Raw genomic sequence first — 228,504 nt, 5'->3', positions numbered from 1 at the left:
AGTACCAGCAACGGCTCGACCTGCTCACCCCGCCGGTGGTGCGCTCGACGGCGGGGTCGGTCGAGAACCTGCAATTGCTGGCGACCGGCGCGGCCGACGTCGCCTTCTGCCAGGTCGACGCCGCGGCCGACCAGCTCCAGCGAATCGCGCCGGGCGACCCGCGCTCGCCGCGGGCCCTCTGCCGGGTCTACGACGAGTTCGTGCAGGTCGTGGTGCCCGCCGAGTCGCCGATCAGGACCCTGCGCGACCTGCGCGGGCGGAAGGTCTCGATCGGGGCGCGCGACTCGGGCGTCGAGTTCGTGGCGCGGCGGCTGCTGCAGGTGGCCGGCATCTCCCCGGAGACCGATCTGCAGACCGAGTACCTCAGCATCAACGAATCGGTGAACGCGTTGCGCGAGGGCTCCGTCGACGCGTTCTTCTGGACGGGCGGGCTGCCGACCAGCGGGGTCACCGAGCTGGCGATGGAGAAACCCATCCGGCTCCTCGACCTGGAACCGGACGACCTGCTGAAGGACGTCCGCAACGCCTTCCCCGTCTACGCGCCGGGCACGGTCCCGGCGGCGATGTACGGGCTGACCACGCCGATCAAGACCGTGCTGGTTCGCAACTTCCTGCTCGTGCCGGCCGACATGTCGGCCGACCTCGCCTACGCGCTCGTCGAGACGGTGTTCGCGGCGCAGGAACGGCTCGCCCGCGCGAGCCCGGCGGCGCTGACGATCGACCTGCGGGCCGCGATCGGCACCCAACCCGTCGCCCTGCACGCGGGCGCCGAACGCTACTTCCGCGAGGCCAAGAGCAACTGAATCTCCCCATCGTTTTGGGTGGATGCGCGCTCTGCGGGCGCGCATCCACCCAAAACGGTGGGGAAGTTCGTCAGCCTGTCAGCGGCTTCGGTGTCGGCTTGAGCGAGTCGATCATCTCCGACATGCGGTGCATCGATGCCGTGAAGAACTCCGCGCCGACCTGGGTGAACGGCTGCAGGTGCCCGATCAGCTCCAGCATGACCAGCCCGTGCATCAGCCCGCGCATCTCGATGAAGAGCGCCAACGCGCCCGGTGACAGCGGCATCGGCACCTCGGGGATGGCGACGTCGCCCAGGTTCGTGCCGCCGGGCGGCAACGGCATGTCGGCGATCTCCGCTGCTGTCCAGCCGGAGAACACCGCCTCGGCGAACGGGACGGCGAGCCGGACCGCTGCCTGCGACGGCACCTCGTGCACCTCCGGGTCGAACCCGGGCACCGGCGTGCCGTAGATCAGGAGGAACGCCGAGCGGTTGGCGATCGCCCACTCGCGGAACGCGCCCGTAGTGGCGAGCCTGCGCGCCAGCGGGGTCTCCCCCGCGGTCGCGTCGGCTGCGGCGCGGACGGCGTCGGCGAGCTGGTTGTGCGCGTCGACGAGCAGCGCGGCGAGCAGGGCGTCGCGGCTGTCGAAGTAGTGGTACAGCGATTGCACGGTCATCCCGATGGCCCGCGCGACGGCCCGCAGCGAGAGCGATGCTGCGCCCGTCTCGTCCAGCTGGGTGAGCGCGGCGTCCTTGATCTCGCGGATCGTCTCCGCCCGCCTGCGGTCCCGCACCGATCCTTCGACTGACACCGATCGCCTTCCTTGACACTGTTAGTCTACTGCCCTGATACTGACGCCGTTCGCATAGGCTAACACTGTCAGACAGGGGGACGGCGATGCAGACCGTGATCGCGGATGCTCGGCGAGGACATCCGGGGCTGTTCTGGCTCGCGGTGGGCAGCGCGGCGCTGGCCGTCGTGCTGGTGGGGCTGGCCGCGGTCGACCACCGCACGCTGCTCGGCGCGCCGCTGTGGTTCAAGCCGTTGAAGTTCGCGCTCTCCTTCGTGCTCTACGGCGCCGCGCTGGCCTGGATGCTCGGCCAGCTGCGCGTGCCGGCCATGCGCCGGGTGGGCTGGGTGGCCGTCGTTGCGTCGGTCGTCGAGCTGGTGATCATCGTCTTCCAGGCGGCCCGCGGCGTGCGCAGCCACTTCAACGACGACGACGTGCTCGGCGTCTCCCTCTACGCACTCATGGGTGTGACCGTCGCGATCCTCTGGCTGGCCACGCTGGCGATCGCGCTGCGGTTCTTCCGCGAACCGGCGCGCGACCGCGCCGCGACGGTCGCGATCCGGCTCGGGATCATCGTTTCGCTCGCCGGGATGACCGTCGGCGTCCTGATGTCGTTCGGCGACGCCCACGCCGTCGGCCTACCGGACGGCGGTCCCGGCCTGCCGCTGCTCGGCTGGAGCACCACCGGCGGCGACCTGCGGGTCGCGCACTTCATCGGGATGCACGCCTTGCAGCTGCTCCCGCTGCTCGCAGCCGGGCTGGCCGCGGCAGGGACGCGCCTGACCGAGGACGCGCGGGTGCGCGTCGTCCGGGTCGTGGCCGCCGGCTACCTCGGCCTCACAGCACTGCTCACCTGGCAGGCGCTGCGCGCCGAACCGCTGTTCGCCCCCTCGGCCACGACACTGGCCGTCGCCGCCGCGCTGGCCGTCGCGGTTGCGGTTGGGCTGTCGGTGGCCCTGCGGCCCAACCCGTCCCGCATCACGTCCTGAACGGAGAGAACCCCTGTGAACCCCGACGTCCTCTTCACGATCGCGTTCCCACTGGCGGCACCGTTCTGGCTGCTCATGATCGTCGCGCCGACGTGGTCGGTGACGCGGCGCATCATCGGCTCGCCGTTCATCGTCGTCCCGCCGCTGCTCGTGTACGCGCTCGCCGTCATCCCGCAGTTCGGCGAGGTGCTCGCGGCGGTGGCGCAACCGACGCCCGCAGGCGTCGCCGCGCTGCTGGCGACCCCGGTCGGCGCCGCGGCCGGCTGGGCGCACTTCATCGGCTTCGACCTGTTCGTCGGCAGGTGGATGTACCTGGAGGCCCGCGAACGCGGCATCCACCCGCTGGTGATGGCGCCCGTTCTGGTGCTGACGATCATGCTCGCACCACTGGGCCTGCTCGCCTACCTGATCATCCGCACGGTGACCCGCACCCGCACCGTCCACAACGACGCTATGGCTGCTTAGCGGCCCGGAACTCAGCCACAACGTCGTTGTCGACGGCGACGTGGAGCAGGCGCGCCGTCACCTGGAGCCCGCCACCCGGCGGTGAGTCGAGCGCCAGCTCGCCGCCGGCCAGCTCGACGGTGCGCGCCGCGATGGCCAGCCCCAGCCCCGAGCCCTCGACGTTGATCTGGGCGGGGCTGCGCCAGAAGCGGTCGGTCGCGCGGTCCAGCTCGTCGGCGGGGATCCCCGGCCCGGTGTCCCGGACGGCGATCTCCACGAACCGGCCGGCCACCGATGTCCGGACGGTGATCGCGCCGCCGTCGGGGGAGAACTTCACCGCGTTGTCGAGCACGGCGTCGAGCACGGTATCGATCGCGCCCGCTGTCGCCGAGACCGTCAGACCCGTCTCCCCTTCCCGCACCAGCTGCAGCCCCGTGTGCTCCGCGAGCGGTCGCCAGGCGTCGATGCGGTCTTCCACGCCGGCGTCGACGTCGACCGCGACCAGCGGCGATGTGCGCTCGGCGCGAGCGAGCGCAAGCAGCCCGTCGAGCAGCGTGGAGAGCCGGTCGGCCTCCTCCAGCGCCGCGATGTGGTCCTCCGAGCCGGCCTCGTCGATGTGCTCTTCGAGGTTGGACAGCCGCAGCCGCAGCGCCGTCAGCGGATTGCGCAGCTGGTGGCTCGCGTCGGCGACGAACGCGCGTTGGGCCGTGTACGCCTGCGCCACCGTCTCGGCCATGCGGTCGAACGACAGCGTGAGACGGCGCAGCTCGGGCGGGCCGGAGCCGTCGGAGACCCGGTCCGGCTCGGCGCCCGCGAGCACGGCCGCCGCGACCCGACCAGTGCCCTCGTCGAGCCGTCGCACGGGCCGCAGGATCCAGCGCACGATCGGCAGCGCGACGAGCACCGCCAGCCCGAGCGCCAGCGCCCCTGCCGCCGCGATGAGCAGCCAAACCCCGACCTCGTCGCGGTGCAGGTCGTCCGTCGGCGAGACGGTCACCGCAACCCCGCGCACGGTCGTGTCGTCGAGCACGACCTGCGCCAGCACCATCGGCCGGGTGTCCCACGGCATGAGCAGCGGGTACGACGGCGACGGGCGTGCGGCCATCGCGACCTGCACCCGGCGGAGCCCGTCCTCGTCCAGCACGGGTGCGGGGTTGCGGGAAGCGGCGAAGAGCTGTCCGCGCGAGTCGAGGATCATCACGGAGATGCCGTAGGTCATGTCGTAGCGCGCCAGCTCCTCCTCCAAGCCCGTCGGCTTCGCCTCCGTCAGCGGCCGCTCCGCGATCGACGCGAAGAAGATGGTGTCGGAGAGCCGGTCGGTGTACAGCTCCAGTTGGGCGTTCTGGGCGCTCTGCCACGCGAGCGGCACGCCGAGCCCGGCGGCCAGCATGCCGACCAGGAACAGCACGATCACGAGCAGCCTGGCGCGCACGACCTACTCCCCGTCGGGGCCGGGCCCGGGATCAGGCCCAGGATCAGGCGCGACCGGGGTCTCCGGGAGGCCGAGGCGGTAGCCGACACCCCGCACCGTCTGCACGAGATCGGCCCTGCCCAGCTTGGTGCGCAGGGTGGCGACGTGCACGTCGAGCGTCCGGTTCGCGCCCGCCCAGGTGCGGCCCCACACCTCGGCGACGATCCGGTTGCGGGTGCACACCGCGCCGCCGGAGCTGGCCAGGAGCGCGAGCACCTGGAACTCCTTGCGCGTGAGCGTCACGGGCCGGTCCCCGACGGTGACGATGTGGCGGTGCAGGTCGATCGTCACCTCGTCGAGGACGACGACGTCACCCGGCCCGGTGCCGGCGGCCTGCGTCCCGATCCGCCGGCGCCGGTACACCGCGTGCACCCTGGCGACCAGCTCGCCGATGTCGTAGGGCTTCACGAGGTAGTCGTCGGCGCCGGAGTGCAGCCCGAGGATGCGGTCGTCGACCTCGCCGCGCGCCGAGACGACGATGACGGGCACCTCGCTGGTCTCGCGGATGGCGCGGCAGACGTCGACACCGTCGATGTCGGGCAGCCCGAGGTCGAGCAGCACCACGTCGACGTCCGTCAGGTGGTCGACGACGCCCTTGCCACGGGCGAGCCGGGTCGTCGTCATCCCGTGGCGGTGCAGTGCTGGTCGCAGCGCTGCGGCGATACGATCGTCGTCCTCGACCAGCAGGATGTGCACGTCCCCCACCTTCCGTGTTCGGCGGCCGTTATAGGAGCGCAACCCTATGGGTTGCTCAAGGTGCTGGACTGAGGCACGAGATCAGCCCTAGCGTCCCGCCATGCCCGGAGGCCCGCGATGACCCGTTCTAGCACGCCCATGATCCGAATGGCTGCGGTCGACAAGCACTTCGGCGATCTGCACGTCCTTCGCGACATCAACCTGGAAGTCGACGCAGGCCAGGTCGTGGTGGTTCTCGGCCCCTCGGGGTCGGGGAAGTCCACGCTCTGCCGGACGATCAACCGGCTGGAGCCGATCGACACCGGCGTGATCGAGGTCGACGGCAAGGAGCTGCCGGAGGAGGGCAAGGCGCTCGCCGGCCTGCGTGCCGACGTCGGGATGGTGTTCCAGAGCTTCAACCTGTTCGCGCACAAGACGATCCTCGAGAACGTCACGCTCGCGCCCATCAAGGTGCGGCGGATGCCGAAGGGCGAGGCGCAGACCCACGGCCTCGCCCTGCTCGAACGCGTCGGGATCGCCAACCAGAAGGACAAGTACCCCGCCCAGCTCTCGGGCGGGCAGCAGCAGCGCGCGGCGATCGCCCGCGCGCTCGCGATGAAGCCGAAGGTGATGCTCTTCGACGAGCCCACCTCGGCACTCGACCCCGAAATGGTCCAAGAGGTCCTCGACGTGATGACCACCCTGGCCAAGGAGGGCATGACCATGCTCGTGGTGACCCACGAGATGGGCTTCGCCCGACGCGCCGCGAACCGCGTGGTGTTCATGGCCGACGGCGAGATCGTCGAGGATGCCAGCCCCGACACGTTCTTCTCGAACCCGACATCCGACCGCGCCAAGGACTTCCTCGGCAAGATCCTCACCCACTAGCGATATCCGCTCTGTCGGAAGGACCCGCACCATCATGCGTCTCTCCCATTTCGCCAAGGTTGCCGCGGTCGCGGCTGCCGCGGTGCTCACCGCGACCGCGTGTGGCGGCCAGTCGCCGTCGCTCGGCTCGTCGGGTGCCGCTCCATCGGTCGCGCAGGGCGCCAGCTTCGAGGCCGGCACCACCATGGAGAAGCTGAACAAGGCGCAGGCCCTGCGTCTGGGCACCAAGTTCGACCAGCCGCTCTTCGGCCTCAAGGGGCTCGACGGGAAGCCCGCCGGCTTCGACGTCGAGATCGCCAAGATCATCGCGGCCAAGCTCGGCATCCCGGCCGACAAGATCTCCTACACCGAGGCACCCTCCGCCGTGCGCGAGGAGGTGATCGAGCAGGACCGCGTCGACATGGTCGTCGCCACCTACACGATCAACGACAAGCGCAAGGAGCGCATCACCTTCGCCGGCCCGTACTACGTCGCCGGTCAGGACCTGATGGTCAAGAGCGACAACACGACCATCACCGGCCCCGAGTCGCTCAAGGCCGCCAACGCCAAGGTCTGCTCGGTCTCGGGCTCGACGCCGTCGGAGAAGATCAAGCAGTACATCGACCCGGCGAACCTGACGCTGTTCGACGTGTACTCCAAGTGCGCCGACGCGCTGCGCACCGGCCAGGTCGACGTCGTCACCACCGACAACGTCATCCTCACCGGCCTGATCGAGAACTCCAGCGGCGCCTTCAAGCTGGTGAACAAGAAGTTCACCGAGGAGCCGTACGGCATCGGCGTCAAGAAGGGCGACGTCAAGTTCTGCGAGTTCGTCAACAAGACCCTGAAGGAGGCGGAGGCCGACGGCAGCTACAAGGCCGCTTGGGACTCCACCCTCGCCAAGGTCTCGCCGGACGTTCCGCCGCTGCCCGCAGCCGGCACCTGCAGCTGATCTCGAACCCGATGGGGTGCCGGTCCGCACGGATCGGCACCCCATCGGTCTCCGCTCCCCCGAAAGAGGTGTCGTGGGCGTCATCATCGAGCAGTTCCCGCTCTACGTGTCAGGGTTCCTGACCACGCTGAGGCTCGTGCTCATCGCCGGGGTCTTGTCGATCATCCTCGGAACGATCATCGCGGCCTTCCGGGTGTCGCCGGTCCCGCCGTTGCGCCTCGTCGGCACCGGCTGGGTGACGGTCTTCCGCAACACCCCACTGGCCGTCGTCCTGTTCGCCACCGCGTTCGGGCTCCCCGAGATCGGCGTCAACAGCTCCTACTTCGTGTTCGGCGTGCTCGGGCTGGTGCTCTACACCTCCGCGTTCGTCTGCGAGGCCATCCGCAGTGGCATCAACTCGGTGTCGGCCGGGCAGGCCGAGGCAGCTCGCGCCGTCGGGCTGACGTTCGGCCAGTCGCTGTCGCTCATCGTGCTGCCGCAGGCCTTCCGCACGGTCATCCCGCCGCTGGGCAGCGTGCTGATCGCCATGATCAAGAACTCCGCGATCGCGGGCGCGTTCGGCATCGGCGGCGACCTGTTCGCCAACGGCGTCCAGCTCACCTCGGCGCAGGGCTACTCGGCCGCCGGGGTGCTCTTCGGCGTCATGCTCGGATATCTCGTACTGACCATTCCCGGCGGCATCCTGCTGGGTGTTCTCGAGCGGAAGCTGGCGGTGGCCCGATGACCGCATCTGTTCTTTACGACGCTCCAGGCCCGGCGGCCCGCCGGCGGACGATGATCTCGAGCATCGTCGCGGGAGTGATCATCCTCGCGGTCGTCGTGGTCGTCGCGCTCCGGCTCGCCGCGCAGGGGCAGTTCACGGCCGACCGGTGGGGACCGCTCTTCAACCCGTTCCACCAGTACTTCGCAGCCATCTGGACCCTGCTGGGGAACGCGCTGGTCGCCACGCTGCTCGCAGCGGCCGTGACGCTGGTGCTCTCGCTGGTCATCGGTACCGCGTTCACGGTCACCCGGGTCACGGCGAACAAGTACTACCGCTGGCTCGTCGTCGGGGTGATCGAGTTCCTGCGGGGCGTCCCGGTCGTCATCGCGATCTTCTTCGCCTCCCGCGTGCTGCCCGAGTTCGGCGTCTCCCTGCCGATCTTCTGGTACCTGGTGATCGGCCTCACGGCCTACAACTCCGTGATCATCGCGGAGATCATCAGGGCGGGTATCGCCTCGCTCCCGCGCGGCCAGGCGGAAGCGGGTTACTCCGTCGGGCTCACCCGCTGGCAGGTGCTCTCGTCGATCCTGCTGCCGCAGGCGTTCCGCGTGATGCTGCCGGCGCTGATCAGCCAGCTCGTCGTCATCGTGAAGGACACGTCGCTGGGCTTCATCATCAGCTACGAGGAGTTCGTCCGGACGGCGAACATCATCATCCAGACGACCCGGAACCCGATCCAGACCTACCTGGTCGTCGCGCTGATCTTCATCGTCGTCAACTTCGCGCTGGGCAAGCTGGCGGAGTACGTCGAGCGGCGGTCGTCGCGTGCCCGCAAGACGGCCGCGGCGCCGGCCGACCCGACGCTCGTCGACACGGGCGCAGCCGGCGGCGGCTGACCGCACCGGTCCGTCCGAACGGCGCTCACGGCCAGTGGTCGGGGGCGCCGTTCGTGCATATGCCCTGATCGGCGGGTTGGCAGCACTCCCCGGTCGGCGCAGACTCGAACGCATGTTCGACACCATCGAGGCTGCCGTCCAGGCACACCGGAACGCGGCGGCCGCGCACCACCACTCACGCGCGGAGCACGACAACCCCGGCATGGACGCCGCCATCGCCCGCATCCGCACCGTCGAGGAGTTCCTGCGCTCCCGCGGCCGGCACGACCTGATCCAGCCGCTGACGATGGAGTGGGTCACCGAGGGCGGCAACGCCGCCGAGCACCTGCACTACCAGCGGCTCGTCAACCATCTGCTGGGCAGGTGATGCTCTCAGCGGTCGCTGGAAGGGTCAGGAAAGCCACATTCATGCAACGTGGTTGCATGAAAGTGGCTTTCCTGACGTCCCGACTCGACCTGCCCTGATCAGAGGTTCTCCACCACCACCGGCTCGATGCCCTCCCCCGCCGGCAGGTCGAACCCGAACACCTGCGCGTAGAAGCTCAGCTCCGCGTCGAGCGCCGCGCGGATGTTCTCGGCGCGCCGGAAGCCGTGCTGCTCGCCCTCGAAGAGCAGGTACGCGACGGGCATGCCGCGGGCGCGCAGCGCGTCGACGATCATCTCGCTCTGGTTGGGCGGCACGACCTTGTCCTCGCTGCCCTGCAGCACGATGAGGGGGCGGGTGAAGCGGTCGACGTGGTGGATCGGCGAGCGCTCGACGTACAGGTCGCGCGCCTCCGGGTAGGGGCCGACGAGCTGGTCGGTGTAGCGGCTCTCGAACTTGTGCGACTCCGCGGCGATCGCCTCCAGGTCGGCGATGCCGTAGTGGCTGCCGCCCGTGGCGAACGGGGTGTCGACGCTGGCCAGGGCCGCGAGCGCGGTGTAGCCGCCGGCCGAGCCGCCCGTGATCGCCATGCGGGTGGCGTCGACCCGCCCGCGGCGGGCCAGCCAGCTCGCCGCCGCCATGCAGTCGGCGACGTCGACCACTCCCCAGTTCCCGCGCAGCTGCTCGCGGTAGGCACGGCCGTACCCGGTGGAGCCGCCGTAGTTCACGTCGGCGACGGCGAAGCCGCGGCTCGTCCAGTACTGCACTGCGACGCTGAACGCGGATGACGCCGCTGCCGTCGGCCCGCCGTGGATCATCACGATGAGCGGGGGCAGCTCGCCCTCCGGTCCGGTGCGGTCGGGGTTGGCCGGGGCGTAGACGAGCGCGTGTGCCGTGCGCTGGGCGCCCTGCCCGTCGACCGACGGGAACGAGACGTGTTCCGGCACCGAGACGTAGCCGGGGTCGACACGCAGGTCACGCGGCGGGCGCAGCGTCGTCACCGCGAGCGTCTCCGGGTCGACGAGGTGCACACCCGCCTCCGCGGTCGGGCTGCCGGCGACGACGAGCACGGCACCGGACGCGTCGGTGCGCACTGCGCTGATCGCGGAGAACGGCAGGTCGAGATCGCTCACCGTGCCGTCGCCCCGGCGCATCCCGAGGCCGCCGTAGCCGTCGCGTTGCCGTGCGAACACGACGCTGCCGTCGGGCCGCACCGCGTACCGCGCAGTGCCGAACTGCCAGGGCGGCACACCGATCTCCGCGTCGATCCGCACCATGGCGGCGATGTCCGAGCCGGACGCCCAGCGGTACAAGTTCCACCAGTCGGTGCGGTCGCTGATGAACCACAGCGAGCCATCGGGCTGCCACCGCGGCTCGGAGACGGACTCGTCGCGCCCGCCCGCTACGACGGTCCGCTCGCCGGTCTCGAGGTCCTGCACGACGAGCTCGGTCGCGTCCCACGGCATCGACGGGTGGTCCCACTGGATCCACGCCAGCTTCGTACCGTCGGGGCTCAACCGCGGCGCCGCGACGAAGTCGGGGCCGCTGACGAGCACCTCCGGCGTCGATTCCGCGTGGGCGGCGATCCGCACGATCTCGTTGCGCACCTCCCGCGCGGTCGGCCCGTCGTGGTGCTCGCGGACGCAGACGATCGTGGCACCGTCGGGCGAGACGTCCCCGTCGGCGTAGCGGTCGGCCCGCGGCTCCGCCGACTCAGGGGTGATCGCGGCCGGCGCGCCGTCGGGGCCGATCCGGTAGAGCCGCTGGTCGGCCCACTCGGCGAACCACGTAATGCCGTCGCGCACCCACCAGCCCGCTCCGCCGTACTCATGCACGGCGCTGCGCGCGTTCATCCCCTCGGGCAGCAGCTCGGTCAGGGTGCCGTCGGGTGCGCGGCGCACGAGCTGGGTGCGGCCGCCCTCGTCCGGACGGCCCTCCGACCAGACGACGTCGGCTCCGTCGACCCGCAGCTCCGAGAGCCGGACGGCGGATGCGACAACGAGCTCCGAGGTGATCGGCGTCGGCCACGAACCGAAAGGGGCGCTAGTCACATGTGGTCACGCTACTGGTGCATGCGCGCGGTCCGGAACGCCGCCCAGACCAGACCGACCGCTTCCTTCAGCGCCCGCGGGCGCACGACCGGCAGCACCCCGACCGCGCCGCTGAGCCCGAGCCACCAGCGGACCGTTCCTCGTGCACGCACCATTCCCAGCGCGGGCGTCGTGCAGGCCCGCACCGCGGCGCTCAGCCCCGGGTATGCGGCCAGCTGCGGATCGCGGCACGACCGGACGGTCACCGGCACCTTCACCAGCTCGGGCAGCTCGCGCGCGATCCGCGAGCACGACGGGCACCCGACGTCGTAGATCACGATCACCTCGGTCCACCTCATGCGGGCAGCATGCCAAGCCCGAACGCGGCCACCGCGACCAGTGCGAGCAACGGGCGCGCCACCGCGTCCCACCGCGCCCAGAGCTCGGTCCACGAGCCGTCGTCGCTCCACGCGTTCGACATCAGCGGCATCACCAGCCGGCCCACCGCGAACCCGGCGCCCAGCGCGAACGCCGCGGGGAACGGCACGACCAGCAGGACCGCCAGCAGGGCGAGGTGCGGCAGCGCCGACGGCGAGTACGTGCGCATGCCGGTGCCCATCTCGAACCCGAACTGCAGCGCACCCCATTCGCGCAGGTGCTGCACGTCCTCGGTGACGAGCCGGGCGTTCTCCGGCACGGGGAACCGCGCCACCCCCGTCTCCCGCAGCAGCACGGCCAGCGCAGCCGCCCCGAACACCGCCCAGCGCACGGGTGCGGGGACGAGCAGCTGCGGCAACGCACCCAACGCCGCCGCGGCGAACACAACCAGCTCCGCCCCCAGCAGCAGTCCTGCGCCGAAGAAGCGGAGTACGGGACGTGCGCGCCAGACCGACGCGCTCAGCAGGAACGCCGAGTTGTGGCTTCAAGTGCTGCCGGAGTTGGCGTACCCGGCGGCCGCGCCCGCGACGGCAGCGAGCAGCGCCGTGGACGTCCAGGCCGGCAGCAGCGCCAGCGCGAGCACGGCAACGGGGACGAGCGGGTGCAGCGTCGCGCGCCCGAGCTGCCGCATCCCTCGATCTACTCCGCGCCGCTCGGCAACGAGCAGATCGCGATCGTCACTCCGTGGTACTCCAGCCCGTCGGTGAACGCGGCGTTGGTGACGGCGTCGGAGCAGCGGTAGCCCTTCCAGCGCCACGCGTTGCGGCCGTGGCAGTCGGTGGTCACCCGCATCGACTCGTAGCCGGCGCCTTCCTCGTAGTGGCTGCCCTCGATGTGGTAGCCGCCCGAGCAGGGGAAGGTGCCGCGCCGCCAGCCGCCCGCGCACACGGCCGGGCCGCCGCGCGGCCAGTTGGTCGCTTCCTCGTCATAGTCCTTGGGGCAGGTCAGGTACTCGTCGCTGGGACCGGGCGCCGCGGCGGCAGCCCTTCGGGTGAGGTACCAGTCGATCGGCACGAGCGCGGCGGCCGCCGCACCGACGACCAGCCCGCGCAGCACCGCCCGACGGCTCGGCCGGATCGAACGGATCATGGCTACGACCCCGCTCGGACGCGCGTCGGCGGGCGGCTCGAACGCGGTCGGGATGTCGTCGAGGCTGATCATGTGGTCACCTCTGCTCCGGTCAGGCGGGAGATCGTGGCGGCGAGGTCGGTGTCGGCGTAGACGAACACCCGCTGGGTGACGACGCCCGCGGCGTCGAGCCCGAGCAGGGTGGGCGCGTAGCCCTCGAAGAGCGCGATGCGGGTGTCGAGGTCGACGAGCAGCTCCGCGGGCCCGTCCCCCAGCGCGGCCGGCCGGTCCAGCACCGCGACGGCCCGCACGTCCGGTGCGGTCGCGAGCGCCGCCCAGACGGCGTGGCAGAGCGCGCAGTCGGCGTCGAGCACCGCGACGACGCCGGCGCGCTGGCCGGTACCGGGCCGCACCGACAGCGGCGCGAGACGGCCCACCAGTGACGCGTACCCGGAGAGGTCAGCGGCCCGTCCGGCTTCGAGCGCCTTCACCCGTGCGTAGACGGCGACCAGCGCCACCAGCGCGAACAGCGCCACCAGCAGTGCGAGCAGTGCAACGGCGAGCGCGAGCGACACCGCTCAGACCACCCAGCGGCCGACGAGGCCGGAGAGCGCCTCGACGACCTGCGAGTCGGCCAGCGCGGAGCGCGGGCGCCCCGACTCGGGGCCGAGCAGCACGACGTCCATCACGGTCGAGGCGTTCGCGATGAGGTAGCGCCACTCGTGCGGCGTGCCCTTCACGGCTGCCGCAGCGGCCGCGCCCAGCACGCGGGTGGCGCGCCACAGCTCACCGTCGGGCAGGACGAGACCGGCCCAGTCCGGCAGCACACCGAAGACGTCCGTCGCCTTCTTGACGACGAGCATCGAGACGGCGCTCTTGCCGATCAGCGACACGTCGGTCTGCTTGACCAGCAGGTTCGACACCGGCGCGAGCGTTGCACCCTTCAGCGAGTCGGTGAAGCGGAACGTCGCGAGCAGCGCGTCGAGGCCGGCCGGATCGGGCGCGGGCCCCGCGAACCACGTCGTCGCTTCGTGGTGCGGACCGGCGAGCACGAGCGCCGAGTCGGACCGGTCGACGGCCTCGAAGACGATCGCGTCGTAGCCGCGCATCTGCTGGCGGTACTCGCGGGCGCCGGGCAGCAGGTGCTTCGGGATGGCCTGGTGCTCGCCGAGCGGCGCGAAGAAGAACTGGCGCGACAGCCGCGGCCCGCTGAACCGGGTGTTCGCGTACCACGAATGGGTGCCGAGCTCCGACGGAACAGCCAGCCGCACTTTCGCCCCCGATGGGGCGACCCGCTCGACGTCGGCCTGTTGCGCCGGTCGCGCCGACGGAACAGCTGAGACCATCGTCATCCCCCCGGGTGAAGGCACGCTCTGGTCGGATCAACGAGACGGGTGAGCGGTGGTCACGCCTGGTTGTCAAATCGGGATGGGCCGAACGGGTGGCGCGTACCGTGGCGCACATGCCTGACCCGAACGAGCCGATCGACGCGGAGATCGTCCCGGACCCCGTCGCGCCGCCGCCCCCGGCCGTGCCCGACCCGGACTACGACGATCACGGCGTCCCGAGCTTCGACTTCGTCCGCGACAAGATCGAGGGCCGGTACGCGACGAGCATCGGCACGCAGGAGCTCGCCGACGAGACGACCCAGGGCCGCACGGTCGCCGAGCAGGAGGCCGAGCGGGAGCGGGCGGCGAAGGCGAAGCTGGACGAGATCCGCCGCTCGCTCGGCTGACGGGCCAGCCGGCCGAACGAACGTGTGCGTGCGTTCCGCACGCTAGGGCAGCAAAGCCACTTTCCGGCCCTCACAGGGCAGGAAAGTGGCTTTCCTGCCCTCCCCTACGCCCCGGCGCGCTTGAAGATCTTGCTGCCGAGCCATACGAGCGGGTCGTACTTGCGGTCGACGACACGCTCCTTCAGCGGGATGAGGGCGTTGTCGGTGATCTTGATGTGCTCGGGGCAGACCTCGGTGCAGCACTTCGTGATGTTGCAGAAGCCCAACCCGTGCTCCTCCTGCGCCTCCTTCTGCCGGTCGGCGACGTCGAGGGGGTGCATGTCGAGCTCCGCGATCCGCATCAGGTAGCGCGGGCCGGAGAAGCTCTCCTTGTTCTCCTCGTGGTCACGCACGACGTGGCAGGTGTTCTGGCAGAGGTAGCACTCGATGCACTTGCGGAACTCCTGGCTCCGCTCCACGTCGACCTGCTGCATCCGGTACTCGCCGGGGCCGAGGTCCGCGGGCGGCGCGAAGCTCGGCACCTCACGGGCCTTCTCGTAGTTGAACGAGACGTCCGTGACGAGGTCGCGGACCAGCGGGAACGTCCGCAGCGGGGTGATCGTGATGGTCTCGGTCTCGTCGAACGTGCTCATCCGGGTCATGCACGCGAGACGCGGCCGCCCGTTGATCTCCATGCTGCAGGAGCCGCACTTGCCGGCCTTGCAGTTCCAGCGGACCGCGAGGTCGGGCTCGGTCTGCTGGAGCCGGTGGATGATGTCGAGGACGACCTCGCCCTCGTTCACCGCGACCGGGTAGTCGATCAGTTCCCCGTCCACGGAGTCGCCCCGCCACACGCGGAACACCTGGTCGTGCGTCATGCCTTCGCTCCCTGGTCCGCGCGGTGCCCGCCCAGCTCATCACCTGTGTAGTACTTCTTCAGCTCGTCCATCTCGAACAGGTCGAGCAGCTCCGGCCGCATCGGCACCTGCTCCTGCCGGACGAGGTTCACGTCGTCCTCGCCGAGCGCGGAGAGCACCAGCAGGACGTGCCGCCAGTCCGAGTCCATCACCGGGAAGTCGTCGCGGGTGTGCCCGCCACGGCTCTCCTGCCGCTCCAGCGCCGCCTTCGCGACGCACAGCGAGACCAGCAGCATGTTGCGCAGGTCGAGCGCGAGGTGCCAGCCGGGGTTGAACGCACGCCCACCGGTGACGCCGACGGTGCGCGCCTTCGTCGCGATGTCCTGCAGGGCCTTGAGCGCGGCCTCCATCTCCTCGGCCTTGCGGATGATGCCGACCAGCTCGTTCATCGTCTTCTGCAGCTCGAGCTGCACGACGAACGGGTTCTCGCCACCCTTCTCCGCGCTCGCGAACGGCAGCAGCGCGCGCTCCTGCGCCACCGCGACGTCCGCCTCCTTCACGGCAGGCCGGGCAGCGAGGCCGTCGATGTACTCGGCAGCGCCCAGGCCGGCACGGCGGCCGAACACGATCAGGTCGGACAGCGAGTTGCCGCCGAGCCGGTTGGAGCCGTGCATCCCGCCGGAGCACTCGCCCGCGGCGAACAGGCCGGGCACCTTCGACATGCCGGTGTCGGGCTCGACCTCGACGCCACCCATGACGTAGTGGCAGGTCGGGCCGACCTCCATCGGCTCCTTCGTGATGTCGACGTCGGCCAGCTCCTTGAACTGGTGGTACATCGACGGGAGGCGCTTCTGGATCTCCTCGGGCTTGAGCCGCGATGCGATGTCGAGGAACACGCCGCCGTGCGGCGAGCCGCGTCCGGCCTTGACCTCGGAGTTGATCGCACGGGCGACCTCGTCACGCGGCAGCAGCTCGGGTGGGCGCCGGTTGTTGTCGGCGTCGGTGTACCAGCGGTCGCCCTCTTCCTCCGTGGTGGCGTACTGCTCCTTGAACACGTCCGGGATGTACTCGAACATGAACCGCTTGCCTTCGGAGTTGCGCAGCACGCCGCCGTCGCCGCGGACCGACTCCGTGACCAGGATCCCCTTCACCGAGGGCGGCCAGACCATGCCCGTCGGGTGGAACTGCAGGAACTCCATGTTGATCAACGTGGCACCGGCGCGCAGCGCGAGCGCGTGGCCGTCGCCCGTGTACTCCCACGAGTTCGACGTCACCTGGTAGCTCTTGCCGATGCCGCCGGTGGCGAGCACGACCGCGGGGGCGTCGAACCGGACGAAAGCGCCGGTGGCGCGGTAGTAGCCGAACGCGCCGGCGATGCGTCCGTCCGACGTGAACAGGTCGGTGATCGTGGTCTCGTGGAAGACCCTGATCCGGTCCTCGTAGTCGCCGGTCGCGGCGAAGTCCTCCTGCTGCAGCGAGACGATCTTCTGCTGGAGCGTGCGGATCATCTCCAGGCCCGTGCGGTCGCCGACGTGCGCGAGGCGCGGATAGGAGTGGCCGCCGAAGTTGCGCTGGCTGATCTTGCCGTCCTTGGTGCGGTCGAACAGCGCACCGTAGGTCTCCAGCTCCCAGACGCGGTCGGGCGCCTCCTTGGCGTGCAGCTCCGCCATCCGCCAGTTGTTGAGGAACTTCCCGCCGCGCATGGTGTCGCGGTAGTGGACCTGCCAGTTGTCGTTCGGGTTGACGTTGCCCATCGCGGCCGCGCAGCCGCCCTCGGCCATCACGGTGTGCGCCTTGCCGAACAGCGACTTCGAGATGATCGCGGTGCGCTTGCCCTGCGCCCGCGCCTCGATCGCGGCGCGCAACCCGGCGCCACCGGCCCCGATCACGACGACGTCGTACTCGTGAGTCTCGATCGTTTCCGTCATTGGATTCACCCCACGATCCGCAGGTCGGAGAACCATCCGGCCGAGACGGCCATGATGTAGAAGTCGGTGATCGCCAGTGAGGCGAGCGTGGTCCACGCGAGCTGCATGTGCTTCGTGTTGAGCCGCGAGACGTAGCCCCAGAGCGCGAAGCGGACGGGGTGCTTCGAGAAGTGGTTCAGCCGGCCGCCGATGATGCTGCGGCACGAGTGGCAGGAGAGCGTGTACGCCCAGAGCAGCACCACGTTGGCCACCAGGATCAGGTTGCCCAGGCCGAGCCCGAAGCTGCCGTCGTGCTTGACGAACGAGATGACGGCGTCGTACGTGTTGATCACCGAGATGATCACGGCGGCGTAGAAGAAGTAGCGGTGCAGGTTCTGCCCGAGCAGCGGGAAGCGCGTCTCACCGGTGTACTTGCGGTGCGGCTCCGCGACGGCGCACGCGGGCGGCGACAGCCAGAACGCCCGGTAGTAGGCCTTCCGGTAGTAGTAGCAGGTGAGCCGGAAGAACAGCAGGAACGGCAGCGTCAGCGCCGCGTAGGGCAGGAACCACACGTCGGGGAGGAACCGGCCGAAGTGCGCGGCCTCCTCGATGCAACCGTTGGAGAAGCACGGCGAGTAGAACGGCGTGAGGTAGTTGTACTCCGCGACGAAGTAATCCCTCTGCAGGAACGCCCGCACGGTCGCGTAGGCGACCCACGCGACGAGCCCGGCGAAGTTCAGCAGCGGTGGCAGCCACCACCGGTCCGTCCGTAGCGTCCGCGCCGTGATCTGCGCCCGGCCGGCGGACGCGTCTGTGGTGGATGACACGTCAGGGGTTCCTCAATCTTCTGCGGTGCCGCCGCCGCGGAACTGCCTTCCCGCAGAAGCCGCGGCACCGGGACATCTGGATTTGCGGAGCCTACGACGGATCCGTGACGCCCTGCCGCGCGGGCTGTCACAGACGGTTCCGAATGGTGACGCGATTCACGCAGGTGGCGGGGATGGGGCGCCGACGAGCCAGATCGGTGCGAAGCGCACACGTTGCCGGGAAAGCCACCTTCCCGGCCCCACGCGCCGGGAAAGCCACTTTCCCGGCACCCGTCGCGGCGGCCCGGATTGGCGCTGCGTTCACCCCTTGGCCGCCGCGCGGGCCACCAACCCGTCCAAGATGACCCCCAGGCCGAGCTCGAAGAGCTCCCCACCGGTCTGCCGCACGAGCGCCGGGCCCACGCGGCGCAGGTTCGGGTAGGTGGCCATCGCCTCCCGCATGGCGGCGCGGCGGTCCTCGTCCGGTTCCGGGGCAGGTCGCGTGTCGACGGAGTTCAGGACGTGCGCGGTGAGCAGGCGGACGATCCCGGCAGCCTCGTCGTCGGTGAAGCCCGCGTCGAACAGGATCCGCAGCGTCGTCTCGATGTGCCGCAGCCGGTGCGGGCCCGTCGGCGGACGCTGCCGCAGCAGCTCCGCCGCGTCGCGGTGCGCCAGCAGCATCGTGCGGAACTGGCGCAGCCCCTCGGCCAGCTGGTCGCGCCAACCGAGCCCCGGGTCGACGGTGAAGGCGTCGGCGCAGATGGCCTCGGCGACGAGGTCGAGCAGCGCCGCCTTGTCGCGCACGTGCCAGTACAGGCTCGGCGACGAGATGCCGAGCTTCGTCGCGAGCTTGCGGGTGCTGACCGCGGGCAGGCCGCCCTCGTCCAACAGCTCCACCGCGGCTGTGGTGATGCTCGCGAGGTCGACGGGACCGGGCACGCCTGCACCCTATCGCCGATAGATCTCCTGCTGTGTCACCGCCGGGTCGTCGTCGCGTGCAGGTAGTCCCGGTTCAGCTGGCTGATCACGTCGAGCGGGATCTCCTTCGGGCACGCGACCGCGCACTCGCCGGTGTTGGTGCACCCGCCGAAGCCCTCGTCGTCGTGCGCCTGGACCATCCGCACCACCCGGCTGTCGCGCTCGGGCTGACCCTGCGGCAGCTCACCGAGGTGGGTGATCTTGGCGCCGAGGAACAGCGACGCCGAGCCGTTCGGACACGCTGCGACGCACGCCCCGCAGCCGATGCAGGCAGCCGCCGTGAACGCCCGATCGGCCTGCGGCTTCGGCACCGGCACGGCGTGCGCGTCGGGCGCGGCTCCCGTCGGCGCGGAGATGTACCCGCCCGACGCGATGATCCGGTCGAACGCGCCGCGATCCACGACCAGGTCCCTGACCACGGGGAACGCCCCGGCGCGGAACGGCTCGATGGTGATCGTCTCGCCGTCGTGGAAGTGCCGCAGGTGCAGCTGGCAGGTTGTGGTGGCCTTCTGCGGGCCGTGCGGCTGGCCGTTGATCACCATGCTGCACGCACCGCAGATGCCCTCGCGGCAGTCGTGGTCGAACGCGACCGGCTCGTCGCCGTCGAGGATGAGCTTCTCGTTGAGCACGTCGAGCAGCTCGAGGAACGACATGTCCTCGTCGGCGTCGTCGACCCGGTAGCCGATCAGCTTGCCCTTGTCGTTCGGCCCGTCCTGGCGCCAGATCCGCAGGTTCAGTCTCACTTGTAGCTCCGCTGGCTCGGGTGGACGTAGGTGAACTGGAGGTCTTCCTTGTGCAGGACGGGCGCGTTGCCCTCGCCCGCGTAGCCCCACGCCGCGACGTAGGAGAAGTGGTCGTCGTCGCGGGCGGCCTCGCCGTCGTCGGTCTGGCTCTCCGCCCGGAAGTGCCCGCCGCACGACTCGGTGCGGTGCAGCGCGTCGAGGCACATCAGCTCGGCGAGCTCGAGGAAGTCGGCGACCCGTCCGGCCTTCTCCAACGACTGGTTCAGCGTTGCGGCGGAGCCGGGCACCTTGACGCTGCTCCAGAACTCGTGGCGCAGCTCGGGGATCCGGTCGAGCGCCTTGCGCAGCCCGGCGTCGGTGCGCTCCATGCCGCAGTGGTCCCACATGAGGTGACCCAGCTCGCGGTGGAACGAGTCGACCGTGCGATTGCCGTCGATCGAGAGCAGCGTCTCGACCCGCTGAGCCACGTCGGCCTCGGCCGCGACGACCGCGGGCGCGTCGTGCGCGACCGGGGTGAGCCTGCTCCCGGCGAGGTAGTCGCCGATCGTGTTCGGCAGCACGAAGTACCCGTCGGCGAGGCCTTGCATCAGGGCCGAGGCGCCCAGCCGGTTGGCGCCGTGGTCGGAGAAGTTCGCCTCACCCACCACGAACAGGCCCGGGATCGTGCTCTGCAGGTCGTAGTCGACCCACAGCCCGCCCATCGTGTAATGCACGGCCGGGAAGATCCGCATCGGCACCGAGTACGGGTCCTCACCGGTGATGCGCTGGTACATCTGGAACAGGTTCCCGTACTTCGCCGCGACGGCCGGGCGGCCCAGCCGCGCGATCGCGTCGGCGAAGTCGAGGTAGACGCCCAGTCCCGTCGGGCCGACACCGCGCCCGGCGTCGCAGACGTTCTTCGCGGCGCGGGACGCGATGTCCCGCGGCACGAGGTTGCCGAACGCCGGGTACTGGCGCTCCAGGAAGTAGTCGCGCTCGGCCTCGGGGATGTCGCCGGGCGCCCGGGTGTCGCCGCCCTTCTGCGGCACCCACACGCGGCCGTCGTTGCGCAGCGACTCGCTCATCAGCGTGAGCTTCGACTGGTGGTCGCCGCTCACCGGGATGCACGTCGGGTGGATCTGCGTGTAGCAGGGGTTGGCGAACAGCGCGCCCTTGCGGTGCGCCCGCCAGCCCGCCGTGACGTTGCAGCCCTTGGCGTTGGTGGAGAGGTAGAAGACGTTGCCGTAGCCGCCGGACGCCAGCACGACGGCGTCCGCGAGGTGGCTCGTGGTCTCCCCGGTGACGAGGTCGCGCGCGACGATCCCGCGCGCCCGGCCGTCGACGATGATCAGTTCGAGCATCTCGTGACGCGAGTACATCGTCACGCCGCCGGCGTCGATCTGCCGTTCGAGCGCCTGGTAGGCGCCCAGCAGCAGCTGCTGACCCGTCTGACCCTTCGCGTAGAACGTCCGGGAGACCTGCGCGCCGCCGAACGAGCGGTTGTCGAGCAGTCCGCCGTACTCGCGGGCGAACGGCACCCCCTGCGCCACACACTGGTCGATGATCTGCAGGCTGATCTCGGCGAGCCGGTGGACGTTCGACTCGCGCGAGCGGAAGTCGCCGCCCTTGACGGTGTCGTAGAACAGGCGGTGGACGCTGTCGCCGTCGTTGCGGTAGTTCTTCGCGGCGTTGATCCCGCCCTGCGCCGCGATCGAGTGCGCGCGCCGCGGGCTGTCCTGGTAGCAGAACGAGCTGACCTGGTAGCCCAGCTCGGCGAGGCTCGCCGCCGCGCTGCCGCCGGCGAGGCCGGTGCCGACGACGATGATCTTCATCTTGCGCTTGTTGGCCGGGTTGACGAGCTTCACGCCGAACCGGCGCCGCTCCCAGCGGGTCTCGATCGGGCCCTCGGGCGCGGCGGTGTCGGCGATCGGCGCACCGATCGTGAAGTCGGTGTAGGTCATGGCTCAGGCCACCAATCCGGTCAGGACGGCGAAGGGAACGGAGAGGAAGCCGACGACCAGCACGACCGCGACGACGAGCGCAACCGCCTGCAGCGTGTGCTGGGTCGCGGCGCTGGAGCGGCCGAAGGTCTGCAGCCCGCTCCACAGCCCGTGCCGGACGTGGAAGCCGACCGCGATGACGGCGAGCGCGTAGAAGAGGGTGACGTACCAGCGCCCGGGCGCGAAGTCGGCGACGACGTTCGCGTGCACCTCGCCCTGCACCCCGTGCGGGTTGAGCGTTCCCGTCGTCAGGTCGAGAAGGTGGTAGACCACGAACAGGAAGACGATCACCCCGCCCCAGCGCATGGTGCGGGCGGCGTAGCTGCCCTTCACCGGCGGCCGGTAGGCGTACTTGACCGGACGTGCCTTGTGGGCACGGCGGGTCAGGATCACGGCGGAGGCGATGTGCGCGACCAGCGCGAGCGCCAGCACCACGCGAATGATCCAGAGGAGCGTCTCCTCCGGCAACGCGGGCTCGCCGATCGTCCGGAGCCAGTGCGCGTACTTGTCGATCGACTCGGCGCCGAAGAAGATCTTCAGGTTGCCGATCATGTGGGCGATCAGGTACAGCAGCATGATGGCGCCGCTGACCGCCATCACGTACTTCAGCAGCACCGACGGCGTGCGCTTGGCACCCGCCGGTCCGGCACGCCGGCCCGCGCGCTCCCCGAGTGTCACCATGTGGGAGAGGTTCCTACCGCAAGGCGCTGCCGTCCAATGCATCGGTTCGACCGGATCGATGCACGTAAGCTATTCGAGTGACTCTTCAGCAGCTCGCGTACTTCGTCGCGGTGGCCGACGTGCACAGCTTCACGCGTGCCGCCGAGGCCGTTGGAGTGGCGCAGCCCACGTTGTCGCGGCAGCTCAGGGCCTTGGAGAGCGATCTTGGTGCGGCGCTGGTGGATCGCGGCGGCCGGGAGGGACCGGTGCTCACCCCGGCGGGCGAGGCCGTGCTCCCGCTCGCCAGAAGAATGCTCGCCGACATGGACAGCGCGCGCAGCGCCGTCGCGGAGATCATCGGTCTGCGCAGCGGGCGGGTGCGGGTCGGCGCGACCCCGTCGCTCTGCATCGGGGTGCTCGCCGATGTGCTGCGGGTGTTCCACGAGCAGTACCCGGACGTGCGACTGGAGCTCGTCGAGAGCGGCTCGCAACCCCTCGTGCGCTCGGTCGTGCGCGGCGAGATCGACGTCGCGATGGTGATCGTCCCGCCGAGCGGGGTCGATCCGGCGCTGCACACCACTCCCCTGCTGCGCGAGCGGCTCTCGGTGGCGTCACCGGCCGCGGGCCGGCCGCCGGCCGCGCGGGGCTCGATGGGCATCCGGGAGCTGGCCAGGCGTCCGCTCGTGGTGCCGCGGCAGGGCTACGACGTGCGGGAGGCCACGCTGCTCGCGTTCGCCGCCGCCGGGGAGACCCCGACCTTCGCGGTCGAAGGTGGCGAGATGGACGCCGTGCTGCGGCTCGTCGAATCGGGCACCGGGGTCGCGGTCGTCCCCGACCTGGTGTTCGCGGGCCGGCCGCGGCTGCGCCGCACGGTGCTGACCCCGCCGATCTACCGGACGGTCGCGCTCGCGCGGCGGGCCGACCTCACCCCGACCCACGCCGTGCAGATGTTCCGCACGACCTTGCTCTCGTTCCTCGCCGAGCTGTCCGCCGCCGGAGGGTTCCCCGGCGACGTGCAGGTGCTGCACCGGCCCGACACCGCGGGTTAACGTGGCGTGGTGGCCGACATCCACTTCTACTTCGACCCGGTCTGCCCCTTCGCCTGGATGACGAGCAAGTGGGTGCGGCAGGTGCAGGCACAACGCGACTACGACGTCGAGTGGCGGTTCATCTCGTTGCGGCTGCTCAACTCGCACCTCGACTACGACACACATTTCCCTCCCGAGTACGACGCGAGCCACACCGGCGGGTTGCGCCTGCTGCGGCTGGCGTCGCGGGTGCGGGAGGAGCACGGGCGGGCGGCCGTCGGCGCCCTCTACGAGACGCTGGGCAGGCAGATCTTCGACAGCGCCGACAGCGCCATCACGACCGACGACCCCGCCGTGCGTGGCACCGCCGCCTTCGTCGAGCCGGTGCTCGATCAGCTCGGCCTGGACAGGCGGCTCGCCGAGGCACTGGACGACACCGCCCGCGACGCCGAGATCCAGGCCGAGACCGACGAGGCGCTGAGCCTGACAGGCAAGGATGTCGGCACGCCGATCCTGCACTTCGAGCCGCCTGCGGGAGTGGCGTTCTTCGGTCCGGTGATCAGCCGGCTCCCGTCGGACGACGAGGCCGCCGAACTGTGGGACCACGTGATCGCGCTGGCCCGCTTCCCCGGCTTCTCCGAGCTGAAGCGCAGCATGCGCGAGCAACCCCAACTGCGCTCCTTCGGCGTGGCCGACGGCGAGGTGGGCAAGCAGGAGGACTGGCACGGCGGGAGCCGACGACTCAAGAAGTAGGCGATCGCCTCACTCCTCGGCAGGTTCCTCACCCGCGAGTTCCTCGGACTCGGCGCCATGCGCGGCCAACACCTCGCGCACCACGCGGTACGCGATCCCGCCGCCGTAGCCCTTGCGGGCGAGCATTCCGACGAGCCGGCGCGCTGTGCGGGTGCGCTCCTCCGCCGTCGCCACCGGGAGCGACCGCACCTTTCGCTCGACGAGCTCGCGGGCCCGCTGCTCCTCCGACTCGGAGTCGACCCCGGCGAGCGCCTCACCGGCGATGTCGTCGGCGACACCTTTGCGGCGCAGCTCCTGCGCGATCGCACGGCGGGCTAGGCCGCGGTAGTTGTGCCGCGACCGGACCCACTGCTCGGCGAAGGAGGCATCGTCGATCAGCCCGACCTCGTCGAACCGCTCCAGCACGGTGGTCGCCGCCTCGTCGGGCACACCCTTGCGGCGCAGCGCCTGCTCCAGCTCGAGCCGGGTGCGTGCCCGGTCGGTGAGCAGGCGCAGGCAGATCTCCTTGGCCACCGCGATCGGATCTGCCCCGGGGTCGAGCTCCGGTGGTCCGTGCCGCCTGCGCTCGCGCGGCCGTCGTCCCCTTTCCTCCGGATCCGCGGTCGCAGGCGCCTCCGGAGCGGCGACGTCGGACGCCGGCCTCGCCACGGGTCGGCGTTCCCTGCGCGGACGCCTGGCCTCCGGTTCGTCGGTTCGCACCCGCCCAGCGCCGGGCCGGCCGCGCCAGCCGGTGAGGCTGGCGACGCGCATGTCGGGGGCGGGCGCATCGACGCCCGCATCGACGTCCGCAACCCGAGCAGGCTCGCCGCGCTGCTGGACCCTCAGCTCGGCAACCGGCGCCGGCGCGTCGGGCTCGACGATGCCGTCGAACCCGCCGAACAGCACGATCCTTTCCGCTTCCGGCTGTGGCTCGTCGGCTCCGTCCAGGCCCGCGACCGGTGCCGCCTCATCCGCCGGCTCGAGCTCGTCGAACCGGGCGAGCCGGCTGCCGCCCGGCTCCTGCGTCATGCTCAGAAGTCGACCGGCGCGGGCAGCGGCTCGGCGGCGGCGTCGAGCACGGCGCCGATCCCGAGCTTCTCCTTGATCCGCTTCTCGATCTCGGCCGCGACGTCGGGGTTCTCGCGCAGGAACTTACGGGCGTTCTCCTTGCCCTGGCCCATCTGGTCGCCCTCGTAGGTGTACCAAGCACCGGACTTGCGGACGATGCCCTGCTCGACACCCACGTCGACCAGCGAGCCCTCGCGGCTGATCCCGACGCCGTAGAGGATGTCGAACTCGGCCTGCTTGAACGGCGGGGCCACCTTGTTCTTGACCACCTTGACGCGGGTGCGGTTGCCGACCATGTCGGAGCCGTCCTTGAGCGTCTCGATGCGCCGGATGTCGAGCCGGACGGAGGCGTAGAACTTCAGGGCCTTGCCACCCGTCGTGGTCTCCGGCGACCCGAACATGACCCCGATCTTCTCGCGGAGCTGGTTGATGAAGATCATCGTGGTGCCGGAGTTGCTCAGCGCACCCGTGATCTTGCGCAGCGCCTGGCTCATGAGCCGGGCCTGCAGACCCACGTGGCTGTCGCCCATCTCGCCCTCGATCTCCGCGCGCGGCACGAGCGCCGCCACGGAGTCGACGACGATGATGTCGAGCGCGCCGGAGCGGATCAGCATGTCGGCGATCTCCAACGCCTGCTCACCCGTATCGGGCTGGGACACGAGCAGGTTGTCGGTGTCGACACCGAGCGCCTTGGCGTACTCGGGGTCGAGCGCGTGCTCGGCGTCGATGAACGCGGCGATGCCACCCGCGGCCTGCGCATTGGCGACGCAGTGCAGCGCGACGGTCGTCTTACCGCTCGACTCGGGGCCGTACACCTCGACGACGCGGCCGCGCGGCAGGCCGCCGACGCCCAGCGCGACGTCGAGCGCGATGGAGCCGGTGGGGATCACCCCGATGGGCGGCCGGGTGTCCTCGCCGAGGCGCATCACCGACCCCTTGCCGTGGTTCTTCTCGATCTGGGCGAGTGCGAGTTGAAGCGCCTTCTCGCGGTCGGGTGCGGTCATCGCCGGGTCTCCACCTCGTGCTCGGGACGTGTTGTTCGATCTGCTGTCGACGGTAGGGGCCACCACCGACAATCCGCGGACCGACTCCGGAACTGTGGACAGCCGGCACGCGATGTGGACAACAGACTAGCGAACACGTGTTCGATCGTGGAACGGACACGCCCGCCGCGTAAGATGCGTCGCCCGGCGGTGGGAACCGGCGGGTCAGCGGCGCGCGGCCGGCACGTCGTAGACCTCGCAGACGGCACGCCAGACGTCGCGCGGGTCGATCCCCGCCTCCAGCGCCTGCTCGACGGTCCGCCCGCCGAGCTGGGCGAACACGTGGTCGTGGGAGACGGAGGCGGCCCGCGCAGCGCCGAACTCACCCTCCATCAGCTCGCGGAAGTAGGTCAGTCGCACACGCACAACGCTACTGCCGCCCGCCCCGACGGCCTCCCCCGATGGCATGCTCGGCGCATGCCGACCGCACTGCTCCTCCTCGCCCAGACCGGGTTCGGCAGCCCCGTGGGCAAGGTCATCGTGCTCTTCGGCCTGCTGGCGTCGCTGGTCCTCATCGCGCGCTGGTGGTGGCAGAACCGCGGGCGCTGAGGCGGGCGGGCCGTGGTGGTCCGGGGGGTGCGTTGCGCGCGCGAGGCAGGAAAGCCACTTTCCGGCCCTCACAGGGCAGGAAAGTGGCTTTCCTGCCCTTCCCAACCCCTGGGAGAGCTACGCGTCCGGCGAAATCCGCGGCGAGCGCCCCGGCCGGCGCCCTAATCTCCGGGACATGCATCTCGCGCAGGTCAACATCGCACTCCCGGTCGCCCCGCTCACCGAGCCGGAGCTGGCCGGGTTCGTCGAGGCGCTGGACCCCGTCAACGCCGAGGCCGACGCCGCCGATGGCTTCGTGTGGCGCATGCAGACCGAGGACGGCGACGCCACCGCCGTCCGCGGCTTCGGCGACGACCGGCTGATCGTGAACATGAGCGTCTGGACGTCGGTCGAGGCGCTCGCCGCCTACGCCTACGGCGGTGCGCACCGCTCGATCATGGCGCGGCGCCGGGAGTGGTTCGTGCGCATGCGCGAGGCGTTCCAGGTGCTGTGGTGGGTGCCGGAGGGCACGGTCCCGACCGTGGCCGACGCCGAGGAGCGGCTCGCCCACCTGCGCGAACACGGCCCGACGCCCTACGCGTTCACGTTCCGGCAGAGTTTCCCCGCCCCCGACGCCGCACCCGAGCCCACAACGGCGGGCGACGACTGGCTCTGCCCGGCCTAGCCGGGCACATCCGCCGACGCAGGCTTGCGCACGGCGAGCACCCCGGCCGCGACGAGGTACGGCACGACGACCACCGCCGCGACGATCCCGAGCACCGCGAACGACGCACCGGCGACGACGATGCCCGCGGCGATGCCGCCGACGGCGCCGCCGACGTTCATGGTGACGTCGGACAGCCCCTGCGCGCCGGCCCGCACCCGCAGCGGCACCGACTCCGTGAGCAGGGCGGACCCGGCGACGATCCCCGCCGACCAGCCCAGCCCCAGCAGGAAGAGCCCGACGCTCAACAACGCCGTGTCCCGCGGCCCGGCCATCGCGCACAGGACGCCGGAGGTGAGCAGCAGGGCCGTGCCGAAGGCGAGCACGGTCGCGCGGCCCACCCGGTCGGCCAGCCAGCCGATCAGCGGGCTGAGCGCGTACATGCCGGCGACGTGCAGGCTGATGACGAGCCCGACCACCGCGATCGTCGCGCCGCCGTGGTCCATGTGCACGGGCGTCATCGACATCAGGGCGATCATGATCACGTGGCTGAGCGCCACCCCGGCGACGCCGAGCAGCGCGGGCGGCGAGGCGAACAGCGCGGCGCGCACCTCGGCGCCCCGCACCGGTGTGGCGTCGGCCTCGACGTCCGCGGCGCGGGCCAGCACCAGCGGGTCCGGTCGCAACCCCGCCCATGCGATCACCACCGACAGGAGGAACGCGGCGGCACCGAGCAGGAACGGTCCGGTCGCCGGTTCGAGCCCGACGCGGCCGGCGAGGTCCTGGACGGGGCTCGCCAGGTTGGGCCCCGCGACCGCGCCGACCGTGCTCGCCCACATGATCAGCGCGAGCGAGCGGGCCCGGCGGGCGGGCGCCGCGAGGTCGGTGGCCGCGTAGCGGCCGGCGAGCCCCGCTGCCGAACCCGCCCCGACCAGTACGAGCGCGACCAGTAACGCAGGAGCACTGCCCGCGGCCACCGCCGCGACACAGCCGAGCCCACCGATCGCCCCGATGCCGTAGCCCAGCATCAGCGCAGGTCGACGGCCCGACCGCGTGGCCACCTTGGCGACGAGCAGCGCGGCGGCCGCCGCCCCGATCACCACGCACGTCTGTGCGACCCCGCCGATCGCCTCCGAACCGGACAGCCGCGTGGCCACCAACGCGCTGACCACGATCGCCACGGACATGCCGATCCCGCCGAGCACCTGCCCGGCGCTCAGCACCACCAGTACACGCCGCTGCACCGCAGGGTCCACCGAGCCGTTCACCCGATCGATACTGCAGGGCGGACGGGCGCACGACAACGCCGGCCGTCCCACGCATCCGGCCGGGCCGGTGGCCGGTGGATCGTGGTGCTGGCCGATTTGCGGGTGCTGATGGCTCTCGCGACAGCCACCACCTCCCGCTAGCGCCTCGCGCGTCGGGTGTGCCTGGAAAGCCACTTTCCCGGCCTGTGGCGCTGGGAAAGTGGCTTTCCAGGCAACCCGTGCGGATCGCACGCATCCTCCTTGGGTGGCGTCGCGGTGTGCGCGGTCCGGAAACTGTCGGTGGTCGGGCGCAGAATGGGTCGCGACGCCGTCCGAGCAGCTGGAGGAGGTGGCGATGACCGCGTTGGAGGGCTTCTCCCCCGCCACCCGCGCCTGGTTCACGGGTGCGTTCGTCGCGCCGACGGCCGCGCAGGAGGGTGCGTGGCGGGCGGCGCAGGCGGGGCGCCATGCGCTGGTCGTGGCGCCCACCGGCTCCGGCAAGACGCTCGCGGCGTTCCTGTGGGCGCTCGACCGGCTGTCCACCGAGCCGTTCCCCGAGGAGCCGGCGCACCGCTGCCGGGTGCTGTACGTCTCGCCCCTCAAGGCGCTCGCGGTCGACGTGCAGCGCAACCTGCGTTCGCCGCTGGCCGGCATCCGCCAGTCGGCCCAGCGGCTCGGGCTGCCCGTCCCCGAGATCACCGTGGGCATGCGCACCGGCGACACCCCGGCCGAGGAACGCCGGCTGTTCGCCCGCACCCCGCCGGATGTGCTGGTCACGACACCGGAGTCGCTGTTCCTCCTGCTCACCTCCGCGGCTCGGGAGTCGCTGCGCGGGGTGCAGACGGTGATCGTCGACGAGGTGCACGCCGTCGCCGGCACGAAGCGCGGCGCCCACCTCGCGCTGTCGCTGGAGCGGCTCGACGAGCTGCTGCCGAAGCCGGCGCAGCGGATCGGGCTCTCCGCGACGGTCCGGCCGGTCGACGAGGTATCGACCTTCCTGGCGGGGTCGCGGCCGGTCGACGTAGTGCAGCCGCCGATCCCGAAGACGATCGAGGTGTCGGTCGAGGTCCCGGTGCCGGATCTCGCCGCGCTCGACGAGCAGCCCGCCGTCGGGAGCTCCGACGAGGAGGTGATCGGCTCGGTCGCGGGCACGGCCACCCGGCCGTCGATCTGGCCCGCAGTGGAGCGCAGGTTGCTCGAGCTGGTCCGGCAGCACCGCTCGACGATCGTGTTCTCCAACTCGCGACGGCTCACCGAGCGGCTCACCGCGCGCCTCAACGAGCTGGCCGCGGAGGATGCCGAGGAGGCCGTCGACCTCGACACGTTCCCGGCCGAGGCGATCGGGCAGTCCGGCATCGGGGGCGGGGCGCCGCCCACGGTGGCGAAGGCGCACCACGGCTCGATGTCGCGCGAGCAGCGCACCCTCGTCGAGGAGGAGCTGAAGGCCGGCCTGCTGCCGTGCGTCGTGGCGACGTCCAGCCTGGAGCTGGGCATCGACATGGGCGCGGTCGACCTCGTCGTCCAGGTGGAGGCGCCGCCGAGCGTCGCGTCGGGGCTGCAGCGCGTGGGCCGCGCCGGCCACCAGGTCGGCGCGATCTCACGCGGCGTGGTGTTCCCGAAGTACCGGGGTGATCTCGTCTCGTGCGCCGTCGTCGCGGAGCGCATGACGTCGGGCGCGATCGAGTCGATGCGCTACCCCCGCAACCCGCTCGACGTGCTCGCGCAGCACATCGTGGCGATGGTCGCGCTCGAACCGTGGACGCTCACCGAGCTGGCCGCCGTCGTGCGCAGGGCGGCGCCGTTCGCCGCGCTCCCGGAGTCGGCGTTGCAGTCCGTGCTCGACATGCTCTCCGGGCGCTACCCGTCGGAGGAGTTCGGCGAGCTGCGGGCACGGATCACGTGGGACCGCGTCACCGACATCGTGCAGGGCCGGCCCGGGGCGCAGCGGCTCGCGGTCACCTCCGGCGGCACGATCCCCGACCGCGGCCTGTTCATGGTCATGACACCGGGCGGCGCCGAGGGCTCCGGCTCCCGGGTCGGCGAGCTCGACGAGGAGATGGTCTACGAGTCGCGGGTGGGCGACACGTTCCTGCTGGGCACCTCCAGCTGGCGGATCGAGGACATCACGCACGACCGCGTGATCGTCACCCCGGCGCCGGGCCAGCCGGCGCGGATGCCGTTCTGGAAGGGCGAGTCGATCGGGCGGCCGCTGGAGCTGGGGCGCGCCGTCGGAGCGTTCGTCAGAGAGATGTCGGCGCTGGCCGACGACGCCGCGCGCGAGCGCGCCACGCTCGCCGGACTCGACGGGTGGGCCGTCGACAACCTGCTGGCCTACCTGCACGAGCAGCGCGAGAGCACCCGCCACGTGCCGAGCGACCGGCTGCTGCTCGTCGAGCGGTTCCGCGACGAGCTCGGCGACTGGCGACTGGTCGTGCATTCGCCGTTCGGGGCGAAGGTCAACGGTCCGTGGGGGCTGGCGATCGCGGCGCGGATGCGCGAGCGGCGCGGGGTGGAGGTGCAGGCATCCGCCGCCGACGACGGCATCGTGCTGCGCCTGCCGGATGCCGTCGACGAGAACGGCACCGAGGTCGTGCCGAGCGCGGAGGACATCCTGCTCGACCCCGCCGAGGTCGAGCAGATCGTGGTGAACGAGCTGGGCGGCTCATCGGTCTACGCCGCGCGGTTCCGCGAGTGCGCGGCACGCGCGCTGCTCCTGCCCCGCCGCGACCCGCGCCGTCGCACCCCGCTGTGGCAGCAACGCCAGCGTGCCTCGCAGCTGCTGGCCGTCGCCGGGCGCTACGAGCAGTTCCCCATCACGCTCGAGGCGATGCGCGAATGCGTGCAGGACGTCTACGACCTGCCGGGCCTTCGCGAGCTGATGTCCGACGTCCGGTCCCGGAAGGTGCGGGTCGTCGAGGTGAGCACGCCTGCGCCGTCGCCGTTCGCGCGCAGCCTGCTCTTCGGCTACGTCGGGATGTTCCTGTACGAGTCCGACGCCCCGCTGGCCGAGCGCAGGGCGGCCGCGCTGTCGCTCGACTCCACCCTGCTCGCCGAGCTGCTCGGCTCCGACGCGATCAGGGAGCTGCTCGACCCCGAGGTGCTGGCCGAGGTCGAGGCCTCGCTGCAGCGCCTGAGCGTCGAGCGGCACCCCCGCGACCTCGAAGGCGCCGCCGACCTGCTGCGGTTCCTCGGCGACCTCACGACCGAGGAGGCCGCGGCTCGCGGCATCCGCGCGGAGTGGCTCACCGAACTGGAGAGCGCGCGGCGCGCGATCAGGGTGCGGATCGCGGGCGAGGAGCGCTGGCTCGCGATCGAGGACGCCGGCCGCGCCCGCGACGCCCTGGGCGCCGCCCTGCCGGTCGGTGTGCCGGAGACCTTCACCGAGCCGGTGGCCGACCCGCTGGGCGACCTCGTGCTGCGTTACGCGCGCAGCCACGGCCCGTTCGCGGCCGCGAGCTGCGCAGCCAGGTTCGGGCTCGGTGTTGCGGTGGTCGGCGGGGTGCTGGAGCGGCTGGTCGGCACCGGCCGGCTGGTGCGCGGCGAGCTGCGTCCCGGCTCGGAAGGTGTCGAGTACTGCGACGCCGAGGTGCTGCGCAGGCTGCGCCGGGCGTCGCTCGCGCGGCTGCGGGCCGAGGTCGAGCCCGTCGAGCAGCGCGCGCTGGGCCGGTTCCTGCCCGATTGGCAGGGCGTGCGCACCGGTGCCGACGACGGCAGGCGCGGCCGGATGCGGCGCGCACCCGGCGCCGAGGACGTGCTGGGTGTGGTCGAGCAGCTGGCCGGCGCGCCGCTGCCGGCGAGCGCGCTCGAGTCGCTGATCCTGCCCGCGCGGCTGCCCGGCTACTCGCCTGCGCTGCTCGACGAGCTGACCGCCGCGGGTGAGGTCACCTGGACCGGGTGCGGGCCGCTCGCAGGCAGCGACGGATGGCTCGCCGTCGCCCCGGCCGACGTCGCCGACCTGCTGCTTCCCGAGCCCGACCCGGAGATGGCCGCCTCCCCGCTGCACCGCGCGGTGCTGGAGGCGTTGGGGCTGCCGGATCTCGACGCGCCACCGGTCGGCGGCGGCGCGCTGTTCTTCCGCCAGCTCGCCGAACGCAGCGGGCAGATCCTCGCAGCATCGGGCGGGACGACCCCGCTCACCGCGCCCACCGACACGGACGTCGTCACGGCGATCTGGGACCTCGTCTGGGCCGGTCTGCTGACCAACGACACGCTCGGCCCGTTGCGGGCGCGCCTAGGCGGCGGTGGTGGCCGGGGCGGGCCGGCTCATCGCGCCCGGCGAGCGGCGCCGCGCGGCCGCTATGCGCAGCTGCGGGCCGCCCGGCCGGCGATGCCGACCAGGTCGGGGCCGCCGTCGGCCGGTGGCCGGTGGGCGCTGGCCGTCGCACGCGAGGCCGATCCCACCCGCCGCGCCCATGCCAGGGCGGAGGCGTTCCTCGAACGCCATGGTGTGCTGACCCGCGGAGCGCTCGGCACCGAGCGTGTGACCGGCGGCTTCGCCGCGGTCTACCGCGTGCTGCGGGCGATGGAGGATTCCGGCCGCGTGCGCCGCGGCTACGTCGTGGAGGGGCTCGGCGCGGCGCAGTTCGCGGTGCCGGGCGCGATCGACCGGTTGCGGGCGCTCTCGCGCCCGGAGGGGCCGGCCGCGGGCGGGCTCACCGGCGTCGTCCTGGCCGCCGCCGATCCCGCCCAGCCCTACGGTGCCGCCCTGCCGTGGCCCGCGACGGTCGGCGAGAGCAAGCACCGGCCGGGACGCAAGGCAGGTGCGCTGGTGGTGCTCGTCGAGGGCGCGCCGGTGCTCTACGTCGAACGCGGCGGGCGTTCGCTGCTGTCGTTCACGCCCGAACGCGCCGAGCTGGGCGCCGCCGCGGAGGCGCTTGCCGGCGCCGTCCACGAGGGGTGGCTCGGCACCCTCGCGGTCGAGCGGGCCGACGGCGTGGGCTCGCTCGGCTCCGAGCTGGCCGAGGTGCTGACCGGCGCCGGGTTCCGGGTCACCCCGAAAGGCCTTCGCCTACGCGCCTGACCAGCATGATCTGTCTTTGAAACGGTTCTGACACGCCTCCATCGGACGCTCTCCCCCGTCAGCAGTTCGACATCAGGGGGATGACATGGATGCACGGATCGAAGTTGCGGTGACGGTTCTCGGGATCGCCAAGGGTGGCGTGATCGGCTCGAGCTTCACCCACCGCATCGCCTGATCAGCAGTTAGCCTCGGCGTCATGAGGGGTGGCGCCGAGGCATTCTTGACCGAACCCGTTCCCGGCGCCCCGATCGACCGCAACGCGCTCGACGAGGCACTGCGCCACGCGAACTTCCCGTCGCTCGTCCCGGTGCTGTACCAGCTCACCGGCGACCGACGCTGGCTGGAGGAGCCGTTCCGGCCCTCCCGCAGCCGTGGCATGGAGAACAACGACAACGGCGGATTCTCGGAGGAGGTCCGCCACGAGCTCCGCACGGCGACCCTCCACGCCGTGCTCGCGTGGTCAGCGGGTCGCCCGCCGGCGGTCCCGGCCCCGGTCGGCGACCCGCTGACCGTTCTCATGACGCTCGCCACGGGCGAGCCCGTGCCCGCCGAGTACGCCGAGATGGCCGCGAAGGACATGGCTTTCGCTCCGGCGCAGCCCGTCCGGCGGGTCGACGGCGGGAACTTCCACGTGGTGATAATCGGCGCCGGCGTCTCCGGGATCCTGGCGGCGATCCGGCTCGGGGAAGCCGGCATCAGCCACGTCGTGCTGGAGAAGAACGCCGAGGTCGGCGGCACCTGGCTGGAGAACGGCTACCCGGGCGCCGGCGTCGACACGCCCAGCCACCTCTACTCGTACTCCTTCGCGCCACGGCAGTGGTCGACGCACTTCGGCAAGCGCGACGAGGTGCTCGGCTACCTGCGCGACGTCGCCGACTCCCACGACCTGCGCAGCCGGATCCGGTTCGGCACCGAGGTCGCCCGGGCCGATTACGACGCCGACCGGCAGCGCTGGACCGTGACGACGACCACCGGCGAGCGGATCGAGGCGCACGCCGTCATCTCCGCCGTCGGGCAGCTGAACCGGCCGAAGATTCCCAACCTGCCGGGCATCAACACGTTCCAGGGCTCGCTCTTCCACTCCGCGCACTGGCCCGCCGAACTCGACGTCACCGGTAAAAGGGTCGCGATCATCGGCACGGGCGCGAGCGCGATGCAGATCGTGCCCGCGATCGCGGGCCGGGCCGCGCGCACGACGATCTTCCAGCGCTCGCCGCAGTGGGTGGCCCCGAACGACGTGTACTTCTCCTCGATCGTCGAGGCGCAGCAGCTGCTGCTCGAACAGGTGCCGTTCTACCGCCGCTGGTACCGCACCCGGTTGGCGTGGGTCATGAACGACCGCGTGCACCCGGCGCTGCAGATCGACCCGGAGTGGGAGCACCCCGAGCGGTCGGTCTGCGCGCAGAACGACGGGCAGCGCCGCGTCTTCACACGCTACTTCGAGGCCGAGCTCGCCGGCCGCGACGACTTGCTAGCCAAGGCGCTGCCCGACTACCCGCCGTTCGGGAAGCGGATGCTGCTGGACAACGGGTGGTTCGGCGCCCTGAGGCGCAACGACGTCGAGCTCGTCACGGAAGCGGTCGCCGAGATCACGCCGACGGGTGTTCGCGGCGCCGACGGGACCGAAGTCGACGCGGACGTCGTCGTGCTCTGCACCGGCTTCGAGGCGAGCAAGCTGCTGCACCCGATGGACGTCCGCGGTCGCAGCGGGCGGTCGCTGCGCGAGACGTGGGGCGAGGACGACGCCGACGCGCACCTCGGCATCACCGTCACGGACTTCCCGAACCTGTTCCTCACGCTGGGTCCGGGCACCGTGCTCGGCCACGGCGGCAGCTTCATCACCATCGCCGAGTGCCAGGTGGGCTACATCGTCGACGCGCTCACCACGATGGTCGAGCGCGGCATCGGCGCCGTCGAGTGCCGCCCCGAGGTGTACGAGGAGTACGCCAGGCGCCTCGACGCCGCGCACGCGCGGATGATCTGGTCGCACCCCGGCATGCGCAACTGGTACCGCAACACCGCTGGTCGGGTGGTGTGCGCGCTGCCGTGGCGGATCGTCGACTACTGGGCCATGACCCGGGCGGTCGACTGGTCGCAGTTCCTGCTGGAGCCCGACTACTCCGGGACCACCGCAACCGCGTCGACCTCGACGAGCTGACCCGCGTAGCCGAGCACCGTGACACCCAGCAGCGTGCTCGGGGCGTCGTGGTCGCCGAACCGCGCGCGGACGACGTCCCAAGCCTTCACCAGGTCGGCCTGCTCGGTGCTCGCGACATAGACGGTGGTCCGCATGACGTCGGTGAGCCCGGCGCCGGCCGCGTGCAGCGCCACTTCGAGGTTGTCCATGACCTGCGCGGCCTGCCCGGCGATGTCGCCGAGCGCGACCACCTCGTCGTTCACGTCGATCGGGCAGGCGCCCGCGGTCTGGATCAACCGCGACCCCGGCGGGACCACGGCGGCGTAGGCGTACGGGACGGCGCCGGTGAGGGCGGGGGCACGGACGAGCTCGACGGGCATGGGCCGATCCTGCCGCACCTCGTGACGCGGGTCAGATCATTTCAGCGCCAGGGTCCTTCAGCGGCGTTTCTTGCTCGGTCGATGCCCCGACGCGTGCCGCCGCGGCTTGGTCGCGGTCGCCACCCCGGCTCCGGGCTCGCGCTTCGGCAGCGGCTTCGCGCCGGGTTTGGGCGCAGCCCGTGCGGCCGCTCCGGGCGCGGTCGCCGCAGGTACGACGACGGGCGGCGGCGGGTTTGCCGCCGCCTGGCGTTCGAGCCTGCGGTGGAACAGCGGCTGCTGCACGAGCGTCCACACGTTGTTCGTCAGCCAGTACACGAGCACGGCGACCGGGAGCCCGAAGAACAACCCGCCGCCGAGCACACCGAGCGGGAAGATCCACGGCATCAGCTTCATCATCGAGGCTGCCGGGCCGTCCATCGGCGAGATGGTCAGCGAGTGCCGCGCCGAGAAGTGCGTCGCCACCGCGGCGATCAGGGTCAGCGGTACGACGACCGCAATGACCTGCCACCGGTCGACGTGCGCACCGAAGGAGTCGAGCAGCTCCTGCGGCATCGTGAGGAACGACGAGAGCGGCGCGCCGAACAGCCGTGCCTCCAGGAAGGACCGCACGTCGTCGGCGGGGAAGGCGTAGTTCGCGATGGCGGCGTTCTGCTCGAACGACAGCCCCGGCCGGTTGAACATCCGCAGCACGTGCAACAGGCCGAGGAACACCGGGATCTGCACCAACGCGGTGATCAGCGTCCCGGCCGTCTTCACACCGTTTGCCTCGCGGAGTTTCTTGTTCTCGCTCAGCATCTTGGCGGGATCGTCGGCGTGCCGCTTGCGGATCTCTTCCATGTGCGGAGAGAGGGCGCGCATGGCACGCCCGGATCGCATCTGCGCGAGCATCGGCTTGATCATCAGCGCGCGCAGTGTGAGGACGAGGAACACCACGGACAACGCCCACGCGATGCCGTTGGTGGGGCCGAGCAGGAATCCGAGCACCTCGTGCCAGAACCACATGACGGCCGAGATCGCGTAGTAGATCGGGTCTAGCACGGCGCGACCTCCGCGCCGGGATCGGACAGGACGAAGCAGGGCATGACAGCGCTCCAGAGCAGCAGCCGGGACAGGGACCGGGACCCGGCGGCGAGCGCGCAGCTACACCGCCGGAACTGCTCCGGACGGGGCTCGGGAACGGATGTGACCCGCGGCGTCGGGATCACGCTGGCGGGGCACGGCACGTCGGGCCAGCGCGCGGTGGTGCTCGCGGGCGGTGATCGCGGGAGTGGACCCCGCGGTGGCCAGCACACCCATCTCGGCGCGCCTGACCAGCCCACATGCGACGAGCACTGCGCCCATCACGCCGACGATCAGGGCGTGCTCGCCGGTGGCACCGGCCAGCACGGAGCCCAGCAGCAGCAATGCCGCCGCCTGGACCCACGCCCCTCGCATGGCGCCAGGGTACCTGGAAGTGGGTAGCGCGGCCGCCGACGGCCGGGCAAGGTGCCGGGGTGCACACCGTCGCCCGCGAGCAGATCCCCGACCTGCGCCCGTGGTTCCTCCCGGAACGACCGGGGCCGATGATGTTCGAGCACGCCGTCCGCAGCGGTGTCGGCCGGTGCCTCGTCGACCGCCCGGACGACCCGCGGTCCGTCGTCGTCGCGCTGCCGGGCGGCAACTACCAGCTCCGCGGCGCCCCGACGCAGCTGACCGGCCCGGACGGGCTGGACAGCCCGATGGCCGGGTTCGTCGAGGCGCCCCCACAGTGGCTGCCCGCCCTGCAGGAGGTCCATCCGAACGCCAAGGGGTGGGGGCGGATCATCTACGTCCTCCCCGACGACGTCGACCTGCCGGCGCCCCGGCCCGAAGTGCGGCGCCTCGTCGCGTCCGACGCGGCCGGGCTGGCCGCGCTCGACGAGGACATCAGCTGGATCCACGAGACCTGGGACGGCGCCGAAGGGCTCGCGAAGTCGGAGCTGGGCTGGGCGGCGTTCGTCGACGACCGGCCGGTGTCGATCGCGGTGCCGTTCTACGTCGGTGCGGGCTTCGAGGACATCGGTGTGGTCACCGACGCCGGCCATCGGGGCACCGGGCTCTCGACCGCGTGCACCGCCGCCGCGGCCGCCGACATCCGCAGCCGCGGCAAGCAGCCGTGCTGGAGCACCTCGTACACCAACCTCGCCAGCCAGGCGGTCGCGACGAAGGTCGGGTTCGTCAAGGAGCGGGAGGACGTGCTCTACGCCGTCGGGATCCCGATCCCCGGCTGACCCTCGTCACCCGTCGGGGACGAGCAACCCGCGCTGGTACCCGGCGGCGACGGCCGACGCACGGTCACGCACCTGCAGCTTCGCGTAGATGTGCAGCAGGTGCGTCTTGACCGTCGCCTCGCTGATGAAGAGCTTCTGCGCCGTCTCGCGGTTCGTCGAGCCGGCCGCGACGAACCGCAGCACCTCGAGCTCGCGAGCGCTGAGCGCGTCCTCACCTGGTTCCCGCATCTGCCCCATCAACCGGCCCGCGACGGCCGGCGAGAGCACCGCCTCACCCCGGTGCGCCGAGCGGACCGCCCGCAGGAGGTCCTCCCGCGGGGTGTCCTTGAGCAGGTAGCCGGTGGCGCCGGCCTCGATCGCGGGCAGGACGTCGCGGTCGGTGTCGAACGTCGTGAGCACCAGCACCCGCACGGACGGCGCCGTGCGCCGCAGCTCCCGGATCGCCTCGACCCCGCCCATCGTGGGCATGCGCAGGTCCATGAGCACGACGTCGACGCCGTTCTCCGCGGCCGCGACCCTGGCCAGCGCCTCGGCGCCGTGCCCGGCCTCCCCGACGACGTCCATGTCGGGCGCCCCGTCGAGCACGCCGCGCAGCCCGTCCCGGACGACCGGGTGGTCGTCCACGATCAGTACCTTGATCACCCTCGCTCCTCACGCGTGTCGGCGACCGCGAGGATCGCGGGCACGCCGGCGCTGATCGCGGTGCCCTCCCCCGGTGCGCTCTCGACCGTCAACGTGCCCGACACCCGGCGGACCCGCTGCTCCATCGCCGCCAGTCCGAACCCGGACCCGCTGGCAGGCCCCGCCAGCTCGGCCCGGTTGAACCCGCAGCCGTCGTCCCGCACGTCGAGCACGACGAGATCGCCCATGTAGGACAGCGTCAGCCCAACCCGGCCGGCCGCGGCGTGCTTCCCCACGTTCGCCAGCGCCTCCTGCGCCACCCTGAACAGCGCCACCTCGATCTCCGGCACCATGGGTCGTGGATCGCCCGTGGTGTCGACGGACACCCGCACGCCGGTGGTCGCCGCCCACCGCGTCGCCATGTCGCAGATCGCGTCCGGCAGCTGGGCGTCGACGAGATCCGCGGGGGCGAGCGCCGCGACGGATCGACGGGCCTCGGTCAGGCTCTCCCGGGCGAGCGCGCGAGCGGTGTCGACGTACCGGTCGGCCGTCGCCGGGTCCGCGGTCGACCGGGCCGCCTCCAGCTGGGTGACGATGCCGGTGAGGCCCTGCGCGATCGTGTCGTGGATCTCGCGGGCCATCCTGGCCCGCTCGTCGTGGACGCCGGCGGTCCGCGCCTGGCTGACCAGCAGCGCGTGCAGGTCGGCGTTCTCCCGCAGCGCCTCGGAGAGCTGCGCGTTCGCCGCGTTCAGCTCGTCGATCATCGTGCCGCGCCGGGCGCTCTGCGCGGAGAGGTAGACCCCGTAGTAGGTGAACGTGCCCGTGAGCAGGGCGTTCAGCACCGCCAGCACCGCGATGCCGAGCACCACCAACGGGGTCAGCGCGACGAACCGGCCGCCGACCTGCGCGAAGGCGACCATCACGGCGGCAACCCCGACCGCTGCGAAGCGCCAGCGCCCCTTCAGGAAGAGGAACGCGTGTGTGAACACCGCGATCCCGAGGAACGCGAACAGCGGCGACGCGTAGGTGAGCACGGCCATCAGCACAAGGAGGCCGCCGATGTAGATCGCCCCGTGCGGCGCCCGCTCCGCCCGCGCGGGCCGCCCACCGGAGTACACGACACACCACCCGACGGTCAGGAGGGAGAGCACCCCGACCAGCAGCCAGAACGGCGGCGAGCCGTCCTTGATGACCACCGGTGTCAGCGCGACCCCGACACCGAGCCCGAGGTAGGGCGTGTACCGGCTGATGACGACGTCGAGCCGCCGCTCGACCGTCGCGAGCCGCTCGTCGTCCCCCTCGTGACCCTGCTCGTGACCGGGCACGCCGCTCCGTCCCACCTGGCGACGGTATCCGTCCCGCCGCACCACCTGACCAGCATCGATCATCCACTGGGCCGGGAGGGCCCCGAATCGGCCGTCGCGGCAGCACGATCGACCGATCGGTGGATGTACGGTCGATCGGTGCCAGAGGGCGACACCGTGTACCTCTCGGCGAAGCGGCTGCGCGCCGCGCTCGCCGGTCACGAGCTCACCAAGGGTGAGCTGCGCCACCCGCGGCTGGTCGGGGCCGACCTCGCGGGGCGCACCGTGCTGGACGTGGCGTCGGTCGGCAAGCACCTGCTCACGCGCTTCGACGACGGCACGACGTTGCACAGCCACCTGCGGCTGGACGGATCGTGGCACCTCTACCGGCCCGGGATGGCGTGGCAGCGGCCCGCGCACCAGGCCCGCGCCGTGCTCGAAACCGCAGACCGGGTGGCCGTCGGTTTCGCGCTGCACGACATGGAGCTGCTGCCGACGACGGCCGAGCACACGCTCGTCGGACACCTCGGTCCCGACCTGCTCGACCCGGCGTGGGGTGCGGAGCATGCGGCCGAGGCGTTGCGCCGGTTCACCGCGCGCGGGGCGTCCGAGGTGGGGCTGGTGCTGCTGGAGCAGCGGGTGATGGCCGGGGTCGGGAACCTCTACAAGACCGAGGTCTGCTTCCTGCTCGGCATCTCGCCGTGGACGCTCACCGCGGACGTGCCCGATCCCGCGGCCGCGATCGAGCTGGCCCGGACGCTCCTGCTGCGCAACGCGGACCGTCCGCAGCAGTCGACGACCGGTGAGCTCGGCCGCGGGCGGCAGCAGTGGGTGTTCGAACGCGGCGGGCAGCGCTGCCGGCGCTGCGGCACCCGCATCCGGACGGCCGAGCAGGGCGACGGGATCTACGCGCGGATCGCGTACTGGTGCCCGAAGTGCCAGCCCGGCCCGCAACCGCCCGGCCGCTGACCCATTCGGGCGGAGACGCGGACGGCCCGCTCGTCCAGCGGGTGGACGGGCGGGCCGTTCGGGACAGCGGTTTGCTGGCGGGCCGCTCAGGCCGTGCCGGGCTGCTGCTGCTTGCCCAGCTGCGGCGGCGCGGGCGCGGCCGCCTTGTCGCCGGCCGTGACCTCACCCGCGACGGGTGTGCCGTGCAGCGACGCCCTGATCTGCTCCAGGCGGCTCGCACCGGCCATGTCGACCGCGGAGGCCTGCACCTCCATCATCCGGCCCTGGACGGAGTTCTGCGCGAGCTCGGCGGAGCCGATCGCGTTGGCGTACCGACGCTCGATCTTGTCGCGGACCTCCTCCAGCGACGGAGTGTTGCCCGGCGCGGCGAGCTCGCTCATCTGCCGCAGCGACGCGGCGGCCTGCTCCTGCATCTTCGCCTGCTCCAGCTGGCTGAGCAGCTTGGTGCGCTCGGCGATCTTCTGCTGGAGCATCATCGAGTTGCGCTCCACGGCCGTCTTGGCCTGGCCGGCGGCCTGGATGGCCTGGTCGTGGAGGGTCTTCATGTCCTCGACCGACTGCTCGGCCGTGACGAGCTGCGTGGCGAACGCCTGCGCCGACTGCTCGTACTGCCCGGCCTTCACCTCATCGCCGGCCGCGCGCGCCTGGTCGGCGAGCACGAGCGCCTGCCTGGCCGAGGCCTGCAGCTTCTCGATCTCGCCGAGCTGGCGGTTGAGCTTCATCTCCAGCTGGCGCTGGTTGCCGATCACGGCAGCAGCCTGCTGGGACAGCGCCTGGTGCTGCCGCTGGGCTTCCTCGATGGCCTGCTGGATCTGCACCTTCGGGTCGGCGTACTCGTCCACCTTCGACGAGAACAGCGCCATCAGGTACTTCCAGGCCTTCACGAACGGACTGGCCATCTTTCCGCCTACCTCCGGGTGCCGTCTGTCACCGCCGTCTACAACCGCCAACTCAACCGGCCGCCGGTGCTCCTCGCCCCATCGTGGCACCGGAATGGCGCGGCTTCCACCACGCGGCGACGATATCGGGGATCTTCCGGAGGCCTACGTCGGGGCGACCCGGAGGCCAGGCTACCGGTCGTCACGGTTGCGCGACGACAAAGAACGCGGAAATACCACGATGCCCGCGACCGGAATGGTCGCGGGCATCGTCGTGAAATCGAGTGGTCAGCCTCAGGCGGCGGCGCGCACCGCCCCGACGGGCCTGGGCAGGGCCGGAGAAACCGGTGCGATCGGGACGGTGCCGGGCATCGGAACGCCCATCGGCGCGCCGGTGGGCTGGCCGACCGGGCGGGCGTCGGCGATGCGCAGGTCCATGTGGCGCAGGCCGATCGGGGCGCGCTGGCGCTCCGCGGCAGCCGCGGCCGACTCCGCGATCGTCTCGGCGGCCTCGCTGAGCAGCTCGTGCAGCGCCATGTCGAGCGCGTCGCAGATGGCCGCGAGCAGCTCGCTCGACGGTTCCTTGCGCCCTCGTTCCACCTCGGACAGGTATCCGAGGCTCACCCTGGCGCGACGCGACACATCGCGGAGGGTCCGCCTGCGCGCGGTGCGCGCACGCCGCAGGGTGTCGCCGATCGCTTCTCGCATCAGCACAGCCATGCGAAACCTCCTTCTCGTGCCGGTGAGATCACCGTACCGACATCTGGGCCGTCACGTCGCCGCCCGCACGGGGCGGCGGCGTCCGCCCACGGCGAACACGGACACCGATCGAGGGGTTGCTGGCGCGGTGGCCACGGACGTTGCCGGGTTGATCGCGTGATCCAGGCGGCGCCTCGCAAGGCGCCGCCCGCAGCTCAGACCGGGCGTCTTTGCAAGGGCGGCAACGCCGCGAGGCGTCGTCTGGGCGCGCGAGCGACCCGGATGACGTTCGTGGCCGCCGCGCTAGGGCCGATCCGGGAGTGCTGGGGCGGACGCGCGCAGGCGGATCGCACGCAGCACGTAGTCGATCCCGGTGACGACGGTGAGCGCGATCGCGAGTGCCAGCGCCGTCCACCGGACCCAGAAGACGACCGCGCCGAGCGGTTCGAGCGGCAGCAGGTAGAGGCCGATGGCGAGCGTCTGCACGAACGTCTTCGCCTTGCCGCCGCGGCTGGCGGGGATGATCCCGTGCCGCAGCACGGAGAACCGCAGCACGGTGATGCCCACCTCGCGGGCCATGATCACGATCGTGGCCCACCACGGCACCTGACCGAGCACGGAGAGGCCGATCAGCGCCGCGCCGGTCAGCGCCTTGTCCGCGATCGGGTCGGCGATCGTGCCGAACGCCGTGACGAGACCGCGGCGGCGGGCCAGCTCACCGTCGAAGTGGTCGGTGATGGACGCCACGGCGAACACCCCGAACGCGATGAGCCGCCAGCTCGTGCTCTGGCCCTGCTCTGCGAGCAGCGCCACCATGAACACCGGGACGAGGACGAGCCGCATGCCGGTGAGCACGTTCGCGATGTTCAGCAGCGGCGGCGCTCCGCCCGCCGGCGCCGAGGTCATCCCGAGCCCCTGGACGCACCCACCAGCTCGCTGCGCGCGACCAGCTCGCGCGGCGAGACGACGAGATCGGCTCCCTCGGTGCCGACGACGACCGCCCGCACCATGTCGCCGACCTCCAGCCCGGAGCCCCGCTCGACGACGCACTCGCCGTCGACCTCGGGCGCCTGGTGGTCGGCACGCCCGGTGCACTCGAAGTCCTCGTCCTCCGCGGTCTCGACGAGGACCGTGACCTCGGTGCCGACGCGGTCCTCCGCGCGCTGCGTCATCAGCTCCTCCACCAGCGACGTGATGCGTTCCACGCGCGCGGCGATCTCGTCGGCGTCGATCTTGCCGTCGTATCCGGCGGCCTCCGTGCCGTCCTCGTCGGAGTAGCCGAAGACGCCGACGGCGTCGAGCCGCGCGCCGGTGAGGAACGCCTCGAGCTCGGCGACGTCCTCCTCCGTCTCGCCGGGGAAGCCGACGATCACGTTGCTGCGGATGCCGGCCTCCGGGGCGCGCTCGCGGATGCGGGCGCACAGGTCCAGGAAGTCCTTGCGCGAGCCGAAGCGGCGCATCCGGCGCAGCACCGCGGGGCTCGCGTGCTGGAACGACAGGTCGAAGTAGGGCGCGATGCCGGGCGTCGAGGCGATCACGTCGACGAGATCGGGGCGCATCTCGGCCGGCTGGAGGTACGAGACGCGGATGCGGTCGATGCCGGGCACGTGCGTGAGCCGCGGCAGCAGCCTGACCAGCGCCTGCGTCCCGCCCGGCAGGTCCTTGCCGTACGACGTGGAGTTCTCGCTGACCAGCACGAGCTCGCGCACGCCCTGCATGCCCAGCCAGGCCGCCTCGGCCACGACGTCGTCCGGCGGGCGGGAGACGAACGAGCCGCGGAACGACGGGATCGCGCAGAACGCGCACCGGCGGTCGCAGCCCGACGCGAGCTTGAGGTTGGCGACCGGGCCGTCGGAGAGGCGGCGGCGGGCGAGGTTCGGCACCCAGGCGTGGCCGGGGATCTCGACGTCGACGGCCGCGGACGGCCGCGCGACCGGCGAGATCGGCAGCAGTGTGCGCCGGTCGACCGGCACGTGCGGCGCAGGCGCGTGCCCGCCGATCACGTCGGAGAGCCGCTCGGCGAGGTCGGGGTAGGCGTCGAAGCCGAGCACGGCGTCGGCCTCGGGGAGGTTCGCGGCGAGCTCGGCGCCGTACCGCTCGGCGAGGCAGCCGACCGCCACGACCTTGGCCCCGCCGTTCTTCGCGACGTCCGACGCCGCGAGCAGCGTGTCGATCGAGTCCTTCTTCGCCTGCTCGACGAAACCGCAGGTGTTGACGACGATCACGTCGGCCTTGTCATCGGCGTCGACCAGCTCCCACCCCGACCCTTCGAGGCGGCCGGCGAGCTCCTCCGAGTCGACCTCGTTGCGGGCGCAGCCCAACGTCAGCAGGGCGGCACGCCGCGGAGCAGCAGCGGAACGGGGTTCTGGCACGGGCACCAGGGTATCCGGCGCGGCGTCGCCGCCCGACCGAGCACGGGTTGCCTGCCCGATCGGCCCAGGCTCGCTCAGCCGTGTGCGAGGGTCGCGAAGAACTGCCGGACGTCTTCCACCACCAGGTCGGGTGCGTCCTGAGCGGCGTAATGGCCGCCCCGGTCGTGCTCGGTCCACGACCTGACGTCGCGGTGGTGCTCGGAGAACGTCCGGATCGAGGGCAGGTCGCCGGGGAACTGGGCCACCCCGAACGGGACGTCCGCCGGGATGGGCAACGGCTCCTCCCGCTCGGCGTCGGCGTAGATCCGGATCGCGGAACCGCCGGTGTTGGTGAGCCAGTGGATCGTCACGTGGGTGAGGATCTGCTCGGTGTCGAGCCCGTGCTGGTGCATGGCCTGCGCGTTCCAGCCGAGCAGCCCGACCGGCGAGTCGGCGAGCGCGTGCGCGATCGTCTGCGGCTGCTGGCCGTGCACGACGCCGTACGCGGCCTCGTACGCGACGTAGTGGTGGAACGCGTCCCACGCCGCGCGGTCCTTCGGCGAGAGCCGCTTCACCCAGCCGGGATCGTCGTCTGGCGGCGGGTCCCACGTCTGGGTGACGTGCGCGCCGATCAGCCGCTCGGGCACGACGTTGCCCAGCGCCGACGCGACACCGCCGCCCCAGTCGTTCCCGACCGCGCCGAAGCGCTCGTAGCCGAGCCGGCCCATCAGCTCCGCCCACGCGCCGGCGATCCGCCGCAGGCCCCACCCGGCGTCCGGGGTCGGGCCGGAGAAGCCGGAGCCGGGCAGGGACGGCACGACGAGGTCGAACGCGACCGCCGGGTCGAGGCCGTGCGCACGCGGGTCGCTCAACGGCCCCAGCACCTCGAGGTACTCCGCGACGGACCCGGGCCAGCCGTGCGTGAGCACCAGCGGCAGCGCGTCCGGCTCCGGTGACCGGACGTGCAGGAAATGCACGTTCGCGCCGTCGAGGGTGGTGGTGAACTGCGGATGCGCGTTGAAGCGCGCCTCCCACCGGCGCCAGTCGTAGCGGTCGTGCCAGTGCTCGGCCAGCTCCCGCACACGGGCGGTCGGGACGCCGTAGCCGGTGCCGCCGGCGGGCTCCGGCGCCCAGCGGGCGCGCTCGATGCGTTGCCGCAGGTCGGCGAGGTCCTCTTCGGGGACGGCGAGGCGGTGCGGTCGGATCGTCGCGTCCACGCCGTTCACCCTTCCTCCCCCAGCAGCGCCCGCACCTCGAAGCCCAACTCCGGGATCGGGCCTGGGCACTCGAACAGGCGCGCGGCGATGTCGGTCGCGCGGTCGATGTCGGCGCAGTCGACGAGCCAGTAGCCGGCGAGCACCTCCTTCGTCTCCGCGTACGGGCCGTCGGTGACCACCCGCTTCCCGTCACGCATGTGGACGAGCCGCGCTTCCTTCGGCTGCGCGAGGCCCTGGGTGTCGATCAGTTCACCCGATGCGGTGAGGTCGGCGGTGAACGCCGCGAGGAAGGCGTCGATCGACTCCAGCTCCGAGCCGGACACCAGCTCGTCGAAGTCGCGCTGCGACCCGTAGGCGAGGATCAGGTACTTCATGTCGGACTCCCGTCGACGGCGCCGGGTGCGCCGCTCGATGGGACCTCGGAGCGGCACGCGCGTTCCCGACACTTTTGCAAGGGCGTGACCACGGTCACATGCGAGCCGGATCTAGGCTCGCATGTCGTGGGAACGCTGGTGCGGCGGGCACGGACCGCCGACGTGAAGACGATCAAGCAGCTGGTCGACGCCTACGCGGGCCGGGTGCTGCTCGCGAAGGAGATCGTCACCCTCTACGAATCGGTGCCGGAGTTCCTGGTGGCCGAGCTCGACGGTGAGGTCGTCGGCTGCGGCGCGCTGCACGTCCTGTGGGAGGACCTCGGTGAGGTCCGCACGGTGGCCGTCGACCCGCGGGTGGTCGGCCGCGGGGTCGGGCACGCGCTGGTGGGCGCGCTGATCGACGGCGCGCGCGAGCTCGGGCTGCGCCGGCTGTTCGTCCTGACCTTCGAGAAGCACTTCTTCGCCCGCCACGGCTTCGCCGAGATCGACGGCACCCCCGTCGAACCGGACGTGTTCGCCGCGATGCTGCGCTCGTACGACGCCGGTGTTGCCGAGTTCCTCGACCTGGCGCACGTCAAGCCGAACACGTTGGGCAACGTGCGGATGCTCCTGCAGCTGTAACCTGCGGGAATGGACGCCCCCACCGTCCCGAAGCTGAGCTGGCGCCGGCCGGCGCCGCCGCTGCGGCAGTGGGTGAGCCTCTACGCGGGGTACCGGATGGAGGCCACACCGCCCGGCGTCCACCACGGGGTGGCGTCGGGGCACCTGACGTTCCTGCTCTGCCTAGACGGCGCCGTCGAGGTCCTGTCGAACGCCGATCCGGCGAAGCCGCCCGGCCGGTTCACCGCGAGCGTCAGCGGGCTGCACGCCGCGCCCGCGGAGATCGCGCAGGGCGAGGCGCAGACCGGGCTGCAGCTGCGGCTGACGTGGCGGGGCACCCGCGCGCTGCTCGGGCTGCCGGCGGCGGAGCTGGCCGGCGACACAGTCGACCTCGCCGCGATCATCGGCCGGCGCACCGGCTCGATGCTCGACCGGCTCGCGGCGGCGGGCGACTGGCGGGAGCGCTTCGCGCTGCTCGACGCGGAGCTCGGCAGGCTCGCCGTCGATGGGCCGGGCGAGCGGGGTGTGCTGCCCGAGGTCGGGTATGCGTGGGACCGCATCGCCGAGAGCGGCGGCACGATCCGCATCGAGGAGCTGGCCCGCGAGGTCGGCTGGAGCCGACGCCACCTCGCCGAGCGGTTCCGCGACGAGATCGGCCTCGCCCCCAAGGCCGCCGCCAAGGTCATCCGCTTCGAGCGGGCGTGCGACCTGCTCAGGGACCCGAGCCGGCCAGCGCTCGCGCAGGTCGCGGCCGACACCGGCTACGTCGACCAGCCCCACCTGGCCCGCGACTTCCGCGACCTCGCCGGCGTCACCGCCACCGAGTGGCTGGCCGAGCGCCCCGAAGCCTGACCCGCGAGGTGAGTCGCCACATCCAGCACGGTGAGTTGTCACTTCCAGCACGGCGAGTCGCCACATCCAGCACGGTGAGTTGTCACTTCCAGCACGGTGAGTCGCCACTCCCAGCAGCGCCAGCCGCGCTCGAAGTGTCGACTCACCGTGCCGAAGGTGTCGACTCACCGTGCCGAAGGTGTCGACTCACCGTGCCAAAGGTGTCGACTCACCCGTCGAAACGTGGGACTCGCCGACCGAGACTCGGGACTCTCGCCGCACGGCCCGCGAGTCCTGCGTTTCTGCGGGCGTGTCGCGCATTTCGGCTACTCGTCCTCGTCGTCGACGGGGCCGCCGCCGCGCATGAGCCAGATGACGCCGTCGAGCTCGTCGGGTTTGACGAGCACGTCGCGGGCCTTCGAGCCCTCGGAGGGGCCGACGACGCCGCGCGACTCGAGCAGGTCCATCAGCCGCCCGGCCTTCGCGAACCCGACGCGCAGCTTGCGCTGCAGCATCGACGTCGAGCCGAACTGCGAGGTCACGACCAGCTCGGCGGCTTGCACGAGCACCTCGAGGTCGTCGCCGATGTCCGGGTCGATCTCCTTGGCCTCGCCGGCCTTCTGCGCCGTCACACCGTCGGTGTAGACCGGCTCGGCCTGGTCCTTGGTGAACTTGACGACCTCGGAGATCTCGTCGTCGTCGACGAACGCGCCCTGCATGCGCACCGGCTTCCCGGCGCCCATCGGCAGGTAGAGCCCGTCGCCCATGCCGATGAGCTTCTCGGCGCCTGGCTGGTCGAGGATCACCCGCGAGTCGATCAGCGACGACGTCGCGAACGCCAGCCGCGACGGCACGTTCGTCTTGATCAGCCCGGTCACGACGTCGACCGACGGCCGCTGCGTCGCCAGCACCAGGTGGATCCCGGCCGCGCGGGCCTTCTGCGTGATCCGGACGACGGCGTCCTCGACGTCACGCGGCGCCGTCATCATGAGGTCGGCCAGCTCGTCGACGATGCACAGGATGTACGGGTAGGGCCGGTACTCCCGCTCACTGCCCAGCGGCGCGGTGATCTCGCCGGAGCGGACCTTCCGGTTGAAGTCGTCGATGTGGCGGACCTTGTTGGCCTGCATGTCCTGGTAGCGCTGCTCCATCTCCTCGACGAGCCACGCGAGTGCCGACGCCGCCTTCTTCGGCTGGGTGATGATCGGCGTGATGAGGTGCGGGATGCCCTCGTACGGGGTCAGCTCGACCATCTTCGGGTCGATGAGGATCATCCGGACCTCGTCGGGCGTCGCGCGCGACAGCAGCGAGACGAGCATCGAGTTCACGAAGCTCGACTTGCCGGAGCCGGTCGAGCCTGCGACGAGCAGGTGCGGCATCTTCGCGAGGTTCGCGGTGAGGAAGTGCCCCTCGATGTCCTTGCCGAGCCCGATCACCATCGGGTGCTGCTCGGCGCGCGCGTTGCCGCTGCGCAGGACGTCGCCGAGGCGAACCATCTCGCGGTCGGTGTTGGGCACCTCGATGCCGACGGCCGACTTGCCCGGGATCGGCGCGAGGATCCGCACGTTGTCGGTCGCCACCGCGTAGGAGATGTTCTTGGTCAGCTGGGTGATCTTCTCGACCTTGACGGCCTTGCCCAGCTCGATCTCGTAGCGGGTGACGGTCGGGCCGCGGGTGAAGCCCGTGACCTGCGCGTCGATGTCGAACTGCTCCAGCACACCGGCGATCGACTCGATCATGGCGTCGTTGGCCCGGCTGCGGGTCTTCGGGACGGGTCCCGTGGGCAGCAGGTCGCTCGGCGGCAGCTTGTACGGGACGCCGTCGCCGACCGCGACGGTGAGCCGCAGCTGCTCGCCGACGGCGCCCTGCGGCTCCGGTTCGGCCGGCGGGGTGGCCGGGACGGCACCCGGCTTCTTCTTGCGCGCCGTCTGGGTCTCGGGCGCCTCGGCCGCCTCCGACTCGGGATCGCCGCCCTCGTCCTTGTAGACGTCGGCGACGCGCGAGGCCTGCCGGCGCCGCGACGGGCGGCGCAGCGCCACGGCCGCGACGTCGCCCTCGATCGCGTCGGGCTGCTCGGCCGGCTCCTCCTCGGGCACCTCCTTGCCGAGCAGCCGCCGGATCCGGTTCGGCACCGCACGCACCGGCGTGGCCGTCAGCACCAGGAACGCGTAGCCGGAGAGCAGCATCAGCACGGGAACGGCGACCCAGCTGGTCAGGCCGGTTGCGAGCGGGGTGGCGGCGACGTATCCGACCGCGCCGCCGCCCTCGACCCACCGCGACGGCTCGTCCGGCCGCCGCGCAATGAGGTGCACGAGCCCGAGCGAACCGAGTGCGAGCAGGAGCGTGCCGACGGCGATCCGCGGCCGCGACTCCGGCCTCGGCGGCGTGGCCATCAGCAGCGCACCCGCCCCGGCCAGCACCACCGGCAGCACGACCGCACCCAGCCCGACCACGTACTTGATGGCCATCGAGATCCACTGGCCGATCGGCCCACCGGCCCCGAACCAGATGCCTGCAGCGCTGACGACCGCCAGCACGAGCAGCAGCACACCGAGCCCGTCGCGGCGGTGGGCGGGGTCGAGCTCGCGGGTGCGCCCGACGGCCTTGCCCATCGAGCGGCCGAACCGGAGCATGCCGCGGCCCGTGCCGTCGATCGCGCGGTCGAGCAGATCGGGGTTCTTCTTGGACGGGCGGCGCGCCGGGGTGCGCCGGGACGACGCCGAGGTGGCCTTGCGGGTGGTGTTGCGGGTGGTGTTCCGCGTGCGCGCAGAGCCACCCGAGGTGCCCTTGCCCGCGGCAGCCCGGCTCGTCGTCGCACGTCCAGCCATGCCCACACGGTATCCGGGAGCACCACCCCAACCGGGTTACGACGCACCCCTGCGCGCCCGCCGGGGCCTGCGGTGCTGTAACGCGGAACACACGAGGCCCGAGTTCGGCTGTCGGACGCGGCAGCTGAGCGAGGGGGAACGGCATGCCGGATCGGTACTTCGTCGTGAAGGACACTGCCCACGGGAAGTTCTTGGTGGCGGGCAACGAGTTCGAGATGCGCCGCGGGTCCGGCGTGATCGCCACCGGCACGCCCTACGTCTGGCACGGCGACGCCGTCCCGGAAGGGCAGCCGGGCGCCGCCGGATCGGCGGGGGCCCGCGAACCGGCCGGCGAGCGCTCGACCACGCCCGTGGACAAGGCCGCGGAGCCCTCGTGGCGCGACACCGCCCAATGGCGGTTCGTCCCCGTCCCCGACGCCGCCGGGCACTACTACCTGATCGACCGCCGGCACCGGGCCGCGCCAGGAGGGTTCTGAACGACTGGGGCCGTAGCGAGCGGCGTTCAGGTGGTGTCCTCGCAAGGCGCGCGGATGCGGCGATACCGCTGTTGTATCGACGTATTCGCGCAACGCCGCGAGGGCGCCGCCTGGGCGTCGCGCAGTAGGTCCCAGTCGTTCAGGGCGCTCCTGGGCGGCGGGGACGACTGGGACGGGCGGATCTACCACTACCGCAACTACGAGGGCCGCCGGAACGCCCAGTGGAAGCTGGAGCCGCCGACCACCGTGGCGTCCCCACCAGGCGTGGTGCACTTCGTCGACCGCAAGCACGGCCGAGCGCTCGTCGCGGGCGACCAGGCCGACGGCAACCTCTACCACCAGCCGCCCGGCGACCGGCGCAACGCCCTCTGGTCGCTCGAGCTGGCGTCCGAGGGCACCGGCGGGCCTGCGATGTACATCACGAAGCAGGAGCTGGTCGACATCTCGTACGCCTTCGACCAGGCAACGAGGTTGGAGACCCCGCCGCAGCTGGTGATCTCCCGCACGACCGTGGGTTCCGACGTCGGACCGCAGAGCTTCGTGCTCACCCCCCGGTACAGCGAGAAGGTGACCGAGACCGTCACGTTCCAGCACTCCGCCACCTTGGGGCTGACCCTGTCGCTCAGCCTGATGGCCGGGGCGAGCCAGCTCATCAGCAAGACCGAGACGAAGTTCGAGGCGAAGGCCGAGTTCGGTTTCAGCAGGACCTCCGGCGCCACGACGGAACGCACCGTCAGCTTCGCGTGGGTGGTGCCGATCCGATCGTCGGGGAAGCCGGTGCAGGTGGAAGGAGAGATGCGCCGCGCCCGCACGGACGTTCCCTTCGAGTCGACACTGCGGACCACCTACGCCGACGGCAGCACGCACGACCACGTCGAACCGGGCACGTGGAGCAACGTCGCATACACGACCGGCGAGATCACCTACTCCCACCCGGTGACCGGATCATGACCGACCGGTACTTCCACATCGTCGACAAGGCTCACGGCAGGTGCGTTGTGGCAGGCGAGGTGTTCACCACGCGCAGGGGGTACTCGGGCCCCGATCCTTCGGTCCCCGTCGACGAGATGCCTCCCGTGTACCACCAGCCCCACGAGAACCGGGACCCGGCGCAATGGAGGTTCGTCGACGCCGGGGACGGCCACTACTATGTCCTCGACCGCCGGCACGGGTGCGCGCTCGGCGCCGGCGAGCGGTACGACGAGCGGATCTACCACTACCGGGACTACGAGGGCCGGCCCCACTGCCGGTGGAAGGCCGCCACCACCGCTCCAGGGATGTTCCACCTCGTCGACGCCAAGCACGGCAAGGCGCTCGCCGCCGGTGACACCGCCGACGGCCGGCTCTACCACCAGGAGCCGGGCGAGCGGCGCAACGCGCTGTGGAGCATCGAGCTGGCGAACGACGGCACCGCGGGACCCACGTTCTACGTCGTCGACCAGCAGCTGGTCAGCGGCCCCACATACGACCGGCTGCGCTCGCAGCGCCACGACATGCCGCCGCTGTTCGTCCTCGACGTGACGGTGCGCAACGATTCCGACACCGACCAGGACCTGACGCTGCAGCAGTCGATCGCCGACCGCTCGGCCGAGACCGTCACCACGCAGGTCTCGGCATCGCTGCAGCTGCTGTACTCCAGCGAGGTCGAGCTCGGCATGTTCGCGGCGGCGGCGAAGGCGAAGATCGAGGTGTCGGCGAAGTACGCGTTCACGTACTCCAACGCGGTGATGCGCGAGGTCGTCACGACGCTCGAGCTGGGCGTGCCGGTGAAGGTCCCGGCCGGGGCAGCCGTGCGGGTGCGGGGCGAGATCAGCCGGTGCGCGGCGAAGGTGCCGTTCACGTTCACCGTCCGGCGCACGCTCGGCGACGGTTCGACCGTCGACGAGCAGGAGAACGGCACGTGGCAGGGCGTCGAGTACCTCACCGGCGGGTTCTCGTTCACCGATCCCGACGCGGTTCAGCCGTAGCGGCGCAGCACCACCCACGTCGTGGTGCGGATCGTCTCGCGCCACCCCGAGATCGTGTCGAGCACGACGTCCAGCTCGCCGGAGCTGGGCGCCGTGACCATCAGGAGCAGGTCGTACTCGCCGGTGACGGTCTCGACCTCGCTGATCCCCGGCAGCGTCGCGAGCCTGCGGACGTACCCGGCGACGTCCGGTGTGCGGATGACCAGCCCGACGCGTGCGCGGTGCGCCGCGGCGAGGCCCGGCAGCTCGACGTCGGCGCGGTAGCCGCGGATCACACCGTCGCGTTCGAGGCGCTGCACCCTGGCCAGCACGGCCGTCCGCGAGAGGCCGACGACGCGCCCGAGATCGGCCATGGTGGCCCGCCCGTCGGTGGCCAGCAAGGTCAGCAAGGTGCGGTCCAACTCGTCGATCTGACGATTCGTCGACGTCACGGGCGACATGGTGGCACTTCGCACGCCAACACCGACGCTCGGCATCGTGCGCCGTCAGGATTCCGTCAAGACACTTGATTCATGGCCGCCACCGCTCGGATCACCGCAGAGAACGTCCACGGGAGCCTGCGCAAGCACCTCCTCGTCGACGGCTTCGACCTCGTGCTCGACACCCGTGCGAGCAAGGGCTCGTGGATCGTCGACGCGCGCACCGGCGAGCGGTACCTCGACCTGTTCAGCTTCTTCGCCTCGGCGCCGCTCGGCATGAACCACCCGGCGCTCGTCGACGACGCCGAGTTCATGGCCGAGCTGGGTGCGGTCGCGGTCAACAAGCCGTCCAACTCCGACGTCTACACGACGCACATGGCCGAGTTCGTCGCAACGTTCGAGCGGGTGCTCGGCGACCCGGCGCTGCCCCACCTGTTCTTCGTCGAGGGCGGCGCGCTCGCCGTCGAGAACGCCCTCAAGACCGCGTTCGACTGGAAGCAGCAGCACAACGCCCTGCACGGCCGCCCGGAGCACCTCGGGACGAAGGTCCTGCACCTGCGCAGGGCGTTCCACGGGCGCAGCGGCTACACGATGTCGCTCACCAACACCGACCCCACGAAGACCGCGCGCTTCCCGACGTTCGACTGGCCGCGCATCGACGTCCCGGCGATCCGCTTCCCGATGGACGTGGCCGCGGTCGAAGCCGCCGAGGCGGCGGCGCTGGAGCAGGCCCGCGCCGCGTTCGCCGCGCACCCGCACGACATCGTGTGCTTCATCGCCGAGCCGATCCAGGGCGAGGGCGGCGACAACCACATGCGCCCGGAGTTCCTGCTCGCGATGCAGGAGCTCGCGCACGAGAACGATGCCCTGTTCGTCCTGGACGAGGTGCAGACCGGCGGCGGCATGACCGGCACGCCGTGGGCCTACCAGCAGCTCGGTGTGCAGCCCGACATCGTCGCGTTCGGGAAGAAGTTGCAGGTCTGCGGCATCATGGCCGGCGGGCGGCTGGACGAGGTGCCCACCAACGTCTTCCAGGTGTCCTCGCGCATCAACTCGACGTGGGGCGGCAACCTGACCGACATGGTCCGCTCACGCCGCTACCTCGAGGTGATGGAGTCCGACGGGCTCATCGAGCGCGCCGGGCAGCTCGGCAAGCGGGTGCTCGACGACCTGCGTGCGGTGCGCGGCATCTCGAACGTCCGCGGGCGCGGCCTGTTCATCGCCTTCGACCTGCCGACGGCCGAGGCCCGCGACGCCGCCGTACGCGCGCTGCTCGCCGACAAGGTGCTGATGCTGCCCTGCGGCGAGCGCTCGCTGCGGCTGCGCCCGGCGCTGACGATCAACGAGGACGAGCTCGACGCGGCCTTCGCCGCGATCGCCCGCGCCGTCGCGTAGGGGCGCCGAGACCCCGCCGTCGGCCGGTCCCGGAGGTTCAGGAAAGCCACTTTCATGCAATGACGTTGCATGAAAGTGGCTTTCCTGACCTCAGCGCGTGTCCCAGTTGTACTGCTCCTTGCGGATCTTCATGTACACGAACGTCTCCGTGCTGCGCACCCCCGGCACGGCGCGGATGCGGTTGGTGACCAGGTCGAGCAGGTGCTCGTCGTCCGCGCAGACGGCTTCGACGAGCACGTCGAAGCTGCCTGCGGTGATGACGACGTAGTCGACCTCGGTCATCGCAGAGAGGGCGTCGGCGACCGCGACGATGTCGCCGTCGACCCGCACCCCGACCATCGCCTGGCGCCGGAACCCGAGCTGCTGCGGGTCGGTGATGGCGACGATGTGGATGATCCCCGCCTCCTGCAGGCGGGCGACGCGCGCCCGCACGGCGGCCTCGGAGAGCCCGACGTCGCGCGCGATGCTGGCGAAGGGTCGCCGCCCGTCGACCTGCAGCATCTCGACGATCGCCTTCCCGACGTCATCGAGCGGCGCGGCCGTGGTCACAGAGGCATGCTAGTAGGGATTTCGTTGTCAAGCCCGGTTTGAACCACTGATCCTGGCGAAAATTGCCCGAGCAGGCCTCGAAATACTTCGTCGATGCCTCTACAGTCCCCGCAAGCACCGAGGGCCCAGGAGGCAGGATGAGCACAGAGACGTCCCATGTCGGACCGGGAGGTTCGGCGCCGGGCGCAAAAGGGCTGAAGGGCGGGGCGCTCGGGCTGCTGTCCGGCATCGTGATCGGGCTCGCCTCGACGGCCCCCGCTTACAGCCTCGCGGCCAGCCTCGGGCTCATCGTCATGATCGCGGGTGAGAAGGCACCGTCGATCCTGCTGCTCGCGTTCATCCCGATGTACCTCATCGCGGTCGCCTACCGCGAGCTCAACAAGGCGGAGCCGGACTGCGGCACCACCTTCACCTGGGCCGCGCGGGCGTTCGGACCCTGGGTGGGCTGGCTGGGCGGCTGGGGCATCATCGCCGCCGACATCATCGTGATGGCCAACCTCGCCCAGATCGCGGGCCAATACTCGTTCCTGCTGGTCGGCGCCGACGACCTGGCGCAGAGCACGCTCTGGACGACGGTCGCGGGCGTCATCTGGATCGTCCTGATGACCTACATCTGCTACCGCGGCATCGAGGTGTCCGCACGGCTGCAGTACGCGCTGCTGGGCATCGAGCTCGTGCTGCTCGCCGCGTTCGCGGTGATCGCGCTGGTCAAGGTCGCCATCGGGGACGCGCCGGAGGGCTCGCTGACCCCCGACCTCTCCTGGCTGTGGCCGGGCGGGATCGGCGTCTCGGAGCTGGTCGCGGCGGTCCTGATCGCCGTGTTCCTCTACTGGGGCTGGGACACCGCGGTCGTCGTCAACGAGGAGAGCGACGATCCGAGCAGCACCCCCGGCCGCGCCGCGGTGCTCTCGACGATCCTGCTGGTCGTCACGTACGTGCTGGTGACGGTCGCGACGGTGGCCTTCGCCGGCACCGGGACGGAGGGCATCGGCCTCGGCAACGAGGAGAACGCCTCCGACGTGTTCGCCGCGATCGGCCCGGCCGTCTTCGGCGACAGCCCGCTCGGCTCGTTCTTCGTGGTGCTGCTGGTGATCTCGGTGCTGACGTCGTCGGCGGCGTCCACGCAGACCACCATCCTGCCGACGGCGCGCGCCGCACTCGCGATGGCGGCCTACCGCGCGATCCCGCGCCGGTTCGCCGCTATCCACCCGCGCTTCCAGACCCCGAGCGTCGCGACGTGGGCGATGGGCATCGCGTCGGTGGTGTTCTACGCGGGGCTCACGCTGGTGAGCGAGAACGTGCTCGCCGACTCGATCGCCGCCGTCGGCCTGCTGATCGCGTTCTACTACGGGCTGACCGGGTTCGCGTGCGTCTGGTACTACCGCCGCCAGCTGCGCGGGCGCGACCTGTGGGTCAAGGGTGTGCTGCCGGGCCTCGGCGCGGTGATGCTGCTCGCCGCGTTCGTGCTCGCGAGCATCGACTACGCGGCGACCGACAGCGGCACGACCGTCGTCTTCGGCATCGGCGGCGTCTTCGTGATCGGCATCGGCTCGCTGATGCTCGGGGCGATCCTGATGATCGTCTACAGCCGGATGGCACCGGCCTACTTCCGCGGCGAGACGCTGCGCAAGGCCCCCTGACGGGGATCGCCGGGCGCGCCGAGGGGGGTGCGCCCGGCGACGGGGTCAGACCGCGATGACCGTGGGGACGATCATGGGGCGGCGGCGGTAGGTCTCCCCCACCCACTTGCCGACGACCCGCCGCACCGACTGCGCGATCCGGTGGGTGTCGGTGATGTTCTCCGCCTCCGTGCGGCTCAGCTCGTCCTCGACGAGCGGCAGCACGACGTCCAGCGCCTTGGGGTCGTCGGAGAACCCGCGCCCTGAGATCGTCGGGCGGGTCACGGCGCGTCCCGTGGTGGCGTCGACCGCGACCGTGATCGAGATGAACCCGCCCTCGCCGAGGACGAGCCGGTCGCCCAGGGTGCTCTCGCCGATGTCGCCGACCGCGAGCCCGTCGACGTACACGCGCCCGACCTCGACACGTCCGGTGATCGCGGCCTTGCCGTCGACGAGGTCGACGACCACGCCGTCCTCGGCCAGCACGACGGAGTCCTCCGGCACGCCGGTCCGCACCGCGATCGCGGCGTTGGAACGCAGGTGGCGCCACTCGCCGTGCACCGGCATGACGTTGCTCGGGCGCACCGCGTTGTAGAGGTAGAGCAGCTCGCCGGCGGTGGCGTGGCCCGAGACGTGCACCTTCGCCGTGCCCTGGTGCACGACGGTCGCGCCGAGCCGGGTCAGCCCGTTGATCACGGCGAAGACGGCCGTCTCGTTGCCGGGAATGAGCGAGCTGGCGAGCACGACGGTGTCGTCGGGCTGGATCCGCACGGAGCGGTGGTCGCCGCGGGCCATCCGCGCGAGCGCGGAGAGCGGTTCGCCCTGCGAACCCGTCGAGATGATGACGATCTCGTCGTCGGGGAGGTCCATCGCCTCCTCGATCTCGACGAGCAGCCCCTCCGGCACGTTGAGGAAGCCCAGCTCCTGCGCGAGTCCCATGTTGCGCACCATCGAGCGGCCGACGAGGCACACCTTGCGCCCGTGCACGACCGCGGCGTCGAGCACCTGCTGCACGCGGTGCACGTGGCTCGCGAAGCACGCCAGGATGATCCGATTGGGCGCGCGGTGGAACACCCCGTCGAGCACCGGGCCGATCTCCCGCTCGGCGATCGTGAAGCCGGGGACGTCGGCGTTGGTCGAGTCGACGAGGAACAGGTCGACGCCCTCGTCACCGAGGCGGGAGAAGCCGCCGAGGTCGGTGAGGCGCCCGTCGAGCGGCACCTGGTCGAGCTTGATGTCGCCGGTGTGCAGCACAACACCGGCGGGGGTGCGGATCGCGACGGCGAGCGCGTCGGGGATCGAGTGGTTGACCGCGAAGTACTCGCAGTCCCACGGCCCGTGGTTGAGCCGCGCGCCCTCGGCCACCTCGAGCAGGTGCGGGGTGAGCCGGTGCTCCTTGCACTTGGCCGCGACCAGCGCGAGCGTGAACCGCGAGCCGACGATCGTCAGGTCGGGGCGCTGGCGGAGCAGGAACGGCACGGCACCGATGTGGTCCTCGTGGCCGTGGGTGAGGACGAGTGCATCGATGTCGTCGAGCCTGTCCTCGATGGCGCGGAAGTCCGGGAGGATCAGGTCGACACCCGGGGAGTCCTCGGCGGGGAACAGCACCCCGCAGTCGACGACGAGCAGCCGCCCGTCGTACTCGAAGACCGTCATGTTGCGGCCGATCTCGCCGATGCCGCCGAGCGCGACCACCCGCAACGCCCCTTCGGGCAGCGGGGGCGGCGGCCCTGCGGGCAGCTCGGCCGAGTTGACCTCGTCGGGGGCGGGACGCGCCGGCTCCCGGCGCGACCGGGACCGGCGGTCGTTCCGCGACCGGTCGGACCGGCCGGGCGGGCGGCTCATCGGCCACCGCGCACGGTCGGGAAAGAGCACAACTGCACGTTGGTTCCTTACTGTGTTCGTGACGTCATTGCGACGCCGTGGTGGGGCGGGTCACCGGTAGGCGACCTCAGCCCCGAGGTCTACGGACGCCCGCGCGCCGAGCGCGCCGTGGCCGCGCTCAGCGCGCTGACCGGCGTCGGGGTCGAGCGCCACACCAGCGGCGACGAGGTCGGCCGCGATGGCCTTGACCTGCTCCGCGGTGGCGGGCGGGAGGGGCAACCTGGTGTCGCCGACGTCGAGGCCGCGCAGCCGCAGAGCCGTCTTGGCGAACACCGCGCCGCCGACCCGGCCCATCGCGCGGATCACCGGGATCATGGTGGCGTTGATGGTGCGGGCGCGCTCCACCTCGCCGGCCTCGTAGGCGTCGATCAACGCGCGCAGCCGGTCGGCCACGACGTGCCCGATCACGCTGACGAACCCGACGGCCCCCACGGAGAGCCACGGCAGGTTCACCGGGTCGTCGCCCGAGTAGTAGGCGAGCGTCGTGGTGGCCAGCACCTCGGTGCCGACCCGCAGGTCGTTGCGGGCGTCCTTAACCGCGAGGATCCGCGGGTGCTCGGCGAGGCGCTGCAGCGTCTCCAGGTCGATCGGGATCACGCTGCGCGGCGGGATGTCGTACAGCATCACGGGCAGCTCGGTCGCGTCGGCGATGGCGGTGAAGTGCAGGAGCAGGCCGGACTGCGGCGGGCGCGAGTAGTAGGGCGTGACCAGCAGCAGCCCGTGCGCGCCCGCCTTCTCCGCGGCCCGCGCGAGGTGCACGCTGTGCGAGGTGTCGTAGGTGCCGGCGCCGGCGACGACGGTGGCGCGGTCACCGACCGCGCCGACGACCGCACGGACCAGCGCCGCCTTCTCCTCGTCGCTGGTGGTCGGCCCCTCCCCCGTGGTGCCGTTGATCACCAGCCCGTCGTTGCCGAGATCCACGAGGTGGGCGGCCAGCTCCTCGGCGCGGCCGAGGTCGAGCTTGCCCTCCGCGTCGAACGGGGTGACCATCGCGGTCAGCACCCGACCGAACGGGCGACCAGGGCGCGTTTCAGCTGGGGCGGGGCTCATGCCGTGACGGTACCGCCCCGGGACTCCCGGTAAACCGTTGCGCCGCGCACTACCGAGTTGTCCAGCTCAGATCCCGCGCGAGGTCTTGGCCAGGGCGTCCTTGTCGGACTCGGCGCCCATGACGTCGATCCGCACCTCGTCGCGGCCGTAGGCGTGCAGGAGCAGCTCACCCGGCTCGCCCGTGAGGGTCACCACACCCTTGCCGGTGTGCACGACGTGTTCTTCCCCACCGGGGCGGCGCAGGACGATCCCGACCGGGCTGTTGCGGTACATCATCCGCGCCGAGCGCAGCACCAACGACCAGAGCTCCTCGTCGCGCGCGGCGTCGGGCTCACGCGGCTCCCACCCCGGAACACCTCGCCGGACGTCCTCGTGGTGCACGTAGAACTCCGCCGTGTTCGCCAGCACATCGACCTTGCCGATCGCGAACGGCGACCAAACCGGCGCGCCGGCCCGCAGCTTCCCGATCATCTCCGCCCACGGCGTGGTGGCGTAGCCGCGCATCGCGTGGTCGGTGAGGAACGCGAGGAACGGCACCATGATCCCGCCCGACGCCCAAGGCTGGCGCTCGCGCACGAGCAGGTGCGCCAGCAGGTCGTGGGTGTTCCACTCGCCGCACAGCGTCGGCTGCTCCGGCCCGACCTTCTCGAAGGTGTCGCAGATGGCCGCCCGTTCCGCGCCGGCGAGGTTCATGCCATCGACCCTACTCGCCAGTACGGGATGCGGCCGCCGGTTCAGCCCTCGGTGACGAACGGGCTGGACGCGATCTCCGTGCCGTCGTCGAGCGCGGCGATGTCGAAGTCGCTGAAGACGTTCGGGACCTCGTGCTGCAGCTGCCGCAGGCACTCGACGGCGAGCGCCCTGATCTCGACGTCGGCGTGCTCGGTGGCGCGCATCCCGATGAAGTGCCGCCACGCCCGGTAGTTGCCGGTGACGACGATGCGGGTCTCGGTCGCGTTGGGCAGGATCGAGCGGGCCGCCTGCCTGGCCTGCTTGCGGCGCAGAGTGGCGTTGGGGACGTCGGCGAAGCGCTTCTCCAGCCCCGCGAGCAGCTCCTCGTAGGCCTTGACGGCGGTGGCGGCCGCCTCGTCGAACAGCGTGTGCAGCTCGGGGTCGGCGGCGATGACGTCGGGCTCGACCATCGCGGCGTCGCGCTCGGGCACGTACCGCTGCGAGAGCTGGCTGTAGGAGAAGTGCCGGTGGCGGATCAGCTCGTGGGTGAGCGACCGCGAGATGCCGGTGAGGTAGAAGCTCACCGTGCCGTGCTCCAGCACGGAGAGGTGGCCGACCTCGAGGATGTGGCGCAGGTAGCCGGCGTTGGTGGCCGTCGCCGGGTTCGACTTCTTCCACGACTGGTAGCAGGCGCGGCCCGCGAACTCCGCAAGCGCCTGACCACCCTCGGCGTCGGTGCTCCACGGCACGTCGGCGGGCTGGACGAACTCGGTCTTGGCGACGAGCTGGACACGCATCGGCACGCTCACGGGCATGCGGGCCAGGGTAACCAGCCACCCGCCGATCCTGAGTGACGCCACAGGTTCCTTGACTGATGTCATTCGTGACGTCACAGTGGTGTCATGGACCTCAGCCAGTACGTCAACCAGCTGCGGGAGGACCTCGCGTCCGCCGCGGCTGCTGGCGACGAGCAGACCCGGCGCACGGCAGGGCTGCTCGGCGCCGCGATCGAGCCGGCCGCGCGGCTGGCCATCATGACCGCCCTCTCCGACCTTGCCGCAGAAGTCACCTCCGCGCTGCCCGATCACGTGGTCGAGGTCCGGCTCGACGGGCGCGACGTGCGCGTCTCCGTCACCGCCGACGCCGACGTCGAGGCAGCCCGCCGGGCCGACGAGGAGCCCGAAGGGCCGCCCTTCCGCGGCTTCGGCGGCGATGCGGGCGACATCTCGCGGATCACGCTGCGGCTCGTCGAGCAGATCAAGAACCAGGCCGAGCAGGCCGCGGCGGCGCAGGGGCAGTCGCTGAACTCGTGGGTCGCGCAGGCCGTGCAGGGCGCGCTCGCCGGCCGCGGGATCGAGTACACCGGCAAGTTCCACCAGCAGCAGGGCAACCGGGGCAAGCGCAAGGGCGACGGCGACGGCCGCCGGATCAAGGGGTGGGTGCAGGGATGAGCGAGGAACCGATCGACTTCACGAAGGAGCCGGGCGAGGGCGCACCGGCGCCGGTCCGGCAGCAGAGCTGGCCCGTCGACGGCACGGCCGAGCTGGAGGTCGTCGTCGACGTGGGCCGCATCCGCATCCACCTCGAGGACGAGAGCGCGTCGGAGGTGCGGGTCGAGGTGCGGCACGACCCGACGGCCGGCGGGACGTGGGCGCAGGGCATCAGCGGCGTCATCAACTGGCTGGGCAACCTCGGCGGGCCCGGCGGGGGCGGCCCGGTCGATCCCGAGGCGCTCGCCGCCGAGGCCGTGCGCGCGGCGGAGATCACGTGGAACGAGTCGGGCCGCCGGCTCGTCGTGCGCTCGTCGTCGGAGCTGCCGCTGCGGGTCGTCCCGCTCTCGGTCACCATCCACGCGCCCAGCAAGTCGCGCCTGTCGGCCCGCACCGGCGCCGGCGACGTCACCGTGACGGGTGTGGCCGGCTGGTCCGCGGTGCGCACGGGTTCCGGTTCGGTCAACGTCGCCGGTGTCGACGGCGACGCCGATGTCACCACCGGCTCGGGCGAGGTCGAGCTCGGTGCCGTCACCGGTCGCGGCCGGGTCCGCACCGGATCGGGCAACATCCGCTTGAGCAGCGTCGAAGGCGCCTCCGACGTGAAGGCGGGCTCGGGCGATGTGGTGATCGGCGCGGTGCTCGCCGACCTCGGCGTCCGCACCGGCTCCGGCGACCTGCGGATCGACGACGCCACGGCCGGCCAGCTCGAGCTCTCGACCGGGTCGGGTGAGCTGCGCATCGGCATCCACCCGGGGGTGGCGGCCGAGCTCGACCTCTCCTCCGGCTCGGGGCGCGCCCGCAGCGACCTCGACGTCGGTGGCGTCGCGCCGGAGCACCTGCCCCCGCTGCGCGTGCGTGGCCGCACGGGCAGCGGCGACGTGCTCGTCACGCGCGCCGCGGTATCCGTCTGACCGATCGCGGGGAGGACAGCGCCGCCGCTGTGCAGATCACCGGCGGCGGCGCACCTCGGCCAGCACCAGCCCCAACTACCCGCTACCGGCTCGTTGCGACGGCCAGCGGCCCGGCGAGCGCGCCGCGCTCGCCCACGACAACCCCGTCGAGCCCGAGCCACTCGGCCATCACCCGCAGCTCCGCCGCCAGCTCGGCGACCACACGGGGGACGTCCGCGCCGGGCTCCGCGAAGGCGCCGGGCACCCTGAGCACGCCGGCGGCACGATCGGCCTTCAGGTCGACGCGGGCGACTAGCTCGCCGTCGAGCAGGAACGGGTAGACGTAGTAGCCGAACTCCCGCTGCGGCTCGGGCACGTAGATCTCGATTCGGTAGCGGAACCCGAACATCCGCTCGGTGCGCTCGCGCTCCCAGATCAGCGGGTCGAACGGGCACAGCAACGCGCGGCCGGTGACCTTTCGCGGCACCCTGGCGCCGGGCAGCCGGTAGGCGGGGTGGCGCCAGCCGCGGACCTCGACCGGCTCCAGCCGCCCCTCCTCGACCAGCTCGGCGACGGCCTGACGGCTCTGCGCCGGCCCGAGGCGGTAGTAGTCGCGCAGGTCGGGCTCGGTCGCGACGCCCAGCGCGGCGGCGGAACGCAGCAGCAGCTCGCGCGCGGAGTGCGCGGGATCGGCAGGGTGCAAGGCGAACACCTCGGGCGGGAGCACCCGCTCGGTGAGGTCGTAGAGGCGCTGGAAATGGACGCGGCTGCCGGTGGTGAGGTCGCCGCGCCCGAAGAGGTACTCGCAGACCCGCTTGACGTCGGACCGCTCCCACCACGTCGCACCCGGCGGCCGCGCCCTCGTCGCGCCGCCCAGCGCCTTCTCCAGCGCACCGGCGCCGACCGGGCCGAGCTCCTTCACCGCGGCCAGCACGTCGTCGACGAGCGCGGGATCGGCGAGCGACTCGTAGTGGCGCCACCAGCCCTGCCGCTTCGCCCCGGAAAGCAGCAACGGCCAGTCCTCCACCGGCAGCAGGCTCGCCTCGTGCGCCCAGTACTCGACGAGCAGCCTGGGCCGGCGCGATGTGTGCGCCCACGCGGCGTCGTCGACCAGCGCCGGCTCGTACGGGCCCAGCCGCGCGAACAGCGGCATGTAGTGGGCCCGCACGGCGACGTTCACCGAATCGAGCTGCAGCAGCTGCACCCTGCCGAGGGTCTTGACGAGGTGCCGCCGCGTGACGGGGCCCACGGGGCGCGGATCGGCGAATCCTTGGGCCGCCAGCGCGGCCCGGCGCGCCGCGGGCGCCCCGATGCTCTCGACGGGGGTGGTGGTCGGGCTGCTCACGTCCCGGATGCTGCCATGGGGCACCGACGATTCCGGTGCCCGCCCGCCCCGTCCGCCCGGCCCTGCCCGCCGGGCCCGCTGCGGCACCGGGTATCCATGGTCCATGGCCATCGCCGCGGTCCGGGCCGCAGCCGCACCCGACGTCCCCGAGATCGTCCGCATCCAGGCGGACACCTGGGCCACCGCCTACGCCGAGCTGGTGCCGGCAGCGGCGATCGAGCAGCTGCGCAGCAGCGCGGCCCAGGATGCGTGGCTGGCGGCGGTGACCAGCGGCGCCGGACACCTGATCGTCGCGACCGAAGGCGAGTGGACGGTCGGGTTCTGCGCCGCCGCACCGGCCGCGGCACCCGAGGGCGCCACCGCGCCGGCCGACCCCACGCTGGGCGCGGAGGCCTGGGGCGAGATCGGGGTGCTGCTCGTCGAGCCCCGCTGGGGCCGGCGCGGCCACGGCGGCCGCCTGCTCGCGGCGGCGGCGGAGGCCCTGCGCGCGTCCGGGGCGCTGTACGGGCTCGCCTGGGTGCCCGAGGCCGACCAGGCCTCCCGCAAGTTCTACGCCCGGGCCGGCTGGGAGCCCGACGGAACCGTCCGGGCGTTCGACACCGGCGCCGGCACGCTCCGCGAGGTCCGCATCACCGGCAGCCTCGACCTGAAGCTCGACCAGCCGTAGAAGGTCCCCACCGTTTTGCCAACCTGCATGGCCTCCAGGGCGTGCAGGTTGGCAAAACGGTGGGCAAGTTTGCGCTGGTCACTCCAGGCCGAGCAGCGGTTCCAGCCCGATCGTCAGGCCTGGGCGCTCGCCCACGGCACGCACGGCCATCAGCACTCCCGGCATGAACGACGCGCGGTCGAACGAGTCGTGCCGGATCGTCAGCGTCTCCCCCGCCGTGCCGAGCAGCACCTCCTGGTGCGCGACGAGCCCCGGCAGCCGCACGGAGTGCACGCGGATGCCGTCGACGCTCGCGCCGCGGGCGCCGGCCAGCTCGCTGGTCGTGGCGTCGGGCAGCGGCCCGGCGCCCGCCTCCGCCCGCGCCTGCGCGATCAGTTCGGCGGTGCGGGTGGCGGTGCCGGAGGGCGCGTCGACCTTCCCCGCGTGGTGCAGCTCGATGACCTCGACCGAGTCGAAGAACCGCGCCGCCTGCCTGGCGAACTGCATCATCAGCACCGCGCCGACGCCGAAGTTCGGCGCGACGAGCACGTGCCCGGGCGTCTCGGCCAGCCACGCGCGCAGGGTCGCGAACTTCGTGTCGTCGAAACCGCTGGTGCCGACGACCGCGGCGATGCCGTGGTCGAGCGCGTAGCGGATGTTGCCGAGCACCGCGCCGGGATGGGTGAAGTCGACGACGACCTGCGCCCCGGCGAGCCCGTCGGGCGCGTCGCCCTCGTCGAGCTGCGCGACCAGCTCCATGTCGTCGGCGCCCCCGACGGCGCGGCACACCTCGCTGCCCATGCGCCCGCGAGCGCCGAGCACGCCTACCCGGATCCGATCACCGTTCACGACCGGCCACCCTACGGGTCAGCCGCCGAGGACGAGCGCCCCGATCCACACGCCGGTGGCGAGCAGGCCGGTGGCCAGCTCGATCAGGATGCTCCAGCCGACGGCGGCCAGCGCGCCGCGGGTGGACGGCCACGCCAGCGAGCTCTCCTTCAGCCGTGCCAGCTCCGCGAGGTACACGCCCAGCACGAACCCGAGGAACAGCCCGACCACCGGGATCACGAAGAACCCGACGACGCCGAGCACTCCCCCGGCGGCGATCGTCCACCCCGGCACCCCGCTGTCGCGCAGCTTGCGCCCCGGCAGCAGGTACTTCGCGATGCTGCCGACAACGACGATCGCGACGGCGACCCCGAGCACGGTCCACGCGAGCGCGTCGCCGCGGGGCACCGCCCAGACGGCGATCCCGGCCAGGACCAGGATGAGTCCCGGCAGCACGGGCACCACGATGCCGATGATCCCCACAAGGACGAGCAGCGCGGCGATCAGGGTTGCGGCGGTCATGAACGCAGTATCTCGGGCGCGGGTGTCACCTCGCGGCGGGGATGGTCTCCGGGTTGCCCGCCACCGCCTTCTCCAGCAGCGGCACGAGCCGGTCCAGCACGTACGGCAGGCTCAGCGGGGTGGTGAAGTAGATCGCGCCGGCCAGCTCCCCGTCGGTGAAGACGAGGTTGCCCTGCTTGACCGGGGTCAGCTCGCGGTAGATCGGCTGCGCCTCCAGCTCCGTGCGGACCTGGTCGTTCTCGGTGGCCCACACCAGCACCTTGCCGACGTTCAGGGTGCCGAGCTGTTCCAGCGGGATGTAGGCCTGCGTCGCGGCGTCCGGCGGGGCGAACGCGGCGAGCTCCTGCGGGACGGTGAACCCCAGGTCGGTCAGGAACGCCGTGCTCAGGCCGTTCTGGTAGGCGATCGCCTTGCCCTCGTAGTACGGGGCCTGCAGGAAGATCGCCGGCTGCCCGGCGAACTGCGGGTGGGCCTTTGAGGCCTCCGCGAAGCGCTCCTTGATGCCGGTGACGAGCGCGGTGGCTTCACGCTCCTTGCCCAGCGCCTTGCCGATCTGCAGCGTCTGCGTGTCCCACGGCGAGAACCAGTCGACCGCGCCCTTCGGCTGGGCGATCGTCGGCGCGATGGCCGTGAGCCGGTCGTACCGGCCCTGGTCGGTGCCCGCGTTGACCGCGATGATCAGGTCGGGGTCGAGCTTGGCGATCTTCTCGTACTCCAGCTCGTCGGCGTTGCGCAGCACCTCCGGCTTGGCGTCGCCGAGCTCGTCCTGCGCCCACGGCCACGTCGCGTAGGGGTGCTCGCCGTACCACTCGGTGACGCCGACGGGCTTGATGCCGAGGGCGAGCACGACGTCCTGCTCGGTGTAGCCGGCCGTGACGACCCGCAGCGGCGGCGCGGGGACGGTCGTCGTGCCGAACTCGTGCTCGACGGTGATGGGGAACCCCGGCGCGCTGGGCGCGGCGGCCTGTTCCTGGCCGGCCGGTGAGCCGCAGGCGGCGATCACCGCGCAGGCCAGCACGAGTGACAGGACAAGACGACGCACGGGGAGCTCCTCGACAGACACGGACAGCGGCGGCTGAGGATAGCCTTACCGCACCTGCTCAGGCCAGCGAGCGCAGTGAGTCCGGCAGCTCGTCCGCGGTGTCGTACGGTCCGACGACCGCGGCGGTGAGCGGCGCGGCCAGTAGTTCCCGAGCCAGCTCCGCGACCTGCTCCACCGTGACGGCGGAGATGCGGTCGAGGCTCTCGGCGATGCTGCGCTGCCGCCCGTGGTCCAGCTCGGACCGGCCGAGCCGGTTCATCCGCGACGGGGTGTCCTCCAGCCCGAGCACGAGCCCGCCTCGCAGGTTGCCCTGCGCGCGTGTCACCTCGGCTGGAGTGAGCCCGTCGGCGGCGACCTCGGCCAGCACGGCCCGCACGACCGCGGCGGTCTCGTCGAGCCGCTCCGGCGCGCATCCCGCGTAGACGGCGACGCTGCCGGCGTCGGCGTAGCTCGCCACGGTCGAGTAGACCGAGTACGCGAGCCCACGCTGCTCCCTGACCTGCTGGAACAGCCGCGAGCTCGGTCCACCGCCGAGCGCGGTGTTGAGCACGGAGAGCACCGATCGGCGCGGGTCGTGCCGCGAGATGCCTTGCGCGCCGATCAGCAGGTGCGCCTGCTCGGTGTCCTCGCCGCGCAGCACCAGCCGCGGCCCGACCTCGAGCGTGGCGGGAGCGGGCCGGCGCGGGCCGACGGGTGCGGCGCCGGCACCGGCCCGCACCGCGGCGTCGTGCAGCGCGAGCCCGACCAGCTCGACGACCTGGTGGTGCGTCACGTTGCCGGCGACGGCCACAACCATGCGCGGCGTGGTGTAGAGACCTCGCCAGAAGTCGTGGAGGGTGGTGCGGCTGATGCCCCTGACCGACTCCTCGGAGCCCAGCACCGGCCGCCCCAACGGGTGCGCGCCGAAGAGCGCCTCGTCGAACAGCTCACCCAGGAGGTCCTCGGGGTCGTCATCGCGCATCGCGATCTCCTCGAGCACCACCCCGCGCTCGACCTCGACGTCGGTCGGGGCGAGCACGGCATCGGTCACGACGTCGGCCAGCACGTCGATCGCGAGCGGGAGATCGGTGTCGAGCACGTGCGCGTAGTAGCAGGTGTGCTCCTTGGCCGTGAACGCGTTGAGCTCGCCGCCGACGGCGTCGAACTCCTCGGCGATCGCGACCGCGGTGCGCCGGCGCGTGCCCTTGAACAGCAGGTGCTCGAGGTAGTGCGCCGCACCGGCCTGCGCGGGCGCCTCGTCGCGGGAGCCGACGCCGATCCAGATCCCGATGGACACCGAGCGCACGCCGGGGACCGTCTCGGTGAGCACACGCAGCCCACCGGGAAGATCAGTGCGTGAGACGCCACCGGGGGCGAGAACATCTGCTCCCACCCCCGGTGTGACGAGATCGGTCAATTCGCGGTGACCTCGGCCGACTCGTTCGTCGCCTCTGCCGGGGCGTCGGCGGCGGGTGCCGCGGCGGCCTCGGCCTCCTCGACGACCGGCAGCAGGCTGATCTTGCCGCGGTTGTCGATGTCGGAGACCTCGACGCGGATCTTGTCGCCTACCTTGACGACGTCCTCGACCTTGCCGATGCGCTTGCCGTTGCCCAGCTTCGAGATGTGGACGAGACCGTCCTTGCCGGGGACCAGCGAGACGAACGCGCCGAACGCCGCGGTCTTGACGACCGTGCCGAGGAAGCGCTCGCCGATCTTCGGCAGCTGCGGGTTGGCGATCGCGTTGATCATGCCGATCGCAGCCTCGGCGGAATCGCCGTCGGACGCGCCGACGTAGATCGTGCCGTCGTCCTCGATCGAGATGTCGGCACCGGTCTGCTCGGTGATCGAGTTGATCATCTTGCCCTTCGGGCCGATCACCTCACCGATCTTGTCTACCGGGACCTTGATCGCGACGACGCGCGGCGCGTAGCGGCTCATCTCGTCGGGGCGGTCGATCGCCTCGCCGATCACCTCGAGGATCGTGAGCCGGGCGTCCTTCGCCTGGTTCAGCGCACCGGCGAGGACCGCCGACGGGATGCCGTCGAGCTTCGTGTCGAGCTGCAGCGCCGTGACGAACTCCGACGTGCCGGCGACCTTGAAGTCCATGTCGCCGAACGCGTCCTCGGCACCGAGGATGTCGGTGAGCGCCACGTAGGTGGTCTGCCCGTCGACCTCGTCGGAGACCAGACCCATCGCGATGCCCGCGACCGGCGCCTTGAGCGGGACACCGGCGTTGAGCAGCGACATCGTCGATGCGCAGACCGAACCCATCGACGTCGAGCCGTTGGAGCTGAGTGCCTCGGACACCTGGCGGATCGTGTAGGGGAACTCCTCGCGCGTCGGCAGCACGGGCAGCAGCGCCCGCTCGGCCAGCGCGCCGTGTCCGATCTCGCGGCGCTTCGGCGAGCCCACCCGGCCGGTCTCACCGGTCGAGTACGGCGGGAAGTTGTAGTGGTGCAGGTAGCGCTTGTGCGTCTCCGGACCGAGCGAATCGATCTGCTGCTCCATGCGGAGCATGTTCAACGTGGTGACACCCATGATCTGGGTCTCGCCGCGCTCGAACAGCGCGGAGCCGTGGGCGCGCGGGACGACCTCGACCTCGGCCGAGAGCGGCCGGATGTCGGTGATGCCGCGGCCGTCGATGCGGACCTGGTCGCGCAGGATCCGCTGGCGCACGAGCTTCTTGTTGAGCGAGCGGAACGCCGCGCCGATCTCCTTCTCGCGGCCCTCGAACTGCGGCCCGAGCTTCTCGAGCACCCCGACCTTGACCTCGTCGAGGCGCGACTCGCGCTCGGACTTGCCGGCGATCGTCAGCGCCTGCGCGAGGTCGTCGCTCGCGTGGCCGGTCACGGCGTCGAGGACGTCGGACTGGTAGGCCGGGTAGGTCGGGAAGTTGCCGGTCGGCTTGGCTGCGACGTCGGCGAGCTTCTGCTGCGCGACGCACAGGCTTCGGATGAACGGCTTCGCCGCCTCGAGGCCCGCGGCGACGATCTCCTCGGTGGGCGCCTGTGCGCCGCCCGCGACGAGGTTGATCGTCTCGGTGGTCGCCTCGGCCTCCACCATCATGATCGCGACGTCGGCGTTCTCGCCCTCACCGACGACGCGGCCGGCGACGACCATGTCGAACACTGCCCGCTGCAGGTCCTCGTACTGCGGGAACGCGACCCACTGGCCGTCGATCAGCGCGACGCGGACGCCGCCGATCGGGCCGGAGAACGGCAGGCCCGCGAGCTGCGTCGACGCGGAGGCCGCGTTGATCGCAAGGGCGTCGTAGGGGTCGCGCGGGTCGAGCGAGAGGACCGTGACGACGATCTGGATCTCGTTGCGGAGCCCGTCGACGAACGAGGGGCGCAGCGGCCGGTCGATGAGCCGGCAGGTCAGGATCGCGTCGGTGCCGGGGCGACCCTCGCGGCGGAAGAACGAGCCGGGGATCTTGCCGATCGCGTACATGCGCTCCTCGACGTCCACCGTGAGGGGGAAGAAGTCGAAGTGCTCCTTGGGCTGCTTCGACGCCGTGGTGGCGGAGAGCAGCATCGTCTCGTCGTCGAGGTAGGCGACGACGGACCCGGCGGCCTGGCGCGCGAGGCGCCCGGTCTCGAACCGGATCGTGCGGGTGCCGAAGCTCCCGTTGTCGATGACGGCACTGGTTTCGTGCACGTTCTCGAGTTGATCTGTCATGTAGTGGACATCTCCTCTTTCAGGGAGACCCCACGCCACAGCGGTGATCCTCGGCCTGGGCCGGTCTTCGATCGAAGCCCTCTGGCCGCTCGGCCAGGGGGCCACTACCGAGGACCGGCGGATCGTCTGCCGGTGGCGTGGCGTCGTGCAGTTGTGGTGTGCCTGCCGGGGACCGCCACACGACGGACCCCGGCAGGCGAGGGTCAGCGGCGCAGGCCCAGTCGTTCGATCAACGACCGGTAACGCGCGACGTCGACCTGGGCCAGGTACTTGAGCAACCGGCGGCGACGACCGACCAGCAGCAGGAGGCCGCGGCGGGAGTGGTGGTCGTGCTTGTGCTGCTTGAGGTGCTCGGTGAGGTCGCTGATGCGCTTCGTGAGCAGTGCGACCTGGGCCTCGGGGGATCCGGTGTCGCCCTCGTGGACCCCGTAGGTCTCCAGGATCGTCTTCTTCTGTGCGGCGTCGAGAGCCACGTCGTCCTCTTTCGTTCGCTGTACCGTGGGGCCGGCGCTCCACCGAACGGGAGACCGGGAGACGGTCGCGGCCGCCACGGACTGCAGCCGGACCCGGTACACCACGTTACCAGGGACGATGCCGTCGCCGGCGGCGGGTGCTACGCCGGGGCGGTCACCAGGGGAACCCGGTGCACCACGCGGTAGCCGGCCGGTTCGCTCGCCACGAGCGTGACCTCCGGCGGGGTCCACCACGGTCCGACGTGGTCCTGCCACGGTGGCGCCAGGTCGAGCCGGGCCGTCGGTGAGCGCCGGATCAGCAGCGTCAGGTGCGCGACGATCCTTTCGTTGTCGCCGCCCGCCGCGGCCACGAGCTCCACGAACGCCGCGGTCGGGTCGGCCTCGACGGCGGCCCAGCGGTGCCGCGGGAACGCGCCCGCGCCGGCCAGTCGCAGCCGCGGCGCGGGCAGGCCGGCCGCGCGGGAGTCGAGCGCGGCGGCGTGCTCTGCGGCATCGGCCTCGCCGTGGAAGGCGAGGGTGATGTGCCATCCGGCGGGGTCGGTCGCCCGCCAGCCGTCCGGCGCGGGGCCGACGACCTCGGCGAGCGCGGCCGCTGCTTCGTCGGACGGCCAGAGTGCGGTGAACAGGCGCATTCCGCTACCGGCGGCCGTGCGCCGCTTGCCGCAGGACGGCGGCGAGCTCGGGGAACCCCGGCCCGAGCATGGCGGCGGCCGCGGCCAGCCGGGCCGGCTCGGCGACACCGCGCATCGCGTCGGCTGCAACAGCCTGGACCCTGCGCTGCGCGGAGACGTGGGCGCCCGACCAGTTCCAGCGCGCGCCCGACACGTCGGCCAGCATCTTCTCGACGACCTTCGGCTCGGGCGGGATCCGGATGTCGGCCGTGCGGCGGTCCAGAGCGTGCAGCCGGGCCAGCACGGCCGGGTCACCGATCTTCACGCGGCGGGCGCTGACGAGCTGGCTGAGCATGGCCGGGCTGAGGCCGATCGCCCTGGCCAGCCGGGCCTGGGAGATCCCGAGCCCGGTCGTGATCCTGCGCACCCGCTCGCCAAGCGGCGCGCCGTACAGCTCGCGCTGACGTTCCCGGTTGGCGGTGAAGTCCGCCGCGTCGGCCATGGGAAGGATGCTCGCAGGCGCGGCGGCGCGGCGTGGGCGAATGGAAGAACTCGTGGTGCAGGCGCCGAGATGAGCCTCAGCGCTGTCCGAACAGCACTGCGGCTCATCTCGACGAACATCGGCGGTCTAGGACAGGAGCTCGCGGGTCCGTTCGACGTCGCGGTTCATCTGCTCGATGAGCGCATCGACCTCGCTGAACCGCTCCTGGCCGCGGAGGCGGTGCTCGAAGTCGACGGCGACGTCGAAGCCGTAGAAGTCCTCGTCGACGTCGAGCACGTACGCCTCGACGGTGCGCTCGCGGCCCGAGAACGTGGGGTTGGTACCGACGGAGATCGCGGCGGGCAGCAGCCGGCCCGGGGAGCGGCCGATCGCGAAGCGGCCGGCGTAGATCCCGTCGGCCGGAAGCGCCGTGAACGGGCCGGTCGCGATGTTGGCCGTCGGGAAGCCGAGCTCCCGCCCGCGCCGCTCGCCGTGCACCACGACGCCCTCGACGCGGTGCGGCCGGCCGAGCGCCGCCGCGGCGGCGTCGACGTCGCCCGCGTCGATGCACGACCGGATGTAGGTGGAGGAGAACGTCACGCCGTCGTCGCTGATCAGGTCGAGGCCCTCGACGCCGAACCCGAAGCGCTGCCCGAGTTGGGTGAGCATCGTGACGTCGCCGGCCGCCTTGTGGCCGAACGTGAAGTTGCGCCCGACCACGACGTCGGCGGCGTGCAGCCGCTCGACCAGCACCTGGTGGGCGAACTCCGCGGGCTGCATGCGGGACAGGTCGACGGTGAACGGGAGCACGCAGAACGCCTCGACGCCCAGCTCCTCCACCAGGTCGGCGCGGCGGCGCAGGGTGGTCAGCCGGGCCGGGTGGCTGCCGGGGCGGATCACCTCGGCGGGGTGCGGGTCGAACGTGATCAGCACGCAGGGCACGCCGCGCTCGCGGCTGCGCTCGACCGCGCGGCTGATCAGTTGCTGGTGGCCGCGGTGCACCCCGTCGAACACGCCGATGGTCACGACGCTGCGACCCCAGCCGGTCGGCACGGCATCCAGTCCACGCCAGCGTTGCACGATCAGCAGCCTACGGAACGCTCGATCGTGGCCTGAATCCAGCGGGCGATCCGACAGGACCGTGGGTGGCGCTCCGTCGGGTTCGTGTCGATTTCTCTCCTCGAACGTCACGCACCCCGGGTTTGGTTCCCGCACATGTGCGTGGGCGTCAGGACCCGGCGGGGGCGAGCACGACGACCGGTCGAGCCAGCTCGCCCCGCTCACTGACCAGCGCCAACGCGCGGCCGTCCGGCGCGAACACCCCGTACACGCCGGCCTGCCCGACCGCGGGCAGCGGCCGCCCGTGCGACATGTCGGTCGCGAGCGTCGCGTCGAGGTCGCGGCGGGGGAAGGCGACCGCGACGGCGTCGTCGAGCGGCATCGCCAGCACGGGGTGGGCCTCGAGCTCGTCGAGGGTGCGGACGCGGTCGAGGCCGAAGGGGCCGACCCTGGTCCGGCGCAGTGCCGTGAGGTGCCCGCCTACGCCGAGCCCGGCGCCGAGGTCGCGGGCGAGCGCACGCACGTAGGTCCCCGAGGAGCACGCGACGTGCACGTCGAGGTCCACCCCGCGGCGAACCGACAGGGTGAACTCCGAGACCGTCACCGGGCGGGCCGGCAGCACGACCTCCTCCCCCGCCCTGACCATCGCGTACGCCCGCTTGCCGTCGACCTTGATCGCGCTGACCGAACTGGGCACCTGCTGGATCGCGCCGGTCAGCGCGGCCATGCCGGCGGCGATCGCATCATCGGTGACGCCGAACGCATCCGCGGTCGAGACGGTCTCGCCCTCGGCGTCGTCGGTGGTCGTCGCGGCGCCGAGCCGGATCGTCGCGTCGTAGGCCTTCGTGTCGAGCGCGAGGTGGCCGAGCAGCTTCGTGCCCCGCCCGACCCCGCACACCAGCACGCCGGTGGCCATGGGGTCGAGCGTGCCGGCGTGCCCGATCTTGCGCGTGCGCAGTATCCGGCGCAGCCTGGCGACGACGTCGTGGGACGTCATGCCGGCCGGCTTGTCGACGATCACGAGCCCGGACGGGGGAACGGCGGCTGTCACGCGGCGCGATTCTCCCGGTTGCCCGCAATCGGCTCGACGCGCACCCCGGGAACCGCGACCATGCCGTCCTGTGGGTCACATCGAGGCGATGGGTGTCGGGCACGTCCTGCCGGACGGTCGCGAGCTGTTCACCGACGTCTCCTTCCGGGTCGGCGACGGCGCGAAGGTTGCGCTCGTCGGCCCGAACGGCGCCGGGAAGACGACGTTGCTGCGCATGGTCGCCGGGGAGATCCAGCCCGTCCGCGGCTCGTTCGTCCGCAGCGGCGGGCTCGGTGTGATGAGCCAGTTCATCGGTTCGATCGCCGACGGGACGACGCTCGCCGACCTCGCGCTCTCCCTCGCCGCACCGGCCGTCCGCGGCGCCGGTGAGCGGCTGCGCGCGGCCGAGCGGGCGCTCGACGCGACCGAGCGCACCCAGCTGCGTTACGCCGACGCGCTCGCCGCCTGGGGTGAGGCCGGCGGCTACGCGGCCGAGGTCGAGTTCGACACCGCGGCCGTCGCGACGCTCGGGTTGCCCTGGGAGAAGGTGCGCGACCGGCCTGCCTCGACGCTCTCCGGTGGGGAGCAGAAGCGGTTCGCGCTCGAGCTGCTGCTGCGCGGCCCCGACGAGGTGCTGCTCCTGGACGAGCCGGACAACTTCCTGGACGTTCCGGGCAAACGCTGGTTGGAGGGCCGGATCCGGGAGTCGGTCAAGAGCATCTTGTACGTCAGCCACGACCGGGAGCTGCTCGCGAACACCGCGAAGCGGGTGATCACGGTCGAGGCCGGCACGGCGTGGACGCACCCGGGTGGTTTCGCGTCGTGGCACGAGGCACGGGTGGCCCGCCACGACCGGCTCGACGAGCAGCGCCGCAGGTGGGACGAGGAGAAGGCGAAGCTCGAACGGCTGGTCACCTACTACAAGGTGAAGGCGGCGCACAACGACGGCATGGCGTCGCGGCTGCAGGCGGCGCGCACCCGGCTGGCGAAGTTCGTCGAGGCCGGGCCGCCGCAGGAGAAGGCGCGCGAGCAGTCGATCCGGATGCGGCTCGGCGGCGGGCGCACCGGCAAGCGGGCGGTGGTGTGCTCCGGTTTGGAGCTCGACGGGTTGACCTACCCGTTCGACCTGGAGGTGTGGTTCGGCGACCGGGTGGCCGTGCTCGGCGCGAACGGCACGGGCAAGTCGCACTTCCTGCGGCTGCTCGCCCGCGGCGGCACCGACCCCGAGCCGGACACCGTGCCGGCGAGCGGTGAGGCGCTGAGCGAGGTGCGGCACGACGGGACGGCACGGCTGGGCGCGCGGGTGCGTCCGGGGCATTTCTCCCAGACCCACGACCGCCCCGACCTCGCCGGGCGCACCATCCTCGACGTCCTCGTCGGCGGCGACGTCGACCGCGCCGGTATGACCCGCGGCGACGCGATGAAGTCGCTCTCGCGCTACGAGCTCGCCGAACAGGCCGACCAGCGGTTCGAGACGCTCTCCGGCGGGCAGCAGGCGCGGGTGCTCATCCTGCTGCTGGAGCTGTCGGGCGCGACGCTCCTGCTGCTCGACGAGCCGACCGACAACCTCGACCTCGCCTCCGCGGAGGCGTTGGAGCAGGCGATCGCGGCATTCGCCGGGACGGTGCTCGCGGTGACCCACGACCGGTGGTTCACCCGCGGCTTCGACCGCTTCGTCCTCTTCAGCGGCGACGGCGAGGTCATCGAGACCCCCGAACCCGACTGGGACGTCCGCTGACCCAAGGTCCCACCCACCGAAACGCAGAACTCACCCGCCCAAACGTGGGACTCGCCCGCGGAGACGTGGGACTCGCCCGCCGAAACGTGGGACTCGCGTGCGCGGGGCGAGTCCCCCGTTTCCGTCGGCGAGTCCCCCGTTTCGGTCGGCGAGTCCCACGTTTCAGGCGGCGGGGGCGCCCGTGACGGCCCAGTGGCCGCTGCGGGCGCGCAGGCCGACGGCGATGAGGCGGATCAGCATGAACGCGACGAGGCCCGACCAGATCCCGGCGAGCCCCCAGCCGAAGGCCAGCGACGCCCAGATGGGCGGGAGGAAGCCGAGGAGGGCGGCGGCCAGGGTCGAGTTGCGCATGAAGACGGCGTCGCCCGCGCCGAGCAGCACCCCGTCGATCGCGAAGACGACCCCCGCGATGGGTTGGATGGCCACGAAGAACCACCATGCGACGGGCACGACGGCGAGCACGGCTGCGTCGGGCGTGAACACCGGCGGCAGCACGCCCGACAGCGCGGCGAACAGCAGCCCGAACGCGATGCCGAGGTAGAGCCCGTACCGGGTGACCTGCCCGGCGAGCGACCGCGCCCGGGCGACGGCCCCGCTGCCCAGCGCTGCCCCGACCAGCGACTGCGCCGCGATGGCGATCGAGTCGAGCACGAGCGTCATGAAGCCCCACAGCTGCAGGACGATCTGGTGGGCTGCCGCCGACGCCGCCCCGAACCGGGTCGCGACGGCCGCCGCCGACAGGAAGCACGCCTGGAACGCGAGGCTGCGGGCCAGCAGGTCCCGGCCGAGCGCCAGCTGCGAGCGCAGCACCGCCGGCCGCGGCCGGAGCGCCACCTGGTGCCGCGAGCGTTCCTGCACGAGCGCCCACAGGAAGAGCCCCGCGCCGACGGCCTGCCCGCACACGTTCGCCACCGCGGAGCCGACGAGGCCCAAACCCGCCCAGTCGCCGACGCCGTGCACCAGGAACAGGCAGAGGACCGCCGAGACCCCGTTTCCGGCCAGCACGAACCGCAGCGGCCGCGCGGTGTCCTGCACCCCGCGCATCCACCCGTTCCCGGCAAGCGTGACGAGCACCAGCGGCGCGCCGAAGAACGCGACCCGCAGCCACGAGACGGCGCCTTCGGCGATCTGGCCGCCGTCGCCGAGCGCCCACGCGACGGGTTCGGCGATCAGCTGCCCGACCCCGAGCACGACCATCCCGACGGCCAGCGCCAGCCAGGTGGCCTGCACGCCCTCGCCGACGGCGTCGCCGCGCCGGCCTGCCCCGTGCAGCCGCGACGCCCGCGCGGTCGTGCCGTAAGACAGGAACGTCATCTGCCCGGTGATCTGCGCGAACACGACGCCGGCCACGGCGAGCCCGGCCAGCGCGACTGCGCCGAGCCGGCCGACCACGGCGGTGTCGACGAGCAGGTACAGCGGTTCCGCGGCGAGCACGGGGAGCGCGGGCGCGGCCAGCCGCAGCACGTCCCGCGCGGGAACCTTGTCGGTCACGCCTCCATGCCGCCTCCGAGCGGCCTGCGGCACACGTAGACGAACGCCGGCGGGAGGTTGCGCCACACGGTGGCGCTGACGAGCACCTCGTCGAACGTGGAACGCAGTGTCCTGCGGAAGCGGCGGGCGGCGCCGAGCGTCATCCCGTGCAGGTACGCGAAAGTGGTGAACGCGCCGGTGGTGCCGATCGCCCTGCTGACCTCGCCGAGCACGGCAGTCTGGGTGGCCTCGTCGAACAGCGCCCAGGGCAGGCCGCAGATGATCGCGTCGACGTGGTCGACGCCGCGGTCGGCCAGCAGCTTGCCCAGGTCGCGCGCGTCGCCGTGCACGACCTCCAGCGCGGGTCGGGTGTGTTCGAGGTAGGCGACCATCGTCGCGTCGAGCTCGACGGCGAGGTGTCGTCCACCGGCGGGGAGCCGTTCCTCGACGGCCACGCTGACGGCGCCGGTGCCGGGGCCGAGCTCGACCACAACCGGTTCGCCGTCGCGCGGCACGACCGACGCGAGCACGCGGGCCAGGCGCGGCGAGCTCGGGGCGACCGCGCCCATGGTCGCCGGCCGGCGAAGGGCTGCAGCGAGGAACGCCTTGCGGGCGGACCGCACCTCGGGGTCAGAGGTCACGCCGATTCCTTTGTCATCGGACAACGGTATCCCGGCGTTCGTCACCCGATCGCGTCCAGGTCACACCGCGTTCTTCGCCAGCTCGGCACGGATCGCAGCCAGCAGGTCGTCCGAGGTACCCGTCCAGGTGAACCCCGCCGCGGCGCGGTGGCCGCCACCGCCGAGCGCGCCGGCCACCGCCGCGACGTCGACGGCGTTCTTCGACCTCAACGACACCGACCAGCGCCGCTCCCCGATCTCCTTCAGCACCGCGGCGACCTCCGCCTCGGTCGCACCTCGGATCACGTCGATGACGCTGTCGACCTCTTCGATGCGGAACCGGGTGACGTCGGCGAGCGGGACGGTCGTGTGGACGAACCCGAGCTCCGGTTCCAGCGTGCAGCGTTGCAATGCGCCTGCGAGCGCCGCGAACCACGCGTGCGGGTGCTCGTCCATGATCGGCCGGACGAGCGCCTCGGTGTCCATGCCGGTCTCGACGAGCTCGGCGGCCAGCCGGTGCGACGCGGGCCCGGCGAACCGGAACGAGCGGGTGTCGGTGACCAGCCCCGCGTACAGGCATCGCGCGATGTCGGTGTCGATCTCGACGCCCATTGCCACCAGCACCTCGTGCACGAGCACGACGGTGGCGTCGGCGGTCGGGTCGAGCACCTGGACGTCGCCGAAGCCGGGGTTGGACCGGTGGTGGTCGATCATCACCGACCGCGAGGCGCCGCCCAACCGGTCGGCGAGCACCCCGAGCCGCGCCGGCTCGGCGGCGTCGCACGCGACGAGCAGCTCCGGCGCCATCGGCACCTCGCCGGCGGGTACGACGAGCCCGAGCACGTCGAGCGGCCGCAGCGACTCCGGCATGTGGTCGGGCGCGCCGAACGAGACCCGGACGGTGGCGCCGCGGCGGCGCAGCGCGATGCCGAGCGCGAGCGTGCTGCCGAGGGCGTCGGCGTCGGGTTGGACGTGGGCGAGCAGCGTGACGTCACGGGCCTCACTGAGCAGGACTGCTGCCTTCTCGACCCCCGCTGCCTCGACCCCCGCAGCGGCGCTCACTCGTCGTCGGCCCGCTCGTCGGCCTCGGCGTCGCGGGGTGCCCGGTACGGGTCGGGGTCGCCGGCCGGGACGGCGCCGGCGGCGAGCCGGGCCACCTCGGCGTCGGACTCGCGGGTCTTCGCGAGCAGCTCCTCCATGCGGCGGGCCTCGTCGGGCACGACGTCGGGCACGAACGCCAGCGACGGGGTGTGCCGGATGCCGGTGCCTGCGCCGACGAGGGTGCGCAGGACGCCGGTGGCGCTGGCCAGCGCGGCGGCGGCACCGGCGGCGTCGGGCTGCGAGTCGACCGTCTCGCCGAGCACGGTGTAGTAGACGGTCGCTTCGCGCAGGTCGCCGGTGACCCGCGTGTCGGTGATCGTCACCATGGCCAAGCGGGGGTCCTTGACCTCGTGTTCCAACGCGCCGGCCACGATCTGCGAGATCCGCTTCGCGAGCCGACGGGCGCGGGCCTGGTCCACCATGACGTGCTCCTCGTGTCGTGCCGGCGGCCACTGGCCCGCCCTTGGCGGGCCGCGGCGGCCACCGGGTCAGTCGTCGTCCGGGCCCAGCATCCGGTGCCGGGCCGAGAGCAGCTCGAGCTCGGGGCGGGCGGCGACGTGCCGCTCGCACCGTTCGAGCACAGCGGTGACGTGCCCGGCGTCGGCAGCGACGCAGGACACTCCGATCAACGCCCTCCGGTGCAGGTCGAGGTGCCCGGCTTCGGCTGCGGCCACCTCGAAGCGGCGGCGCAGCTCGGCGACGACCGGCCGCACCGCCGATCTCTTTTCTTTGAGTGAGTGGACGTCCCCGAGGAGGATGTCCAGCTCCAATGATCCGACGAACATCGTCACATCCTCATGCGTGGCAAGCCGGGACGCACCCGACTTGCCACGCAAGGAGTCGACTATGCGCGGGGCTTCTCACGCAGCTCGTAGGTCTCCACGACATCGCCGTCCTTGATGTCGTTGTAGTTCCCGAGCGTGAGACCGCACTCGAAGCCCTCGCGGACCTCGACCACGTCGTCCTTGACCCGTCGCAGCGAGTTGACCGTGAGGTTCTCGGCCACGACGACGCTGTCGCGCAGCAGTCGTGCCTTCGCGTTGCGGCGGATCACGCCGTCCATCACCAGGCAACCGGCGATCGACCCGAAGCGCGAGGAGCGGAAAACCTGGCGGACCTCCGCGTGGCCGAGTGTGGCCTCCTCGAACTCCGGCTTGAGCATGCCCTTGAGCGCGGCCTCGATCTCCTCGATGGCCTGGTAGATCACGGAGTAGTACCGGATCTCCACGCCCTCGCGGTTGGCGAGCTCGGTGGCCTTGCCCTCGGCGCGGACGTTGAAGCCGAGCACGACGGCGTCGGACGCCGTTGCGAGGTTCACGTCGCCTTCGGTGATGCCACCGACACCGCGCAGGATCACCCTGAGCTCGACCTCGTCGCCCACCTCGATCTTCATGAGCGCGTCCTCGAGTGCCTCGACGGTACCCGAGTTGTCGCCCTTGATGATCAGGTTGAGCTGGTTGGTCTCCTTCAGCGCTGCATCGAGGTCCTCGAGGCTGACGCGCTTGCGACGGGCCGCCAGCTCGGCGTTGCGCTCGCGGGCGCGACGCCGGTCGGCGATCTGGCGGGCCACCCGGTCCTCGTCCACGACGAGGAACGTGTCGCCGGCGCCGGGCACCGACGTGAAGCCGATGACCTGCACCGGGCGCGACGGGAACGCCTCGGTGACGTCGACGCCGTGCTCGTCGAGCATCCGCCGGACTCGCCCGGAGGCGTCGCCGGCGACGATCGAATCGCCCACGTGCAGCGTGCCGCGCTGGACCAGCACGGTGGCGACGGGACCGCGGCCGCGGTCGAGGTGTGCCTCGATCGCGACGCCCTGCGCCTCCATGTTGGGGTTGGCGCGCAGGTCGAGCGACGCGTCGGCCGTCAGCAGGATCGCCTCGAGCAGCTGGTCGATGTTCGTCCCCTGCTTCGCGGAGATGTCGACGAACATCGTGTCGCCGCCGTACTCCTCGGCGACCAGGTTGTACTCGGTGAGCTGCTGGCGGATCTTCGAGGGGTTGGCGCCCTCCACGTCGATCTTGTTGACCGCCACCACGATCGGCACGTCGGCCGCCTGTGCGTGGTTGATCGCCTCTGTCGTCTGCGGCATCACACCGTCGTCGGCCGCGACCACGATCACGGCGATGTCGGTGGACTTCGCACCACGGGCACGCATGGCGGTGAACGCCTCGTGACCAGGGGTGTCGATGAAGGTGATCGGGCGTTCGATGCCCTCGAGCTCGGTGATGACCTGGTAGGCGCCGATGTGCTGGGTGATGCCGCCGGCCTCGCCCTCGCGGACGTTGGCCTTGCGGATCGTGTCGAGCAGGCGCGTCTTGCCGTGGTCGACGTGACCCATGATCGTGACGACCGGGGGCCGGAACTCGAGGTCGTCGTCGTCGCCCGCGTTCTCGCCGTAGGAGATCGAGAAGCTGTCGAGCAGCTCGCGGTCCTCCTCCTCGGGGCTGACGACCTGCACCACGTAGTTCATCTCGGTGCCGAGCAGCTCGAGGATGTCGTCGGAGACCGACTGCGTGGACGTCACCATCTCACCGAGGTGGAACAGCACCTGCACCAGCGAAGCCGGGTTGGCGTTGATCTTGTCGGCGAAGTCGGTGAGCGACGCACCGCGCGGGAGCTTGATCGTCTCGCCGCGGCCCTTCGGCAGGCGGACGCCGCCGACCGAGGGAGCCTGCATCGAGTCGAACTCCTGGCGCTTCTGCCGCTTCGACTTGCGACCCTTGCGGGCCGGTCCGCCGGGACGACCGAACGCGCCCGCGGCACCGCCGCGACCACGACCGCCGCCACCACCGGGACGGCCACCGCCACCGGGGCCACCGCGGAAGCCACCGCCACCTGCGGGGGCGCCGCCGCCACCGGGGGCACCGCCACCGGGACGGAAACCGCCGCCACCGGGACGACCGCCACCCGGACCACCGGGACGACCGCCACCGGGACCGCCGGGACGACCGGGACCGCCGGAGCGTCCACCGGGGCCGCCAGGTCCACCGGGACCACCACGACCGCCTGCGGGCCGCGGCGGCATCATGCCGGGGTTGGGCCTGGGCGGCATGTTGCCGGGCGACGGCGGGCGGGGACCGCCCTGACCGGGACCGCCGGGCCGCGGACCGCCCTGGCGCGGGGCACCGGGACGTGGACCACCCTGCGAGGGGGCACCCTGTCCGCCCTGCTGCTGCCCACCCTGCGCGGGTGCGTTGGACGGCGGCGGGCCAGGACGCGGTGCCGCCGGCCGCGGCGGGGCGCCGGAGCCGACGCCGAACGGGTTGTTGCCGACCCGCGGGGCCCGCGGGCCGGGACGCGGCGCCGCCGGGCGGGGCGGGATGGTGCCCGCTCCTGCGTCGGCAGCCGCGGGCTGCTGGGACGGCTGCTGCGGGCGACCCTGCGGGCGCTGCTGAGCCGGACCGGGACGCGTCGGCGCACCGGAGCGCTGGGCCCCGTCGCGCTGGACGTTCTCCCGCTGCGGGGTGGCCGGTGCTGCCGCTGCCGGTGCCTCCGGCGCGCTGGCCGCGGCGGCTGCCGGCTGCTGGCGCGGGCCGGGGCGGGGCCCCGGACGCGGGCCGCTACCGGGACCGCCGGTCCCGCTCGGACGCGCGGTCTCGACGCGGTCGCCTGCCGGCGGTGCGGCCGGAGCGGCCGGGCCGGCCGCGGCCGGGCGTGCGACATCGGCCGGGCCGGGCCGCGGACCGGGCCGCGGACCGGGGACGGCCGACGGGCCGCCCGGACGCGGACGGCCGCCACCGCCGGGACGACGCCGGGCGCCGTCACCGTCGCCGCCGCTGCTCTTCTCGACGGACTCCCGCAGCTTGCGGGCGACCGGGGCCTCAACCGTGGAGGACGGGGACTTCACGTACTCCCCAAGGTCCTGCAACTTGCTCAGGACCTGCTTGCTGCTGATACCGAGCTCTTTCGCAAGCTCGTGTACGCGGGCCTTGCCTGCCACTGCACTCCCTGTTTCTCGGAGGCCGGCGGCTTGTCCCGCTCGACCTCGAACCTAGTGTCGAAGCACGTTCATGGTGCGATCTTCACGACTGGCTCATGACGGGTCGACCTTGCTTTCGGCTATGTCGGACGCGGGTGTCTCCCGCGCCCCGATCGCGACGTTCAGCTGCTCCCTGACCGCAGTGGTGTCCAGCGGCCCCGTGACGCGAAGCGCCCGCGGGATCGCCGAGCGCCGCTCGGCACGGTCGAGGCACTCCAGCGCGGGGTGCAACCAAGCACCTCGCCCGGGGAGTCGTCGGCGTGGGTCAGGGGTCAGGACCCCGTCCACCACGACAACACGCAGGAGACCGCCGGCCAGCGCCCTGGTGCGGCAACCCACACACGTCCGAACGGGTTCCGTGGTGGATCGAAGATCCGGAACCGGGATACGACGAGTGGGTGTCTTCCCCAGGCCGAGGGCCGAACTGGAGTGTAGCGCAGCATCCCGGTCGGCTCCGCCCTCGCTCCCACGGGATGCGTTCAGCCGACCGACTCCGACTCGATGTGATCACGGGTGCCGCGGGGGTCGGCATCACTGCGGATGTCGATGCGCCAACCCGTCAGCCGGGCCGCCAACCGGGCGTTCTGGCCTTCCTTGCCGATCGCGAGCGACAGCTGGAAGTCCGGTACGACGACCCGCGCGGTGCGGGTCTTGGCGTCCAGGACCGTGACCGATACCACTTTCGAAGGGGAGAGGGCGTTGCCGACGAACGTCGCCGGATCCTCGGACCAGTCGATGATGTCGATCTTCTCGCCGGCCAGCTCGCTCATCACGTTGCGCACGCGGGCCCCGACCGGTCCGATGCAGGCGCCCTTGGGGTTGACCCCGGGCACGGTCGACCGGACCGCGATCTTGGATCGGTGCCCGGCCTCGCGGGCGACGGCGACGATCTCCACCGAGCCGTCGACGATCTCCGGCACCTCGAGCGCGAACAGCTTCCGCACGAGGTTCGGGTGCGTGCGGCTCAACGTGATCTGGGTCCCACGCATTCCCCGCGTCACACCGACGACGTAGCAGCGGATGCGCTCGCCGTGCTGGTAGCGCTCACCGGGCACCTGCTCGGCCTGCGGCAGCACGCCCTCGGTCTGACCGGAGAGCTGAACGATCACCACGCCGCGGGCGTTGGCGCGGGCGTCGCGCTGCACGACCCCGGCGACGATCTCGCCCTCCTTCGCGGCGAACTCGCCGTAGGTGCGCTCGTGCTCGGCGTCGCGCAGCCGCTGCACGATGACCTGCCGGGCGGTGGTCGCCGCGATCCGGCCGAAGCCCTCCGGGGTGTCGTCCCACTCGTTCTCGACGCTGCCGTCGGCGGCGTGCTCCTGCGCCATCACGCGCACGACGCCGGTCTTGCGGTCGATGTCGATGCGCGCGTGCGCCTCGTGCCCCTCGGTGTGCCGGTAGGCGGTGAGCAGCGCGGTCTCGATGGCCTCGATGACCGTCTCGAACGGGATGTCCTTGTCGCGCTCGATGGCGCGCAGCGCGGCGATGTCGACGTTCATGACGTCCCCTCCGGGGTCTGGTCGGAACTGCCCCGGAGCTTGCGCACCTCGGCTTCGGGCGGCGGTCGGAACTCGACCTCCACCGCGGCCTTCTCGACGTCGGCGTAAGCGAGCTCCCTGAGCGCACCGTCGACCAGCAGGGTGACGGCGGACTCGCCGGCGGCGCCGACCCTGGCGGTGAAGGACTTGCCGTCCTTCGTGCGGACGGCGACCTTGCGCAGGTTGGCGCGCCGCCAGTGGCGCTGGCCGGTGAGCGGCCGCTCCGCGCCCGGCGAGGTGACCTCCAGCGTGTAGGAGCCGGCGATCAGGTGCTCGTGCTTGTCGAGAGCCTCCGATGCGGCGCGCGAGACGCGCGCGATGTCGTCCAGCCCGACCCCGTTGTCGGAGTCCACCACGACCTTGACGGTGTGGCGTCGCCCGGCGACGCGGACGTCGAGCTCGTCGAGCTCGAAGCCGACGCCGGCGACGATGGGTTCCAGCACGCCGCGCAGCTGCCCGGGCAGCGGCCCGGGAGAGTGCTGCACAGGGCGGGGGGAGGGCATCTGAGGCTCCTGCTCGTTCGATGGTGCGCCCGGCGGGAACGGAACTCCGCCGGGTGAGGGACGGTCCGCAAGGGTATCGCGCCGCTGCGGGTGCCCGGTCGCCGCGCGCGTCGAAGGGCCGTGCGGGGCGCCTGGCAGGATGGGCGCCCGGCAAACGCACCTGAACGCACTCGAACGGACCTGGACGCGGAGAGGAGAGCCTGGTGATCAGCAGTCGACCACGGGCGATCCCGCGCCGTAGCGTGCTCGTCGGGTTGCTCGGGGTGCCACTGCTCGCGGGGTGCTCGATCGGCTCGTCGTCGAAGCCGAAGCCGCCCGACCCGTTGATCCCGCTCGCCGCCGCCGCCCGGGCCGACGCCGCACTCGCGGCCGCGGCCGTCGCCGCCGATCCCGACCTCGCCGCGAAGGTGGAGCCGCTGCGTGCCGCGCGCGCCGAGCACGCCACCGCGCTGGAGGCCGAGATCATCAGGATCGCGCCGTCGACGTCGGCGGCTCCCCCGCCCGCGGCGCCGACGCCCGGGCCCCGGGACGCCACCCTGGAGAAGCTGCGGGCCGCCGTCGCCGCCTCCGCGAAGGCGGCGTCGGACGTAGCGCTCGACGTCCCGCCGGAGCGGGTGGGCGTCGTCGCGTCGGTGGCGGCCTGCTGCGCCGCCTACGACAAGGTCCTCGCATGAGCAAGCCGCCCCCGCCGGAGCAGTCGTCGATCGACGAGGAGGCGGCCGAAGCGCTGCAGGGTGCGCTGGCCGCCGAGCACGCGGCGATCTGGTGCTACGGCCTCGCGATCGCGTTCCTGGGCGCGGACATGCGCGGCCAGGCGCGCACCGACCTCGACGAGCACCGGGAGCTGCGCAAGCTCATCGAGCTGACGCTCACCCAGATCGGCGCGCGCCCGGTCTCTGCGCAGCCCGCGTACGCGACCCCGCAGCCGGTGGTCAACGCCGAGACCGCGGCCGCGCTCGCCGTCGTCGCGGAGACCGACGCGCTCGGCGCGTGGCGGTCGGTCATGGAGCACACGCGCGACCGCGGGCTGCGCAAGGCGGCGCTCGACGCGCTCACCAAGGGCACCGGCCGCTGTGCCGCGTGGCGTGCCGCGGTGGGGACCACCCCGGCCGTCCCCCCGTTCCCCGGCCGCCCGGCCTGACCCCCAACTTCCCCACCGTTTTGCCAACTTGCACGCCCGCAAGGGTGTGCAGATTGGCAAAACGGTGGGGAAGTTCGGTCAGGTGAGGGCGTCGAGGGCGCGGTCGACGTCGCTCTGGGTGTTGTAGATGTGGAACGACATGCGGGTGGCGCCCGCCCGCATGCTCGTGACCAGGCCGGCGGCGGCGAGCCGCTCGGCCGCGTCGGGGCGGGTGAGCGAGACGATCGCGGAGCCGCGGGGTTCCGCACCGAGACCGGTGAGCAGGGCGTCGCCGAGCCCGACGCAGTGCGCGTGCACCGCAGCCCGGTCGAGGTTCGCGAGCAGCGGCAGCGCGACTGCCGCCCCGACGTGGCAGTACCAGGCCGGTGACGTGTCGAGCGCCCGCGCGTCGGCCGCGAGGCGCAGCGGGAGGTCGTAGACGGACTTCCACACCTCGTCGCCCGCGTACCAGTTCGCGTGGTGCGGCGTGAGTTCCAGTTCTGGTCGGACTGCCATCCAGGCCGCGCCACGCGGCGAGAAGAGCCACTTGTAGGCGCCGCCCACGACGACGTCGGCCCAGCCGAGGTCGGCGTCGAGCCAGCCGGTCGCCTGCGTCGCGTCGAGCACGACCAGCGTGCCGGCGGACTGCGCGGCGCGCAGGGCGGCCAGGTCGACGACCCGCCCGTCGGCCGACTGGACGACGCTCACCGCGACCACGTCGGCCTCACCCGCCCGGTGCGGCAGCTCGTCGAGCCCCACCTCGGTGATCGTCACCCCACGACCGGTCTGCGCGGCGAAGGGCCAAGTGGTGCTGGTGAAGTCGCCGCGGGCGACGAGCACGTCGGAGCCGTCGGGGATGCTCGCGGCGACGAGCCCGATCAGCGCGGACACGCTGGCGCCGATCGCGACCCGCTCGGTCGGCACCCCGACGAGCTGCGCGTACGCGGCGCGGGCGACGGCGACCGGCTCGTCGAACTCGGGTGGGCGGCCCGCTCCCGTCCGCCAGCGCGCGACGGCGTGCTCGACGGCTTCGGCGACCGGCGCGGCGGGGATCCCGATGCTCGCGGTGTTCAGGTATCCGTCGGGGACGTCGAACTCGGTTCCGAAGGCTGTGCGCACCTTTGCGACCCTATGTCGTATGCACAGCGAGCTGATCGAGATCCGCACCGGCGGCCGCGAGGCCGTCGTCGACCTCGGCGCCGAGATCTCGGCGTTCCTCCGCGCGAAGGGCGCGCGCGACGGCCTGCTCAACGTCTGGGTGCCGCACGCGACGGCCGGCCTCGCCGTCATCGAGACGGGTGCGGGGAGCGACACGGACCTCCTCGCCGCGCTGCGCGACCTGCTGCCCGCCGACGACCGCTGGGAGCACCGGCACGGGAGCCCGGGGCACGGGCGCGACCACGTGCTGCCCGCCTTCGTCGCGCCGTCGGTGACGGTGCCGGTCGTCGACGGATCGATGGCGCTGGGGACCTGGCAGTCGGTGTGCCTCGTCGACACGAACGGCGACAACCCCGTCCGCTCCGTCCGCATCTCCCTGATCCCGGGGTGACCGTCGACAACGACGTTCTGGCTGTTTGTTAGCGCTCACAACAGCCAAAACGTCGTTGTCGACGTGAGACCCCTAGATGCTGTTGTTCAGCTGCGCCAGCCGGTCGGCCACCTGCGCGGCGGAGGTGATGCGGGCCTCGCCCTCGGCCAGGCAGTCCTGGACGAGCGCCGCCTCGCCCTGCGCGAGCCCGGGGTGCACCTGGGGTCGTGCGGAGAGCACCTTGCGGATCGCGAGCAGCGGCTGGTTGTCGGGGAGGTCGCCGAACAGGCCGGTGCCGGCGAGCGCCTTGTGGATCGTCGCGCCGAGCGAGAAGACCTCGGTGCGGCGCGACGGGCGGGCGCCGGCCAGCAGGTCGGGGTCGGTGAACTCGACGGAGCTGGCCCGGCCCATGCCGGTCAAGGTCGTGCCGGGGGTCAGGAAGCGCGCGAGGCCCAGGTCGGAGAGGCGACCCCCGATGCCGCCGGACGTCTCGGCGAGCAGGATGTTGGCCGGCTTGATGTCGCCGTGCGCCATCCCGGCCTCGTGCAGCGCGTGCGCGGCCCGCGCGGCGTGTTCGAGGGCCGTCAGCACCGACGAGCGCGGGAGCTGCCGGCCGGGTGTCGCGAGCGAGCCGAGCGGGAAGTACTCCATCGCGTAGACGAAGCTGTCCTCCAGCACGGCGTCGAAGACGCGCACGAGGTACTCCGAGCGGACGGCCGCGAACGCCCGCAGCTCCCGCACACCACGCTCGTAGGCCTGCTCGCCGACGCGGTCGCCGAACACCTTCAGCGCCACGTACTCCTCGTTGAGGCCCAACCGCGCGGGCGGCCGGGCCAGGAAGTAGCGGCCGTGGTTGCCCTCGCCCAGCATCCTGACGAGCTCGTAGTCCGCCACCGACCCCGGTGTCGGGGTCGCGTTGCGGGTGGTCGGCGGGATCGTCGCTGGGCTGTCCACGCCCACCTCCTGCTCGGATCGACTTGCCTTCGCGGAACACGCGGAGGCGACCGCCCCCGCCGCCAAACATACGCCCGCAGCCTCTCGGGCCCAGCCGTGATGTCCAGGCAGGCACGTCATCACCGTCGTGCTAGAGCGAAGGCCTCGGGGTTACGAACACCGCCGTTGAGGACGGCGTCGTAGATCTCGACGCTGGCGACGTCACCGGGGTACCGCCCCTCCGCCATCAGCGTCTCCTTGATCCACAGGATCGCGGTGCGGGTCTCCGCGGTGAGGCGGGCGCGGACGCCGGGGATGTCGTGCCACTCGCCGTCGGGTCCGGCGGCCGTCCAGAGCGAGAGGTCGATCTTCCACGGCGCACCGGTCGGGCCTTGGTATCGCACGACCGCGTAGTGGCGCTGGTCGCGCTCGCGGCCCGACGGGCTGCGCGACCCGGTCTCGTCGCGGTAGTCGACCGAGAGCACGGCCGCTCGGCGACGAGCCCGCCGAGCACGGTCCCGATCGCCTGCTGACGCGCGGCGGGCACACGCACCGAGACGTCGATGTCGCGCCACACCATCAACCCGGTGGCGGCGCTGCCGATCAGCTCCACCGGGCCGAGCTCACCGAGCCGCGGAAGCAACCGCAGCTCGTCCAGCACCCCCCCGGCCGCCGTTTGGAGCGCGAGCTGTCGCCGCCCGAGCGCCGCGGGGTCAGCCGGTGCGGGACCGCTCAACGCACCCCGGACGGTGACTCGAAGACGAACGTCCGCCCGCCCATCCGGACGCGGGTGCCCGGCACCATGCGCCGGGGCCGGCCGGGCGGCAGCGGGGTCCAGCCGGGCTCGGACGGCCCGGCGATGAACGTGCCGTTGCGCGAACCGGAGTCGGTGATCAGCACGTCCCACCCGTTGATGCGGATCTCGGCGTGCACCCGGGAGACGGCCCCCGAGCGGTCCTCGACGACGATCGAGCGCAACGCTCCCGAGCGGACCCTGGTGTCGGCCTCCGGCATCCGGCCGACGAGGTACTCGGCGTCGACGGTGTAGGTGGCGCCGTCGTCGAACACGAGCAGACCCAGCGGCGGACGCTGGCCGACGACGAGCACGCCGGTGCGCTCGTTCATGCGGATCCCGCAGAGCACGCAGAAGTGCGAGCGGGGGTCGTTGAGGTGGCCGCGTGCGCAGAGGTGCCCACGGGCCTGCTGGTCGTCGCGGACGGCACCGCTGTCGAGGCCGTTGGGATCGAGGCCGTTGGGGCTCTCGGGTGCGGCAACGGCGCCGCGGGCGCCGACCGGGTTGCCGTCCTCCAGCGGAGCGCGCACTGGCTCTGCCGGCGCGACACCGAGGATCGCCTCGGCCCGCCGGGGCGCGCGCGGCGGGCTGGCCACCGACGAGGCCTCGGGGATCTCGGCGAGCTCGGTCTCGGCGTCCAGCCCCGGCGCCCCGACCGGCTCCGGGATCTGCTCCGGGATCTGCTCCGCGGGCGCCCACTCCGGCGGGGTCTGCTCGACCGGTTCCGCGGACTGCTGCTCGGGCACCGCGCTGCCGTTGATCTTAGGGAGGGACTCGGCGAGCACGGCGTGGCGCCCGGAGTTCGCGAGCGGCGGTGCCTCGGCGCCCAGCGTGTGCCCGACGCCGTTGCTCGCGTTGCTGGCACCGCTGCCGTTGCTGCCGCCGTGCGTGCCGTTGACCCCGTTGAGGCCGTGCACACCGTTGAGGCCGTTCACCCCGTTGCCGTGGCCGTGGCCGGGATCGGTGAGCGGGTCGATCCGCGGCAGTGCCTCCGGCGGGGTCCGGGTGTCGCTGCCGTCGGGCGCCGAGGGTCCGCCGGATTCCTTGGAGAACCACTCGTCGGCCGAGAATCCCTCGGGTACGGACGGCTCCAGCGGCTCGTTCTGCCACGACTCGACCGGCGGGGCGGGAGCCACCATCTCCGGCCTGCGCCGCGGCGCCTCCACCCGCTGCTCGCCGGTCTTGCGCTTCTCGGGCGGTGGCCGCTTCACGACCGTCCGCGAGCCGCGCTCGGCGAGCGGGTGGGCCTGCTCGCCGCCGGCCGGGCCGTTCAGCAGGACGACGCCGGCGCCGGGCACCGCGCCCCCGCGCAGGTCGAGCACGTCGATCGCGACCTCGGGCCGCGGCGCGACACCGGCGAGCGCGAGCACGACGGGCGAATCGGGGAGGGGCAGCAGCCGGTCGGTCCACGATGCGGCGTCGGTGCCGGAGAGCGCGAGCCCACTGCCGGCGACCTCGACCGAGACGGGGCCGGCGAGGAACACGGCCAGCTGCTCACCGGCGGCCGCGACCGTGCCGAAGACGAGCTCCTCGTCGGGGGCGTCCGGGCCGGCGAGCCACGACGCCAGCCGCTTGGCGAGGGTGCGGCCCGGGCTGTCGCCCGAGGTCTCCTCGCACAGCTCCAGGAGGTGCCGCAGCGGTCCCGGATCGGGACATCTCGCAACGCAGAGCACCCCAGGGAACCGCGCGACGACGCCGTCACCGGCGACGACCACAGCACGCTGCACGTCGAACCCCACCTAGATCAGCCTCCCCCCGCGGAACCTCCAGTGTATGAACGGCACCCTCATTGGTCCGTTCGCCACCAGCCACACGACTATCCACGTCGTCAGGAACTGCAACAAGTACGCGCCCAGCGGGACCGGGCTGCTGATCCCCGGCACCACGCCGAGCTCCAGCAGCACCCACACCAGCGCGCCCTCGTTGACGGCCGTGACCAGCCCGAAAAGCGTCGGCCAGTCCTTCTCCCACCGGAACTGCTGGATGAAATGGTAGATGAACTCCCAGACGATGCCGAACACGAGGACCGTGAGCAGCACGATGAACGTGACGCGGTAGCGGTCTGCCAGCGGCAGGTCGACCGGGAGCACCGGGGTGATGAGCAGCGTCCAGATCCCGCCGACGACCACCAGCAGGAAGATGCGGGTCTGGATCCGCCCGTTGAGCGTGGGGAGCACGGTCAGATCCTCTTACCCCGCGCCCACTTCCACCACTGCGAGGTGGAGCGGAGCGGACCCAGTGGGGCGCAGAAGCCCAGCTTGGTGAGGTCGTCGGCGATCTCCTGCGCCGCGATCTGCAGGCCGAGGAAGGTGTCGACACCGGGGAAGTAGCCGCCGTTGGTGGCGCTGCCGGAGGCGTACATCCGGCCTGGTTCGCTGCGGGTGCCGCGCATCTCGAAGCTGCGCTCGACGTCGAGGCGGCCGAGCACGTTGCGGCCGGCGCCGCCGTGGTCGAGCAGGTCGGCGAAGACGCGGTGCTCGCGGATGTCGGCCTCGAGACCGGTGCAGTCGATGACGGCGATCACCTGGAACTGCCGCGGGCCCTGCGGGGTGGTCAGCGTGACGTTGACCATGCCCTTCGGGCCGGGCGCCAGTGAGCTGATCTCACCCTGGAACGGGTGGTACCACTGCTCGCGGCGACCCCGGCGCATTTGCCGCTGCCAGTTGCGCCGCCACGGGGTGTTGGTGCCGCCGAACTGCCCGTACAGATCAGCCCTCGCCTGGCCCTCCAGCTTGCGCACCCGGGCCTTGAGCTGGCCGCCCCACACCGACTTCGGGTAGTTGAAGCCCTGGTACGCCCAACCGTCACCGCCGCGGCGCCGCATCCAGATGTTCGGGCCGTGCGAACCGGTGACGAACGTGCGGAACGAGTGCAGGATCTGGGTCTGCAACCCGCGGGCGTCGCGGTCGTCGATCAACCGCTGCAGCACCCGCGATGCCACGATCCCGCCGCCGCGCACCAGCACCGTGCCCGGCGCCGCGTGCAGCCGCTGGTAGATCTGCTCGTGCGGCTCGTAGGCGTTGACCACGCTGCCGTAGTCGCGGTGCGTCTCGCGGTACTCCTGCAGGTCGGGCAGGAACTTCAGCCCGGGGTACCCGACGGCGAGGTGCACGTAGCGGCTGCGGTAGGCGATCCGGCGCGTCGGCGCAGCACCCTCCGGCGGGGTCAGGATCGTGAAGTAGCCGCCGCCGATGCGCCTGCGCACCATCCGGACCTGTCCCTTGACGACCGTCTCCGGGTAGGCGATGCGGTGGTACTCCTTCTCCATCGACTCGAACGCCTGCCCTGCCTTCGGCGTCCAGTAGTCGGTGAAGATGGGTTCCATCAGCACGTGCCACAACGGCTTGATCGACTTCGTGGCCATCGCCTCGCGGACGGCATAGCTGGGGAAGCCCCAGATGTTGTCCGGGCACGACGCCGAATCGGAACGCAGCCGCTCCTTGCGCGGGATCTGCGAGACGCGCGTCAGGTACTCGTAGCTCTCCCACGGGTGTTCCAGCTGGGTCAGCACCTTGATCGCCGACGTCGGCACCCCGCAGATCCGCAGGTAGTCGACCGTGACGAACGACCCGATCCCCCCACCGACCGAGACGAACGGCACGTCGACGACCGGGATGCCGGCACGCGCGACGGCGTCGTCGCTCCACCAGTCGGTCTCCAGCAGCTCCTGCGTCAGGTCGCCGCGTTGCGGCGCCTGGTTCCGCGGCGGATCGGGGGCAACAGCCGCCCCCGGCAGCTGGATCGTGTCCTCACGCATTCCTCGTGCTCCCCCCGCGGCCGACCCTCTGTCGGCCCGCTGTCATGGCGGACGACAGTCGATCACGCCCTCGTCCGGTTACCCTTCGCCCTGCTATCCCCTGCCGCTGAGCTGCGCGACGGCGTCGGCCAGCGGTACCTCCGTACGTTCGCCGCTGCGCCGGTCCTTGACCTCGATCGTGCCGCTCGCGAGCCCGCGCCCGGCCACCACGATCGTGGGAACCCCGATCAGCTCGGCATCGGCGAACTTGACCCCCGGCGACGCTTTGCGGTCGTCGAGGAGAACTTGCAGGCCCGCGGCGTCGAGCTCGGCGGCCAGTTGCTCGGCGCCGGCGACGATCTCCTCGCTCTTGCCGGCGATCACGAGGTGCACGTCGAACGGCGTGACCTCCTTCGGCCACACCAGGCCGTGCTCGTCGTGGCTCTGCTCGGCGATGACGGCGACGAGCCGCGAGACCCCGACGCCGTACGAGCCCATGGTGATCCGGATCGGCTTGCTGTCGGGACCGAGCGCGTCGAGCTGCATCGCGTCGGCGTACTTGCGGCCGAGCTGGAACACGTGGCCGATCTCGATGCCGCGCGCGGCCGAGAGCGGGCCGCTGCCGTCGGGGGCCGGGTCGCCCTCCCTGACCTCGGCGGCCTCGATCGTGGCGTCGGGTGTGAAGTCGCGCCCGCACACGAGGTCGACGACGTGGTGGTCGGCCTTGTCGGCGCCGGTGACCCACGCCGTGCCCGGCACGATCCGCGGGTCGACGACGTAACGCACGCCGTTGGCGGCGAGCGCGCCCGGGCCGATGTAGCCCTTCACCAGGAACGGGTGGCGGGCGAAATCGGCCTCGTCGAGCAGCGCGACCTCGGCGGGGCTCAGCGCCGCCTCCAACCGCTTCATGTCGACCTCGCGGTCGCCGGGGACGCCGACGCCGAGCAACGTCCACTCCGTCGCGCCGGGCGTCTTCGTCTTGACCAGCACGTTCTTGAGCGTCTCGGCCGCGGTGAAGGTGCGGCCGAGGCCGGCGCCGTTCAGGAAATCGACCAGCGTCTCGATCGTGGGGGTGTTCGGGGTGTGGTGCGCCTGCGCGGCCGGGAGGCCATCGACGTCGCGCGCCGGCGGGGCCGTGGTGGTGACGGCCTCGACGTTCGCCGCGTAGCCGCCGGGGCTCTGCACGAAGGTGTCCTCGCCGGTGGGGGCGATGGCGAGGAACTCCTCGGAGGCGGAGCCGCCCATCGCGCCCGACGTCGCAGAGACGATCACGTACTCGAGACCGAGCCGGTCGAAGATCCTCTGGTAGGCCGCGCGGTGCTTGGCGTAGGACTCCGACAGCCCCTCGTCGGTGAGGTCGAACGAGTACGAGTCCTTCATGACGAACTCGCGGCCGCGCAGGATCCCGGCGCGGGGTCGCGCTTCGTCGCGGTACTTCGTCTGGATCTGGTACAGCGTGACCGGGTAGTCCTTGTAGGAGCTGTACTCGCCCTTCACGGTGAGCGCGAAGAGCTCCTCGTGGGTCGGCCCCAGCAGGTAGTCGGCGTTCTTGCGGTCCTTGAGCCGGAAGATGTTGGGGCCGTACTCGGTCCAGCGGCCCGTCGCCTCGTACGGTTCGCGCGGCAACAGTGCCGGGAAGTGGATCTCCTGGGCGCCGATGGCGTCCATCTCCTCGCGCACGACCTGCTCGACCGCGCGCAGCACCCGCAGGCCCAGCGGCAGCCACGAATAGATGCCCGGGGCGACACGGCGGACGTAGCCGGCGCGGGCGAGCAGCTTGTGGCTCGGTACCTCCGCGTCGGCCGGGTCCTCACGAAGGGTCCGCAGGAACAGCGACGACATCCGGGTCAACACGCCAAGAGGGTATCGGCGCCCTCCGACACCGGTTGCTCCCGGTTACCGGTCGAGCAAATGCCGGTTCGGTTTCCGTGCCGCGTCGGCGAAGGCCGGCAGCTCGACGACCTCCACCCCGGCGGCGTGCAGCAGCTCCGCACCGGCGCCTTCCACGAACGTCGGCGGCTCGCGCCACGCGAAGACGACCCTGGTGACGCCGGCGGCGAGGATCAGCTGCGTGCAGGTCAGCGGGCGGGAGGCGCGGCGGCTGCACGGTTCGAGCGAGCTGTAGACCGTCGTGCCCGCAGGCGCCTGCCAGCCGTCGCCGAGATCGGCGAGCGCCGACTCCTCCGCGTGCTCGCTGCCGCCGCGGCGGCGCGACCAGCCGTCGGCGAGCACCGCGCCGTCCGGACCCACGACGAGCGCCCCGACCGAGAAGGCCGTCTCCGAGGGCGGGCAGCGCTCGGCGAGCGCGACGGCCCGGGCGAGCAGGGCCTCGTCGGTCGTCATGCCGAGCCGTCCAGGGTGTAGCGCAGCAGCACGTGGTCGCCCATCGGCCGGGCCTCGGCGAGCGTGAGGCCGTGGCGGGGCAGGTCACCCGGCCCGACGAACCGGGGCGCCTCGGCGTCGCCGACGAAGAACGGTGCGACGACGAGCTGGATCTCGTCGACCGCGCGGGCGGCGAGGAACAGCGTGTGCATGCTCGTGCCGCCCTCGACCATGACCCGCCCGATCCCGCGGCGGTGCAGGTCGGCGAGCACCTCGCGGACGTCCAGCGGATCACCGGCGGCGACGACGGTCGCGGCGGGGCCGAGGCGCTCCGCCGTCGTGTCCCGCACGCCCTCGGCGACGTAGACGATCTTCTCGGCGGTGCCGGTGGTGAAGAACTGGGCCTCGGGATCGAGGTCGCCGCTGCCGCTCAGCACCACCTTGACCAGATCGACCGGCCGACCCTGGGCGACCCGCGCGGCGCGGCGCTCCTCGGACCGGACCAGCAGCCGCGGGTTGTCGCGACGCAACGTCGTCGCACCGACGAGGATCGCGTCGACCCCGGCCCTGACCTCGTCGACCCGGTCCAGATCGGCGGCATCGGAGAGGACGAGCCGGTCGGGCGAGGTGTCGTCGATGCAGCCGTCGATCGACATCGCGACCGAGAGCAGCACGAACGGGCGCGCTGTCACGCGCCCGATACTCCCCCAGCGCGGGGGCGGGCGATCATCGGGGCTGGGTTGCGTGCGTTCCGCACGCGTTGCCTGGAAAGCCACTTTCCCGGCGCCACAGGCCGGTAAAGTGGCTTTCCCGGCACCCCGCCACCCGGCCGGCCGGCCGGGGTCGGGGGTGAGCGGTCACCCGAAGTCGAGCGCCTCCACGACCGAGGCCGACTGCTGGTGCGTCGGGCGTTGGGCGCCGTTGACGGCCAGGACGGAGTTGCCGACCGTCGCGACGGCCATGCCGTGCCGGGCGACCTTGAGCGGCGCGAGGGTGCGCCACGCGCCGGTGTCGAGGTCGAAGGACTCGACGGTGTCGAGCACGCGGGTGGGTTCCTCGCCGCCGGCGACGATGATCCGCCCGTCGAAGAAGGCCGCGCCGGCGCCGCCGCGGGCCATCGGCATGGCGGGCAGCTTCTCCCAGGCCCCCGTCGTGGGGTCGAACCGCTCGAACGCGCCCGTGTTCTTGCTCGACGAGAGGTCGCGGCCGCCGACGGCGTAGACGTACTTGTCGTCCGTGGCCGCGGCGAGGTGCTCGCGCGGGGTCGGGACCGGGGCGGCATCGACCCAGGTCTTGCCGTCGAACACCTCGGTGACGGGGATGAGCCCCTGGTTGCCGTCCTGCCCGCCGACCACGACGATCTTGTCGCCGACCACGGCCGCCGCACCGGCCACGCGCGGCCGGAGCAGCGGGGGCTGCTCCACCCATTTCCCGTCGCGCAGCGCGAAGACCTTCGGGGTGACCTCGCCGGAGGAGTTGCCGTTCTTCGGCGTCCACCCGCCGAGCACCCACAGCTCGCCCTTGTAGTTGACGGCGGCCGTGTGGTGCAGCGGGATCGGCAGGTCGGGGCCCTGCTGCCAGTTGCCGATGCCCGGGACGTACGCGTAGACCTCCGCGGTCGCGTCGCCGGCCTTGAGCCCGCCGACCACCCACATCGTGCCGTCGACCACCGCGGAGCCGGTGAACTGGCGCGCCACCGGGGCGTCCTTCACCGCACGCCACGCGGGCGCGGGCTGCAGCCGCCGCGGCGGGACGTCGAACGCCTCCACGGTCGGCACCGACGCCTTGTGGCTCGGCTTCACGGCACCGTCGAGCGCGTAGATCGTCTTGCCGACCGCGCCCACCGCGGCGCCGTGCCGCGGGGTGGGCAGCTTCGGCATCGGCGACCACGTGCCCGACGCGATGTCGAACGCGTCGACGTCGTTCATCACGGTGGTGGGCGTCTCGCCCCCGACGACGACGATCCGCCCGTCGGCGACGGCCGCGCCGATCCCGCCGCGCGGGGTCGGGAGCGACGCGAGCTTCTCCCACTTGTTCGCCACCGGGTCGTAGCGCTCGACGGCGTCGCTGTTGCTGTTGGCGTTGAGGTTGCGCCCGCCGATGGCGTACGCGTAGGTGCCGTCGGTGACCAGCGCGAGGTGCTCGCGCGGGGTCGGGATGTCCGGGCCCCTCGTCCACTTCTCGCCGTCGTAGATCTCGGTGGTCGGCACGAGCTGCCCGTTGGCCTGCCCACCGGTGACGATGATCCGGTCGCCGATCACGACGGCGCCGCCGGCGACCCGCGGGCTGAGCATCGCGGGACGTTCGAGCCAGCTGCCGCCGGTCTGCGAGTACACCTTGTTCGAGCTGATCCCGATGAGGTCGGCGCCGACGGGCTGCCAGCCGCCGAGCACGAGGATCTCGCCGCGGTAGGTCGCCGCCATGGCGTGGTGCAGGGCGACCGGCAGCGGGATGGGGCTCGTCTTCCAGGTGTTGATCGCCGGGTCGAAGCCCTCGACGACGGTGCTCGCGCCGTCGTCGGTGAGCCCGCCGAGCACCCACAAGGTGCCGTCGGCGACGGTGGTCGCAACCTGTTGGCGCGGGGTCGGTGAATCGCGCAGCGGCCGCCACGCGCTGGGCGGCACCATCTCGGTGACCGCGGGCGGACCGGGGTCCACGAGCGGCGGCGTGTCCACCGTCGAGCGGCCCCGCAGCACGAACACGCCGGCGACGGTCAGCGAGGCCAGCAGCGCGACGGCGGTGATGATCGCGGCCATCACCGGGAGCCTGCGGCGCCGGTCGGGCGACGGCTGCGGAGCCGACCCGTTGCCGGTCGTCGGCGGTGGCGCAACCGGTGGCAGCGCCTCCGTCGGGGCCTGGGTCGGGGCCTGGGTCGTCGGAGCTGCCGGGCGCGGGCTCGGGCTCGGTTGGCGCGGCAACGCGGTGGTGGCGACTTCCGCACCGGATCCCCCGGTATTGCCGGTGTTGCCGGAACCGCCCGTGTTGCCGGGGCGCCCGAAGTTGCCGGTCTCGACCGACGGGTTCGAGGTGGACGACCGGTCCGGCCGCGGCAACGGCGCCACCGGTGTCCACGGCCGGTCGACCAGCGGGAGCGGCCCGGAGACGCGGCGCGGCGAGCGATCGTCGGGCCCGGCGGCCTCCGTCAGGTCGTCGTCGGTGGTGGTGGGGCGGGCCTTCACCGGCAGCGCCATCTCGGCGACCGGGAGGCCGGCCGCACGCTGGACCTCCTGCAGCTCGTGCCCGAGCGCCTCGGCGGACGCCGGTCGCTCGGCCGGGTTCTTCGCCATGGCCTGTTCGAGCACGGCGCACAGCTCGTCGGGCACGCCGTGGCCGCGCAGGTCGGGGATGGGCTGCCCGGTGATGCGCAGGAACTGGGCGATGATCTCCTCGCCCTCGCGGCGCTCGAAGGCCGCTCGCCCCGCGATGATCGAGAACAGCGCGGCGCCGAGGCCGTAGATGTCCGAGGCGGGCGTCGGCGGGTGCCCGTTGAGCACCTCGGGGGCCGTGTAGGAGAGCGAGCCGGTGAAGGCGCCGGTCGCGGTCTCGAAGCCGCCCTCGATGCGAGCGATGCCGAAGTCGGTGAGCTGCGCCTCGCCGTAGTCGGAGAGCAGGATGTTGGCCGGCTTCACGTCGCGGTGCAGGGTGCCGACCCGGTGGGCGCTCTCCAGCGCCCCGGCGAGCCGCACCCCGAGGCGGACGGCCTCCGTCCACCCGATCGGGCCGTCGCGGCGCACCCGCGCCGCCAGCGAGTCGAGCGACTGGAACGGCATCACGATGTAGGGCCGGCCGCTGTCGGTGACCCCGACCTGCAGGACGTCGACGACGTTGGGGTGGCCGGAGAGCCCACCCATCGCCCTGCCCTCGCGGAAGAAGCGTTCCCGGCTCACCGTGTCGAGGTCGGTGTGCAGCAGCTTCACCGCAACCGTCCGGTTGAGCGCCTCCTGGTGGCACCGGAAGACGACGCCGAACCCGCCCCTGCCGACCTCGACCGCGTCGACGAACCCGGCCCTGGCCAGGTCGACCACAACCGCCGGACGCCCGCCCGCCGTGGGAGCGGGGCCCTGCTCGGTGTTCACGCCGCGCTCCCGCGCACTGCGCGATCACGGTGGCCGAGCTGCGCGGTGGTGCCTCGCCGGGGGCGCACGGCGGTCAGCCCTTCTGCTCTGCGGCGCGGACCTCGGCCAGCGTGATCGCGCCGCGACGCAGCGCCTCGTTCGCGAGGCGGGTGCGCCTGCGCTCGCCCTCCCCGCCGACCCCGAACTTGTCGTAGAGCCGCAAGAGGTGCTGCTTGACCGCAGCCTCGGAGACCCACAGCGCCTGGGCGATCTGACGTGTCGAGGCCGGTTCGGTGAACATCTCTGCACCCGTCATCGGTTTGAACAGCGCGATCAGGACGTCCCTCTCGCGCGGGGTGAGCTGCGGGGGTGGCGACTGCGCCTCCGTCATGCCGGGGTCGTCGGCGACCCGCTCCGCGCGCAGGACGATGCGGGTGCGCCCGATCCGCAGCTCGTCGCCCGCGCCGAGGCGGGCCTCACCCGACACCCGGGTGCCGTTCACGAAGGTCCCGTTGCGGGAGCTGACGTCGCGCACGCTCCAGGTGCCGGCGAGCTTCTCCAGCACGGCGTGCACCCTGGAGACCTGCCCGTCGTCGGCCAGCACGATGTCGTTGCCGGCCGCTCGGCCCACGGTGATGCGCTCCGAGTCGAGTTGGAACAGATCCGCCCCGGCTGGTCGCCACACCTCGAGGAACGCGTTCATCACACCACCTTCTCGGGTGGACGCGCTGCTGCGTCCCACCCACAGTTCAATCGCACCAGATGGAGAGCGGGTTACCTCCCGACCGGATACATCGCTCCCCGTACCGGATGGGTCACGATCCCAGGCTCGCACACGGTCGGGCCAGATAGTTGACCCGATCAGCGGCGAGCACTGCCCGAACACATTCCCATCATTTTGCGTAGTTGCACGCTCCACAACCGTGCAAGTACGCAGAACCTCGGGACGTTTTGCGCACCTCAGCGGTGTAGGAGCGCCCCCAGCAGCCCACCGACGGTCGGGGCCTCGATGAGGAACCCGTCGTGCCCGTACGGGGAATCGATCACCCGCAGCTCACCCGCGAGCGGGATGTGCGCGGCCAGCTCGGCCTGCTGCTCGAGCGGGTAGAGGCGGTCGGAGCTGATCCCCGCGACCATCGTCTCGGCCTGTACCAGCGCCAACCCTGCTGCGACGCCACCGCGGCCGCGACCGACGTCGTGCGCGTTCATCATCTCGGTGAGCCGGACGTAGGAGCCGGCGTCGAAGCGGCGGACGAGTTTCGCGGCGTGGTGGTCGAGGTAGGACTCGACCGCGTAGCGGCCGCCGGTCCAGGGGTCCTCGCCGGTCTGCGGCTGCCGGCCGAACCGCTCGGCCAGCTCGAAGGCGCTGCGGTAGCTGAGGTGCGCCATGCGCCGGGCGATGCCCAGGCCGGCGTGCGGCCCCTGCCCGGGCGGGGCGTCGTGGTAGTCGCCGCCGCGCCAGCCGGGGTCGCTGCGGATCGCGGCGATCTGCGGGGCGGCCCAGCCGATCTGGTCGGCCGAGGTCGCCGCGGGGGACGCGAGCAGAAACAGCCTGCGCACGCGCTCCGGCTGCGTCGCCGCCCACTCCAGCGCGCGCATCCCGCCCATCGAGCCGCCGACGACGCACGCCCAGCTCGCCACGCCGAGCTCGTCGGCGAGCACGACCTCCGCCGAAACCGTGTCGCGGGCCGTGACCAGCGGGAACCGGCTCCCCCACGGCCGCCCGTCCGGCGCGGCCGACGACGGTCCGGTGCTGCCCTGGCAGCCCCCGACGACGTTCGGGGCGACGATGAACCAGTCGCGGGGGTCGAGCGCCCGGCCGGGCCCGATCAGCGCGTCCCACCACCCCGCGGTCGGGTGGCCCGGTTCGGCGGCGCCGGTGACGTGGCTGTCGCCGGTGAGCGCGTGCAGCACGAGCACCGCGTTGGATGCGTCGGCGTTCAGTTCGCCCCACGTCTCGTACGCGATGCGGACGCCGGGCAGCTCCCCGCCGGCTTCGAGCGGGAGGGGGCCGGGCAGCGCCACCCATCGCCTGCGGCCCGGCGGATCCCCCTCCCGCCAGGCACCGCTGGCGGGAGGGAGGGGTGCGTGGAGCGTGGTCACGCGCCCTTGGCAGCCCGGAAGCCGGCGTCGAGGTCGGCCTTGATGTCCTCGATGCCTTCCAGGCCGACCGACAGCCGCACCAGCCCCGGCGTGACGCCCGTCGCCAGCTGCTCCTCGCCGGAGAGCTGGCTGTGGGTGGTGCTCGCCGGGTGGATCACGAGGCTGCGCACGTCGCCGATGTTGGCGAGGTGGCTGTGCAGCTCCAGCGCGTCGACGAACCGCTTGCCGGCCTCGACGCCGCCGGTGATCTCGAACGCCACGACGGCGCCGGCGCCGCGCGGCAGGTACTTCTGCCCCGCCTCGTACCACCGGCTCGACGGGAGGCCCGCGTAGTGCACCTGCTCCACCTCGTCGCGCGCCTCCAACCACTCGGCCAGCGCCTGCGCGTTCTGCACGTGCCGCTCGATCCGCAGCGACAGCGTCTCGATGCCCTGGATCAGCAAGAAGCTGTTCTGTGGTGAGATCGCCGGGCCGATGTCCCGCAGCAGCTGCACGCGCAGCTTGATCAGGTAGGACAGCGGGCCGAGCGCGTCCCAGTAGTTGAGGCCGTGGTAGCTGGGGTCCGGCGTGGTCAGGCCGGGGAAGCGCTCGGCGTGGTCGCCCCACGCGAAGTTGCCGGAGTCGACCACGACGCCGCCGATCGCGGTGCCGTGGCCGCCGAGGAACTTCGTCGCCGAGTGCACCACGACGTCGGCGCCGTGCTCGATCGGGCGCAGCAGGTACGGCGTCGGGATCGTGTTGTCCACGACGAGCGGCACCCCGACCTCGTGCGCGATGTCGGCGACCGCCCGCACGTCGAGGACGTTGGCGCGCGGGTTGCCCAGCGTCTCGGCGTAGAACAGCTTCGTGTTGGGCCGGACCGCGGCGCGCCAGTCGTCGAGGTTGTCGGGGTCGTCGACGAACGTCACCTCGATGCCCAGCTTGGGCAGCGTGTAGTGGAAGAGGTTGTACGTGCCGCCGTACAGCGAGGCGCTGGAGACGAAGTGGTCGCCGGCCTCGGCGATGTTGAGGATCGCGAGCGTCTGCGCGGCCTGCCCCGACGCGAACGCCACCGCGCCGATGCCGCCTTCGAGCGCCGCGACGCGCTGCTCCAGCACGTCCTGGGTGGGGTTCATGATCCGCGTGTAGATGTTGCCCAGCTCGGCCAGCCCGAACAGCGCCGCCGCGTGGTCGGTGTCGCGGAACGTGTACGAGGTGGTCTGGTAGATCGGCGTCGCGCGGGCGCCCGTGGTCGGGTCGGAGGTCGCGCCGGCGTGCACCTGCTTGGTCTCGAACGACCAGCCGGCCGTGGGGTCTGGGGTGTCGGACACAGTCGTCTCCCTGAGAAGGATGAAACGGGATGAGCGGGTCGGCCTAGCGACCGGGACGACAGGTCGCGCTCGTCACCCGCATGAAGTCGACATGCCGGCGTGCCACGAGGCGGATCACGCGAGTGAACGTAATCGGCCGGTCGCAGCTGCACAACCGCCCGATGGATACCCTCGGACCGTGCTCGTACTGCTCCCCCCGTCGGAGACCAAGGTGGACGGCGGCGAAGGGCCTCCGTTGCAGCTCGGATCGCTTTCGCATCCCGAGCTCGGTGCCGTCCGCAAGGAGTTGGTGGCCGACCTGGTCGAACTGTCGGGTGACGTCGAGGCGAGCCGGGCGGCGCTGGACATCTCGGAGAAGCAGCACGGCGAGATCGCGCGCAACGCGGCGCTGCTGACCGCCCCGACGATGCCGGCGCTGCTGCGCTACACGGGTGTGCTCTACGACGCGCTCGACGTCCGGTCGCTGCGCGGCGCGGCCGCCGAACGGGCGTGGTCGCGGCTCGCCGTCGGGTCGGCGCTGTTCGGGCTGCTGCGGGCGGGCGACGATGTGCCCGCCTACCGCCTCTCCGCCGGCTCCGCGCTGCCCGGACGCGGCACGCTCGCCGCAGCGTGGAAGCCGGTGCTGGAGCCCGTGCTGGCCGGGATCGCCGCCGACGAGCTGGTCGTCGACCTGCGCTCCGGCTCCTACGCGGCGCTGGCGCGCGTGCCGGGCGCGGTGCGGGTCAACGTGCTCGCCGAGCGGCCCGACGGGCAGCGCTCGGTGGTGAGCCACTTCAACAAGGCGCACAAGGGTCGGCTGGCGCGGCTGCTCGCCGGCACGCGCGCCGAACCCGCCGACGCCGGGGCGGTGGCGACGCTCGCCCGCAGAGCGGGAATGCGGGTGGAACGCCCGAACCCCACATCACTGGAGATCATCATCCCGGCATGACGCCAGCCGGACCGTCGACAACGACGAAATGGCTGTTGTGAGCGCTCACAAACAGCCATAACGTCGTTGTCGACGCTTAGCCCAGATCGAGCAGACGAGTCGCGGCAACGCCGTGCGCGAGTCGGGGCCAGGCCGTGAGCGAGTCGAGGCGGGCGAGTGAGTCGCGCGTTCCGGAGCAGTGAGTCGACACTTTCAGCACGGTGAGTCGGCACCTCCGGCACGGCGAATCCCACGTCCCAGCGGGTGAGTCGCGCATTTCGGCGGGCGAGTCGCGCGTCTGGGAGCGGTGAGTCGCGCAATTCGGAGCGGTGAGTCGCGCGTTTGGCGGGTGGGTCGCGTGTCTGCGGGTTGGTTCGTTGGGTGGATTCGCGGCGGGTGGGCCCCTGTGGGTGGCGGGCACGCCGACGCGCCCCCGACCGCGCAGACCTCGTCGTGTTCTCGCAGAGGTTGCCTTAGGCGTCGGCAACGACGTTTTGGCTGTTGTTAGCGCTCACAAACAGCCAGAACGTCGTTGTCGACGGTCCGCTCAGGCGTGATGCGCGTGGCTCTCCGGCTCCGGCGCCGCGTCGGAGAACGCTGTCGGCGGCACCACGAATAGCACCGCTCCCGCGACGAGGGCGCTCGCTCCACAGATCGTCCAGACGATCATGTAGCCGGACAGGCTGGCGGCCGTACCGGCCGCGGACGCCAGCCCGGTCAGCAGCACCACGCCGAAGACGGCCGAGGCGAACGAGCCGCCGACGGTCTTGGTGGTGTTGGTGAGGCCCGCCGCCATGCCGGTCCGGCCGCGGGGCGCGGCCGCCGCCGCGGCCGCCGGGAGCGCCGCCACCAGCGCTCCCGTGCCCACCGCGGCAACACCCATGTTGAGGAACACCTGCCACGTCTCCAGGTGGAACGGCAGGAACAGGCTGTACCCGATGCCGACGAGGAACGTCGCGCCGATCAGCGCCACCCGCGGCGTCAGCAAGCGCGAGAACACCGGGAACAGCAGCGCTCCGGGGACCATGAGCACGACGTAGAGCCCGATCAGGACCGACCGCTCCTGGACGCCGAGGCCGAGCCCGTACCCGAGCGCGGGATCGGTGCCGGCGTAGGTCGAGAGCGGCGCCTGCGCGCCGAGGATGCTGATCCCGACCAGGCCCGCCGTCAGCTGCACCGGCCACATCGCGGGGCTGCGCAGCACCCGCAGATCGATCGCGGGGTCGGGGTGGCGCAGCTCGTGGCGCCCGAACGGGACGAACACCGCGATCCCGATAAGCACGGTCGCCCACACCCACCACGTGGCCGGCCCGTTGATGCGCAGGAACGTCAGCCCCGACGTGATCAGCAGCAGCGCGAGGGTGAGCAGCACGAACCCGCGAGCGTCGAGCGTCCGGCCGGGCAAGGGCTCCGACTCCGGCACGCCGAAGAGGATCACGAAGAACACCAGCGTCACGGCGATGGCCGGCAATGCGAGCGTGACGGCGACGTCGCCGCCCAGCGCGGTGAACGCCTGCGCGCCGCCCAACGCGCCGATGATCGCGCCCAGCTCCAGCGCCAGGACCAGGAACGCGGCCGCCCGGCGGGTCTGGCTGGCCGCGCGGTCGGTCCGCCTCCCCCGGTCGAAGATCAGCGCGACCTCCAGCGGGAGCCACACCACGTAGAACCCCTGCAACGCGAAGGCCAGCAGGAACGTCCAGAAGCTGCCGGCGAACGCCATCCACCAGCTCGCGGCGGCCGTCACGGCCGTGGACACCAGCAGGATCCGCTTGTGGCCGTACATGTCGCCGAGCTTGGCCAGCACGGGCACGACCAGCGCCGAGACCAGCAACTGCGCCGCCTCGAACCAGTTGAAGTCGGCGTCGTGGATCCCGAGGTGCACGACCAGATCGCTGATCAACGGCACGTAGTAGCCCTGCAGGATGCCGCTGACGATCTCGACGACGAACAGGAAGCCCACGAGCCCGAACGTGACCGCGCCCGTCGACGGACGCCCCTCCGCTGGCACGGACGAAACCTAGCGCCCGCGACATCGCCGCGGGAGCCCGCGAGTCGGGCCCACCCCGTGCGCGAGTCGGACCCAGCCGGGCGCGCGGCGACCCCGACTCGCACACGCTCGCGCCCCGACTCGCGCGCGTGTGCGCCCCGACTCGCGTAATTGGGTTGCGACCCGCAGGAGCGGTCCGGCACGGTGTACCGCGACGCAACACGGAGCCGCGCAGCGGCGGAAGCGAGGAGGTGCCACGTGTACGCGCCTGTCACGGACGTGTCCCGCACCCGTCCTCTTCCCGCCCCGCGCTGAGATCCTCCCGCGGGGCCCACTCCCAGGAGACCCTGCGTTGCACGAGTACGACTCGTACCCAGAACCACCCCGCAAGCGGCGCAAAGGCCGCTTCGACGACGAAGAAGCACCTCGCCGCGGCCGCCAGGCACCCGCCGGTGGCGACCTCAGCGCGCTCGACGAGCGTGATGGCGTCGAGCCGGACGGTCCGCCGGAAGGCGACCGCTGGTCGACGTGGGACGGCGCCCAACACGGCCCGGAACCACGGCCCGGCTGGGTGATCACCGAACACGCCGCTGTCGACACCGAGCTCGGCGTGGTCAAGACCGGCAAGGAGGCCGACGTCCACCTGCTCGAACGTGCCGTTCCCGGCACCGGTCGCCGCACGCTCATGGCGGCGAAGCGCTACCGGACGGCGGAGCACCGCATGTTCCACCGCGATGCCGGCTACCTGGAGGGTCGCCGCGTGCGCCGCTCCCGCGAGATGCGGGCGATGGCGAACCGCACGGCGTTCGGTCGCGACATCCTCGCCGGCCAGTGGGCGGGCGCCGAGTTCGCGGCGCTTTCCCGCCTGTGGGTCGACGGGATCGCCGTGCCGTACCCCGTCCAGGTGCACGGCACGGAGCTGCTGCTGGAGTTCCTCGGCAGCCTCGACGGCACTGCGGCGCCGCGGCTCGCGCAGCTGCGCCCCGAGGAGGACGAGCTGTGTGATCTCTGGCACCAGTTGACCGAGGCGTTGCTCGGGCTGGCCCGCCACGGGCTCACCCACGGCGACCTCTCCGCGTACAACCTGCTCGTCCACGACGGGAGGCTCGTCCTGATCGACCTTCCGCAGGTCGTGGACGTGATCGGCAACCCGCAGGGACCGGAGTTCCTGGCCCGGGACGTCCGCCGGATCGGCGAGTGGTTCCTCGCGAAGGGCCTGCCCGCGGCGGCCGGTGATCCGGAGAGCCTCCTCGAAGATCTTCGTGTGGAGGTGGGAATGCCACAGGCGATACCGATGTCACAGCAATAGCCGCACCGAAGGGGCGGTGGTCGGCGAGCACTGGGCTAGAATCGATCAAGCGCTCGCCGGCCACCGTCCCGCGGCGCTCCCGCAGTTCTCATTTCAGGGCGCGACGACCGCGCCCGGGCTCGTCCCGTCGAGATCCCAGCCGCCGTCATCTCGGCGCTGTTTCTCCGTGTGACGTGCCACGTCACGGAGGTTCGCTTGTCATCCCCGACTTCTCGCCGTGCTGCGCCGACATCCGGCTCGGCATTCCCGGCGAACTCGCGCCCGCGCCGCACCGGCCGCGGACGCCCCAGCTCGACCCGGAGCCGCGGCCGCGGCGCCGGCGCTCCCGTGCTCGCCACCGCGACCACGATGCCGCCGGAGGAGACCTGGACGGTGCCGGCCACCGGCATGCCGTCGTTCGAGCAGCTGGGGCTGCCCGCCCCGGTGCTCCGCGCGCTCGAGGCCGGCGGCTTCACCGAGCCGTTCCCGATCCAGGCGGCCACCCTGCCCGTCACGCTCGAAGGGCGTGACCTGCTCGGCCGTGGCCAGACCGGCTCCGGCAAGACGCTCGCCTTCGGGCTGGCCCTGCTCTCGCGGCTGGCCGGCGGGCGCGCCCGCGCACGCCAGCCGCGTGGGCTCGTGCTCGTCCCGACCCGCGAGCTCGCGCAGCAGGTCGTCGACGCGCTCGTGCCGTACGCGAAGGCGCTCGGGCTGACCACCGCCGCGGTCGTCGGAGGGATGTCGTTCAACCGGCAGGCCGCCGACCTGCAGCGTGGGGTCGACCTGCTGGTCGCCACTCCGGGCCGGCTGACCGACCACACCAACCAGCGCACCGCCGACCTCTCGGCGGTGACGGTCACCGCGATCGACGAGGCCGACCGGATGGCCGACATGGGGTTCCTGCCCCAGGTCAGGGCCATCCTCGACCTCACCCCGCGCGACGGGCAGCGGCTGCTGTTCTCCGCAACGCTCGACGGCGACGTCGGCACGCTGGTCCGCCAGTACCTGACCGACCCGGTGACCCGCTCGGTCGCGCCCCCGACCGGTTCGGTCTCGACGATGGACCACCACGTGCTGCACGTCGACACCGCCGCGAAGCCGCGGATCGTCGCCGAGATCGCCGCCCGCGAGGGGCGCACGATCCTGTTCGTGCGCACCAAGCACGGCGTCGACCGGCTGGTGAAGACCCTCCGCAGGGAAGGTGTGGCCGCGGGCGCGCTGCACGGTGGCAAGGCGCAGAACGCACGCAACCGGGCGATCGCCGAGTTCAAGGAGGGGCGCACGCCCGTGCTCGTCGCGACGGACGTCGCCGCACGCGGCATCCACATCGACGACGTCAGCCTCGTCGTGCACGTCGACCCGCCGGCCGACCCGAAGGACTACCTGCACCGCGCGGGCCGCACCGCGCGGGCCGGCGACTCCGGCACGGTCGTCACGATGGTCACCGCGCCGGAGCGGCGCGACGTGGAGCGGCTCACCCGGCTCGCCGGGGTCCGCGCCACGCACACCGACGTCGCACCGGGCACCGCCGCGCTGACCGCGATCACCGGCGCCCGGCCCCCGTCGGGGGTGCCGATCGTCGAGGCGCCCAAGCCGGCGCAGGCACCGCGGGGCAACGGCGGGCGCCGCCGGCGCGGCGGTGGCAATGGTGGCAGCGGCAACGGCGGCGGCTACGGCGGCAACGGCAACCGCAGCGGCCGGCCGAACGGCCGCCGCGCCGCCTGACAGACCCTAGGCGAGCGCGAGTCCCAACATCGAGAGCACGAGGCGGGCGGCATCGCCGCCCGCCTCCTCGGCGACGTCCAGTGCCCTCGGCACGTCGAGGTCGGCCAGCAGCGCAGCCGTGACGGTCTCCGCCGCGCTCCCGGTCTCCCCCAACCCGCGTGCGGCCACCGCGTAGAGCCGCTCCAGCCGCGCCGCGGCGGCGTCGAGACCGGCCGGCTCGTAGTCCCATTCACGAGCCCACTGCCGGTCGACCAGCAGCAAACGCAGCGCGGCCGCCGGGTGGTCCGCCAGCACGTCGGAGACGAGCACGAGGTTGCCGGTCGACTTGGCCATCTTCGCGCCCTCGTACCGCACGGTCCCCACATGCATCCACGCGCGGGCGAACGGCCGCACCCCCGTGACGGCCTCCGCCATCGCCGACTCGTATGCGTGGTGCGGGAACCGCAGGTCGGCGCCGCCCGCGTGCAGGTCGAGCGAGGGCCCGAACGTCGTCAGCGCCATCGCGGCGCACTCGGCGTGCCATCCCGGCCGGCCCTCGCCCCACGGGCTCGGCCACGCGGCCTCACCGGGCCGCGCGGCGCGCCAGAGCGGCACGTCGGCCGGCCCCTCGGCGTCGGCGTCGAACCGGTGCCCGAACTCCGCGGCAAGCTCGGCCGCCGCGGCCGTGTCCAGCCCGGCGCGCGCCGGGACGTCGTCGCCGCGGAACCAGATCGTCCCGCCCCGCAGGTAGGCCGCGCCGCTCTCCAGCAGCGCGGCGGCCAGCGTCACCACCTGCCCGACGTGGTTGTGCGCCCGCGGCTCGTGCACGGGCCGCCGGACGCCGAGCGCCGCCATGTCGCGGTCGAAGCGGAACTGCTGCACGGCGGCGAAGCTGTCGGGCCGCGCGCCGCTGCTGGCCGCCGCCGCGTCGAGGACGTCGTCGACATCGGTGACGTTGCGGCAGACCTCGACGTCGACGCCGAGGTGCCGCAGCACACGCGCGGCCACGTCGGCCCACACGAACGTCGCGGCGTGGCCGAGGTGGGTCGTGTCGTACGGCGTGATGCCGCAGACGTACATGCGTGCCCTGCCCACCACCGGGAGCGGGCGGCCACCGATCGTCAGCATCGGCGCCATCAATGCCTGGAGCCGCGGCGGGCGGCGCGGCGCAGCTGCATCATCCGCAGGCCACCGGGGATCGCGACGAGCAGCAGCCCGGCGATCGCCGCGAAGAGCAGCGCGACCCCCGTCGGCAGCGAGCCGGTGAACGCCAGGAACGTGATCTGCATCGGTGCGCTGTTCTGCAGGATGAAGATCAGCAGGAGCAGCAGCACCAGCGCCGAGAGGATGAGCCCTGTCCACAGGCCGCCGGTGCGCGACCTCGTGACAGCCGGCGGCTCCTTCGGCTGCTCCCGTTCCAGCTCCTGCGTGGTGTCGTTCTCGACGACCGGCCGGTCGTCGTCCTCATGATCCGGTGCGGCCCGTTCACGCTTGTGCCGGTCGGCCTTGGTCGGCACCGTCGGCCCCTCGGCGTCGTCGAACCGGACCGGTCGCATGTTCGGGTCGGTTGCCGGGTCGGCATGCGGATCGGCCGGGCCGACCCGGCCGTGCGTCGGCAGGTCGGACGGGATCGCCGTCGCCCGCGTCGGGTCCTCGCTCATCGCCCACTCATCGATTCGGCTCCTTGCTGCGCTCGCGTCGGCGCGAAGTATCCCGCACGTTGGCCTGCAGGAAAGCAGGACTCGGCCGATGTCCACCATCCTGCGGAGCGCGTGGACTCGCTAGGGCGCTCCCAGGACCGATCAGCGCCCCTCACGGCGCATCGGAACGCGCGAAACACCTTCCCAAACGTACGAATCGCCGCTGATCACGAAGCCGAAGGCCTGGTAGAAACCGGCGAGGTGCTCCTGGACGTGCAGCAGGCAGGTGGCGTCGCCGACCTCGGCGAGCGCGGCCTCCATCAGCTGACGGCCGAGTCCGTGCCCACGTGCCGTCCGGGCCGTGCAGAGCCGCCCGATGAGGAACTCGTCCTCGGCCTCCCGCAGCAGCCGCACGTACCCGAGGACCGGCGCCGGGTTGCCGTGGTGGCCCACCAGCCAGTAGTGCCGCGCGGCGTCCTCGAGGTCGCGCCCGTCCAGCTCGCCGTACGGGCAGGCTTGCTCGACGACGAACACCTCGACCCGCAGCCGGAGCAGCTCGTAGAGGGTGGCGGGGTCGAGATCGGCCGCCCAGGCGCGGTGGACGGTGGCCGTCGTCGACTCGGTCATCAGAGACATCTACCAGATCCCTTACGTCTCGGCCGGGTCGCGCGGCGCCCACGTAGCCTCGTCATGTGTCCCACCACCACGATCTCGTCGTCATCGGTACCGGCTCCGGGAACTCGATCGTCGACGGCAGGTTCGACCACCTCGACGTCGCGCTCGTCGAGCACGGCGTGTTCGGCGGCACGTGCCTGAACGTGGGCTGCATCCCGACGAAGATGTACGTCTACCCGGCCGACCTCGCGCAGCTGGTGCGGATCTCCGCCCGCTACGGCGTCGACGCGAGCATCGACAAGGTGCGCTGGCGCGACATCCGCGACCGGGTCTTCGGCCGCATCGACCCCATCTCGGCCGGCGGGCGGGAGTACCGCGTCGACCGCTCCCCCAACGTGACCGTGTACGAGGGGCACGCCCGCTTCACCGGGCAGAAGCGGCTGCGCATCGACGGCGGCCCCGAGTTCACCGCCGACCGGATCGTCATCGCGGCGGGGAGCCGGCCCAGCATCCCCGAGCCGGTGGAGCGCTCCGGCGTGCCGTTCCACACGTCGGACACGATCATGCGCATCCCCGACCTCCCCGAGCGCCTGGTGATCGTCGGCGGCGGGTACATCGCCGCGGAGTTCGCGCACGTGTTCTCCGCGCTGGGCACCCGGGTCTCGATGGTGCTGCGGGGCGACCGGATGCTGCGCGGCCAGGACGAGACCGTGTCCGAGCGGTTCACCGCGATCGCCGCCGACCGCTGGGACCTGCACCGCGGCCGCCAGATCCTGCGGGTCACCGGCGACGCCACGGAGGTCGCCGTCGAGCTGACCGACGGCTCGGTGGTGCGCGGCGACATGCTGCTCGTCGCCACCGGGCGGGTGCCCAACGCCGACCACCTCGACGTGGCCCGCACCGGCGTCATGCAGCACCCCGACGGCCGGGTCGTCGTCGACGACCAGCAGCGCACCACCGTCGACGGGATCTTCGCCCTCGGTGACGTCAGCTCGCCGTTCCAGCTCAAGCACGTGGCGAACCACGAGGCCAAGGTGGTCGCGCACAACCTCCTGCACCCCGACGCGCCGCGGCGCACGGACCACCGCTTCGTCCCATCGGCGGTGTTCACGTACCCGCAGATCGCGAGCGTGGGCATGACGGAGGCGGAGGTCCGCGCGGCCGGCCACGACTGCACGATCAAGATCCAGACGTACGGCGACGTCGCCTACGGGTGGGCGATGGAGGACACCATCGGCTTCTGCAAGATCATCGCCGAGCGCGGCACGGGGCGACTGCTCGGCGCGCACGTGATGGGCGCGCAGGCCTCGACCGTCATCCAACCCCTCATCCAGGCCATGTCGTTCGGCCTCGGCGCGCGGGAGATGGCAACCGGGCAGTACTGGATCCACCCGGGGCTGCCCGAGGTCGTGGAGAACGCACTCCTGGGCCTGGACCTGTAACCCCGCGCCGCCCGGGCCCCCCGGCGCTGCCCTCCGGCCTCCGGCCGGAGGGCAGGAAAGCCACTTTCAGGCCCTGTGGGGGCAGGAAAGTGGCTTTCCTGCCCTCGCCTTGCCCCGTGGCCGGTGGCCCCTACGCCGACCGCTGCCCCGCGGGATCGAACGCCTCCGCCGGTGGCTGCTCGTCCCTGATCCCCGCCAGCAGCGCCGTGACGTCGTTCATGATCGCGGCGGTGGCGCCGTCGAGCGCCGTGCGGGTGCGGGGGCCGCCCATCCACTGCGAGAGGTCGACGGGCGGGCCGGCGACCACGGTGACGCGCCTGCGCGGGAAGAGCTTGACCTTGCCCGTGCCGGGCGCGAGGACGTCCTGGCTGCCCCAGTTCGCGACCGGGATGACGGGGGCGCCGGTGACGAGCGCGATGCGCCCGATGCCGTTCTTCGACTTCATCGGCCAGCCGTCGGGATCGGCGGTGTAGGTGCCCTCCGGGTAGAACGCGACGATCTCGCCGCGCTGCACGGCCTCGATCGCACCGCGGAACGCATCCGCCGCGCGCGTCGACTCGCGGTACACCGGGATGTGCTTCCCACCTGCGAGGACGTACTTCACGACCGGCATGCTCCACAGCTCGGACTTCGCGAGGAACCGCGGCATCCGGCCGTGGCTGATGCCGAACGCCACGTTGAAGATCGGGTCGGAGAACGAGACGTGGTTGATCGCCAGCAGCGCACCACCGGTGCGCGGGATGTGCTCGCCGCCGCGCCAGCCGATCCGGGTGCCGAACATGGCGAACGGCCAGATCACCGCGATCGCCAGCCCGTACCAGAACCCGGAATCGGTCCACCGGCGCGAGAAGCTCAGCCGGAGCTTCTCCCAACCGGTCAGCTGTCGAGCTCCCGTCATGCATCCTCCTCGGCGTCAGCGGGGATCATCCCCCGTCACCCGACGGAGTCGCACCTGGCCCGGCGGTGATCCTGGTCCTAGGCGCTCCTTAGGCCCGAGTGGGCACCGGAAGGCCCGGGAGTCCGTCGAGGCTGCTCGCGTTGCGGGTGGCATGGTAGGTCGCGAGCCGCTCCGGCCCGCGGGTCTGCGACCACGCGTCGAGGATGTCGCGTTCCTCCACGAGCTGCATCCGTGGAACCGCGTAGCCGCAGGCGTCGGAGATCCTGGCGACGTCGACGGTGATCACGCCGCGGGTCTGCGGGCGCCGGTCCTGGCCGGCCGCGCCGAACGGCTCGAACTCGGCCGCGAACCCGGGGTCGTCGGCGAACGTGATCCGCCCGGTGCCGTGCAGCCGCACGATCTTGGGCGCGCCGTCGAACGCGCAGAACATCACGCAGATCCGCCCGTTCTCCTGCAGGTGCGCGATCGTCTCGACGCCGCTGCCGGTGAGGTCGAGGTAGGCGAACGTGCGCTCGTCGACGACGCGGAACGTGCCGACGGTGCCCTTCGGCGAGAGGTTGACCATGCCGTCGCCCGCGAGCGGCGCAGTGGCCACGAAGAAGACCGGTTGGGACTCGATGAACGCGCGGAGCTTGCCGTCGATCGCCTCGTAGACCTTGGCCATGCCTTCAAGCTACGTGCGGGTTCCGGCCGGCTGAAGGCGAATCTCAAGCTACGGGAGCGTGAGGATCTCCGAGCCGTCGGCCGTCACGACGATCGTGTGCTCGAACTGCGCGGTGCGGGAGCGGTCCTTCGTGACGACGGTCCAGTCGTCGTCCCAGATGTCGTAGTCGATCGAGCCGAGCGTGATCATGGGCTCGATCGTGAAGGTCATGCCCTCTTCGAGGACCGTGTGCACGTTCGGCTCGTCGTAGTGCAGCACCACCAGCCCGCTGTGGAAGCTGCGTCCGATGCCGTGGCCGGTGAAGTCGCGCACCACGCCGTAGCCGAAGCGCTTGGCGTAGGACTCGATCACCCGGCCGACGACGTTGAGCTCGCGGCCCGGTCGCACTGCCTTGATCGCACGCAGGGTGGCCTCGCGGGTGCGCTCGACCAGCAGCCGGTCCTCCTCGGCCACCTCGCCGGCGAGGAAGGTCGCGTTGGTGTCGCCGTGGACGCCGCCGATGAAGGCGGTGACGTCGATGTTGACGATGTCGCCCTCCTCGATCACGGTCGAGTCGGGGATGCCGTGGCAGATGACCTCGTTGAGGCTGGTGCAGCAGGACTTCGGGAAGTCCTTGTAGCCGAGCGTCGACGGGTAGGCGTCGTGGTCGACGAGGAACTCGTGCACCACGCGGTCGATCTCGTCGGTGGTCACGCCCGGTACGACGGCCGCGCCGCCGGCCTGCAGCGCCTGCGCGGCGATGCGGCTGGCCACGCGCATCGCCTCGATGATCTCCGGCGTCTGCACCCACGGGTCGTTGCTGCGCGACGGCCGCTTCTTGCCGACGTACTCCGGGCGCGGGATGTGCGCGGGGACGGGACGGATGGGTCCGACCACGCCGGGGGTCAGCAACGTGCGGGCAGGCATGAAGCTCAGTGTAGGTCCCCGCGGGATCGCGCTCCGCGGACCGGACCCCTCGTGCGCAGCGCCACGAGCGCCGACAGCGCCCGCCACCCCAGCATCAGCACCGCCAGCGAGATCACCGTGACCACGGCGAAGGTGAACGGCAGGGTGCCGGTGAACGCGAACCGCAGCAGCAGCCCGATGCCCGCCGTGCCCGCCAGCACGACGGCGCCGGCCACGAACCCGGCGGGCAGCGTCCGCACCGCGGACGTCGCCCACGCAGCGCCGAGGCCGACCGCGAAGGGGGCGATCGTGGCGACCAGCCCGAGCAGGTCGTCGGCCTCCGCCGAGTGCGTGATCCTGCCGACCGCGGCGAACACGATGACCGCGACGACGTCGGCGGCCAGCGCGAGTCGTGTCACGCGCCTGTCAGGCATGACGACCAGGTTACGGGCCCTCGGCGCCGTTGCTCCAGCATCACCCGGTTGCGCTGAGAAAACGCTGGGCAGTGGCGACGGCGGGCTCCGACGATCCGGCGTCGACGACCAGCACGGCGAAGGCCACGTCGCCGCGGTAGCCGACGAACCACCCGTGCGCGCGGCCGTTGTCGGTGAACTCGGCCGTCCCGGTCTTGCCGTAGACCTCGCCGAGGCCGGCCAGCCGGGTCGCAGTGCCCTCGGTGACGACGGCCCGCATCATCTGCCGCACCTGGTCGAGCACGGCCCGGTCGGGTGTGGTCGCCGCCTTCGTGACCTGCGTCGGGCGCCCGTGGATCAGCTCGGGAACGACCGGCGCGCCGCGCGCCACCGTCGCCGTCGCGAGCGCCATCCCGAGCGGGCTGGCCAGCACATCGCCCTGCCCGAAGCCGTTCTCCGCGCGTTGCACGGGGTCGGTGGCCGTCGGGACCGAGCCGGTGATCGTGGTCAGCCCCGGCACGGTGAAGTCGGCGCCGATGCCGAGGGTGAGTGCGGCCTGCGGCAGCGCGTCGGGCCCGAGCTGGGAGCCGAGCTGCGCGAACGTGGTGTTGCACGAGCGGGCGAACGCCGTGCGGAGCGGCACCGTGCCCAGCTCGAACTCGTCGGCGTTGGGCACCAGCCGCCCGCCGATCGTCGTCGTGCCGGGGCAGGCGACCGGCGAGTCCGGGTTCAGCCCGGCCTGCGAGATCGCCGCCTCGGCCGTCGCGATCTTGAACGTCGAGCCGGGCGGGTAGCGGCCGGTCAGCGCCAGCGCGCCGGCGACGTCCGCCGGGCCGTTCTGCGCGACGGCCAGGACATCGCCGGTCGAGGGCGCGATCGCCACGATCATGGCCTGCTGCGCCAGCGGCTCGACCGCGGCCTCCGCGGCGGCCTGCAGCGCTTGGTCCAGCCCGATCGTGACGGTCGTCCCCGGCTTCGGCGGTTGCTCGTTCAGCACCCGAACAGCCACGCCGCTCTGGTCGACGACCTGCACCGACCAGCCCGGAACGCCTTCGAGCTGAGCGCCCATCTCGGTCCGCACGGCAGGGAGCACCTGGCTGGCGAAGCCCGCCGAGGGCGGCAGCAGCCGCTGCGAGCCGACGAACCGGACGCCCGGCAGGTCGTAGATCGCGGCCTTGACCTTGAGGTAGTCGGGCTCGCGCAGCACGGCCACGGTGTAGGCCTGCCCGTCGGGTGTCCGGGCGGCGCCGTCGGTGATCGACTGCTGGGTGATCTCGTCGTCGAGCGGCCCGAGCGCCTTGGCCAGCGCGGACGTCACGCCTGGGAGGTCGCCGCCGGTCGCGAGCCGATCGAGGTTCACGGTGACCACGGGGGTCGCGGAGAGCAGCGGCACCCCCGCCCTGTCGACAACGGGCGCGGGCTCCGGAACATCCGTGGCAAGGGCGAGCCGCTGGCCGCTGCTCAGCTGCGGGTGCACGACGGCCGGCGTCCAGCGGACCGCCCAGCCGGTCTCGGTGTCGGGCGCCTGCACCAGCTCGAGCTCGCCCGGGTAGCTCCAGGTGCGGCCCTTGCCGAGGTCCCACGAGAGCTCGATCGCCGCGGCCGAGCGGTCGGTCGCGGTGCGGACCTGGCCCAGCGTCGCGGTGAACCGCTCCGGCGCGAGCGTGTTCCGGGCCGCCGTGAGCAGCTCGCCCGCGGACTTCGGGTCGTCCGTCAGCGCCGCCGCGCCGGCGATGTCGCCGGCGGACCACGCCGTCACGAACGCCGTGGCGGTCCGCTCCTCGCCGCTCGGGCCGAAGAGACCACAGCCGGCGGTGGACGCAGCGAGGATCGTGGCGCCGAGCGCGGCGACCAGGCCGCGTCGAGCGCGACCTCGGGTGTTGGCTTGGCGCACCCGCCCGAGTATGGCCGAGGTCACCCGGGCGTCAGCACGCGCGTCGAGAACGGCGTTATAGCTGTTCCGCGGCCCGCGAGCCAGTCGCAGCGTCGTTGTCGACGGACCGTCTGGAGATCAGGACGGCGAGCCCGTCGAGCACGCAGGCCAACCCGAACGACAGCTCGTCGAAGTCCGACGCGAACGCGCCCGCCTCACCGACCTCGTTCACCAGCGGCAGCTTGCCGGCCGCGACGACCGGTCCGACGAACTCGTTCTGCACCGACCACCACTCCTCGTCCGTGACGCCCGTGCGCTCGGCGGCCTGCTTCGCGTCGATCGTGGTGCGGGCCAGCCCGGCGACGAACGAGCTGACCAGCACGATCACCCCGAGCATCTCGTCGGCGTCGAGGCCCAGCCCGTGCACGGCACGCAGCGCGATGTCCGTGCTGCGCATCGGGCTCGGCGCCAGCAGCGGACGGCCCTGCGCGATCTGGAGCATCCACGGGTGGCGCATGTACATCGCCCACTCCCGCCGCGCGAACGCGTCGAGCCGGGTGCGCCAGTCGCCCGTCTGCGTGTCGGCCTCGGCGAGCACCTCGGCGTAGGCGGCGTCCATCATCAGGTCGACCAGCTCGGCCTTGCCGGGGACGTAGCGGTACAGCGACATCGCCCCGGCGCCCAGCTCGGTGGCGATGCGGCGCATCGACAGCGCCCCGAGGCCTTCGGTGTCGGCGACGGTCGTGGCCGCGCGCACGATCTGCTCCACCCCGAGGCCGGGTTTGGGTCCTCGGGTCGGTTCGTCCTGGATGCCCCACAGCAGTCCAAGACTGCGCCGGACGTTCTCCACGCCACTTGATTCGGTGTTCATTTGCCTCGGATCCTAAAACTGGGTACATTGTACGTGTCTGACGTACAGTGTACCCAGTTTGAAGGCGGAGAGCATGACACCACCGACCAGCACGGCGGCGATCGCCACCGAAGGGCTCGGCAAGCGCTTCGGCGAGAAGGCCGCCCTCGACGGGCTCGACCTCTCCGTCGCGACGGGCAGCGTCTGCGGCCTGCTCGGCCCCAACGGCGCCGGCAAGACGACCGCGGTACGGGTGCTGACCACGTTGCTGCGGCCCGACTCCGGCCGCGCGTGGGTCGCCGGGATCGACGTTGCACGCGACCCGGCCGGCGTGCGCTCGCAGATCGGCCTGACCGGGCAGGCCGCCACCGTCGACAACGTCCTGACCGGCCGCGAGAACCTGATCTTCTGGGCGCGACTGTTCCACCTCTCGCCGCGCGCGGCCGCGATGCGGGCCGACGAGCTGCTGGAGCAGTTCGGGCTGACGGAGGCGGCGGATCGGCGCGCGAAGTTCTACTCCGGCGGGATGCGTCGCCGGCTCGACATCGCGAGCAGCCTGATCCTCGCACCGCGGGTCTTCTTCCTCGACGAGCCGACCACCGGGCTCGACCCGCGCAACCGCGGCGAGGTGTGGGCCGCGCTGCGCCAGCTCGTGGCGGGCGGCACGACCGTGCTCATGACCACCCAGTACCTCGACGAGGCCGACCAGCTCGCCGACACGATCGTCGTCGTCAACGGCGGCCGGAAGATCGCAGAAGGCACGCCGTCAGAGCTGAAGTCGACCATCGGCGGCGACCGGATCGACGTCCACGTGCGCGACACGTCCGACCTCCCGGCCGCCGCTGCGGTGATCGCCAGGGTGACCGGCAGCGAACCGGAGGTCGACGCGGAGCTGCGCCGCCTCGGCGCGCCCGTCAGCAACCGGGTGAGCGCACTGACCGGCGTGGTCGGCGCGCTCGCCGACGCCGGCGTCGCCGTCGAGGACATCGGGGTGCGGCGCCCCACGCTCGACGAGGTGTTCCTGCACCTCACCGATACCGGGAACCCCAACACCAACGTGAAGGAAGAGGTGGCGGCATGAGCACTGCACTCGCGATCGGCCCGATGCCGACGAGCGGGTTCGCGACCCTGCTGGCGGACTCGTGGACGGTGGCCAAGCGCGACCTCGTCCACCTGCGCCGCAACCCGACGGCGATCATCTCCAGCATCGCGCTGCCGGTGATGTTCGTGATGCTCTTCGGGCTGGTATTCGGCAGCGCCATGTCGGTGCCGGGCGGCCTGGACTACCGCGAGTTCCTCATGCCGGGCATGTTCGCCCAGTCGATGATGAACGGGGCCGCCGTCACGATCGCGGCGGTTTCGGCGCAGCGGGCGCTCGGCACGCTCGACCGGTTCCGCTCGATGCCGATGGCGCAGGGTGCGGTCGTGATCGGGCGCAGCATCGCCGACATCCTGACCTCGTGCGTCGACCTCCTCGTGCTGATCCTCTGCGGCCTCGCCGTCGGATGGGTCACCCGGTCCGGCGTGCTGCCGACGCTCAGTGCGCTCGGGCTGCTGCTCCTGCTGCGGTTCGCGATGATCTGGATCGGGATCTACCTCGGCACGGTCGTCAGCCAGGAGGCCGCGGCCGGCACATGGATGTTGCTGTTCCCGCTCACGATGGTCGCGAACACGTTCGTCACGCCTTCGCAGATGCCGGTGTGGCTGGGCACGATCGCCGACTGGAACCCGCTCTCGGCGACCGTCGCGGCCACCCGTGAGCTCTTCGGCAACGCCGGCCCAGCCCTCAGCAGCGGATCATGGCCTGCCGAGAACGCGATGCTGCTCGCCGTCGCGTGGCCGCTGCTGCTCGTCGCGATCTTCATGCCGCTCGCGATCCGCCGCTACCGCAAGGGCTGACGAACTTCCCCACCGTTTTGCCAACTTGCACGGCCGAAATGGTGTGCAGGTTGGCAAAACGGTGGGGAAGTTTGTGTTGGTCAGGCCTTGCTGGCGACGCCGCCGTACTCCTCGACCGAGACGATCGACCCGATGTCGGACGAATCGGGACGCCAGAGCGGGCAGCTGACGACGCCCGGCTCCAGCAGCTCGAGCCCGTCGAAGTACCGGCTGATCTGCTCGGGCGAGCGCAGGTGGTAGGACAGCGACCCCGCGGCGTTCCACAGGTTGATCGCGGCCTCGAACGGGCCGGAGTCGTCGGTGCCGTCGGCGACCACGAGGTAGCTGCCCGACGGCAGCGCCTCGATCAGCTCGCGGACGATCCCGCGCGCCTGGTCGTAGTCGGGGACGTGGCCGAGGATGTTCATCAGCATCAGCGCGATGGGCTGGCTGAAGTCGAGGCTCTTGCGGGCCTGGTCGAGCACGGCGGCGGTCTGGTGCAGGTCGGCGTCGATGTAGGTGGTGAAGCCCTCCGGCGTGCCGCGCAGCAGCGCGCGGGCGTGCGCCAGCACCACCGGGTCGTTGTCGACGTAGACGATCCGCGCGTCCGGCGCGACCCGCTGCGCCACCTCATGTGTGTTGTCCACGGTCGGGAGGCCGGTGCCGATGTCGAGGAACTGCCGCACGCCCGCCGGCCCCGCGAGGTGCCGCACCGCGCGGGAGAGGAACCCGCGCGAGCCGCGTGCGATGTCGACGATCGGTGGGTAGATCTCGCGGAACTGGTCGCCGATGTGCCGGTCGACGTCGTAGTTGTCCTTGCCGCCGAGCCAGTAGTTCCAGATCCGGGGCGAGTGGGCGACCGTCGTGTCGATCGCGGAATCCGGCTCGCTCATGAAGACGCTCTCCTGTCGCTGCGTTGCGGGGCGCCGTCACAGTAGTGGGTAGGCGTCTCCCTTTAGCGGCTTCTTCAGAAGAGGATCGTGGCGAAGCTGCCGACCTGCGTGAACCCGATGCGGGCGTAGGACGCGCGTGCGACGTGGTTGAACGCGTTGACGTAGAGACTCGACACCCTGCCCATGGCGTGCAGCCGTTCGGCGACGGCGGCGGTGCCTGCGGTGCCGAGGCCGTGGCCGCGGCGTTCGGGGTGCACCCACACCCCTTGGATCTGGCCGACCTGCGAGGAGAGCGCTCCGATCTCGGCCTTGAAGACGACCTGCCCGTTCTCGAACCGTGCGAACGCGCGACCGGCCGAGACCAGCTCGGCCACCCGCGAGCGGTAGCCGGCGCCGCCGTCACCGGCGCGGGGGTCGACCCCGACCTCCTCGGTGAACATCGCGACAGCGGCCGGGAGGTAGGCGTCGAGCTCGGCCGGGCGGACGGGCCGCACGAACGGGTCGGGGGTGACGGCGGGCGATCCGGCGAGCACCATCAGCGGCTGGTCGCCCCGCACCTCGCGGGCGGGCGTCCAGTACTCCGCGAGGTCGTCCCACAGCGGCAGCACCAGCTCGGCGCGCCCGACGACGGACGAGCAGCCCCGGCCGTGGCGACGGGCTCGGTCGGCGAAGGCACGCAACGCGGACCGGTCGCCGCGCAGCGGGACGAGGTTCGCGCCGGAGAAGCACAGGCCGTCGAAACGCGACCCGGTCGCCCACAGCTCGCCGCCCAGACGCCAGGGGTCGAGACCGGCGATCTCGACCCGTGCGGCGACCATGCATGCGGCCACCGGATCGCTGTCCAGGGCAGCGCGAACCCCTGCGCGGTCCCGGTCGTCGAGGAGCCGCGCTCCGGCGACACGAAGCACCGTCCTACGGTGCCATATCCGGGCCCCCATCCGGAACAGGACCGCCCCTACGGTGGGCGGTGTCGATCACAAAACGTTGCCCACATCACATCTGACATCGGATCTATGACTGGACAACGTCGTCTCACGAACTAGCGTGTTCGCGGATGAAGCCCGAACCTGACGTGAGCGTGACCACCACGCCGAAGGCGCCACCCGGCGCGAGCCGGATTCGCTACCGGATCCTCGCGCTCGCCTTCGTCGGGCTGTCGCTGAACTACCTCGACCGCGCCAACCTCAGCGTCGCGCTGCCGTTCATCACCCACGACCTGAACCTCCAGCTGAGCAACACGGAGAAGGGGCTGATCCTCGGCGCGTTCTTCTGGGCGTACGACGGCGCGATGCTCGCCGCCGGCTGGTTCAGCGACAAGGTGGGTGCGCGCAAGGCGTTCACGTTCGCCGCGATCTGGTGGTCGATCGTCACCGCGCTCACCCCGCTCGCCCGCGGGTTCTGGTCGCTGTTCGCCTTCCGGTTCGCGCTCGGCGCGGGCGAGGCACCCGCCTACCCCGCAGCCACGAAGGCGGCGTCGCGCTGGTTCCCCCGCCACGAGCGCGCGTTCTCCACGGCCGTGATCGACTCGGGCTCGCGGGTCGGGACGGTGCTCGCCCTGCCGGTCGTGACGTCCCTGATCGCTGCCGTGAGCTGGCACTTCTCGTTCCTCGTGCTCGGCGTCGTCGGGCTCGTCTGGGCCGGCGCCTGGTACTGGTACTACCGCGACCCGCTGCAGCACCGCCACGCGAACGCCGAGGAGCGCGAGTACATCGCCGCGCACGGCGCCCGCCTGGAGGAGAACGACGACGCCGACGCGACGGCAGTGCGCTGGCGCGACCTGTTCCGCTACCGCACGGTCCTCGGCATGATGCTCGGGTTCTTCTGCCTGAACTTCGTCATCTACTTCTTCCTGACGTGGTTCCCGACCTACCTCAAGGAAGCGCGCGGGCTCGACCTCGCCCAGCTGGGCACGCTCGGCACGCTGCCGGGCATCACGGCGATCGTCGCGGCGTGGGCCGCGGGCCTCTACGCCGACCGGCTCATCCGCCGCGGCGCCGACGTCACCCGCGTGCGCAAGACCGTCATGGTCGGCGGCCTGCTCGGCGGTGCGGCCATCGTGTTCGCCGCGCCCGCAACGTCGGTCTACGTCGCGCTGGGGTTCCTCGCGATCTCCTACGCGAGCCTCGCCGTCGCCGCCACCGGCATCTGGTCGCTGCCCGGCGACGTCGCCCCGAGCTCGAAGCACGTGGCATCCATCGGAGGAATCCAGAACTTCGCCTCGAACATCGCCGGGATCATCAGCCCGGGTGTCATGGGCCTTCTGCTGGATCTCTACAGCGGCGACTACCTGCCGTCGTTCCTGCTCGCCGCGATCGTCTCGGTGATCGGCGCGCTCACGTACGCGTTCGTCGTCGGGCGAGCGGAGCCGCTGCCCCCGCTCCCCCGCCGCTGACCCGGGGTGTCGGTGGTCAGCCGACGGTCACCTGGGGCTCGCCCTCGGCCTCCATCGTCTCGGCGATCTTCATCGCCTCCTCGATCAGGGTCTCGACGATCGCGTGCTCAGGGACGGTCTTGATGACCTCGCCCTTGACGAAGATCTGGCCCTTGCCGTTGCCCGACGCCACGCCGAGGTCGGCCTCGCGCGCCTCGCCGGGACCGTTGACGACGCAGCCCATGACGGCGACGCGCAGCGGCACCTCCATGCCGGTGAGCCCGGCCGTGACCTCGTCGGCGAGCTTGTAGACGTCCACCTGCGCACGCCCGCACGACGGGCAGGAGACGATCTCCAGCTTGCGCGGGCGCAGGTTGAACGACTGCAGGATCTGGGTGCCGACCTTGATCTCCTCGACCGGCGGCGCCGAGAGCGACACCCTGATCGTGTCGCCGATGCCGCGCGAGAGCAGCGCCCCGAACGCGACGGCCGACTTGATCGTGCCCTGGAACGCCGGCCCGGCCTCGGTGACGCCGAGGTGCAGCGGGTAGTCGCAGGCCTCGGCCAGCAGCTCGTAGGCCCGCACCATGACGACGGGGTCGTTGTGCTTCACCGAGATCTTGATGTCGTGGAAGTCGTGCTCGGCGAACAGGCTCGCCTCCCACAGCGCCGACTCGACCAGCGCCTCCGGCGTGGCCTTGCCGTACTTCTCGAGCAGCCGCTTGTCCAGCGAGCCGGCGTTGACGCCGATGCGGATCGGGGTGCCGTGGTCCTTGGCGGCGGCCGCGATCTCCTTCACCTGGTCGTCGAACTTGCGGATGTTGCCGGGGTTGACGCGCACCGCGGCGCAGCCCGCCTCGATCGCGGCGAAGACGTACTTCGGCTGGAAGTGGATGTCGGCGATCACCGGGATCTGCGACTTCTTCGCGATCGCGGGCAACGCGTCCGCGTCGTCCTGGCTCGGGCAGGCGACGCGCACGATGTCGCAGCCCGACGCGGTGAGCTCGGCGATCTGCTGCAGCGTGGCGTTGACGTCGGAGGTGAGGGTGGTGGTCATCGACTGGACGGAGATCGGATGGTCCGAACCGACCCCGACGGCACCGACCTGGAGCTGCCGGGTCTTCCGGCGGGGCGCCAAGGTCGGAGCGGGAGGGACGGGCATGCCCAAGGAGACGCTCACGACCTCCAGTATCCCCGCCGCGCCTACGCAGCGCTGCTGGCGGTGGCGCGAAGCACCCTATGGGGCCGCAGCGGCACCACCGGTGGGTGACGCGAACACCGTCCGACCCGACCCCGGCACAGGTCGTGCGCGGCGCAGCACCTCGCACGGAAGGGCAGCCGCGCACGCGAGGGCAGCAAAGCCACTTTCCGGCCCTCACAGGGCAGGAAAGTGGCTTTCCTGCCCTCCCCCAACCCTCGGGTGGGCTGCACGCTCGCCTGGCGTGTGTGCCCGTGGAACCAGCGTCGAGCTACGTGCGCCCGCGGCGCTCCTGGGCCTGACGCAGCGTGGACGAGTGCGGGAGCCAGGTGGCGAGCTCGACCGGCCACCCGTCCTCTTCGAGCACGCGCACCACAGCGGGGTCGTCGTCCAGCACCGAGGCGACGGTGCGGGTGGCCGCGATGTGCCGCAGCACCTCCCGCTTGAGCCAGCGCGCGGGCCGGAAGTCGTCGTCCGGGCGCATGATCAGCGGTCCGGTCGGCAGCCCGTGGCGGGCCAGCCACCGCTCGGTCAGGCGCCGGTTGCGTTCCGGCCGCCCGGTCAGGTAGATCACGTCGTGGTCCTCGAGCGTCGCGCGCAGCCGCTCGACGCCCTCCGGGAGCGTGGGGTCGCGGTCGGCCGTCTGGAAGAACCGCTCCCAGCGCTGCGGGCGCGCCTCCAGGTGGTGCAGGCGGTGCCGGACGTCGGCCAGCACACCGTCGATGTCGAAGACCGCGACCGGACGGTCGAGCGGGAGCGTGGGGCAGGGTGGCTCGGCGAGGCTCTCCGTCACCTCGGCGCGCCTGTGCGGTCGACAGTCATGGTTTCCATTTTAGGCCGCGAACGGCACGCGATTTACTGCAGCGTGACGGGGTTGACGATGTCGGCGATGAACAGCAGCCCGCTCCACGCGACGAAGACCAGCGCCACCACGTACGCCACCGGCATCAGCCTCGCGACGTCGACCGGGCCGGGATCGGGCCGCCCGCGCACCTTGGCGAACCGGCGCCGGATCGACTCCCAGATCGCGGGGAAGATCTGGCCGCCGTCCAGCGGCGGGATCGGGAGCAGGTTGAACAGGAACAGCGAGATGTTCACCAGCGCCAGCAACTGCAGGAAGAACGCGATCTCCTGGCCGACCGGGGCGTCGAGGGCGAGGATCTCGCCGCCGATGCGCGAGGCGCCGACGATGCCGACCGGCGAGTCCTGCTGGCGCTCCTGCCCGAGGAAGACCGAGCCGAACACCTCCGGCACCCGTTGCGGCAGGTTGATCACGGCCTGCCAGGTGCGGCCGATCACGTCGCCGATCTCGCCGGCCACGGCCGGCAGATCCTGGCGCGTCACGACCGACAGCGGGGCGAGCCCGAGGAAGCTGCCCGTCACGATCTTCTTCGGGTCGTCGAGGTCGTTCAGCTCGGTCGTGATCAGCGTCGGGCGCAGCTCCAGCTGCTGACCGCCGCGGTCGACGGTGACCGTGACCGTGCCGCTGGCGGCGCGGATTGCCATCCGCAGCTCGTCCCAGTCGTCGAACGGCTGCCCGTTGAACGCGACGATCCGGTCGCCCGGCCGGAAGTCGGCCGCCGCAGCCGGCGTGGGCGGCGCGCCGGGCGGGCAGTCCTGGGTCGGCGCCGCGGCCGACACCACGCACGCGCTCACGCTGCTGACCGTCGTGGTGAGCGTCGGCACGCCGAAGCCCATCAGCACGATCGCGAACAGCACCACCGCGAGGATCAGGTTCATCAGCGGGCCCGCGATCATCACGATCACGCGCTTCCACGGCGCCCGCATCCAGAACTGCCGGTCGACGTCCTCCGGCAGCACGTCGAGCGCCGACTGCTTGCGCACGTCGTCGATCAGTCCCTGGAACGGGCCGGTGCGCCGGCTGCGGCCGAGCGTCCCGCCCTTCTCCGGCGGGATCATCCCGATCATGCGTACGTAGCCGCCGAGCGGGATGGCCTTGAGCCCGAACTCGGTGTCGCCGACCTTGCGCGACCAGACGGTCTTGCCGAAGCCGACGAAGAACTCCGGCACCTTGATCCCGAACCAGCGCGCGGTCGTGAAGTGCCCGAGCTCGTGCCAGGCGACCGAGGCGAGGATGCCCAGGAAGAAGAGCACGATCCCGATCACGGTCATCATGAGGAAACTCCTGCTTGTCCGGCGAGCTCGCGAGCGTGGGCCCTGGCCCACTCCTCGGCAGCGAGCACGTCGGCAACGGTAACCGGGTCGCGACGCCAGCCGTCGGCGGCATCGAGGACCTCGTCGAGCACGTCGGTGATCCCGGTGAAGCCGAGCGAGCCGTCGACGAACGCCGCGACGGCCTCCTCGTTCGCCGCGTTGAGCACGGCGGGCAGGCACCCGCCCGCCGTCCCGGCCGCGCGGGCCAGCCGGACACCGGCGAACGCGGTCTCGTCGAGCGGCTCGAACGTCCAGCTCTGCGCCGCGTCCCAGCGGCACGGGCGGGCGGCTCCCGGCAGGCGCTGCGGCCAGCCCAGCGCCAGCGCGATCGGCAGCACCATGTCGGGCGGGCTGGCCTGCGCGATCGTCGAGCCGTCGACGAACGTCACCATCGAGTGGATGATCGACTGCGGGTGCACGACGACGTCGATGCGCTCGTACGGGATGCCGAACAGCAGGTGGGCCTCGATCACCTCGAGGCCCTTGTTGATCAGTGTGGCCGAGTTGATGGTGATCACCGGGCCCATGTCCCAGGTCGGGTGCGCGAGCGCCTCCTTGAGCGTCACGTCGGCGAGCCCGGCCCGCGACCGGCCGCGGAACGGCCCACCCGACGCCGTGACGACGAGCCGCTCCACCTCCTCGGCCCGGCCCGCCCGCAGGCACTGGGCCAGCGCGGAGTGCTCCGAGTCGACCGGCACGATCTGCCCGGGCGCGGCGGCGCCCAGTACCAGCGGGCCGCCCGCCACCAGCGATTCCTTGTTGGCCAGCGCCAGCACCGCGCCCGTGCCGAGCGCGGCGAGCGTCGGCCCGAGCCCCACCGAGCCGGTGATCCCGTTCAACACGATGTCGGCGCCGGAGCCGCCGGCCAGCTCGGTGGCAGCGTCCGGGCCGCTGAGCACGTCGAGGCCGGGCACCAGCTCGCGCAGCCGGGCGGCGGCACCGTGATCGGCGACGGCGACCGTGCGCACGCCGTGCTCGCGCGCCTGCTCGGCGAGCAACAGCAGGTCGGAGCCGCCGGCGGCCAGGCCGGCGACGGTGAACCGGTCGCGGTGGGCCGCGAGCAACGTGAGCGCCTGCGTGCCGATGGACCCCGTGGAGCCCAGCACGAGAACGGATCGGGTGCCAGTCATCGGGCTCCATCATCCTCGCCCGCGCGTTGTGCGACGATGAGGTTCTTGTTTCACAATCCAGGAGGACGGCGTGGCGAGGAACTCCCGTGAGCTGGCGAAGCGGCCTACGGTCGATCCGCACGACGAGCCGTCGGCCGAGTGGGGCTGGCACGGCGGGTTCCCCCGCGGGATGATGATCGCCGGCTGGATCAGCGTGATCGCGCTGCTGTTCATGCAGATCGGCAACCACCAGGGCCGCACGGAGAACCTGTGGCTGGTCGGCATCGCCGTCATCATGGCGATCGGTCTGATCAACGTGTCGCTGCGCAAGCGCAACGCCTGGCGGCGCTGACCCGCGCCGATGGCCGGTTCCGCTGTCGAGCTGGAGGTCGGTGACCGCAAGGTCCGGCTGAGCAGCCCCGACCGGGTCTACTTCCCGGCGCGCGGGGAGACGAAGCTCGACCTCGCGCGGTACTACATGGCAGTCTCCGACGGGATCGTGCGCGCGCTGCGCGACCGCCCGTGCATGCTGCACCGTTTCCCGACCGGGGTGAGCGGCGAGAAGGTCCACCAGAAGCGCCTCCCGAAGGGCGCGCCCGAGTGGGTGCAGACCGTCCGCGTGCACTTCCCCCGCTGGAACCGCACGGCCGACGAGCTGTGCGTTCAGCACCCGGCCGACGTCGTGTGGGCCGTCCAGATGTCGACCGTCGAGTTCCACCCGTGGAACTCCCGGCAGGCCGACGTCGAGAAGCCCGACGAGTGGCGGATCGACTTGGATCCCGGCCCGAAGGCGACCTACGCCGACGTCCGCAGGGTCGCGCACATCTCGCACGAGGTGCTCGACGAGCTGGGCGCGACCGGCTGGCCGAAGACGTCCGGCGGCAAGGGCATGCACATCTACGTGCGGATCGAGCCGCGCTGGGGCTTCCAGGACGTGCGACGGGCCGCGCACGCGTTCGCCCGCGAGGTCGGGCGGCGCTCCGATGGGCTCGTCGACCTCACGTGGTGGCGCAAGGACCGCGACCCGGCGACGATCTTCGTCGACTACAACCAGAACGCCCGCGACCACACGATCGCCGCCGCCTACTCCGTGCGCGGGGTGCCGGAGGCCGTCGTCTCCACGCCGATCCGCTGGGACGAGATCGACGACGCGGAGCCGGGCGACTTCACCATCGCGACCGTCCCCGCCCGCTTCGCGGAGCTGGGCGACCTGCACGCCGGCATCGACGACTCCGTCTACCTGCTCGACGAGCTGCTCGAATGGGCCGACCGGGACGCCCGCGAGGGCGCCGAGGAACCGCCGGACGCCGACACCCAGGACCTCGACTGAAAACTTCCCCACCGTTTTGCCAACCTGCATACCTCCGAGGGCCTGCAAATAGGCAAAACGGTGGGGAACTTCAGGGGGCCGCGGCGCGGAGGAGCGCGAACTGCGCGGTGAGCGCCGACAGCTGGTAGTGGGCGTTGAGGCCGCTGGGGTTGGGCAGCACCCAGATCCGCGTCGGGCCGAGCGTGCGCTCCTGCCGGCCGATCGCGGCGGTCTTGTCGGCGAACGCGACCCGGTAGGCCGTCACACCCAGCACCGCGAGCCACGCCGGGCGGTGCTCCGCGACGGTCGCGCGCAGCAGCTCTCCGCCCGCGACCAGCTCGGCGGACCCCAGCTCGTCGGCCCGGGCCGTGGCCCGTGGCGCGACGTTGGTGACGCCCAGGCCGAGGTGGGCGAGCTCCCACTGCTCGGCGGGGTCGAGCAGGCGCGGCGTGAACCCGGAGTCGTGCAGTGCCGGCCAGAACCGGTTTCCGGGGCGCGCGAAGTGGTGGCCGGTGGCCGCGGAGAGCAGCCCGGGGTTGATGCCGCAGAACAGCACCCGCAGCGGCGGGTCGGCCGGGCCCGGCAGGACGTCCGGCAGTGTGCGCGACCGCGCCGCTTCGAGCTCGTCGGGACTGAACCGCGCCACCGCACCGACGCTACGGCGCCGGAAGATCCACCCGTCACGGGGGCTCGACCTGCGCCGACACCCTGGCACACTGGCGCTGTGGACCTGCCCGTGATGCCGCCCGTGAAGCCGATGCTGGCCAAGCCCGCACCGGACATCCCGGCCGGTCAGATGTACGAACCGAAGTGGGACGGCTTCCGGTCGATCATCTTCCGCGACGGCGACGAGGTGGAGATCGGCAGCCGCAACGAACGGCCGATGACCCGCTACTTCCCCGAGGTCGTCGAGGCCGTGCTCGCCAACTTCCCACCCCGAGCCGTCATCGACGGTGAGATCGTCGTCGCCGACACCGAGCGCAACACCCTCGACTTCGAGGTGCTGCAGCAGCGCATCCACCCGGCGGCGAGCCGCGTGAAGCTGCTCTCGGAGACGACACCGGCGAGCTTCATCGCGTTCGACCTCCTCGCGCTCGGCGACGACGACCTGACCGAGCGCCCGCTCTCCGAGCGCAGGGCGCTGCTGGAGGAGGCACTGGCGAAGGCCGCTCCCCCGGTGCACGTCACGCCCGTCACGCACGACCTCGACGTCGCCCGCCGCTGGTTCCAGCAGTTCGAAGGCGCCGGCCTCGACGGGCTGATCGCGAAGAAGCTCGACATCACCTACCAGCCCGACAAGCGGGTGATGACGAAGGTCAAGCACGAGCGCACGGCCGATTGCGTGGTCGCCGGCTACCGCGTCCACAAGTCGGGCCCCGACGCGATCGGCTCACTGCTGCTCGGCCTGTTCGACGAGCGCGGTGTGCTCGCCTCGGTCGGAGTGGTCGGCGCGTTCCCCATGGAGCGCCGCCGCGAGCTGATGGTCGAGATGCAGCCGCTGGTCACGACGTTCGACGAGCACCCGTGGGCGTGGGCGAAGCAGGAGGAGGGCGAGCGGACCCCACGCAAGTCCGAGGCCAGCCGCTGGAACGCCGGGAAGGACCTCTCGTTCGTCCCTCTGCGCCCCGAGCGGGTCGTCGAGGTGCGGTACGACTACATGGAGGGCGTCCGGTTCCGGCACACGACGCAGTTCGTGCGCTGGCGCGACGACCGCGAGCCGAGCTCGTGCACGTACGAGCAGCTGGAGCGGCCGGTCAGCTTCGACCTGGGCGACGTCCTGATGGGCCGCTGAACGGTACCGATCACTTCCGTTTCGGTACGGTGGCGGCATGCCGACCCACGCCAAGGAGCGCCTCATCGACGCGGCGCAGCAGCTCTTCTACGCCGAGGGCATCCGCGCGGTCGGCGTCGACCGGCTCCTGACCGTCTCCGAGATCGGCAGGGCGTCGTTCTACCGGCATTTCGCCAGCAAGGACGACCTCGTCGTGGCCGTGCTGACCGGCCAGGCCGAGGAGTACCACCGCTGGATCCGCGGGGTCGTCGAGGACGCGGGTGGCGACCCGCTCGCCGTGTTCGACGGCCTGGCCGAACGCTTCGCCGATGACGACTTCCGCGGCTGCGCCTCGATCAACGCCATGGTCGAGATCGTCGACCCCGCAGCGGCCGGGCACGTCGTCGCTGCGCGGTACAAGCGCACCCTCGTCGACTACCTCGACGAGGTGCTCGCCGCAGCCGGGTACGCCGACCACGCGGAGCTGGCGGAGGAGTTCATCCTGCTCGTCGACGGCGCGAACGTCACGGCGCTTCGCGAGCGGACCCCCGCGGCCGCCCACCGCGCGAAGAAGATCGCTGCCGGACTACTCGGACGCGATCGAGCCGCATGAGGTGAGCCGCTGCGCGGTAGAACGCGCTGCGGTCAGCTCCACCTCAGGCCTGCGAGGCGGCGAGCTGGCCGCACGCCGCGGCGATCTCACGGCCGCGTGTGTCGCGCACGGTGCACGCCACGCCTGCGGCCTGCACCCGGCGCACGAACTCGTCCTGCACCGGCCGCGGCGAGGCGTCCCACTTGCTGCCCGGTGTCGGGTTGAGCGGGATCAGGTTGACGTGCACTCGCTTGGCGCCGATCTGCTGGCGCAGGAGCGAACCGAGCAGGTCGGCCCGCCATGCATGGTCGTTCACGTCGCGGATCAGCGCGTACTCGATCGACACGCGCCGGCCGGTGGCCTGCGCGTAGCGCCGCGCGGCCGCGAGCACCTCGGCGACCTTCCACCGGTTGTTCACCGGCACCAACGTGTCGCGCAGCTCGTCGTCGGGCGTGTGCAGCGACACCGCGAGCGTCACCGGGAGACCTTCGGCCGTGAGCCTGTCGATGGCCGGCACCAGCCCGACCGTCGAGACCGTGACCCCGCGCGCGGAGATGCCGAGCCCGTCGGGCGCGGGCTCAGTGATCCGGCGGACGGCAGCGACCACCCGCTTGTAGTTGGCGAGCGGCTCCCCCATGCCCATGAACACGACGTTGGACAACCGGGTCGGAGCCCCCAGCGCGCCGTCCCGTGCCGCCGCGGCGGCCATCCGGACCTGCTCGACGATCTCGGCCGTGGAGAGGTTGCGCTCCAGACCGCCCTGCCCGGTCGCGCAGAACGGACAGGCCATGCCGCAACCCGCCTGGCTCGACACGCAGACGGTTGCGCGGTCGGGGTAGCCCATCAGCACCGACTCGGCCCTGGTGCCGTCGTGGCCCTTCCAGAGCGTCTTGCGGGTGGTCCCGTCGTCGCACGACTGCTCCAGCACCGGCACGACGAGCGGCGGCAACAACGTCCGCACCGCCTCCCGAGCGGCCGCGGGGAGGTCGGACATCGTGTCGACGTCGGCCGTGAGCCGGCCGAAGTAGTGCCGCGAGAGCTGGTCGGCGCGGAACCCGGGAAGGCCGAGCTCGCCGACCGCGGCCCTGCGCTCGGCAGGGTCGAGGTCGGCGAGGTGGCGCGGCGGGAGGGCGCGCTTGGGCGCCTCGAAAACGAGGGGGAGGGAAGTCATGACCTCCCCATTCTGCCAGCTGTTACGCGTACTGCTTCATGACGTCGCCCCAACCTGCCTGGATCATGCTCGCGAACCGCCACCGGCCGCCCGACTTGACCATGACGTCGGCGTAGCGCATGTGCTGGACCTGCTCCCCCGCCGTGACCTTCGAGTTGGTCACGACAACGGCGACGTCGGCGTTGAGGAAGACCGGCGTGCGGTCGTTCTCCATCCTGACCTCCCCGACGGACTCCATCGACGCGCCGAACGAAGCGACGAGCGCGTCGCGGTCCCACTGCTGGACCACGCCGTCGCCCGCCGAGTCGTTGCTGATCACCGTCACCGGGAGGAGCGCGGTGTCGGCCATGGCCTCGACGTCATGACGGGCGGCGAGGGCGTCGTACTCCGCGAACCAGGCCATGAGCCCGTCGACGTCCGCCTGTGATGCGACGAACCCGGTGGCCGTGAGCGGGGACTGCGCGGTGTCCTGCACAGGATCTCCTGTCATTCAAAGTTGAGTACATTCAACTTTGAATGTTAACAGGCTTCGCCGAGCCGCGTCGCCGGAGCGCGTAGCCGAGCACCGCGATGGCCAGCGCCGGCCCCCAGATCGGGAACGGGAAGACCAGCACGCCCCAGAACCCACCGTCGGTGAACATCTGGGCCGTGAGCGGGATCGCGGCCACCGTGAACAGGGCCGCGACCAGCCCACCGGGCACCACGGCCGCCGCCGGCGGCACCGGCCGGCCCCGCACCCCCGGCACCCACCTCGGCCAGACCTCACCCCAGCGGGAGACCAGCCCCATCGTCAGCAACGCACCGGCCAGCGCGGAGAGCCCGAGCAGGAGACCGTGCAGCCGCATCTCCGGGTTCGCCGCGAGGTCGGCCGGGTCCATCCCGATCGGCCACGGCGTCAGCCACGTGATCCGGTGCACGCCGTACGGCAGCGCGCACACCGCGGCGACCACCGCGGCGACCTTGCCCCAGCGAGCCGCCGACTCCGGCCGGGTCCATGCCGGCGCGGCCCGTCCCGGACGCCCCGCAAGAATCGCCTTCGCGCCGAGCACGCCCCACAGCAATCCCCCGAGCAGGAAGAACGTGAGCACCGCCGGCGAGACGAACTTCTGCAACGACCCGGTGATGACGCCGGCATACCTCGCGAGGACCGTCGCGTCGGCGAGCCCCGTCACCCACGCCACCACTCCGACCAGCACGAACGCACCCACGAGCGCAGGACCGCCGCGCCAGCGCCACGCACCGGCGAGCACGACGGCGAAGAGCACGACGGGGCCGAACATCGCCATCATGTAGCCGACCATCGTCAGCGGGGCGACCCCCGGAACGACCAGCCCGAACCAGATCGCGAAGACCGCCGCAACACCCACGGTCAGCACCCTGAGCGGGACGAGCACCAGCGTCGCCAGCCCGAGCAGCCCCGCGCCGACGCAGATCAGACCGGCCGTTGCCGGCTCCAGGACGTCGAGCACCGCCCCGAACTGCCCGGGGACGTACTCGAAGGGATACGCGGAGGGTTGCACCAGCCACCACAACCCCAGCGCGACCGTCAGCAGGGACCACAGCCCTGCGAGCGCCGGCACGACCGGCGTCTTCCGTTCCGTCGAGATGACCATGGGTGAACCATCCGCTGGTCAGACGGCCGAAACCTCCCGGTAGGGAGCTAACCCGGCTCCCCCGGCAGGGGGAGGGACACCGGTCGTCGGGTGCATAGCGTCCTGGACCATGAGAGCGATTCGCGCCGAGTGGGCCCACCCCGGGCCCACGGTGTGGGCGGCCGCCTACACCGCGGTCCACGCCTGGTGGGCCGTGGCCGGCACGCCGGCGTTCGGGGCGAGCGGGGTGCCGTTCCTCCCCGACGGTTGGGCGCCGGCGATCGCGGGCGCCGCGGCGACGGCGGCATGCGTGCTGACTGGTCCGCGATCCGGCCACAACCGAACGGTGCCGGCCCGATGGGCGGTGGTCGCCGTCGGCTGGACGGCCGGCGCGGCGCTGATCGTCCACAGCCTGCTCTTCTGGATCGGCATCACGATGGTGCTGATGACCCCGTTCGGGCTGCCGATGACCAGCGACGATGTGGCAGCGGTCGGGATGCGGGCGGCAGGTTCGGGCGCCGGCGCGTTGACCCTGTGGGCGATGCGTGCCGAGTTCCGGCGAGCCCGCTCGGCCTGCGACCGGTGCGGCCGGGTGCACGGCCGCTCGCCGGACCGACGATCCGAGCCTGCGCCGTGGTGGGCGTACCTGGCGGGATATCTCGCCGTCGCCGGTCTCGTGACGCGCCTGACCCCGGCGTTCCTCCTCGACGGTGGGATCACCCAGGGACCGGGTGGCGCGGGATTCACGCTCTTCGTCTGCCTGCTGATCACCGCGGGGACGGTGCTGCCGCTGGCGCTGGTGCACCGCTGGGGCCGGATCTGGCCGAGCTGGGTGGTACCGCTCGCCGGCCGAGACGTACCGCGCTGGCTGGTACTCGGGCCTGGGGTGTTCATGGGCGCCGGGTTGTGCGCGTACTTCGGGGGCGGCGGGGTGATCGCGATGCTCACCGGAGCGACCTCGACCGGCGCGGTGATCGCCGTCGAGATCGGGGGCTACGTCGCATGGGGGGTCGCCCTGCTGGTCGCCTCGCTCTCCTACCACCGCGCGACGAAACCACCGTGCGCTAGCCCCGAACGCGTCCTTGCGCCTCGGTGATGAGCCCGCCGCGGAACGCCGCCACCAGCCACAGCACCCCGCCGGCGACGAGGCCGACAACACCCTGCGGGTAGAAGTTGCCCGCGGAGTCCAGCGCCAGCAGCACGCCGGCGGCCCCGAGCACGAGCAAGACCCCGCCTGCGGCCATCACCGACCGCTCGTCCAGCAGCGACGACACCGGGAACAGCGCCAGCCCGACCAGCCCGCAGGCCACCGGGACCGCCAGCTCGCCCTGCTGGAGGTAGCCGAGCCCGATACCCACGGCGATGATCAGCGCGACCGTCACCACGACGATCTGGGTCATCCGGCGCTTGCCGCCGCGCGGGAGCGGCGAGCCGGCGCCGTGGCGCTTGCGCAACGCGAGGATCAGTCCGACCGTGACACCGAGCCCGGCGGCCAGCACGACGGTGCCGACACCGCCGTCGAGCGCCGCGGCACCGAGCATCCACCACACTCCACCGAGGAGTGGCTCCAGGTACGGCACAGCAGGGTGACGCATGGGACCACGGTAGCCACGCCGGCCACAGCACGCTCGTCCGCCTCACCTGTTAGGACGACGGCGCTGGTCACGATCGTGTGACGGGGTTCTTCCGCCGGACGTGCAGCCGGTAGCCGACCTGAAGCACGGTCGCTCCGGCGGTCGCGACGACAGCGCGCTCCGCGACGGCGCGGGAGAACTCGATCCGCAGCACGGCCGCACACGTGGCGCGGTCGGGGAAGCGCCAATCGACGAGCAGCCGGCGCATCGAGAAGCCCTGCTGGTCGAAGAAGCGCTCGACGGCTGCCGGGTCGTACCGCGGGATGTCGGCGCGCATCCACTCGCCGTACGGGGCGACCGTCGCATCCAGGTCGATGATCGCGATCGCGCCGCCGGGGCGCAGTACCCGCTGGGCCTCCGCGAGGCCCGGCTCGCAGCCGGGGCCGAAGAAGTAGGCCGTGCGGGCGTGCACGAGGTCGACGCTCGCGTCGGGCAGCGGGAGGTCGGCCGCGCCGGCCTGCAGCACTCGCGCTGCGCCGGCCATCCGTCGGCGGGCGCGCTCGACCAGCGGCGGGTGCGGCTCCACACCGACGACGGACGCCGCCTCCGCGGCGAAGACGGGCAGGTGGAAGCCGTCGCCGCAGCCGACGTCGAGCACGTCGAGGCCCTCGAACGGAGCCGACTCACGCAGCGCGGCCCACAGGATGCCATCCGGGTCCTGTGCGGTGTTCTCCCGCTCGTAGACCTCCGGCCAGTTCCAGATGTTGGGGCTGGGGATCGGGGGCGCCGGCTGCACGGCAGCGCGGCGGAACGCGCCTCTCACGGCACGACGATGCTCAGCGCCGCCCAAGCCACCACCGCGGTGGGCAGCAGCGAGTCGATCCGGTCCAGCAGCCCGCCGTGGCCGGGCAGCAACGTGCCCATGTCCTTGATCCCGATGTCGCGCTTGACCATCGACTCGACCAGATCGCCCAGCGTCGCGGAGACCACCAGCAACGCGCCGGTGAGCAGGCCCGCCCACCACTGCCCGCCCAGCAGGAACACCACGCTGAGCGCCCCGGCGGCCATGCCCGCGATCTGCGATCCGGCGAAGCCTTCCCACGACTTCTTCGGGCTGATCGTCGGCGCCATCGGGTGCCGGCCGGCCAGCACACCGGCGGCGTAACCGCCGATGTCGGAGGCGACCACGCAGCCCAGGAAGGTCAGCACGCGCCCGATTCCATCGTCGGCGACGGTGAGCAGGGTGGCGAAAGAACAGAAGAGCGGCACGTAGGCGGCGATGAACATCCCCGCCGTGACGTCGCGGACGTAGTTCTCCGAGCCGCTCCGCATCCGCCAGAGCAGCACCGCCACGGCAGTGGCCGCAAACGCAGCGGCCGGGCCGGTCAATCCGAACGGCCAGGCCAGCCACACCATCGCCTGGCCACCGATCAACAGCACCGGCAGCGGCACCGTGATCCCCGCGCCGCGCCGCAACGCCCCGGCGAGCTCCCAGGTGCCGACGGCGGTCGTCGCGGCCAGCACGGCGACGAACGCGAACCGGTAGAAGAGCAGCGAGACGAGAATGATGACGCCGAGCGCAACACCGACGGAGATCGCGGCAGCGAGATCGCGGCCGGCTCGAGAAGGTCGCGCTGATGGTTCGACGACGGCTGCGGCAGGCTTCTCGGCAACAGGTTTCCCATTGCCGGAACTGCCGGAATTGCCTGAACTGCCCGGAACGACCTTCTCGCCGTTGCGCAGCTCCGCTTTGGAAATGTCGGCCTTGGGAATGCCGGCCTTGGACGCCCCGGACCCGGACACCCCGGCGGCGGGTATCCCGGCATTCGGGAGGTCGGAAGGGGAAGCGGTCATCTGGCTCACACTTCGAGCAGTTCGGCTTCCTTGTGCTTCACCAAATCGTCGACCTGGTGGACGTACTTGTCGGTGGTGGCCTGCAGCTCCTTCTCGGCGCGCCCGACCTCGTCCTCACCGGCCTCGCCGTCCTTGACGATGCGGTGCAGCTCCTCCATCGCCTTGCGGCGGACGTTGCGGATCGTCACCCGCGCGTCCTCACCCTTGCCCCGCGCCACCTTGACCATCTCGCGGCGCCGCTCCTCGGACAGCTGGGGGATCACGCAGCGGATGATCTGGCCGTCGTTGCTCGGGTTGAGCCCGAGGTCCGACTCGCGGATCGCCTTCTCCAGCGAGCGGAGCGAACCGGCGTCGTAAGGCTTGATGACGACCAGTCGCGCTTCCGGGATGTTGACCGAGGCGAGCTGGTTGATCGGGGTCATCGACCCGTAGTACTCGACGAGCACGCGGGCGAACATGTTGGGCGTCGCCCGTCCCGTCCGCACGCCGGCGAGGTCGTCCTTGGCCACCGAGACGGCCTTCTCCATCTTCTCCTCAGCGTCGAAGAGCGTCTCGTCGATCACGGCTACTCCCTGCCAACTCGTCGATCTAGTCGGGCGTACTGACCAGAGTGCCGATCCTCTCACCCCGGACCGCGCGGGCGATGTTGCCCTCGATCAAGAGGTTGAACACGATGATCGGCATCTTGTTGTCCATGCAGAGGCTGAATGCGGTCGCGTCGGCGACGGCAAGACCTTGTTCCAGCACTTCGCGATGGGTGATCTCGTCGAAGAGCTTGGCGTCGGGGTCGAGTTTCGGATCGGCGGTGAACACGCCGTCGACACCCTTCGCGAGCAGCAGCACCTCGGCACCGATTTCCAGCGCGCGCTGAGCGCCGGCGGTGTCGGTGGAGAAGTACGGCATCCCCACCCCGGCGCCGAAGATCACGACCCGGCCCTTTTCGAGGTGTCGGATCGCGCGCCGCGGGATGTAGGCCTCCGCGACCTGGCCCATCGTGATGGCCGTCTGCACGCGTGTGTCGATGTGGTGCTCGCGCTCCAGGAAGTCCTGCAGCGCGAGGCAGTTCATGACGGTGCCGAGCATGCCGATGTAATCGGCGCGCGAGCGGTCCATGCCCCGGTCGGACAGCTCGGAACCGCGGAAGAAGTTGCCGCCGCCGATGACGACGGCAACCTGCGCTCCGGTGGCGACGACCTCGGAGATCTGCCTGGCGACGGTCTCGACCACCCCGGGGTCGACCCCGACGGCCCCGCCGCCGAACATCTCGCCGCCGAGCTTGAGGAGCACGCGGCGGAATCCGGTACGGCGGCCGTCGAGGTCGATCATGGAGTGCGTCATCACGTCCCGTTGGTCGTTGGTGCCGGCCTGTCGTTCAGGGCCGCTCAGGCGTGCCCGACCTCGAAGCGGGCGAACTCCTTGACGGTGACGCCGGCGTCGTCGAGCAGCTGCTTCACCGTGCGCTTGGAGTCGTCCAGCACCGAGACCTGCTCGAGCAGGACCGAGTCGGAGTAGAACTTGTTGACCTTGCCCTCGACGATGCGCGGGACGATCGCCTCCGGCTTGCCCTCCTCCTTGGCGGCGACCTCGGCCTCGCGGCGGGTCACCTCCAGCACCTCGGCCGGCACCTGGTCGCGGCTGGTGAACCGCGGCCCGGCAGCGGCGATGTGCATCGCGATGCTGCGGGCGGTGTCGGAGTCGGCACCCTCGTACGCGACCAGCGCGCCGATGGCCGGGGGCAGGTCGCTGTCGCGGCGGTGCAGGTAGAGCGCCACCGGACCGGTGATGTGCACGTACTGCTTGAGCTGCAGCTTCTCGCCAATGCGGCCGGAGAGCGCCAGCACCGCGTCGTTCACGGTGGCACCGTCGAGCGGGGCCGCCTTGAGCGCCTCGAGGTCGGCGGGCTGCTGGTCGACGGCCACCTGCAGGATGGAGTCGGCAAGCTTCAGGAAGTCGGGGTTCTTCGCAACGAAGTCCGTCTCGCTGTTCAGCTCGATCATGGTGCCGCCCGAGGCTGCAACCAGACCGTTGGCCGTGGTGCGCTCGGTCCGCTTGTCGACCGACTTGGCGCTCTTCTCGCGCAGCGCCTCGACGGCCGCCTCGATGTCGCCGTCGGACGCGTCGAGCGCCTTCTTGCAGTCCATCATTCCGGCACCGGTGAGATCACGGAGCTTCTTGACGTCGGCGGCGGTGAAGTTCGCCATGGTCTGTTCGTCCTTCTCGCGTACTGGCTGGCCAGGTGTGGTCGTGCTGCGGGCGAGCGCCGTCCGGGGTCGGTTCCCGACCCCGGACGGCAGCGGATCAGCCTGCGTTCTGTGCGGTGCCGTTGCTCGTGCTGGACGGAGCAGCGGTGGCGGCCGCGTTGGGGGCCTCCGCGGTGGCCCCGGCGTCGGACAGGCTCGCGCCGTCCGAACCGGCACCGACCGGGAGCAGGTCGCGCTCCCACTCGGCCAGCGGCTCGTCGGAGGCCACGCCGGCCTCCGGCTTCTCGTCGCCATCGCCACCGCGGCTGCGGGCCGAACGGGCCATCAGGCCGTCGGCGGCCGCACGCGCGATCACCTTGGTGAGCAGCGCCGCCGACCGGATCGCGTCGTCGTTGCCGGGGATCGGGAAGTCGACCTCGTCGGGGTCGCAGTTCGTGTCGAGGATGGAGACGACCGGGATGCCCAGCTTGCGGGCCTCGCCGACGGCGATGTGCTCCTTCTTCGTGTCGACGATCCAGACCGCACTGGGGACCTTCGACATGTCGCGGATGCCGCCGAGGGTCTTCTCCAGCTTGTCCTTCTCGCGGGTGAGCATGAGGATCTCCTTCTTGGTGCGACCCTCGAAGCCCCCCGTCTGCTCCATCGACTCGAGCTCCTTGAGGCGCTGGAGCCTCTTGTGCACGGTCTGGAAGTTGGTGAGCATGCCGCCCAGCCAGCGCTGGTTGACGTACGGCATGTTGACCCGGCCCGCCTCGTCGGCGATGGCCTCCTGCGCCTGCTTCTTGGTGCCGACGAACATGATCGTGCCGCCGTGCGCGACGGTCTCGCGGACGAACTCGTAGGCGCGGTCGATGTACGACAGCGTCTGCTGCAGGTCGATGATGTAGATGCCGTTGCGCTCAGTCAGGATGTAGCGCTTCATCTTCGGGTTCCAGCGGCGGGTCTGGTGCCCGAAGTGCACACCAGAGTCCAGCAGCTGCTTCATGGTGACGACGGCCACGGCCGATGCTCACCTCTCGTCCTGGCGTGGTCGGCTGGCGACCACACATGCGGTTGACGCGGTGCACCGGTTGGTGGCACCACCCTGGCGTCGCATCGGCTTCCGGAACCCGCACGCGTTCAGCGGGACCGCCCGGTCGCCGTCCCCTGGATCGACCTGCCGGTCGAGCCGCTGGGGTACGCGAGCGCGCGAAGTCACCCCGGAGTCGGGGTGCAGGACGAGTGTACGCCGCGTCGGAGGTCCGCCCGCACCGGCGTCCCCGGGTTGCCCACATCGCCTGCCGGCCGTCCACAGTTCGCCGATCGACCCGCCGGACGACCCGGCCAGCCGCAGGCTTGAGGCATGCCGCTCACCCGCATTCTCCTGGTTGCTCTGCTCGCCGGCACGCTCGGCCTCACCGGTGGCGACCTGCCCGCGGCGGGTGGGCAACCGCCAGGAGATCCGCCGCCCGACGGGCCACCACCTGCAGCCGGGACCCCGGCGGTGGGGGCCCCGGCCCCGGGTGCCCGCTACGCGTGGCCGCTGGCCGGCCCGGCGGCAGTCCGCACACCGTTCCGCGCGCCGGCGCACCCGTACGGGCCGGGCCACCGCGGGGTCGACCTCGCCGGCACGCCCGGCCAGGTCGTCCACGCGGCCCGGGGCGGCACCGTCGTGTTCGCCGGCCCGATCGCGGGCCGGACGGTCGTCTCCGTTCAGCACGACGACGGGCTGCGCACCACCTACGAGCCGCTCGAGCCGCTCGTCGTCGCCGGCGCGCTCGTGTCGGCGGGCGACCCGCTCGGCACGCTCGGACCGGGCCATCCCGGCTGCCCCGACGCCGCCTGCCTGCACTGGGGTGTGCGGCGCGACCACGTCGAGTACCTCGACCCGCTGGTGCTGCTGCGGCCCGCCAGGATCCGCCTGCTCCCCGTTCCCGACCCCTTGCCGGCGTGAGGCCGGTGGCGGTCAGCCGGCGGCCTGCTCCTCCAGCCGGCCGCGCAGCCGCCCGACCAGGCGGGTGTGCAGCTGGCAGACGCGCGACTCGGTGACGCCGAGCAGCCTTCCGATCTCGGCGAGCGTGCGGTTCTCCAGGTAGTAGAGGCGGATGACGGTGCGGTCGCGCTCGCCCAGCTGACCGACCGCCACGGTCAGCTGGCGCAACGTCTCCCGCGACTGGACCACCGCCATCGGGTCGGGTGCGGTGTCGTCGGTGAACAACTCCGAGACCCCGCCGCTGTTCTCCTCCAACGCCTCGACGCTGATCAGCTGGACCTGGTGGGAGATGCCGCGCAGGTCGCGGACCGCCACCCCGAGCTCCTCGGCGAGCTCGCGGTCGGTCGCGGCGCGCCGCAACCGGGCTTCGAGCCGCTCCTGCGCGCGCTCGAGCTCCCGGACCCGCCCCCGCACGGTCCGCGGCACCCAGTCCTGGGCGCGCAGCTCGTCGAGGATCGCTCCCCTGATCCGCTGCGCGGCGTAGCTCTCGAACCGGGGACAGCGCTCCGGGTCGAACCGCTCCACCGCGTCGATCAGCCCGAACACGCCGGACTGCGCGAGATCGGCGTGCTCGACGTACGAGGGCAAGGTTGTGGCGAGCCGGTGCGCAACGGCGCGCACGAGCGGGGTGTAGTGCACCACCAGCTGATCCCGCAGGGCGCGGGTGCGTTCGGACAGGAACGCCTCCCACACCACGTCGACGGGGTCACGCTGGTCGAGCGGCGACGGATCAGTGCGCCCGACGGGGGCTGGCACCCCGCCTGGTAGCGCCCTGAGCTGCGCCGCATCGACCAGGACGGGGTCACGCCCTGGGATGCGCCTGCTCATGAACCACCTTCAGCCGCTCGACCGTCACGTGTGTGTAGAGCTGAGTGGTTGCTAGCTTAGCGTGACCGAGCAACTCCTGTACGTAACGGAGGTCCGCGCCGCCCTCGAGCATGTGTGTCGCCGCGGCGTGTCGCAGCCCGTGGGGCCCGACGTCCGGCACCCCGGGCACCGCCGTCACAGCGCCGTGCACCACCTGCCGGGCGATCCGCGGATCGAGCCGCCCGCCACGCGCGCCGAGCAGGAGCGCTGCCGGTGAACCGGCCCTGACCAGCGCAGGACGGCCCGACTCGAGCCATCCGCGCAACGCCAGCGAGGCAGGCACTCCGTAAACGACGGTGCGCTCATGATCGCCCTTGCCGAGCACCCGGACGGACCTCCGCTCGGCGTCGATGTCGTCGAGATCGACGCCACACAGCTCCGACACGCGCATGCCCGTGGCGTAGAGCATTTCCACGACGAGGAGGTCACGCAGCGCGACCGGATCGCCCTCCGCGGCCCCGGACCCGGCCGCGGCGAGGACGCTCCCCACCTGCTCGGCGTCGAGCACCGCGGGCAAGGCGGGCCGCGGCCGGGGCGACTCCAGCCGGGCCCCGGGATCGCTGCCGAGCAGCCCGCTGCGATGTGCCCACGCGGTGAACGTGCGGGCAGCGGCGGCCCGGCGCGCGAGCGTGGCGCGTTGCACCCCTGCGGCATGCCCCGCCGCCAGCCACCGGCGCAGCCCTGCCAGGTCGAGCGCACCCAGCCCCGGAAGGCCGTCCAGCAGGCCCACCAGATCGCTGCGATAGGCCCTGACGGTGTGCCGCGACCGGCCCCGCTCCAGCTCCAGATGGCGGACGAAGCCGGCGAGTGCCGCCTCGACGTCGGGCGTGAGCTGCGGAGACGGGGCCACGCACCGACGGTGCGCGGCACGTGCTGCCTGGTCAAGCATCGTCTCGGCGCGGCGCTCATCAGCTCGCCTCCAAGCGTCGGCGCCACCGGCCGGCCTCGTGTTCGACCAGCCCGCGCCGTTCGAGCTCGACGAGCGCCGCCCGGGCGGTGTTGATCGGGATGCCGGCCTCCATCGCGAGCCAGGCGGCGTCGCGGGCCTGCCGGGCCGGCAGCGCGTCGTGCACCAGCACCCCGATCTCGCCGAGACCGTCGGTGGGCCGATCGGCGCCCGAGCGGGGCTCCTCCGGCAGGTGCGTGCCCATTCGCCCGCAGACCTCCAGCACATCGTCGGTGCTGGTCACCAGCAACGCGCCATCCCGGATCAGCCGGTGGCAACCCGCGGACGTCCCGGAGGTGATCGGCCCCGGCACCGCCATCAGGATGCGGCCGAGCGCCTCGGCGTCGGCCGCCGTGCGTTGCGCTCCGCTGCGCACACCGGCCTCGACCACAACCGTGCCGCCGGCGAGCCCGGCGATGAGCCTGTTGCGCACGAGGAACCGGTGGCGGCCCGGGACGCAGCCGGGCGGGTACTCGCTGACGACGAGCCCGTGGGTGGCGATGCGCCCGAGCAGGACGTCGTGGGTGGCCGGGTAGCTGCGGTCGACCCCGCAGGCCAGCACCGCCACCGTGGGGCCCGCTGCTGCGAGCGCGCCGCGGTGTGCGGCACCGTCGACCCCGATCGCCGCGCCCGACACGACCGTGAAGCCGCGCTCGCCGAGCCCGCCACCGAGATCCCCGGCGACGTGCTGCCCGTAGCCGGTGGCGGCGCGGGCGCCGACGATCGCGACCGCCTGGTCGCACATCCGCGCCAGCACCCCCGGGCCCCGCACCCACAGCGCGAGCGGCGGCGCGAGACCTGGCAACTCGCTCGCAGAGAAGGCCTCGAACGCCGCGAGTGGCCACTCATCGTGCTCGGGGACCAGCAGCCGCCCGCCGACGGCCTCGACCGCGGCGAGGTCGGCCGCCGGCCGGTGCACGGTGCGGCGGGCCGACGTCTCCGCCGCCACCCGCTCGGACACCGCGCCGCTGCGCACCCTGTCGGCCGCCTCGACCGGACCGACCTCTTCGACGAACCGCGCCAGCGCCGGGGCCGGCGGCTCCGCGACCCGCGAGAGGTAGGCCCGGGCGTGCACGACCTCGTCGGAGACCTCGCCGTACAGCACGAGGCTCGCCGTCGCGCTCATCATGCCGCCCTCCGATCGCGGTAGAAGAGCGCCGTCTCGACCAGCTCCCGATCGGGGAGGTCGCGGCCCGCGAGATCGGCGAGGGTCCACGCGACCCGCAGCGCGCGGTCGGCACCTCGGGCGGTCAGCTCGCCGGCCCGCAACCCGGCGTCGAGCGGGCGCAACGTCGCTCCGGGCAGCGCGAACCGGGAGCGCAGGGCAGGCCCCGGGACCTCCGCGTTGGTGCGCCACCCCTCCCCCGCCCACCGCTCCTGCGCCGCAGCCCGCGCAGCGAGCACCCGCGTCCTGACGACCTCCGTGCTCTCGCTCTCGCCGGTGGCCGCGAGCGCGGTGACGGGGAACATCCGCGCTCGCAGGTCGACCCGGTCGAGCAGCGGCCCCGACAACCTGCCGAGGTAGCGCCGCCGCACCAGCGACGAGCACACGCAGTCGCGATCGTGGGCCGGCGCGCACGGGCACGGGTTCGCCGCGAGCACCAGCTGGAACCGGGCGGGGTAGTGGACGGTGCCCTCTGTGCGCGCGATGCGGACCTCGCCCTCCTCGAGCGGGGTGCGCAACGAGTCGAGCAGCCGGGCACCCATCTCCGGCGCCTCGTCGATGAACAGCACCCCGCCGTGCGCCAGTGACACGGCGCCCGGCTTCGCGATCCCGCTACCACCACCGATCAGCGCCGCCATCGACGTCGAATGGTGGGGCGCCACGAGCGGTGGATACGTCGACAGCGCCTCACCGGCGGGGAGCCGGCCCGCGACGGACCGCACAACGGCGAGCGTGAGCGCCTGCTCGGGATCGAGCCTCGGCAACAGCCCGACGAAGCGCTTTGCGAGCATCGTCTTGCCCGTGCCCGGCGGGCCGACGAGCAGCAGGTGGTGCCCACCCGCCGCAGCGATCTCGCAGGCGTGGCGGGCGTCGTCCTGCCCGATGACGTCGGCCATGTCGGGCGGATCCGAGACAGACGCCTCCGCGGCGGGCTGCGGAACGCTCAACGAGCAGGCCTGCCGCAGCCACCCGAGCACCTCCGAGAGGCTGGCCGCGCCGTACACCTCGATGCCGGGGACGAGCGCAGCCTCGTCGAGCACCGAGAGCGGAACGACCACGCGGCTCATCCCTGCAGCCCGGGCTGCCAGCAGCCGCGGCAGCATCCCGCGGATGGGCCGCAGCCGCCCATCGAGGGCGAGCTCGCCCATCAGCACCGTGCCGTCGAGCGCGCCCTGCTCGACGACCTCGCTGGTCGCGAGGATCGCGCAGGCCAGGGCGAGGTCGAACGCGCTGCCGGTCTTGCGGAGCGTCGCCGGCGATAGCGCGAGCACGATGCGCTCGTTCGGCCAGGTGCAGCCCGAGTTGACGACCGCGGCCCGGACCCTGTCCTTCGACTCGTTCACCGCGGCATCGGGAAGGCCCACCATGTGCACTCCGGGTAAACCGCCACCGACGTCGGCCTCGATCTCGACGACGTGACCGTCGATGCCGTGCAGCGCCACCGCCCACGACCGTGCGAGCCCCATCTCAGAACACCCCTTCGAGGTGCTGGAGGGCGACGGGGCGGCCGCGCTCGGCCACGATCGACACGACGTCGAACCGGATGTCGCACCACCGGACGCGGTGAGTGCGGAGCCACGCGTTCAGCACCCGCCTGATCCGCATCGACTTGCGTGAATCGACCGCCTCCGACGGCATCCCCAAGCGGGTGCCCGACCTGGTCTTCACCTCGCACGCGACCAGGAGGGATGCGCGGGTCGCGATGACGTCGATCTCCCCGAGACGACATCGCCAGTTGCGGGACAGGACCGTGAAGCCCTGCCGTTCGAGATAGCGGACGGCGAGATCCTCGCCCTGCTTGCCGAGCACGTCCTTTGCTGCCATGACATCAACGATGCGGGCGGGACGGCCGTCCGGAGGGGAGATCTGAAATCTGTGGATGGTTGGGGGGCGATGTGAACAACTTCCGCCCCTGCACAACCGAAATGTCGGTGGACGGTGTTACACGCCTCCGGCCCGAACGGGCACCGGCCCGTGACGGGTCACGGGCCGGTGCGCGCTCAGCTTCCGAACTGGTTGCCCTCCGGCAGCCGCAGGTCGGGCTTGTCGAGCTCCTCGACGTTGACGTCCTTGAACGTCAGCACCCGCACGTTCTTGACGAACCGTGCCGGGCGGTACATGTCCCACACCCACGCGTCGGACATGCGCACCTCGAAGTAGATCTCCCCATCGGCGTTGCGCGCGGCGACGTCGACGGAATTGGCGAGGTAGAAGCGGCGCTCGGTCTCCACGACGTAGGAGAACTGGGACACGATGTCCCGGTACTCCTTGTAGAGCGTGAGCTCCATCTCGGTCTCGTACTTCTCGAGATCCTCGGCGCTCACTGCTGCAGTCCTCCTCCGGCTCCCCCATCGGACGACCCGACGGGCAGCAACCCATTGTGGACCAGGCCGGTCGAGAGCTCGACAGCGGACCGCAGCGCGGCACGGACGTTCACGAACGAGTAGCGGTGCACGGGCGTCGGACCGTGCTCGGTGAGCGCGGCGTCGTGGACCGGCGTGCAGTAGCCCTTGTGATCGGCGAACCCGTACTGCGGGAACTCCTTGTCGAGCTCGACCATGATCCGGTCCCTGGTGACCTTGGCCAGCACGGACGCCGCCGCGACGCACGCCGCGGCCTGGTCGCCCTTCGGCACGGCCAGCGTGGGTATGCCGAACCCGCGGATCGGGAACCCGTCGGTCAGCACGTAACCCGGCGGCGAGGCGAGCTGCGCGACAGCGCGGCGCATACCCTCGATGTTGGCGATGTGGACGCCGCGCCGGTCGACCTCGTGCGGCGGGATCACGATGACCGCATGGTCGACGGCACGCTTGCGCACGACCGCGAAGAACTCCTCGCGCATCGCGGCGCTGAGCAGCTTGGAGTCGGTGAGGCCTTCGAGCCGCTTCGCGTCGCCCGGCCGCAGCACGCACGCGGCGACGACGAGCGGTCCCGCGCAGGCACCCCTACCGGCCTCGTCGACGCCGGCGACCGGGCCGAGCCCGAAGCGCACCAAGGTGCTCTGCAAGGTCCAGTTGCCACCCGATCGGCGGACGATCGCGCGCTCGGGTCGCCATTGCGGGGGCAGTGTCGTACGCAGGGGTCGGCTACGTGCTGGCATCGTTCGTGCTGGTCAGCGATATCCGGGCAGGAAATCGTCGCGGTCGGCCCGCGCTCGTCTCCTGCGCATCGCGAGCAGTGGCAGCAGCCCGGCGGCGCCCAGCGCGGCAGGCAGCTCAGCATCGGAGCCGGCCATCCCGACGGGGTTCGAATGCGGGTCGAACGCGGGGATCCAGCCGAACCGGGGGAACGGGAGCACGATCAGCCTCGCCTTCCCGATGACGTTCTCGACAGGGACTGCGCCGTGGCCCGGCATCCGTGAATCGGCCGAGTTGTTGCGACTGTCGCCCATCATCCACAGGTGCCCGGCGGGCACGACAACGGGGCCGAACGGCTGCTGCCGCGGCGGGCCCTGGCTCGGGGCGTAGTAGATGTACGGCTCGTTGAGCGGCTGGTTGTCGACGAGGACGCGTTGGCGGCTGTCGCAGCACTGCACGGTCTGCCCGCCGACGGCGATGATCCGCTTGACGAAGTCCTTCTCGTCGGGCGGCGCGAGCCCGATCAGCGAGCCGAGCTGCTGCAGCCCGCGGACGACCGGGTTGCTCGGCTCGTCGACGGTGAACTCGCTGTTCCAGCTGTCGGGCCCGCGGAAGACGACCACATCGCCGGGGGCCGGGTCGGTGAACCGGTAGGAGAGCTTGTCGACGAGCACGCGGTCGTTGTTGCAGCCCGTGCACCCGTGCAGGGTGGTCTCCATCGAGCCCGACGGGATCACGTAGACCTTCGCGAGGAAGGTCTGGATGAGGAACGTCAGCAGCAGCGCCACCACGATGAGCAGCGGCAGCTCTTTCCAGAACGCCGGGCGGCGCCTGCGGCCGGTGCGCGGCTTGCGCTTGCCGTCGTCGGCCTCGGACTGGTACTCGGATGCCGGACGACCTTCAGGGGACTCGCCCGCACGTCGGCGATGCCGACCCGGCACCTCCGACACCGCTGCCGCCACGGCCGGGACGGCGGTCGTCGGCGGCTCCGGGTCGATCTCCGGCTCGATCGGCCGCCGGCGCGGAGCGTCGCTCGGCGACCTGCCACGTCCCCGGCGGACCTCGCCACCGGTCCGCTCAGGCCCGGGCTCGCCGCGGCGTTGCGGCGGCACGGGTGGGGCACCCTCGGCCGGACGGCCGTTCACGGGTGGGCGGTTGACCCGGCGCACGACCGGTGTCGCGCCGGTGTCGCCCGCGGGCCGACCTTCTCGATTGCGGGGACCGCCGTTGCGACCTGGCCTTTCGGCCGGCGCACGCTCGCCCTGACGGCGCTCACCCTCGCGGCGTTGGGCGCCGTTGCGCTCCCCTGCACGTCCATCGGCAGGCCAGGGCTCGCCGGGCAGCTGGCCGCCACCCCGAGGTGGGACGGGCCGCCTGCCGTTCGGCTGCGCAGATCCGCCAGCCGTGCTCCCAGCCGGCCGGGCCGGCGGCTGCTCAGCCGAACCAGGCCGTCGGGGCTGGGCCCGCCGGTCGTCGGGGAGCTCGGGTAGGGCCACGCCCACGAGGCTACGGGAACTCTGGGCCGTTGGTCAGGACGCGGGAGTGGTCTCGCGCTTCTCCTTGATCTTTGCGGCCTTGCCGCGCAGGTCACGGAGGTAGTACAGCTTCGCCCGGCGGACGTCGCCGCGGGTGAAGACCTCGATCTTGTCGATGTTCGGCGAGTGCACGGGGAACGTGCGCTCCACGCCGACGCCGAACGACACCTTGCGGACCGTGAAGGTCTCGCGGGCGCCCGAGCCGTGGCGGCGGATGACGACGCCCTGGAAGACCTGGACGCGGGAGCGGGTGCCCTCGATGACCTTCACGTGCACCTTGAGCGTGTCGCCCGGCCGGAAGGCGGGGATGTCGGAGCGCAGCAGCTCTGCGTCCAGTGCGTCCAGGGTGTTCATCGCGAAGATCCGTCCTCGGTCCGTGAGTGCAATCGTGCGTGGGCGCCGGTTCGTGACGAACGTGGGCGCCGGGGCAGCCCGACGCATGTCCGTCGGGCGCGAACTCCTCTCCATAGTGCCAGACGCGTTCCGGCAACATGAAATCACCCGTCCGGAAGGCTCCCGAGGAAGTCCCTGTCGGCAGCGTCGAGGGCATCCGCCGGCAACGCGGCGATCAGGTCGGGTCGGCGCTGTGCGGTCCGTTCGAGCGCGCGGTCGCGCCGCCACCTGGCGATGGCGGCGTGGTTGCCGCCGCGCAGCACCTCCGGCACGGCGTGCCCCCGCCAGTTCTCCGGCCGGGTGTAGGCGGGGCCTTCCAGCAGCCCGTCGGAGAACGAGTCCTGCTGCGCCGACTCCGGGTTGCCCAGCACGCCCGGCAGCAGCCGCACGACGGCCTCGACCATCACCAGCACCGCGACCTCGCCGCCGACCAGCACGTAGTCGCCGATGCTGACCTCGTCGACCGGCCCGTACTCGTCGACGACACGCTGGTCGATGCCCTCGTAGCGGCCGCAGGCGAACACGAGCCGCTCGTCCTTCGCCCACTCCTGCGCCATGGCCTGCGTGAACGGGCGGCCGGCCGGGGTCGGGACGACCAGCCGCGCCGGCCCACCCATCGGCAGCACCGCGTCGAGCGCCTCGCCCCACACCTGCGGGCGCATCACCATTCCTGGCCCGCCGCCGTAGGGGGCGCTGTCGACGGCCTGGTGGACGTCGTGGGTCCAGGTGCGCAGGTCGTGCACGGCGAGATCGACGAGCCCCGCCTCGATCGCGCGGCCGAGCAGCGCCTCCCGCAGGGGGGCCAGGTAGCCGGGGAAGATGGTCACGACGTCGATCCGCACCGGACGGATCCTCGCAGACGCGGGGTCCGGCGCCGTGGTGCACCGCATGCCGCTGTGTGCGGGGAGGGGTCGGGAAGTCCGCCATTGCCCTCCGGGCCGTCACGAGGGATGTGTATCCGTGCCAGGACGCGCTCGGGTCCGCGGTCCGCGGGTAGGCGTTGCGCACGCAAGGGCAGGAAAGCCACTTTCAGGCCCTGTGGGGGCAGGAAAGTGGCTTTCCTGCCCTCCACCCGCACCCGGGGACAGATGGCCGACCGTGCTCTGTGCGCCTCATGGAACCGTGTGGTCGTCACGCAGCCCTGTGGATCAACCGCAAGGTTCCATGAGGCGACCCGACCAGTCCGGGCGGGCGGTTCGGTCGACGCCGCGCCGCCGGGATGAGTGCGGGGACGCACACGTTGCGAGGAAAGCCACGTTCCCGGCATCCCTCGCCCAGCCCGGGGCCGCGCCAGGCACGGATCCTCATTCCCTCGTGGCGGCCCGGAGGGCCATGGCTGGCTTTCCTGACGTCTGCGGGTGGCCGGCCCGCGCGTTCGCTATCCCGCGCGGCGGTCCCGCGCCAACGCGGCGACGGTGACCCTGGCCGCGTCGAGCAGCAGGCGCCGGCCGACGAGGATCTCCTGCGCGGCGCCGCCGGCGTGCAGCAGCCCCAGCAGGATGTGCTCCGCGCCGATTTGGCCGTGCTTGAGCCGGATCGCCTCGCGCAACGAGAGTTCGAGCGCCTTCTTGGCCGAGCTGTCGATGCGCAGGTGGCCGAAGGCCTTGCGGCCCTTCCGGTCGCGGGTGGCTCTCGTGCGGTCGAGCGCACCCTCGCCGAAGCTGTTGTCGACCTGCCGCCGCACCTCGTCGAGGTCGATGCCCAGCGTGGCGAGCGCTTCCGCGTCGGACGGGCCGGCCGTCGCCGCGTCGATGTCGGCGAGCAGGTCGACCCGCTGGATCGAGTGCGCCGTCAGCACCGACAGCACGAGCGAGTCGTTCTGGTCGAGCACCCCGGCGAGCAGGTGCTCGGTGCGGATCGCGTCGGCGCCGCGGGTGCGGGCCTGCTCCTGCGCCGCCACGACGGCGAGGCGGGCGTTGGTGGTGAACCTCTCGAACATCGCAGAACCCCCTCAGAACCCGAACCGGCGGTACTTCTTGTGAACGGCCTGCCTGCTCACCTTGAGCGCGGCCGCGATCTGCTGCCACGACCACCCCTGGTCGCGCGCGTTGCCTACCTGCAGTTCCTCGAGCGACTCCAGCAGCCCCCGCAGGGACGCCACAGCCGCTAGTCCGATGGCGGGGTCCCTGCTGGACGCTGCCGCCGCTACCTGCGTCGCATCTGCCATGCCGTCAACCTACGTTGACACATCCAGGCTGTCAACCAAAGTTGACGCGCCCGTTGTCGAGAAACGCCGACGGCCCCGCTGACACGGAGTCAACGGGGCCGTCGGCGTACATTTCATTCGGTGTCGAGCAGGCCCTCCGGCGGCGTGAGCACGACCTTGCCCGCCGCCATGTCGACGGTCGGGACGATCTCGCGGACGAACGGGACCAGCGCGTCGGGCGCGCCTTCGCGGGCGAGCACGAGCAGCTCGCCGCCCGGCCCGTGGATCACATCGCGGACGGTGCCGACGAGCTCGCCGTCGGCCAGCTCGGCACGCAGGCCTTCGAGCTGGTGGACGTGGAACTCGTCGGGGTCGTCCGGGAGCGCCAGCGACGCGGTGTCGACCAGCAGCCGGGTGCCGCGCAGCGCCTCCGCGCCCGTCCGGTCGGGTGCCTCGACGAACCGCACGAGCAGCCTGCCCGAGTGCGGGCGGACCGACTCCACGGTCAACGTGCCATCGGGGCCGGGCGGGCGGCGCGCCACGAGGACCCGCCCCGCGGCGAACCGCTCCTCGGGCGAGTCGGTGTGCACGTCGACGACGACCTCGCCGCGCAACCCGTGCGCGCGCAGGGCGACGCCGACGAGCACTTCGCCCGTGCGGCTACCGGTCGGTGTCGACGACATCCACACGCACGCCCCTACCACCGATCCCGCCGACGACGGTGCGCAGCGCGGTGGCCGTGCGGCCACCACGCCCGATCACCTTGCCGAGGTCCTCGGGGTGCACACGCACCTCGAGGGTTCGGCCGCGACGAGTGGTGACCAGGTCGACCCGCACCTCGTCGGGGTGGTCGACGATCCCACGGACGAGGTGCTCCAGCGCGTCGGCAAGCACCGGCGTCATGACGCCTCCTCAATGAAGCTCGTCGTGGGTCCGGTCACTTCTCGGTGGCCTCGGCCGCCTCAGCCTCAGGTGCGGCGTCCTCGGCCTTCTCGCGCCGGGCGCCCTTCTTCTTCGGGGTGGTGGCCTCGGTGGTCGGCTCCTCGCCGGCAGCGGCGAGCGCTGCCTGGAAGCGGGCCAGCTTGTCCACCTTCTCCGGCTGCGGCTTGAGGGTGCCCTCGGCGCCGGGGAGGCCCTTGAACTTCTGCCAGTCGCCGGTGATCTTGAGGAGGTGCTCGACGGGCTCGGTCGGCTGCGCGCCGACACCCAGCCAGTACTGCGCACGCTCCGAGTCGATCTCGATCAGGCTCGGCTCGTTCTTGGGGTGGTACTTGCCGATGGTCTCGATGGCCCGACCGCTGCGGCGGCTGCGGGCGTCGGCGACGACGACGCGGTAGTACGGCTGACGGATCTTGCCCAGCCTCATCAGCTTGATCTTGACGGCCACGCTGCTTGCTGCTCCTTGAATCGGTACTTCGGCGGTGAGGCCGCACCGCTCGCGTGGGGTTACGGGCTGCGCGTCACTCGACGTGTGGGTGGCTGCGGCACGGTAGAGGGCCATCCGCAGGGCCGATCGGCCATTCTGCCAGACGGGCGGCGCGGACGGGCTCTCAGGCCACTGGTAGCGCGCCCAAGACACCCAGAACGAGCACCAGCGCCGGCAACAGGTTGTTCACCTGGTGCGCCACGATGCTGGCCAGCAGCCGCCCCGTGTACACCCTGGCCAGCGCGATCGGGATCGCGACGATCAGCAGCAGCGGGGTGCGGGTGAACTCGAAATGGGCGAGCGCGAACAGCAGCGTCGTGACCCCGAACGCCACCCACGGGCCGACGCCCAGCCGTTCGATGCTGCCCCACAGCAGCCCCCGGTACACGATCTCCTCGCACAGGGGCGCGAGGAGCGCGACCGTGGCGAAGATCGCGACGGCGGTCACGGGATTGGCTCTGACCTCGGCGAACGCGCTGCCGACCGCCGATGACGCCTCCTCGCCGACGATCATCGAGTAGACGATCGACGCGGGGATCGTCACGAAGAGCCCGCCGAGCCCGAACGCGAGCCCGATGCCGATGTCGCGCCACGACCACGAGAGCCGCAGGTCGACGAACGGGCCGTTGCCGCGCACCAACGTGATCACCACGGCGAGCGAGGCGGCGACCATCGTCGGCACGGCCAGCGACAGCGCGAGCTGCCCCGCCGACGACGCCTCGCCTTCGCCCTCGCCGCGCATGAACAGCAACGCCAACAGCAGCGATGTGCCGAGGAACACGATCTCGACGAGCACGTAGGCGCCGATCCCCCACCGATGGGTGCGCCGCGGCGGCTGCGCCGGCCTGGAGAAGGAGAACTCGGGCGACACCGCAGGCGGGGTCGGCGGGACGGGCGTCCATTCGGGAGCGGTCCACGGCGGGTCCGCCACGGCGGAGAGCGCCGGCGCTGTGCCGACGTCGCCGACGGGCTCCGACGCCGCGCTTCCTGCCTCGACGCCCCCTACCTCGACGCCGTCAGCCGGCCGCTCGTCGTCGCTGTCTCCCGCACTCACGCCCCGACGCTACCGGCCGGTCGCGTGCACCGGCACGCCGCGAAGCATGACGAGCGCCGGTTCGCGCAGTTCCGTGAGGTCCTTGCGCGGATCGGAGCGGTAGACGACGAGGTCGGCCGGGCGGCCGAACTGCCAGTTGGGGCGGCCCAGCCAGGTCCGCGCGCCCCAGCTGCCCGCCGCGAGCGCGGCCGTTGCGTCCATGCCGGCCTCGTGCAGCGCGATGATCTCGTCGGCGATCCGGCCGTGCGCGATGCCGCCGCCGGCGTCGGTGCCCGCGTAGACCGGGACACCCGCCTCGACCGCTCTGCGGACCGTGTCGCCCGCCCCGGCGTGCAGCCGCCGCATGTGCTCGGCGTAGGTCGGGTACTTCGTGGCGCTGTCGGCGATCGAGGGGAACGTCTCGACGTTGATCAGCGTGGGCACCAGCGCGGTGCCGCGCTCGGCCATCTCGGCGATCAGGTCGTCGGTGAGGCCGGTGCCGTGCTCGATGCAGTCGATGCCCGCACCGATGAGCCCGTGCATCGCCTCGGCGCCGAACACGTGCGCCGTCACCCGTGCGCCGAGGGCATGGGCCGCGTCGATCGCGGCCCTCAGCACGTCGTCGGGCCACAGTGGGCCGAGGTCGCCCTTGCCGCGGTCGATCCAGTCGCCGACCAGCTTGACCCAGCCGTCGCCGAGCACGGCCTGGTCGGCGACGGCGTCGGGCAGCGCGGCCGGGTCCTCCAGGTCGATGGCGAGGCCGGAGATGTAGCGCTTGGGACGTGCGATGTGCCGGCCGGCCCTGATGATCTCCGGGAGGTCGGTGCGGGCCTGCAGCGGACTGGTGTCCATCGGGGAGCCGCAGTCGCGCAGCAGCAACGCGCCCGCATCGCGGTCGGTGCGGGCCTGCTCGTCGGCCTCCTCCAGGTCGGCGACCGCCAGCCCGACGTGGCAGTGCGCGTCGACGAGGCCGGGCACGATCCACCCGCCGTCGACGAGCGTCTCTGCCCCGGCGATCGGCTCCTCGACCAGCCGGCCGGCGGCGTCGACGTACAGGTCGACCGTGCTCTCGTCCGGCAGCGCCACGCCGCGCAGCCGATACACGGAGCTACTTGCCCTTCGGGAACTTGAGCTTGCTCGGGTCGAAGCCCGGCGGGAGCTGGTCGAGCCCCGGCGGCAGCTGCTGCAGCGACGGCGGCATGCCCGAGAGGTCCGGCATGCCCATGCCGCCCGGCAGACCGCGCGACGGGGTGGGGCCACGCCCCTTGCCCTTCTTGCCCTTGCGGCTCTTCGCCAGCTTCTTCGTGGCGCTGCGGCCGCCGCCGAAACCGAACTGGCCGGCCATCTGCTTCATCATCTTGCGGGCTTCGAAGAAGCGGTTGACCAGCTCGTTGACGTCGCTGACCTGCACGCCGGAGCCGTTGGCGATGCGCAGCCGCCGCGAGCCGTTGATGATCTTCGGGTCGGAACGCTCCGCGGGCGTCATGCCGCGGATGATCGCCTGCAGCTTGTCGAGCTGCTTGTCGTCGACCTGGGCGAGCGCGTCCTTCATCTGGCCGGCGTTGGCGCCCGGCAGCATGTTGAGGATGTTGCCGATCGGGCCCATCTTGCGGATGGCGAGCATCTGCTCGAGGAAGTCCTCGAGGGTCAGCTCGCCCGAGCTGATCTTCGCGGCGGCCTTCGCCGTCTGCTCCTGGTCGAACGCGCTCTCGGCCTGCTCGATCAGCGTGAGCAGGTCGCCCATCCCGAGGATGCGGCTGGCCATCCGGTCGGGGTGGAAGACGTCGAAGTCGGCGAGCTTCTCGCCGCTCGACGCGAAGAGGATCGGCTGGCCGGTGACCTCGCGGACCGACAGCGCGGCACCACCGCGGGCGTCGCCGTCGAGCTTCGTGAGCACAACACCGGTGAACCCGACGCCGTCGCGGAACGCCTCCGCGGTGGCCACGGCGTCCTGACCGATCATGGCGTCGACGACGAACAAGGTCTCGTCGGGCGCGACGGCGTCGCGGATGTCCGCGGCCTGGCGCATCAGCTCCTCGTCGACACCGAGGCGGCCCGCGGTGTCGACGATGACGATGTCGAACATCTTCTCGCGGGCGTGCGCGACACCGCGACGCGCGACGTCGACCGGGTCGCCGACACCGTTGCCCGGCTCCGGCGCGAAGGTCGTGACGCCCGCGCGCTCACCGACGATCTGCAGCTGGTTGACCGCGTTGGGCCGCTGCAGGTCGCAGGCGACGAGCAGCGGTGTGTGGCCCTGCCCCTTGAGCCAATTGGCGAGCTTCCCGGCGAGTGTGGTCTTACCGGAACCCTGCAGACCCGCCAGCATGATCACGCTGGGCGGTTCCTTGGCCAGCGCGATCCGTCTGGTCTCGCCGCCGAGGATCGCGACGAGCTCCTCGTTGACGATCTTGACGACCTGCTGCGCGGGGTTCAGCGCGCCGGAGACCTCCGCGCCTTTCGCCCTCTCCTTGATCCGCGTGATGAAGCCGCGCACCACCGGGAGCGCGACGTCGGCCTCCAGCAGCGCGATGCGGATCTCCCGCGCGGTGGTGTCGATGTCGGCCTCGGAGAGCCGACCCTTGCCACGGAGGTTGGCGAGCGCGCCGCTGAGGCGCTCGGAGAGGGTGTCGAACACCCGGCCAAGCCTACTGGGGCTCGGCCGGACCTGTCGGGCGGCAGACTGGGTACGTGAAGGTTCTGATCACCGGGATGTCCGGAACGGGCAAGTCGACGGTCCTCGAAGAGCTCGCCCGCCGCGGCCACCGGGTGGTCGACACGGATTCCGACACGTGGTGCGAATGGGTCACCGACGACGACGGCGAGCCCGACTGGGTGTGGCGCACCGAGGCCATGGCGGAGCTGCTCGCGACCGACGGAGGGGTGTTCGTCGCGGGCTGCAAGACCAACCAGGTCGACTTCTACCCGCGGTTCGACCACATCGTGCTGCTGAGCGCGCCCGCGGACGTCCTGTTCGACCGGATCGAGGCACGCACCACGAACCAGTACGGCAAGAGCGCCGAGGAACGGGAGCTGGTGCTGAAGCACATCGCCGAGGTGCAGCCCCTCCTGCGCGAGGGCGCCACCCTCGAGATCGACGCGACGGCGCCCGTCGCCGCGGTGGCCGACCAGCTGGAACGGCTGCGCTGACGCAGGGGCCTACGAAGCCTTGCGGGCGTACTCCGGCCGGATCACCGGCTCGCCGTCGTCGACGAGCATGCCGGCGCGCGCCGTCGAGCGGTCGAGCACGGTGACGCTCTCCCACTCCGTCGGCGGGTTGGCCCGCAGCTCGGCCGTGGTGGCGACGGCGCGCTCGGCGTGGCCCGCCATCGACGACTCCGGCACCACCCGGCCGCGCTCCAGCTGACCCGTGCGCGCCTCCGCCGGGTCGACGTGCAACCACAGCAGGTGGGCGGAGCGACCCGTCATCGCAGCCAGCCGAGCGACCGCCGCGCGCATGCGCGGATCGGTCGCGGGCAGGTGGACGATGACCGTCGGGATGGCCGATCCGGCGTTGCGCACTACGGCGACGCGGTGCCACAAATGGACGAGCGGGCGGTACCAGCCGTACGGCAACGGGTGCAGCGCCTTGTGCAGCGCTTCCCGGTAGCTGTCGGAATCGAGCACGACCTGCCCCTCGCGCTCGGGCAGTCCGGCGAGCAGCGTCGACTTCCCGGCGCCCGGCATTCCTGCGACTAGCAGCAACGACCGGCCGGGCAGGACGAAACGTACAGCGGGCCTCGTGGAGGTCACGCAGTGTCAACGCCTCGTTCGCACAGTTCGTTCCGATCCGGCGGCCCGAAACGGACATCTCACCCGGTGTGCCTACAAGGCGTCGGAGCCCCGTTCGCCCGTACGGACGCGCACGACCGTCCCGACGGGAGTGGTCCACACCTTCCCGTCGCCGATCTTGCCGGTGCGGGCGGCCTGCACGACGGCATCGATCACCTTGTCGGCCAGCTCGTCGTCGACGACGACCTCGATCTTGACCTTGGGCACGAAGTCGACCGTGTACTCGGCACCGCGGTAGACCTCGGTGTGCCCTTTCTGGCGGCCGTAGCCCTGCACCTCGCTCACGGTCAGGCCGAGCACGCCGAGCCGCTCGAGCGCGGCTTTGACGTCGCCGAGCGCGAACGGCTTGACGACGGCGGTGACCATGATCATGAGGCGTTCCCCTCCTGTGCGCTGCGCACGATGGGCGCGGGGATGGTGGCCCGTGCGCCCGTCGACAGCGGCGAGTACTCGTACGCGGTCTCGGCGTGCTCGGCCTCGTCGATGCCGCCTGCCTCGACCTCCGGGTCGACCCGGAACCCGACGGTCACGCGGACCAGCCACGCGAGCGCGTAGCTCACCGCGAAGGCGAACGCCGCGGTCGCGAGCACGGCGACGGCCTGCTTGCCGAGCTGGCCGAGGCCACCACCGTAGAGCAGCCCGTCCGCGCCGGCCTCGTTCACCGCGGTCGTGCCGAACAGCCCGATCAGGAGCATGCCGACGAGCCCGCCGACACCGTGGATCGCCACGACGTCGAGCGAGTCGTCGTAGCCGAGGCGGTACTTGAGCCGGATCGCCAGCTGGCAGGCGACACCGGCGACGAGCCCGATGACCAGCGCGCCGAACGTGTCGACGAACCCGCACGCGGGTGTGATCCCGACCAGCCCGGCGACGGCGGCCGACGCGGCACCGAGGCTGGTGGGACGACCGTCGAGGCGGTGTTCGAGCGCCAGCCACGCGATGACGGCCGCCGCCGACGCCGTCATCGTCGTGACGAAGGCGTTGCCCGCGACGGCGCCGGCGGCGAGCGCCGAGCCCGCGTTGAACCCGAACCAGCCGAACCACAGCAGGCCCGCGCCGAGCAGGACGGCAGGCAGGTTGTGCGGGCGCATCGGCTCGCGCGGCCAGCCCCTCCGCTTGCCGAGGACGAGCGCCAGCGCCAGCGCCGACGCGCCGGAGTTGATCTCGACGGCGGTGCCGCCCGCGAAGTCGAGCGCGCCGAGCACGTTGGCCATCCAGCCGCCGTTCGCGGAGACGTACCCGTCGAACGCGAAGATCCAGTGCGCGAGCGGGACGTAGACGAACAGCGTCCAGAGGCCCACGAAGATCGTCCACGGCCAGAACCGCGCGCGGTCGGCGATGGCGCCGGAGAGCAGCGCGCCGGTGATCACCGCGAACATCAGCTGGAACATCGCGAAGACCTGCAGCGGAATGCCCGTCCCACCACCACCGACGACGGCAGCCGAGTCGCGCAGCCCCGCGTGCTCGAACCCGCCGATCAGCCCGGCGTTCGAGTCGCCGAACGCGAGCGAGAAGCCGATCAGCACCCAGACCAGCCCGATCACGCCGAGGCTGACGAAGCTCATCATCATCATGTTGAGGACGCTCTTCGCGCGGACCATGCCGCCGTAGAAGAACGCCAGCCCTGGTGTCATGAGCATCACCAGAGCGGCACATCCCAGCACGTACGCCGTGTTCCCCGAGTCCACCCGCACTCCTCCGCTTGTCGGCTGCGGAGATGGTCAAAGCCGGGTGTTACAGGCCCGCGACCACGTGTTTCGGCAACGTGAACTGACCCGTAGGCAGTGTTACGTCTGCGTGACGTGAGGGTTGCGCACGGTCGAGCAGTCGCGAACTTCCCCACCGTTTTGCCAACCTGCACACCCGAAACGGCGTGCAGGTTGGCAAAACGGTGGGGACATCGGGGTTGTGACGACTGACCGTTAGCTATGCTATCGACCGTTGCCGTCTTGGAGGAGCTCCCGCATGACCACCGTCCGGCCCGCCAGCCCGTTCCGGCAGCCCAAGGCCGTCTGGGCCGTCGCGTTCGCGTGCGTCATCTCGTTCATGGGCATCGGGCTCGTCGATCCGATCCTCCCGGCGCTCGCCGACCAGCTGCACGCATCGCCGAGCCAGGTGACGCTGCTGTTCACCAGCTACCTCGTGGTCACCGCAGTGGCGATGCTCGTGACGGGGTGGGTGTCGAGCCGGATCGGCGCGAAGAACACCCTCATCGCCGGCCTCGTGATCATCGTCGTGTTCGCGGCGCTGGCCGGGGCGTCGGGGAGCATCGGCGGGATCGTCGGGTTCCGGGCCGGGTGGGGCCTGGGCAACGCGCTGTTCATCGCGACCTCGCTCGCCGTGATCGTCGGCTCGGCCAGCGGCGGGTTCGCCGGCGCGATCGTCCTGTACGAAACGGCGCTGGGCGTCGGCATCGCGTGTGGCCCGTTGCTGGGTGGGTTGCTCGGCAACGTCAGCTGGCGCGGCCCGTTCTTCGGCGTCTCGGTGCTGATGGCGATCGCGCTGGTCGCGACCGTGCTGTTCGTCCCGAGCACGCCTCGGCCGGTCCACCGCGCGTCGCTCGCGGAGCCGCTCGCCGCCCTGCGCCACCGCGGCCTGCTGACGATGGGTGTGACGGCGCTGCTCTACAACTGGGGCTTCTTCACGATGCTCGGCTACGTCCCGTTCCCGATGGGGCTCTCGATCTACCAGCTTGGCGCGGTGTTCTTCGGGTGGGGCGTGCTCGTGGCGATCTTCTCGGTGTTCGTCGCACCGCGGCTGCAGCGCCGGTTCGGCACGGCGCCCACGCTGTACGTCAACCTGGCGCTCTTCGCGGCCCTCCTCGCGATCATCGCCGCGCGGATCGACTCGCCGCCGACGCTGGTCGTCGTGGTGATCGCGGCCGGCGCGCTGATCGGCATCAACAACACGCTCACCACGCAGGCGGTGATGCTGGTGGCGCCGGTCGAGCGGCCGGTGGCGTCGGCGGCGTACGGGTTCATCCGGTTCATCGGCGGCGGGCTGGCTCCCTTCGCCGCTGGTTTGCTCGCCGAGGCGTACGGGGTGGCGGTCCCGTTCGCACTCGGCGCGGTCGCCGTCGTGCTGGCGATCGGGGTGCTCGCGAGCGGCCACCGGCTGCTCGCCGGAGCCGACGAGATGCTGGCGACCGGCCACGCCGCACACGCCGGCGAACCCGACCTCGACGCCGAGGAGCTCGAAGAGATCAGCGAGGACGGCACCGGCGAGCCGGGGGTGGTCGAGCGCGCCGAGGCGGCCGGGTAGCCGGGCTCGACCGGCGGCGAGAAGACCGCTAGCCGGCTGCGGCGAGCACGGCCTTCTCGATGCGCAGCCGGTCGGCGGCGGCGAGCGTGGCCGCGCCCGAACCGGAGTCGAGGCAGAACGCGTCGACGACCGACGCGCCGAGCGTCGCGACCCGGGCCCACCGCAGGTCGGCGCCGCAGCCCTCCAGCGCGACGGCGATGCGGTGCAGGAGCCCGATCCGGTCGGTGCCGCGCAGCTCCAGCACAACAGCGCCGGTGGCCTCGTCGTCGAACCACTTGACCCGCGGCGGTGCCGGCGCCTCGCCGCTGGGTTGCATCGGCGCGTAGTCGCGCTCCTTGCGGGCCAGCGCCTCGGCCAGCACGAGCCGCCCGTCCAGCGCCCTGACCAGGTCGGACCGCAGCAGAGCAGGGTCGGGCAGCCCGCCGAACTTCGGCGAGACGGTGAACGTGAACACCGCGACCGCGCCCGTGGTGTGCAGCTCGGCCGCGTGCACCTCCAGGGAATGCAGCGCCAGCACGCCGGCGGCCGCGGCGAGCGCGCCGGGCTGGTCGGGGATCGCGACGACGACGGACGCCGGGGCGCTCGTGTCGTCCACCCGCAGCTGTGGGCGCCCGTCGGCCGTCACGGCGGCCGCGGCCGCCAGCTCGGCCTCGGTGGGTGCGCCGAACGCCGGCAGCGTCTCCCCTGCCATCAACGCGCGGCAACGGCCGGCGAGATCCCTGATCAGGGTCTGCTTCCACGGGCTCCACACCCCCGGGCCCGTCGCGAGCGAATCGGCCTCGGCGAGCTGCTCCAGCAGGTCGAGCAGCAGGCCGTTGTGGTCGAGCGTCTCGACCACCCGCGTGATCGTCGTGGGGTCCTCGAGGTCGCGCCGTGTGGCCGTGTGCGGCAGCAGCAGGTGGTGGCGCACCATCGCGCCGAGCAGCGCGACGTCGGGCTCGCCGAAGCCCAACCTGCGGCCCACCTGGATCGCGAGCGACTCGCCGATCGTCGAGTGGTCGCCGCCGCGCCCCTTGCCGATGTCGTGCAGGAGCGTGCCGATGAGCAGCAGGTCGGGCCGGTGGACCCGGGTGGTGAGGCGGGCGGCCTGCGCGCAGGCCTCGACGAGGTGGCGGTCGACGGTCCAGACGTGCGCGCGGTCGCGCGGGGGCAGGTCGCGCACCGCGCCCCACTCGGGGAACAGCCGCCCCCACAGGCCGGTGCGGTCGAGCGACTCCACGACGTCGACGAGCGGACGCCCGGTGCCGAGCAGCGACAGCAACTCCCCCAGCGCCGAGCGCGGCCACGGTTCGCGCAGCTCAGGGGCGGTGTCGGCGAGGCGGTGCAGGGTCCCGGCGGCCACCGGGAGGCCGGTGCGCGCGGCGGTAGCGGCCACCCGCAGCACGAGCGCGGGGTCGCGCGCCGCCGACGCGTCGCGGGCGAGCGTCACCTCACCCGCGTGCTCGACGACCCCGGTGTCGAGGGGGCTTCGGACCGGTGCCCTGCGCAGCGCGGCGAGCCCGCGCCGAGGCAGCGCACCCCGGGCCGATCGCAGGCCGACCTCCGCGGCGAACGCCACCGAGCGGGCGGCCCCGGACAGCGCTCTGGCCAGCTCGAACCGGTCGGCGATCTCAAGCGCGGCGGCGACCTCGTCGGCGTCCTGCGCGCGCAGGACGTCCCGCGCCCGGCCGGCGAGCCGGTGCAGCTCGGTGCGGACGTCGAGCAGCAGGCCACGCGCCGCGATCACGTCGGCGGCGGGCCGGTCGACGAGCTGGGCCGCGGCCAGCGCGTCGACGAGCTGGACGTCGCGCAGCCCGCCGTGCCCGTTCTTCAGGTCGGGCTCGACGCGGTGCGCGACATCGCCGACCTTGCGCCAGCGCTCCTGCGCCGAATCGGCGATCTCGTCGAACCGGCTGCGGATGCCCGCGCGCCACGCCTGCCGGACCGCCACCTTGACCTTGTCGGAGAGCGCGGGGTCACCCGCGATGTGCCGGGCTTCGAGCAGGCCGAACGCCGCGCGCAGGTCGGTCGCGGCCACCTGCACGGCCTGGCCGGGGGTCCGGACCGAGTGGTCGAGCCCGATGCCGGCGTCCCACAGCGGGTACCACAGCTGCTCGGCCAGCCGCTCGACGTCCTTGCGGCCGTCGTGCAGCAGCACGAGGTCGAGATCGGAGTGCGGGGCCAGCTCGCGCCGCCCGAGCGCGCCGACCGCGACCAGCGCCGCGCGGTCGGTGAGGCCGATCGCGGCGGCCCGCGACGAGAGCCAGAAATCGTGCAGGTCCACCAGCGCCGTGCGCAGCGCCTCGGCGCCGAGCCGGCGCTTGCCGGCGCCGGGGTCGAGCAGGACGCCGCGGGCCTTGGCCAGGTCGCCCGCATCGCCCGAACCGTTCAGGACCTCCACGGAGCAGCTCCCCCAAAGTGCGCCGATCCGGACATCAGGAAAGCCACTTCCGGTCCGGGAAGTGGCTCTCCTGATGCATCCGGGCTTCCTCAGATCGCGTCGTTGCCGCGCTCGCCGGTGCGAACCCTGACCACCGTCTCGACGGGGGTGACCCACACCTTCCCGTCGCCGATCTTGCCGGTCCGGGCCGCCTCGACGACGGCGTCGACGACCTTGTCGGCGAGCGTGTCGTCGGCGACGACCTCCACCCGCACCTTCGGCACGAAGTCGACGGAGTACTCGGCACCCCGGTAGACCTCCGTGTGCCCCTTCTGCCTTCCGTAACCCTGCACCTCGCTGACCGTCATGCCCAGCACGCCGATCTGCTCCAGCGCACCCTTGACGTCCTCGAGGACGAACGGCTTGACGATCGCCGTCACCAGCTTCATGCGTCAGCTCTCCTTGCCTGCTGTTGCCGGGACCTGCTGCTCCACACGCGCTGCCGGCGGGCGAGGCGAGCTCGTGCCCAGGCCGCCACCGCCGCGGAGGCTGGAGAAGTCGTAGCCCGACTCCGCGTGCTCCACCTCGTCGATGCCGGTGGCCTCCTGCTCGTCGGTCACCCGCACCCCGACGACGGCCTTGACGATGAACGCCAGCACGAGGCTCACGACGAAGGAGAACAGCAGCACCGCACCCGCCCCGACGGCCTGGCGCCACAGCTGGTCGAACCCGCCGCCGTAGAGGAGCCCGTCGACCGCGGCCGGCGCGCTGGAGGTGGCGAAGAAGCCGATCAGCAGCGTGCCGACGAGACCGCCGACGAGGTGCACCCCGACGACGTCGAGCGAGTCGTCGTAGCCGAAGCGGAACTTGAGGCCGACCGCGAGCGCGCACAGCACACCGGCGATGGCACCGACCGCGATCGCGCCGAGCGGGGACACCGCGGAACACGCCGGGGTGATCGCGACGAGGCCGGCCACGACACCGGACGCCGCGCCGAGGCTGGTCGGCTTGCCGTCGCGGACCCGCTCGACGAGCAGCCACGCGAGCATGCCGGCCGAGGTCGCGACGAGGGTGTTGACGAACGTGATGCCGGCGACCCCGTTGGACGCCACGGCCGAGCCGGCGTTGAACCCGAACCAGCCGAACCAGAGCAGGCCGGCGCCGAGCATCACGAGGGTGAGGTTGTGCGGGCGCATCGGCTCACGCGGCCAACCGCGCCTCTTGCCGAGCACCAGCGCGAGCGCGAGCGCCGCCGCACCGGCGTTGATGTGGACGGCCGTGCCGCCCGCGAAGTCGATCGCCTTGAGCTGGTTGGCGATCCAGCCGCCCGTCTCGGCGGTGACGCCGTCGAACGAGAACACCCAGTGCGCCACCGGGAAGTACACGACGGTCGCCCAGAGCCCGGCGAACAGCAGCCACGGGCCGAAGCGCATGCGGTCGGCGACCGCACCGGAGATCAGCGCGACCGTGATGATCGCGAACATGGCCTGGAAGGCCGCGAACACGGTGGCCGGGATCGTCCCGACCAGCGGGATGTCGACGGGCGGGCCGCCGTCGGTCGCGAGGTACGTGCCGCCGAAGAGCCCCTCCAGCCCGGCGAACTCACCGGGGTTGCCGAGCAGGCCGCCGCCGACGTCGTTGCCGAACGCCACCGAGTAGCCGTACAGCACCCACAGCACGCCTACCAGGCCGAGCGCGGAGATGCTCATCATCATCATGTTGAGCACGCTCTTGCTCCGGACCATGCCGCCGTAGAACAGCGCCAATCCCGGTGTCATCAGCAGCACCAGCGCTGAGCTGGCGAGCATCCATGCAGTATCGCCGGTGTCGAGCACGGAACTCCCTCCCGTCGTCTCGCCGCTGGCCTCTTCTGGACACGTTGGAGCGGCAGGTGCGGGAACTATCTGGCGGGCGTGTTTCCGTCGCCGTCCTCGGCTGTTTCCACACCGTGAACGAGACCCGCCGGGGAGTTACATCCGGATTACGCGGCGTGGAGGGGCTGGGTGTGCCCGTGACGTGCGCCGGTGGTCCGGTGGGCCGGAGGCCCGCCCGGTTGAGATCGTGCGCGTCAGTTCAGCAGCGCGTCGACGAACGCGGCCGGTTCGAAGGGCGCCAGGTCGTCGGGGCCCTCGCCGAGCCCGACGAGCTTCACCGGGACGCCGAGCTCGCGCTGGACGCGGAAGACGATGCCGCCCTTCGCCGTGCCGTCGAGCTTGGTGAGCACGATGCCGGTGACCTTCACGACGTCGCCGAACACGCGGGCCTGGGTGAGCCCGTTCTGGCCGGTCGTGGCATCCAGCACGAGCAGGACCTCGTCGACGACGGACTGCCGCTCGACGACCCGCTTGACCTTGTCCAGCTCGTCCATCAGGCCGGTCTTGGTGTGCAGCCGGCCCGCGGTGTCGAGCAGCACGACGTCGGCGCCCTCCTCGGAGCCGCGCTTGACCGCGTCGAACGCGACGCTGGCAGGGTCGGCGCCCTCAGCGCCGCGGACAACTGTGGCGCCCGCCCGTTCGCCCCACGTGGCGAGCTGCTCGGCAGCGGCTGCGCGGAACGTGTCGGCTGCACCCAGCACGACGTGGTGCCCACCGCCGACGAGGACCCGGGCGAGCTTGCCGGTGGTCGTCGTCTTGCCGGTGCCGTTGACGCCGACCACCAGCAGCACCCCCGGGCGCCCGTCGTGCGGCAGCGCGCGCACCGAACGGTCGAGGTCGGTGCGCAGCGCATCGGTGAGGACGTCGCGCAGCAGCTGGCGCGCCTGCTCCGACGTGCGGACGCCGCGGCTGGCGATCTCCGTGCGCAGCCGGTCGACCAGCTCCTGGGTCATGTCCGGGCCGAGGTCGGCCTGCAGGAGCGTCGCCTCGACGTCCTCCCACGACTCCTCGTCGAGCTCACCGGCGCCGAGCAGGCCGAGCAGGCCCTGGCCGAATCCGGAGCGCGAGCGGGCGAGCCGGCCACGCAGACGCTCAAGCCGGCCCTCGGCCGACGGGATCTCCTCCGTCGGGGCGGTCGGGCGCGCAGGCTCGGCTTCCGGCTCCGGCTCGAGCTCGGGCTGCGGCTCCGCGGGGGGCTCTTCGGCCTTCTCCGGTGCCTTCTCTTCCGTTTCAGCGCCGGAGGTGAAGCTGAAGTCGCGATCGGCCTGGTAGGTGCCGCCGCGCTTGGGCGGGGCCGTATCCGGCTGGGCGCTGCGGTCGAGCTGCTCGGGCTCGCGGAGACTGATCCGCCTGCGCCGCTGGAGCAGCAGCCCCAACGCGAGCGCGATGAGCAGAACCGCAGCAGCGACCGCGATGACGATCCAGAGTGTCTGCGTGGTCACGGCGCAAGACTGTCATGGTCGGGCGTGGGACGCGTGGGGCGGGGATGTACCCACCCTCCCCACACCCTTGGCGCGGTCACGGCGGCGGTGCCAGGAAAGTGGCTTTCCTGGCGCCACAGGACAGGAAAGCCACTTTCCTGGCACCTCGTCTTGCCCCGGCCGTCGGGACTCAGCGCTGCGCCTGCGCGAGTTCGGGTACTGCGCGCCGTAGCGATCAGCTGGCGGGGCGCAGTCGCTGGCTGATCACCGTCGTGATGCCGTCGCCGCGCATGGACACGCCGTACAGCGCGTCGGCGACCTCCATCGTCGGCTTCTGGTGCGTGATGACGATCAGCTGGCTGGTCTCGCGGAGCTCCTCCATCAGCGAGATCAGCCGGCGCAGGTTGACGTCGTCGAGCGCGGCCTCGATCTCGTCGAGGATGTAGAACGGCGAGGGGCGGGCCCGGAAGATCGCGACCAGCAGCGCCATCGCCGTCAGGGAGCGCTCGCCGCCGGAGAGCAGCGAGAGGCGCTTGACCTTCTTGCCCGGCGGGCGGGCCTCCACCTCGACGCCGGTGGTGAGCATGTCGTCGGGGTCGGTGAGCACGAGCCGGCCCTCGCCGCCGGGGAAGAGCGTCTGGAAGACGATCGCGAACTCGCGCGCGACGTCGGCATAGGCCGTCGCGAACACCTCGAGGATCTTGTCGTCGACCTCGCGGACGACGGTGAGCAGGTCGCGCCGGGTGTTCTTGAGGTCCTCCAGCTGCGTGGAGAGGAAGCGGTAGCGCTCTTCGAGCGCCGCGAACTCCTCCAGCGCGAGCGGGTTGACCTTCCCGAGCAGCGAGAGGTCCTTCTCCGCCCGCTGCGCCCTGCGCTCCTGCGTCGGCCGGTCGAACGGCATGGGTGGGGGCGCGGTGACGTCCTCGCCGCGTTCCTTGGCCGCCTCGTACTCGGCCATCTCCGACGCCGAGGCCGGCACCGGGACGTCGGGCCCGTACTCGGCGACGAGGTCCTCGACCCCGAGGCCGTGGTCGGCGAGCACCTTCTCGCTGAGCTGTTCGAGCCGCAGTCGGTTCTGCGCGCGCACGACCTCGTCGCGGTGGACGGCGTCGGTGAGCTTCTCCATCAGCGCGGTGAGCCGGCCGCTGGTGAGCCGGGCCTCGCCGAGCGCGCGCTCCCGCGCGTCGCGGGCGGCCGCTGCGGCGTCGCGCTCGACGACTGCGGCGGCGAGCGACTCCGCGATCCGCGCCGACGCATCCCGACCGGCCTCGACGACCAGGTCTGCGATCGTCAACGCCCGCTCGCGCGACTCCTGCGCCGCGGCGGCGCGCTGGCGGGCCTGCCGCTCGGAGAGCGCTTGGCGGCGCAGCGACTCGGCGCGCCCAGCGATGGCGCGGGCCCGCTCCTCGGCGGTCCGCAACGCGAGCCGGGCGTCGACCTCGGCAGCGCGGGCGGTGTTGAGCGCGTCGGCGGCGGTGTCGCGGATCTCGGTGTCGGGCTCGTCGGCGATCGGCTCGTCCTCGGCGACGGCGAGCTGCTGCTCGGCGGCCTCCAGCGCGAGCAGCGCGTCGGCGCGGCGACCCTCGACCTCGTCGCGGCGGGCCCGCAGGCGCTCCGCCTCCGCCGTGGCGGAGCGCACGGCCTGCTCGTAGCGGCCCAGCTGCGCCGATGCCGCCGTCTTGCGATGCTCGGCGGCGCCCTGCGCGTCCTGCGCCGACTCGACGTCGGACAGCCGCGCGGCCTCCTCGGCCCGCGCGCCCTCCAGCGTCGGGCGCAGCCGCGCGAGCTCCTGCTCGACGGCCTCCCGCTTCTCCCGGGCCTCGTCGACGGCGGCCTGGACGTCGAGCGCGCTGGACGCCGAGCCGGAACCGCCCTCGGCCCGTCCCGCGCCGAGCACGTCGCCCTCGACGGTGACGGCGGTGAGCTCCGGCCGAGCGGTGACGACGGTGCGAGCGGCGTCGAGGTCGTCGACGACAACGACGTCCCGCAGCAGCCAGCGAACGGTGCCGGCCAATGCACCGGAGACGGAAACGAGCGAGGCGGCCGGCTTGCCGGGGAGGGCAGGAAAGCCACTTTCCGGCCCTGTGGGGGCAGGAAAGTGGCTTTCCTGCCCTTCCCCGACCACGAGCGCGGCCCGCCCGGCATCCTGGGTGCGCAACGTGCGGATGGCGGCCACCGCGTCCTCCGGCGACTCGACGGCCACGGCGTCGGCCAACCCGCCGAGCGCCGCCGCGATCGCGACCCGCGCCCACGGCTCGACCGTGATCAGCCCGGGGACGGTGCCCAGCACGCCCGGCTGGTCGCCGCCGAGCAGCGCCGCCGACCCGTCCTTGCGGGCCAGCCCAACCGAGAGCGCGTCGACGCGGGCCCGCCAGTGCGCGCGCTGCTGCTCGACCTCACGCTCGCGGGCGACCAGCTCGGCCACCCGCTTGCGAGTGCTCTCGTGCGCCTCGGCGGCCTCGGCGCAGCGCCGTTCCAGCTCGGGGAGCGATCCGCCGGTGTCGGTCTCGGCGAGCACACCCAGCTCGTCCTGCGCCGCCTCCAGCTCGGCCTCGGCGGCCGCGGTGCGCTCGTGCGCCTCCGCCAGCGCCTCGGAGAGCCGCTCGATCTCCTCCGCGGTGGCCGTTGCGCCGGAGCGCAGCGCTTCGGCGCGGCCGGCCAGCGTCGCGAGCCCGGCCTTGCGGTCGGCGAGAGCGCGGACGGCCGCGATGTGCGCGCGCTCGGCCGCGGCGAGCACCCGCTCGTGCTCGGTGCGCTCGTCCATGACCTCCGAGAGCGCCCTGCGCGCCTCGACAACGGCCGCGACCAGCTCATCCTCCTGCTCGGCGACGGCTTCCGCCTCGGCGTCGAGCTCGTCGGGATCGCGGCCGGGCGTGCGCGCCTCGGCGGCGTCGCCGAGGTGGCGGCGGCGCTCCTCGGCGAGCCGGACGGTGCCGGCGAGCCGTTCGGCCAGCGCGGAGAGCCGGTACCAGGTGTCCTGTGCAGCGGCGAGCCGCGGCGCATCGGCGGCGAGCGCGGTCTCCAGATGCTCCTGCTCCACGCGCGCGACGGAGAGCTGCTCCTCGACCTCGGCGCGCCGGGCGCGGGCGGCGGACTCGTCGGCCTCCTCGCGGGCGAGCTGATCGCGCAAGGTGACGAGGTCGTCGGCGGCGAGCCGCAGCCTGGAGTCGCGCAGCTCCGACTGGACGGCCTGGGCTCGCCTGGCGATCTCCGCCTGGCGGCCGAGCGGCTTGAGCTGGCGGCGCAGCTCGGCGGTGAGGTCGGTCAGGCGCGTGAGGTTGGCCTGCATCGCGTCGAGCTTGCGGAGCGCCTTCTCCTTGCGCTTGCGGTGCTTGAGGACGCCGGCCGCCTCCTCGATGTAGGCGCGGCGGTCCTCCGGCTTGCTCTGCAGCACGGAGTCGAGCTGACCCTGCCCGACGATCACGTGCATCTCGCGGCCGATGCCGGAGTCGGAGAGCAGCTCCTGGATGTCGAGCAGCCGGCAGTGCGAGCCGTTGATCTCGTACTCGCCCGCGCCGTCGCGGAACATCCGACGGGTGATCGACACCTCGCCGTACTCGATCGGCAGTGCGCCGTCGGTGTTGTCGATCGTCAGCGTCACCTCGGCGCGGCCGAGCGGCGCGCGGCCGGACGTGCCGGCGAAGATGACGTCCTCCATCTTGCCGCCGCGCAGCGCCTTGGCGCCCTGCTCGCCGAGCACCCAGCTGATGGCGTCGACGACATTCGACTTGCCGGACCCGTTCGGCCCGACGACACAGGTGATCCCCGGCTCGAGTCGGAGCGTCGTGGCCGATGCGAAGGACTTGAATCCCTTCAGCGTCAGGCTCTTGAGGTGCACATTTCTCCCAGCGACAGTTGACCGTGAAGGCTACCGTCACTGTTCGACGAAGCCGGCCAGGCCACCCTTCGCCGGACCCCACTGGTCAACGACATGATCTACGTAACCCGGAGTGCCTTCACCCGTTAGGAAGCGTAGAAGCTCCCTGCACCTGTTTTCGTCACCCTCCGCGACGACGAGCACTCGTCCGTCCGGGAGGTTCCGCGCAAACCCCACGACCCCCAGCTCCAACGCCCTGGATCGCGTCCACCAGCGAAAACCGACGCCTTGGACCCGGCCGACGACCCACGCGGTCAGCCGAACGGAGGAACTACAGTTGGTGCGCACAGTGCCGCGACGTTATCGCGTCGGGCGCCGTGGCAGAGTCCTGCTCACGATCCTCGCCACCTGTGTGGCGCTCATCGGTTCGGTGACCGTCGCCTCCGCAGCGGACTTCCTCCCCGACGACTGGTCCAATCTCGCGTCCGACCAGACCGAGACCACCAAGCCGTGGCGCCCGACCCAGCCGCGCAATCCCGCCGTCGGGTCGACGCCGGCACCGCTGCCACCTCCGCCGTCGCTCCCGCCGCCGGACGCCGCACCGCCGCAGCCCGAGGCGCCCCCGGAGCCGAAGCCCGAGGAGAAGGCCCCCGAGGAGAAGGCCCCGGAGAAGAAGCCCGAGGCCGAGAAGAAGCCGGAGAAGAAGCCCGAGGAGAAGTCGGGCGGGCCCGCAGCGAGCCTGAGCGGCCCCGAGTCCTCCGTCGTCGCTCTGACCAACCAGCGGCGCGCCGACGCCGGATGCGGGCAGCTCTCCACCGACCAGCGGCTCGCCAACGCGGCGCAGGGCCACGTCGACGACATGGCGGCGAACGGCTACTTCGCCCACAACAGCCAGGACGGCCGCACGTTCGACCAGCGCATCCGCGCCGCCGGCTACCCGTCGCCGGGTGGGGAGAACATCGCGCAGGGGCAGCAGTCGGCCGAGGAGGTCGTGCAGGCGTGGATGGACTCGCCGGGGCACCGGCGCAACATCCTCGACTGCTCCTACAAGCGCATCGGCACGGCGCTGAACACGAACGGCATGTACTGGGCGCAGGAGTTCGGCCGCTGACGCTCGCCCCCTCCAGCGCTGGGGGATGCCGGGAAAGTGGCTTTCCCGGCGTCACGTGCCGGGAAAGTGGCTTTCCAGGCACCCCCGACGGGGATTGATCGGGCGACGATCTTGATCGCGCTACAGCTCGAACCGGTAGCCCATCCCCGCCTCCGTGATGAGGTGCTTGGGGCGGGCGGGCTCCGGTTCCAGCTTGCGGCGCAGCTGCGCCATGTACACCCGCAGGTAGTTGGTCTCGGTGCTGTAGTTCGGCCCCCAGACCGCCCGCAGCACCTCGCGCTGGCCGACCAGCTTGCCGCGGTGGCGGACGAGCAGCTCCAGCACGCCCCACTCGGTGGGGGTCAGGTGCACCTCGGTGCCGTCGGCGAGCAGCACCTTCTTCGCCGAGAGGTCGACGCGGAAGTCGCCGGCGTCGACGACCGGTTCGCCGTCGACGGTCGACACCGCCGCCCTGCGCACGGCCGCGCGCAGCCGAGCGAGCAGCTCGGCCATCCCGAACGGCTTGGTGACGTAGTCGTCAGCGCCGGCGTCGAGCGCGGAGACGGTGTCGGCCGCCCCGGTGCGCGCCGATAGCACGATGATCGGGACGGTGGTCCAGCCGCGCAGGCCCGCGATGACGTCGGTGCCGTCCATGTCGGGCAGGCCGAGGTCGAGCACGACGACGTCGGGGTGGCCGTCGGCGGCCGCGCGCAGCGCCGCAGCGCCGTCCTGCGCGAGCAGCACCTGGTAGCCGTGCGCGGTGAGGTTGATCCGCAGCGCGCGCAGGATCTGGGGGTCGTCGTCCACGACGAGCACGCGGTGCTGGCTCACGGGTGCGCCTCCGGCAGCGAGACGACCACCGTGAGGCCGCCGCCAGGGGTGTCCTCCGCGGTCAGCGTGCCGCCCATGGCCTCGGTGAACCCGCGCGCCACCGAGAGGCCGAGCCCGACGCCGCTGGCGCCGTCTCGGTCGCTCGGCCGGGCCCCACCCAGCCGCTGGAACGGTGCGAAGAGCGCCTCGCGGGTGTGCCGGGGCACGCCGGGCCCGGCGTCGACCACCCGGAGCTCGACGCGGTCGGCGTACGCGCTCGCGCGCAGCACGACCGGCGAGCCGCGCCCGTAGCGCAGCGCGTTGTCGACGACGTTCGCGACGACCCGTTCGAGCAGCCCGGCGTCGGCGACGACGTCCGGGAGGGACTCGTCGATGTCGAGCTCGACGCGTTCGGCGTCCACGAGCCCGTCGAGCGCACGCACCGCGACCTCGTCGTAGCCGATGGGTGCGAGCAGCGGGACGACCGCGCCCGCCGCGAGCCGTGACGAGTCGAGCAGGTTGTCGACCAGCCCGGTGAGCCGGTCGGCCGACTCCTCGATGGTCGCGGTCAGCTCCAGCCGGTCGGCCGCCGGGATGCGCAGGGTCGGGTCGCGCAGGCTGCCGGCCGCCGCCTTGATCGACGTCAGCGGGCTGCGCAGGTCGTGCCCGACGGCCGAGAGCAGGGCGCTGCGGGTCTCGGTCGCCTCTGCGCGGCGGCGCGACTCGTCCGCCTCGGCGGCCGCGCGCTGGCTGCGCAGCGCGAGCAGCGCCTGCCCGCCGACCACCTCCAGCAGCCTGCGGTCGGCCGCCGGCAGCGAGCGGCCGGTGCCGATCAGGTGCAGGTCGTCCTCCACCTCCACGTCGACGTCCGCCTCCTCGGGGGTCGCGCAACCCAGCGGCCCCGACGACGAGACGCACTCCCAGCCGTCGGGCTGCCCGATGCGCTCCAGCAGCGCCACCGATCGCAGCCCGAACGCCTCGCGCACCTTCTCCAGCAGCCGCGGCAACGGATCGGTCCTGGTCAGGACCGTGCGCGCGAACGAAGCCAGCAATGCGCCCTCGGCGCTGGCGCGGGCGGCCTGCTGCGCGCGCCGGGCCGCGCGGTCGACGACGAGCGCGACCAGCACCCCGACCACCACCAGCGCGCAGACGGTCACCAGGTTCTCGGTCTCGTTGATCGTGAACGAGTACAGCGGCGGGGTGAGGAAGAAGTTCAGCAGCAGCCCGCCGACGAGCGCGGCCAGCAGCGCGGGCCCGAGCCCACCCACCAGCGCGGTGCCGACCGTGGCCAGGAAGAACAGGACGACGTCGGTCGAGAGCCCGATCACGTCGCGCATCAGCACTCCGAGCAGTGTGGCGACGCCGGGCAGGACGAGCCCCAGCCCCCAGCCCAGCACCCGCCTGACCACCGGCAACGCGCTGCGCAGCGCGGGCAGCCGGATCCCGCGCCCGGCCGCGCTGTGGGTCACCATGTGCACGTCGATCGCACCGGACTCCTGCACCACCCGGGCGGCGATGCCCTCGTCGAACACCCTCGCCACCCGGGAGCGCCGGGACGTGCCCAGCACCAGCTGGGTCGCGTTGGCGCCGCGGGCGAAGTCGAGCAATGCGGCAGGCACGTCGTGGATGTCCGAGCCGCCGACGACGGTGTGGAAGCTCGCGCCGACGTCCTCGGCCAGCGCACGCAGCCGCGGGATCGCGCCGGCGGGCGCGCCGGCCAGCCCGTCACCGCGCAGGACGTGCACGGCGAGCAGGTCGGCGGCGCCGGAGCGTTTGGCGATGCGGGCCGCCCTGCGCAGGACGGTCTCGCTCTCCTTGTCGCCGGTCAGCGCGACGACCACCCGTTCCCTGGTCTCCCAGACGTCGGTGATCTGCCTGTCGGTGCGGTAGCGCTGCAGCGCGACGTCCACCTCGTCGGCGACCCACAGCAGCGCCAGCTCGCGCAGCGCGGTGAGGTTGCCGGGCTGGAAGTAGTTCGCCAGCGCGGCGTCCACCTTCTCGGCCGCGTAGATGTTGCCGTGCGCCATCCGGCGGCGCAGCGCCTCCGGCGTGATGTCCACCAGCTCGACCTGCTCGGCCCGGCGCACGACCTCGTCGGGCACGGTCTCCCGCTGGCGGACGCCGGTGATCCGCTCGACGACGTCGTTGAGCGATTCGAGGTGCTGCACGTTCACCGTGGTCAGCACGTCGATACCGGCGTCGAGCAGCTCTTCGACGTCCTGCCAGCGCTTCGCGTTGCGCGATCCGGGCGCGTTGGTGTGCGCCAGCTCGTCGACGAGCACGACCTCGGGACGGCGGGCCAGCACCGCGTCGAGGTCCATCTCCTCGAGCGGGCCGGAGTCCGTGCGGCGCGGGACGAGCTCGATGCCTTCCAACAGCTCCGCGGTCTTGGCCCGGCCGTGCGTCTCGACGAGCCCGATGACGACGTCGGTGCCCCGTTCCAGCCTGCGGCGGGCCTCGCCGAGCATCGCGAACGTCTTCCCGACGCCGGGCGCGGCACCGAGATGGATGCGCAACTCGCCGCGCCTCGTCACGGCCTCATCATGCCGCGCGTGGAACGGCTCATCGTTGCGCCGCCGCGGCCACGGCCAGGTTGAGTTCCGTGACGTTGACGGTCGGCTCGCCGAGGAAGCCGAGCACTCTCCGGTCGGTGACGCCCGCAACCAGGCTCTGCACCTCGGCGACCGGCAGCCCCGTCACCCGTGCCACCCGCGCGACCTGGATCTGCGCGTACTCCGGGCTGATGTGCGGATCGAGTCCGGACGCCGAAGCCGTGACGGCGTCCGGCGGCACGAGCGCCGGGTCGACGTCCTCACGGGCAGCGATCAGCGCGCGCCGCTGGTTCACCGCGTCGAGCAGGTCGGTGTTGAAGCCGCTCTTGTTGGAGCCGCCCGAGGTGGAGGTGTCGCCGGGGCCGAGCACGTCCTCGGCGCTCGCGGAGGGCCGGGTGTGGAAGAAGGGGTCGGCGGCGGAGTCGGCGGCGACCGGGTCGACCCCGATCAGCGACGACCCGACCCCCGACCCGATCGACGTCCCGTCGGCCGAGGTGATGATCGACCCCTCGGCCGGTCCGGCCAGCCCGGGGATCCGCGAGATCCCCCAGACCGCCAGCGGGTAGACGATCCCGAGCAGGATCGTGAAGACGACCAGCAACCGCACCGCGGCCGCGGTCTGACGGGTGAGCAGCGAGAACATTGTCAGATCCCAATCCCCGGGATTAGGCGGACGAGCAGGTCGATGAGGAAGATCCCGACGAACGGGGTGACCACACCGCCGAGCCCGTAGATCAGCAGGTTGCGCTTGAGCAGGCTCGACGCCGACGTCGGCCGGTAACGCACGCCGCGCAGCGCGAGCGGGATGAGCGCCACGATGATCAGCGCGTTGAAGATCACCGCCGAGAGGATCGCCGACTGCGGGGTGGCCAGCCGCATGATGTTGAGCGCGCCGAGCGACGGGTAGATCGCCAGGAACATCGCCGGCAGGATCGCGAAGTACTTCGCCAGGTCGTTGGCGATGCTGAAGGTGGTCAGCGCGCCGCGCGTGATCAGCAGCTGCTTGCCGATCTCGACGATCTCGATCAGCTTGGTCGGGTCGGAGTCGAGGTCGACCATGTTGCCGGCCTCCTTGGCCGCGGCCGTGCCCGTGTTCATCGCGACACCGACGTCGGCCTGCGCGAGCGCGGGCGCGTCGTTCGTGCCGTCGCCGGTCATGGCGACCAGCCGCCCGCCCTCCTGCTCCTTCTTGATCAGCTCCATCTTGTCTTCCGGTGTCGCCTCGGCGAGGTGGTCGTCCACCCCGGCCTCGGCGGCGATGGCCTGCGCCGTGCGCGGGTTGTCACCGGTGATCATGACCGTCCGGATGCCCATCGAGCGCAGCTCGGCGAACCGCTCGCGCATGCCGGGCTTGACCACGTCCGAGAGGCGGATCACGCCGAGCACGCGGGTGCCTTCGGCGACGACCAGCGGCGTGCCGCCGCCGTCGGAGATCCCGTCGACGATCGGATCGACCTCAGGCGATTGTGTCCCGACCCAGGCCGCAACCGCCGCGGCGGCGCCCTTGCGGACCTGCCGGCCGTCGATGTCGACGCCGGACATCCGCGTCTGCGCGGTGAACGGGACGAACTCGGCAACGGCCTCCGCGGCGGTCGCGTCCTCGGGCAGCCCGTGCTCGCGCGCGCAGAGCGCGACGATGCTGCGGCCCTCCGGGGTCAGGTCGGCGAGGCTGGAGAGCCGCGCCGCCTCGGCCAGCTCGCGCACCGACACCCCGTCGACGGGGATCAGCTCGGTCGCCTGCCGGTTGCCGAAGGTGATCGTGCCGGTCTTGTCGAGCAGCAGGGTGTCGATGTCGCCCGCCGCCTCGACGGCCCGGCCGGACGTGGCGAGCACGTTGCGCTGCACGAGCCGGTCCATGCCGGCGATGCCGATCGCGGAGAGCAGCGCGCCGATCGTCGTCGGGATGAGGCAGACCAGCAGCGCCGTCAGCACGATCAGCGACTGCTGCTGGCCGGCGTATGCACTCATCGGTGCGACCGCGACGACCGCGAGCAGGAAGATGATCGTCAGCGCGGCCAGCAGGATCGTCAGCGCGATCTCGTTGGGCGTCTTCTGCCGTGAGGCGCCTTCGACCAGCGCGATCATCCGGTCGACGAACGACTCGCCGGGCTTCGTCATGATCTTCACGACGATCCGGTCGGAGAGCACGGTCGTGCCGCCGGTGACCGAGCTGCGGTCGCCGCCGGCCTCGCGGATCACGGGCGCCGACTCGCCGGTGATGGCCGACTCGTCGACTGTCGCGATGCCCTCGACGACGTCCCCGTCCCCCGGGATCGTCTCGCCGGCCTCGACGACAACAAGATCGCCGATGAGCAGCTCCGTCCCCGGCACCTGCTCCTCAGAGCCGTCGGTATGCACGCGCCGCGCCATCGTGTCCTTCTTGGTGCGCCGCAGCGACTCGGCCTGCGCCTTGCCGCGGCCCTCCGCGACGGCCTCCGCGAGGTTCGCGAACAGCACCGTGAACCACAGCCAGACCGCGATGAGGACGGAGAACACCGTCAGGGTGACGATCGCGAGCACCGTGACCAGCACGGACCCGATCCACACCACGAACATGACGGGGTTGCGCAGCTGCGCGCGCGGGTCGAGCTTGCGCAGCGCCTCCGGCAGTGAGCTCCACAGCTGGCGCGGGGAGAACGCGCCGGCGGAGACGGCCGGGCCGGTGCGCTGGGCGTGGATCTCCTGGCGCTCGGGTATCGAGCGATCGAGAGTCGGTGTGGAACTCATGCCAGAACCAGTCACGACAATGCCTCTGCGATCGGACCCAGCGCGAGCGCGGGGAAGAAGGTGAGTGCGGCGACGAGGATGATCGTTCCGCCGACCAGCACGCCGAACTGGGCGCCGTCGGTGGGCAGCGTTCCCGCGCCCGCCTCGACCTTGCGTTGCTGGGCGAGCGAGCCGGCCAGCGCCAGCACGGCGAGGATCGGGACGAACCGCCCGAACAACATCGCGATCCCCAGGGTGGTCTGGAAGAAGTCGCTGGTCACGGTGAGCCCGCCGAACGCGCTGCCGTTGTTGTTCGCGGCCGACGCGTAGGCGTAGAGCACCTCGGAGAACCCGTGGAAGCCGTCGTTGCCCAGCGCCCCGAGCGTGTCGGGCAGCGCGATCGCCAGCCCGGCGCCGATCAGCACGAGCGTCGGCATCACGAGTATCGAGATCGCCGCAGCGGTGACCTGCACCCTGCCGAGCTTCTTGCCGAGGTACTCCGGGGTGCGCCCGACCATCAGGCCCGCGAGGAACACCGCGATGATCGCGAGCACCAGGATCCCGTACAGACCTGCGCCGACGCCCCCGGGAGCGACCTCGCCGAGCAGCATGTTCAGCAGCGTGATGCCGCCGGCGCCGCCGGTGTAGCTGTCGTGCCACGAGTTGACCGCGCCGGTGGACGTCCCGGTCGTCGAGACCCCGAACAGGATCGAACCGGGGATCCCGAACCGGACCTCCTTGCCCTCCATCGCGGCACCGGCGGCCTGCGCGGCCGGGCCGTTCGGGTTGGCCTCCGAGATCCAGGCGATGGCCAGGAACGCTGCCCAGATCACGCCCATCACCGCGACGAGCACGGCCCCCTGACGGGTGTTGCGGATCATGGTGCCGAAGGTGCGGGTCAAGCAGACCGGGATGACCAGCAGCAGGAAGATCTCGAACAGGTTCGAGAGGGCGCTGGGGTTCTCGAAGGGGTGCGCGGAGTTGGCGTTGAGGACGCCACCGCCGTTCGTCCCGAGCTCCTTGACTGCCTCCTGCGATGCCGTCGGGGAGAGCGCGAGCGTGTGCTGGCTCCCGTCGACCGCGATGATGTCGACGCCCGAGCGCAGCGACTGCGTAACGCCCATCGCGATGAGCAGGATCGCTGCGATGAACGCGAACGGCAGCAGCACGCGCACGACACCGCGGGTCAGGTCGACCCAGAAGTTGCCGAGGCGGTCGGTCGCCGAGCGGGCGAAGCCGCGGACCAGCGCGATCGCGACGGCAATGCCGACGGCGGCCGAGACGATGTTCTGGACGGTCAGCCCCGCCATCTGCACGGTGTGGCCGAGCACGGTCTCCGGGACGGAGGACTGCCAGTTCGTGTTGGTCACGAACGAGACGGCCGTGTTGAACGCCATCGCGGGCGGGACCGTGTCGCCGTCGACTCCGCGACCGAAGCCGAGCGGGAGGAACGGCTGGAGCCGTTGCAGCAGGTAGAGCAGCACGATCGAGACGAAGGAGAAGCCGAGCACGCCCGCGGCGTACGTGGTCCAGCGCTGCTCCGCGGCGGGGTCGACCCGGACGATGCGGTAGAGCACCTTCTCCACGCGCCAGTGCTTCTCGCTGCTGTAGACGCGCGCCATGTAGTCGCCGAGCGGGCGATAGCAGAGTGCGAGGAGCAGCACGAGTGAGCCGGCCTGCAGGAGGCCGGCGAGAGTCGAAGGCATCAGAAGCGCTCCGGCCGGAGCAGGGCGATCACGAGGTAGACCAGCAGGCCCAGCGCGACGAGCCCACCGATGACGTTCGTGGCGACGGTTGCGGCGCTCACAGCGAGTCGAGCCCCCGCAACGCGAGCACGAGAAGCGCGAAGCCGCCGATCAGCAGCAGCGCGTAGGCCAGGTCGGCCATCGGACACCCTCCACACGAGAACTCGGCCCGCCGGATGCGGCGGGCCGAATCGAGAGCATCGTCCGATCCCTGCGTGGGCGGCAGGGGCGCAAACGTGGCGTTGACGCGGTTGACCTGCTGTGTTGACGCCATCTTGACGGCGTCGTGGCGGCGCTCACGCGGCCGTGCTCCCCCGTCGGGTGGGCCGAGCTCGGCCACACCCGCGGCCGGCCGCGATAGGCGATCACAACGGCCCGGCGTCACCCGGCAGGCGAACTCCGGCCGACGTCACCCTGGCCGGTGAACCCGGTCCGTGCCGGCGGCCCCTTCCCGCCGGCACGGACCGCAGCGGACCTGCCCCGCGCACCGTGACGCCCCCACGTCACGGTGCGGGGGACAGGCCAGGTCTCAGCCCGTCGTCGGGGGCGGCTTCACGGTGGTCACCGGGGGCCCCGACGCCGGGGGCGCCGTCGTCGGCTGCGGAGCGACCGACATGGACGGGGGTGCCGTCATCGGGGTCGCCGTCGGCTGCGCAGTCGGTTGCGGGACCGCGACGACCAGCGGCGCAGGTGGGACGTGCCGGCACTCGCCGGTGGTGGGATCGAACTGCGACGTGCCCCGTGGGTAGGGGCGGGGCGCCACCGACGGCGCGTACGAGGAGCGGCCGTCCTCGTAGCACCGCTGAGAGGAGACGTCGATCGCCTGCCCGTTCTGGTCGAAGAGGTAGATGTCGCTCAGCGGCTGGCCCTGCGCGTCGACAGGGCGGATGTCCTCGATCTCCCGGGCTCCGTCGAGCCACAGGCCGGGCTGCGAGTACGACGCCGGCGAGGAGTACTCCTGCACCGGGGAAGCCAGCCCGCTGCCGGCGACCAGCAGCATCGCGGCCGCCGCCACCCCGTTCAACGGCACGACGGCCCACAGCCAGCGCCGGTCGCGGCGGCTGGCGAAGCCCAGCAGCACCGAGACCGGCGCCACGACGAGGAAGAGCAGCAGCACCGCGGTCAGCCCGGTGCTGGTCCCGAACACCGCGAACACGAGCCCGGCGGCGACGAACGCCCTGAGCAGCCACCACGCCGGCTGCAGGCTGGCGACGAAGTCGGTGGAGCTGCGCCAGGTGCTACCCACCTTCGGGCGGGCGTTCAGGAAGTTCTGCACCGCGGGCAGCGCCGCGACGGAGGGCACCCGCGGCCCGTCCCGCGTGAGCAGCGGGACCGCGAGCAGCACCGCCAGCGCGCAGAGCAGCACGAACGCGGGCTCGAACGCCAGCGTGCCGAGGGTCATCCCGACCGTCGAGACAAGCAGCCCGATGAGCGCGAGCCGCGCAGGGGTGCTGGACGCCGGCGCGGCCTGCGCCGCCGGCTTCGGCGGGTAGCCCGCCGCGGCACGCAACTCCGCCGCGTACGCCGACGGCGAGCCGAGTCGGGCGGTCAGCGCCGCGGTGTCAGCCCCCTCGCCCAGCTCGGCGGCCAGCTCGGAGAGGTGCGCCCCGACGTCGTCGAGGATCTCCGAGACCTCGGTCGCCGGCAGGTCCGCCAGCTCGCCGCGGATCCCGGCGAGGTAATCCTCGACGGCGGGACGCGCGACCTTGACGGTGGGGGCCTCGGTGATGGGCATGGTGGTGGGCACAGCTTCCTCGCCCTTCGCAGCTGTCGGACCGGCGCTCTCTTGCTTCTTCTCCTGGTCGCTCATGCCACTTTCACCAGGCTCTCCATCGTCTTCGCGAACGCCAGCCACTGCTCGGACGTCTCGCGCAGCCGGGCCTTGCCCGGGGCGTTCATGCTGTAGTACTTGCGGTGCGGGCCCTCGTCGCTCGGCACGACGTACGAGGTGAGCAACCCGGCGTTGTAGAGCCTGCGCAGCGTCCCGTAGACCGACGCGTCGCCGACCTCGTTGAGCCCGGCCGCGCGCAGCCCCCTGACTACCTCGTACCCGTAGCCGTCGCCGCGGTCGAGCACCGCGAGCACGGCGAGGTCGAGCACCCCCTTGAGCAGCTGGCTCGTATCCAACCCGGACTCCTCTCCCTGTGCGGCGCACAGTACTACGCATTGCGCGGTACTACAAAAACCGTTGCACGGTTCGGAGTACCGGCGCTGGTCACCCGTCCGGGTCAGCGCCGCCGGGCCTGGCGGATACGCTCCTGACCGTCGGGTGGTACGTCTCGCGAGGAGCGCCGAATGCCGGTTGTCGACAACGCCATCTACACCAATGGGCGGCGGGTCGTCGTACCGGATTCGTTGGATCAGACCTTCGAAGAGCTGCGCAAATGTTCCGACCAGGGCCCGAGCTTCTGCTGGATCGGGCTGCTGCGCCCGTCGAAGGCGGAGATCCAGGCGGTCGCGGAGGAGTTCGGGCTGCACAACCTCGCCGTCGAGGACACGGTCACCGCCCACCAGCGCCCGAAGATCGAACGCTACGGCGACCTGCTGTTCGTCGTGCTGCGCCCGGCCCGCTACGTCGACCCGGTCGAGGTCGTCGAGATCGGTGAGATCCACCTGTTCATCGGGCCCGACTTCGTCATCACGGTCCGGCACGCCGAGGAACCCGACCTCGGCGCGGTGCGCCACCGGCTGGAGGACGACCCGGCCCTGCTCGACAACGGCCCGTACGCCGTCCTCTACGCCGTCATGGACAAGGTCGTCGACGACTACGGACCGGTGCTCGACGGCCTGCAGGACGACATCGACGAGATCGAGGTGCAGGTCTTCGGCGGCGACCCGGGCGTCTCGAAGCGCATCTACACCCTCAGCCGCGAGGTGATCGAGTTCCAGCGCGCCGTCGAGCCGCTGGAGCAGGTCTTCGGCGACCTGCGCGAACGGCTCAAGGAACGGGCCAGCGAGGGCGACCTCGAGCTGCGCAGGGCGCTGCGGGACGTCGCCGACCACTCGACCCGCGTGCTGGAGCGCACCGAGGGCTTCCGCCAGCTGCTCGCGAACATCCTCACGGTGAACGCGGCGCTCGTCGCGCAGCGCCAGAACGAGGAGATAACGCGCCTGTCCGAGGCCAGCTACGACCAGAACGAGCAGGTCAAGCGCATCTCATCGTGGGCGGCGATCCTGTTCGCCCCGACCCTCATCGCCGGGATCTACGGCATGAACTTCAACTTCATGCCCGAGCTCGCGTGGCCGCTCGGCTACCCCATGGCCGTGTCGCTCATGGTGATCGGCAGCCTCGTGCTCTACACGATCTTCAAGAAGAAGGGGTGGCTGTAGGCGCAGCGCGGCGCTGCCCGCTCCGCAGGCGGTGGTGGCCGAGGCCGGGGCACGCGAGGGCAGGAAAGCCACTTTCCTGCCCCGTGAGGGCCGGAAAGTGGCTTTCCTGCCCTCCCCCGGAAGCCGTCGGGAGCGCTAGGGAGTTACCTGGATGGACTGGAGGATCGCGTCTCGCTGGTCCGGCGGCACGAGCGGCGGCGCGCCCTTGACCTGGACGTCGTCGTACACCGTGTAGATCATCGTCATCACGGGCGTGCCGGTCGGGCCGGTGGCCGGGAAGGCCATGACCGTGAGCGTCGACGGGATCGGCTCCGGCCCGCACACGCCGAAGATCCCGCCGTACCGCACGTCGATCCGAGCCCCTCGCACCCCGCTGTCCAGCTGCATCGGCTGCACCGGACCCGGCTGGACGTCGGCGAGGCTGTCCCCCATGGCCGTCACGAGGGTCGGGTGGATCGCTTCGATCGCCGCCTCGGGCGTCCCGAACTCGCCGCTGCGCGGGTAGGCCGTGCTCGCGATCGTCCCGGAGACGAGGTTCGGCGGGCCGCTGCCCGTGCACGAGTAGAACCCGTACTGGGCGATGCCGGTCCACGTCGCGTCCAGGAGGTCGAGCGGTTCCTCATCGAGCTTCCAGCTCGAATAGGGCACCTGGTAGGACGTGGCCGCGACCACGTTGTTGACCGTCCGCCGGTCGGTGATCACCTCCCAGTTGACCACCACGACCGTCGCCACCACGCCCAGCACGAGCACCAAGGGCAGCGCGATCCAGAGCGCGAGCTTGCCGCGCCTTCTGGGCGGCGGCACCGGCGCCGGCGCGCCCCACTGCGACTGCGGCATCCCGAATCCGCCCGAGCCGAACTGCTGCTGCGGGTACGGCTGGGGCGGGTACTGCTGCTGGGGCGGGTACTGCTGCTGGGGCGGGTACTGCTGGGGCGGGTACTGGGGCTGCGGGTATTGCTGTTGGGGGAACTGCAGCTGCTGCGGGTAGGGCGGCGGGAACTGTCCCGGGGTGGACATCGAGGACACCTCTCGCATCTGAAAAGAGTGCTTTCCCGCGAAATCTAGCAGCGCGGCCCGACCGCCCCCGCAACGCACGCGTTGCCAGGAAAGTCAGCCACGGCGCTCCGGACCGCCACGCGGAAAGTGAATCCGTGCCCGGCACGGCTCGAATGTGCGGGCGGCAGGCCCGGACCCCGACGGCGTCGGGCGGCCACCGGTCGACGGGCGGGTCGAGAGTGTCTGGAAAGCCACTTTCCCGCCGTGTGGGGCCGGGAACGTGGCTTTCCCGGCAACGTGTGCGTCCCGCACCCATCTCCGGACGGAGGCCCCCGCGGCCCGGCCCGGGCCGCGGTGAGCGGGATGTGTGCGTTCCGGCCCTCCCCACCCGGTGTGAGCTGCGTGAACGGCACTTTCGAACGATAGGTTGGCCCGAAAGTGCCGTTCGCGCGGGGAAGGTAAGTGGCCCGCAGTCACTGCGGAGCCGCCGTCACCACCGCGAGCGCGAACGGCACCGGCCCCAGCGCCGCGACGAGCGGCCGCACCATCATCACGAACGACTCCGGCCACCACGCCGTCGCGACGCCGCCGAGGTCGATCACCTGCCGCGGGCTCCACCCGAGGTCGGCGAGCCACGTGGTCACCTCGGCCTTGGCGCTGCCGTCGTCGCCGCAGAGGAAGGTCGACGCGGCGGCCGGCGGGTCCACCATCATCGACGGCGGGCCGAGCGTGTTCAGCGCCTTCACGACCCGCGTGGCCGGCAGCGCCTCCTGCAGCCGGGCCGCGAGGCTCCCGCCCGGGTAGCGCAGCTCGCTCGCGAACCCGTCGGGGCCGGTCCGCACGGCGTTGCCGACGTCGACGAGCGTCCGCCCGGCAAGCTCCTCGCGCAGCGGAGCCAGCACGTCGACGGCAACCGCTCCCGGGAGCGCGCTCACGACGATCGGGGCCGCCGCGGCCGCCGTCGCGATGTCGGTGACCTCGGCCGGCAGGTCGTGGGCCCGTTCCAGCGACCGGGTGCCGACGACAACCCGATGTCCGGTGGCGGCGAGCCGGCCGGCCAGCGCCGCGGCCACAGCGCCCGAACCGATGATCGACGTGGTGTGCATGGCGCGGACGTTAGGGTCGGTGGCGTCGACGCAGAAGTACGCACTTCGAGGTGCCTACCGTGCCCATCTCCGACGCGGAACGTTCCGCGCACGCAGCGGCGGTTGCCGCCTGCCCCACCAACCAGGTGCTCGCCCGGCTCGGCAGCCGCTGGGTCGGAGTCGTGCTGAAGGAGCTGGCCGCGGGTCCGCGGCGCTCCGGTGAGCTAGCCCGCGCGTTGCCGGGAGCCCGCCGCAAGGTGCTCACCGAGACCCTTCGCCACCTCGAGGACGACGGCGTGGTCGCACGCACCGTCACGCCGACGGTGCCACCCGCCGTGGAGTACCGCCTCACCGAACGCGGCCGCGAGCTGGTGGGTGTGCTCGCCACCATCACGGACTGGGCGCACCGGTAGCGCTACCGCTACCACCGGGTTCAGCGCTGGCGGGCTGCTGCCGCGGCCCGCCTGCTTCGATCATGAAGCGATGACCACACGCACCGGCGCCGCCGTCTGGATCATCGGGGCCGCGCAGTTCTTCCTGCTCCACGTGATCGTCGAGCGGGCCTGGGCCCGCCCGTACAGCTGGCTGCACAACAACATCAGCGACCTCGGCCAGGTCACCTGCGCCACCCCGCCGGACGGCCGATACATCTGTTCCCCGCTGCACGATCTGATGAACGCGTCGTTCATCGTCGGCGGCATCTGCATCATCGCCGGTGCGGCGCTGACCGCCGAAGCCGTCGCCGTCGGGAAGCGCGGGCACGTCGGCGCAGTGCTGCTCGCGATCACCGGTGCCGCGTGGGTGCTCGTCGGCCTCTTCCCCGCCGACGTCGACGAGAACCTGCACGTGCTCGGCGCAGTGATCATCTTCGCTTGCGGGAACGCGGGGTTGGTCCTGCTCGGGCTCGCCCGGTCCGCGCTCGGCGTCGCCCGGCCCATCGCGGTCGCGCTGGGGATCGCCGGCTTCCTGGCGATGTTGCTGCACTTCGGGGGCGTCTACCTGGGACTGGGGATGGGCGGGATGGAGAGGGTCACAGCCTTCGCCCTCCCGCTGTGGATCCTGCTCGCCGGTGGTGTGCTGCTGGCCCGACGCGCTCGGGTCGCACCATAGGATCGGCTGATGGTTCTGCAGACGGGGCTGCGGATCCCGCTCTCGGCGCGGCCGTGGCGGTCGGCGGCCTACATCGCCGCCTGCATGCCGCTGCCTGGCGTCGCCGCGCTCGGTGTGATCGCGACGACCCGCAACCCCGCCGTCGGCGTGGCCATGCTCGCCGGCTGCGTCGTCGCGGCCGTCGCGACGAGCGCGGTGCGCCGCAAGCTCGTCGTCCTGCTGGGCCGGCCGCCGGTGGCCGACCCGCACCCGCCCGGCGGCCGGTTCGGGGAACGGCTGCGCGAACGGCCGACGTGGCTGGAGGTCGCGCACTTGCTGGCGGGCACGGTGTTGCTGCCGCTCGACGCCGTTGTGCTCGGCGGGTGGCTCGTGTCGGTCGTGCTCGTCTGCGCGCCGCTGCTGATCGGGACGGAGCCGGCCGTCGTGGGGCCGGTGACGATCACGACGATGCCCGAGGCGTGGCTCGCGACGCTCGCCGGGCTCGTGCTGCTGGTGATCGGGTGCTACGCCGCCGTCCTGCTCGCCGAGCTGCACGCGCTGGTCGACCGGCTGCTGCTCGGACCGCACGGCAACGCGCTGCGGAGCCAGGTGACCGACCTCGCGCGCTCGCGCCTGCGCCTGGTCAACGCCTTCGACGTGGAGCGCCGCCGCATCGAGCGCGACCTGCACGACGGCGCGCAGCAGCAGCTCGTCACGCTCGCGATGACACTCGACATGGCCCGCATCGAGCTGGAGGACACGCCGCACCGCGGCGCCGCCGAGCTCGTCGACCAAGCACACACGCTGGCCACCCGGACGATCACCGAGCTGCACGGGCTGATCAACGCGATCCATCCGCCCGCGCTCGCCGACGGCGGGCTGCCGGCCGCCGTCGGACTGATCGCCGAACGCTGCGCGCTCCCCCTCACCACCGCGGTCGACCTGCCCGAACGGCTCTCGGCCGAGATCGAGTCGGCGGCCTACTTCGTGATCAACGAAGCCGTGGTCAACGCCGTCAAGCACAGCGGCGCCGCGTCCGTCGACATCCACGCGGCCGTCGAGGGCGGCACGCTCGTCGTGACGGTCCGCGACGCCGGGACGGGCGGTGCGTCCCCCGACCACGGCACCGGGCTGACCGGCCTCGGCGACCGCGTCGCCGCGCTCGGCGGGCGCCTGACCCTCTCCAGCCCGCCGGGCGGTCCGACCGTCGTGCGCGCCGAATTGCCTGTGCGATGACCGGGACGGTCGTGATCGGCGAGGACAACGCGCTGCTGCGCGAGGGGCTCGTCGGGATGCTGGAACGTTTCGGCTTCCGGGTGCCGGCCACGGCAGGCGACGCCCGCGAGCTGCTCGCCGCCGTGGCCGATCACAGGCCCGACGCCGTGCTCACCGACGTCCGGATGCCGCCGTCGTTCCAGCACGAGGGCCTGCGCGCGGCGATCGAGCTGCGTGCGCAGCGACCGGGACTCCCGGTGCTGGTGCTCAGCCAGTACGTCGAGCACACCTACGCCGCCGAGCTGCTCGCCGACGGTCGCGGCGGGGTCGGCTACTTGCTGAAGGACCGGGTCGCCGACGTGCGGGCGCTCGTCGGGGCGCTGCGCGACGTGATGGCGGGTGGCACGGTCATCGACCCCGAGGTGGTGCAGCGGCTCCTCGCCGCGCGCCGCGACCCGCTCTCGCGGCTCAGCAGCCGGGAGCTGGAGACGCTCGGGCTGATGGCGCAGGGCCGGTCCAACGTCGCGATCGCGGAGCAGCTCGTCGTCACCGAGGCGACGGTCGCGAAGCACATCCGCAGCCTCTTCGACAAGCTCGACCTGCCGCCCGCCCCGACCGACCACCGCAGGGTGCTCGCGGTGCTGGCGTACCTGCGTGGCTCCCCCACCTGACCAACAACTTCCCCACCGTTTTGGGCACATGCGCGCGAATTTGGCGCGCATCCACCCAAAACGGTGGGGAAGTTGGGGTTACGGGTGCGGGTTGCGCGGCCGCGGTTGGCAGCGGGGGCAGCTGTAGGAGCTGCGGTTCATGAAGGGGTCGCGGCGGATCGGGGTGCCGCAGCGCCGGCAGGGTCGCTCGGCCTGCCCGTAGGCGTCGAGCGAGCGGTCGAAGTACCCCGACGCCCCGTTGACGTCGACGTACAGCGTGTCGAACGACGTGCCGCCCGCGGCGAGCGCGGCGTTCATCACGTCGGTGGCCGCGGTGAGCACCTCGCGGCCCTGCTTGCGGGTCAGCGCCTCGGTCGGCCGGGCCCAGTGCAGCTTCGCCCGCCACAGGGCCTCGTCGGCGTAGATGTTGCCGATGCCGGAGACGACGGTCTGGTCGAGCAGCGCGCGCTTGAGGCCGGTGCGGCGGCGCCGGATCGCCGCGACGGCGGCGTCGAGGTCGAACGCCGGGTCCATCGGGTCGCGGGCGATGTGCGCCACCGGTTCGGGCAGCAGCCCGCCGCCGACGGCCGGCACCAGCGGGTGCACTGACAGACCACCGAACGTGCGCTGGTCGACGAACCTCAGCTCGGGCCCGTCGTCGGCAAAACGGAACCGGATCCGCAGGTGCTTCTCGACGGGCCGGTCGGCGGTGGCGATGAGCATCTGCCCGCTCATGCCGAGGTGTGCGAGCACGGAGTCGTCGCCCGGCTCACCGCCGTCGAGCTCCAGCCACAGGTACTTGCCGCGCCGACGGGCCGCCGTGATCGTGCGACCGTCGAGCCGCGCGGCGAAGTCGGCGCCGCCCTCGACGTGCCTGCGCACGGCCCGCGGATGCTCGACGGCGACGTGGGTGATCTTGCGGTCGACCACGTGCCCGGCGAGCCCTCGCCGGACGACCTCGACCTCGGGAAGCTCCGGCACTACAGCTCCACTATGAAGAAGTGGGCTCGTCGGTACTGCCCGACGCCGCCTCCGCCGTGAGCGCGCGCCACGCGAGCTCGGCGGCCTTCTGCTCAGCTTCCTTCTTGGTGCGACCCTCGCCGGAGCCGAGCTCACGGCCGCTGACGACGGCGGTGGCCGTGAAGATCTTGAGGTGGTCCGGACCGTCCTCGGTGATCTTGTACTCGGGGACGCCGAGGTCGCCGGAGGCGGTCAGCTCCTGAAGGCTCGTCTTCCAGTCGAGGCCGGCGCCCAGCAGCGGCGCGCCCACCAGCAGGTCGTCGAACCAGCGGTGCACCAGCCCGCGCGCGATCTCCAGGCCGTGCTGCAGATAGACCGCGCCGATCAACGCTTCGGTGGCGTCGGCCAGGATGCTCGCCTTGGTCCGGCCGCCGGTCATCTCCTCGCCGCGGCCGAGGTACAGGAACGCGCCCAGCCCGTCGACGCCCAGCGTGCTGGCCACACCGGCCAGCGCGTGCATGTTGACGACGCTCGCGCGCAGCTTCGCGAGCTGCCCCTCCGGAAGGTCGGGATGCTCGCGGTAGAGCCGTTCGGTGACGACGATGCTGAGCACCGAATCGCCGAGGAACTCCAACCGCTCGTTCGTCGGCAGCCCACCGTTCTCGTAGGCGTACGACCGGTGGGTCAGCGCAAGCGTCAGCAACTCTTCGTCGACGTCGACGCCCAGTGACTTCAGAAGGGGCCCGCGATCATCCACGGGCCCCGACGCTCCTCGCTCCGCCATCCTCGAGCCGGTTCACTCCGCAGATATCAGGCGGGGGAAACGACCTGGCGGCCGTCGTACGTGCCGCAGGTGGGGCAGGCGACGTGCGGCGGCTTGGTGGCCCGGCAAGCACGGTTCGAGCAGGCGACGAGCGTGGGAGCAGTGGCCTTCCACTGCGACCGACGTGAGCGCGTGTTCGACCGCGACATCCGGCGCTTCGGGACAGCCACGGTTGATCTCCTAGCAGATATCGGTGACCGGGACGGTCACACAGCACAGTTTCTTACAGGGGTCGTTCAGGGTGTCTCATTCGCGGACGGGCCGGTCGATGCTGCACGTTCGCGCAGAGCGGCCCATCGAGGATCCAGTGTCTCATGCCCGTGGTCCGGCGCGAGAACAGCCCACTTCTCACCGCATTCGGGGCACAGCCCGCGGCAGTCGGGACCGCACAAAGGGGCGAGCGGGAGCGCCAGCACGATTGCGTCGCGCACGGTCTGCTCCACGTCGACCAGGTCGTCGACGACCCTGGGCAGCTCGTCCTCGTCGGTGGTCTCGTCGGTGACGCTGTCGGGGTAGGCGAACAGTTCCTGGATGTCGACGTTCACTTCGTCGGACAGCGGGTCGAGGCAGCGCGCGCACTCGCCCTCGACGGCGGCGTGCGCCGTGCCGGAGACGTAGACGCCCTCGGTGACCGACTCCAGCCGGACCTCCAGCTCGACCGGCGAGCCGGCCACCACACCGATCGTCTCCAGCCCGAGGCCGTCCGCCGGTGCGGGGACGCTGCGCTGGTAGCTGCGCATGGTGCCGGGACGCCTGCCGAGCTCACGGGTGTTGAACACCCACGGGCTGGCGGGATCCGGCGATGCGTTCTTCGTGCTCACGACATCCAGGGTAGGCGCTCTCGGAAATCGTCAGCCGAGGCTCGGCACGGGGCCGGGCCGAAGTGGTGGGCGCATCGGTGCCGCGAACGCGTCAGCGAGGTGGGCGGCCAGCTCCAGCAGCGAATCGTGCGTCGGCTGCTTGAGCTGCGCGAGGTCGATCCGGCCGCCCGCGGCGAGGTGCGGATCGAACGGCAGCTCGACGACCGCGCGGCAGCGCGCCTCGAAGTGGCTGCGCACGAGCGCCCTGTCGACCGAGCGGCTGGTGCGGTCGCAGCTCAGCACCACGACGGCGTCGGCGACACCGTCGGCGTGGCCGTGCGCGATCAGCCAGTCGAGCGTCTTGCTCGCGCGGCTCGCACCGTCGACGGTCGGGGTGCCGACGATCACGAGGCTGTCGGCGAGCGCGAGCGTGCCCTCCATCGCCGAATGCACCAGGCCGGTGCCCGAATCCGTGATCACGATGTTGTAGAAGCGGGTCAGCACCTCGCAGACCCGCTCGTACTCCTCGCGGTTGAAGGCCTCGCTCATCGCCGGGTCCTGCTCCGAGGCCAGCACCTGCAGCCGGCCCGCGAGGCTCGTGTACCGGGCGACGTCGGTCAGCGAGCGGGTGTTCTCCAGGTTCTCGATGAGGTTGCGGACCGTCAGCGAGGTCTCCGCCGTCAACCGGTCGGCCAGCGTCCCGGCGTTCGGGTTGGCGTCGAGCGCGATCACGCGGTCGCCACGGTTCTCCGCGAGGACGAGCCCGAGGCACGCCGAGACCGTCGTCTTGCCGACCCCGCCCTTGATCGAGCTCACCGCGATCTGGTGCGAGCCGGGCAGCTGGCGGCGCATGCGCCGCAGCTGGTCCTGGCGGGCCGACTCGGCGGCCCCGATGCCGGGGTTCACCAGCCCGCCGGTCGCCATGTAGAGCGCGCGGCGCCAGCCGGAACGCGGGCGGTCGCTGCGGAAGCGGATGATCGCGTCCTCGGTGAGCTCCGCCGCCGTCGACGAGTCGGGCGCGGGCCAGCGGCCAGAACCGGCCGACTGATCGGGATGCACGGGCATGGCCACCTCCCCGGAAAACCCAGCCTGAGCAGGGTATGCCGGATACGACGGCTGCATCGACTCCTGAATCGACTCCTGGGGGTCCGATTCGGGCTGGGCCGGCTCCGGCGGGGTCCCCGCCTCGGCCTGCGCAGCCCGGCGCGCGGCCAGCTCGGCCGCGCGGGCCCGGCGGGACGCCCGGTTCGGCACGCCACGCGGGTCGGTGTTGTCCTCGCCGCTCACGGCACCTCTCTCCTTGGTCACGGGCCGCGACCAGCCGCCCGGTGGTGCGGCTCAGGTCGCGACGGTGAGCTTCGCGACGCCGTTCTCGATGCTCTGCAGGCTGACGTCGTACGGGCCGACGGTCGCCGACGAGCCGACCGCGATCGGGACGGGTGTCGAGTCGACCGTGAGCGTCACCCCGTTCGCGTCGATCGGCCCCACCGCGATGAGCGGGCCGTTCCCGCACGAGAAGGACGACTGGCCGTTCTTGGTGGACGCCCGCCCCCCGTTGCCCGACATGCTGATGACCCCGCTACCAACGGACACCGTGCACTTCTTGCCCGGGGCCGCGTTCGACGTCGTGCGTTGGGCCGAGGTCGCAGGCGCGCCGCCGGTCGTCTCGGGGGTGCCGGAGACGCTCGACGTGCACCCCGCAACGAGCAGCGCCGCGGCTGCAAGGACGGCAGTGACGACGGCAGGGAGGACGGCGGGGCGTCCGGCCATGGTGGAAGCCTTCACACGAGCCTCGCCGGGGGCTCCGAGCCGAACTCGTCGGCGACGAGCGCGACCAGCTCGAGGAACGCGTCGGTGGTCGGCGTGCGCAGCGACGAGAGCGCGATCCGACCGCCGGTGGCGAGGTGCTCGTCGGGCGGGATCTCCACGACGGCCCGGCAGCGCTCGGCGAAGTGCGCCTTCAGCCGGTTCGCGTCGATCTCCTTGCTGGTGCGGTCGCGGGAGAGCACCACGACGGCGCGCGCGACGGCCTCGCGGAACCCGTGTGCGACCAGCCAGTCGAGCGTCTTGCTCGCGCGGCTCGCGCCGTCGACGGTGAGCGAGCCGACCACGACGATGCTGTGCGCGAGCGCCAGCGTGCCGTCCATCGCCGAGTGCACGAGCCCGGTGCCCGAGTCGGTGATCACGATGTTGTAGAAGCGCCGCAGCACGGTGCACACCTGCTCGTACTCGGCGCGGGTGAACGCCTCGCTCATGGCGGGGTCCTGCTCCGACGCCACGACCTGGAGCCGGCCGGCGAGGCTCGTGTAGCGGGCGACGTCGGGCAGTGCGCCGATCCCACCGATGTTCTCGATCAGGTTGCGGACCGTCACCTCCGACTCGCCGGTGAGGCGGTCGGCGAGCGTCCCGGCATCGGGGTTGGCGTCGAGCGCCACCACGCGGTCGCCGCGGTACTCGGCGAGCAGCAGCCCCATCACGGCCGAGACCGTCGTCTTGCCGACCCCGCCCTTCAGGGAAAGCACGGCGACGTGGTGCGGGCTCGGCAACGGCCGCCGCGCGCGCTGCACCTGGTCCTTGCGGCGCTTCTCGGCCGGGCTGAGCCCGGGGTTGATCGTGCCGCCGCTGAGCTTGTAGACCACCCGCCGCCAGCCCTCGCCGGGTACGTCGGGGCGCCTGCGCACGATCGTGTAGTCGGTGAGCTCCGAGGACGGGCCCGTCGACTCGTACTGCTCCGGTGGCGCAAGCGTGGGCAGCCGCGGCTCAGGTCGGGGCGCAGGCGGCAGCAGCGACGGCAGCGACGGCTCGGACGGCGGCGCCGGCTGGGCCTTCGTCAGCGGCACCGCGGCGGCTTCGGGGACCGGTGCCGCAACCGGCTCGGCAGTGGCCTCTTCAACGACACTGGCCTCTTCAACGACAGGGGCCTCGGCAGGAGCTTCGGCACCGGCCGCACCGGTGCCGTCGGGCGTCGACGCCTCCGACGCGGCTTCCTCGACCTCGGGTGAGGTCTCGGGCACAGCTTCGGGCGCTTCGGGCACCTCTGCTTCCGGCGGTGTCCCGGTCTCCGATGACACGAAGGCTCGCTTCGGCATGTCTCCCCACCCACACAGCCGCGGCGGCCACCCCCAAGGTTTCGGCCGGCCGCGATCCGGAACGATTGCGCAACCGCGCTGATCTCGCGCTGATCATCGCTGCGGGTCAGATCCTACGCACGCCGGGGCCGGCGGGGCACGTCACAGGGGCTCGCGGTCCACAACGCGGGCCGTCGGGCTGCGTCGCCGTCGCTCCGACCAGAGTTCTGACCAGTGCGTTTCAACAGATTGCTGCTGCACATATCTCGCCTGGTCAGGCGGGAGTCCGGGGGCGCGGCGACACTGCGCATTCAGTTGGGTCACCGTCCGTTCACCAAGTGGTGACGAAGACACCCAAACCGCTTTCTCCCGATACGCCCGATCGGGAATGGTGCGCTACATTGTGCAACGTCGAGCGAGCGGCGGAGCGAGCGTGCCGACCACTCGACGGACGCGTCCTGACCAGGCGTGTTCGGCACGCAACAGAAAGCCATGAGACAGACCACCGACCGGGGGGCCGACCTCAGGACCGGACCGGTGGCCTGCCCAAGGGGGGAACATGACCGACGAGGTGGAGCGCTGCGCCCTACCGGGTTGCGACGCGATCATCGAGCAGCCGGAGGCCGGTGGGCCGAAGCGACTGTACTGCACTGCGGCTCACCGCGCCGCAGCACGCAAGCAACGGTCCGTGGCACGGGTCGAGCCCACGGCGCCCACCGTCGAGGTGAAGGCGCCGGCTGAACCGGCTGTGCCTGCCGAACCGACTGTGGCCGCTTCGCAGAGCGAGCCCGAGCTCGATACCCCGACGATCAGGCTCAAGCCCGCTGCCGCGAGCAGCGACGGCGAGACGGTCCGGCTCTCGAAGCCCGTCGACGACGGCAACAAGACGTCGAAGAAGGCTGCCGCGAAGGCGGTGCCCGCCGAGGACGGCGCGACCACGCCGATCCGCCGGCAGCCCGCTCCTGCAGCGCCGGCGCCGGCGAGGCGCGCGCCGCGGCTGCTCGAGAAGCGGACGCCGGTGCCGGTCGCTGCCGGGTCCGGGGCAACACCGTCCGGGGCAACATCGTCCGAGGCGACACCGTCCGGCGAGACCGCGAGCTGGGCATCGCAGCCGACGGTCAGCCTGTCGAAGTCCACGGGCGGCGATGGCACCGACGGCGCCGACAGCGTTGCGCCGCTGCGGCCGAGCCAGCGCAGGCGGCTCGGCGCGCTGCGCCGCCGCCGTGCGGTCGCGAGCCTCGCCATCGCGAGCCTCGTCGCCGGCGGCTCGGGGGTCGTCCTGACGAACGTCCCGGTGCAGCAGACCACCGCGCCGGCCCAGCCCAACAACGGCGACCTCGCCGTCGACACCGACCAGTGGGCGACCCGCGCCGACGTCGTGCTGGCGGCGATCAACAAGAAGCTCGACGTCGTCGCGCAGACCGAGGCGGGCTGGCTGCAGCTGCCGGAGGACCAGCGCGTCGGAGAGCCGCCCGCCGCGGTCAAGGCGCTGCTCGACCAGAAGGCGATGCTGGAGCAGCAGCGCGCTGCGCTCCAGGGCCAGCTGGCCGCGCTGCGGTCGCTCCCGGAGGCCACCAAGCAGCTCGCGACCGCGCAGGCGCATCTCGACGCCGTCGAGCGGGCACTGCGCGCGGCACCGAGCACCGGCGTGCAGACCGACGCTTCGCAGAGCCTCGCGCAGCAGCGCGAGATCCGGCTGCAGCAGCGCGACAACAACGTCCGCGAGCTGACGAACCTCCGCGACGGTGTCCAGCAGGCGATCGCCACACCGCTGCCGCAGGTGACGGCCGACAACGACCCCGTCGTCGAGCAGGTGCAGGCCCTGATCGGCCACAAGCCCGGCTCGGAAGGCGGCAGCACCGACGGCAGCGGCGGCGGTGAGAACGGCGGCGGCACCGGCGGCGGCACCAATGGCGGCGGCAGCGAGCAGCCGCTCGCGCAGGGCGGCGGCGAGGCTCCCGCGGCGGCGCCGCAGAGCAATGGTGGCAACGCCGGGCCGAGCGAAGAGAAGAAGCCCTCGGCGATCGCGGCCGGCGGGTTCGGCGACCGTGCCGACAACGGCGGCGGCGACAACGGGTCGAACGGCGGCGGCGGTGTCATCGGCGGCACTGTCGACGCGATCGGCGACGCGGTCGGCGGCGGCAACAAGGGCGGCGGCGACAAGGGCGGCAACGACGGCGGCGGCAAGGGCGACAACGGGGGCGACAACAAGGGCGGCAACCCCGTCAGCGACGTCGTCAGCGGTGTCGGCGGTGCGCTGCTCGGCGGTGGCGGCGACAACGACGGCGGGTCGAGCCCCAAGAACAAGTCGCAGCAGAAGGGCTCCGACGACTCGGGAGACAACGGCTCGTGGGGCGGCGGCGACAACGGCGGCGGGAACGACAACGACGGCGGCGACCGCTGGGGCGGGGGCGACGATGACTCCGACAAGCCCAGCGGCAAGGGCCAGCGGATAAAGGACAAGGTCAAGGACGTCGGCGACTGGCTCGGCGGCGGGGACAACGACCACGGCGACAACAACCGCGGCGACAACGACGACCACGGCGACAACGATCGCTGGGGCGGCGGCGACAACGACAACGACGACCGCGGCAACGACCACGACCGTTGGGGCGGCGGCGACAACGACGACCGCGGCAACAACGACGACGGCGACCGCTGGGGCGGCGGCAACGACGACCACGGCAACGACGACGGTGATCGTTGGGGCGGCGACCACGACAACGGTGGCGACGACGACAACGACGGCGGCGACCGTTGGGGTGGCGGCCACGACGGCGACGACGACAACGGCGGCGACCACGACGGCGGCTGGAACGACGACAACGACGGAGGCGACTCCGACAACGGAGGCGACCACGGCGGGGACGACGACGGCGGCTGGGGTGGCGACAACGGCGGCGGCAACGACGACGATGGCGGCGACCGTGGCGGCGACGACGACGGCGGTGACCGTGGCGGCGACAACGGCGGCGGTGGCGACCGTGGCGGCGACGGCGGTGGCGACAACGGCGGCGGCGACAACGGTGGTGGTGGCGACAACGGCGGCGGTGGCGGCGACGACTGAGCCGCTCCACGTTTGACCCGCTGATGCCGGGCCGGAGGCGTTCTGAACGCCTCGGGCCCGGCATCTGCCGTTTGCGGGCCACGCACCTCCGGGGTGGTCACGGGGGTCTGCGCTCCCACTCCGGCCTTGGCCGCGGTCCTCGGGGCCGGGAGACGCGCGTCCCGCGCGCGAGGGCAGGAAAGCCACTTTCCTGCCCCCACAGGGCCGGAAAGTGGCTTTCCTGCCCTCCCCAGCCCCATGGGGGCCGGGCGGGCGTCAGGCCGGGCGGCTCGTGGCCGTGTCGGTGGCCGGCGCGCGGGTCGGCCCGCCGCTGTCGAAGCCGTCGGCGAGCAGCGCGCCCAGCTCGAGGAACGCGTCGTGGGTCGCCGGCCGCAGCCGGGGCACCTCGATCAGCCCGCCGGTGGAGAGGTGCGGGTCGTGCGGGATCTCGACGACCGCGCGGCACCGTTCGGTGAAGTGCGCGTGCACGCGTTCGCGGTCGATGTCCTTGCTCATCCGGTCGCAGCTCAGCACGACGACGGCGTTGGCGACGTGGTGGCCGTGGCCGTGCGCGACCATCCAGTCGAGGGTCTTGCTGGCCCGGCTCGCGCCGTCGACCGTGGGCGCGCCGACGACGACGAGGCTGTCGGCGAGCGCGAGCGTGCCCTCCATCGCCGAATGCACCAAACCTGTGCCCGAATCGGTGATCACGATGTTGTAGAAGCGGGTCAGCACCTCGCAAACCCGCTCGTACTCGGCCCGGTTGAACGCCTCGCTCATCGCCGGGTCCTGCTCCGATGCCAGCACCTGCAACCGGCCCGCGAGGCTCGTGTACCGGGCGACGTCGGTCAGCGAGTGCGTGGTGTCGAGGTTGTCGAGGAGGTTGCGGACCGTGATCGACGACTCGCCGGTGAGGCGGTCGGCGAGCGTCCCGGCGTCGGGGTTCGCGTCGAGCGCGATCACCCGGTCGCCACGGCTCTCCGCCAGGACGAGCCCGAGGCATGCCGAGACCGTCGTCTTGCCGACCCCGCCCTTGATCGAGCTCACCGCGATCTGGTGCGAACCGGGCAGCGGCCGCCGCATCCGGCGCAGCTGCGCCTGCCGGGCCTGCTCGACCGCTCCGAGCCCGGGGTTGATCGCGCCGCCCGTCATCCGGTACAGCGCACCGCGCCAGCCGGAGGTGGGCTTGTCGCCGCGTGCGCGGACGATCGTCTCCTCGGTCAGCTCCGCCGCGGTGCGCGGCTCGGGATGCGGCTGGTTCACGCTCGACCGCCCGGCTGCCGAATCGTCCTTCTCCGCAGGTCGCGCATCAGCCACCATCCCCCTCGCACTGGGCCGCGAGGGCCCGCCATCACCGTGCAGAACACTACCTGGACGGCGCTTGCCTCACGTCGTGAAACGGTCGGCCATCACCGCTGCGAGCCGGTACGCCGCCTCGCGGGTCTCGGGCCGGAGCCTGGCCAGCTCGACCCGACCGCCCGTGGCGAGGTGTGGATCGTGCGGGATCTGCACGACGGCCCTGCAGCGCGCCGCGAAGTGCGCCTGGATGAGGCCGAGGTCGACCTCGTCGCTGGTGCGGTCGCACGAGAGCACCGCCACCGCATCGGAGGCGAGCGAGCCGTGCCCGTGGGCGAACAGCCAGTCGAGCGTCTTGCTCGCGCGCCCGGCACCGTCGACCGTCGGTGCCCCGACGATGATCACGCTGTCGGCGAGCTTGAGCGTGCCCTCCATCGCGGAGTGCACCAGCCCGGTGCCGGAGTCGGTGATGATCACGTTGAAGAAGCGGTCGAGCAACCCGCAGATGTGCTCGTACTCCTCGCGGCTGAAGGCGTCGCCCGCCGCCGGGTCCTGCTCGGACGCCAGCACCTGGAGGCGCCCCGCGAGGCTCGTGTAGCGCGACACCTCGGTCCAGGAGTTGATCCGGTCGAGATCGCGCAGCAGCTCACGGACCGTGATCGACGACTCGCCGGTGAGGCGGTCGGCGAGCGTGCCGGCGTCGGGGTTGGCGTCGAGGACGATCACGCGGTCGCCGCGGTTCTCCGCCATCACGAGCCCGAGCAGCGTCGAGACGGTGGTCTTGCCGACCCCGCCCTTGATCGACGTGACGGCGATCCGGTGCGACTGCAGCAGCGGCCGCCGGATGCGGTGCAGGATCTCCCGGTGCGCCAGCTCGTCGGCGCTCGGCCCGGGGTTGATCAGACCGCCGGAGAGCTTCAGCACCGCACGCCGCCACCCGCCGGCCGGCTCGTCCCGCTGGGCCCGCATGATCGTCTCGCTGTTCAGCTGCGAGTAGACCTGCGTCTCCGCCATCTGCTGCTCGTACACCTGCTCGTGCATCAGCGGCTCGTGCATGGGCGGCTCGTGCATCTGGGCGCCGAACTGCGGGTTCACCGGCATCGGCCCGGGCACCTGCGCCGGCATGGGCACGGACGCCGGCATCGGCGGGACGCTCATCGGTGGTGGTGGCGGCGGAACGACCTCGATGGGCCCGGTGTCCGGACCCTGGTGGAGTGTGCCCGACGCGCCGTTGAGCTGCGCGTCGCCCGGTTGGGGCGGCTCGCTCGGATGCGTCGGGGTCACTACGCTCCCCGGAGCTGCTGATGCAGGACCTGTTCCCCCGAGACGCGGTGCGAGCCGGTGTCCGTACCGGTCCCACCACGCAGCAGGGTCAGGCTCGACCTCACGCCGTACCACCATCGGAGGGTACCTCGACCGGGGCAGTGCACCGGACCACTCCGTGATCAGGCGGTGATCACGATTCGGTTCGAGGAGCGTTCAGTCGATCAAATCCATCCCGGTGCCGCTGCGTCCGTTCATCTGCGCGCCCGCCGGCGTGCCTTCTTGGCCCTGCCAGAACTGGCTGCGCCCTCTGCTGACGGTGCGCAGTGCCTTCGAGAGCGTGTCCTCGAACTCGGCGAGCTTCGCGTCGACGTACCCGTCGCACTCGTTGCGCAGCCGGCCGGCCTCGCCCTCGGCGGCGTCGACGATGCGGGCGGCCTCGGCGTGCGCGGCGCGTACGACCTCGGTCTGCGACACCAGCCGGGCCTGCTCCGCCTGCCCGTCCATCACGTACCGGTCGTGGGTGGCGCGGCCGGCCTGCACCATGCGCTCGGCCTCGGCCCGCGCGCGGTCGGTGAGTTCGGTGAACTGGCGACGACCCTCCCCCACGGCCCGTTCGGCCTCGTGCCGGGCCTGCGCGAGGGTCTGCTCGGCCTCCGCACGCGCCTCGGCGACGAGCCGCTCGGCCTCCGCGGCGGCCTGCGACCGCATCTGCTCGGCGTCGGCCTGGGCGCTCGACCGGGTCTGCTCCGCCTCCTGCGCGGCGTCGTCGACGAGCTCGTCGCGGCGGTCGAGCACATCCTGCGCGTCGTCGAGCTCGCCGGGAAGCGCCTCGCGGACGTCGTCGAGCAGGTCGAGCACGTCACCGCGGGGTACCACGCAGTTGGAGGTCATCGGGACGCCACGAGCCTCCTCGACGACGGTCACCAACGCGTCGAGTGATTCGAAGACCCGGTACACGCAGCCGATCCTCTCACCGCGCAGGCACGCGGCCCCGGATTGCGAGCGGCACCCGCGTGTCAAGTCCCGACCGGGTGACGAGCGGTGGTGCCTCAGGCACGTTCCGCGATGCGGTCGAGCAGCCTGCGGTGCACGGAGCTCGGCAGGAGGTGCGCGACGTCGCCGCCGTAGGTGGCGACCTCCTTGACCAGCGAGCTGGCCACGAAGCTGTACTCGGGGCTCGTCGACATGAAGAGCGTGTCGACGCCGGAGAGCTGCTGGTTCATCTGCGCCATCTGCAGCTCGTAGTCGAAGTCCGTGACGGCACGCAGGCCCTTGACGATCGCCTTGATGTCGTGGGTGCGGCAGTAGTCGACGAGCAGCCCGTGGAACGAGTCGACCCGCACGTTCGGGTACGGCGCGACGATCTCGGCCAGCATCTCGATGCGTTCCTCGACGTTGAACAGGCTCTTCTTCGTCTTGTTGACCAGCACCGCGACCACAACCTCGTCGAAGAGGCCGGCCGCCCGCCCGACGATGTCGAGATGGCCGTTGGTCGGCGGGTCGAACGAACCCGGGCAAACCGCGCGTCTCATCGCGTGAGCCTCACAGATCGGGACCGTAACCCACGTGCAGCACCGTGTCGCCGTAACGGCGCTCACGCGACGCCCGCAGCGGCGACGGCCACTCGAACGGACCGCTGCGCAGGCCGCGCTCGACGACCACCGTCGCACCGCTCGCCAGCCAGCCTCCGGCAGCCGCGGTGGCCAGCCAGCCGGCGATCTCGGTGTCGGGCATGTCGTACGGAGGGTCGACGAGCACGATGTCGTACGGCCTTTCCGGCGCTCCGGAGAGCACGGACGCCACGGGGGCCGCGCTCACCACGGCGCCGGGCAGGCGCAGCTCGGCGACATTGCGGCGCAGCACCTCGGCGGCGCGCCGGTCGGACTCGACGAACAGCGCGTGCTCCGCCCCGCGCGAGAGCGCCTCCAGGCCGAGCGCACCTGACCCTGCGCAGAGGTCCAGCACCGCGGCGCCGTCGAGGCCGGGGTCGTGCTCCAACGCGGAGAAGAGCGCCTCGCGGACCCGGTCCGACGTGGGCCGGGTGCCGCGCGGCGGCACGGCGAGCCGCCGCCCGCCGGCCGCCCCGGCCACGATCCGTGTCACCGCCGGTCAGCCCAGCTCGACCAGCAGGTCGCCGCCTTCCACCTGCTGCACCTTGCCGATGGCGAGCCGCGCGACCGTCCCGTTCTGCTGCGCGGTGATCGACGCCTCCATCTTCATGGCCTCGATCGTCGCGACGGTCTGGCCGGCTTCGACCGTGTCGCCCTCGCCGACCTGCAGCGTCACCACTCCGGCGAACGGCGCTGCGACGTGCTTCGGGTTGCCCCGCTCCGCCTTCTCCGCGGCCTTGACGTCGGTCGCGACCGAGAGGTCGCGCACCGACACCGGCCGCAGCTGGCCGTTGAGCGAGGCGAGCACGTTGCGGAAGCCGCGCTCGTCGGCCTCCGAGATCGCCTCCAGCTCGATCAGCAGGGTCACCCCCTGCTCCAGCCGGACGGTGTGCTCCAGCTCCGGCTCGAGCCCGTAGAGGAAGTCCTTCGTCGAGAGCACCGACGTGTTGCCGTACGACTCGATGTGGCTCGCGAACTCCTTGGCCGGCCCGGGGAAGAGCAGCCGGTTCAGCGTCGCCCGGCGGTCCTCGCGCAGGCCCCGCCGGTCCTCGATGGTCAGGTCGGCCGACTCCTTCGCGGGCGGCCGGCCCTCCAGCGCGCGGGTGCGGAACGGCTCCGGCCAGCCGCCGGGCGGGTCGCCCAGCTCGCCGCGGAGGAAACCGACGACGGAGTCGGGCACGTCGAACTTGCCCGGGTCGGCCTCGAAGTCGGAGGCATCGACGCCGGCGCCGACGAGGTGCAGCGCGAGGTCGCCGACGACCTTGGACGACGGCGTGACCTTCACGAGCCGGCCCAGCATGCGGTCGGCGGCCGCGTACAGGTCCTCGATCAGCTCGAACCGGTCGGCGAGGCCCAGCGCGATCGCCTGCTGGCGCAGGTTCGACAGCTGCCCGCCGGGGATCTCGTGGTGGTAGACGCGCCCCGTCGGGGACGCCAGCGCCGCCTCGAACGGCGCGTAGACCTTGCGCACGGCCTCCCAGTACGGCTCGAGGTCGCCGACGGCGGTCAGCGAGAGCCCGGTCTCGCGCTCGGTGTGCTCGGTCGCCGCGACGAGCGCGGAGAGCGACGGCTGGCTGGTGGTGCCCGACATGCTCGCGACCGCGGCGTCGACGGCGTCGACACCGGCCTCGATCGCCGCGGTCAGCGTGGCCAGCTGGCCACCCGCGGTGTCGTGGGTGTGCAGGTGGACGGGCAGGTCGAAGCGCTCGCGCAGGGCCGTGACCAGCTTGCGGGCCGCCAGCGGCCGCAGCAGTCCGGCCATGTCCTTGATCGCCAGCACGTGCGCGCCCGCCTCGACGATCTCCTCGGCGAGGCGCAGGTAGTAGTCCAGCGTGTAGAGCTTCTCCGCGGGGTCGGACAGGTCCGCGGTGTAGCAGAGCGCCACCTCGGCGACGGCCGTCCCGGTCGCCCGCACCGCGTCGATGGCGGGACGCATCTGCTCGACGTCGTTGAGCGCGTCGAAGATGCGGAAGATGTCCATGCCGGTGCGCGCCGCCTCGTCGACGAACGCGTCGGTGACGGCCGTCGGGTAGGGCGTGTACCCGACCGTGTTGCGCCCGCGCAGCAGCATCTGCGTGCAGATGTTGGGCACCACGTCGCGGATCGCGGCGAGCCGGTCCCACGGGTCCTCCGCGAGGAACCGCAGCGCGACGTCGTAGGTGGCGCCGCCCCAGCACTCGATGCTGAGCAGCTCGGGAACGGTCCGCGCGACGTACGGCGCGACGGCGAGTAGGTCGCGGGTGCGCACCCTGGTCGCGAGCAGCGACTGGTGCGCGTCGCGGAACGTCGTGTCGGTGACCGCGACCGTCTCCTGCGCGCGCAGCCGCGCGGCGAACCCCTCAGGGCCCAGCTCGCGCAGCAGCTGGCGGGAGCCGTCCCGCGCGGGCTTCGAGAGGTCGCAGAGCGGCAGCTTGTCGACCGGCTCGACGACCTGCGGGCGCGGCCCGTTCGGCTTGTTGACGGTGGTCTCGGCCAGGAACTGCAGGATCCGGGTGCCGCGGTCGGCGGGCTGGCGGGCGTGCAGCAGTTCGGGTCGCTGGTCGATGAACGACGTGGTGACCCGGCCCTCTTGGAAGTCGGGGTCGGAGAGCACGGCGGCGAGGAACGGCAGGTTCGTCGAGACGCCCCGGATGCGGAACTCCGCGATCGCCCGGCGCGCGCGGCGCACGGCGTTGGGGAAGTCGTGGCCGTAGCAGGTGAGCTTGACCAGCATCGAGTCGAAGTGCGCGCTGACCTCGGCGCCGGTGTGCGTCGTCCCGCCGTCCAGGCGGACGCCCGGACCGCCCGGAGAGCGGTACGTGCTGATCACGCCGGTGTCGGGGCGGAACCCGTTGGACGGGTCCTCCGTGGTCACGCGGCACTGCAGCGCCGCCCCGTTCAGCGTGATCTGGTCCTGCGTGAGGCGCAGGTCCGAGAGCGTCTTGCCGGAGGCGATGCGCAGCTGGGCGATCACGAGGTCGCGGTCGGTGACCTGCTCGGTGACCGTGTGCTCGACCTGGATGCGCGGGTTCATCTCGATGAAGACGTGGTTGCCGCGCTCGTCGAGGAGGAACTCGACGGTGCCGGCGTTCACGTAGCCGATGTGCTCGGCGAACGCGACGGCGTCGGCGCAGATCCGGTCGCGCAGCTCGGGGTCGAGGTTGGGCGCGGGCGCGATCTCGATGACCTTCTGGTGGCGCCGCTGCACGGAGCAGTCGCGCTCGTAGAGGTGCGCGACGTTGCCGTCGGCGTCGGCGAGGATCTGCACCTCGATGTGGCGCGGGTTCACCACGGCCTGCTCGAGGAACACCGTGGCGTCGCCGAAGGCCGATTCGGCCTCGCGCATCGCGGCCTCGATGGCCTCGCGCAGCTCGGGCGCCGCCTGCACCCGGCGCATGCCGCGCCCGCCGCCGCCGGCGACGGCCTTGACGAAGACGGGGAAGCCGATGTCGTCGGCCGCCGCGACCAGCGCGTCGAGGTCGGTCGACGGCTCGGAGGAGCGAAGGACGCTCACGCCGGCCTCGCGGGCGGCCGCGATCGCGCGGGCCTTGTTGCCCGTCAGGTGCAGCACGCTCGCGGGCGGCCCGACGAACGTGATGCCGGCCTCCTCGCACGCCTGCGCGAGGTCGGGGTTCTCCGACATGAACCCGTAGCCGGGGTAGATCGCGTCGGCGCCCGCCTTGCGCGCCGCCTTGATCACCTCGTCGACGGAGAGGTACGCGCGCACCGGGTGGCCGGGCTCGCCGATCTGGTACGACTCGTCGGCCTTCGCCCTGTGCAGCGAGTTGCGGTCTTCGTAGGGGAAGACCGCGACCGTCGAGACCCCCAGCTCGTAGGCGGCGCGGAAGGCCCTGATGGCGATCTCACCGCGGTTCGCGACGAGCAGCTTGCGGAACACGACGTCCCCTTCCCTGGATCTGCGTCCCGACGCGGCACTGCGATCGGCCGGAAAGCGAACCGTACAGGCGGGTGCCCGGCGTTGCGGAAAAGGCAACAAACTGAGAGCGGTCGCAGCTCCGCACTCGTTCGGCCCCGTGCGCGCGACCACCGGTTCCGGTACCAAGGAGATGTGCGACACCATCCCGGTCACGCTGCAGCCTTTGCCGAGGGACGCCGTTTGCGCGAGACCAGCAGACGGCACACCGGGATGTACCGGGGGCGTCCTCCCCATTGGGGTCGGCCGCCGCACTGGCACGCCGGCAATTGGGGCCACCACCCGCGACGCCGGGGGCCGAACCCGGCGCTCCTGCTGGTGCTCGTGTTTCTGATCCCGCCTGCGGTCGTCGCGGCCCTGACCGTCACCATGCTGGGGATCGCGGCCGTGATCTTCACCGGGGCGGCGCCGTTCCTGATCGCCGGCGGCATCGCCCTCGCGGTCAATCGGTCCAACCGGCGCCGGGCCGCGCTGCGTCGTGGCGGCGCGCCGGGCACCGCGCCGATCCCGGCCCGGCCGGCCGCCCCTCCGCGCCCCGACCTGGTCTGGGCGCACGCCCGGCAGCGGTTCTTCACGCTCCGCGGCGAGTACGCCGCCTACGAGTGCGACACGATGGAGGTGCTGCGCCTGCCCGCGCTCGCCGACGTCTCGGTGCCGAGCACCGCGCGGTTCGTCGACGCCTTCGCGGAGGCGCAGGCGCTGGAGACCGACGCGTTCCCGCCGGGCCAGCACGCCGCGCAGTTCGTCGCGGCCGTCGACAAGGCCGAGCGGGCATGGCGGGCGGCGCGCGACGCGGCCGACCGCATCCGCCTCTCCAACCTCTCCCCCGCCGAGCGCGCCACCGTCGAGCGGGTGATCAAGCTGCTCACCACGGCCCGCGACTCCGACAACGACCCCGAGCGGCTCGCCGCGTACGCCCGTGCCCGCTCCGAGCTCGCGAAGCTCGACCAGGCCGGCGTGATCCCGATCCCGCGCCCGGCGAAGGCTGCGCTCGACGCGGCCGCCCAGACCGCCCTGCCGGCCTGACCTTTACGTTCGGGACGCAATAACTCCCAGGTCAGTCGGTCATTCCGGCCGATTTTGCTCCACTATGGTCTCACCGCGTGAGAGCGCGATGACCGATCACCGTTGGCACGATATCGACCTGATGACCGACCGGGCGCACAGCGCCCGGATCTACGACTACCTGCTCGGCGGCAAGACGAACTACGCCGCCGACCGGGAGGCCGCCGAGGCGCTGCTCGCGCTCACGCCGACGATCCGCGCGACAGCACAGGCCAACCGTGCCTTCATGCGACGCGCAACGCATCACCTGGCTCACGACCACGGCATCAGACAGTTCCTCGACGTCGGCGCAGGCATCCCGACGGCGCCGAACCTCCACCAGGTCGCCCAGGCGGTGCTCCCGGAGTCGCGAGTCGTCTACATCGACAACGACCCCATCGTCATGGCCCACGCGCGTGCATTGATGATCGGCGACCGACGTGGCCGCACTGCTTACATCGAGGCAGACGTCCGCGACCCCGGCGCCATCATCGAAGCCCCGGAGCTGGCAGAGACCCTCGACGTCTCCGAACCGATTGCTCTCAGCCTGTTCGCGCTCCTTCACTTCCTCGAAGACGACGACGCCTACAATGCCGTGCGGGAACTCGTCGATTTCCTCCCGAGCGGGAGCTTCCTCTCCCTGACCGCCGCGTCGGACGAGTTCAACACCGAGATCGCTCATCGGAGCGCCACCGCCGTCCGCGACCACGGGATCAACGTCCGACTGCGCAGCATGGCCGAGATCGAACGGTTCTTCGCCGGCCTCGACCTGCTCGAGCCCGGCCTGGTGCAGGTGCACAGGTGGCGACCTGACGGTGACCTCCCGTCGGCAGCGAGCCTGGATGCGGGCATCGATATCTACGGCGGCGTCGCGCGCAAGTGGTGAGGCGTATAGCGATAAAGCCCAGGTCAGGCGGTCATTCGCACGAATTCGGCTCCACTATGGTCGCCCACGTGAGAGCGCGATGACCGAGCCCCCGCCGCCCGAGATCGACCTGATGACGGACCGGCCGCACAGCGCCCGGATCTACGACTACTACCTCGGCGGCAAGACCAACTACGCCGTCGACCGCGAAGTGGGCGACATCGCGATCGCGTCGTTCCCGCCCATCCGCACCTCGGCCAGGGCGAACCGGGCGTTCATGCGCCGCGCGGTGCGCCACCTCGCCGAGGAGCACGGCATCCGCCAGTTCCTCGACCTCGGCACCGGCATCCCGACCTCACCCAACCTGCACGAAGTCGCTCAGGCCGTGCACCCGGATGCCCGCGTCGTCTACGTCGACAACGACCCCATCGTCCTCGCCCACGCCCGCGCGTTGCTCTACGGCACGCGGGTGGGTCGCACCGCCTACCTCGACGCCGACATCCGCGTCCCCGGTGCCGTGGCCGAGGCGCCCGAGCTGCGCGAGACCCTCGACCTCACCCAGCCGGTGGCGCTCACCGCGTTCGCGATCGTCCACTTCATCGAGGACGACGACATCGCCTACCCGCTGATCTCGCAGCTCATGGACCTCCTGCCGAGCGGCAGCTTCCTCGCGCTGACCTCGGGGACCGACGAGTTCGCCACCACCACGAACACCACGGGCTCGGACGCGTACCGGAAGAAGGGCATCCCGATCACCACGCGCCGCACGCCGGCCGTCGAGCGGTTCTTCACCGGCCTGGAGCTGCTCGACCCCGGCGTGACCCGCGTCCACCGGTGGCAACCGGAGCACGAGCTGGGCACGGAGTCCGGCGCCGCGCTCGACGAGCTCGTCCACCTCATCGGCGGGGTCGGCCGCAAGCCGTAGGGCGCCTTGGGTGGACGGGTGCAGGGCGCGTTGCGCGCGCGAGGGCAGCAAAGCCACTTTCCGGCCCTCACAGGGCAGGAAAGTGGCTTTCCTGCCCTCCCCGCGGCCACCGCATGCGACGCGTGCGTTGCGCATGCATCGCGCCAGGTGCGGCGCCCTCAGACCTTGTCGAGGTAGGCGGCGCGTTCCTCGTCGCCCACCACCTCGCCGACCAGCGCGGCGAGCCCGGGGTGGCCGCGCAGCTCGGGGTCGTGGGCGACGATGTCGGCCGAGTAGACCTGTGCCTTCGCGATGATCTCCTCGTGGCGCAGGAGCGAGAGCAGCTTCAGCCCGGAACGCCGGCCCGACTGCATCGCGCCCAGCACGTCGCCTTCGCGCCGCAGCTCCAGGTCGAGCCGGGCCAGCTCGAACCCGTCGGTGGTGCCGGCGACGGCGTCGAGCCGCTCCCGGGCGGTCGTTGCTGCGGGCATGTCGGTGACCAGCAGGCAGACCCCCGGCGCCGACCCGCGCCCGACGCGCCCGCGCAGCTGGTGGAGCTGGGACAGGCCGAACCGGTCGGCGTCGAGGATGACCATGCCGGTGGAGTTGGGCACGTCCACCCCGACCTCGATCACGGTGGTGGCCACGAGCACGTCGAGCTCGCCGCGTTCGAAGGCCCGCATCACGGTGTCCTTCTCGTCGGGCGGGAGCTTGCCGTGCAGCACCCCGAGCCGGAGCCCCTCCAGCGCGCCCTCCGCGAGCTTCGGGGCGACCTCCAGCACCGCGAGCGGCGGCCGGCGGGCCGTGCCCTCGTCGGAATCGGCGCCGATGTCGGGGTCGTCGGTGTCGACGAGGTCGGCGTCGGGGTCGGCCTTCCCGGTGTCGCCGCCGACCCGCGGGCACACCACGTACGCCTGGTGGCCCTGCGCCACCTCCTCGCGCACCCGCCGCCACACGCGCTCGAACCAGCTGGGCTTCTCCGCCAGCGGCACGACGGTGGTCGCGATCGGCGAGCGGCCGCCAGGCAGCTCACGCAGCGCGGAGATCTCCAGATCGCCGTAGACGGTCATGGCGACGGTCCGCGGGATCGGGGTGGCGGTCATGACCAGCATGTGCGGCGCCAGCTCCCCGCGCCCGCGCAACGCGTCGCGCTGCTCGACACCGAAGCGGTGCTGCTCGTCGACGACGACCATGCCGAGGTCGGCGAACCCGACGTGGTCCTGGATGAGCGCGTGGGTGCCGACAACGATCCCGGCCTCGCCGGACTGCGCGTCGAGCAGCGCCTTGCGCTTGGCCTTGGTGCCCATCGAGCCGGTGAGCAGCGTGACGCTCGTGGCGCGCTCGGCCGCGCCGAGCTCGCCGGCCTGCCCCAGCGGCCCGAGGAGATTTCGTAGCGAGCGGGCGTGCTGCGCAGCGAGCACCTCGGTCGGCGCCAGCAGCGCGGCCTGCCGGCCGGCGTCGACGACCTGCAGCATCGCCCGCAGCGCGATGACGGTCTTGCCTGCGCCGACATCGCCTTGGACGAGCCGGTTCATCGGGTGGGTGCGCTCGAGGTCGGCGGCGATCTCGGTGCCGACGGCCCGCTGCCCCTCGGTGAGCGTGAACGGCAGCCGCTCGTCGAACTCCGCCACCAGCCCGCCGGGGCGCAGCGGGCACGGCGCTGCCGGCCGGGACGACGTCGCGTGGCGGCGCAGCGCCAGGGCGAGCTGGACGCCGATCGCCTCGTCCCAGACGAGCCGGTTGCGCGCCGCGTGGAAATCGGCCTCGCTCTCCGGCACGTGGATCCGCCGCAACGCCCTGCCCAGCTCGGCGAGCCCCTCCGCGCGGCGCAGCTCGGCCGGCAACGGGTCGCTCGGGTCGTCGAGCATGTCCAGCACCTGCCGCACGCAGCGTGCGATCTCCTGGGAGGTGATCTTGGCCGTCGCCGGGTAGACCGAGATGAACGGGCGGATCTCGTCGGTCTCGTCGAGCGGCTCGAACTGCGGGTGGGTGAGCTGCAGCTTCCGGTTGAACACCCCGACCTTGCCGGAGAACACCGCCCGGACGCCCGGGTGGATGAGGTGCTGCACCTTGTGCCCGTTGAAGAACGTGCAGTCGAGCTGCGCGCCCTTCTCGTCGCGGATGACGACGGCAAGCAGCTTGCCGCGTCGCGCGCGCATGTCGCGCAGCACCGCCTTCTCCACCTGCGCGACGAGCGTGGCGTGCTCGCCGATCTCCAGGCCCGCGATGTCGGTGAGCTTGCCCCGGTCGACGTACTTGCGCGGGTAGTGGCGCACGAGCTCGCCGACCGTGTTGATCTCGAGCTGCGCGGAGAGCGCATCGGCCGCGCGCTTGCCGATGATCGGTTGCAGCGGCGAGAGCAGATCGATGTCCGGCTCGGCGCTCATTCCACCCCCAACACGAGCGGGAAGTCGCGCTGCCCGCCACGATGCACCACGACGTCGACCTCGGGGTGGGTGCGGCGCAGCTCGGCCGCCAGCCCCTCGCCGAGCGCCTCGTCCACTTCCTCGCCGAGCAACGCGGTGACCAGCTCACCACCTGCCAGCAACATACGGTGAGCCAACCACAACGCACCGACAGGAAGATCAGGGGCGATCAGCACGACCTCGCCGTCGAACAGTCCGAGCACGTCACCGGGTTCGCAGCGGCCCACCCACGTCAGCGCCTCCGACTCGGCGACCAGCAGCGCGGCCGTCCGGGTGCCGGCCGCCGCCTCCGCCATCGCGACGACGTCGTCGGCAGGACGTCGCTGCGGGTCGTGCACCGCCAGCGCGGAGAGGCCCTGCAGCACCGACGCGGTCGGCAGCACCAGCACCTCCTGACCGTCGCGGCGCGCGACCGCGGCGGCCCGCTCCGCGGTCGCGGTCAGCTCGGTGTGGCCGGGCATCAGCACGACGTGGCGGGCGCGGGTCCCGGCGAGCGCTGCGGCCAGTTCGGCGTCGCCGATGGGCAAGTCCGCCTCGCGTTCCAGCACGTCGGCGCCCGCCTCGCGGGCGAGCTCGGCCACCTCACCACCGGTCACGACCATGAGCACGGCCCGTGGCCGGGAGAAGCGATCGCCAGTAGCCCCTTCCGCGATCTGGTCGGTGAACCGGATCACGGTGATGCGGTGCGGCCGGCCTGCAGCCATGCCGGCCTCGATCGCCGCACCGACGTCGAGGCAGTGCACGTGGACGTTCCACAGCCCGCTCCCGTCGCCGACGACGGCAACGCAGTCGCCCAGCGCCTCCAGCTCACCGCGCAGCACCTCGACGGCCGCCTCGTCGGCGTCGAGCAGGTACATGACCTCGTAGTCGAATTGCAGCGAGCCGCCCTCGCGCTCGGCGGTCAGCGCGTCACGGCCGCGGGCGAGCGGGCGGGCGCTGCCGCCGATCGGGAGCGCCTCGACGCCCGGCCGCCCGCTCAGCAGGCAGGCGAGCGCGTCGAGCACGAGGTAGAGGCCGAGCCCGCCCGCGTCGACGACACCCGCCCGCGCCAGCTCCGGCAGCTGGGCCGTGGTCGCGCGCACCGCGACCGCCGCTGCATCGGCGGCCGCGACGGCGGCGTCGACGAGGTCGCCGGAACGCCGGGCCGACGCCACTTCGGCGGCCGCCGCCAGCACCGTGAGCACCGTCCCGTGACGGGGCCGGGAGATCGCGGCGCTCGCGAGCGTCGACGCCCGCGCGAGCGCGTCGGCGAACACGGCGGCGCCCGACCCGGCCTCGGCATGGGCGGTCACCGATTCAGCGATCCCGCGCAGGACCTGCGAGAGGATCACCCCAGAGTTGCCGCGCGCACCCGTCAGCGCTCCGCGGGCGAGCGTGACCGCCACCTCGGCCGTCCCGGCGTCCGCTGTGCCGTCCTCGCGCATGCCACGGCGCACGGCGTCCACCGCCGCGCGCATCGTGAGCAGCAGGTTCGTCCCGGTGTCGCCGTCGGGCACCGGGAAGACGTTGATCCGGTCGACCTCGCCGGAGTGCCGCGCGAGCGCCTCCGCCGCGGCGTTGGCCCATGCGGTGAGCAGCGCTGCGTCCAACGTCGAAGGCACAGCGGGAGGGTAGCGACCGGGTGGTGTGCGGCCCGCCGGACGCCGCAGGTATCCTTGACTCTCGCGCCCGGGGACAACCCCGGCTACCGCTTGTTCGTCTACCCGAGGAGTGTCCGACGTGGCTGCCGTCTGCGACGTCTGCGGCAAGGGTCCGGGCTTCGGCATGTCCGTCTCGCACTCGCACCGCCGTACCCACCGCCGCTGGAACCCGAACATCCAGACCGTTCGGGCCCGCATCGGCGGTGGCAACCGCCAGCGCCTCAACGTGTGCACCTCCTGCCTGAAGGCAGGCAAGGTCGCCCGCGCCTGAGCGCACCCACCTGACGGCGTCCCGCTCGAGCGGGGCGCCGTTTTGTGTTTCCACGTCGCGGACGAGGGATGAGAATCCGTGGTGGGGCTGGGACGTGTGCGTTCCGCGCGCAAGGGCAGGAAAGCCACTTTCAGACCCTGTGGGGGCAGGAAAGTGGCTTTCCTGCCCTCCACACGCACGCGGAGCAGGTGGCCGCCCCTCGCAGCGGCCCACACACCGGGCCGGAAGTGAACGAACGGCACTTTCGTCCATCCCTAGTGGACGAAAGTGCCGTTCGTTCACCGACCCGGTGCCCTAGTTTGGCCGGCGTGAGTGTTCGGGGGCGGAGCTACTGATACGTCGGGCCGACGGAGCTGATGAACACCGCGGTCCACCGAGGCGCCGGATCCCGGATCAGCTCCGCGGCCGAGTTCGGCAGCTGGGCCGCTGAGCGATCGGCGGCGGAGCTGGCCGAGCCGTTCACCTTCGTGATCGACACGGGTGGAGTTCTCCGGCTCGCACCTCGGCGTAGCGAGCACGTCGCTTGTGCGGGCGGCGAGCCGGTGCTGAGTGCCGGCGAGATGCGTTTCGAGCGCGACGCAGGCCGGTGGGCGGTGAGCGAGGTCAGCAACCAGTCCACGGGGTACTGCCCTGACCTCATCACCTGGCCGGACGTCGCGCGCGCTTTGGATGGCGTGGAGCTCGGGCGGCCGTCCGGCTTCACCCACGAGGTGGTGTTCCGGTGGTGCCCTGGTTGTCAGGAGCACACCCGAGGTGTGGAACGTCGACGAGGCTTACTAGGGCAGCTTCCAGTCAACAGGCTCGCCACCCAGCTCCTCGAGCAGCGCGTTGGCTCGACTGAAGGGCTTGGAGCCGAAGAACCCGCGGTCGGCCGACATGGGGCTGGGGTGGGCCGACTCGATGCACGGCACGTCGACGAGCAGCGGCACGAGGTTGCGGGCATCACGGCCCCACAGGATCGCGACGAGCGGCTCGCTGTCGCGGGCCACCAACGCCTTGATCGCCTGCTCGGTGACGGCCTCCCAGCCCTTGTCGCGGTGCGACGCGGGGGCGCCGGGCGCGACCGTCAGCACCCTGTTGAGCAGCAGCACACCCTGCTCGGCCCACGGCGTCAGGTCACCCGTCGACGGTGCGGGGTGGCCGAGGTCGGCCGTGTACTCCTTGAAGATGTTCGCGAGCGACCGCGGGACCGGGCGGGTCTCCGGCGACACCGAGAACGAGAGCCCGATCGCGTGCCCCGGCGTCGGGTACGGGTCCTGCCCCACGATCAGCACGCGCACGCCGTCGAACGGCTGGGTGAAGGCGCGCAGGACGTTCGCACCCGCGGGGAGGTAGCGACGCCCGGCCGCCATTTCGGTGCGGAGGAACTCCCCCATTTCGGCGATCCGCGGTGCGACCGGCGCAAGCGCCCGCGCCCACCCCGCCTCGACGACCTCTTCCAACGGGCGCGCCATCAGGACAACCTCCGGAGTTCGGCGCGGAACCGCTTCCCGCGCTGGATGTAGCTCTGCACCGCGTAGTCGAAGGCGCCCTCCGGCACCTCGTGGTCCTCACGGACCCGGGCCGGCACGCCGAGCGCCATGCGCCGGGCCGGGATCTTCGTGTTCGGGGAGACGACGGCGCCCGCGGCGACCACCGCGCCCTCCCCGACCTCGGAGCCGTTCAGCACCACCGAGCCGGACGAGATCAGCGCGCGGTCGCCGACCGTCGCGCCCTCGATGTGGACGTTGTGCCCGACCGTCACCTCCGCCCCGATGATCGTCGGCTGGTTCTCGGTGCAGTGGATGACCGTGCCGTCCTGCACGCTCGAGCGGGGCCCGATCTCGATCCGCCCGTTGTCCCCACGCAGCACCGCGCACGGCCACACCGTGCTCTCCGCGCCGACCGTGACGTTGCCGATCACCACGGCATCCGGGTGGACGTAGGCGTCGGGATGGATGTCGGGCTCGACATCACCCAGCGCGTAGAGAGGCACCGCGGCAGCATAGAGGTGACCCGCCCCACCACCCGGCCGACGGTCCACCCCGAAAGTTCCCCACCGTTTTGCCTACTTGCAGACCCCTGGGGGTCTGCAGGTTGGCAAAACGGTGGGGAAGTTGGTCAGTCGTCCGGCATCTTCTCGGCCAGCTCGTCGACGACGAGCAGGTCCTGGCGCACGGCGCCGCTGCGGTAGGCCGAGCGCCCGACGAGCTGCGCGATCACCGGCGCCGTGATCACCTGGAAGAGCCCGACGAGCACGAGCGTCACGGCGCTCTCCAGCTCCAGGCGCACCGCCGCGCCGGCCAGCACGAGCAGCAGCCCCAACGTCTGCGGCTTCGTCGCGGCCTGCAACCGCGAGGGCAGGTCAGGGAGACGAACCAGCCCAACCGCGCCCAGCAGGCACGACAGCGCCCCGACCAGCAGGAACACCGACGAGATGACGTCGCGGATCATCGGTGCCTCCGCCTGCGCTCGGCCAGGCGCGCCGCGGTCGCCGAGCCGACGAACCCGACCAGCGCAACGGCCGCGAGCAGCGGGATGTTCGAGCCGTCCTGGAAGATCGCGATGTAGACGGCCGCGGCCGCGACGACGAGCACGACCAGCACGTCGAGCGCGGCGATGCGGTCGAGGGTGTCGGGCCCGCGCAGCAGCCGCACGATCGTGAGCGCACCGGCGGCGGTGAGCATCACGAGGACGATCGTGAAGACGACGGTCATCGGGCCTCCCCCGCCGCGATCAGCCGGTCGGCCTCCGCGCGTTCGTCGGCGGAGCCCAGCGCGGCGAGCACCTTGCGCTGCATCTTCAGCGTCCGCATCCGGGCCCGCTCGACACCGGCGCGGTCGCGCGGCCCGAGCGCGTAGACGTACCAGACGCCGTGGTCGTGGTCGATCTGCAGCGCCATCGTCCCCGGGGAGAGCGAGAGCGCATTCGCCATCACCGTGACCACCCGGTCCGACGTCGAGAGCAGCGGCACCTCGACGATCGCTCCCCGCGCAGCCGGGCCGCGGCGCAGCGTCTCCCAGCTCACCTCGGCGGCCGAGACGACGAGGTCGTAGATCAGGTACGCGAAGAGCGCCAGCAGGTGCAGCGGCCTGATATGCAGCCTTTCCGGCACGAGCGGCTGGCGGAAGACCACCATGACGAGCACCGCGACGACCACGCCGCCGACGATCGTGAGCGGCGTGAACGTGCCCCACAGCAACACCCAGACGATCGTCAGCCAGAGGACGCCGGCCAGCCTGCGGATCATCGCTCCCCCTCGGCGCCGAGCACCGCCGACCGGTACGGGCCGCCGTCCAGCAGATCGGTGCCCGCGCGGCCGGTGACCTCGCTGAGCGGCCCCGCGAAGACGGCGATCGCGAGGCTCACGGCCACCAGCCCGGCCGTTGCGGTGTACATCGGGACGGACGTCCGCGCGGTCCCGACGATCACCTCGTCGTCCGGGTCGTCGTCGGGGATGGGCGGCTTCGGCTCGCCCCAGAACACCCGCACCCACACCCTGACCAGCGCGTAGAGGGTGAGCAGGCTGGCCACGACGACAACGCCCGCCACCACCGTCGGCCACGGCCCTGCCGCAACACCGGCCTGCAGGAGCGCCAGCTTGGCGACGAATCCCGCGGTCGGCGGCAGCCCGGCGAGCGTCATCGCCGGGATCGCGAAGAGCGCGGCGAGGGCGGGTGAGACCTTGGCCAGCCCGCCCATCTGGTCGAGCGCCACCGTTCCCGTCCGCCTGGTGATCAGACCGCTGACGAGGAACAGCGTCGCCAGCACCGTGATGTGGTGCGCCGCGTACAGGGCCGCGCCGGAGACGCTGGCGGCGTCGAAGACCGCCAGCCCGAAGAGCATGAACCCGATGTGGCTGACCAGCAGGAACGACAGCAGCCGGTTGATGTCGTTCTGGGCGAGCGCACCGAGCGCGCCGACGAGCATCGTCGCGACGGCCAGCACGAGCATGAGCGTCCACGGCTCCTCGCGGCTGAACAGGAGCGTCTGGGTGCGCAGCAGCGCGTAGAAGCTGACCTTGGTCAGGAGGCCGGCGAAGAGCGCGGCCACGGGACCCGGCGCGTTGGGGTAGCTGTCGGGCAGCCAGAAGTGCAGCGGCACGATCGCCGCCTTGATCCCGAACACCACGAGCAGCATCAGCCCGAGCACGGTCCGCAGCCCGGGCGGCACCGTGTCGATCCGGCCGGCGATGTCGGCGAGGTTCACCGTGCCCGTCGCCGCGTAGACCATCGCGATCGCGGTCAGGAACAGCAGCGACGACATGAGGCTGACCGTCACGTACGTCATGCTCGCCCTGATCCGGATCGCGCTGGTGCGGCGCGTGATCAGCACGTAGGACGCCGTCAGCATCAGCTCGAACGCGACGAACAGCGTGAACAGGTCGCCGGTGAGGTACGCGAGCGACACCCCGGCGCACAGCATCAGGTACATCGGGTGGAACGTCGTGCTCGCGGCGCCGCGGCCGTAGTCGACGATCCGCTGGTCGATCGCGTAGACCAGCACCGCGAGCGTCACGAGCGTCGAGACCAGCAGCAGCAACGCGGAGAGCCGGTCGGCGACGAGCGCGATCCCGACCGGCGGCGCCCAACCGCCCAGCTCCGCGACGATCGGACCGCCCGCGTCGGCGTTGACGAGCAGCACGGCGGCGATCACCGCGACGGCCGTCAGCGTGACGATGCCGATCGCGCGCTGCAACGCCGCCGACCGCCCGGCGAGCACGGTCAACGCGGCGCCCAGCATGGGCAGCAGGACGGGAAGCGCCAGTAGCGCGCTCATCGCACTCACGACGTCCCCCGGCTCCGCCGGTGTGCCAGGAAAGCCACTTTCCTGTCCGCAGGCGCCAGGAAAGTGGCTTTCCTGGCAACCCCTGGGGTGGGTGTCGAGGGGGTCATTTGTCGCTCCCCTCGCTTGTGGGGGCCAAGTCGTCGGCCGGGTCGTCCAGGCCGCCGGCGGGGACCTCCTGGCTGGCGATGCGGCGGTCCTCGACGTCGTCCTGCACCTCGTCGTGCCCGACCAGCACGAACGAGCGGTAGCCCAGCGCGAGCAGGAACGTCGTCAGCGCGAAGGTGATCACGACGGCGGTCAGCGCCAGCGCCTGCGGCAGCGGGTCGGCGACGAGCGCACCCGCCGGCACCTCCCCGACGATCGGCGCCCGGCCGGGCGGCCCGCCGACGAGCTGCAGCAGCAGGTTCGTGCCGTGTCCGAGCACGACCACCCCGATCAGCACACGCATGAGCGACCGCTGCAGCAGCAGGTAGAAGCCGACGGAGTAGAGCACGGCGACGACGAGCGCCATCGCCAGGTTGATGGTGATCACGCCTGCTCGCCCTCCTCGCGCATGTCGCGTTCGATGCCCGAGCCGAGCGAGCGGAGCAGGTCGATCACCACCCCGATGATCAGCAGGTAGACCCCGACGTCGAGGAACAGGCTGGTCTGCACGGCGATCGTGCCGAGCAGCGGCACGTCGAGCGCCCACTTCGCGCTGGAGAGCACGGGCAGGCCGAACGCGAGCGGCACCACCGCGACCAGCAGCGCCACCGCGAGCCCGGTCCCGACCAGCACCGGCGGCCGGATCCGCACCACCGCGCCCAGGTCCTCGCTGCCACCGGCGATGTAGCGCAGCACGAACGCGAGCCCGGCCACCAGCCCCGCCGCGAACCCGCCGCCCGGCCCGTAGTGCCCGACGAGCAGCAGGTAGAGCGAGAACACCAGCACGGTCGGGAAGAGCGCCCGCGTCGTCATCTCCAGCAGCAGCGTCCGCTGCCGGACGCCGCGGCAGTCGCCCGAGAGCAGCCAGGCCTGCCGGGGCCGGTCCCACGACTCGAAGGGCGTCGGATCCTCCTGCTGCGTCATCCGCGCACCTCCTCCTCGTGCTCGGGGGTCCCCTGCCCGGTCTTCGAGCGGCGGTCGTGCCGCGTGGCCAGCACGAGGCTCGCGACGCCCGCGGCCGCGATGAACAGCACGCCGATCTCGCCGACGGTGTCGAGGGCGCGGAAGTCGACGATGATCGCGCTGATGACGTTGTCGGCACCCGCGCCGGAGGGCGCCAGCTCGAAGAACTGGGCGCTGGCCGCGGCCGGTCCGCTGCGCGCGGCGGAGAGCAGCACGCCGATGCCCGCCACGGTGATCCCCCCGAGCGCCGCGACGACCGCCTTCGGCACGATCACGCGCCGCCGCGGCGACTCCTCGGTGAAGTTCGCCGGCAGCCTGCGCAGCACGAACACGAACACGACCAGCGAGAGCGTCTCGACGAGGAACTGCGCGAGCGCGAGGTCAGGGGCGCCGTCGACGATGAACAGCCCGCCGACGCCGTACCCGATCACGCCGACGAGCAGCACAGCGGTGAACCGCCGCCGCGCCTTCACGACGGCCAGCGCCGCGACGATCACGGCCAGGCCGAGCGGCACCTGCATGATCACGTGGAAGAGCGGCTGGTCCGTGGGCCACCCGCCGGCCAGCAACGCGGCCGTCCCCGGCAGCACGATGACGGTCACGAGGATCGCGCCGAGGTAGAACGGCAGCGAGCCCAGCTGCAGCCGACCGGTGACGACCACTGCCGCCCGCCCGATCCCGGCGATCACCCCTTCGTAGCCGCGCTGGGCGTCGAACGGGCCTGCGCCGAGCGGCCGCAGCACTGCCCGGAAGCGGTGCAGGAGCAGGCCGCCGGCCAGTGCGACCGCCGAGAACAGCAGCGGCAGCCCGAGCCCGTGCCACAGCGCGAGGTGGTAGCCGCCGGGCCCGACGTACCCCTCGCCGATCGCCTCGACCAGCGGGTACCCGATCCCCAGCGCGAGACCGGCCAGCGCGCACACCCACGACGGGACGGTCAGCAGCAAACCGGGCGCGCGCACCGTCGACGGCTCCACGCCCGGCTTGCTCGCGAACGCGCCCCACAGGAACCGCGCGGTGTAGGCGACGGTGAGCACCGAGCCGGCCAGCAGCGCGAGGGCTACCGGCCACCGGCCGTCGTCGAGGAACGCCGCGAACGCCGCTTCCTTGCCGACGAAGCCCAGCAGCGGTGGGATCCCCGCCATCGACGCCGCGGCGAGCGCCGCCGTGATCGCGGTGCCGGGCAGTACCTTGCGCAACCCGGACAGCTTGCGGACGTCACGCGTCCCGGCCGACCGGTCGACGGTGCCGACCACGAGGAAGAGCGGCGCCTTGAACAGGCCGTGCGCAAGCAGCATCGTCACACCGGCCAGCGCCGCGGTGCGCCCGCCCGCGCCCATCAGCGCCATGAGGAACCCGAGCTGGCTGACCGTGCCGAAGGCGAGCAGCCGTTTGAGGTCGGTCTCGTGCAGCGCGCGCCACCCGCCGAGCAGCATCGTCGCCGCGCCGAACACGACACACGGCACCCACCAGACCGCGAGGTCCGCGAATCCCGGCGACAGCCGCGCGACGAGGTACACGCCCGCCTTCACCATCGAGGCCGCGTGCAGGTAGGCGCTGACAGGCGTCGGCGCCACCATGGCGGCCGGCAGCCACGGGTGGAACGGCAGCTGCGCCGACTTGGTGAAGGCTCCCAGCAGGATCAGCACCAGCGCGAGCGGCACGAGCCCGCCGGCGGGCGGGTCGGCGAGGATCTCCGAGATCCGGTACGTCCCGGCGGCCTCGCCGAGCAGCACGAACCCGAGCAGCATGGCCAGCCCGCCGAAGACGGTCACGAGCAACGCCTGCACGGCGGCCCGCCGGCTCGCGCGACCCTCGCCGCTCTGTCCGACGAGCAGGAACGACGTGACGGACGTGAGCTCCCAGAACACGTACAGCGTGAACAGGTCGTCGGCGAGGACCAGCCCGAGCATCGCGCCCGCGAAGGCGAGCAGCAGGGCCGCCGACCGCGGTGCCTCCTCCGCACGTCGCTCGAAGTAGCCCGCGCAGTAGACGATGATCACGGCACCGACACCGGAGACGAGCACGATCATCGCGAGCGCCAGCGCGTCGAGCCGGAAGCTCAGCTCCAGGCCCAGCGCCGGGGCCCACGCCGTCGTGCTGGCGACGCCGCCGTCCAGCGCATGACCGATCTGCGTGAGCGCCCACCCGAACGCCGCCGCCGGGGGCAGCGCCGCGACCAGGAACGCGGCACGCGTCGAGCGTGCTGACACGAGCGGGAGCAGCACAGCGATCGCGAGGTGGGCGACGACGAGTGCCAGCACGCATCTCCCGTTTCGTCGGCTGGAGCGAGATCAGGACAAACCCGACCCTATCGATTTCCGCAGGTGAGCAGGCTCACGCCACGTTCCTGGAACGATCCAGATGATCCTTTCGCTATACCTTGCGTGACCCGAGAGAACAGGAGGCCAGCCATGGCAGCCCGCATCCGCCGCGCACTCCGTCGTATCGACGACTGGACGCTGACGGCCTTCAACCCGCGCTTCCCGACCCCGTCGCGCGAGCGCTGACCCTCAGCTCGTCGCCGGTGGCCGCAGGCGGACCCACGCCAGGAAGACCACCGCGATGACGAGCATCCCGATCCCCGTCCAAAGGTTCATGTCGATCCCCGCCGACTTCTCCAGTTGGCGGGGATCGTTGTCGAACAGCCCCAGCAACGTCAGCACGATGCCGTAGACGCCGAACAGCAAGGCGATCACGGTGCGCAGGTCGAACAGCGCGGCGGCGGAGCTCGACACCTCTTCCGGTTGCTCGGACATCCGTTCTCCTTCCGCGCTCACGGGACGACCAGGTAGAGGCCGACGGTCAACAGCAGCACCAGCCCGCCGAGCAGCGCGGGCGAGCGGTACCAACCGGCATCCTCACCGGTGGTCGAGTGGCTGCGGTCCTCCTTCGAGGTCAGCGCCCACACCAGCCCGACCAGCTCGGCGTCGGGCTTGGGTGCGGTGACCATCGAGACGATCACCGCAACGACGATGCCGACGACGAACGCGGCGCTCGCGCCGACGAAGCTGCCTGCCTGACTGGATAGCGCGAGCACCCCCGAGCGCACCAGCACGTCGACGGTGACGGCCGCGATCGTGCCGGAGATCAGGCCCGTCCAGCCGGCGTGGCCGGTCATCCGCTTCCAGAACAGGCCCAGGATGAAGATCGCGAAGAGCGGGGCGTTGAAGAAGCTGAACAGCGCCTGGATGTAGTCCATCAGGTTTTGGTAGCTGCCGGCGAGGAACGCCGTGCCGATCGCGAGCAGGCAGCCGATCACCGTGACCGCCCGGCCGACCTGCAGGTAGTAGCGGTCGTCCCTACCGGGCCGGATCCAGTCCTGCCAGATGTCGTAGGTGAAGACGGTGTTGAGCGAGCTGACGTTGGCCGCCATGCCAGCCATGAACGCGGCGAGCAGGCCGGCGAGCGCGACTCCCAGCACGCCGTTCGGCAGCACCTCGCCCATCAGCAGCGACAGCGCGTTGTTGTAGGTGACGTCGGACTGGCCGCCGGTCTTGAGCGTGGTCAGCTGCGGCACCAGCACGCCGGCGACCATGCCGGGGATCACGATGACGATCGGGATGAGCGCCTTCGGGAAGGCACCGATGATCGGCGTGCGCCGGGCGGCCGACATGCTCTTCGCCGAGAGCGCGCGCTGCACCTCGGCGAAGTTCGTCGTCCAGTAGCCGAACGAGAGCACGAAGCCGAGCCCGAACACGATGCCGAGCACGGAGAGGAACGGGTTCGCGATCTCCGTCAGCGACGTGCCCGGCCACGACGACAGCTGCTCGGCCCCGCCCACCGCGGTGATCTTCTCCTGGAGCCCCGCCCAGCCGCCGACCCGCGCGAGCCCCGCGACGGTGAGCGGGATGAGCAGCGCGAGGATCACGAAGAACTGCAGCACCTCGTTGTAGATCGCGGCGGACAGGCCGCCGAGGAACGTGTAGCTGAGCACCACCAGCGCCGCGATCGGGATCGCGACCTGCAGCGACCAGCCGAGCAGCGCCTCCATGACCAGCCCGAGCGCGAACAGGTTGACCCCTGCGATCAGCACCGACGCCAGCGCGAACGTCAGCGCGTTGACCCGCTGGGTGGTGGTGTTGAAGCGCTTGCGGAGGAACTCCGGGACGCTGCGGGCCTTGCTGCCGTAGTAGAAGGGCATCATCACGATGCCGAGGAACACCATCGCCGGGATGGCGCCGATCCAGTAGTAGTGCACGGTCGGCACGCCGTACTGGGCGCCGTTCGCGGTCATGCCGATCAGCTCGATCGCGCCCAGGTTCGCCGAGATGAACGCGATCCCGGTGACCCACGCGGGCAGCGCGCGACCGGAGAGCAGGAAGTCCAGGCTGGACGAGATGGACCGGCGAGCCATGACGCCGATGCCCAGCACCAGCAGGAAGTAGAACGCGACGAACACGTAGTCCACGAAGGTCGTGTCCAGCCGCAGATCGGTTTGCGCAAGCAGCGTCATCGAGGCCCCTCCACCCATCCGCACCGGCCTGCGAATCATTCGCCAGTCGCGCGGACCGCGCCACAGCTGGCGGCGACACGTTCGGCTGGCGCTGGGCGGGATACGTGCGATCCGCACGCAAGGGCAGGAAAGCCACTTTCCGGCCCTCACAGGGCAGGAAAGTGGCTTTCCTGCCCTCCCAACGCGCCCACCTCCCCCGCGTAGCCCAGGGCGGGTCGGGGGTGCCGGGAACGTCGGCCGCCCCCTTGCCCGTGGACCTGCGACGTGCCATCGTCGCGGGGCCCTTCCCGGCCGGCGGATGGGCCATCCGACGGCGGGGGGTCGCGAGTGGGCTGCTCGGTGGCACCGTGACCAGCTCGGTCGAGACGATCACCGGCGGCCGCCCGGACGCACCGCCACCAGCACGCAGGCCGCGCCGACGCGGCGATCGGGACGCGTGGCCGCTGCTCCTGCCCGCCCTGCTGCCCGTCGCGCTCTTCAGCGTCTACCCCCTGCTGCAGGGCCTCTACCTGGGCTTCACCGACAGCCGCGCCGGACGCAACGTCGTCACCAGCTTCACCGGACTGGACAACTACGCGGCGCTGCTCGGCAACGAGCTGTTCTGGTCGTCGTTCCGGATCGGGCTGATCTGGGCGTTCTCGGTGACCGTCCTGCAGTTCGTCGCCGGGCTGGGGCTGGCCATGCTGCTGGACCTCGACCTGCGGCTGCGCTGGCTCGCGCGGACCCTCGCGCTGATCCCGTGGGCCATGCCGCCGGTGGTCATCGCGATCATGTGGAAGCTGCTGCTCAACCCCAACTACGGCATGGCGGGCAACGTCAACTGGCTCGGCGAGTTCAGCACGGCGCTGCCCGCGGTGATCGTCGTCGGGGTGTGGGCCGGCATGCCGCAGACGACGATCACCCTGCTGGCCGGGCTGCAGTCGATCGACGCCTCGCTGCACGAGGCTGCCGCCGTCGACGGCGCGGGGACGTGGCGCCGGTTCTGGCACGTCACCCTGCCTGGGCTGCGGCCGGTCGCGGTGGCCGTCACGACGCTCGACTTCATCTGGGCGTTCAACTCGTTCGGGCTGGTCTACGTGCTCACCGCGGGCGGGCCGGGCGGGCAGACGATGCTGCCGATGCTCTTCGCCTACAACGAGGCGTTCCGCTACGGCAACTTCGGCTACGCCGCCGCGATGGGCAACGTGATGGTGGTGCTGATCGTCGGATTCTTGCTGTTCTACCTGCGCTCGCAGCTGCGGAGGCAGGCATGACCGCGCGCCGGGCGGGGCAGTACGTCGCGCTGCTCGCCTATCTCGTGTTCCTCGCGTTCCCGCTGCTGTGGCTGCTCTCCACCGCGTTCACGACGCCGGCGGAGCTGGCCAGGGCCGGGTCCGGGCTGCTGCCGGGGGCGCCGACCCTGGATAACTTCGTCGACGTGCTCCAGCGCCGGAACCTCGCCGGCGCGGCGTGGAACAGCGCGCGGGTGGCGCTCGGCGCGACCGTGCTGGTGCTGGTCATGGCGCTGCCCGCGGCGTACGGGCTGGCCTGCTTCCGCACGCGCCTGAAGGTCGTCGCGAACGGGTGGGTGCTGGTCAGCCAGGTGTTCCCGGTGATCCTCGTGGTGATCCCGCTGTTCCTGATCCTGCGGCAGGTGCGGCTCAACGACAGCCTCGTCGGGCTCACCGTCGTGCACGCCGTCTACGCGCTGCCGTTCGCGCTGTGGATGCTGCAGGGCTACATCGCCGCGATCCCGCGCGACGTCGAAGAGGCCGGCGTGATGGACGGCGCCGGCCGGTGGCGGGTGCTGTGGAGCATCATGGCGCCGCTGCTCGCGCCGGGGCTCGTCGCGACGGCGATGTTCACGCTCATCTCGTCGTGGAACGAGTTCTTCTTCGCGCTCGTGCTGATCCAGAGCGACACCAAGGAGACGCTGCCGCTCATGCTCGCGCGGTTCGTCGGCGCGGAGGGGCAGGTGCAGCTCGGCGCGCTCGCCGCAGGCGCCCTGCTCGCGATCGTGCCGAGCCTGTTGTTCTTCGCCGCTGTGCAGCGCCGGCTGACGTCGGGGCTGCTCAGCGGGGCGGTCAAGGGATAGGAGACGACCATGCAAGGACGCCGGCTCGCTGTGGCGATGCAGGGGGTGGCCGTGCTGGGTGCGGCCGCGCTGCTCGGGGCGTGCGCCACCACCCCGATCGACGACGAGCAGGGGCCCGCAACCGGGCCCGTCACGCTGACGTTCCAGAGCCTCGCGTTCCAGGAACCGAGCGTCGCGGCGACCAAGAAGATCGTCGACGACTGGAACGCCGCACACCCCGACATCACGGTGAACCTCTCGCAGGGCAGCTGGGACGCAGTGCACGACCAGCTGGTGACGCAGTTCCAGGGCGGCACGGCACCGGACGTCATCCACGACGAGTCGGCCGACATCGCCGGCTTCGCGCGGCAGGGCTACCTCGCCGATCTCGCCCCGCACATCCCGGCGGCCACCCGCGCCGCGGTGCCGCAGGGCGTCTGGGACGCCGTGACTGTCGACGGCAAGACGGTCGCGGCGCCGACACTCCTGCAGACCTACGTCGTGTTCGCGAACACCGCCTTGCTGCAGCAGGCCGGGGTGGCGCTGCCGACCGGCCCGACGTTGACGTGGGACGCGCTCGCCGCCGCGGCCAAGCAGGCCACGACCCCGTCCGCGAAGGGGCTGGGCTGGGGGCTGCGCCAGCCGACGGCGACGGTCGTCGGGCTCGGGCCGAACTTCGACGCGAAGTTCTTCACCGGCAGCGGCGACACCGCCGACGTCGTGATCGGCGACGCCGAGCTCGAGGTGCCGCGCCGGATCCACCAGATGGCGTTCACCGACGGCTCGCTCGACCCGACCTCGCTCACGCAGAGCGGCACAGACGTGGTGAAGGCGTTCCTCGGCGGCCGCTACGCGATGATCGTCGCGGGCAGCTTCATCGCGCAGCAGATCAAGGAAGGTGCGCCGCCCGGGTTCTCGTGGACGGTGCTCCCGCCGCTCGCCGGGACGTCGGCGAACCAGGCCGCGAACCCGCAGACGCTGTCGGTCCCCGCGGACAGCCCGAACGTCGCGCAGGCCGCGGCGTTCATCGACCATTACATGCAGGCGCAGAACCTCGCCGCCGTCGCGCAGGGCGAGTGGCTCATCCCGACCTCGGCCGCGGCGCGCGACGCCGTCACCACCGCGACCGGCGGCAAGGACGGCTGGGGCGCCACGCTCGCCGGGGCTGACAACCTGGTGACTGCGCCGTTCCAGACGGTCACCAAGTACCCGCAGTGGAAGGACCAGATCGCCACGCCCGCCCTGCAGCGCTACCTGGCGAACCAGATCGACCTCCCCACCCTCCGCACCCAGCTCGCGGACGGCTGGAAGCAGGTCGCCGGCTGACGACTTCCCCACCGTTTTGGGTGGATGCGCGCCCGCGGAGCGCGCAAGTGCCCAAAACGATGGGAACTTGCCCACCGTTTTGCCAACTTGCAGACCCCCGAGGGTGTGCAGGTTGGCAAAACGGTGGGGAAGTTCGGCCGGCGGTCGGGTCAGGCGGTGGACTTCGCCTTGCGCCGCCACTGCGTCAGGGCGCGTTCGGTGTAGCCGTTGGGTTCCGTGCGGCCCGTGAACACCAGGTCGAGCGCGGCCTGGAACGACTCACTCGTCTCCAGGTCCTTCGCCATCGGCCGGTAGCCGGGCTCCTCGGCGTTCTGGTCGTCCACCAGCGCGGCCATCCTGGCGAACGTCTCGCGGACCGTCGGCTCGTCGACGACCCCGTGGTGCAGCCAGTTGGCGATCAGCTGGCTGGAGATGCGCAGGGTGGCGCGGTCCTCCATGAGCCCGACGCCGGCGAGGTCGGGGACCGTGGAGCACCCGATGCCCAGCCCGACCCAGCGCACGACGTACCCGAGGATCGACTGCGCGTTGGTCTCCAGCTCGTGGCGCTTGTCCTCGTCGGAGAGCGTCGAGGTGAGCAGCGGGACCTTCAGCAGCTCGGCCCGGTCGGTGTCGCGCCCGACCAGCGCCCGCTGCCGCGCCTGGACGTCGGTGCGCAGGTAGTGCAGCGCGTGCAGGGTCGCGGCGGTCGGCGACGGCACCCACGCGCAGTTCGCACCGGCCTCCGGCTGAGCACCCTTCTGCTCCAGCATGTCGGCCATGGCGGCGGGCTTCGCCCACATGCCCTTGCCGATCTGCGCCTGCCCGGCGAACCCGGCGCGCAGCGCGACGTCGACGTTGCGGTCCTCGTAGCCGAGCAGCCACGGCGTCGACTTCATGTCGTCCTTGCGCACGACGGGGCCGGCGAGGAAGTCGGTGTGGATCTCGTCGCCGGTGCGGTCGAGGAACCCGGTGTTCACGAAGATCACGCGGTGCTCCGCGGCGGCGATGCACACCTCCAGGTTGAGCGAGGTGCGCTTCTCCTCGTCCATGATGCCGATCTTGAGCGTGTTCTCCTCGATGCCGAGCGCCTGCTCGACAGCGGCGAACAGCTCGACGGTCAACGCGACCTCGGCCGAGCCGTGCTGCTTCGGCTTGACGATGTAGACGCTGCCGGCCCGCGAGTTGGAGTGGCTGCCGAGCCCGCGCAGCTCGTGCAGCGCTGCGACGGCGCTGACCAGCGCGTCGAGCACACCCTCCCCGACCGGTGCGCCGTCGATGGTGACGGCGTCGGTGTCCATGTGGTGCCCGACGTTGCGCACCAGCAGCAGCGAGCGTCCCGGCAGCGTGAGCGCGGCGCCGTCGGCGCCGGTGTACTCGCGGTCGCCGTGCACCCTGCGCTCGACGGTCTCGCCGCCCTTCTGGAACGTCGCGGTGAGGGCGCCGGTCATCAGGCCGAGCCACGTGCGGTAGCCGACGACCTTGTCGGGCCCGTCGACGGTGGCGACGGAGTCCTCGAGGTCGACGATGGTCGTGACGGCCGATTCGAGCACGACATCGGCGAGCCCGGCGTGGTGCTGGCGCCCTACCCGATGGTCGGGGTCGATCGTCAGCTCGACGTGCAGGCGGTTGCGACGCAGCAGGATCGCGCCATCGGCGTGGCCGGCGAACTGCGCCGGGTCGACGAGGCCCGACTCGCCGGTGCCGGTCAGCACCACCAGCCTGCCGTTGTGCACGGTGTAGGCGGTGGCGTCGGCGTGGCTGCCCGACATAAGCGGGAACAGCTCATCGAGCAGGCGGTCGGCCTCCTCGATCACCTGCGCGCCGCGGCGCTCGTCGTACC

225 protein-coding genes (2 of these 225 running past the window's edge) are annotated in these 228,504 nt (G+C 71.9%); 60 read left to right on the top strand and 165 right to left on the bottom strand.

Going from position 1 to position 228,504, the window contains the following annotated elements:
* Window positions 1-803, top strand: partial view of a TAXI family TRAP transporter solute-binding subunit gene (locus LL648_RS11975; protein ID WP_232662575.1) — the 3' portion only. 184 nt of this gene lie to the left of the window's left edge; 803 of the gene's 987 nt are visible here — the last part of the coding sequence; its start codon lies beyond the left edge, outside the window; its stop codon occupies window positions 801-803.
* Between the two features lie 70 nt (window positions 804-873).
* On the opposite strand, the gene LL648_RS45175 is transcribed toward LL648_RS11975, so the two are convergent.
* A complete protein-coding gene (locus LL648_RS45175) occupies window positions 874-1,593 on the bottom strand; it encodes a TetR/AcrR family transcriptional regulator (RefSeq protein ID WP_232662574.1) in 720 nt (239 codons plus the stop codon).
* Between the two features lie 86 nt (window positions 1,594-1,679).
* Between LL648_RS45175 and LL648_RS11965 the strand changes: the two genes are divergently transcribed.
* Window positions 1,680-2,561 (top strand): hypothetical protein, encoded by an 882-nt coding sequence (locus tag LL648_RS11965; protein WP_232662573.1) that lies wholly within the window; start codon window positions 1,680-1,682, stop codon window positions 2,559-2,561.
* 75 nt (window positions 2,562-2,636) lie between these two features.
* Window positions 2,637-3,026 carry an ABA4-like family protein gene (locus LL648_RS11960; RefSeq protein WP_374112030.1) on the top strand — a complete coding sequence of 130 codons (390 nt, stop codon included), beginning with the start codon at window positions 2,637-2,639 and terminating at the stop codon, window positions 3,024-3,026.
* On the opposite strand, the gene LL648_RS11955 is transcribed toward LL648_RS11960, so the two are convergent.
* Both LL648_RS11955 and LL648_RS11950 read right to left on the bottom strand, forming a co-directional pair.
* Window positions 3,013-4,437 carry a sensor histidine kinase gene (locus LL648_RS11955; RefSeq protein ID WP_232662571.1) on the bottom strand — a complete coding sequence of 475 codons (1,425 nt, stop codon included), beginning with the start codon at window positions 4,435-4,437 and terminating at the stop codon, window positions 3,013-3,015. The genes LL648_RS11960 and LL648_RS11955 overlap by 14 nt on opposite strands.
* A 3-nt stretch (window positions 4,438-4,440) precedes the next feature.
* Window positions 4,441-5,172: a response regulator transcription factor gene (locus LL648_RS11950; protein WP_232662570.1), complete on the bottom strand. Its 732-nt coding sequence runs from the start codon at window positions 5,170-5,172 to the stop codon at window positions 4,441-4,443.
* A 138-nt stretch (window positions 5,173-5,310) separates the two neighbouring features.
* On the opposite strand from LL648_RS11950, the gene LL648_RS11945 reads away from it, so the two are divergent.
* The 5 genes from LL648_RS11945 (at window position 5,311) to LL648_RS11925 (ending at window position 8,936) form a co-directional block, all read left to right on the top strand.
* On the top strand, window positions 5,311-6,039 hold the full coding sequence (locus tag LL648_RS11945) for an amino acid ABC transporter ATP-binding protein (protein WP_232662569.1): 729 nt from the start codon (window positions 5,311-5,313) through the stop codon (window positions 6,037-6,039).
* A gap of 34 nt (window positions 6,040-6,073) precedes the next feature.
* Entirely contained in the window at window positions 6,074-6,970 is an 897-nt protein-coding gene (locus LL648_RS11940; RefSeq protein WP_232662568.1) for a glutamate ABC transporter substrate-binding protein, read from the top strand.
* A 73-nt stretch (window positions 6,971-7,043) separates the two neighbouring features.
* A complete protein-coding gene (locus LL648_RS11935) occupies window positions 7,044-7,694 on the top strand; it encodes an amino acid ABC transporter permease (protein WP_232662567.1) in 651 nt (216 codons plus the stop codon).
* Window positions 7,691-8,569: an amino acid ABC transporter permease gene (locus LL648_RS11930; RefSeq protein ID WP_232662566.1), complete on the top strand. Its 879-nt coding sequence runs from the start codon at window positions 7,691-7,693 to the stop codon at window positions 8,567-8,569. Before LL648_RS11935 ends, LL648_RS11930 begins: the two co-directional genes overlap by 4 nt.
* A gap of 112 nt (window positions 8,570-8,681) precedes the next feature.
* On the top strand, window positions 8,682-8,936 hold the full coding sequence (locus LL648_RS11925; RefSeq protein WP_232662565.1) for a hypothetical protein: 255 nt from the start codon (window positions 8,682-8,684) through the stop codon (window positions 8,934-8,936).
* Window positions 8,937-9,034: 98 nt separating this feature from the next.
* On the opposite strand, the gene LL648_RS45170 is transcribed toward LL648_RS11925, so the two are convergent.
* From LL648_RS45170 to LL648_RS11890, 7 genes are all read right to left on the bottom strand, one after another.
* Window positions 9,035-10,984, bottom strand: coding sequence for a S9 family peptidase (locus LL648_RS45170; protein ID WP_232662564.1), 1,950 nt, complete (start codon window positions 10,982-10,984; stop codon window positions 9,035-9,037).
* An 11-nt stretch (window positions 10,985-10,995) separates the two neighbouring features.
* Window positions 10,996-11,322: a hypothetical protein gene (locus tag LL648_RS11915; protein WP_232662563.1), complete on the bottom strand. Its 327-nt coding sequence runs from the start codon at window positions 11,320-11,322 to the stop codon at window positions 10,996-10,998.
* Window positions 11,319-11,786 (bottom strand): hypothetical protein, encoded by a 468-nt coding sequence (locus LL648_RS11910; RefSeq protein ID WP_232662562.1) that lies wholly within the window; start codon window positions 11,784-11,786, stop codon window positions 11,319-11,321. Before LL648_RS11910 ends, LL648_RS11915 begins: the two co-directional genes overlap by 4 nt.
* Window positions 11,787-11,885: 99 nt before the next feature.
* The gene (locus LL648_RS11905; RefSeq protein ID WP_232662561.1) at window positions 11,886-12,032 is read right to left on the bottom strand and encodes a hypothetical protein; all 147 of its coding nucleotides are present in this window, start codon (window positions 12,030-12,032) and stop codon (window positions 11,886-11,888) included.
* 8 nt (window positions 12,033-12,040) lie between these two features.
* The gene (locus LL648_RS11900) at window positions 12,041-12,562 is read right to left on the bottom strand and encodes a hypothetical protein (RefSeq protein ID WP_232662560.1); all 522 of its coding nucleotides are present in this window, start codon (window positions 12,560-12,562) and stop codon (window positions 12,041-12,043) included.
* Window positions 12,559-13,044, bottom strand: a complete 486-nt coding sequence (locus LL648_RS11895; protein WP_232662559.1) for a hypothetical protein — start codon at window positions 13,042-13,044, stop codon at window positions 12,559-12,561. The genes LL648_RS11900 and LL648_RS11895 overlap by 4 nt, the downstream gene beginning before the upstream one ends.
* Before the next feature lie 3 nt (window positions 13,045-13,047).
* Window positions 13,048-13,815, bottom strand: coding sequence for a hypothetical protein (locus tag LL648_RS11890; protein ID WP_232662558.1), 768 nt, complete (start codon window positions 13,813-13,815; stop codon window positions 13,048-13,050).
* 116 nt (window positions 13,816-13,931) lie between these two features.
* Between LL648_RS11890 and LL648_RS11885 the strand changes: the two genes are divergently transcribed.
* Complete coding sequence (locus LL648_RS11885; RefSeq protein ID WP_232662557.1) at window positions 13,932-14,204, top strand: hypothetical protein; 273 nt, start codon at window positions 13,932-13,934, stop codon at window positions 14,202-14,204.
* 104 nt (window positions 14,205-14,308) lie between these two features.
* On the opposite strand, the gene LL648_RS11880 is transcribed toward LL648_RS11885, so the two are convergent.
* From LL648_RS11880 to LL648_RS11850, 7 genes are all read right to left on the bottom strand, one after another.
* On the bottom strand, window positions 14,309-15,061 hold the full coding sequence (locus LL648_RS11880) for a succinate dehydrogenase/fumarate reductase iron-sulfur subunit (RefSeq protein WP_232662556.1): 753 nt from the start codon (window positions 15,059-15,061) through the stop codon (window positions 14,309-14,311).
* Window positions 15,058-16,968, bottom strand: a complete 1,911-nt coding sequence (locus LL648_RS11875; protein WP_232662555.1) for a fumarate reductase/succinate dehydrogenase flavoprotein subunit — start codon at window positions 16,966-16,968, stop codon at window positions 15,058-15,060. The genes LL648_RS11880 and LL648_RS11875 overlap by 4 nt, the downstream gene beginning before the upstream one ends.
* A gap of 5 nt (window positions 16,969-16,973) precedes the next feature.
* Window positions 16,974-17,774, bottom strand: a complete 801-nt coding sequence (locus LL648_RS11870; RefSeq protein ID WP_232662554.1) for a hypothetical protein — start codon at window positions 17,772-17,774, stop codon at window positions 16,974-16,976.
* Window positions 17,775-18,074: 300 nt separating this feature from the next.
* Window positions 18,075-18,692, bottom strand: coding sequence for a TetR/AcrR family transcriptional regulator C-terminal domain-containing protein (locus LL648_RS11865; RefSeq protein ID WP_232662553.1), 618 nt, complete (start codon window positions 18,690-18,692; stop codon window positions 18,075-18,077).
* Window positions 18,693-18,727: 35 nt separating this feature from the next.
* Window positions 18,728-19,474, bottom strand: a complete 747-nt coding sequence (locus LL648_RS11860) for a succinate dehydrogenase/fumarate reductase iron-sulfur subunit (RefSeq protein WP_232662552.1) — start codon at window positions 19,472-19,474, stop codon at window positions 18,728-18,730.
* Window positions 19,471-21,414 (bottom strand): fumarate reductase/succinate dehydrogenase flavoprotein subunit, encoded by a 1,944-nt coding sequence (locus LL648_RS11855; RefSeq protein WP_232662551.1) that lies wholly within the window; start codon window positions 21,412-21,414, stop codon window positions 19,471-19,473. The genes LL648_RS11860 and LL648_RS11855 overlap by 4 nt, the downstream gene beginning before the upstream one ends.
* Window positions 21,415-21,417: 3 nt before the next feature.
* On the bottom strand, window positions 21,418-22,134 hold the full coding sequence (locus LL648_RS11850; RefSeq protein ID WP_232662550.1) for a succinate dehydrogenase cytochrome b subunit: 717 nt from the start codon (window positions 22,132-22,134) through the stop codon (window positions 21,418-21,420).
* 77 nt (window positions 22,135-22,211) lie between these two features.
* Here LL648_RS11850 and LL648_RS11845 point away from each other — a divergent pair, with 77 nt between their 5' ends.
* Together LL648_RS11845 and LL648_RS11840 are read left to right on the top strand one after the other, a co-directional pair.
* On the top strand, window positions 22,212-23,162 hold the full coding sequence (locus tag LL648_RS11845; RefSeq protein ID WP_232662549.1) for a LysR family transcriptional regulator: 951 nt from the start codon (window positions 22,212-22,214) through the stop codon (window positions 23,160-23,162).
* Window positions 23,163-23,219: 57 nt separating this feature from the next.
* Window positions 23,220-23,894, top strand: coding sequence for a mycothiol-dependent nitroreductase Rv2466c family protein (locus tag LL648_RS11840; protein WP_255685264.1), 675 nt, complete (start codon window positions 23,220-23,222; stop codon window positions 23,892-23,894).
* A gap of 9 nt (window positions 23,895-23,903) precedes the next feature.
* On the opposite strand, the gene LL648_RS45165 is transcribed toward LL648_RS11840, so the two are convergent.
* The 3 genes from LL648_RS45165 to LL648_RS11825 form a co-directional block, all read right to left on the bottom strand.
* Window positions 23,904-24,902 (bottom strand): regulatory protein RecX, encoded by a 999-nt coding sequence (locus tag LL648_RS45165; RefSeq protein ID WP_308190302.1) that lies wholly within the window; start codon window positions 24,900-24,902, stop codon window positions 23,904-23,906.
* 2 nt (window positions 24,903-24,904) lie between these two features.
* Window positions 24,905-25,945: a recombinase RecA gene (recA, locus tag LL648_RS11830; RefSeq protein WP_232662547.1), complete on the bottom strand. Its 1,041-nt coding sequence runs from the start codon at window positions 25,943-25,945 to the stop codon at window positions 24,905-24,907.
* A gap of 204 nt (window positions 25,946-26,149) precedes the next feature.
* Window positions 26,150-26,344: a DUF3046 domain-containing protein gene (locus LL648_RS11825; protein WP_232662546.1), complete on the bottom strand. Its 195-nt coding sequence runs from the start codon at window positions 26,342-26,344 to the stop codon at window positions 26,150-26,152.
* 57 nt (window positions 26,345-26,401) lie between these two features.
* On the opposite strand from LL648_RS11825, the gene LL648_RS43950 reads away from it, so the two are divergent.
* Both LL648_RS43950 and LL648_RS11820 read left to right on the top strand, forming a co-directional pair.
* Complete coding sequence (locus LL648_RS43950) at window positions 26,402-26,533, top strand: hypothetical protein (protein ID WP_255685187.1); 132 nt, start codon at window positions 26,402-26,404, stop codon at window positions 26,531-26,533.
* A gap of 175 nt (window positions 26,534-26,708) precedes the next feature.
* Window positions 26,709-27,197, top strand: coding sequence for a DUF3291 domain-containing protein (locus LL648_RS11820; RefSeq protein WP_232662545.1), 489 nt, complete (start codon window positions 26,709-26,711; stop codon window positions 27,195-27,197).
* On the opposite strand, the gene LL648_RS11815 is transcribed toward LL648_RS11820, so the two are convergent.
* Complete coding sequence (locus tag LL648_RS11815; RefSeq protein ID WP_232662544.1) at window positions 27,194-28,444, bottom strand: MFS transporter; 1,251 nt, start codon at window positions 28,442-28,444, stop codon at window positions 27,194-27,196. The two genes, LL648_RS11820 and LL648_RS11815, sit on opposite strands and share 4 nt — an antisense overlap.
* Window positions 28,445-28,778: 334 nt before the next feature.
* Here LL648_RS11815 and LL648_RS11810 point away from each other — a divergent pair, with 334 nt between their 5' ends.
* Together LL648_RS11810 and LL648_RS11805 are read left to right on the top strand one after the other, a co-directional pair.
* Window positions 28,779-33,443: an ATP-dependent helicase gene (locus tag LL648_RS11810; protein ID WP_232662543.1), complete on the top strand. Its 4,665-nt coding sequence runs from the start codon at window positions 28,779-28,781 to the stop codon at window positions 33,441-33,443.
* Window positions 33,444-33,639: 196 nt separating this feature from the next.
* The gene (locus LL648_RS11805) at window positions 33,640-35,601 is read left to right on the top strand and encodes a flavin-containing monooxygenase (RefSeq protein ID WP_232662542.1); all 1,962 of its coding nucleotides are present in this window, start codon (window positions 33,640-33,642) and stop codon (window positions 35,599-35,601) included.
* Here the strand turns inward: LL648_RS11805 and LL648_RS11800 are convergent.
* The 3 genes from LL648_RS11800 to LL648_RS11790 all read right to left on the bottom strand — a co-directional run bounded on the left by LL648_RS11800 (window position 35,559) and on the right by LL648_RS11790 (window position 37,394).
* Window positions 35,559-35,960, bottom strand: a complete 402-nt coding sequence (locus tag LL648_RS11800) for a RidA family protein (protein WP_232662541.1) — start codon at window positions 35,958-35,960, stop codon at window positions 35,559-35,561. The genes LL648_RS11805 and LL648_RS11800 overlap by 43 nt on opposite strands.
* 57 nt (window positions 35,961-36,017) lie before the next feature.
* Window positions 36,018-36,998 carry a membrane protein insertase YidC gene (gene yidC / locus LL648_RS11795; protein WP_232662540.1) on the bottom strand — a complete coding sequence of 327 codons (981 nt, stop codon included), beginning with the start codon at window positions 36,996-36,998 and terminating at the stop codon, window positions 36,018-36,020.
* Window positions 36,999-37,100: 102 nt separating this feature from the next.
* Complete coding sequence (locus LL648_RS11790; protein ID WP_232662539.1) at window positions 37,101-37,394, bottom strand: DUF6412 domain-containing protein; 294 nt, start codon at window positions 37,392-37,394, stop codon at window positions 37,101-37,103.
* A 59-nt stretch (window positions 37,395-37,453) separates the two neighbouring features.
* Here LL648_RS11790 and LL648_RS11785 point away from each other — a divergent pair, with 59 nt between their 5' ends.
* Window positions 37,454-38,209 carry a GNAT family N-acetyltransferase gene (locus LL648_RS11785; protein WP_232662538.1) on the top strand — a complete coding sequence of 252 codons (756 nt, stop codon included), beginning with the start codon at window positions 37,454-37,456 and terminating at the stop codon, window positions 38,207-38,209.
* A 6-nt stretch (window positions 38,210-38,215) separates the two neighbouring features.
* Here the strand turns inward: LL648_RS11785 and LL648_RS11780 are convergent, their stop codons facing one another.
* Both LL648_RS11780 and LL648_RS45160 read right to left on the bottom strand, forming a co-directional pair.
* Window positions 38,216-38,851: a response regulator gene (locus LL648_RS11780; protein ID WP_232662537.1), complete on the bottom strand. Its 636-nt coding sequence runs from the start codon at window positions 38,849-38,851 to the stop codon at window positions 38,216-38,218.
* The gene (locus LL648_RS45160) at window positions 38,848-40,170 is read right to left on the bottom strand and encodes a sensor histidine kinase (RefSeq protein ID WP_232662536.1); all 1,323 of its coding nucleotides are present in this window, start codon (window positions 40,168-40,170) and stop codon (window positions 38,848-38,850) included. Before LL648_RS45160 ends, LL648_RS11780 begins: the two co-directional genes overlap by 4 nt.
* Window positions 40,171-40,293: 123 nt before the next feature.
* Between LL648_RS45160 and LL648_RS11770 the strand changes: the two genes are divergently transcribed.
* Entirely contained in the window at window positions 40,294-41,103 is an 810-nt protein-coding gene (locus LL648_RS11770) for an Fpg/Nei family DNA glycosylase (protein WP_232662535.1), read from the top strand.
* An 86-nt stretch (window positions 41,104-41,189) separates the two neighbouring features.
* Here LL648_RS11770 and LL648_RS11765 read toward each other — a convergent pair whose 3' ends face one another.
* From LL648_RS11765 to LL648_RS11740, 6 genes are all read right to left on the bottom strand, one after another.
* Window positions 41,190-42,002 carry a PspA/IM30 family protein gene (locus LL648_RS11765; protein ID WP_232662534.1) on the bottom strand — a complete coding sequence of 271 codons (813 nt, stop codon included), beginning with the start codon at window positions 42,000-42,002 and terminating at the stop codon, window positions 41,190-41,192.
* Window positions 42,003-42,275: 273 nt separating this feature from the next.
* Complete coding sequence (locus LL648_RS11760; protein WP_232662533.1) at window positions 42,276-42,701, bottom strand: helix-turn-helix domain-containing protein; 426 nt, start codon at window positions 42,699-42,701, stop codon at window positions 42,276-42,278.
* Window positions 42,702-42,983: 282 nt separating this feature from the next.
* Entirely contained in the window at window positions 42,984-43,586 is a 603-nt protein-coding gene (pgsA, locus tag LL648_RS11755) for a CDP-diacylglycerol--glycerol-3-phosphate 3-phosphatidyltransferase (protein WP_232662532.1), read from the bottom strand.
* Window positions 43,583-45,058, bottom strand: coding sequence for a 30S ribosomal protein S12 methylthiotransferase RimO (gene rimO, locus LL648_RS11750; RefSeq protein ID WP_374112023.1), 1,476 nt, complete (start codon window positions 45,056-45,058; stop codon window positions 43,583-43,585). Before rimO ends, pgsA begins: the two co-directional genes overlap by 4 nt.
* Window positions 45,059-45,126: 68 nt before the next feature.
* On the bottom strand, window positions 45,127-46,248 hold the full coding sequence (locus tag LL648_RS11745; protein WP_232662530.1) for an epoxide hydrolase family protein: 1,122 nt from the start codon (window positions 46,246-46,248) through the stop codon (window positions 45,127-45,129).
* A 5-nt stretch (window positions 46,249-46,253) separates the two neighbouring features.
* The gene (locus LL648_RS11740; RefSeq protein ID WP_232662529.1) at window positions 46,254-46,622 is read right to left on the bottom strand and encodes a YciI family protein; all 369 of its coding nucleotides are present in this window, start codon (window positions 46,620-46,622) and stop codon (window positions 46,254-46,256) included.
* Between the two features lie 126 nt (window positions 46,623-46,748).
* On the opposite strand from LL648_RS11740, the gene LL648_RS11735 reads away from it, so the two are divergent.
* On the top strand, window positions 46,749-47,243 hold the full coding sequence (locus LL648_RS11735; protein WP_308190301.1) for an amino-acid N-acetyltransferase: 495 nt from the start codon (window positions 46,749-46,751) through the stop codon (window positions 47,241-47,243).
* Window positions 47,244-47,252: 9 nt separating this feature from the next.
* A complete protein-coding gene (locus LL648_RS11730; protein ID WP_232662528.1) occupies window positions 47,253-48,074 on the top strand; it encodes an AraC family transcriptional regulator in 822 nt (273 codons plus the stop codon).
* Window positions 48,075-48,379: 305 nt separating this feature from the next.
* Here the strand turns inward: LL648_RS11730 and LL648_RS11725 are convergent, their stop codons facing one another.
* Window positions 48,380-50,881, bottom strand: a complete 2,502-nt coding sequence (locus LL648_RS11725; RefSeq protein ID WP_232662527.1) for a DNA translocase FtsK — start codon at window positions 50,879-50,881, stop codon at window positions 48,380-48,382.
* Between the two features lie 143 nt (window positions 50,882-51,024).
* On the opposite strand from LL648_RS11725, the gene LL648_RS11720 reads away from it, so the two are divergent.
* From LL648_RS11720 to LL648_RS11710, 3 genes are read left to right on the top strand one after another with little or no spacing between them, the layout of a single operon-like run.
* Window positions 51,025-51,357, top strand: a complete 333-nt coding sequence (locus LL648_RS11720) for a hypothetical protein (protein WP_232662526.1) — start codon at window positions 51,025-51,027, stop codon at window positions 51,355-51,357.
* 54 nt (window positions 51,358-51,411) lie between these two features.
* Window positions 51,412-52,308, top strand: coding sequence for a hypothetical protein (locus tag LL648_RS11715; RefSeq protein ID WP_232662525.1), 897 nt, complete (start codon window positions 51,412-51,414; stop codon window positions 52,306-52,308).
* Complete coding sequence (locus tag LL648_RS11710; protein WP_232662524.1) at window positions 52,305-53,324, top strand: ETX/MTX2 family pore-forming toxin; 1,020 nt, start codon at window positions 52,305-52,307, stop codon at window positions 53,322-53,324. The genes LL648_RS11715 and LL648_RS11710 overlap by 4 nt, the downstream gene beginning before the upstream one ends.
* On the opposite strand, the gene LL648_RS11705 is transcribed toward LL648_RS11710, so the two are convergent.
* A complete protein-coding gene (locus LL648_RS11705) occupies window positions 53,315-53,755 on the bottom strand; it encodes an Lrp/AsnC family transcriptional regulator (RefSeq protein ID WP_232662523.1) in 441 nt (146 codons plus the stop codon). The genes LL648_RS11710 and LL648_RS11705 overlap by 10 nt on opposite strands.
* An 81-nt stretch (window positions 53,756-53,836) precedes the next feature.
* On the opposite strand from LL648_RS11705, the gene lat reads away from it, so the two are divergent.
* The gene (gene lat / locus LL648_RS11700; protein WP_232662522.1) at window positions 53,837-55,138 is read left to right on the top strand and encodes an L-lysine 6-transaminase; all 1,302 of its coding nucleotides are present in this window, start codon (window positions 53,837-53,839) and stop codon (window positions 55,136-55,138) included.
* A 90-nt stretch (window positions 55,139-55,228) separates the two neighbouring features.
* Here lat and LL648_RS11695 read toward each other — a convergent pair whose 3' ends face one another.
* Window positions 55,229-55,687: an Lrp/AsnC family transcriptional regulator gene (locus LL648_RS11695; RefSeq protein WP_232662521.1), complete on the bottom strand. Its 459-nt coding sequence runs from the start codon at window positions 55,685-55,687 to the stop codon at window positions 55,229-55,231.
* Between the two features lie 137 nt (window positions 55,688-55,824).
* Between LL648_RS11695 and LL648_RS11690 the strand changes: the two genes are divergently transcribed.
* A complete protein-coding gene (locus LL648_RS11690; RefSeq protein WP_232662520.1) occupies window positions 55,825-57,327 on the top strand; it encodes an APC family permease in 1,503 nt (500 codons plus the stop codon).
* A 45-nt stretch (window positions 57,328-57,372) separates the two neighbouring features.
* Here LL648_RS11690 and LL648_RS11685 read toward each other — a convergent pair whose 3' ends face one another.
* The 4 genes from LL648_RS11685 to thyX form a co-directional block, all read right to left on the bottom strand.
* Window positions 57,373-59,151 carry a ribonuclease J gene (locus LL648_RS11685; protein WP_232662519.1) on the bottom strand — a complete coding sequence of 593 codons (1,779 nt, stop codon included), beginning with the start codon at window positions 59,149-59,151 and terminating at the stop codon, window positions 57,373-57,375.
* 90 nt (window positions 59,152-59,241) lie between these two features.
* Window positions 59,242-60,240 (bottom strand): 4-hydroxy-tetrahydrodipicolinate synthase, encoded by a 999-nt coding sequence (gene dapA / locus LL648_RS11680; RefSeq protein ID WP_232662518.1) that lies wholly within the window; start codon window positions 60,238-60,240, stop codon window positions 59,242-59,244.
* Window positions 60,241-60,306: 66 nt separating this feature from the next.
* A complete protein-coding gene (locus LL648_RS11675) occupies window positions 60,307-60,933 on the bottom strand; it encodes a TIGR03085 family metal-binding protein (protein ID WP_232662517.1) in 627 nt (208 codons plus the stop codon).
* Window positions 60,934-60,974: 41 nt separating this feature from the next.
* Window positions 60,975-61,727: an FAD-dependent thymidylate synthase gene (gene thyX / locus LL648_RS11670; RefSeq protein WP_232662516.1), complete on the bottom strand. Its 753-nt coding sequence runs from the start codon at window positions 61,725-61,727 to the stop codon at window positions 60,975-60,977.
* Window positions 61,728-61,814: 87 nt separating this feature from the next.
* Here thyX and LL648_RS11665 point away from each other — a divergent pair, with 87 nt between their 5' ends.
* Together LL648_RS11665 and LL648_RS11660 are read left to right on the top strand one after the other, a co-directional pair.
* A complete protein-coding gene (locus LL648_RS11665) occupies window positions 61,815-62,363 on the top strand; it encodes a toxin-antitoxin system HicB family antitoxin (protein ID WP_232662515.1) in 549 nt (182 codons plus the stop codon).
* A complete protein-coding gene (locus LL648_RS11660; RefSeq protein WP_232662514.1) occupies window positions 62,360-63,316 on the top strand; it encodes a DUF4097 family beta strand repeat-containing protein in 957 nt (318 codons plus the stop codon). The genes LL648_RS11665 and LL648_RS11660 overlap by 4 nt, the downstream gene beginning before the upstream one ends.
* A gap of 82 nt (window positions 63,317-63,398) precedes the next feature.
* Here the strand turns inward: LL648_RS11660 and LL648_RS11655 are convergent, their stop codons facing one another.
* Complete coding sequence (locus tag LL648_RS11655; protein WP_232662513.1) at window positions 63,399-64,640, bottom strand: winged helix-turn-helix domain-containing protein; 1,242 nt, start codon at window positions 64,638-64,640, stop codon at window positions 63,399-63,401.
* A gap of 103 nt (window positions 64,641-64,743) precedes the next feature.
* Between LL648_RS11655 and LL648_RS11650 the strand changes: the two genes are divergently transcribed.
* Window positions 64,744-65,307, top strand: coding sequence for a GNAT family N-acetyltransferase (locus LL648_RS11650; protein WP_232662512.1), 564 nt, complete (start codon window positions 64,744-64,746; stop codon window positions 65,305-65,307).
* Window positions 65,308-65,385: 78 nt separating this feature from the next.
* On the opposite strand, the gene dapB is transcribed toward LL648_RS11650, so the two are convergent.
* From dapB to truB, 10 genes are all read right to left on the bottom strand, one after another.
* Window positions 65,386-66,087, bottom strand: a complete 702-nt coding sequence (dapB, locus tag LL648_RS11645; RefSeq protein WP_232662713.1) for a 4-hydroxy-tetrahydrodipicolinate reductase — start codon at window positions 66,085-66,087, stop codon at window positions 65,386-65,388.
* A gap of 66 nt (window positions 66,088-66,153) precedes the next feature.
* Window positions 66,154-66,636, bottom strand: a complete 483-nt coding sequence (locus LL648_RS11640; protein ID WP_232662511.1) for a DUF456 domain-containing protein — start codon at window positions 66,634-66,636, stop codon at window positions 66,154-66,156.
* A gap of 25 nt (window positions 66,637-66,661) precedes the next feature.
* Window positions 66,662-67,678, bottom strand: coding sequence for an ABC transporter substrate-binding protein (locus LL648_RS11635; RefSeq protein WP_232662510.1), 1,017 nt, complete (start codon window positions 67,676-67,678; stop codon window positions 66,662-66,664).
* 58 nt (window positions 67,679-67,736) lie between these two features.
* The gene (locus LL648_RS11630) at window positions 67,737-69,050 is read right to left on the bottom strand and encodes a M16 family metallopeptidase (protein ID WP_374112029.1); all 1,314 of its coding nucleotides are present in this window, start codon (window positions 69,048-69,050) and stop codon (window positions 67,737-67,739) included.
* A 20-nt stretch (window positions 69,051-69,070) separates the two neighbouring features.
* Complete coding sequence (locus LL648_RS11625) at window positions 69,071-71,335, bottom strand: polyribonucleotide nucleotidyltransferase (RefSeq protein ID WP_232662508.1); 2,265 nt, start codon at window positions 71,333-71,335, stop codon at window positions 69,071-69,073.
* 203 nt (window positions 71,336-71,538) lie between these two features.
* The gene (gene rpsO, locus LL648_RS11620; RefSeq protein WP_232662507.1) at window positions 71,539-71,808 is read right to left on the bottom strand and encodes a 30S ribosomal protein S15; all 270 of its coding nucleotides are present in this window, start codon (window positions 71,806-71,808) and stop codon (window positions 71,539-71,541) included.
* A gap of 140 nt (window positions 71,809-71,948) precedes the next feature.
* The gene (locus LL648_RS11615) at window positions 71,949-72,440 is read right to left on the bottom strand and encodes a 2'-5' RNA ligase family protein (protein ID WP_232662506.1); all 492 of its coding nucleotides are present in this window, start codon (window positions 72,438-72,440) and stop codon (window positions 71,949-71,951) included.
* A 4-nt stretch (window positions 72,441-72,444) separates the two neighbouring features.
* Window positions 72,445-72,921: a helix-turn-helix domain-containing protein gene (locus LL648_RS11610; protein WP_232662505.1), complete on the bottom strand. Its 477-nt coding sequence runs from the start codon at window positions 72,919-72,921 to the stop codon at window positions 72,445-72,447.
* Between the two features lie 126 nt (window positions 72,922-73,047).
* A complete protein-coding gene (locus tag LL648_RS11605; RefSeq protein WP_232662504.1) occupies window positions 73,048-73,980 on the bottom strand; it encodes a bifunctional riboflavin kinase/FAD synthetase in 933 nt (310 codons plus the stop codon).
* A gap of 148 nt (window positions 73,981-74,128) precedes the next feature.
* Window positions 74,129-75,010: a tRNA pseudouridine(55) synthase TruB gene (gene truB, locus LL648_RS11600; RefSeq protein ID WP_308190300.1), complete on the bottom strand. Its 882-nt coding sequence runs from the start codon at window positions 75,008-75,010 to the stop codon at window positions 74,129-74,131.
* A 70-nt stretch (window positions 75,011-75,080) separates the two neighbouring features.
* On the opposite strand from truB, the gene LL648_RS11595 reads away from it, so the two are divergent.
* Window positions 75,081-76,727 (top strand): ABC-F family ATP-binding cassette domain-containing protein, encoded by a 1,647-nt coding sequence (locus tag LL648_RS11595; protein ID WP_232662503.1) that lies wholly within the window; start codon window positions 75,081-75,083, stop codon window positions 76,725-76,727.
* Window positions 76,728-76,889: 162 nt separating this feature from the next.
* Here the strand turns inward: LL648_RS11595 and LL648_RS11590 are convergent, their stop codons facing one another.
* From LL648_RS11590 to rimP, 9 genes are all read right to left on the bottom strand, one after another.
* Window positions 76,890-78,218, bottom strand: coding sequence for an MATE family efflux transporter (locus LL648_RS11590; RefSeq protein ID WP_232662502.1), 1,329 nt, complete (start codon window positions 78,216-78,218; stop codon window positions 76,890-76,892).
* Entirely contained in the window at window positions 78,215-78,766 is a 552-nt protein-coding gene (locus LL648_RS11585) for a class I SAM-dependent methyltransferase (protein ID WP_232662711.1), read from the bottom strand. The genes LL648_RS11590 and LL648_RS11585 overlap by 4 nt, the downstream gene beginning before the upstream one ends.
* Before the next feature lie 132 nt (window positions 78,767-78,898).
* Window positions 78,899-79,879 (bottom strand): DHH family phosphoesterase, encoded by a 981-nt coding sequence (locus LL648_RS11580; protein ID WP_232662501.1) that lies wholly within the window; start codon window positions 79,877-79,879, stop codon window positions 78,899-78,901.
* A complete protein-coding gene (gene rbfA / locus LL648_RS11575) occupies window positions 79,876-80,340 on the bottom strand; it encodes a 30S ribosome-binding factor RbfA (protein WP_232662500.1) in 465 nt (154 codons plus the stop codon). The genes LL648_RS11580 and rbfA overlap by 4 nt, the downstream gene beginning before the upstream one ends.
* 66 nt (window positions 80,341-80,406) lie before the next feature.
* Window positions 80,407-80,703, bottom strand: coding sequence for a DUF503 domain-containing protein (locus tag LL648_RS11570; protein ID WP_232662499.1), 297 nt, complete (start codon window positions 80,701-80,703; stop codon window positions 80,407-80,409).
* 59 nt (window positions 80,704-80,762) lie between these two features.
* Window positions 80,763-83,861, bottom strand: a complete 3,099-nt coding sequence (gene infB, locus LL648_RS11565) for a translation initiation factor IF-2 (RefSeq protein WP_232662498.1) — start codon at window positions 83,859-83,861, stop codon at window positions 80,763-80,765.
* A gap of 93 nt (window positions 83,862-83,954) precedes the next feature.
* On the bottom strand, window positions 83,955-84,188 hold the full coding sequence (locus LL648_RS11560; RefSeq protein ID WP_232662710.1) for a YlxR family protein: 234 nt from the start codon (window positions 84,186-84,188) through the stop codon (window positions 83,955-83,957).
* A gap of 191 nt (window positions 84,189-84,379) precedes the next feature.
* Window positions 84,380-85,399: a transcription termination factor NusA gene (gene nusA / locus LL648_RS11555; protein WP_232662497.1), complete on the bottom strand. Its 1,020-nt coding sequence runs from the start codon at window positions 85,397-85,399 to the stop codon at window positions 84,380-84,382.
* Window positions 85,396-85,941 (bottom strand): ribosome maturation factor RimP, encoded by a 546-nt coding sequence (rimP, locus tag LL648_RS11550; RefSeq protein WP_232662496.1) that lies wholly within the window; start codon window positions 85,939-85,941, stop codon window positions 85,396-85,398. The genes nusA and rimP overlap by 4 nt, the downstream gene beginning before the upstream one ends.
* Window positions 85,942-86,144: 203 nt before the next feature.
* On the opposite strand from rimP, the gene LL648_RS11545 reads away from it, so the two are divergent.
* Complete coding sequence (locus LL648_RS11545; RefSeq protein ID WP_232662495.1) at window positions 86,145-86,615, top strand: hypothetical protein; 471 nt, start codon at window positions 86,145-86,147, stop codon at window positions 86,613-86,615.
* Window positions 86,612-87,082 carry a ferritin-like domain-containing protein gene (locus LL648_RS11540; protein WP_232662494.1) on the top strand — a complete coding sequence of 157 codons (471 nt, stop codon included), beginning with the start codon at window positions 86,612-86,614 and terminating at the stop codon, window positions 87,080-87,082. Before LL648_RS11545 ends, LL648_RS11540 begins: the two co-directional genes overlap by 4 nt.
* 78 nt (window positions 87,083-87,160) lie before the next feature.
* Here the strand turns inward: LL648_RS11540 and LL648_RS11535 are convergent, their stop codons facing one another.
* On the bottom strand, window positions 87,161-88,180 hold the full coding sequence (locus LL648_RS11535; RefSeq protein ID WP_232662493.1) for an aminotransferase class V-fold PLP-dependent enzyme: 1,020 nt from the start codon (window positions 88,178-88,180) through the stop codon (window positions 87,161-87,163).
* A gap of 19 nt (window positions 88,181-88,199) precedes the next feature.
* Between LL648_RS11535 and LL648_RS11530 the strand changes: the two genes are divergently transcribed.
* A complete protein-coding gene (locus tag LL648_RS11530; protein ID WP_232662492.1) occupies window positions 88,200-88,610 on the top strand; it encodes a secondary thiamine-phosphate synthase enzyme YjbQ in 411 nt (136 codons plus the stop codon).
* A 72-nt stretch (window positions 88,611-88,682) separates the two neighbouring features.
* Here the strand turns inward: LL648_RS11530 and LL648_RS11525 are convergent, their stop codons facing one another.
* The 12 genes from LL648_RS11525 to LL648_RS11470 form a co-directional block, all read right to left on the bottom strand.
* Window positions 88,683-89,543 carry a protein kinase domain-containing protein gene (locus tag LL648_RS11525; RefSeq protein WP_232662491.1) on the bottom strand — a complete coding sequence of 287 codons (861 nt, stop codon included), beginning with the start codon at window positions 89,541-89,543 and terminating at the stop codon, window positions 88,683-88,685.
* 119 nt (window positions 89,544-89,662) lie between these two features.
* Window positions 89,663-90,007, bottom strand: a complete 345-nt coding sequence (locus LL648_RS11520; RefSeq protein WP_232662490.1) for a hypothetical protein — start codon at window positions 90,005-90,007, stop codon at window positions 89,663-89,665.
* A gap of 247 nt (window positions 90,008-90,254) precedes the next feature.
* A complete protein-coding gene (locus LL648_RS45155; protein WP_232662489.1) occupies window positions 90,255-92,054 on the bottom strand; it encodes an FHA domain-containing protein in 1,800 nt (599 codons plus the stop codon).
* Window positions 92,055-92,492: a hypothetical protein gene (locus LL648_RS11510; RefSeq protein WP_232662488.1), complete on the bottom strand. Its 438-nt coding sequence runs from the start codon at window positions 92,490-92,492 to the stop codon at window positions 92,055-92,057.
* A gap of 2 nt (window positions 92,493-92,494) precedes the next feature.
* Entirely contained in the window at window positions 92,495-94,072 is a 1,578-nt protein-coding gene (locus tag LL648_RS11505) for a hypothetical protein (RefSeq protein WP_232662487.1), read from the bottom strand.
* A 93-nt stretch (window positions 94,073-94,165) separates the two neighbouring features.
* A complete protein-coding gene (locus LL648_RS11500; protein ID WP_232662486.1) occupies window positions 94,166-95,905 on the bottom strand; it encodes a proline--tRNA ligase in 1,740 nt (579 codons plus the stop codon).
* Between the two features lie 42 nt (window positions 95,906-95,947).
* Window positions 95,948-96,394, bottom strand: a complete 447-nt coding sequence (locus LL648_RS11495; RefSeq protein ID WP_232662485.1) for a dCMP deaminase — start codon at window positions 96,392-96,394, stop codon at window positions 95,948-95,950.
* Entirely contained in the window at window positions 96,391-97,065 is a 675-nt protein-coding gene (locus LL648_RS11490; RefSeq protein ID WP_232662484.1) for a RibD family protein, read from the bottom strand. The genes LL648_RS11495 and LL648_RS11490 overlap by 4 nt, the downstream gene beginning before the upstream one ends.
* A 165-nt stretch (window positions 97,066-97,230) precedes the next feature.
* The gene (locus LL648_RS11485) at window positions 97,231-100,449 is read right to left on the bottom strand and encodes a Kelch repeat-containing protein (protein WP_308190297.1); all 3,219 of its coding nucleotides are present in this window, start codon (window positions 100,447-100,449) and stop codon (window positions 97,231-97,233) included.
* Between the two features lie 73 nt (window positions 100,450-100,522).
* A complete protein-coding gene (locus LL648_RS11480) occupies window positions 100,523-101,131 on the bottom strand; it encodes an FHA domain-containing protein (RefSeq protein WP_232662483.1) in 609 nt (202 codons plus the stop codon).
* Between the two features lie 257 nt (window positions 101,132-101,388).
* A complete protein-coding gene (gene metX, locus LL648_RS11475; RefSeq protein WP_232662482.1) occupies window positions 101,389-102,531 on the bottom strand; it encodes a homoserine O-acetyltransferase MetX in 1,143 nt (380 codons plus the stop codon).
* On the bottom strand, window positions 102,528-103,841 hold the full coding sequence (locus tag LL648_RS11470; protein WP_232662481.1) for a bifunctional o-acetylhomoserine/o-acetylserine sulfhydrylase: 1,314 nt from the start codon (window positions 103,839-103,841) through the stop codon (window positions 102,528-102,530). The genes metX and LL648_RS11470 overlap by 4 nt, the downstream gene beginning before the upstream one ends.
* Before the next feature lie 178 nt (window positions 103,842-104,019).
* Between LL648_RS11470 and yaaA the strand changes: the two genes are divergently transcribed.
* Window positions 104,020-104,769 (top strand): peroxide stress protein YaaA, encoded by a 750-nt coding sequence (yaaA, locus tag LL648_RS11465; RefSeq protein ID WP_232662480.1) that lies wholly within the window; start codon window positions 104,020-104,022, stop codon window positions 104,767-104,769.
* Window positions 104,770-105,295: 526 nt separating this feature from the next.
* Here the strand turns inward: yaaA and LL648_RS11460 are convergent.
* Window positions 105,296-106,756: an MFS transporter gene (locus tag LL648_RS11460; RefSeq protein ID WP_232662479.1), complete on the bottom strand. Its 1,461-nt coding sequence runs from the start codon at window positions 106,754-106,756 to the stop codon at window positions 105,296-105,298.
* A gap of 331 nt (window positions 106,757-107,087) precedes the next feature.
* On the opposite strand from LL648_RS11460, the gene LL648_RS11455 reads away from it, so the two are divergent.
* Together LL648_RS11455 and LL648_RS11450 are read left to right on the top strand one after the other, a co-directional pair.
* The gene (locus LL648_RS11455; RefSeq protein WP_232662478.1) at window positions 107,088-108,044 is read left to right on the top strand and encodes a serine protein kinase RIO; all 957 of its coding nucleotides are present in this window, start codon (window positions 107,088-107,090) and stop codon (window positions 108,042-108,044) included.
* Between the two features lie 387 nt (window positions 108,045-108,431).
* Window positions 108,432-109,748, top strand: a complete 1,317-nt coding sequence (locus LL648_RS11450) for a DEAD/DEAH box helicase (protein WP_374112028.1) — start codon at window positions 108,432-108,434, stop codon at window positions 109,746-109,748.
* 6 nt (window positions 109,749-109,754) lie between these two features.
* Here the strand turns inward: LL648_RS11450 and LL648_RS11445 are convergent, their stop codons facing one another.
* From LL648_RS11445 to LL648_RS11435, 3 genes are all read right to left on the bottom strand, one after another.
* On the bottom strand, window positions 109,755-110,855 hold the full coding sequence (locus tag LL648_RS11445; protein ID WP_232662477.1) for a class I tRNA ligase family protein: 1,101 nt from the start codon (window positions 110,853-110,855) through the stop codon (window positions 109,755-109,757).
* A gap of 8 nt (window positions 110,856-110,863) precedes the next feature.
* Window positions 110,864-111,388 (bottom strand): LapA family protein, encoded by a 525-nt coding sequence (locus LL648_RS11440; protein WP_232662476.1) that lies wholly within the window; start codon window positions 111,386-111,388, stop codon window positions 110,864-110,866.
* A 141-nt stretch (window positions 111,389-111,529) separates the two neighbouring features.
* A complete protein-coding gene (locus tag LL648_RS11435; protein ID WP_232662475.1) occupies window positions 111,530-111,994 on the bottom strand; it encodes a GNAT family N-acetyltransferase in 465 nt (154 codons plus the stop codon).
* Window positions 111,995-112,059: 65 nt separating this feature from the next.
* Between LL648_RS11435 and LL648_RS11430 the strand changes: the two genes are divergently transcribed.
* On the top strand, window positions 112,060-113,424 hold the full coding sequence (locus tag LL648_RS11430) for a mycothione reductase (RefSeq protein WP_232662474.1): 1,365 nt from the start codon (window positions 112,060-112,062) through the stop codon (window positions 113,422-113,424).
* A gap of 130 nt (window positions 113,425-113,554) precedes the next feature.
* On the opposite strand, the gene LL648_RS11425 is transcribed toward LL648_RS11430, so the two are convergent.
* From LL648_RS11425 to LL648_RS11400, 6 genes are all read right to left on the bottom strand, one after another.
* Window positions 113,555-114,322 carry a lysophospholipid acyltransferase family protein gene (locus LL648_RS11425; protein WP_232662473.1) on the bottom strand — a complete coding sequence of 256 codons (768 nt, stop codon included), beginning with the start codon at window positions 114,320-114,322 and terminating at the stop codon, window positions 113,555-113,557.
* Window positions 114,323-114,410: 88 nt separating this feature from the next.
* Window positions 114,411-114,986 (bottom strand): pyridoxamine 5'-phosphate oxidase family protein, encoded by a 576-nt coding sequence (locus LL648_RS11420; protein ID WP_232662472.1) that lies wholly within the window; start codon window positions 114,984-114,986, stop codon window positions 114,411-114,413.
* 48 nt (window positions 114,987-115,034) lie between these two features.
* Entirely contained in the window at window positions 115,035-115,892 is an 858-nt protein-coding gene (gene map / locus LL648_RS11415; protein WP_232662471.1) for a type I methionyl aminopeptidase, read from the bottom strand.
* A gap of 5 nt (window positions 115,893-115,897) precedes the next feature.
* Complete coding sequence (locus tag LL648_RS11410; RefSeq protein WP_232662470.1) at window positions 115,898-116,305, bottom strand: DUF3054 domain-containing protein; 408 nt, start codon at window positions 116,303-116,305, stop codon at window positions 115,898-115,900.
* A gap of 40 nt (window positions 116,306-116,345) precedes the next feature.
* Window positions 116,346-118,178, bottom strand: a complete 1,833-nt coding sequence (locus tag LL648_RS11405; protein ID WP_232662469.1) for a penicillin-binding transpeptidase domain-containing protein — start codon at window positions 118,176-118,178, stop codon at window positions 116,346-116,348.
* A gap of 55 nt (window positions 118,179-118,233) precedes the next feature.
* Window positions 118,234-119,028 carry a TetR/AcrR family transcriptional regulator gene (locus LL648_RS11400; RefSeq protein WP_232662468.1) on the bottom strand — a complete coding sequence of 265 codons (795 nt, stop codon included), beginning with the start codon at window positions 119,026-119,028 and terminating at the stop codon, window positions 118,234-118,236.
* A gap of 73 nt (window positions 119,029-119,101) precedes the next feature.
* On the opposite strand from LL648_RS11400, the gene LL648_RS11395 reads away from it, so the two are divergent.
* Both LL648_RS11395 and LL648_RS11390 read left to right on the top strand, forming a co-directional pair.
* Entirely contained in the window at window positions 119,102-120,088 is a 987-nt protein-coding gene (locus tag LL648_RS11395) for an ATP-binding cassette domain-containing protein (RefSeq protein ID WP_232662467.1), read from the top strand.
* Window positions 120,085-120,906 (top strand): ABC transporter permease, encoded by an 822-nt coding sequence (locus tag LL648_RS11390; protein WP_232662466.1) that lies wholly within the window; start codon window positions 120,085-120,087, stop codon window positions 120,904-120,906. Before LL648_RS11395 ends, LL648_RS11390 begins: the two co-directional genes overlap by 4 nt.
* Before the next feature lie 80 nt (window positions 120,907-120,986).
* On the opposite strand, the gene LL648_RS11385 is transcribed toward LL648_RS11390, so the two are convergent.
* Both LL648_RS11385 and LL648_RS11380 read right to left on the bottom strand, forming a co-directional pair.
* Window positions 120,987-121,778, bottom strand: a complete 792-nt coding sequence (locus LL648_RS11385; RefSeq protein ID WP_232662465.1) for an SAM-dependent methyltransferase — start codon at window positions 121,776-121,778, stop codon at window positions 120,987-120,989.
* A gap of 74 nt (window positions 121,779-121,852) precedes the next feature.
* Window positions 121,853-122,686, bottom strand: coding sequence for a GNAT family N-acetyltransferase (locus LL648_RS11380; RefSeq protein ID WP_232662464.1), 834 nt, complete (start codon window positions 122,684-122,686; stop codon window positions 121,853-121,855).
* Between the two features lie 146 nt (window positions 122,687-122,832).
* Here LL648_RS11380 and LL648_RS11375 point away from each other — a divergent pair, with 146 nt between their 5' ends.
* Entirely contained in the window at window positions 122,833-124,170 is a 1,338-nt protein-coding gene (locus LL648_RS11375; protein WP_232662463.1) for an MFS transporter, read from the top strand.
* 16 nt (window positions 124,171-124,186) lie between these two features.
* Here the strand turns inward: LL648_RS11375 and ispG are convergent, their stop codons facing one another.
* From ispG to dxr, 4 genes are all read right to left on the bottom strand, one after another.
* Window positions 124,187-125,329, bottom strand: a complete 1,143-nt coding sequence (gene ispG, locus LL648_RS11370) for a flavodoxin-dependent (E)-4-hydroxy-3-methylbut-2-enyl-diphosphate synthase (RefSeq protein WP_232662462.1) — start codon at window positions 125,327-125,329, stop codon at window positions 124,187-124,189.
* Window positions 125,330-125,618: 289 nt separating this feature from the next.
* A complete protein-coding gene (locus LL648_RS11365; RefSeq protein ID WP_232662461.1) occupies window positions 125,619-126,140 on the bottom strand; it encodes a phosphatase domain-containing protein in 522 nt (173 codons plus the stop codon).
* A gap of 62 nt (window positions 126,141-126,202) precedes the next feature.
* A complete protein-coding gene (locus LL648_RS11360; RefSeq protein WP_232662460.1) occupies window positions 126,203-127,483 on the bottom strand; it encodes a M50 family metallopeptidase in 1,281 nt (426 codons plus the stop codon).
* A complete protein-coding gene (dxr, locus tag LL648_RS11355; RefSeq protein ID WP_232662459.1) occupies window positions 127,480-128,652 on the bottom strand; it encodes a 1-deoxy-D-xylulose-5-phosphate reductoisomerase in 1,173 nt (390 codons plus the stop codon). The genes LL648_RS11360 and dxr overlap by 4 nt, the downstream gene beginning before the upstream one ends.
* Window positions 128,653-128,722: 70 nt before the next feature.
* On the opposite strand from dxr, the gene LL648_RS11350 reads away from it, so the two are divergent.
* Together LL648_RS11350 and ligD are read left to right on the top strand one after the other, a co-directional pair.
* A complete protein-coding gene (locus LL648_RS11350; protein WP_232662458.1) occupies window positions 128,723-128,983 on the top strand; it encodes a DUF2631 domain-containing protein in 261 nt (86 codons plus the stop codon).
* 9 nt (window positions 128,984-128,992) lie between these two features.
* Window positions 128,993-129,961 carry a non-homologous end-joining DNA ligase gene (gene ligD, locus LL648_RS11345; RefSeq protein ID WP_232662457.1) on the top strand — a complete coding sequence of 323 codons (969 nt, stop codon included), beginning with the start codon at window positions 128,993-128,995 and terminating at the stop codon, window positions 129,959-129,961.
* 70 nt (window positions 129,962-130,031) lie between these two features.
* On the opposite strand, the gene mug is transcribed toward ligD, so the two are convergent.
* Window positions 130,032-130,586, bottom strand: a complete 555-nt coding sequence (mug, locus tag LL648_RS11340; RefSeq protein ID WP_232662456.1) for a G/U mismatch-specific DNA glycosylase — start codon at window positions 130,584-130,586, stop codon at window positions 130,032-130,034.
* A gap of 78 nt (window positions 130,587-130,664) precedes the next feature.
* On the opposite strand from mug, the gene LL648_RS11335 reads away from it, so the two are divergent.
* Window positions 130,665-131,732 (top strand): ATP-dependent DNA ligase, encoded by a 1,068-nt coding sequence (locus tag LL648_RS11335; RefSeq protein ID WP_232662455.1) that lies wholly within the window; start codon window positions 130,665-130,667, stop codon window positions 131,730-131,732.
* A gap of 37 nt (window positions 131,733-131,769) precedes the next feature.
* Complete coding sequence (locus LL648_RS11330; protein ID WP_232662454.1) at window positions 131,770-132,324, top strand: TetR/AcrR family transcriptional regulator; 555 nt, start codon at window positions 131,770-131,772, stop codon at window positions 132,322-132,324.
* 43 nt (window positions 132,325-132,367) lie between these two features.
* On the opposite strand, the gene rlmN is transcribed toward LL648_RS11330, so the two are convergent.
* The 3 genes from rlmN to LL648_RS11315 are packed head-to-tail and all read right to left on the bottom strand — an operon-like array spanning window position 132,368 to window position 135,087.
* Window positions 132,368-133,474, bottom strand: coding sequence for a 23S rRNA (adenine(2503)-C(2))-methyltransferase RlmN (gene rlmN, locus LL648_RS11325; RefSeq protein ID WP_232662453.1), 1,107 nt, complete (start codon window positions 133,472-133,474; stop codon window positions 132,368-132,370).
* Window positions 133,475-133,496: 22 nt separating this feature from the next.
* Window positions 133,497-133,964 carry a nuclear transport factor 2 family protein gene (locus tag LL648_RS11320; RefSeq protein WP_232662452.1) on the bottom strand — a complete coding sequence of 156 codons (468 nt, stop codon included), beginning with the start codon at window positions 133,962-133,964 and terminating at the stop codon, window positions 133,497-133,499.
* Between the two features lie 16 nt (window positions 133,965-133,980).
* Entirely contained in the window at window positions 133,981-135,087 is a 1,107-nt protein-coding gene (locus LL648_RS11315) for a hypothetical protein (protein WP_232662451.1), read from the bottom strand.
* A gap of 109 nt (window positions 135,088-135,196) precedes the next feature.
* On the opposite strand from LL648_RS11315, the gene LL648_RS11310 reads away from it, so the two are divergent.
* Complete coding sequence (locus tag LL648_RS11310) at window positions 135,197-136,162, top strand: hypothetical protein (RefSeq protein ID WP_232662450.1); 966 nt, start codon at window positions 135,197-135,199, stop codon at window positions 136,160-136,162.
* On the opposite strand, the gene LL648_RS11305 is transcribed toward LL648_RS11310, so the two are convergent.
* From LL648_RS11305 to rpsB, 7 genes are all read right to left on the bottom strand, one after another.
* Window positions 136,131-136,661, bottom strand: coding sequence for a hypothetical protein (locus tag LL648_RS11305; RefSeq protein WP_232662449.1), 531 nt, complete (start codon window positions 136,659-136,661; stop codon window positions 136,131-136,133). The genes LL648_RS11310 and LL648_RS11305 overlap by 32 nt on opposite strands.
* Before the next feature lie 67 nt (window positions 136,662-136,728).
* Complete coding sequence (locus tag LL648_RS11300) at window positions 136,729-137,463, bottom strand: class I SAM-dependent methyltransferase (RefSeq protein WP_232662448.1); 735 nt, start codon at window positions 137,461-137,463, stop codon at window positions 136,729-136,731.
* Entirely contained in the window at window positions 137,460-138,494 is a 1,035-nt protein-coding gene (locus LL648_RS11295; protein WP_232662447.1) for a phosphatidate cytidylyltransferase, read from the bottom strand. The genes LL648_RS11300 and LL648_RS11295 overlap by 4 nt, the downstream gene beginning before the upstream one ends.
* Before the next feature lie 5 nt (window positions 138,495-138,499).
* Complete coding sequence (gene frr, locus LL648_RS11290) at window positions 138,500-139,057, bottom strand: ribosome recycling factor (RefSeq protein WP_232662446.1); 558 nt, start codon at window positions 139,055-139,057, stop codon at window positions 138,500-138,502.
* 25 nt (window positions 139,058-139,082) lie between these two features.
* Window positions 139,083-139,820 (bottom strand): UMP kinase, encoded by a 738-nt coding sequence (pyrH, locus tag LL648_RS11285; RefSeq protein WP_232662708.1) that lies wholly within the window; start codon window positions 139,818-139,820, stop codon window positions 139,083-139,085.
* Window positions 139,821-139,876: 56 nt separating this feature from the next.
* A complete protein-coding gene (gene tsf / locus LL648_RS11280; RefSeq protein ID WP_232662445.1) occupies window positions 139,877-140,695 on the bottom strand; it encodes a translation elongation factor Ts in 819 nt (272 codons plus the stop codon).
* Between the two features lie 97 nt (window positions 140,696-140,792).
* Window positions 140,793-141,695 (bottom strand): 30S ribosomal protein S2, encoded by a 903-nt coding sequence (rpsB, locus tag LL648_RS11275; RefSeq protein WP_232662444.1) that lies wholly within the window; start codon window positions 141,693-141,695, stop codon window positions 140,793-140,795.
* A 342-nt stretch (window positions 141,696-142,037) separates the two neighbouring features.
* On the opposite strand from rpsB, the gene LL648_RS11270 reads away from it, so the two are divergent.
* On the top strand, window positions 142,038-142,628 hold the full coding sequence (locus tag LL648_RS11270; protein WP_232662443.1) for a murein hydrolase activator EnvC family protein: 591 nt from the start codon (window positions 142,038-142,040) through the stop codon (window positions 142,626-142,628).
* 12 nt (window positions 142,629-142,640) lie between these two features.
* Here the strand turns inward: LL648_RS11270 and LL648_RS11265 are convergent, their stop codons facing one another.
* From LL648_RS11265 to ffh, 18 genes are all read right to left on the bottom strand, one after another.
* A complete protein-coding gene (locus tag LL648_RS11265; protein ID WP_232662442.1) occupies window positions 142,641-143,495 on the bottom strand; it encodes a FliA/WhiG family RNA polymerase sigma factor in 855 nt (284 codons plus the stop codon).
* A complete protein-coding gene (locus LL648_RS11260; protein WP_374112022.1) occupies window positions 143,470-144,423 on the bottom strand; it encodes a tyrosine-type recombinase/integrase in 954 nt (317 codons plus the stop codon). Before LL648_RS11260 ends, LL648_RS11265 begins: the two co-directional genes overlap by 26 nt.
* Before the next feature lie 19 nt (window positions 144,424-144,442).
* Window positions 144,443-145,609: a DNA-processing protein DprA gene (gene dprA, locus LL648_RS11255; protein WP_232662440.1), complete on the bottom strand. Its 1,167-nt coding sequence runs from the start codon at window positions 145,607-145,609 to the stop codon at window positions 144,443-144,445.
* On the bottom strand, window positions 145,606-147,111 hold the full coding sequence (locus LL648_RS11250; protein WP_232662439.1) for a YifB family Mg chelatase-like AAA ATPase: 1,506 nt from the start codon (window positions 147,109-147,111) through the stop codon (window positions 145,606-145,608). The genes dprA and LL648_RS11250 overlap by 4 nt, the downstream gene beginning before the upstream one ends.
* A 1-nt stretch (window position 147,112) precedes the next feature.
* Complete coding sequence (locus tag LL648_RS11245; RefSeq protein ID WP_232662438.1) at window positions 147,113-147,469, bottom strand: YraN family protein; 357 nt, start codon at window positions 147,467-147,469, stop codon at window positions 147,113-147,115.
* Window positions 147,470-147,645: 176 nt separating this feature from the next.
* Window positions 147,646-147,969: a DUF2469 domain-containing protein gene (locus tag LL648_RS11240; protein ID WP_232662437.1), complete on the bottom strand. Its 324-nt coding sequence runs from the start codon at window positions 147,967-147,969 to the stop codon at window positions 147,646-147,648.
* On the bottom strand, window positions 147,966-148,745 hold the full coding sequence (locus tag LL648_RS11235; RefSeq protein WP_232662436.1) for a ribonuclease HII: 780 nt from the start codon (window positions 148,743-148,745) through the stop codon (window positions 147,966-147,968). Before LL648_RS11235 ends, LL648_RS11240 begins: the two co-directional genes overlap by 4 nt.
* A 12-nt stretch (window positions 148,746-148,757) precedes the next feature.
* Complete coding sequence (gene lepB, locus LL648_RS11230; RefSeq protein ID WP_374112027.1) at window positions 148,758-149,663, bottom strand: signal peptidase I; 906 nt, start codon at window positions 149,661-149,663, stop codon at window positions 148,758-148,760.
* Window positions 149,664-150,251: 588 nt separating this feature from the next.
* The gene (rplS, locus tag LL648_RS11225; RefSeq protein WP_232662434.1) at window positions 150,252-150,611 is read right to left on the bottom strand and encodes a 50S ribosomal protein L19; all 360 of its coding nucleotides are present in this window, start codon (window positions 150,609-150,611) and stop codon (window positions 150,252-150,254) included.
* 143 nt (window positions 150,612-150,754) lie between these two features.
* Complete coding sequence (trmD, locus tag LL648_RS11220) at window positions 150,755-151,492, bottom strand: tRNA (guanosine(37)-N1)-methyltransferase TrmD (protein WP_232662433.1); 738 nt, start codon at window positions 151,490-151,492, stop codon at window positions 150,755-150,757.
* A gap of 536 nt (window positions 151,493-152,028) precedes the next feature.
* Complete coding sequence (locus tag LL648_RS11215; protein ID WP_232662432.1) at window positions 152,029-152,589, bottom strand: Clp protease N-terminal domain-containing protein; 561 nt, start codon at window positions 152,587-152,589, stop codon at window positions 152,029-152,031.
* 12 nt (window positions 152,590-152,601) lie between these two features.
* Window positions 152,602-152,817, bottom strand: a complete 216-nt coding sequence (locus tag LL648_RS11210; RefSeq protein WP_232662431.1) for a helix-turn-helix domain-containing protein — start codon at window positions 152,815-152,817, stop codon at window positions 152,602-152,604.
* Between the two features lie 113 nt (window positions 152,818-152,930).
* Entirely contained in the window at window positions 152,931-153,479 is a 549-nt protein-coding gene (rimM, locus tag LL648_RS11205; protein WP_232662430.1) for a ribosome maturation factor RimM, read from the bottom strand.
* The gene (locus LL648_RS11200; RefSeq protein ID WP_232662429.1) at window positions 153,457-153,699 is read right to left on the bottom strand and encodes an RNA-binding protein; all 243 of its coding nucleotides are present in this window, start codon (window positions 153,697-153,699) and stop codon (window positions 153,457-153,459) included. Before LL648_RS11200 ends, rimM begins: the two co-directional genes overlap by 23 nt.
* A gap of 34 nt (window positions 153,700-153,733) precedes the next feature.
* Window positions 153,734-154,183: a 30S ribosomal protein S16 gene (gene rpsP, locus LL648_RS11195; RefSeq protein ID WP_232662428.1), complete on the bottom strand. Its 450-nt coding sequence runs from the start codon at window positions 154,181-154,183 to the stop codon at window positions 153,734-153,736.
* A gap of 163 nt (window positions 154,184-154,346) precedes the next feature.
* Window positions 154,347-155,276, bottom strand: a complete 930-nt coding sequence (locus LL648_RS45150; protein ID WP_232662427.1) for a CPBP family intramembrane glutamic endopeptidase — start codon at window positions 155,274-155,276, stop codon at window positions 154,347-154,349.
* 9 nt (window positions 155,277-155,285) lie between these two features.
* Window positions 155,286-156,359: an amidohydrolase family protein gene (locus tag LL648_RS11185; RefSeq protein WP_232662426.1), complete on the bottom strand. Its 1,074-nt coding sequence runs from the start codon at window positions 156,357-156,359 to the stop codon at window positions 155,286-155,288.
* 4 nt (window positions 156,360-156,363) lie between these two features.
* Entirely contained in the window at window positions 156,364-157,893 is a 1,530-nt protein-coding gene (ffh, locus tag LL648_RS11180) for a signal recognition particle protein (protein ID WP_232662425.1), read from the bottom strand.
* 53 nt (window positions 157,894-157,946) lie between these two features.
* On the opposite strand from ffh, the gene LL648_RS11175 reads away from it, so the two are divergent.
* Window positions 157,947-158,405, top strand: coding sequence for an AAA family ATPase (locus LL648_RS11175; RefSeq protein ID WP_232662424.1), 459 nt, complete (start codon window positions 157,947-157,949; stop codon window positions 158,403-158,405).
* Between the two features lie 9 nt (window positions 158,406-158,414).
* Here LL648_RS11175 and LL648_RS11170 read toward each other — a convergent pair whose 3' ends face one another.
* The 3 genes from LL648_RS11170 to LL648_RS11160 form a co-directional block, all read right to left on the bottom strand.
* A complete protein-coding gene (locus LL648_RS11170) occupies window positions 158,415-159,008 on the bottom strand; it encodes an AAA family ATPase (RefSeq protein WP_232662423.1) in 594 nt (197 codons plus the stop codon).
* A 72-nt stretch (window positions 159,009-159,080) separates the two neighbouring features.
* Window positions 159,081-159,419, bottom strand: coding sequence for a P-II family nitrogen regulator (locus LL648_RS11165; protein ID WP_232662422.1), 339 nt, complete (start codon window positions 159,417-159,419; stop codon window positions 159,081-159,083).
* Window positions 159,416-160,687: an ammonium transporter gene (locus LL648_RS11160; protein WP_232662707.1), complete on the bottom strand. Its 1,272-nt coding sequence runs from the start codon at window positions 160,685-160,687 to the stop codon at window positions 159,416-159,418. Before LL648_RS11160 ends, LL648_RS11165 begins: the two co-directional genes overlap by 4 nt.
* A 325-nt stretch (window positions 160,688-161,012) precedes the next feature.
* Here LL648_RS11160 and LL648_RS11155 point away from each other — a divergent pair, with 325 nt between their 5' ends.
* Entirely contained in the window at window positions 161,013-162,308 is a 1,296-nt protein-coding gene (locus tag LL648_RS11155) for an MFS transporter (RefSeq protein WP_232662421.1), read from the top strand.
* Between the two features lie 28 nt (window positions 162,309-162,336).
* On the opposite strand, the gene LL648_RS11150 is transcribed toward LL648_RS11155, so the two are convergent.
* The 6 genes from LL648_RS11150 to LL648_RS11125 form a co-directional block, all read right to left on the bottom strand.
* On the bottom strand, window positions 162,337-164,688 hold the full coding sequence (locus tag LL648_RS11150) for a [protein-PII] uridylyltransferase (protein WP_232662420.1): 2,352 nt from the start codon (window positions 164,686-164,688) through the stop codon (window positions 162,337-162,339).
* A gap of 89 nt (window positions 164,689-164,777) precedes the next feature.
* The gene (locus tag LL648_RS11145; RefSeq protein ID WP_232662419.1) at window positions 164,778-165,116 is read right to left on the bottom strand and encodes a P-II family nitrogen regulator; all 339 of its coding nucleotides are present in this window, start codon (window positions 165,114-165,116) and stop codon (window positions 164,778-164,780) included.
* A gap of 3 nt (window positions 165,117-165,119) precedes the next feature.
* Window positions 165,120-166,475: an ammonium transporter gene (locus tag LL648_RS11140; RefSeq protein WP_232662418.1), complete on the bottom strand. Its 1,356-nt coding sequence runs from the start codon at window positions 166,473-166,475 to the stop codon at window positions 165,120-165,122.
* Window positions 166,476-166,735: 260 nt separating this feature from the next.
* Window positions 166,736-167,983, bottom strand: coding sequence for a signal recognition particle-docking protein FtsY (gene ftsY, locus LL648_RS11135; RefSeq protein ID WP_232662417.1), 1,248 nt, complete (start codon window positions 167,981-167,983; stop codon window positions 166,736-166,738).
* Window positions 167,984-168,197: 214 nt separating this feature from the next.
* The gene (gene smc / locus LL648_RS11130; RefSeq protein ID WP_232662416.1) at window positions 168,198-171,800 is read right to left on the bottom strand and encodes a chromosome segregation protein SMC; all 3,603 of its coding nucleotides are present in this window, start codon (window positions 171,798-171,800) and stop codon (window positions 168,198-168,200) included.
* Window positions 171,801-171,836: 36 nt separating this feature from the next.
* Window positions 171,837-172,127: an acylphosphatase gene (locus LL648_RS11125; protein WP_232662415.1), complete on the bottom strand. Its 291-nt coding sequence runs from the start codon at window positions 172,125-172,127 to the stop codon at window positions 171,837-171,839.
* A 64-nt stretch (window positions 172,128-172,191) separates the two neighbouring features.
* On the opposite strand from LL648_RS11125, the gene LL648_RS11120 reads away from it, so the two are divergent.
* Window positions 172,192-172,890 (top strand): CAP domain-containing protein, encoded by a 699-nt coding sequence (locus LL648_RS11120; protein ID WP_232662414.1) that lies wholly within the window; start codon window positions 172,192-172,194, stop codon window positions 172,888-172,890.
* A 120-nt stretch (window positions 172,891-173,010) separates the two neighbouring features.
* On the opposite strand, the gene LL648_RS11115 is transcribed toward LL648_RS11120, so the two are convergent.
* From LL648_RS11115 to LL648_RS11075, 9 genes are all read right to left on the bottom strand, one after another.
* On the bottom strand, window positions 173,011-173,700 hold the full coding sequence (locus LL648_RS11115; protein WP_232662413.1) for a response regulator: 690 nt from the start codon (window positions 173,698-173,700) through the stop codon (window positions 173,011-173,013).
* Window positions 173,697-176,213: a sensor histidine kinase gene (locus tag LL648_RS11110; protein WP_232662412.1), complete on the bottom strand. Its 2,517-nt coding sequence runs from the start codon at window positions 176,211-176,213 to the stop codon at window positions 173,697-173,699. Before LL648_RS11110 ends, LL648_RS11115 begins: the two co-directional genes overlap by 4 nt.
* 28 nt (window positions 176,214-176,241) lie before the next feature.
* A complete protein-coding gene (locus tag LL648_RS11105; protein ID WP_232662411.1) occupies window positions 176,242-176,874 on the bottom strand; it encodes a potassium-transporting ATPase subunit C in 633 nt (210 codons plus the stop codon).
* 2 nt (window positions 176,875-176,876) lie between these two features.
* Complete coding sequence (gene kdpB / locus LL648_RS11100; protein WP_232662410.1) at window positions 176,877-178,958, bottom strand: potassium-transporting ATPase subunit KdpB; 2,082 nt, start codon at window positions 178,956-178,958, stop codon at window positions 176,877-176,879.
* Window positions 178,959-178,969: 11 nt separating this feature from the next.
* Window positions 178,970-180,643, bottom strand: coding sequence for a potassium-transporting ATPase subunit KdpA (gene kdpA / locus LL648_RS11095; protein WP_232662409.1), 1,674 nt, complete (start codon window positions 180,641-180,643; stop codon window positions 178,970-178,972).
* The gene (kdpF, locus tag LL648_RS11090) at window positions 180,643-180,744 is read right to left on the bottom strand and encodes a K(+)-transporting ATPase subunit F (RefSeq protein WP_232662408.1); all 102 of its coding nucleotides are present in this window, start codon (window positions 180,742-180,744) and stop codon (window positions 180,643-180,645) included. The genes kdpA and kdpF overlap by 1 nt, the downstream gene beginning before the upstream one ends.
* Entirely contained in the window at window positions 180,741-180,956 is a 216-nt protein-coding gene (locus LL648_RS11085; protein WP_232662407.1) for a hypothetical protein, read from the bottom strand. Before LL648_RS11085 ends, kdpF begins: the two co-directional genes overlap by 4 nt.
* Window positions 180,957-181,211: 255 nt before the next feature.
* Window positions 181,212-182,492 (bottom strand): HAAS signaling domain-containing protein, encoded by a 1,281-nt coding sequence (locus tag LL648_RS11080; RefSeq protein WP_232662406.1) that lies wholly within the window; start codon window positions 182,490-182,492, stop codon window positions 181,212-181,214.
* Window positions 182,489-182,809 (bottom strand): PadR family transcriptional regulator, encoded by a 321-nt coding sequence (locus LL648_RS11075; RefSeq protein WP_232662405.1) that lies wholly within the window; start codon window positions 182,807-182,809, stop codon window positions 182,489-182,491. The genes LL648_RS11080 and LL648_RS11075 overlap by 4 nt, the downstream gene beginning before the upstream one ends.
* Before the next feature lie 168 nt (window positions 182,810-182,977).
* Between LL648_RS11075 and LL648_RS11070 the strand changes: the two genes are divergently transcribed.
* Window positions 182,978-184,012 (top strand): magnesium and cobalt transport protein CorA, encoded by a 1,035-nt coding sequence (locus tag LL648_RS11070; RefSeq protein ID WP_232662404.1) that lies wholly within the window; start codon window positions 182,978-182,980, stop codon window positions 184,010-184,012.
* Between the two features lie 135 nt (window positions 184,013-184,147).
* On the opposite strand, the gene LL648_RS11065 is transcribed toward LL648_RS11070, so the two are convergent.
* Together LL648_RS11065 and LL648_RS11060 are read right to left on the bottom strand one after the other, a co-directional pair.
* Window positions 184,148-185,029, bottom strand: a complete 882-nt coding sequence (locus tag LL648_RS11065) for a hypothetical protein (protein ID WP_232662403.1) — start codon at window positions 185,027-185,029, stop codon at window positions 184,148-184,150.
* A 452-nt stretch (window positions 185,030-185,481) separates the two neighbouring features.
* Window positions 185,482-186,114: an NADPH-dependent F420 reductase gene (locus LL648_RS11060; protein ID WP_232662402.1), complete on the bottom strand. Its 633-nt coding sequence runs from the start codon at window positions 186,112-186,114 to the stop codon at window positions 185,482-185,484.
* A gap of 59 nt (window positions 186,115-186,173) precedes the next feature.
* On the opposite strand from LL648_RS11060, the gene LL648_RS11055 reads away from it, so the two are divergent.
* The 4 genes from LL648_RS11055 (at window position 186,174) to LL648_RS11040 (ending at window position 189,068) form a co-directional block, all read left to right on the top strand.
* Window positions 186,174-186,506 carry a winged helix-turn-helix transcriptional regulator gene (locus tag LL648_RS11055; RefSeq protein ID WP_232662401.1) on the top strand — a complete coding sequence of 111 codons (333 nt, stop codon included), beginning with the start codon at window positions 186,174-186,176 and terminating at the stop codon, window positions 186,504-186,506.
* 70 nt (window positions 186,507-186,576) lie between these two features.
* Window positions 186,577-187,203, top strand: coding sequence for a DUF998 domain-containing protein (locus tag LL648_RS11050; RefSeq protein WP_232662400.1), 627 nt, complete (start codon window positions 186,577-186,579; stop codon window positions 187,201-187,203).
* Window positions 187,204-187,212: 9 nt separating this feature from the next.
* A complete protein-coding gene (locus LL648_RS11045; protein WP_232662399.1) occupies window positions 187,213-188,418 on the top strand; it encodes a sensor histidine kinase in 1,206 nt (401 codons plus the stop codon).
* Entirely contained in the window at window positions 188,415-189,068 is a 654-nt protein-coding gene (locus tag LL648_RS11040; protein WP_232662398.1) for a response regulator transcription factor, read from the top strand. Before LL648_RS11045 ends, LL648_RS11040 begins: the two co-directional genes overlap by 4 nt.
* A 78-nt stretch (window positions 189,069-189,146) precedes the next feature.
* On the opposite strand, the gene mutM is transcribed toward LL648_RS11040, so the two are convergent.
* The 7 genes from mutM to LL648_RS11005 form a co-directional block, all read right to left on the bottom strand.
* Window positions 189,147-190,028 carry a bifunctional DNA-formamidopyrimidine glycosylase/DNA-(apurinic or apyrimidinic site) lyase gene (gene mutM / locus LL648_RS11035; RefSeq protein ID WP_232662397.1) on the bottom strand — a complete coding sequence of 294 codons (882 nt, stop codon included), beginning with the start codon at window positions 190,026-190,028 and terminating at the stop codon, window positions 189,147-189,149.
* A 10-nt stretch (window positions 190,029-190,038) separates the two neighbouring features.
* Window positions 190,039-190,791, bottom strand: coding sequence for a ribonuclease III (gene rnc, locus LL648_RS11030; protein ID WP_232662396.1), 753 nt, complete (start codon window positions 190,789-190,791; stop codon window positions 190,039-190,041).
* A 26-nt stretch (window positions 190,792-190,817) separates the two neighbouring features.
* A complete protein-coding gene (gene rpmF, locus LL648_RS11025; RefSeq protein ID WP_169398096.1) occupies window positions 190,818-191,000 on the bottom strand; it encodes a 50S ribosomal protein L32 in 183 nt (60 codons plus the stop codon).
* Between the two features lie 66 nt (window positions 191,001-191,066).
* A complete protein-coding gene (locus LL648_RS11020) occupies window positions 191,067-191,651 on the bottom strand; it encodes a YceD family protein (protein WP_232662395.1) in 585 nt (194 codons plus the stop codon).
* A 30-nt stretch (window positions 191,652-191,681) separates the two neighbouring features.
* Complete coding sequence (locus LL648_RS11015) at window positions 191,682-192,917, bottom strand: MinD/ParA family ATP-binding protein (RefSeq protein WP_232662394.1); 1,236 nt, start codon at window positions 192,915-192,917, stop codon at window positions 191,682-191,684.
* A 51-nt stretch (window positions 192,918-192,968) separates the two neighbouring features.
* Complete coding sequence (locus tag LL648_RS11010) at window positions 192,969-193,400, bottom strand: hypothetical protein (RefSeq protein WP_232662393.1); 432 nt, start codon at window positions 193,398-193,400, stop codon at window positions 192,969-192,971.
* Between the two features lie 11 nt (window positions 193,401-193,411).
* Complete coding sequence (locus tag LL648_RS11005) at window positions 193,412-194,701, bottom strand: nucleotide-binding protein (protein WP_232662392.1); 1,290 nt, start codon at window positions 194,699-194,701, stop codon at window positions 193,412-193,414.
* Between the two features lie 556 nt (window positions 194,702-195,257).
* On the opposite strand from LL648_RS11005, the gene LL648_RS11000 reads away from it, so the two are divergent.
* On the top strand, window positions 195,258-197,765 hold the full coding sequence (locus LL648_RS11000) for a hypothetical protein (protein ID WP_232662391.1): 2,508 nt from the start codon (window positions 195,258-195,260) through the stop codon (window positions 197,763-197,765).
* A gap of 255 nt (window positions 197,766-198,020) precedes the next feature.
* On the opposite strand, the gene LL648_RS10995 is transcribed toward LL648_RS11000, so the two are convergent.
* The 6 genes from LL648_RS10995 to LL648_RS10970 form a co-directional block, all read right to left on the bottom strand.
* A complete protein-coding gene (locus tag LL648_RS10995; protein ID WP_232662390.1) occupies window positions 198,021-199,007 on the bottom strand; it encodes a MinD/ParA family ATP-binding protein in 987 nt (328 codons plus the stop codon).
* 123 nt (window positions 199,008-199,130) lie between these two features.
* Entirely contained in the window at window positions 199,131-200,324 is a 1,194-nt protein-coding gene (locus LL648_RS10990) for a MinD/ParA family ATP-binding protein (protein ID WP_232662389.1), read from the bottom strand.
* Window positions 200,325-200,519: 195 nt separating this feature from the next.
* Entirely contained in the window at window positions 200,520-201,263 is a 744-nt protein-coding gene (locus LL648_RS10985) for an ATP synthase F0 subunit B (RefSeq protein WP_232662388.1), read from the bottom strand.
* Between the two features lie 92 nt (window positions 201,264-201,355).
* Window positions 201,356-201,838: a pantetheine-phosphate adenylyltransferase gene (gene coaD, locus LL648_RS10980; protein WP_232662387.1), complete on the bottom strand. Its 483-nt coding sequence runs from the start codon at window positions 201,836-201,838 to the stop codon at window positions 201,356-201,358.
* 10 nt (window positions 201,839-201,848) lie between these two features.
* On the bottom strand, window positions 201,849-202,409 hold the full coding sequence (rsmD, locus tag LL648_RS10975; protein WP_232662386.1) for a 16S rRNA (guanine(966)-N(2))-methyltransferase RsmD: 561 nt from the start codon (window positions 202,407-202,409) through the stop codon (window positions 201,849-201,851).
* A gap of 6 nt (window positions 202,410-202,415) precedes the next feature.
* Window positions 202,416-205,793 carry a pyruvate carboxylase gene (locus LL648_RS10970; protein WP_232662385.1) on the bottom strand — a complete coding sequence of 1,126 codons (3,378 nt, stop codon included), beginning with the start codon at window positions 205,791-205,793 and terminating at the stop codon, window positions 202,416-202,418.
* A 354-nt stretch (window positions 205,794-206,147) separates the two neighbouring features.
* On the opposite strand from LL648_RS10970, the gene LL648_RS10965 reads away from it, so the two are divergent.
* The 3 genes from LL648_RS10965 to LL648_RS10955 all read left to right on the top strand — a co-directional run bounded on the left by LL648_RS10965 (window position 206,148) and on the right by LL648_RS10955 (window position 208,663).
* Complete coding sequence (locus tag LL648_RS10965; protein WP_232662384.1) at window positions 206,148-206,855, top strand: hypothetical protein; 708 nt, start codon at window positions 206,148-206,150, stop codon at window positions 206,853-206,855.
* Between the two features lie 88 nt (window positions 206,856-206,943).
* Entirely contained in the window at window positions 206,944-207,759 is an 816-nt protein-coding gene (locus tag LL648_RS10960; RefSeq protein WP_232662383.1) for an SAM-dependent methyltransferase, read from the top strand.
* Window positions 207,760-207,838: 79 nt separating this feature from the next.
* Window positions 207,839-208,663: an SAM-dependent methyltransferase gene (locus LL648_RS10955; protein WP_232662382.1), complete on the top strand. Its 825-nt coding sequence runs from the start codon at window positions 207,839-207,841 to the stop codon at window positions 208,661-208,663.
* A gap of 158 nt (window positions 208,664-208,821) precedes the next feature.
* On the opposite strand, the gene recG is transcribed toward LL648_RS10955, so the two are convergent.
* Together recG and LL648_RS10945 are read right to left on the bottom strand one after the other, a co-directional pair.
* Window positions 208,822-211,029: an ATP-dependent DNA helicase RecG gene (recG, locus tag LL648_RS10950; protein WP_232662381.1), complete on the bottom strand. Its 2,208-nt coding sequence runs from the start codon at window positions 211,027-211,029 to the stop codon at window positions 208,822-208,824.
* Complete coding sequence (locus LL648_RS10945) at window positions 211,026-212,669, bottom strand: DAK2 domain-containing protein (protein ID WP_232662380.1); 1,644 nt, start codon at window positions 212,667-212,669, stop codon at window positions 211,026-211,028. Before LL648_RS10945 ends, recG begins: the two co-directional genes overlap by 4 nt.
* Before the next feature lie 118 nt (window positions 212,670-212,787).
* Here LL648_RS10945 and rpmB point away from each other — a divergent pair, with 118 nt between their 5' ends.
* Window positions 212,788-212,979, top strand: a complete 192-nt coding sequence (rpmB, locus tag LL648_RS10940; protein WP_219419272.1) for a 50S ribosomal protein L28 — start codon at window positions 212,788-212,790, stop codon at window positions 212,977-212,979.
* Between the two features lie 328 nt (window positions 212,980-213,307).
* On the opposite strand, the gene LL648_RS10935 is transcribed toward rpmB, so the two are convergent.
* The 12 genes from LL648_RS10935 to LL648_RS10880 form a co-directional block, all read right to left on the bottom strand.
* Window positions 213,308-213,457 carry a hypothetical protein gene (locus LL648_RS10935; RefSeq protein ID WP_232662379.1) on the bottom strand — a complete coding sequence of 50 codons (150 nt, stop codon included), beginning with the start codon at window positions 213,455-213,457 and terminating at the stop codon, window positions 213,308-213,310.
* Window positions 213,458-213,755: 298 nt separating this feature from the next.
* Window positions 213,756-214,436, bottom strand: a complete 681-nt coding sequence (locus LL648_RS10930) for a uracil-DNA glycosylase (protein ID WP_232662706.1) — start codon at window positions 214,434-214,436, stop codon at window positions 213,756-213,758.
* Window positions 214,433-214,954: a gamma carbonic anhydrase family protein gene (locus LL648_RS10925; RefSeq protein ID WP_232662378.1), complete on the bottom strand. Its 522-nt coding sequence runs from the start codon at window positions 214,952-214,954 to the stop codon at window positions 214,433-214,435. Before LL648_RS10925 ends, LL648_RS10930 begins: the two co-directional genes overlap by 4 nt.
* Window positions 214,955-215,079: 125 nt before the next feature.
* On the bottom strand, window positions 215,080-215,412 hold the full coding sequence (gene mnhG, locus LL648_RS10920) for a monovalent cation/H(+) antiporter subunit G (RefSeq protein WP_232662377.1): 333 nt from the start codon (window positions 215,410-215,412) through the stop codon (window positions 215,080-215,082).
* Entirely contained in the window at window positions 215,409-215,675 is a 267-nt protein-coding gene (locus tag LL648_RS10915; RefSeq protein WP_232662376.1) for a monovalent cation/H+ antiporter complex subunit F, read from the bottom strand. The genes mnhG and LL648_RS10915 overlap by 4 nt, the downstream gene beginning before the upstream one ends.
* Entirely contained in the window at window positions 215,672-216,208 is a 537-nt protein-coding gene (locus LL648_RS10910; RefSeq protein ID WP_232662375.1) for a Na+/H+ antiporter subunit E, read from the bottom strand. The genes LL648_RS10915 and LL648_RS10910 overlap by 4 nt, the downstream gene beginning before the upstream one ends.
* Window positions 216,205-217,737, bottom strand: a complete 1,533-nt coding sequence (locus LL648_RS10905) for a Na+/H+ antiporter subunit D (RefSeq protein WP_232662374.1) — start codon at window positions 217,735-217,737, stop codon at window positions 216,205-216,207. Before LL648_RS10905 ends, LL648_RS10910 begins: the two co-directional genes overlap by 4 nt.
* Before the next feature lie 112 nt (window positions 217,738-217,849).
* Entirely contained in the window at window positions 217,850-218,275 is a 426-nt protein-coding gene (locus tag LL648_RS10900; RefSeq protein WP_232662705.1) for a Na(+)/H(+) antiporter subunit C, read from the bottom strand.
* Window positions 218,275-218,814 (bottom strand): MnhB domain-containing protein, encoded by a 540-nt coding sequence (locus tag LL648_RS10895; RefSeq protein WP_232662373.1) that lies wholly within the window; start codon window positions 218,812-218,814, stop codon window positions 218,275-218,277. The genes LL648_RS10900 and LL648_RS10895 overlap by 1 nt, the downstream gene beginning before the upstream one ends.
* On the bottom strand, window positions 218,811-221,114 hold the full coding sequence (gene mbhE, locus LL648_RS10890) for a hydrogen gas-evolving membrane-bound hydrogenase subunit E (RefSeq protein ID WP_232662372.1): 2,304 nt from the start codon (window positions 221,112-221,114) through the stop codon (window positions 218,811-218,813). Before mbhE ends, LL648_RS10895 begins: the two co-directional genes overlap by 4 nt.
* A gap of 249 nt (window positions 221,115-221,363) precedes the next feature.
* On the bottom strand, window positions 221,364-221,609 hold the full coding sequence (locus LL648_RS10885; protein ID WP_232662371.1) for a hypothetical protein: 246 nt from the start codon (window positions 221,607-221,609) through the stop codon (window positions 221,364-221,366).
* Window positions 221,610-221,626: 17 nt separating this feature from the next.
* Window positions 221,627-223,306, bottom strand: a complete 1,680-nt coding sequence (locus LL648_RS10880) for a sodium:solute symporter family protein (RefSeq protein ID WP_232662370.1) — start codon at window positions 223,304-223,306, stop codon at window positions 221,627-221,629.
* Window positions 223,307-223,653: 347 nt separating this feature from the next.
* Between LL648_RS10880 and LL648_RS10875 the strand changes: the two genes are divergently transcribed.
* The 3 genes from LL648_RS10875 to LL648_RS10865 are packed head-to-tail and all read left to right on the top strand — an operon-like array spanning window position 223,654 to window position 226,685.
* On the top strand, window positions 223,654-224,559 hold the full coding sequence (locus LL648_RS10875; protein WP_232662369.1) for a carbohydrate ABC transporter permease: 906 nt from the start codon (window positions 223,654-223,656) through the stop codon (window positions 224,557-224,559).
* Entirely contained in the window at window positions 224,556-225,380 is an 825-nt protein-coding gene (locus tag LL648_RS10870) for a carbohydrate ABC transporter permease (RefSeq protein ID WP_232662368.1), read from the top strand. The genes LL648_RS10875 and LL648_RS10870 overlap by 4 nt, the downstream gene beginning before the upstream one ends.
* A 9-nt stretch (window positions 225,381-225,389) precedes the next feature.
* Window positions 225,390-226,685, top strand: a complete 1,296-nt coding sequence (locus LL648_RS10865) for an ABC transporter substrate-binding protein (RefSeq protein WP_232662367.1) — start codon at window positions 225,390-225,392, stop codon at window positions 226,683-226,685.
* Window positions 226,686-226,834: 149 nt separating this feature from the next.
* Here the strand turns inward: LL648_RS10865 and LL648_RS10860 are convergent, their stop codons facing one another.
* A protein-coding gene (locus tag LL648_RS10860) for a malate synthase G (protein ID WP_232662366.1) crosses the window boundary here: on the bottom strand, window positions 226,835-228,504 show its 3' portion. The gene runs 445 nt beyond the window's last position; only the last 1,670 of its 2,115 coding nucleotides appear in the window; its start codon lies beyond the right edge, outside the window; the stop codon is at window positions 226,835-226,837.

Origin of the sequence: Pseudonocardia sp. TRM90224, assembly GCF_021245725.1 — a bacterium.
Lineage (GTDB): Bacteria > Actinomycetota > Actinomycetes > Mycobacteriales > Pseudonocardiaceae > Pseudonocardia.
This window is presented reverse-complemented; position numbering and strand designations above follow the sequence as displayed.

Coding starts and splice junctions, on each gene's coding strand:
- rplS (WP_232662434.1), bottom strand. CDS start 150,611: ATGAACACCCTGGACGCACTGGACGCAGAGCTGCTGCGCTCCGACATC.
- LL648_RS43950 (WP_255685187.1), top strand. CDS start 26,402: ATGCCGACCGCACTGCTCCTCCTCGCCCAGACCGGGTTCGGCAGCCCC.
- dxr (WP_232662459.1), bottom strand. CDS start 128,652: ATGACTGGCACCCGATCCGTTCTCGTGCTGGGCTCCACGGGGTCCATC.
- LL648_RS11615 (WP_232662506.1), bottom strand. CDS start 72,440: ATGCGCCTGTTCACCGCACTCTGGCCGTCCGACGAAGCAGCGGCCGCG.
- coaD (WP_232662387.1), bottom strand. CDS start 201,838: ATGAGACGCGCGGTTTGCCCGGGTTCGTTCGACCCGCCGACCAACGGC.
- LL648_RS11155 (WP_232662421.1), top strand. CDS start 161,013: ATGACCACCGTCCGGCCCGCCAGCCCGTTCCGGCAGCCCAAGGCCGTC.
- LL648_RS11165 (WP_232662422.1), bottom strand. CDS start 159,419: ATGATCATGGTCACCGCCGTCGTCAAGCCGTTCGCGCTCGGCGACGTC.
- LL648_RS10885 (WP_232662371.1), bottom strand. CDS start 221,609: ATGTCCGAGCAACCGGAAGAGGTGTCGAGCTCCGCCGCCGCGCTGTTC.
- LL648_RS10955 (WP_232662382.1), top strand. CDS start 207,839: ATGACCGAGCCCCCGCCGCCCGAGATCGACCTGATGACGGACCGGCCG.
- LL648_RS11585 (WP_232662711.1), bottom strand. CDS start 78,766: ATGGGCGCGGTCGCCCCGAGCTCGCCGCGCCTGGCCCGCGTGCTCGCG.
- dapA (WP_232662518.1), bottom strand. CDS start 60,240: ATGAGCCCCGCCCCAGCTGAAACGCGCCCTGGTCGCCCGTTCGGTCGG.
- kdpB (WP_232662410.1), bottom strand. CDS start 178,958: ATGAGTTCCACACCGACTCTCGATCGCTCGATACCCGAGCGCCAGGAG.
- rnc (WP_232662396.1), bottom strand. CDS start 190,791: ATGGCGGAGCGAGGAGCGTCGGGGCCCGTGGATGATCGCGGGCCCCTT.
- LL648_RS11715 (WP_232662525.1), top strand. CDS start 51,412: ATGCGGCGATACCGCTGTTGTATCGACGTATTCGCGCAACGCCGCGAG.
- LL648_RS11260 (WP_374112022.1), bottom strand. CDS start 144,423: ATGCTTGACCAGGCAGCACGTGCCGCGCACCGTCGGTGCGTGGCCCCG.
- LL648_RS11210 (WP_232662431.1), bottom strand. CDS start 152,817: ATGGCAGATGCGACGCAGGTAGCGGCGGCAGCGTCCAGCAGGGACCCC.
- LL648_RS11410 (WP_232662470.1), bottom strand. CDS start 116,305: ATGCCTGACAGGCGCGTGACACGACTCGCGCTGGCCGCCGACGTCGTC.
- LL648_RS11435 (WP_232662475.1), bottom strand. CDS start 111,994: ATGACCGAGTCGACGACGGCCACCGTCCACCGCGCCTGGGCGGCCGAT.
- LL648_RS11425 (WP_232662473.1), bottom strand. CDS start 114,322: ATGACGGGAGCTCGACAGCTGACCGGTTGGGAGAAGCTCCGGCTGAGC.
- lat (WP_232662522.1), top strand. CDS start 53,837: ATGGCCGCCACCGCTCGGATCACCGCAGAGAACGTCCACGGGAGCCTG.
- LL648_RS11740 (WP_232662529.1), bottom strand. CDS start 46,622: ATGAAGTACCTGATCCTCGCCTACGGGTCGCAGCGCGACTTCGACGAG.
- LL648_RS11840 (WP_255685264.1), top strand. CDS start 23,220: ATGACGAGCAAGTGGGTGCGGCAGGTGCAGGCACAACGCGACTACGAC.
- LL648_RS11495 (WP_232662485.1), bottom strand. CDS start 96,394: ATGACGACCGACGAGGCCCTGCTCGCCCGGGCCGTCGCGCTCGCCGAG.
- LL648_RS11725 (WP_232662527.1), bottom strand. CDS start 50,881: ATGGCTGGACGTGCGACGACGAGCCGGGCTGCCGCGGGCAAGGGCACC.
- LL648_RS11065 (WP_232662403.1), bottom strand. CDS start 185,029: ATGTCCACCCCGGGACAGTTCCCGCCGCCCTACCCGCAGCAGCTGCAG.
- nusA (WP_232662497.1), bottom strand. CDS start 85,399: ATGAACGTCGACATCGCCGCGCTGCGCGCCATCGAGCGCGACAAGGAC.
- ligD (WP_232662457.1), top strand. CDS start 128,993: ATGGCCGGTTCCGCTGTCGAGCTGGAGGTCGGTGACCGCAAGGTCCGG.
- LL648_RS11790 (WP_232662539.1), bottom strand. CDS start 37,394: ATGCGAGGGGCGTGGGTCCAGGCGGCGGCATTGCTGCTGCTGGGCTCC.
- LL648_RS11640 (WP_232662511.1), bottom strand. CDS start 66,636: ATGACCGCCGCAACCCTGATCGCCGCGCTGCTCGTCCTTGTGGGGATC.
- LL648_RS11000 (WP_232662391.1), top strand. CDS start 195,258: ATGACCGACGAGGTGGAGCGCTGCGCCCTACCGGGTTGCGACGCGATC.
- LL648_RS11685 (WP_232662519.1), bottom strand. CDS start 59,151: ATGAGCCGCCCGCCCGGCCGGTCCGACCGGTCGCGGAACGACCGCCGG.
- LL648_RS11720 (WP_232662526.1), top strand. CDS start 51,025: ATGCCGGATCGGTACTTCGTCGTGAAGGACACTGCCCACGGGAAGTTC.
- LL648_RS11235 (WP_232662436.1), bottom strand. CDS start 148,745: ATGCCAGCACGTAGCCGACCCCTGCGTACGACACTGCCCCCGCAATGG.
- LL648_RS11965 (WP_232662573.1), top strand. CDS start 1,680: ATGCAGACCGTGATCGCGGATGCTCGGCGAGGACATCCGGGGCTGTTC.
- LL648_RS11900 (WP_232662560.1), bottom strand. CDS start 12,562: ATGATCAGCCTCGACGACATCCCGACCGCGTTCGAGCCGCCCGCCGAC.
- pgsA (WP_232662532.1), bottom strand. CDS start 43,586: ATGACCTCGGCGCCGGCGGGCGGAGCGCCGCCGCTGCTGAACATCGCG.
- LL648_RS11105 (WP_232662411.1), bottom strand. CDS start 176,874: ATGTTCTCGCTGCTCACCCGTCAGACCGCGGCCGCGGTGCGGTTGCTG.
- LL648_RS11445 (WP_232662477.1), bottom strand. CDS start 110,855: ATGCTGACGATCGGTGGCCGCCCGCTCCCGGTGGTGGGCAGGGCACGC.
- LL648_RS11010 (WP_232662393.1), bottom strand. CDS start 193,400: ATGGCCGGACGCCCCGCCGTCCTCCCTGCCGTCGTCACTGCCGTCCTT.
- LL648_RS11270 (WP_232662443.1), top strand. CDS start 142,038: ATGCCGCTCACCCGCATTCTCCTGGTTGCTCTGCTCGCCGGCACGCTC.
- mnhG (WP_232662377.1), bottom strand. CDS start 215,412: ATGATCCGCGACGTCATCTCGTCGGTGTTCCTGCTGGTCGGGGCGCTG.
- LL648_RS11160 (WP_232662707.1), bottom strand. CDS start 160,687: ATGCTCATGACACCAGGGCTGGCGTTCTTCTACGGCGGCATGGTCCGC.
- LL648_RS11765 (WP_232662534.1), bottom strand. CDS start 42,002: ATGGCCAGTCCGTTCGTGAAGGCCTGGAAGTACCTGATGGCGCTGTTC.
- LL648_RS11650 (WP_232662512.1), top strand. CDS start 64,744: ATGGCCATCGCCGCGGTCCGGGCCGCAGCCGCACCCGACGTCCCCGAG.
- LL648_RS11880 (WP_232662556.1), bottom strand. CDS start 15,061: ATGACGCACGACCAGGTGTTCCGCGTGTGGCGGGGCGACTCCGTGGAC.
- LL648_RS11730 (WP_232662528.1), top strand. CDS start 47,253: ATGGACGCCCCCACCGTCCCGAAGCTGAGCTGGCGCCGGCCGGCGCCG.
- LL648_RS11945 (WP_232662569.1), top strand. CDS start 5,311: ATGATCCGAATGGCTGCGGTCGACAAGCACTTCGGCGATCTGCACGTC.
- LL648_RS10910 (WP_232662375.1), bottom strand. CDS start 216,208: ATGATCCGCAGGCTGGCCGGCGTCCTCTGGCTGACGATCGTCTGGGTG.
- recA (WP_232662547.1), bottom strand. CDS start 25,945: ATGACCGCACCCGACCGCGAGAAGGCGCTTCAACTCGCACTCGCCCAG.
- LL648_RS11400 (WP_232662468.1), bottom strand. CDS start 119,028: ATGAACACCGAATCAAGTGGCGTGGAGAACGTCCGGCGCAGTCTTGGA.
- LL648_RS11570 (WP_232662499.1), bottom strand. CDS start 80,703: ATGTTCGTCGGATCATTGGAGCTGGACATCCTCCTCGGGGACGTCCAC.
- LL648_RS11375 (WP_232662463.1), top strand. CDS start 122,833: ATGAAGCCCGAACCTGACGTGAGCGTGACCACCACGCCGAAGGCGCCA.
- LL648_RS11050 (WP_232662400.1), top strand. CDS start 186,577: ATGACCACACGCACCGGCGCCGCCGTCTGGATCATCGGGGCCGCGCAG.
- rimP (WP_232662496.1), bottom strand. CDS start 85,941: ATGCCCTCCCCCCGCCCTGTGCAGCACTCTCCCGGGCCGCTGCCCGGG.
- dapB (WP_232662713.1), bottom strand. CDS start 66,087: ATGGGCAGCGAGGTGTGCCGCGCCGTCGGGGGCGCCGACGACATGGAG.
- LL648_RS11805 (WP_232662542.1), top strand. CDS start 33,640: ATGAGGGGTGGCGCCGAGGCATTCTTGACCGAACCCGTTCCCGGCGCC.
- LL648_RS10895 (WP_232662373.1), bottom strand. CDS start 218,814: ATGACGCAGCAGGAGGATCCGACGCCCTTCGAGTCGTGGGACCGGCCC.
- LL648_RS11960 (WP_374112030.1), top strand. CDS start 2,637: ATGATCGTCGCGCCGACGTGGTCGGTGACGCGGCGCATCATCGGCTCG.
- LL648_RS11250 (WP_232662439.1), bottom strand. CDS start 147,111: ATGGGGCTCGCACGGTCGTGGGCGGTGGCGCTGCACGGCATCGACGGT.
- rlmN (WP_232662453.1), bottom strand. CDS start 133,474: ATGACTTCCCTCCCCCTCGTTTTCGAGGCGCCCAAGCGCGCCCTCCCG.
- LL648_RS11200 (WP_232662429.1), bottom strand. CDS start 153,699: ATGACGCCGGTGCTTGCCGACGCGCTGGAGCACCTCGTCCGTGGGATC.
- recG (WP_232662381.1), bottom strand. CDS start 211,029: ATGAGCGCCGAGCCGGACATCGATCTGCTCTCGCCGCTGCAACCGATC.
- map (WP_232662471.1), bottom strand. CDS start 115,892: ATGCCTGCCCGCACGTTGCTGACCCCCGGCGTGGTCGGACCCATCCGT.
- LL648_RS11390 (WP_232662466.1), top strand. CDS start 120,085: ATGAGCACTGCACTCGCGATCGGCCCGATGCCGACGAGCGGGTTCGCG.
- LL648_RS11540 (WP_232662494.1), top strand. CDS start 86,612: ATGAGCAAGCCGCCCCCGCCGGAGCAGTCGTCGATCGACGAGGAGGCG.
- LL648_RS11760 (WP_232662533.1), bottom strand. CDS start 42,701: ATGGCTGTGCTGATGCGAGAAGCGATCGGCGACACCCTGCGGCGTGCG.
- LL648_RS11040 (WP_232662398.1), top strand. CDS start 188,415: ATGACCGGGACGGTCGTGATCGGCGAGGACAACGCGCTGCTGCGCGAG.
- LL648_RS11385 (WP_232662465.1), bottom strand. CDS start 121,778: ATGAGCGAGCCGGATTCCGCGATCGACACGACGGTCGCCCACTCGCCC.
- LL648_RS11145 (WP_232662419.1), bottom strand. CDS start 165,116: ATGAAGCTGGTGACGGCGATCGTCAAGCCGTTCGTCCTCGAGGACGTC.
- LL648_RS11810 (WP_232662543.1), top strand. CDS start 28,779: ATGACCGCGTTGGAGGGCTTCTCCCCCGCCACCCGCGCCTGGTTCACG.
- LL648_RS11625 (WP_232662508.1), bottom strand. CDS start 71,335: ATGACAGATCAACTCGAGAACGTGCACGAAACCAGTGCCGTCATCGAC.
- LL648_RS11690 (WP_232662520.1), top strand. CDS start 55,825: ATGAGCACAGAGACGTCCCATGTCGGACCGGGAGGTTCGGCGCCGGGC.
- LL648_RS11890 (WP_232662558.1), bottom strand. CDS start 13,815: ATGGTCTCAGCTGTTCCGTCGGCGCGACCGGCGCAACAGGCCGACGTC.
- LL648_RS10905 (WP_232662374.1), bottom strand. CDS start 217,737: ATGAGCGCGCTACTGGCGCTTCCCGTCCTGCTGCCCATGCTGGGCGCC.
- LL648_RS11930 (WP_232662566.1), top strand. CDS start 7,691: ATGACCGCATCTGTTCTTTACGACGCTCCAGGCCCGGCGGCCCGCCGG.
- LL648_RS11080 (WP_232662406.1), bottom strand. CDS start 182,492: ATGAGCGACCAGGAGAAGAAGCAAGAGAGCGCCGGTCCGACAGCTGCG.
- LL648_RS11915 (WP_232662563.1), bottom strand. CDS start 11,322: ATGAGGTGGACCGAGGTGATCGTGATCTACGACGTCGGGTGCCCGTCG.
- LL648_RS11315 (WP_232662451.1), bottom strand. CDS start 135,087: ATGGTCATCTCGACGGAACGGAAGACGCCGGTCGTGCCGGCGCTCGCA.
- LL648_RS11505 (WP_232662487.1), bottom strand. CDS start 94,072: ATGCGTGAGGACACGATCCAGCTGCCGGGGGCGGCTGTTGCCCCCGAT.
- LL648_RS11045 (WP_232662399.1), top strand. CDS start 187,213: ATGGTTCTGCAGACGGGGCTGCGGATCCCGCTCTCGGCGCGGCCGTGG.
- LL648_RS11665 (WP_232662515.1), top strand. CDS start 61,815: ATGGACCTCAGCCAGTACGTCAACCAGCTGCGGGAGGACCTCGCGTCC.
- rimM (WP_232662430.1), bottom strand. CDS start 153,479: ATGTCGTCGACACCGACCGGTAGCCGCACGGGCGAAGTGCTCGTCGGC.
- LL648_RS11295 (WP_232662447.1), bottom strand. CDS start 138,494: ATGACCGCTTCCCCTTCCGACCTCCCGAATGCCGGGATACCCGCCGCC.
- LL648_RS11530 (WP_232662492.1), top strand. CDS start 88,200: ATGCACAGCGAGCTGATCGAGATCCGCACCGGCGGCCGCGAGGCCGTC.
- LL648_RS11675 (WP_232662517.1), bottom strand. CDS start 60,933: ATGAACCTCGCCGGCGCGGAACGGGCGGCCATCTGCGACACCTTCGAG.
- kdpA (WP_232662409.1), bottom strand. CDS start 180,643: ATGCCTTCGACTCTCGCCGGCCTCCTGCAGGCCGGCTCACTCGTGCTG.
- LL648_RS11360 (WP_232662460.1), bottom strand. CDS start 127,483: ATGATGACCGTGATCGGGATCGTGCTCTTCTTCCTGGGCATCCTCGCC.
- LL648_RS45165 (WP_308190302.1), bottom strand. CDS start 24,902: ATGACGCAGGAGCCGGGCGGCAGCCGGCTCGCCCGGTTCGACGAGCTC.
- LL648_RS11265 (WP_232662442.1), bottom strand. CDS start 143,495: ATGAGCAGGCGCATCCCAGGGCGTGACCCCGTCCTGGTCGATGCGGCG.
- LL648_RS11660 (WP_232662514.1), top strand. CDS start 62,360: ATGAGCGAGGAACCGATCGACTTCACGAAGGAGCCGGGCGAGGGCGCA.
- LL648_RS11320 (WP_232662452.1), bottom strand. CDS start 133,964: ATGACAGGAGATCCTGTGCAGGACACCGCGCAGTCCCCGCTCACGGCC.
- LL648_RS11710 (WP_232662524.1), top strand. CDS start 52,305: ATGACCGACCGGTACTTCCACATCGTCGACAAGGCTCACGGCAGGTGC.
- LL648_RS11885 (WP_232662557.1), top strand. CDS start 13,932: ATGCCTGACCCGAACGAGCCGATCGACGCGGAGATCGTCCCGGACCCC.
- LL648_RS10915 (WP_232662376.1), bottom strand. CDS start 215,675: ATGACCGTCGTCTTCACGATCGTCCTCGTGATGCTCACCGCCGCCGGT.
- LL648_RS11800 (WP_232662541.1), bottom strand. CDS start 35,960: ATGCCCGTCGAGCTCGTCCGTGCCCCCGCCCTCACCGGCGCCGTCCCG.
- LL648_RS11420 (WP_232662472.1), bottom strand. CDS start 114,986: ATGGCCAAGGTCTACGAGGCGATCGACGGCAAGCTCCGCGCGTTCATC.
- LL648_RS10880 (WP_232662370.1), bottom strand. CDS start 223,306: ATGACGCTGCTTGCGCAAACCGATCTGCGGCTGGACACGACCTTCGTG.
- rbfA (WP_232662500.1), bottom strand. CDS start 80,340: ATGGTGGACCAGGCCCGCGCCCGTCGGCTCGCGAAGCGGATCTCGCAG.
- LL648_RS11855 (WP_232662551.1), bottom strand. CDS start 21,414: ATGACCTACACCGACTTCACGATCGGTGCGCCGATCGCCGACACCGCC.
- tsf (WP_232662445.1), bottom strand. CDS start 140,695: ATGGCGAACTTCACCGCCGCCGACGTCAAGAAGCTCCGTGATCTCACC.
- LL648_RS11140 (WP_232662418.1), bottom strand. CDS start 166,475: ATGCTCGCCAGCTCAGCGCTGGTGCTGCTGATGACACCGGGATTGGCG.
- LL648_RS11820 (WP_232662545.1), top strand. CDS start 26,709: ATGCATCTCGCGCAGGTCAACATCGCACTCCCGGTCGCCCCGCTCACC.
- LL648_RS11875 (WP_232662555.1), bottom strand. CDS start 16,968: ATGACGGAAACGATCGAGACTCACGAGTACGACGTCGTCGTGATCGGG.
- LL648_RS11070 (WP_232662404.1), top strand. CDS start 182,978: ATGCCGGTTGTCGACAACGCCATCTACACCAATGGGCGGCGGGTCGTC.
- pyrH (WP_232662708.1), bottom strand. CDS start 139,820: ATGATCGACCTCGACGGCCGCCGTACCGGATTCCGCCGCGTGCTCCTC.
- LL648_RS11395 (WP_232662467.1), top strand. CDS start 119,102: ATGACACCACCGACCAGCACGGCGGCGATCGCCACCGAAGGGCTCGGC.
- LL648_RS11330 (WP_232662454.1), top strand. CDS start 131,770: ATGCCGACCCACGCCAAGGAGCGCCTCATCGACGCGGCGCAGCAGCTC.
- LL648_RS11610 (WP_232662505.1), bottom strand. CDS start 72,921: ATGGCCGACGCGGCGGACTTCACCGCCAACCGGGAACGTCAGCGCGAG.
- LL648_RS11480 (WP_232662483.1), bottom strand. CDS start 101,131: ATGAACGCGTTCCTCGAGGTGTGGCGACCAGCCGGGGCGGATCTGTTC.
- LL648_RS11450 (WP_374112028.1), top strand. CDS start 108,432: ATGCCGTCGTTCGAGCAGCTGGGGCTGCCCGCCCCGGTGCTCCGCGCG.
- LL648_RS11905 (WP_232662561.1), bottom strand. CDS start 12,032: ATGCGGCAGCTCGGGCGCGCGACGCTGCACCCGCTCGTCCCCGTTGCC.
- LL648_RS11245 (WP_232662438.1), bottom strand. CDS start 147,469: ATGGCAGCAAAGGACGTGCTCGGCAAGCAGGGCGAGGATCTCGCCGTC.
- LL648_RS11310 (WP_232662450.1), top strand. CDS start 135,197: ATGAGAGCGATTCGCGCCGAGTGGGCCCACCCCGGGCCCACGGTGTGG.
- LL648_RS10865 (WP_232662367.1), top strand. CDS start 225,390: ATGCAAGGACGCCGGCTCGCTGTGGCGATGCAGGGGGTGGCCGTGCTG.
- LL648_RS11925 (WP_232662565.1), top strand. CDS start 8,682: ATGTTCGACACCATCGAGGCTGCCGTCCAGGCACACCGGAACGCGGCG.
- LL648_RS11440 (WP_232662476.1), bottom strand. CDS start 111,388: ATGAGCGAGGACCCGACGCGGGCGACGGCGATCCCGTCCGACCTGCCG.
- LL648_RS11085 (WP_232662407.1), bottom strand. CDS start 180,956: ATGGCGTCAACACAGCAGGTCAACCGCGTCAACGCCACGTTTGCGCCC.
- LL648_RS11850 (WP_232662550.1), bottom strand. CDS start 22,134: ATGGTGACACTCGGGGAGCGCGCGGGCCGGCGTGCCGGACCGGCGGGT.
- LL648_RS11215 (WP_232662432.1), bottom strand. CDS start 152,589: ATGTTCGAGAGGTTCACCACCAACGCCCGCCTCGCCGTCGTGGCGGCG.
- LL648_RS10870 (WP_232662368.1), top strand. CDS start 224,556: ATGACCGCGCGCCGGGCGGGGCAGTACGTCGCGCTGCTCGCCTATCTC.
- dprA (WP_232662440.1), bottom strand. CDS start 145,609: ATGATGAGCGCGACGGCGAGCCTCGTGCTGTACGGCGAGGTCTCCGAC.
- LL648_RS10960 (WP_232662383.1), top strand. CDS start 206,944: ATGACCGATCACCGTTGGCACGATATCGACCTGATGACCGACCGGGCG.
- thyX (WP_232662516.1), bottom strand. CDS start 61,727: ATGCCCGTGAGCGTGCCGATGCGTGTCCAGCTCGTCGCCAAGACCGAG.
- LL648_RS11305 (WP_232662449.1), bottom strand. CDS start 136,661: ATGCGTCACCCTGCTGTGCCGTACCTGGAGCCACTCCTCGGTGGAGTG.
- LL648_RS11940 (WP_232662568.1), top strand. CDS start 6,074: ATGCGTCTCTCCCATTTCGCCAAGGTTGCCGCGGTCGCGGCTGCCGCG.
- LL648_RS11060 (WP_232662402.1), bottom strand. CDS start 186,114: ATGCACACCACGTCGATCATCGGTTCGGGCGCTGTGGCCGCGGCGCTG.